Origin of the sequence: Pseudomonas sp. B392_1p, assembly GCF_052245235.1 — a bacterium.
Classification (GTDB): Bacteria; Pseudomonadota; Gammaproteobacteria; order Pseudomonadales; family Pseudomonadaceae; genus Serpens; species Serpens gallinarum.
Map to the genome: position 1 here is coordinate 115,344 of NZ_JBQPXM010000004.1, position 226,604 is coordinate 341,947.

Annotated in this window: 212 protein-coding genes, 3 tRNA genes, 4 pseudogenes and 1 riboswitch (2 of these 220 cut by a window edge); of the genes and pseudogenes, 122 read left to right on the forward strand and 97 right to left on the reverse strand. The window is 62.0% G+C overall.

Annotated elements, in window-relative coordinates:
- Positions 1-95: the 3' portion of a S41 family peptidase gene (locus ACTV8E_RS07185; RefSeq protein WP_251834604.1), read on the forward strand. Its footprint begins 1,228 nt before the window's first position; the window shows 95 of its 1,323 coding nt (coding positions 1,229-1,323); its start codon lies off the left edge, out of view; its stop codon occupies positions 93-95.
- Entirely contained in the window at positions 92-913 is an 822-nt protein-coding gene (locus tag ACTV8E_RS07190) for a divergent polysaccharide deacetylase family protein (RefSeq protein WP_443199031.1), read from the forward strand. Before ACTV8E_RS07185 ends, ACTV8E_RS07190 begins: the two co-directional genes overlap by 4 nt.
- Before the next feature lie 125 nt (positions 914-1,038).
- Here ACTV8E_RS07190 and hisF read toward each other — a convergent pair whose 3' ends face one another.
- The 4 genes from hisF to hisB all read right to left on the reverse strand — a co-directional run bounded on the left by hisF (position 1,039) and on the right by hisB (position 3,994).
- Entirely contained in the window at positions 1,039-1,809 is a 771-nt protein-coding gene (gene hisF, locus ACTV8E_RS07195) for an imidazole glycerol phosphate synthase subunit HisF (protein WP_443199032.1), read from the reverse strand.
- Positions 1,810-1,905: 96 nt separating this feature from the next.
- Positions 1,906-2,643, reverse strand: coding sequence for a 1-(5-phosphoribosyl)-5-[(5-phosphoribosylamino)methylideneamino]imidazole-4-carboxamide isomerase (gene hisA, locus ACTV8E_RS07200; protein ID WP_443199033.1), 738 nt, complete (start codon positions 2,641-2,643; stop codon positions 1,906-1,908).
- A gap of 119 nt (positions 2,644-2,762) precedes the next feature.
- Complete coding sequence (gene hisH / locus ACTV8E_RS07205; RefSeq protein WP_251834599.1) at positions 2,763-3,401, reverse strand: imidazole glycerol phosphate synthase subunit HisH; 639 nt, start codon at positions 3,399-3,401, stop codon at positions 2,763-2,765.
- Positions 3,401-3,994 (reverse strand): imidazoleglycerol-phosphate dehydratase HisB, encoded by a 594-nt coding sequence (hisB, locus tag ACTV8E_RS07210; RefSeq protein WP_251834598.1) that lies wholly within the window; start codon positions 3,992-3,994, stop codon positions 3,401-3,403. The genes hisH and hisB overlap by 1 nt, the downstream gene beginning before the upstream one ends.
- 273 nt (positions 3,995-4,267) lie before the next feature.
- Between hisB and ACTV8E_RS07215 the strand changes: the two genes are divergently transcribed.
- The 3 genes from ACTV8E_RS07215 to rarD all read left to right on the forward strand — a co-directional run bounded on the left by ACTV8E_RS07215 (position 4,268) and on the right by rarD (position 6,721).
- The gene (locus ACTV8E_RS07215) at positions 4,268-4,666 is read left to right on the forward strand and encodes an acetyl-CoA sensor PanZ family protein (protein WP_273536236.1); all 399 of its coding nucleotides are present in this window, start codon (positions 4,268-4,270) and stop codon (positions 4,664-4,666) included.
- 16 nt (positions 4,667-4,682) lie between these two features.
- Positions 4,683-5,657: a serine/threonine protein kinase gene (locus ACTV8E_RS07220; protein WP_443199034.1), complete on the forward strand. Its 975-nt coding sequence runs from the start codon at positions 4,683-4,685 to the stop codon at positions 5,655-5,657.
- A gap of 158 nt (positions 5,658-5,815) precedes the next feature.
- Complete coding sequence (gene rarD / locus ACTV8E_RS07225; RefSeq protein WP_443199035.1) at positions 5,816-6,721, forward strand: EamA family transporter RarD; 906 nt, start codon at positions 5,816-5,818, stop codon at positions 6,719-6,721.
- Positions 6,722-6,791: 70 nt separating this feature from the next.
- Here rarD and ACTV8E_RS07230 read toward each other — a convergent pair whose 3' ends face one another.
- Positions 6,792-7,325 (reverse strand): glycine cleavage system protein R, encoded by a 534-nt coding sequence (locus tag ACTV8E_RS07230; RefSeq protein ID WP_443199036.1) that lies wholly within the window; start codon positions 7,323-7,325, stop codon positions 6,792-6,794.
- A gap of 456 nt (positions 7,326-7,781) precedes the next feature.
- Here ACTV8E_RS07230 and ACTV8E_RS07235 point away from each other — a divergent pair, with 456 nt between their 5' ends.
- From ACTV8E_RS07235 to ACTV8E_RS07245, 3 genes are all read left to right on the forward strand, one after another.
- Positions 7,782-9,959 carry a malate synthase G gene (locus ACTV8E_RS07235; RefSeq protein ID WP_443199037.1) on the forward strand — a complete coding sequence of 726 codons (2,178 nt, stop codon included), beginning with the start codon at positions 7,782-7,784 and terminating at the stop codon, positions 9,957-9,959.
- 475 nt (positions 9,960-10,434) lie between these two features.
- Positions 10,435-12,369 carry a putative nucleotidyltransferase substrate binding domain-containing protein gene (locus ACTV8E_RS07240; protein ID WP_443199038.1) on the forward strand — a complete coding sequence of 645 codons (1,935 nt, stop codon included), beginning with the start codon at positions 10,435-10,437 and terminating at the stop codon, positions 12,367-12,369.
- Positions 12,366-13,073: a 3'-5' exonuclease gene (locus ACTV8E_RS07245; protein WP_443199039.1), complete on the forward strand. Its 708-nt coding sequence runs from the start codon at positions 12,366-12,368 to the stop codon at positions 13,071-13,073. The genes ACTV8E_RS07240 and ACTV8E_RS07245 overlap by 4 nt, the downstream gene beginning before the upstream one ends.
- A 171-nt stretch (positions 13,074-13,244) precedes the next feature.
- On the opposite strand, the gene ACTV8E_RS07250 is transcribed toward ACTV8E_RS07245, so the two are convergent.
- The 6 genes from ACTV8E_RS07250 to bioB form a co-directional block, all read right to left on the reverse strand.
- Entirely contained in the window at positions 13,245-15,050 is a 1,806-nt protein-coding gene (locus ACTV8E_RS07250) for a phenylacyl-CoA dehydrogenase (protein WP_443199040.1), read from the reverse strand.
- A gap of 180 nt (positions 15,051-15,230) precedes the next feature.
- The gene (gene bioD / locus ACTV8E_RS07255; protein WP_443199041.1) at positions 15,231-15,914 is read right to left on the reverse strand and encodes a dethiobiotin synthase; all 684 of its coding nucleotides are present in this window, start codon (positions 15,912-15,914) and stop codon (positions 15,231-15,233) included.
- 2 nt (positions 15,915-15,916) lie between these two features.
- The gene (gene bioC / locus ACTV8E_RS07260; protein WP_443199042.1) at positions 15,917-16,723 is read right to left on the reverse strand and encodes a malonyl-ACP O-methyltransferase BioC; all 807 of its coding nucleotides are present in this window, start codon (positions 16,721-16,723) and stop codon (positions 15,917-15,919) included.
- Positions 16,720-17,445, reverse strand: a complete 726-nt coding sequence (locus tag ACTV8E_RS07265) for an alpha/beta fold hydrolase (protein ID WP_443199043.1) — start codon at positions 17,443-17,445, stop codon at positions 16,720-16,722. The genes bioC and ACTV8E_RS07265 overlap by 4 nt, the downstream gene beginning before the upstream one ends.
- Positions 17,438-18,604 (reverse strand): 8-amino-7-oxononanoate synthase, encoded by a 1,167-nt coding sequence (bioF, locus tag ACTV8E_RS07270; RefSeq protein ID WP_443199044.1) that lies wholly within the window; start codon positions 18,602-18,604, stop codon positions 17,438-17,440. The genes ACTV8E_RS07265 and bioF overlap by 8 nt, the downstream gene beginning before the upstream one ends.
- A gap of 122 nt (positions 18,605-18,726) precedes the next feature.
- Positions 18,727-19,785 (reverse strand): biotin synthase BioB, encoded by a 1,059-nt coding sequence (gene bioB / locus ACTV8E_RS07275; protein ID WP_443199045.1) that lies wholly within the window; start codon positions 19,783-19,785, stop codon positions 18,727-18,729.
- A gap of 84 nt (positions 19,786-19,869) precedes the next feature.
- Between bioB and ACTV8E_RS07280 the strand changes: the two genes are divergently transcribed.
- From ACTV8E_RS07280 to ACTV8E_RS07315, 8 genes are all read left to right on the forward strand, one after another.
- The gene (locus ACTV8E_RS07280) at positions 19,870-20,604 is read left to right on the forward strand and encodes a ComF family protein (RefSeq protein WP_443199046.1); all 735 of its coding nucleotides are present in this window, start codon (positions 19,870-19,872) and stop codon (positions 20,602-20,604) included.
- 36 nt (positions 20,605-20,640) lie between these two features.
- Positions 20,641-21,747 (forward strand): NAD(P)/FAD-dependent oxidoreductase, encoded by a 1,107-nt coding sequence (locus tag ACTV8E_RS07285; RefSeq protein WP_443199047.1) that lies wholly within the window; start codon positions 20,641-20,643, stop codon positions 21,745-21,747.
- A gap of 85 nt (positions 21,748-21,832) precedes the next feature.
- On the forward strand, positions 21,833-24,052 hold the full coding sequence (locus tag ACTV8E_RS07290; RefSeq protein WP_443199048.1) for an AsmA family protein: 2,220 nt from the start codon (positions 21,833-21,835) through the stop codon (positions 24,050-24,052).
- The gene (gene mutY, locus ACTV8E_RS07295) at positions 24,049-25,116 is read left to right on the forward strand and encodes an A/G-specific adenine glycosylase (RefSeq protein WP_443199049.1); all 1,068 of its coding nucleotides are present in this window, start codon (positions 24,049-24,051) and stop codon (positions 25,114-25,116) included. Before ACTV8E_RS07290 ends, mutY begins: the two co-directional genes overlap by 4 nt.
- Positions 25,113-25,385 carry an oxidative damage protection protein gene (locus ACTV8E_RS07300; RefSeq protein WP_443199050.1) on the forward strand — a complete coding sequence of 91 codons (273 nt, stop codon included), beginning with the start codon at positions 25,113-25,115 and terminating at the stop codon, positions 25,383-25,385. Before mutY ends, ACTV8E_RS07300 begins: the two co-directional genes overlap by 4 nt.
- A gap of 89 nt (positions 25,386-25,474) precedes the next feature.
- Positions 25,475-25,550: transfer RNA gene (locus ACTV8E_RS07305), tRNA-Phe, on the forward strand.
- A gap of 29 nt (positions 25,551-25,579) precedes the next feature.
- Positions 25,580-25,655, forward strand: a tRNA-Phe gene (locus ACTV8E_RS07310).
- Between the two features lie 228 nt (positions 25,656-25,883).
- Positions 25,884-26,318, forward strand: a complete 435-nt coding sequence (locus ACTV8E_RS07315; protein ID WP_251834576.1) for a CBS domain-containing protein — start codon at positions 25,884-25,886, stop codon at positions 26,316-26,318.
- A gap of 15 nt (positions 26,319-26,333) precedes the next feature.
- Here ACTV8E_RS07315 and ACTV8E_RS07320 read toward each other — a convergent pair whose 3' ends face one another.
- Positions 26,334-28,871, reverse strand: coding sequence for a putative bifunctional diguanylate cyclase/phosphodiesterase (locus tag ACTV8E_RS07320; protein ID WP_443199051.1), 2,538 nt, complete (start codon positions 28,869-28,871; stop codon positions 26,334-26,336).
- Between the two features lie 446 nt (positions 28,872-29,317).
- Between ACTV8E_RS07320 and ACTV8E_RS07325 the strand changes: the two genes are divergently transcribed.
- The 16 genes from ACTV8E_RS07325 to ACTV8E_RS07400 all read left to right on the forward strand — a co-directional run bounded on the left by ACTV8E_RS07325 (position 29,318) and on the right by ACTV8E_RS07400 (position 46,850).
- Positions 29,318-30,091, forward strand: coding sequence for an ABC transporter ATP-binding protein (locus ACTV8E_RS07325; RefSeq protein WP_443199052.1), 774 nt, complete (start codon positions 29,318-29,320; stop codon positions 30,089-30,091).
- A gap of 12 nt (positions 30,092-30,103) precedes the next feature.
- Positions 30,104-30,859, forward strand: a complete 756-nt coding sequence (locus tag ACTV8E_RS07330; RefSeq protein ID WP_251834573.1) for an ABC transporter substrate-binding protein — start codon at positions 30,104-30,106, stop codon at positions 30,857-30,859.
- Positions 30,860-30,910: 51 nt separating this feature from the next.
- Complete coding sequence (locus tag ACTV8E_RS07335) at positions 30,911-31,603, forward strand: ABC transporter permease (RefSeq protein ID WP_251834572.1); 693 nt, start codon at positions 30,911-30,913, stop codon at positions 31,601-31,603.
- The gene (locus ACTV8E_RS07340) at positions 31,600-32,292 is read left to right on the forward strand and encodes an ABC transporter permease (RefSeq protein WP_443199053.1); all 693 of its coding nucleotides are present in this window, start codon (positions 31,600-31,602) and stop codon (positions 32,290-32,292) included. The genes ACTV8E_RS07335 and ACTV8E_RS07340 overlap by 4 nt, the downstream gene beginning before the upstream one ends.
- Before the next feature lie 130 nt (positions 32,293-32,422).
- Positions 32,423-33,175 carry an ABC transporter substrate-binding protein gene (locus ACTV8E_RS07345; RefSeq protein ID WP_251834570.1) on the forward strand — a complete coding sequence of 251 codons (753 nt, stop codon included), beginning with the start codon at positions 32,423-32,425 and terminating at the stop codon, positions 33,173-33,175.
- Positions 33,176-33,273: 98 nt separating this feature from the next.
- Entirely contained in the window at positions 33,274-34,464 is a 1,191-nt protein-coding gene (locus ACTV8E_RS07350; protein ID WP_443199054.1) for a methyltransferase, read from the forward strand.
- Positions 34,465-34,758: 294 nt separating this feature from the next.
- A tRNA-Thr gene (locus tag ACTV8E_RS07355) sits at positions 34,759-34,834 on the forward strand.
- A 209-nt stretch (positions 34,835-35,043) separates the two neighbouring features.
- Complete coding sequence (hsdR, locus tag ACTV8E_RS07360; RefSeq protein ID WP_443199055.1) at positions 35,044-38,508, forward strand: type I restriction-modification system endonuclease; 3,465 nt, start codon at positions 35,044-35,046, stop codon at positions 38,506-38,508.
- A gap of 160 nt (positions 38,509-38,668) precedes the next feature.
- A complete protein-coding gene (locus tag ACTV8E_RS07365; RefSeq protein WP_443199056.1) occupies positions 38,669-40,150 on the forward strand; it encodes an RNA-binding domain-containing protein in 1,482 nt (493 codons plus the stop codon).
- Positions 40,151-40,226: 76 nt separating this feature from the next.
- Positions 40,227-41,765 (forward strand): N-6 DNA methylase, encoded by a 1,539-nt coding sequence (locus ACTV8E_RS07370; RefSeq protein WP_443199057.1) that lies wholly within the window; start codon positions 40,227-40,229, stop codon positions 41,763-41,765.
- The gene (locus ACTV8E_RS07375; protein WP_443199058.1) at positions 41,762-43,171 is read left to right on the forward strand and encodes a restriction endonuclease subunit S; all 1,410 of its coding nucleotides are present in this window, start codon (positions 41,762-41,764) and stop codon (positions 43,169-43,171) included. Before ACTV8E_RS07370 ends, ACTV8E_RS07375 begins: the two co-directional genes overlap by 4 nt.
- Positions 43,172-43,197: 26 nt before the next feature.
- Positions 43,198-43,902: an F-box domain-containing protein gene (locus ACTV8E_RS07380; protein ID WP_443199059.1), complete on the forward strand. Its 705-nt coding sequence runs from the start codon at positions 43,198-43,200 to the stop codon at positions 43,900-43,902.
- Entirely contained in the window at positions 43,899-44,552 is a 654-nt protein-coding gene (locus ACTV8E_RS07385) for a hypothetical protein (RefSeq protein ID WP_443199060.1), read from the forward strand. Before ACTV8E_RS07380 ends, ACTV8E_RS07385 begins: the two co-directional genes overlap by 4 nt.
- A complete protein-coding gene (locus ACTV8E_RS07390; RefSeq protein WP_443199061.1) occupies positions 44,539-45,447 on the forward strand; it encodes a restriction endonuclease in 909 nt (302 codons plus the stop codon). Before ACTV8E_RS07385 ends, ACTV8E_RS07390 begins: the two co-directional genes overlap by 14 nt.
- Before the next feature lie 36 nt (positions 45,448-45,483).
- Positions 45,484-46,125, forward strand: a complete 642-nt coding sequence (locus ACTV8E_RS07395; protein WP_443199062.1) for a hypothetical protein — start codon at positions 45,484-45,486, stop codon at positions 46,123-46,125.
- A 215-nt stretch (positions 46,126-46,340) separates the two neighbouring features.
- On the forward strand, positions 46,341-46,850 hold the full coding sequence (locus ACTV8E_RS07400) for a ferritin-like domain-containing protein (RefSeq protein ID WP_443199063.1): 510 nt from the start codon (positions 46,341-46,343) through the stop codon (positions 46,848-46,850).
- 61 nt (positions 46,851-46,911) lie between these two features.
- Here ACTV8E_RS07400 and ACTV8E_RS07405 read toward each other — a convergent pair whose 3' ends face one another.
- The 9 genes from ACTV8E_RS07405 to ahpC form a co-directional block, all read right to left on the reverse strand.
- On the reverse strand, positions 46,912-48,045 hold the full coding sequence (locus ACTV8E_RS07405; protein WP_443199064.1) for a glycerate kinase: 1,134 nt from the start codon (positions 48,043-48,045) through the stop codon (positions 46,912-46,914).
- 149 nt (positions 48,046-48,194) lie between these two features.
- On the reverse strand, positions 48,195-49,553 hold the full coding sequence (locus ACTV8E_RS07410; RefSeq protein ID WP_443199065.1) for a GntP family permease: 1,359 nt from the start codon (positions 49,551-49,553) through the stop codon (positions 48,195-48,197).
- A 189-nt stretch (positions 49,554-49,742) separates the two neighbouring features.
- Positions 49,743-50,855, reverse strand: a complete 1,113-nt coding sequence (locus ACTV8E_RS07415; protein WP_251834564.1) for a sugar diacid recognition domain-containing protein — start codon at positions 50,853-50,855, stop codon at positions 49,743-49,745.
- 27 nt (positions 50,856-50,882) lie between these two features.
- Positions 50,883-51,653 carry an ABC transporter ATP-binding protein gene (locus ACTV8E_RS07420; protein WP_443199066.1) on the reverse strand — a complete coding sequence of 257 codons (771 nt, stop codon included), beginning with the start codon at positions 51,651-51,653 and terminating at the stop codon, positions 50,883-50,885.
- A complete protein-coding gene (locus ACTV8E_RS07425; protein WP_443199067.1) occupies positions 51,653-52,465 on the reverse strand; it encodes an ABC transporter permease in 813 nt (270 codons plus the stop codon). Before ACTV8E_RS07425 ends, ACTV8E_RS07420 begins: the two co-directional genes overlap by 1 nt.
- 90 nt (positions 52,466-52,555) lie before the next feature.
- A complete protein-coding gene (locus ACTV8E_RS07430; protein WP_273536165.1) occupies positions 52,556-53,554 on the reverse strand; it encodes an ABC transporter substrate-binding protein in 999 nt (332 codons plus the stop codon).
- A 157-nt stretch (positions 53,555-53,711) separates the two neighbouring features.
- On the reverse strand, positions 53,712-54,329 hold the full coding sequence (gene trhA, locus ACTV8E_RS07435; protein WP_251834560.1) for a PAQR family membrane homeostasis protein TrhA: 618 nt from the start codon (positions 54,327-54,329) through the stop codon (positions 53,712-53,714).
- A 414-nt stretch (positions 54,330-54,743) separates the two neighbouring features.
- Positions 54,744-56,300, reverse strand: coding sequence for an alkyl hydroperoxide reductase subunit F (gene ahpF / locus ACTV8E_RS07440; protein ID WP_273536164.1), 1,557 nt, complete (start codon positions 56,298-56,300; stop codon positions 54,744-54,746).
- Between the two features lie 263 nt (positions 56,301-56,563).
- Positions 56,564-57,127, reverse strand: a complete 564-nt coding sequence (gene ahpC / locus ACTV8E_RS07445) for an alkyl hydroperoxide reductase subunit C (RefSeq protein WP_443199068.1) — start codon at positions 57,125-57,127, stop codon at positions 56,564-56,566.
- A 272-nt stretch (positions 57,128-57,399) separates the two neighbouring features.
- Here ahpC and ACTV8E_RS07450 point away from each other — a divergent pair, with 272 nt between their 5' ends.
- The 7 genes from ACTV8E_RS07450 (at position 57,400) to ACTV8E_RS07480 (ending at position 67,614) form a co-directional block, all read left to right on the forward strand.
- A complete protein-coding gene (locus ACTV8E_RS07450; RefSeq protein ID WP_443199069.1) occupies positions 57,400-59,214 on the forward strand; it encodes a sensor histidine kinase in 1,815 nt (604 codons plus the stop codon).
- The gene (locus ACTV8E_RS07455) at positions 59,211-60,608 is read left to right on the forward strand and encodes a sigma-54-dependent transcriptional regulator (RefSeq protein WP_443199070.1); all 1,398 of its coding nucleotides are present in this window, start codon (positions 59,211-59,213) and stop codon (positions 60,606-60,608) included. The genes ACTV8E_RS07450 and ACTV8E_RS07455 overlap by 4 nt, the downstream gene beginning before the upstream one ends.
- Positions 60,609-60,841: 233 nt before the next feature.
- Positions 60,842-61,834, forward strand: a complete 993-nt coding sequence (dctP, locus tag ACTV8E_RS07460; RefSeq protein ID WP_443199071.1) for a C4-dicarboxylate TRAP substrate-binding protein DctP — start codon at positions 60,842-60,844, stop codon at positions 61,832-61,834.
- A gap of 145 nt (positions 61,835-61,979) precedes the next feature.
- Positions 61,980-62,615: a TRAP transporter small permease gene (locus tag ACTV8E_RS07465; protein WP_443199072.1), complete on the forward strand. Its 636-nt coding sequence runs from the start codon at positions 61,980-61,982 to the stop codon at positions 62,613-62,615.
- Positions 62,616-63,899 carry a C4-dicarboxylate TRAP transporter large permease protein DctM gene (gene dctM, locus ACTV8E_RS07470; RefSeq protein WP_443199073.1) on the forward strand — a complete coding sequence of 428 codons (1,284 nt, stop codon included), beginning with the start codon at positions 62,616-62,618 and terminating at the stop codon, positions 63,897-63,899.
- 197 nt (positions 63,900-64,096) lie between these two features.
- Positions 64,097-65,446 (forward strand): Na+/H+ antiporter NhaA, encoded by a 1,350-nt coding sequence (nhaA, locus tag ACTV8E_RS07475; protein WP_443199074.1) that lies wholly within the window; start codon positions 64,097-64,099, stop codon positions 65,444-65,446.
- Between the two features lie 260 nt (positions 65,447-65,706).
- On the forward strand, positions 65,707-67,614 hold the full coding sequence (locus tag ACTV8E_RS07480; RefSeq protein ID WP_443199075.1) for a beta-ketoacyl synthase: 1,908 nt from the start codon (positions 65,707-65,709) through the stop codon (positions 67,612-67,614).
- 196 nt (positions 67,615-67,810) lie between these two features.
- Here the strand turns inward: ACTV8E_RS07480 and ACTV8E_RS07485 are convergent.
- From ACTV8E_RS07485 to dbpA, 4 genes and pseudogenes are all read right to left on the reverse strand, one after another.
- Positions 67,811-67,966: pseudogene (locus tag ACTV8E_RS07485) on the reverse strand (NAD(P)/FAD-dependent oxidoreductase); the annotation flags it as partial.
- 203 nt (positions 67,967-68,169) lie between these two features.
- Positions 68,170-68,286, reverse strand: a pseudogene (locus ACTV8E_RS07490) (NAD(P)/FAD-dependent oxidoreductase); the annotation flags it as partial.
- Between the two features lie 221 nt (positions 68,287-68,507).
- Positions 68,508-69,698 carry an NAD(P)/FAD-dependent oxidoreductase gene (locus ACTV8E_RS07495; RefSeq protein WP_443199076.1) on the reverse strand — a complete coding sequence of 397 codons (1,191 nt, stop codon included), beginning with the start codon at positions 69,696-69,698 and terminating at the stop codon, positions 68,508-68,510.
- Positions 69,695-71,074, reverse strand: coding sequence for an ATP-dependent RNA helicase DbpA (dbpA, locus tag ACTV8E_RS07500; protein WP_251834550.1), 1,380 nt, complete (start codon positions 71,072-71,074; stop codon positions 69,695-69,697). Before dbpA ends, ACTV8E_RS07495 begins: the two co-directional genes overlap by 4 nt.
- A gap of 254 nt (positions 71,075-71,328) precedes the next feature.
- Here dbpA and ACTV8E_RS07505 point away from each other — a divergent pair, with 254 nt between their 5' ends.
- The 3 genes from ACTV8E_RS07505 to ACTV8E_RS07515 all read left to right on the forward strand — a co-directional run bounded on the left by ACTV8E_RS07505 (position 71,329) and on the right by ACTV8E_RS07515 (position 73,994).
- Positions 71,329-71,586, forward strand: a complete 258-nt coding sequence (locus ACTV8E_RS07505; RefSeq protein ID WP_251834549.1) for a DUF4212 domain-containing protein — start codon at positions 71,329-71,331, stop codon at positions 71,584-71,586.
- A gap of 4 nt (positions 71,587-71,590) precedes the next feature.
- Positions 71,591-73,387 (forward strand): sodium:solute symporter family protein, encoded by a 1,797-nt coding sequence (locus ACTV8E_RS07510; protein ID WP_251834548.1) that lies wholly within the window; start codon positions 71,591-71,593, stop codon positions 73,385-73,387.
- 91 nt (positions 73,388-73,478) lie between these two features.
- Positions 73,479-73,994: a hypothetical protein gene (locus ACTV8E_RS07515; RefSeq protein WP_251834547.1), complete on the forward strand. Its 516-nt coding sequence runs from the start codon at positions 73,479-73,481 to the stop codon at positions 73,992-73,994.
- 28 nt (positions 73,995-74,022) lie between these two features.
- Here the strand turns inward: ACTV8E_RS07515 and ACTV8E_RS07520 are convergent, their stop codons facing one another.
- Positions 74,023-74,658 (reverse strand): LysE family translocator, encoded by a 636-nt coding sequence (locus ACTV8E_RS07520; RefSeq protein ID WP_443199077.1) that lies wholly within the window; start codon positions 74,656-74,658, stop codon positions 74,023-74,025.
- Between the two features lie 124 nt (positions 74,659-74,782).
- The gene (gene mdtD / locus ACTV8E_RS07525) at positions 74,783-76,192 is read right to left on the reverse strand and encodes a multidrug transporter subunit MdtD (protein WP_443199078.1); all 1,410 of its coding nucleotides are present in this window, start codon (positions 76,190-76,192) and stop codon (positions 74,783-74,785) included.
- A 295-nt stretch (positions 76,193-76,487) separates the two neighbouring features.
- On the opposite strand from mdtD, the gene ACTV8E_RS07530 reads away from it, so the two are divergent.
- Positions 76,488-76,787 carry a hypothetical protein gene (locus ACTV8E_RS07530; RefSeq protein ID WP_273536150.1) on the forward strand — a complete coding sequence of 100 codons (300 nt, stop codon included), beginning with the start codon at positions 76,488-76,490 and terminating at the stop codon, positions 76,785-76,787.
- A gap of 89 nt (positions 76,788-76,876) precedes the next feature.
- Here ACTV8E_RS07530 and yrfG read toward each other — a convergent pair whose 3' ends face one another.
- Positions 76,877-77,539 (reverse strand): GMP/IMP nucleotidase, encoded by a 663-nt coding sequence (yrfG, locus tag ACTV8E_RS07535; RefSeq protein WP_273536149.1) that lies wholly within the window; start codon positions 77,537-77,539, stop codon positions 76,877-76,879.
- 105 nt (positions 77,540-77,644) lie between these two features.
- Here yrfG and nudE point away from each other — a divergent pair, with 105 nt between their 5' ends.
- Both nudE and cysQ read left to right on the forward strand, forming a co-directional pair.
- Entirely contained in the window at positions 77,645-78,211 is a 567-nt protein-coding gene (gene nudE / locus ACTV8E_RS07540) for an ADP compounds hydrolase NudE (protein ID WP_443199079.1), read from the forward strand.
- Entirely contained in the window at positions 78,208-79,032 is an 825-nt protein-coding gene (gene cysQ / locus ACTV8E_RS07545) for a 3'(2'),5'-bisphosphate nucleotidase CysQ (RefSeq protein WP_443199080.1), read from the forward strand. Before nudE ends, cysQ begins: the two co-directional genes overlap by 4 nt.
- 44 nt (positions 79,033-79,076) lie before the next feature.
- Here the strand turns inward: cysQ and ACTV8E_RS07550 are convergent, their stop codons facing one another.
- From ACTV8E_RS07550 to ACTV8E_RS07575, 6 genes are all read right to left on the reverse strand, one after another.
- Entirely contained in the window at positions 79,077-81,044 is a 1,968-nt protein-coding gene (locus ACTV8E_RS07550) for a dynamin family protein (RefSeq protein ID WP_443199081.1), read from the reverse strand.
- A 313-nt stretch (positions 81,045-81,357) separates the two neighbouring features.
- Positions 81,358-82,725 (reverse strand): NAD(P)-binding domain-containing protein, encoded by a 1,368-nt coding sequence (locus tag ACTV8E_RS07555; protein ID WP_443199082.1) that lies wholly within the window; start codon positions 82,723-82,725, stop codon positions 81,358-81,360.
- 442 nt (positions 82,726-83,167) lie between these two features.
- Positions 83,168-83,461, reverse strand: a complete 294-nt coding sequence (locus ACTV8E_RS07560) for a DUF167 domain-containing protein (RefSeq protein ID WP_443199083.1) — start codon at positions 83,459-83,461, stop codon at positions 83,168-83,170.
- Entirely contained in the window at positions 83,461-84,054 is a 594-nt protein-coding gene (locus tag ACTV8E_RS07565; RefSeq protein ID WP_443199084.1) for a YggT family protein, read from the reverse strand. Before ACTV8E_RS07565 ends, ACTV8E_RS07560 begins: the two co-directional genes overlap by 1 nt.
- A gap of 10 nt (positions 84,055-84,064) precedes the next feature.
- Complete coding sequence (gene proC / locus ACTV8E_RS07570; RefSeq protein ID WP_443199085.1) at positions 84,065-84,898, reverse strand: pyrroline-5-carboxylate reductase; 834 nt, start codon at positions 84,896-84,898, stop codon at positions 84,065-84,067.
- A gap of 16 nt (positions 84,899-84,914) precedes the next feature.
- Positions 84,915-85,604 (reverse strand): YggS family pyridoxal phosphate-dependent enzyme, encoded by a 690-nt coding sequence (locus ACTV8E_RS07575; protein WP_443199086.1) that lies wholly within the window; start codon positions 85,602-85,604, stop codon positions 84,915-84,917.
- A gap of 70 nt (positions 85,605-85,674) precedes the next feature.
- On the opposite strand from ACTV8E_RS07575, the gene ACTV8E_RS07580 reads away from it, so the two are divergent.
- From ACTV8E_RS07580 to ACTV8E_RS07615, 8 genes are all read left to right on the forward strand, one after another.
- Entirely contained in the window at positions 85,675-86,709 is a 1,035-nt protein-coding gene (locus tag ACTV8E_RS07580; RefSeq protein ID WP_273536141.1) for a type IV pilus twitching motility protein PilT, read from the forward strand.
- A gap of 26 nt (positions 86,710-86,735) precedes the next feature.
- Positions 86,736-87,884 carry a PilT/PilU family type 4a pilus ATPase gene (locus ACTV8E_RS07585; RefSeq protein WP_443199087.1) on the forward strand — a complete coding sequence of 383 codons (1,149 nt, stop codon included), beginning with the start codon at positions 86,736-86,738 and terminating at the stop codon, positions 87,882-87,884.
- A 261-nt stretch (positions 87,885-88,145) separates the two neighbouring features.
- Positions 88,146-89,285: a homoserine O-succinyltransferase MetX gene (gene metX / locus ACTV8E_RS07590; RefSeq protein ID WP_251834533.1), complete on the forward strand. Its 1,140-nt coding sequence runs from the start codon at positions 88,146-88,148 to the stop codon at positions 89,283-89,285.
- A gap of 9 nt (positions 89,286-89,294) precedes the next feature.
- A complete protein-coding gene (metW, locus tag ACTV8E_RS07595; protein ID WP_273536137.1) occupies positions 89,295-89,915 on the forward strand; it encodes a methionine biosynthesis protein MetW in 621 nt (206 codons plus the stop codon).
- Between the two features lie 25 nt (positions 89,916-89,940).
- Positions 89,941-90,357 (forward strand): DUF4426 domain-containing protein, encoded by a 417-nt coding sequence (locus tag ACTV8E_RS07600; RefSeq protein ID WP_273536136.1) that lies wholly within the window; start codon positions 89,941-89,943, stop codon positions 90,355-90,357.
- Entirely contained in the window at positions 90,354-90,950 is a 597-nt protein-coding gene (rdgB, locus tag ACTV8E_RS07605; RefSeq protein ID WP_443199088.1) for an RdgB/HAM1 family non-canonical purine NTP pyrophosphatase, read from the forward strand. The genes ACTV8E_RS07600 and rdgB overlap by 4 nt, the downstream gene beginning before the upstream one ends.
- Before the next feature lie 47 nt (positions 90,951-90,997).
- Positions 90,998-92,161 carry a radical SAM family heme chaperone HemW gene (hemW, locus tag ACTV8E_RS07610; RefSeq protein WP_443199181.1) on the forward strand — a complete coding sequence of 388 codons (1,164 nt, stop codon included), beginning with the start codon at positions 90,998-91,000 and terminating at the stop codon, positions 92,159-92,161.
- 136 nt (positions 92,162-92,297) lie between these two features.
- Complete coding sequence (locus tag ACTV8E_RS07615) at positions 92,298-92,621, forward strand: DUF3392 domain-containing protein (RefSeq protein WP_443199089.1); 324 nt, start codon at positions 92,298-92,300, stop codon at positions 92,619-92,621.
- A gap of 15 nt (positions 92,622-92,636) precedes the next feature.
- Here ACTV8E_RS07615 and ACTV8E_RS07620 read toward each other — a convergent pair whose 3' ends face one another.
- Positions 92,637-93,245, reverse strand: a complete 609-nt coding sequence (locus ACTV8E_RS07620) for a TetR/AcrR family transcriptional regulator (RefSeq protein ID WP_443199090.1) — start codon at positions 93,243-93,245, stop codon at positions 92,637-92,639.
- Positions 93,246-93,324: 79 nt separating this feature from the next.
- Here ACTV8E_RS07620 and ACTV8E_RS07625 point away from each other — a divergent pair, with 79 nt between their 5' ends.
- The gene (locus tag ACTV8E_RS07625; RefSeq protein WP_443199091.1) at positions 93,325-94,527 is read left to right on the forward strand and encodes a multidrug effflux MFS transporter; all 1,203 of its coding nucleotides are present in this window, start codon (positions 93,325-93,327) and stop codon (positions 94,525-94,527) included.
- 124 nt (positions 94,528-94,651) lie between these two features.
- Here ACTV8E_RS07625 and ACTV8E_RS07630 read toward each other — a convergent pair whose 3' ends face one another.
- The 5 genes from ACTV8E_RS07630 to ACTV8E_RS07650 form a co-directional block, all read right to left on the reverse strand.
- A complete protein-coding gene (locus tag ACTV8E_RS07630) occupies positions 94,652-95,995 on the reverse strand; it encodes a DUF1329 domain-containing protein (protein ID WP_443199092.1) in 1,344 nt (447 codons plus the stop codon).
- A gap of 147 nt (positions 95,996-96,142) precedes the next feature.
- Positions 96,143-96,859, reverse strand: a complete 717-nt coding sequence (gene trmB / locus ACTV8E_RS07635) for a tRNA (guanosine(46)-N7)-methyltransferase TrmB (RefSeq protein WP_251834527.1) — start codon at positions 96,857-96,859, stop codon at positions 96,143-96,145.
- Positions 96,860-96,934: 75 nt separating this feature from the next.
- Positions 96,935-97,726 (reverse strand): thiazole synthase, encoded by a 792-nt coding sequence (locus ACTV8E_RS07640; RefSeq protein ID WP_443199093.1) that lies wholly within the window; start codon positions 97,724-97,726, stop codon positions 96,935-96,937.
- 59 nt (positions 97,727-97,785) lie between these two features.
- A complete protein-coding gene (gene thiS / locus ACTV8E_RS07645) occupies positions 97,786-97,986 on the reverse strand; it encodes a sulfur carrier protein ThiS (RefSeq protein ID WP_251834525.1) in 201 nt (66 codons plus the stop codon).
- Positions 97,987-98,068: 82 nt separating this feature from the next.
- The gene (locus tag ACTV8E_RS07650; RefSeq protein WP_443199094.1) at positions 98,069-98,443 is read right to left on the reverse strand and encodes a DUF423 domain-containing protein; all 375 of its coding nucleotides are present in this window, start codon (positions 98,441-98,443) and stop codon (positions 98,069-98,071) included.
- A 95-nt stretch (positions 98,444-98,538) separates the two neighbouring features.
- On the opposite strand from ACTV8E_RS07650, the gene mtgA reads away from it, so the two are divergent.
- The 6 genes from mtgA (at position 98,539) to ACTV8E_RS07680 (ending at position 103,225) form a co-directional block, all read left to right on the forward strand.
- The gene (gene mtgA, locus ACTV8E_RS07655; protein WP_443199095.1) at positions 98,539-99,231 is read left to right on the forward strand and encodes a monofunctional biosynthetic peptidoglycan transglycosylase; all 693 of its coding nucleotides are present in this window, start codon (positions 98,539-98,541) and stop codon (positions 99,229-99,231) included.
- A gap of 22 nt (positions 99,232-99,253) precedes the next feature.
- Entirely contained in the window at positions 99,254-99,454 is a 201-nt protein-coding gene (locus ACTV8E_RS07660) for a hypothetical protein (protein WP_443199096.1), read from the forward strand.
- Between the two features lie 306 nt (positions 99,455-99,760).
- Positions 99,761-100,024, forward strand: a complete 264-nt coding sequence (locus tag ACTV8E_RS07665; RefSeq protein ID WP_251834522.1) for a DUF4212 domain-containing protein — start codon at positions 99,761-99,763, stop codon at positions 100,022-100,024.
- 2 nt (positions 100,025-100,026) lie between these two features.
- On the forward strand, positions 100,027-101,778 hold the full coding sequence (locus ACTV8E_RS07670; protein ID WP_443199097.1) for a sodium:solute symporter family protein: 1,752 nt from the start codon (positions 100,027-100,029) through the stop codon (positions 101,776-101,778).
- 208 nt (positions 101,779-101,986) lie between these two features.
- The gene (locus ACTV8E_RS07675) at positions 101,987-102,364 is read left to right on the forward strand and encodes a hypothetical protein (protein WP_443199098.1); all 378 of its coding nucleotides are present in this window, start codon (positions 101,987-101,989) and stop codon (positions 102,362-102,364) included.
- A gap of 387 nt (positions 102,365-102,751) precedes the next feature.
- A complete protein-coding gene (locus tag ACTV8E_RS07680) occupies positions 102,752-103,225 on the forward strand; it encodes a hypothetical protein (RefSeq protein ID WP_251834519.1) in 474 nt (157 codons plus the stop codon).
- 7 nt (positions 103,226-103,232) lie between these two features.
- Here the strand turns inward: ACTV8E_RS07680 and ACTV8E_RS07685 are convergent, their stop codons facing one another.
- Genes ACTV8E_RS07685 through ACTV8E_RS07695 form a run of 3 tightly spaced genes read right to left on the reverse strand, consistent with a single transcriptional unit; the run spans position 103,233 to position 106,775 of the window.
- On the reverse strand, positions 103,233-103,949 hold the full coding sequence (locus ACTV8E_RS07685; protein WP_443199099.1) for a TraX family protein: 717 nt from the start codon (positions 103,947-103,949) through the stop codon (positions 103,233-103,235).
- Positions 103,950-103,992: 43 nt separating this feature from the next.
- On the reverse strand, positions 103,993-106,272 hold the full coding sequence (ptsP, locus tag ACTV8E_RS07690) for a phosphoenolpyruvate--protein phosphotransferase (RefSeq protein WP_251834517.1): 2,280 nt from the start codon (positions 106,270-106,272) through the stop codon (positions 103,993-103,995).
- 35 nt (positions 106,273-106,307) lie between these two features.
- Complete coding sequence (locus tag ACTV8E_RS07695) at positions 106,308-106,775, reverse strand: RNA pyrophosphohydrolase (protein ID WP_251834516.1); 468 nt, start codon at positions 106,773-106,775, stop codon at positions 106,308-106,310.
- Positions 106,776-106,949: 174 nt separating this feature from the next.
- Here ACTV8E_RS07695 and ACTV8E_RS07700 point away from each other — a divergent pair, with 174 nt between their 5' ends.
- Positions 106,950-107,603 carry an HAD family hydrolase gene (locus ACTV8E_RS07700; RefSeq protein WP_443199100.1) on the forward strand — a complete coding sequence of 218 codons (654 nt, stop codon included), beginning with the start codon at positions 106,950-106,952 and terminating at the stop codon, positions 107,601-107,603.
- 121 nt (positions 107,604-107,724) lie between these two features.
- On the opposite strand, the gene ACTV8E_RS07705 is transcribed toward ACTV8E_RS07700, so the two are convergent.
- Both ACTV8E_RS07705 and ilvA read right to left on the reverse strand, forming a co-directional pair.
- The gene (locus ACTV8E_RS07705; protein ID WP_443199101.1) at positions 107,725-108,162 is read right to left on the reverse strand and encodes a DUF2269 family protein; all 438 of its coding nucleotides are present in this window, start codon (positions 108,160-108,162) and stop codon (positions 107,725-107,727) included.
- Positions 108,163-108,221: 59 nt separating this feature from the next.
- Entirely contained in the window at positions 108,222-109,736 is a 1,515-nt protein-coding gene (ilvA, locus tag ACTV8E_RS07710; RefSeq protein ID WP_251834513.1) for a threonine ammonia-lyase, biosynthetic, read from the reverse strand.
- Positions 109,737-109,909: 173 nt separating this feature from the next.
- Here ilvA and rpiA point away from each other — a divergent pair, with 173 nt between their 5' ends.
- On the forward strand, positions 109,910-110,581 hold the full coding sequence (gene rpiA, locus ACTV8E_RS07715) for a ribose-5-phosphate isomerase RpiA (protein WP_443199102.1): 672 nt from the start codon (positions 109,910-109,912) through the stop codon (positions 110,579-110,581).
- A gap of 77 nt (positions 110,582-110,658) precedes the next feature.
- On the forward strand, positions 110,659-110,994 hold the full coding sequence (locus ACTV8E_RS07720; RefSeq protein WP_443199103.1) for a YegP family protein: 336 nt from the start codon (positions 110,659-110,661) through the stop codon (positions 110,992-110,994).
- Between the two features lie 60 nt (positions 110,995-111,054).
- On the opposite strand, the gene ACTV8E_RS07725 is transcribed toward ACTV8E_RS07720, so the two are convergent.
- The 3 genes from ACTV8E_RS07725 to ACTV8E_RS07735 form a co-directional block, all read right to left on the reverse strand.
- The gene (locus ACTV8E_RS07725) at positions 111,055-111,402 is read right to left on the reverse strand and encodes a YgiW/YdeI family stress tolerance OB fold protein (protein WP_273536110.1); all 348 of its coding nucleotides are present in this window, start codon (positions 111,400-111,402) and stop codon (positions 111,055-111,057) included.
- Between the two features lie 287 nt (positions 111,403-111,689).
- On the reverse strand, positions 111,690-112,355 hold the full coding sequence (locus ACTV8E_RS07730) for a fumarylacetoacetate hydrolase family protein (RefSeq protein ID WP_251834509.1): 666 nt from the start codon (positions 112,353-112,355) through the stop codon (positions 111,690-111,692).
- 37 nt (positions 112,356-112,392) lie between these two features.
- Positions 112,393-113,787, reverse strand: coding sequence for an FAD-binding oxidoreductase (locus tag ACTV8E_RS07735; RefSeq protein WP_443199104.1), 1,395 nt, complete (start codon positions 113,785-113,787; stop codon positions 112,393-112,395).
- 200 nt (positions 113,788-113,987) lie between these two features.
- On the opposite strand from ACTV8E_RS07735, the gene serA reads away from it, so the two are divergent.
- Entirely contained in the window at positions 113,988-115,217 is a 1,230-nt protein-coding gene (serA, locus tag ACTV8E_RS07740; protein WP_251834507.1) for a phosphoglycerate dehydrogenase, read from the forward strand.
- Positions 115,218-115,290: 73 nt separating this feature from the next.
- On the opposite strand, the gene ACTV8E_RS07745 is transcribed toward serA, so the two are convergent.
- Positions 115,291-115,809 (reverse strand): DUF523 domain-containing protein, encoded by a 519-nt coding sequence (locus ACTV8E_RS07745; RefSeq protein WP_443199105.1) that lies wholly within the window; start codon positions 115,807-115,809, stop codon positions 115,291-115,293.
- Positions 115,810-115,849: 40 nt separating this feature from the next.
- Complete coding sequence (locus ACTV8E_RS07750; RefSeq protein ID WP_443199106.1) at positions 115,850-116,539, reverse strand: 2OG-Fe(II) oxygenase; 690 nt, start codon at positions 116,537-116,539, stop codon at positions 115,850-115,852.
- 68 nt (positions 116,540-116,607) lie between these two features.
- On the opposite strand from ACTV8E_RS07750, the gene ACTV8E_RS07755 reads away from it, so the two are divergent.
- Positions 116,608-117,366: a hypothetical protein gene (locus tag ACTV8E_RS07755; protein WP_443199107.1), complete on the forward strand. Its 759-nt coding sequence runs from the start codon at positions 116,608-116,610 to the stop codon at positions 117,364-117,366.
- A gap of 37 nt (positions 117,367-117,403) precedes the next feature.
- Here the strand turns inward: ACTV8E_RS07755 and ACTV8E_RS07760 are convergent, their stop codons facing one another.
- Entirely contained in the window at positions 117,404-118,339 is a 936-nt protein-coding gene (locus ACTV8E_RS07760) for an alpha/beta hydrolase (protein WP_273536103.1), read from the reverse strand.
- Between the two features lie 125 nt (positions 118,340-118,464).
- On the opposite strand from ACTV8E_RS07760, the gene ACTV8E_RS07765 reads away from it, so the two are divergent.
- On the forward strand, positions 118,465-119,034 hold the full coding sequence (locus tag ACTV8E_RS07765) for a DUF6436 domain-containing protein (protein ID WP_443199108.1): 570 nt from the start codon (positions 118,465-118,467) through the stop codon (positions 119,032-119,034).
- 29 nt (positions 119,035-119,063) lie between these two features.
- On the opposite strand, the gene ACTV8E_RS07770 is transcribed toward ACTV8E_RS07765, so the two are convergent.
- Positions 119,064-119,729, reverse strand: a complete 666-nt coding sequence (locus tag ACTV8E_RS07770) for a glutathione S-transferase family protein (RefSeq protein ID WP_273536099.1) — start codon at positions 119,727-119,729, stop codon at positions 119,064-119,066.
- A 134-nt stretch (positions 119,730-119,863) separates the two neighbouring features.
- Here ACTV8E_RS07770 and ACTV8E_RS07775 point away from each other — a divergent pair, with 134 nt between their 5' ends.
- The 3 genes from ACTV8E_RS07775 (at position 119,864) to ACTV8E_RS07785 (ending at position 123,375) form a co-directional block, all read left to right on the forward strand.
- A complete protein-coding gene (locus tag ACTV8E_RS07775) occupies positions 119,864-120,148 on the forward strand; it encodes a DUF1841 family protein (RefSeq protein ID WP_273536098.1) in 285 nt (94 codons plus the stop codon).
- Positions 120,149-120,234: 86 nt separating this feature from the next.
- Positions 120,235-120,477 (forward strand): TIGR02647 family protein, encoded by a 243-nt coding sequence (locus tag ACTV8E_RS07780; protein WP_251834499.1) that lies wholly within the window; start codon positions 120,235-120,237, stop codon positions 120,475-120,477.
- A gap of 78 nt (positions 120,478-120,555) precedes the next feature.
- Complete coding sequence (locus ACTV8E_RS07785; protein WP_443199109.1) at positions 120,556-123,375, forward strand: class I adenylate cyclase; 2,820 nt, start codon at positions 120,556-120,558, stop codon at positions 123,373-123,375.
- Positions 123,376-123,638: 263 nt separating this feature from the next.
- On the opposite strand, the gene rnk is transcribed toward ACTV8E_RS07785, so the two are convergent.
- Positions 123,639-124,049 (reverse strand): nucleoside diphosphate kinase regulator, encoded by a 411-nt coding sequence (rnk, locus tag ACTV8E_RS07790; RefSeq protein WP_443199110.1) that lies wholly within the window; start codon positions 124,047-124,049, stop codon positions 123,639-123,641.
- 147 nt (positions 124,050-124,196) lie between these two features.
- Positions 124,197-124,529: an iron donor protein CyaY gene (gene cyaY / locus ACTV8E_RS07795; RefSeq protein ID WP_251834496.1), complete on the reverse strand. Its 333-nt coding sequence runs from the start codon at positions 124,527-124,529 to the stop codon at positions 124,197-124,199.
- A 194-nt stretch (positions 124,530-124,723) separates the two neighbouring features.
- Here cyaY and lptM point away from each other — a divergent pair, with 194 nt between their 5' ends.
- The 5 genes from lptM to ACTV8E_RS07820 are packed head-to-tail and all read left to right on the forward strand — an operon-like array spanning position 124,724 to position 128,396.
- Complete coding sequence (lptM, locus tag ACTV8E_RS07800) at positions 124,724-124,858, forward strand: LPS translocon maturation chaperone LptM (RefSeq protein ID WP_251834495.1); 135 nt, start codon at positions 124,724-124,726, stop codon at positions 124,856-124,858.
- Positions 124,859-124,912: 54 nt separating this feature from the next.
- Entirely contained in the window at positions 124,913-126,160 is a 1,248-nt protein-coding gene (lysA, locus tag ACTV8E_RS07805; protein WP_443199111.1) for a diaminopimelate decarboxylase, read from the forward strand.
- Between the two features lie 9 nt (positions 126,161-126,169).
- On the forward strand, positions 126,170-127,000 hold the full coding sequence (gene dapF, locus ACTV8E_RS07810; protein WP_443199112.1) for a diaminopimelate epimerase: 831 nt from the start codon (positions 126,170-126,172) through the stop codon (positions 126,998-127,000).
- A complete protein-coding gene (locus tag ACTV8E_RS07815; RefSeq protein WP_443199113.1) occupies positions 126,997-127,677 on the forward strand; it encodes a DUF484 family protein in 681 nt (226 codons plus the stop codon). Before dapF ends, ACTV8E_RS07815 begins: the two co-directional genes overlap by 4 nt.
- Before the next feature lie 20 nt (positions 127,678-127,697).
- On the forward strand, positions 127,698-128,396 hold the full coding sequence (locus ACTV8E_RS07820) for an HAD family hydrolase (protein ID WP_251834491.1): 699 nt from the start codon (positions 127,698-127,700) through the stop codon (positions 128,394-128,396).
- An 89-nt stretch (positions 128,397-128,485) separates the two neighbouring features.
- Here ACTV8E_RS07820 and sutA read toward each other — a convergent pair whose 3' ends face one another.
- The 4 genes from sutA to glnK form a co-directional block, all read right to left on the reverse strand.
- Positions 128,486-128,803 carry a transcriptional regulator SutA gene (gene sutA, locus ACTV8E_RS07825; protein ID WP_251834490.1) on the reverse strand — a complete coding sequence of 106 codons (318 nt, stop codon included), beginning with the start codon at positions 128,801-128,803 and terminating at the stop codon, positions 128,486-128,488.
- Positions 128,804-128,877: 74 nt separating this feature from the next.
- The gene (locus ACTV8E_RS07830) at positions 128,878-129,303 is read right to left on the reverse strand and encodes a secondary thiamine-phosphate synthase enzyme YjbQ (RefSeq protein ID WP_443199114.1); all 426 of its coding nucleotides are present in this window, start codon (positions 129,301-129,303) and stop codon (positions 128,878-128,880) included.
- A gap of 186 nt (positions 129,304-129,489) precedes the next feature.
- The gene (locus ACTV8E_RS07835) at positions 129,490-130,806 is read right to left on the reverse strand and encodes an ammonium transporter (RefSeq protein WP_443199115.1); all 1,317 of its coding nucleotides are present in this window, start codon (positions 130,804-130,806) and stop codon (positions 129,490-129,492) included.
- A gap of 41 nt (positions 130,807-130,847) precedes the next feature.
- Positions 130,848-131,186: a P-II family nitrogen regulator gene (gene glnK, locus ACTV8E_RS07840; protein ID WP_251834487.1), complete on the reverse strand. Its 339-nt coding sequence runs from the start codon at positions 131,184-131,186 to the stop codon at positions 130,848-130,850.
- A 465-nt stretch (positions 131,187-131,651) separates the two neighbouring features.
- Here glnK and ACTV8E_RS07845 point away from each other — a divergent pair, with 465 nt between their 5' ends.
- Together ACTV8E_RS07845 and ACTV8E_RS07850 are read left to right on the forward strand one after the other, a co-directional pair.
- Positions 131,652-131,924 carry an accessory factor UbiK family protein gene (locus ACTV8E_RS07845; RefSeq protein ID WP_251834486.1) on the forward strand — a complete coding sequence of 91 codons (273 nt, stop codon included), beginning with the start codon at positions 131,652-131,654 and terminating at the stop codon, positions 131,922-131,924.
- Between the two features lie 113 nt (positions 131,925-132,037).
- The gene (locus ACTV8E_RS07850) at positions 132,038-133,537 is read left to right on the forward strand and encodes a YifB family Mg chelatase-like AAA ATPase (RefSeq protein ID WP_443199116.1); all 1,500 of its coding nucleotides are present in this window, start codon (positions 132,038-132,040) and stop codon (positions 133,535-133,537) included.
- Positions 133,538-133,682: 145 nt separating this feature from the next.
- Here the strand turns inward: ACTV8E_RS07850 and ACTV8E_RS07855 are convergent, their stop codons facing one another.
- A complete protein-coding gene (locus ACTV8E_RS07855; protein WP_443199117.1) occupies positions 133,683-134,678 on the reverse strand; it encodes a cytochrome-c peroxidase in 996 nt (331 codons plus the stop codon).
- 198 nt (positions 134,679-134,876) lie between these two features.
- Positions 134,877-136,088, reverse strand: coding sequence for an OprD family outer membrane porin (locus tag ACTV8E_RS07860; protein ID WP_443199118.1), 1,212 nt, complete (start codon positions 136,086-136,088; stop codon positions 134,877-134,879).
- A gap of 476 nt (positions 136,089-136,564) precedes the next feature.
- Between ACTV8E_RS07860 and dibA the strand changes: the two genes are divergently transcribed.
- Entirely contained in the window at positions 136,565-138,499 is a 1,935-nt protein-coding gene (dibA, locus tag ACTV8E_RS07865; protein ID WP_443199119.1) for a phosphodiesterase DibA, read from the forward strand.
- Between the two features lie 67 nt (positions 138,500-138,566).
- Here the strand turns inward: dibA and ACTV8E_RS07870 are convergent.
- From ACTV8E_RS07870 to ACTV8E_RS07885, 4 genes and pseudogenes are all read right to left on the reverse strand, one after another.
- Positions 138,567-138,687: pseudogene (locus ACTV8E_RS07870) on the reverse strand (TOBE domain-containing protein); the annotation flags it as partial.
- 75 nt (positions 138,688-138,762) lie between these two features.
- Positions 138,763-138,994, reverse strand: a pseudogene (locus ACTV8E_RS07875) (sulfonate ABC transporter substrate-binding protein); the annotation flags it as partial.
- A gap of 155 nt (positions 138,995-139,149) precedes the next feature.
- Entirely contained in the window at positions 139,150-139,686 is a 537-nt protein-coding gene (gene ssuE, locus ACTV8E_RS07880; protein WP_251834481.1) for an NADPH-dependent FMN reductase, read from the reverse strand.
- A 12-nt stretch (positions 139,687-139,698) separates the two neighbouring features.
- A complete protein-coding gene (locus tag ACTV8E_RS07885; RefSeq protein WP_443199120.1) occupies positions 139,699-140,337 on the reverse strand; it encodes a peroxiredoxin in 639 nt (212 codons plus the stop codon).
- Between the two features lie 225 nt (positions 140,338-140,562).
- Here ACTV8E_RS07885 and ACTV8E_RS07890 point away from each other — a divergent pair, with 225 nt between their 5' ends.
- Positions 140,563-141,135 (forward strand): xanthine phosphoribosyltransferase, encoded by a 573-nt coding sequence (locus ACTV8E_RS07890; RefSeq protein ID WP_443199121.1) that lies wholly within the window; start codon positions 140,563-140,565, stop codon positions 141,133-141,135.
- A gap of 247 nt (positions 141,136-141,382) precedes the next feature.
- Here ACTV8E_RS07890 and ACTV8E_RS07895 read toward each other — a convergent pair whose 3' ends face one another.
- From ACTV8E_RS07895 to dadA, 5 genes are all read right to left on the reverse strand, one after another.
- On the reverse strand, positions 141,383-141,808 hold the full coding sequence (locus tag ACTV8E_RS07895) for a c-type cytochrome (protein WP_337955273.1): 426 nt from the start codon (positions 141,806-141,808) through the stop codon (positions 141,383-141,385).
- A gap of 256 nt (positions 141,809-142,064) precedes the next feature.
- Positions 142,065-142,613 carry a cupin domain-containing protein gene (locus tag ACTV8E_RS07900; RefSeq protein WP_251834478.1) on the reverse strand — a complete coding sequence of 183 codons (549 nt, stop codon included), beginning with the start codon at positions 142,611-142,613 and terminating at the stop codon, positions 142,065-142,067.
- Between the two features lie 167 nt (positions 142,614-142,780).
- Positions 142,781-143,872, reverse strand: coding sequence for a YkvI family membrane protein (locus tag ACTV8E_RS07905; RefSeq protein WP_251834477.1), 1,092 nt, complete (start codon positions 143,870-143,872; stop codon positions 142,781-142,783).
- Between the two features lie 54 nt (positions 143,873-143,926).
- Positions 143,927-144,283 (reverse strand): RidA family protein, encoded by a 357-nt coding sequence (locus tag ACTV8E_RS07910; protein ID WP_251834476.1) that lies wholly within the window; start codon positions 144,281-144,283, stop codon positions 143,927-143,929.
- Positions 144,258-145,553 carry a D-amino acid dehydrogenase gene (dadA, locus tag ACTV8E_RS07915; RefSeq protein ID WP_443199122.1) on the reverse strand — a complete coding sequence of 432 codons (1,296 nt, stop codon included), beginning with the start codon at positions 145,551-145,553 and terminating at the stop codon, positions 144,258-144,260. Before dadA ends, ACTV8E_RS07910 begins: the two co-directional genes overlap by 26 nt.
- A gap of 150 nt (positions 145,554-145,703) precedes the next feature.
- Between dadA and ACTV8E_RS07920 the strand changes: the two genes are divergently transcribed.
- Positions 145,704-146,192 carry an Lrp/AsnC ligand binding domain-containing protein gene (locus ACTV8E_RS07920; RefSeq protein ID WP_443199123.1) on the forward strand — a complete coding sequence of 163 codons (489 nt, stop codon included), beginning with the start codon at positions 145,704-145,706 and terminating at the stop codon, positions 146,190-146,192.
- A gap of 256 nt (positions 146,193-146,448) precedes the next feature.
- On the opposite strand, the gene ACTV8E_RS07925 is transcribed toward ACTV8E_RS07920, so the two are convergent.
- Positions 146,449-146,802: a YkgJ family cysteine cluster protein gene (locus tag ACTV8E_RS07925; RefSeq protein WP_443199124.1), complete on the reverse strand. Its 354-nt coding sequence runs from the start codon at positions 146,800-146,802 to the stop codon at positions 146,449-146,451.
- Between the two features lie 164 nt (positions 146,803-146,966).
- Between ACTV8E_RS07925 and ACTV8E_RS07930 the strand changes: the two genes are divergently transcribed.
- The gene (locus tag ACTV8E_RS07930) at positions 146,967-148,268 is read left to right on the forward strand and encodes an NAD(P)/FAD-dependent oxidoreductase (protein ID WP_443199125.1); all 1,302 of its coding nucleotides are present in this window, start codon (positions 146,967-146,969) and stop codon (positions 148,266-148,268) included.
- 9 nt (positions 148,269-148,277) lie between these two features.
- Here the strand turns inward: ACTV8E_RS07930 and ACTV8E_RS07935 are convergent, their stop codons facing one another.
- Positions 148,278-149,606 carry a tetratricopeptide repeat protein gene (locus ACTV8E_RS07935; protein ID WP_443199126.1) on the reverse strand — a complete coding sequence of 443 codons (1,329 nt, stop codon included), beginning with the start codon at positions 149,604-149,606 and terminating at the stop codon, positions 148,278-148,280.
- Between the two features lie 147 nt (positions 149,607-149,753).
- On the opposite strand from ACTV8E_RS07935, the gene ACTV8E_RS07940 reads away from it, so the two are divergent.
- A complete protein-coding gene (locus ACTV8E_RS07940; RefSeq protein WP_251834470.1) occupies positions 149,754-150,695 on the forward strand; it encodes an AraC family transcriptional regulator in 942 nt (313 codons plus the stop codon).
- Positions 150,696-150,762: 67 nt separating this feature from the next.
- A complete protein-coding gene (locus ACTV8E_RS07945) occupies positions 150,763-152,307 on the forward strand; it encodes a phospholipase D family protein (RefSeq protein ID WP_443199127.1) in 1,545 nt (514 codons plus the stop codon).
- Between the two features lie 39 nt (positions 152,308-152,346).
- On the opposite strand, the gene ACTV8E_RS07950 is transcribed toward ACTV8E_RS07945, so the two are convergent.
- Together ACTV8E_RS07950 and ACTV8E_RS07955 are read right to left on the reverse strand one after the other, a co-directional pair.
- Positions 152,347-153,489, reverse strand: a complete 1,143-nt coding sequence (locus tag ACTV8E_RS07950) for an MFS transporter (protein WP_443199128.1) — start codon at positions 153,487-153,489, stop codon at positions 152,347-152,349.
- Positions 153,490-153,639: 150 nt separating this feature from the next.
- Positions 153,640-155,130, reverse strand: coding sequence for an aldehyde dehydrogenase (locus ACTV8E_RS07955; protein ID WP_251834467.1), 1,491 nt, complete (start codon positions 155,128-155,130; stop codon positions 153,640-153,642).
- Positions 155,131-155,372: 242 nt separating this feature from the next.
- On the opposite strand from ACTV8E_RS07955, the gene ACTV8E_RS07960 reads away from it, so the two are divergent.
- Positions 155,373-156,560 carry an alpha-hydroxy acid oxidase gene (locus ACTV8E_RS07960; protein ID WP_443199129.1) on the forward strand — a complete coding sequence of 396 codons (1,188 nt, stop codon included), beginning with the start codon at positions 155,373-155,375 and terminating at the stop codon, positions 156,558-156,560.
- A gap of 59 nt (positions 156,561-156,619) precedes the next feature.
- Here ACTV8E_RS07960 and rpmG read toward each other — a convergent pair whose 3' ends face one another.
- Together rpmG and rpmB are read right to left on the reverse strand one after the other, a co-directional pair.
- Positions 156,620-156,775 carry a 50S ribosomal protein L33 gene (gene rpmG, locus ACTV8E_RS07965; protein ID WP_014854577.1) on the reverse strand — a complete coding sequence of 52 codons (156 nt, stop codon included), beginning with the start codon at positions 156,773-156,775 and terminating at the stop codon, positions 156,620-156,622.
- An 11-nt stretch (positions 156,776-156,786) separates the two neighbouring features.
- Positions 156,787-157,023: a 50S ribosomal protein L28 gene (gene rpmB / locus ACTV8E_RS07970; protein ID WP_013793374.1), complete on the reverse strand. Its 237-nt coding sequence runs from the start codon at positions 157,021-157,023 to the stop codon at positions 156,787-156,789.
- 351 nt (positions 157,024-157,374) lie between these two features.
- On the opposite strand from rpmB, the gene ACTV8E_RS07975 reads away from it, so the two are divergent.
- Entirely contained in the window at positions 157,375-158,949 is a 1,575-nt protein-coding gene (locus tag ACTV8E_RS07975; protein WP_443199130.1) for an ABC transporter substrate-binding protein, read from the forward strand.
- A 60-nt stretch (positions 158,950-159,009) separates the two neighbouring features.
- Positions 159,010-159,405 carry an NINE protein gene (locus ACTV8E_RS07980; RefSeq protein ID WP_251834464.1) on the forward strand — a complete coding sequence of 132 codons (396 nt, stop codon included), beginning with the start codon at positions 159,010-159,012 and terminating at the stop codon, positions 159,403-159,405.
- A 111-nt stretch (positions 159,406-159,516) separates the two neighbouring features.
- Here ACTV8E_RS07980 and ACTV8E_RS07985 read toward each other — a convergent pair whose 3' ends face one another.
- The 7 genes from ACTV8E_RS07985 to gshB all read right to left on the reverse strand — a co-directional run bounded on the left by ACTV8E_RS07985 (position 159,517) and on the right by gshB (position 165,439).
- Positions 159,517-160,788 carry a dihydroorotase gene (locus ACTV8E_RS07985; protein ID WP_443199131.1) on the reverse strand — a complete coding sequence of 424 codons (1,272 nt, stop codon included), beginning with the start codon at positions 160,786-160,788 and terminating at the stop codon, positions 159,517-159,519.
- Positions 160,788-161,804, reverse strand: a complete 1,017-nt coding sequence (locus tag ACTV8E_RS07990; protein ID WP_251834462.1) for an aspartate carbamoyltransferase catalytic subunit — start codon at positions 161,802-161,804, stop codon at positions 160,788-160,790. Before ACTV8E_RS07990 ends, ACTV8E_RS07985 begins: the two co-directional genes overlap by 1 nt.
- An 11-nt stretch (positions 161,805-161,815) precedes the next feature.
- Positions 161,816-162,325 (reverse strand): bifunctional pyr operon transcriptional regulator/uracil phosphoribosyltransferase PyrR, encoded by a 510-nt coding sequence (pyrR, locus tag ACTV8E_RS07995; protein ID WP_251834461.1) that lies wholly within the window; start codon positions 162,323-162,325, stop codon positions 161,816-161,818.
- 46 nt (positions 162,326-162,371) lie between these two features.
- Entirely contained in the window at positions 162,372-162,797 is a 426-nt protein-coding gene (gene ruvX, locus ACTV8E_RS08000) for a Holliday junction resolvase RuvX (protein WP_251834460.1), read from the reverse strand.
- A complete protein-coding gene (locus ACTV8E_RS08005; RefSeq protein WP_251834459.1) occupies positions 162,794-163,360 on the reverse strand; it encodes a YqgE/AlgH family protein in 567 nt (188 codons plus the stop codon). The genes ruvX and ACTV8E_RS08005 overlap by 4 nt, the downstream gene beginning before the upstream one ends.
- A gap of 125 nt (positions 163,361-163,485) precedes the next feature.
- Positions 163,486-164,376 carry an energy transducer TonB gene (locus ACTV8E_RS08010; RefSeq protein ID WP_443199132.1) on the reverse strand — a complete coding sequence of 297 codons (891 nt, stop codon included), beginning with the start codon at positions 164,374-164,376 and terminating at the stop codon, positions 163,486-163,488.
- A 106-nt stretch (positions 164,377-164,482) separates the two neighbouring features.
- Complete coding sequence (gene gshB / locus ACTV8E_RS08015; protein WP_443199133.1) at positions 164,483-165,439, reverse strand: glutathione synthase; 957 nt, start codon at positions 165,437-165,439, stop codon at positions 164,483-164,485.
- A gap of 241 nt (positions 165,440-165,680) precedes the next feature.
- On the opposite strand from gshB, the gene pilG reads away from it, so the two are divergent.
- The 8 genes from pilG to ACTV8E_RS08055 all read left to right on the forward strand — a co-directional run bounded on the left by pilG (position 165,681) and on the right by ACTV8E_RS08055 (position 178,671).
- Entirely contained in the window at positions 165,681-166,088 is a 408-nt protein-coding gene (gene pilG / locus ACTV8E_RS08020) for a twitching motility response regulator PilG (RefSeq protein WP_251834456.1), read from the forward strand.
- 45 nt (positions 166,089-166,133) lie between these two features.
- Positions 166,134-166,499 (forward strand): twitching motility response regulator PilH, encoded by a 366-nt coding sequence (gene pilH / locus ACTV8E_RS08025; protein ID WP_251834455.1) that lies wholly within the window; start codon positions 166,134-166,136, stop codon positions 166,497-166,499.
- A 50-nt stretch (positions 166,500-166,549) separates the two neighbouring features.
- Entirely contained in the window at positions 166,550-167,086 is a 537-nt protein-coding gene (locus tag ACTV8E_RS08030; RefSeq protein WP_273534750.1) for a chemotaxis protein CheW, read from the forward strand.
- Positions 167,087-167,170: 84 nt separating this feature from the next.
- Positions 167,171-169,219, forward strand: a complete 2,049-nt coding sequence (locus ACTV8E_RS08035; RefSeq protein ID WP_251834453.1) for a methyl-accepting chemotaxis protein — start codon at positions 167,171-167,173, stop codon at positions 169,217-169,219.
- Positions 169,220-169,278: 59 nt separating this feature from the next.
- A complete protein-coding gene (locus ACTV8E_RS08040; protein WP_443199182.1) occupies positions 169,279-170,136 on the forward strand; it encodes a CheR family methyltransferase in 858 nt (285 codons plus the stop codon).
- A gap of 11 nt (positions 170,137-170,147) precedes the next feature.
- On the forward strand, positions 170,148-177,152 hold the full coding sequence (locus ACTV8E_RS08045; protein ID WP_443199183.1) for an Hpt domain-containing protein: 7,005 nt from the start codon (positions 170,148-170,150) through the stop codon (positions 177,150-177,152).
- The gene (locus tag ACTV8E_RS08050; RefSeq protein ID WP_443199134.1) at positions 177,149-178,207 is read left to right on the forward strand and encodes a chemotaxis protein CheB; all 1,059 of its coding nucleotides are present in this window, start codon (positions 177,149-177,151) and stop codon (positions 178,205-178,207) included. Before ACTV8E_RS08045 ends, ACTV8E_RS08050 begins: the two co-directional genes overlap by 4 nt.
- Positions 178,204-178,671, forward strand: a complete 468-nt coding sequence (locus tag ACTV8E_RS08055) for a chemotaxis protein CheW (RefSeq protein WP_443199135.1) — start codon at positions 178,204-178,206, stop codon at positions 178,669-178,671. Before ACTV8E_RS08050 ends, ACTV8E_RS08055 begins: the two co-directional genes overlap by 4 nt.
- Positions 178,672-178,683: 12 nt before the next feature.
- On the opposite strand, the gene ACTV8E_RS08060 is transcribed toward ACTV8E_RS08055, so the two are convergent.
- Together ACTV8E_RS08060 and ACTV8E_RS08065 are read right to left on the reverse strand one after the other, a co-directional pair.
- The gene (locus ACTV8E_RS08060; protein WP_443199136.1) at positions 178,684-179,403 is read right to left on the reverse strand and encodes a 16S rRNA (uracil(1498)-N(3))-methyltransferase; all 720 of its coding nucleotides are present in this window, start codon (positions 179,401-179,403) and stop codon (positions 178,684-178,686) included.
- Between the two features lie 205 nt (positions 179,404-179,608).
- Complete coding sequence (locus ACTV8E_RS08065; protein WP_443199137.1) at positions 179,609-181,015, reverse strand: adenosylmethionine--8-amino-7-oxononanoate transaminase; 1,407 nt, start codon at positions 181,013-181,015, stop codon at positions 179,609-179,611.
- A 175-nt stretch (positions 181,016-181,190) separates the two neighbouring features.
- On the opposite strand from ACTV8E_RS08065, the gene ACTV8E_RS08070 reads away from it, so the two are divergent.
- The 5 genes from ACTV8E_RS08070 (at position 181,191) to ACTV8E_RS08090 (ending at position 188,377) form a co-directional block, all read left to right on the forward strand.
- The gene (locus tag ACTV8E_RS08070) at positions 181,191-181,745 is read left to right on the forward strand and encodes a cytochrome b (RefSeq protein ID WP_273534745.1); all 555 of its coding nucleotides are present in this window, start codon (positions 181,191-181,193) and stop codon (positions 181,743-181,745) included.
- A 29-nt stretch (positions 181,746-181,774) separates the two neighbouring features.
- Entirely contained in the window at positions 181,775-182,350 is a 576-nt protein-coding gene (locus tag ACTV8E_RS08075; RefSeq protein WP_251834447.1) for a YceI family protein, read from the forward strand.
- 347 nt (positions 182,351-182,697) lie between these two features.
- Positions 182,698-183,813: an efflux RND transporter periplasmic adaptor subunit gene (locus tag ACTV8E_RS08080; protein WP_251834446.1), complete on the forward strand. Its 1,116-nt coding sequence runs from the start codon at positions 182,698-182,700 to the stop codon at positions 183,811-183,813.
- A 20-nt stretch (positions 183,814-183,833) separates the two neighbouring features.
- Positions 183,834-186,965, forward strand: coding sequence for an efflux RND transporter permease subunit (locus ACTV8E_RS08085; RefSeq protein ID WP_443199138.1), 3,132 nt, complete (start codon positions 183,834-183,836; stop codon positions 186,963-186,965).
- Positions 186,962-188,377, forward strand: coding sequence for an efflux transporter outer membrane subunit (locus ACTV8E_RS08090; protein WP_251834444.1), 1,416 nt, complete (start codon positions 186,962-186,964; stop codon positions 188,375-188,377). Before ACTV8E_RS08085 ends, ACTV8E_RS08090 begins: the two co-directional genes overlap by 4 nt.
- Positions 188,378-188,909: 532 nt before the next feature.
- Here ACTV8E_RS08090 and ACTV8E_RS08095 read toward each other — a convergent pair.
- The 3 genes from ACTV8E_RS08095 to ahcY all read right to left on the reverse strand — a co-directional run bounded on the left by ACTV8E_RS08095 (position 188,910) and on the right by ahcY (position 193,351).
- Positions 188,910-190,736, reverse strand: coding sequence for a DEAD/DEAH box helicase (locus ACTV8E_RS08095; protein ID WP_443199139.1), 1,827 nt, complete (start codon positions 190,734-190,736; stop codon positions 188,910-188,912).
- Positions 190,737-190,966: 230 nt separating this feature from the next.
- The gene (gene metF, locus ACTV8E_RS08100) at positions 190,967-191,815 is read right to left on the reverse strand and encodes a methylenetetrahydrofolate reductase [NAD(P)H] (RefSeq protein WP_443199140.1); all 849 of its coding nucleotides are present in this window, start codon (positions 191,813-191,815) and stop codon (positions 190,967-190,969) included.
- Between the two features lie 141 nt (positions 191,816-191,956).
- The gene (gene ahcY, locus ACTV8E_RS08105; RefSeq protein ID WP_443199141.1) at positions 191,957-193,351 is read right to left on the reverse strand and encodes an adenosylhomocysteinase; all 1,395 of its coding nucleotides are present in this window, start codon (positions 193,349-193,351) and stop codon (positions 191,957-191,959) included.
- 21 nt (positions 193,352-193,372) lie between these two features.
- Positions 193,373-193,470, reverse strand: a riboswitch (S-adenosyl-L-homocysteine riboswitch).
- 175 nt (positions 193,471-193,645) lie between these two features.
- Between ahcY and ACTV8E_RS08110 the strand changes: the two genes are divergently transcribed.
- Positions 193,646-194,083, forward strand: a complete 438-nt coding sequence (locus ACTV8E_RS08110) for a hypothetical protein (RefSeq protein ID WP_273534737.1) — start codon at positions 193,646-193,648, stop codon at positions 194,081-194,083.
- Between the two features lie 70 nt (positions 194,084-194,153).
- Entirely contained in the window at positions 194,154-194,603 is a 450-nt protein-coding gene (locus ACTV8E_RS08115; RefSeq protein WP_443199142.1) for a c-type cytochrome, read from the forward strand.
- 38 nt (positions 194,604-194,641) lie between these two features.
- On the opposite strand, the gene ligB is transcribed toward ACTV8E_RS08115, so the two are convergent.
- The gene (gene ligB, locus ACTV8E_RS08120; protein ID WP_443199143.1) at positions 194,642-196,315 is read right to left on the reverse strand and encodes an NAD-dependent DNA ligase LigB; all 1,674 of its coding nucleotides are present in this window, start codon (positions 196,313-196,315) and stop codon (positions 194,642-194,644) included.
- Positions 196,316-196,492: 177 nt separating this feature from the next.
- On the opposite strand from ligB, the gene ACTV8E_RS08125 reads away from it, so the two are divergent.
- A complete protein-coding gene (locus ACTV8E_RS08125; RefSeq protein ID WP_251834437.1) occupies positions 196,493-197,011 on the forward strand; it encodes a M48 metallopeptidase family protein in 519 nt (172 codons plus the stop codon).
- Here the strand turns inward: ACTV8E_RS08125 and ACTV8E_RS08130 are convergent.
- A complete protein-coding gene (locus ACTV8E_RS08130) occupies positions 196,987-197,469 on the reverse strand; it encodes a GreA/GreB family elongation factor (RefSeq protein ID WP_251834436.1) in 483 nt (160 codons plus the stop codon). The genes ACTV8E_RS08125 and ACTV8E_RS08130 overlap by 25 nt on opposite strands.
- 202 nt (positions 197,470-197,671) lie before the next feature.
- On the opposite strand from ACTV8E_RS08130, the gene ACTV8E_RS08135 reads away from it, so the two are divergent.
- Positions 197,672-197,902 carry a hypothetical protein gene (locus tag ACTV8E_RS08135; RefSeq protein ID WP_251834435.1) on the forward strand — a complete coding sequence of 77 codons (231 nt, stop codon included), beginning with the start codon at positions 197,672-197,674 and terminating at the stop codon, positions 197,900-197,902.
- 69 nt (positions 197,903-197,971) lie between these two features.
- Here the strand turns inward: ACTV8E_RS08135 and yccS are convergent, their stop codons facing one another.
- Positions 197,972-200,161: a YccS family putative transporter gene (gene yccS / locus ACTV8E_RS08140; RefSeq protein WP_251834434.1), complete on the reverse strand. Its 2,190-nt coding sequence runs from the start codon at positions 200,159-200,161 to the stop codon at positions 197,972-197,974.
- Positions 200,162-200,532: 371 nt separating this feature from the next.
- Here yccS and ACTV8E_RS08145 point away from each other — a divergent pair, with 371 nt between their 5' ends.
- The 3 genes from ACTV8E_RS08145 to ald are packed head-to-tail and all read left to right on the forward strand — an operon-like array spanning position 200,533 to position 203,772.
- Positions 200,533-201,894 carry an NfeD family protein gene (locus tag ACTV8E_RS08145; RefSeq protein ID WP_433962664.1) on the forward strand — a complete coding sequence of 454 codons (1,362 nt, stop codon included), beginning with the start codon at positions 200,533-200,535 and terminating at the stop codon, positions 201,892-201,894.
- A complete protein-coding gene (locus ACTV8E_RS08150) occupies positions 201,891-202,646 on the forward strand; it encodes a slipin family protein (RefSeq protein ID WP_443199144.1) in 756 nt (251 codons plus the stop codon). The genes ACTV8E_RS08145 and ACTV8E_RS08150 overlap by 4 nt, the downstream gene beginning before the upstream one ends.
- A gap of 4 nt (positions 202,647-202,650) precedes the next feature.
- A complete protein-coding gene (gene ald / locus ACTV8E_RS08155) occupies positions 202,651-203,772 on the forward strand; it encodes an alanine dehydrogenase (RefSeq protein WP_443199145.1) in 1,122 nt (373 codons plus the stop codon).
- 93 nt (positions 203,773-203,865) lie between these two features.
- On the opposite strand, the gene radC is transcribed toward ald, so the two are convergent.
- Positions 203,866-204,540, reverse strand: a complete 675-nt coding sequence (gene radC, locus ACTV8E_RS08160; RefSeq protein ID WP_251834430.1) for a RadC family protein — start codon at positions 204,538-204,540, stop codon at positions 203,866-203,868.
- A gap of 143 nt (positions 204,541-204,683) precedes the next feature.
- Between radC and coaBC the strand changes: the two genes are divergently transcribed.
- The 4 genes from coaBC to argB all read left to right on the forward strand — a co-directional run bounded on the left by coaBC (position 204,684) and on the right by argB (position 209,953).
- Positions 204,684-205,892: a bifunctional phosphopantothenoylcysteine decarboxylase/phosphopantothenate--cysteine ligase CoaBC gene (gene coaBC, locus ACTV8E_RS08165; RefSeq protein ID WP_443199146.1), complete on the forward strand. Its 1,209-nt coding sequence runs from the start codon at positions 204,684-204,686 to the stop codon at positions 205,890-205,892.
- 7 nt (positions 205,893-205,899) lie between these two features.
- On the forward strand, positions 205,900-206,355 hold the full coding sequence (gene dut / locus ACTV8E_RS08170) for a dUTP diphosphatase (protein ID WP_251834428.1): 456 nt from the start codon (positions 205,900-205,902) through the stop codon (positions 206,353-206,355).
- A 1,138-nt stretch (positions 206,356-207,493) separates the two neighbouring features.
- Positions 207,494-208,906, forward strand: a complete 1,413-nt coding sequence (algC, locus tag ACTV8E_RS08175) for a phosphomannomutase/phosphoglucomutase (RefSeq protein WP_443199184.1) — start codon at positions 207,494-207,496, stop codon at positions 208,904-208,906.
- 141 nt (positions 208,907-209,047) lie between these two features.
- Complete coding sequence (argB, locus tag ACTV8E_RS08180) at positions 209,048-209,953, forward strand: acetylglutamate kinase (protein ID WP_251834427.1); 906 nt, start codon at positions 209,048-209,050, stop codon at positions 209,951-209,953.
- Between the two features lie 44 nt (positions 209,954-209,997).
- On the opposite strand, the gene ACTV8E_RS08185 is transcribed toward argB, so the two are convergent.
- The 3 genes from ACTV8E_RS08185 to pyrE all read right to left on the reverse strand — a co-directional run bounded on the left by ACTV8E_RS08185 (position 209,998) and on the right by pyrE (position 212,982).
- A complete protein-coding gene (locus tag ACTV8E_RS08185; RefSeq protein ID WP_443199147.1) occupies positions 209,998-211,470 on the reverse strand; it encodes a DUF3360 family protein in 1,473 nt (490 codons plus the stop codon).
- A 255-nt stretch (positions 211,471-211,725) separates the two neighbouring features.
- Positions 211,726-212,316 carry a DUF4124 domain-containing protein gene (locus ACTV8E_RS08190; protein ID WP_443199148.1) on the reverse strand — a complete coding sequence of 197 codons (591 nt, stop codon included), beginning with the start codon at positions 212,314-212,316 and terminating at the stop codon, positions 211,726-211,728.
- Between the two features lie 24 nt (positions 212,317-212,340).
- The gene (pyrE, locus tag ACTV8E_RS08195) at positions 212,341-212,982 is read right to left on the reverse strand and encodes an orotate phosphoribosyltransferase (protein WP_273538981.1); all 642 of its coding nucleotides are present in this window, start codon (positions 212,980-212,982) and stop codon (positions 212,341-212,343) included.
- Between the two features lie 325 nt (positions 212,983-213,307).
- Between pyrE and ACTV8E_RS08200 the strand changes: the two genes are divergently transcribed.
- From ACTV8E_RS08200 to ACTV8E_RS08215, 4 genes are all read left to right on the forward strand, one after another.
- On the forward strand, positions 213,308-214,087 hold the full coding sequence (locus ACTV8E_RS08200) for an exodeoxyribonuclease III (protein ID WP_251834423.1): 780 nt from the start codon (positions 213,308-213,310) through the stop codon (positions 214,085-214,087).
- A gap of 217 nt (positions 214,088-214,304) precedes the next feature.
- Positions 214,305-215,564, forward strand: coding sequence for a rhodanese-like domain-containing protein (locus ACTV8E_RS08205; RefSeq protein ID WP_443199149.1), 1,260 nt, complete (start codon positions 214,305-214,307; stop codon positions 215,562-215,564).
- A 3-nt stretch (positions 215,565-215,567) separates the two neighbouring features.
- Entirely contained in the window at positions 215,568-216,749 is a 1,182-nt protein-coding gene (locus ACTV8E_RS08210) for a YeeE/YedE family protein (RefSeq protein WP_443199150.1), read from the forward strand.
- A gap of 1 nt (position 216,750) precedes the next feature.
- Positions 216,751-216,963, forward strand: coding sequence for a hypothetical protein (locus tag ACTV8E_RS08215; protein WP_443199151.1), 213 nt, complete (start codon positions 216,751-216,753; stop codon positions 216,961-216,963).
- A gap of 41 nt (positions 216,964-217,004) precedes the next feature.
- Here ACTV8E_RS08215 and ACTV8E_RS08220 read toward each other — a convergent pair whose 3' ends face one another.
- Positions 217,005-217,373 (reverse strand): DUF4870 domain-containing protein, encoded by a 369-nt coding sequence (locus ACTV8E_RS08220; protein ID WP_251834419.1) that lies wholly within the window; start codon positions 217,371-217,373, stop codon positions 217,005-217,007.
- 13 nt (positions 217,374-217,386) lie between these two features.
- Positions 217,387-218,109, reverse strand: a complete 723-nt coding sequence (gene rph, locus ACTV8E_RS08225; RefSeq protein ID WP_251834418.1) for a ribonuclease PH — start codon at positions 218,107-218,109, stop codon at positions 217,387-217,389.
- A gap of 216 nt (positions 218,110-218,325) precedes the next feature.
- On the opposite strand from rph, the gene ACTV8E_RS08230 reads away from it, so the two are divergent.
- The 5 genes from ACTV8E_RS08230 (at position 218,326) to ACTV8E_RS08250 (ending at position 223,000) form a co-directional block, all read left to right on the forward strand.
- Complete coding sequence (locus tag ACTV8E_RS08230; protein WP_443199152.1) at positions 218,326-219,189, forward strand: YicC/YloC family endoribonuclease; 864 nt, start codon at positions 218,326-218,328, stop codon at positions 219,187-219,189.
- Positions 219,190-219,200: 11 nt separating this feature from the next.
- The gene (gmk, locus tag ACTV8E_RS08235; protein ID WP_443199185.1) at positions 219,201-219,821 is read left to right on the forward strand and encodes a guanylate kinase; all 621 of its coding nucleotides are present in this window, start codon (positions 219,201-219,203) and stop codon (positions 219,819-219,821) included.
- Between the two features lie 216 nt (positions 219,822-220,037).
- Positions 220,038-220,304: a DNA-directed RNA polymerase subunit omega gene (rpoZ, locus tag ACTV8E_RS08240; RefSeq protein WP_251834415.1), complete on the forward strand. Its 267-nt coding sequence runs from the start codon at positions 220,038-220,040 to the stop codon at positions 220,302-220,304.
- Between the two features lie 62 nt (positions 220,305-220,366).
- Complete coding sequence (gene spoT / locus ACTV8E_RS08245; protein WP_251834414.1) at positions 220,367-222,481, forward strand: bifunctional GTP diphosphokinase/guanosine-3',5'-bis pyrophosphate 3'-pyrophosphohydrolase; 2,115 nt, start codon at positions 220,367-220,369, stop codon at positions 222,479-222,481.
- Positions 222,482-222,619: 138 nt separating this feature from the next.
- Complete coding sequence (locus tag ACTV8E_RS08250) at positions 222,620-223,000, forward strand: RidA family protein (protein WP_251834413.1); 381 nt, start codon at positions 222,620-222,622, stop codon at positions 222,998-223,000.
- A 141-nt stretch (positions 223,001-223,141) separates the two neighbouring features.
- Here the strand turns inward: ACTV8E_RS08250 and ACTV8E_RS08255 are convergent, their stop codons facing one another.
- Positions 223,142-224,002, reverse strand: a complete 861-nt coding sequence (locus tag ACTV8E_RS08255; protein ID WP_443199153.1) for an NAD-dependent epimerase/dehydratase family protein — start codon at positions 224,000-224,002, stop codon at positions 223,142-223,144.
- Positions 224,003-224,182: 180 nt separating this feature from the next.
- Between ACTV8E_RS08255 and exbB the strand changes: the two genes are divergently transcribed.
- The 4 genes from exbB to ACTV8E_RS08275 all read left to right on the forward strand — a co-directional run.
- Positions 224,183-225,178, forward strand: a complete 996-nt coding sequence (exbB, locus tag ACTV8E_RS08260; RefSeq protein ID WP_443199154.1) for a tonB-system energizer ExbB — start codon at positions 224,183-224,185, stop codon at positions 225,176-225,178.
- Positions 225,179-225,181: 3 nt separating this feature from the next.
- Complete coding sequence (gene exbD / locus ACTV8E_RS08265; RefSeq protein WP_251834410.1) at positions 225,182-225,607, forward strand: TonB system transport protein ExbD; 426 nt, start codon at positions 225,182-225,184, stop codon at positions 225,605-225,607.
- Positions 225,604-226,371: an energy transducer TonB gene (locus tag ACTV8E_RS08270; protein WP_443199155.1), complete on the forward strand. Its 768-nt coding sequence runs from the start codon at positions 225,604-225,606 to the stop codon at positions 226,369-226,371. The genes exbD and ACTV8E_RS08270 overlap by 4 nt, the downstream gene beginning before the upstream one ends.
- A 167-nt stretch (positions 226,372-226,538) precedes the next feature.
- On the forward strand, positions 226,539-226,604 hold the beginning of the coding sequence (locus ACTV8E_RS08275; protein ID WP_251834408.1) for a hydrogen peroxide-inducible genes activator. The gene runs 867 nt beyond the window's last position; 66 of the gene's 933 nt are visible here — the first part of the coding sequence; its start codon is at positions 226,539-226,541; the stop codon falls past the right edge of the window.

Below are 226,604 nucleotides of genomic sequence, written 5' to 3' on the forward strand. Positions count from 1 at the left end.
AAGCCCAAAATGAACCCCGTCTTCAGGATGACGACTACCAACTGAGCCAGGCGCTCAACCTGCTCAAAGGATTGAGCATTACCCGCGCTAAATGACCTGCGCGGCACGCGCCCTCATTGGCGCGTTCGGTTTGCTGCTGTCGCTCGGCTCGCTGGCCGCTGACGGCAGCCAGACGCATAGACCGCGACTGAGCCTGATCATCGACGATATCGGCAATAACCCGGAACGCGACCGGCGCGTACTGGAGCTGTCTGGTCCGGTGGCACTGGCCGTGCTTCCGGACTCACTCCACGCCGACGAAGTCGCCCGTGCCGCCAGCCGCGCCGGTAAAACCGTCCTGCTGCACATGCCGATGGCCCCTGCTGATGGTCCCTACGCCTGGCGGCCCGGCCAGCCGCACGAGGAATGGCAAACACGACTAAATGCCGCCCTGGCCCGCGTGCCCCATGCCCGTGGGCTGAATAACCACATGGGCAGCCAGATGACCGCCGACCCACAGGCCATGGCCTGGCTGATGCCGGAACTGCAGCAACGTCATCTGTTCTTCGTCGACAGCCGTACCAATGCCGCCACCGTGGCCGCCGCAGAAGCGCAACGCATCGGCTTGGCCAGCCTGTCGCGGGATGTGTTTCTCGACCACGACCAAGGCCTGCAAGCCGTCGCCCGCGAGTTCGCCCGTGCGGTGGAACTGGCGCGCCGGCAAGGTTCAGTGGTGATGATCGGCCATCCCCATCTCAACACCCTGGCGGTGCTGGAACGTGAACTGCCGAACCTGGCCGAGCAAGGTATCGACTGGATCGACGTGCCGGCGATGATTGCCCTGCGCGGCAACCGGGCGATGGCGGCCCATGGCAAAAACGGTGTTTATCGCACGCCGCCGCAAACGCAACCGGTGGCCCACACGCTGCGTTGATCGCCCCAAGAAGGTTGGTTAACAGCTTCGCGGCGAGGTCGCCGCTTCACCTCCACCGCTGCGATCAAAAACAAAAAAAGCGGCCAAGACATAGCCTTGACCGCTTTTTTTTGACGCTACAAAACTTACCGGACGACGATGCCACGCGCGGCCAGGTAGGCCTTGGCCTCCGGCACGGTGAATTCGCCGAAGTGGAAAATACTGGCCGCCAATACTGCATCGGCCTTGCCTTCAATGATGCCGTCAGCCAGGTGTTGCAAGTTGCCCACGCCGCCCGACGCAATCACCGGAATGCCCACGGCCTCGCTGATCGCGCGGGTCACGCCCAGGTCGTAACCGCTTTTCACGCCGTCCTGGTCCATGCTGGTCAGCAGGATTTCGCCGGCGCCCAGATCTTCCATCTTCTTCGCCCAGAGCACAGCATCCAGACCGGTCGGCTTGCGTCCGCCGTGAGTGAAGATTTCCCAGCGCGGGGTTTCACCCGGCTTGGAGACCTTCTTGGCGTCGATGGCGACGACAATGCACTGCGAGCCAAAGCGCTGCGCGGCCTCGCCGACGAACTCCGGATTGAACACTGCGGCGGTGTTGATCGACACCTTGTCGGCGCCGGCATTGAGCAGGTTGCGGATGTCCTGCACGGTGCGTACGCCGCCGCCCACGGTCAGCGGGATGAACACCTGGCTAGCCATGCGCTCGACGGTGTGCAGGGTAGTATCGCGGCCGTCGACGCTGGCGGTGATGTCGAGAAAGGTGATCTCGTCGGCGCCCTGCTCGTTGTAGCGGCGGGCAATCTCCACCGGGTCGCCGGCATCGCGGATGTTCTCGAACTTGACGCCCTTCACCACGCGACCGTTGTCCACGTCAAGGCAGGGGATGATGCGTTTGGCCAGTGCCATATTGGTGCTCTCGCAGTTCTGTAGGGTGGACAACGCTGTGCTTGTCCACCATCGACAGGTGGAAAACGCTTCGCGGTTTTCCACCCTACGCCGGATTCACGCTTCGAAGTTGTCGCAGAGCGCCTGGGCTTCAGCCACGTTCAGCGTGCCTTCATAAATGGCCCGACCGGTGATGGCGCCGACGATGCCCGGCGCGCGGGCATTGAGCAGCTTCTGGATGTCACCCAGGTTATGAATGCCGCCGGAGGCGATTACCGGAATGCGGCTGGCAGCGGCCAGGACGGCGGTGGCTTCGACGTTGCAGCCCTGCATCATGCCGTCTTTGGCAATATCGGTGTAGACGATGGCGGAGACGCCGTCGGCCTCGAAACGACGGGCCAGGTCCACGGCTTGCACGCTGGACACTTCAGCCCAGCCATCGGTGGCAACGAAACCATCTTTGGCGTCCAGACCGACGATCACCTTGCCCGGGAAGGCCTTGCAGGCCTCGGCGACGAACTCTGGCTCCTTGACCGCCTTGGTGCCGATGATCACGTAGCTGACGCCGGCGCGCACATAGTGCTCGATGGTTTCCAACGAACGGATGCCGCCACCGATCTGGATCGGCAGGTTCGGATAGCGCTTGGCGATGGCGGTGACGACTTCACCGTTGACTGGCTGGCCTTCGAAAGCACCATTGAGGTCGACCAGGTGCAGGCGGCGGCAACCACCCTCGACCCACTTGGCGGCCATGCTCACCGGGTCATCGGAGAACACCGTGGAGTCTTCCATGCGGCCCTGGCGCAGACGCACGCAGGCGCCGTCCTTGAGATCGATAGCGGGAATAATCAACATCTGGAAATGTTCCTCAAAAATCGGGGCTGTCTGATTCGCTGGAGGCTAAAGGCTGGACGACAAAGCGGATCGATCAACGTCAAGCCTCCAGCGTTCAGCCTCACGCGCGGCGCGCGTCGTTACCACCTGCCATCCCAGGCGACAAAATTCTGCAGCAACTGCAGGCCGTGGGTGTGGCTTTTTTCCGGGTGGAACTGCACGGCGAAGCGTGAACCGTCAGCCAGGGCGGCAGCGAAATCCACGCCGTAATGGCCGCGACCGACCACCTGCTTGGGATTACCCGCTTCGATGTAGTAGCTGTGCACGAAGTAGAAGCGCGCCCGGTCGGGAATGTTGTGCCACAGCGGGTGGGGCACGTTCTGCTCGACTTCGTTCCAGCCCATGTGGGGCACTTTCAGGTGCTCGCCGTCCTCATGCAGGTCCTTGCCGAAGTAACGCACCTGACCGGGGAACAAGCCGATGCAATCGACCCCGTCGTTCTCCTCGCTGCGCTCCAGCAACGCTTGCATGCCGACGCAGATACCGAGAAACGGCCGATCGACGCTGACTTCGCGCACCAGCTCATCAAACCCCAGGCGGCGGATCTCCGCCATGCAGTCACGAATCGCCCCGACGCCCGGAAACACCACGCGATCCGCCTCGCGGATCACCTGGGCGTCGCTGGTCACCAGCACCTTGCCGGCGCCGACATGCTCAAGGGCCTTGGCCACCGAGTGCAGATTACCCATGCCGTAATCAATGACGGCAACGGTTTGCATCACAGGCATCCCTTGGTGGACGGCATTTGCCCCGCCATGCGCGGATCTTCGCTGATGGCCATGCGCAGGGCGCGGCCAAAGGCCTTGAACACCGTCTCGATCTGGTGGTGGGTATTGGTGCCGCGCAGGTTGTCAATGTGCAGGGTTACCAGGGCGTGGTTGACGAAGCCCTGGAAGAACTCCTGGAACAGGTCGACATCGAACTTGCCGACCACCGCGCGGGTAAAGGGCACGTTCATGGTCAGGCCGGGACGGCCGGAGAAGTCGATGACCACCCGCGACAGCGCTTCATCCAGCGGCACGTAGGAATGGCCGTAGCGCACCAGGCCCTTCTTGTCGCCGATGGCCTTGGCGAAGGCCTGGCCGAGGGTGATGCCGACGTCTTCCACGGTGTGGTGATCGTCGATGTGGGTGTCGCCCTGGCATTCGATGTCCAGGTCGATCAGACCATGACGAGCGATCTGGTCAAGCATGTGCTCCAAAAAGGGCACGCCGATGGCGAAACGCGCCTGGCCAGTGCCATCCAGGTTGATTGAAACCTTGATGCGGGTTTCCAGGGTGTTGCGTTCAACGGACGCCTTACGTTCGACCATTACCAGCTCCGCAATAAAAATCAGGGGGCGAAAGGGCGGACATTATAGGCCGGAACGCCCACGGCTTGAAGCCGCGCGGCGCGCCGGCCCGTTTTACGCCGATAACCTGTTCGGCTTTTACCGATAATTGCCGGGCTTACAACGTAACCCACCACCTGTCACACGCCTGGGCGAACATACCGCCCCAGTGCGTGCACAAAGCAGTGGCGCTTGATACCGTATTTCGCCGCCAAGCCCAAGGGCTGTACGACTCACGTATTGAAAACCGGAACCATGCCCGTCTACGTCGAAAACCTCAGCCTCGCCTCACCCCAGGACCGCCGCGACCTGGAACTCATCTATGCCGATGCGCCCGAGTGGTTGCTGGCGCCTTATCCCCAGGCCAGCACCTTGATCGACGACGCCCTGGCGAACCAGTGCCTGCTGGTCGGCCGCTTTAACGGCCGCCTTCTGGGTGCTGCGCGACTGGAGCGACTGGCGGACCGCTGGCGCCTTACGCACTTGTGCGTGCGCGAGCTGACTCGCGGTCGTGGCGTCGCCCAGCGCCTGCTCGACGAAACGCGACGCTTGGCCCGCGAAGCCGACGTGCCGCTGGTACTTGCCGCCAACCCCGGTCAGACTGCTGCGCAACGTCTGGCTGCGCACCATCAGCTGTCCCTGGAAGCACTCTGAACGGAAGTCCACCTCCATGTCGCACCCTTTTTCCAGTCTCACCCCCGATCTGGTGCTGGATGCCGTGGAAAGCCTCGGCTACCTGAGCGACGCCCGCGTGCTCGCGCTCAACAGCTATGAGAACCGTGTCTATCAAGTGGGCATCGAAGACAGCGTGCCGCTGATCGCCAAGTTCTATCGCCCCGGCCGCTGGAGCGACGCCGCGATCCGCGAGGAGCATGCCTTCAGCCAGGAATTGGCCGAGCAGGAAATTCCCGTCGTCGCACCGCTGCGTCGCGACGATGAAAGCCTGTTCGAGCACGCCGGCTTTCGCTTCGCGCTGTTTCCCCGCCGGGGCGGCCGCGCGCCGGAACCCGGCAATCTCGATCAGCTGTACCGCTTCGGCCAGTTGCTGGGTCGCATGCACGCCGTAGGCGCCAGCCGACCGTTCAAGGAGCGCGAAGCCCTGACGGTGGATAACTTTGGTCACGAATCCCTGACTACCCTGCTGGACGGCGGCTTTATTCCGTCTGGTCTGTTGCCGGCATACGAATCCGTGGCCCGTGACCTGCTCAAGCGCCTCGACGAACTGTTCGCCCGGGTGTGCTACGACAGCATTCGCCTGCACGGTGATTGCCATCCCGGCAACCTGCTGCACCGCGATGACAGTTTCCACATCGTCGATCTCGACGACTCACGTATGGGTCCGGCGATTCAGGACCTGTGGATGATGCTGGCCGGCGAGCGCCAGGAACGCCTGCGCCAACTCTCCGAACTGGTGGAGGGTTATCAGGAATTTCATGATTTCCAAACCCGCGAACTGCCATTGATCGAAGGCATGCGCAGCCTGCGCCTGATGCATCACAGCGCCTGGCTGGCGCGCCGCTGGGACGACCCTGCCTTCCCGCCGAGCTTTCCCTGGTTTGCCAGTGAGCGTTACTGGGGCGACCAGATACTCACTCTGCGCGAGCAACTCGCCGCGCTGGATGAGGAGCCGTTGCGCTTGTATTGAGCCTGCGCAAACGCAATTATTTGGCGGGCTGCCCGCTGCTCTCCGCATGCTTATCCATAGCGCGTGCAACGGGCGAGGCCGCTCTACCCCGGCAATGTCAAAACCCGCGAGCAGGCTTACACTAGGCAGCATCGTTAGCGTCCTAATCAAGGATTTCCATGGCTCCCGCCAATCTGCGTCGCGGCTACTTGCTCGGTCTCGTCGCCTACGTCATCTGGGGTCTGTTTCCCCTGTATTTCAAAGCCATTGAAAGTATTCCCGCAACCGAGATCATTGTTCATCGCGTGCTGTGGTCCGCGTTGTGCGGTGCAGTGTTGCTGCTGTTCTGGAAGCACCCTGGCTGGTGGCGCGAGCTGTGCGCCAATCCCAAACGCTTTGCCGTACTGGCCTTGAGCGGCGCACTAATCGCCGCCAACTGGCTGATTTATGTGTGGGCGGTGAATAACGAGCGGATGCTTGAGGCCAGCCTGGGTTATTACATCAACCCGCTGGTCAACGTGATGCTCGGCATGCTGATTCTCGGCGAGCGGCTGCGGCGTTTGCAGTGGTTGGCCGTGGCGCTGGCCTTGATTGGCGTGGCGCAACAGATTTGGCAGCTGGGCAGCCTGCCCTGGGTGTCGCTGGGCCTGGCCCTGACCTTCGGCATCTATGGGCTGATCCGCAAGCAAGCCCCGGTAGCCGCGCTCCCGGGGCTGGTGGTGGAAACCTGGCTGCTATTGCCGGTTGCCTTGCTCTGGGTGGCTTTTCACCCGGCCGCGGTCAGCAGTCAGTTGGAGTTCTGGGGCACGCCGCTGGCCTGGCTGCTGGCCGCCGCAGGACCCATTACCTTGGTGCCACTGGTGTGTTTCAACGCCGCCGCGCGCCACCTGCCGTACACCACGCTGGGGTTTTTACAATACCTGGCACCCACATTGGTGCTGTTACAGGCCATCTTCCTGTTTGGCGAGCACTTCGACCCGGCCCGCATGCTGTCTTTCGCCTTCATTTGGGCTGCGCTGGCCATTTACAGCGTGGATGCTTGGTTAAGCCTGCGCCGCAGCAAGCCAGGTCAAGTCGTTTCGTAGTGGGAGCGTGCCCTTCGCTACACAGGTGCCGGGCTTGTCAGGCACCTGTGTAACTGTTGCCCGCGGATGCTTATCGGGTGTCCTCACCATCATCGACGCGCAGATGCACATCGACCATCAGATCATCGGCCAGGGTTTCCAGGCTCGCCTGCAGGTTTTCTGTGCTAACCGCCAGCGGCAGGGCCAGCCAGGCATGGGCGCGAAACAGCATTTCGTTACTCATGGGCGCGGCATCCACTTCCGTTTCCAGCTTTTCAATGTTCACCCCCAACTCGGTCAACACGCGCGTGATGTCGTACAGAATGCCCGGGCGGTCATCACCCACCAGTTCCAGTTGTACCGGCCGCCAGGTACAGGCCGGCTCGGGCCCACAGGGCTCGGCCAGTACGCGTATGCCGTGCTGATTCAGTGCCTGCAAGGCTTCCAGCAATTCTTCGTGGGACTCGGCCGGCACCGCCACCCGCAGGATTCCGGCAAATTGCCCAGCCATGCGCGCCATGCGGCTTTCCAGCCAGTTGCCGCCGTGTTCAGCGACACAGCGGGCGATGCGCTCGACCAGCCCCGGCTGATCCGGGGCAATAATGGTGAAGACCAGATGCTCCATGTTCGGCTGCTCCTGTAAGAAGTCGCAAGACGACGACCGCTCACTAGGTATAGAACAGCCGGCCGAAACGGCCGTAGGGTCTGTTGACGTTTCATCGCGAGCCGCGTTGCTGCGCCAAATGTCGCCAGGCAAGGCGCGGGACGAAGGCAATGGTTATTCCCTTGCCAAGTCCCGCAACGCCGCATGGCGACATTTGCCGCGCAACCCGAAGGGTCGGGCCTGTTTTTGCGCGATGCGGCGTTTCTCGTCACTTATTTGGAACACCAAACTTCGCTCCTCGTGCCTTGCCTCGCGCAAAAACAGGCTCCGGCGCGGCCGCGAACGAAACGTCATCAGACCCTAACCACCGCCCGCTGTTTTTCCATTCGTCTTCATGTAGTATCCGCCAGCTCGGACTACAAGAAGAACAAAAAAGCATCCGAGACCAATCGTAGAGCAGATCAAGTGAGGCGAATAATGACTGAGCGCGTTGAAATCGGTGGCTTGCAGGTCGCCAGAGTTCTTTTTGACTTCGTGAACAACGAAGCCATTCCCGGCACCGGCCTGAATGCCGATGCCTTCTGGACAGGCGCCTCAGGCGTCATCCACGACCTGGCGCCGAAGAACCGTGCCCTACTGGCCAAGCGTGACGAGCTGCAAGCGCAAATCGACGCCTGGCATGCTGCTCGCCAGGGCCAGGCCCACGATGCGGCCGCCTACAAGGCCTTCCTGCAGGAAATCGGTTACCTGTTGCCCGAACCGGCCGACTTCAAGGTCACCACCGAAAACGTCGACGCTGAAATCGCCACCATGGCCGGCCCGCAGCTGGTGGTGCCGATCATGAATGCCCGTTTCGCTCTCAACGCCGCCAACGCTCGCTGGGGTTCGCTGTACGACGCGCTCTACGGCACCGATGCCATCAGCGAAGACGGCGGCGCCGAGAAAACCAAAAGCTACAACAAGGTGCGCGGCGACAAGGTCATTGCCTTCGCCCGCGCCTTCCTCGACGAAGCCGCGCCGCTGGCCAACGGCTCGCACGCTGACGCCACTGGCTATCGCATCGCCAATGGCCAACTGCAAGTCAGCCTGAAAGACGGCAGCACAACCGGCCTGCAACAGCCGGGCAAGTTCATTGCCTTCCAGGGCGAAGCCGCCGCGCCGAGCGCCGTGTTGCTGAAGAACAACGGCCTGCACTTTGAAATCCAGATCGACGCCAACAGTCCGATCGGCCAGACCGACGCCGCGGGTGTCAAAGACATTCTGATGGAAGCCGCCGTCACCACCATCATGGACTGCGAAGACTCCACCGCCGCGGTCGATGCCGACGACAAGACCGTGGTCTATCGCAGCTGGCTGGGCCTGATGAAGGGCGACCTCGCCGAGTCCGTCACCAAGGACGGCAAGACCTTTACCCGCACCATGAATCCGGACCGCGTCTACACCAAGGCGGACGGTTCCGAGCTGAACCTGCATGGCCGCTCGATGCTGTTCATCCGCAACGTCGGTCACCTGATGACCAACGATGCGATCATCGACAAGGACGGCTTCGAAGTACCGGAAGGCATCCTCGATGGCCTGCTGACCAGCCTGATTGCCCTGCACAACATCAAGGGCAACACCACCCGCAAGAACAGCCGCACCGGTTCGCTGTACATCGTCAAGCCGAAGATGCACGGCCCGGAAGAAGTCGCCTTCACCAACGAACTGTTCAACCGCATCGAAGATGTCCTGGGCGTGACGCGCAACACCCTCAAAGTCGGCATCATGGACGAAGAGCGCCGCACCACCGTCAACCTCAAGGCCTGCATCAAGGCCGCCAGCGAGCGCGTGGTGTTCATCAACACCGGCTTCCTCGACCGTACCGGCGATGAAATCCACACTTCCATGGAAGCCGGGCCCGTCGTGCGTAAGGCTGCCATGAAGGCGGAGAAGTGGATTGCCGCCTACGAAAACTGGAACGTCGACCACGGCCTCAACTGTGGCCTGTCCGGGCGTGCCCAGATCGGCAAGGGCATGTGGGCCATGCCGGACCTGATGGCCGGCATGATGGAACAGAAGATCGGTCACCCGCTGGCCGGCGCCAACACCGCCTGGGTACCCTCGCCGACCGCCGCCACCCTGCACGCCCTGCACTACCACAAGGTGGATGTGTTTGCGCGTCAGCAGGAGCTGGCCAACCGTGAGTTCGCGTCGCTGGACGACATCCTGACCATCCCGCTGGCCCAGGACACCAACTGGTCCGCCGAAGAGAAGCAGCAGGAAATCGACAACAACGTGCAGGGCATCCTGGGCTATGTCGTGCGCTGGATCGACCAGGGCGTTGGCTGCTCCAAGGTGCCTGACATCAACGACATTGGCCTGATGGAAGACCGCGCTACCCTGCGTATCTCCAGCCAGCTGCTGGCCAACTGGCTGCGCCACGGCATCATCACCGAGGCTCAGGTTGTGGAAAGCATGCAGCGCATGGCCGCGGTAGTGGACCGCCAGAACGCCGGCGATGCCCTGTACAAGCCCATGGCACCGAACTTCGACGACAACGTCGCCTTTCAGGCGTCGCTGGAATTGATCCTCGAAGGGGCCAAGCAGCCCAACGGTTACACCGAGCCGGTGCTTCACCGCCGCCGCCGCGAGTACAAGGCCAAGAACGGCCTGTAATCGCCCGTTACGTTGGAAAAGAACCGCCCTTCACCGGGCGGTTTTTTATTCCTGCCAACCACTAAAGGAGCGCCGACACTCGCCGATAGACTGACGATTTTTTACCTCGGTTATGTGGACAGCCAGGCTGTCACCGGCTCGGTCAAGGTGCTTTTCACCCTGCGCTAAGTCAGGGTGATCGTCGCCTCGTAAAAAGCGCCGCGATCACTCGCGGCGCTTTTTTGCGTCCTCTTAATAGGAAGCCGTTTCGAAAGATGGGCCGACAGCCAGAAACCGCCTCTTCTACAAACAGAAATGCCAGTTACGCCATAGACTTACGTCCAATGTTGGCTCGCGGGTCCGCGGCCCACCATTACTGACCCGCCGTGTTTGAGCGGCGCACTGGCCACGGGGGAACTCCCGTGCACCTTTTCTGCGGCACCTGAAACCGCTTGGACGAGGCAGTCAGTCTTTTCACACAACACATGGAGTAGCCATGAGCAAGGCGGACGCTTTTGCCGAGGCTGGTAGGACAGCAGTACTGCAGAACATTCAGGGCACCCTTGAATTTCTGCAAAAATTCCCGCCGTTCGATCAGATGGAAAATACCCATCTGGTCACGCTGGTAGAGAATTGCCAGCTGCGTTTCTACGCCCAAGGCGAGCCGATTCTGAGACCCGAAGACGGCCCGGTGGAATATTTCCATATCGTCAAACAGGGACGAATCCAGGGACAGCGCCGCAGCCCGAACGGACACGCCCATGACACCACCTTCGAAATCAGCACCGGCGAGTGTTTTCCCATCGCCGCGCTGATTGGCGAACGTGCCACTCGCACCGCCCATATGGCCGCGACCGACAGTTTCTGTTTGTTGCTCAAGCGCGACGTCTTCATGCAGTTGCTCAGCCTGTCCAGCGTGTTTCGCGATTTTGCCCTGCGCGGCGTCAGCAGCCTACTCGACCAGGTCAACCAGCAGGTGCAGCGACGGGCGGCGGAAAGCCTGGGCGAGGATTATTCCCTGGATACCCGCCTCGATGCTCTGACCCACCATGCGCCAGTCGTTTGCGTGCCGAGCACGCCATTGCGCACTGCGGTAAGGCTGATGCACGAACAGTCAGTGGGCAGTATCGTCATCGTGGATAGCGAGCATCGCCCGCTGGGCATCTTTACCCTGCGCGACCTGCGCCGGGTGATTGCCGATGCCAGTGCCAACCTGGAGCAGCCGATCCACGACCTGATGACCCATGACCCCTTTTACCTGGGGCCTTCGGCCAGCGCGTTTGACGCGGCCATCGCCATGACTGAGCGGCACATCGCGCATGTCTGCGTGGTGGAAGACGAGCGTCTGGTGGGCGTGCTTTCCGAGCGTGACCTGTTTTCCTTGCAACGGGTGGACCTGGTGCATATGGCCCGTGCCATTCGCCATGCCGAAACCATCGAGTCATTGATCGCCCGGCGTAAAAACGTCGGCCTGCTGGTCGAGCGCATGCTGGCCCACGGTGCGAGTTCCACCCAAATCACCCAACTGATCACTCTGCTCAACGACCACACCGTGTGCCGGGTCATCGAACTGTGCATCGAAGAGCTCGGCGATCCCGGCGTGCCCTTCAGCTGGCTGTGTTTTGGCAGCGAAGGCCGCCGCGAACAGACGCTGCACACCGATCAGGACAACGGCATCATGTTCGAGGCCCGTACCGCAGCCGAGGCCGCCTCCCTGCGCGGCCGCCTGCTGCCGTTGGCCGAACGCATCAACCAGCGCCTGGATCAGTGCGGCTTCACCTTGTGCAAGGGCGACATCATGGCCGGCAATCCGGAGCTGTGCCTGTCGCGCGCCGAATGGATGCGCCGTTTCCAGGGCTTCGTGCGTGAGGCGACGCCGGAAAACCTGCTCGGCTCGAGCATCTATTTCGATTTGCGTGTGGTCTGGGGCCCGGAGCAGGGCTGCCGAGCCGTGCAGAAGGAATTACTGAAACTGATCCATGGCAACACCATGTTTCAACGCATGATGGCCGAGAACTCCCTGCGCCATCGTCCGCCCGTAGGGCGCTTCCGCGATTTCGTGGTCGCCCGCAAAGGCGCAGAAAAAGACACCCTGGACCTCAAGGTGCAAGGCCTGACGCCCTTCGTCGATGGTGCACGGTTACTGGCGCTGGCCCACGGCATCGACGAGACGAATACCCTGGAACGGTTGCGCTTGTTAGTACTCAAAAAAGCCATCGACGCAAAGGACGGAGCGGCCTATGAAGAGGCCTACCACTTTATTCAGCAGATGCGCATGCAGCAGCATCAGCAACAAGCACGACAGGGCCAGCCCTATTCGAACCGGCTGGATCCAGACACCTTGAACCATCTGGATCGCCGCATCCTGCGCGAGTCGTTCCGCCAGGCCCTGCGATTGCAAAGCAGCCTGACACTCCGGTATCAGTTATGAATGCATTCACCACCTGGTTGACTCGACGCAACCCACTCCTCACCGATGCGCAGCGCCGCCGCTGCGAACGACTGCCGCGTGCTGCGGCGCTGAGCGTCGCGCCCTTGAACACTCAGCGCTTTGTTGTAGTGGATGTGGAGACCACCGGCCTGAACCTGCATCGCGATCAGGTGCTGTCGATCGGCGCCGTAGTAATTGATCAAGGCGCGATCCACTTTGCTGAACAGTTCGAGCGCACCCTGCAGCGCGAGTATCAGACGCCTGGACCCAGCGTTCTGATTCATGGGATCGCACCCAGCGAAATAGCCGCAGGAGACGATCCGGTCGAGGTGCTGCTCGATTTCATGGAGTTCGTTGGCGACAGCCCGCTGCTGGCGTTTCACGCGGGTTTCGACCAGCGCATGCTGACCCGCGCACTGAAGGAAAGCCTGGGTTACAAGCTGCCCAATCCGTTCATCGATCTCGCCCATCTGGCGCCTCTGCTGTGCCCGCAGGTGCGCTTCCCCAATGCCGGGCTCGACGACTGGCTCGAGCATTTTGGGCTGCAGGTGCAGCAACGCCACAATGCCAGTGCCGATGCGCTGGTCAGTGCCGAACTGGCCTTGATCCTGTTCAACCGTGCCCGCCGTCAGCAACTCGACAGCCCAGACCTGCTGGCACGGCGTGTCAGCAACTGGAAGCGTCGGCAAGCACACGCGCTGTAAATATGCCGGCTGTCATGCCTAAGTAGGCGGCTTCGCCGTTACGCGGTGTTGCACGTTAAGCCGGGTCATCGGACAGCCGCCTGTGGCATATCACAGCTCACCGTTGAGAATAAAAAAAGCCGCCTGCCCCAAGAGGGCAGGCGGCTTTTGAATTTAAAGAACCGCGCGGGATCAGTAACCCAGTGCGAAGTCTTCTTCAGCCAGGTCCATCAGGTTGTTGGCACCGGACAGCATGGTTGCTGCGTGGGTGCGCGTACGCGGCAGGATACGCTCGAAGTAGAAGCGGGCGGTCTGCAGCTTGGCCTTGTAGAAGGCTTCTTCGCTGGTGCCAGCGGCCAGTTTCTCGGCGGCCAGGCGAGCCATGTCAGCCCAGAAGTAGGCCAGGCAGGCATAGCCGGAGTACATCAGGTAGTCCACGGAGGCGGCGCCGACTTCTTCGCGATCCTTCATGGCAGCCATACCGACCTTCATGGTCAGCTCGCCCCACTCCTTGTTGATCGCCGCCAGCGGCGCGACCAGGTGCTTGACGGCCTCGTTACCTTCGTTGGCCTGGCAGAACTTGTGCACGATCTTGGTGAAGCCCTTGAGCGCCTCGCCCTGGGTCATCAGCACCTTGCGGCCCAGCAGGTCGAGGGCCTGGATGCCGGTGGTGCCTTCGTACAGCATGGAAATACGCGCGTCACGCACGTTTTGCTCCATGCCATGCTCGGCGATGAAACCGTGGCCACCGAAGATCTGCACGCCGTGGTTAGCGGCTTCAAAACCGACTTCGGTCATGAACGCCTTGGCGATCGGGGTGAGGAACGCCAGCATCGCGTCAGCGGCTTTCTTCTCGTCTTCATCCTGGCTGCGCTGGACGATATCCACCTGCTTGGCGGCGAAGTACACCATGGCCCGATTGCCTTCGGCGAAGGCCTTCATGGTCAGCAGCATACGGCGCACGTCCGGGTGCACGATGATCGGGTCGGCGGCTTTCTCAGGCGCTTTCGGGCCGGTCAGCGAACGCATTTGCAGGCGCTCGCGAGCATAGGCCAGGCCACCCTGGAAGCCGATCTCGGCGTGGGCCAGACCCTGCAGTGCGGTACCCAGACGTGCAGTGTTCATGAAGGTGAACATGCAGTTCAGGCCCTTGTTGGCCGGGCCGATCAGGAAGCCGGTAGCCGCGTCGAAGTTCATCACGCAGGTGGCGTTGCCGTGGATGCCCATCTTGTGCTCGATGGAGCCACAGGACACGCCGTTGCGCTCGCCTACACCACCTTCGGCGTTAGGCAGGAACTTCGGCACGATGAACAGCGAGATACCCTTGGTGCCGGCCGGTGCGTCGGGCAGGCGGGCCAGCACAATGTGCACGATGTTCTCGGCCATGTCGTGTTCGCCGGCCGAAATGAAGATCTTGGTGCCGGTGACCTTGTAGCTGCCGTCAGCCTGGGGCTCGGCCTTGGTGCGCAGCATGCCCAGGTCGGTGCCGCAGTGCGGCTCGGTCAGGCACATGGTGCCGGTCCACTCACCGGTGACCAGCTTGGTCATGTAGGTGCTGATCTGCTCTTCGGTACCGTGGGCGGAGATGGTGTTCATCGCGCCATGGGACAGGCCGGGGTACATGCCCCAGGACCAGTTGGCCTGGCCGATCATTTCGCTGAAGGCCAGGCTGAGGGATTCCGGCAGACCCTGACCGCCGTGCTCGACGTCGTGGGCCAGGCTCGGCCAGCCGCCTTCGACGAACTGTTGATAGGCTTCCTTGAAACCAGTCGGGGTTTTCACACCCTCAGGGGACCAGACGCAGCCTTCCTGATCGCCCACGCGGTTCAGCGGGGCAATTACTTGCTCGCAGAATTTGGCGCCTTCTTCAAGGATCGCATTGACCGTATCCGGGGTGGCGTCTTCACAGCCCGGCAGGCTCTGGTAATGGGCTTCGTAGCCAAGCAGCTCGTCACGAACGAAACGAATATCGCGCAAGGGGGCCTTGTAGTCGGGCATTGCGGTAAACCTCAGCGGTAGGTCTTTGGGGTGGTGAGCTGCGACACAACCACGCGCGCTCAAACAGTTGTTTGAAACTTACGTTTACCTCCTACCCTTGTCAAGTCCAGGCACACGAACAGGCATAAGCCTAGAAGCCCCCAAACGGGGCTTCCAGACCATCACTATCAACACTGGTTTTCAGCGGGTCAGCAGGGACTGCAGCTGCAGATGTTCAGCTACCTGGGCTGGCTGCGGAGAAGCAAGATGAGGCACGCAACCCAGGCACGGCGCTGGCAGCCGTTCGGTGAGCGTCGCCAGGTTATCCGCCAGTCGAGAGGTGGCCGGATCGACCACATTGGCAACCCAGCCGGCCAATCGCAGGCCGTTGGCGGCAATCGCCTGAGCCGTCAGCAGGGCATGGTTGATGCAGCCCAGACGCACGCCCACCACCAGGATCACGGGCAACCGCAGCGCCACCGCCAGGTCGGACAAACAGGCACCGCCGTCCAGCGGCACGTGCCAGCCGCCAGCGCCTTCCACCAGGGTGAAATCCGCCTCAAGCGCGAGCACGCGGCGAGTCGCCGTTACCAGCCCTTCCACGGTCAAGGGCACACCTACTTCCCGGGCCGCCAGATGCGGCGCGATGGCTGGCGCAAAGGCGAAGGGATTCACCATGGCGTAGTCCAGCGGCAGGCTGCATTCGCCCAGCAAGGCCAGAGCATCGCCATTGCGCAAACCTTCAGCCGTTGTCGCGCAATCGGAGGCTACCGGCTTGGCCGCCGCCGTGCTCAGCCCCTGCTGCCGGGCAGCGTGCAGCAGGCCGGCAGCAATGGTGGTTTTGCCGATTTCCGTGTCGGTACCGGTGACGAAGAACGCAACCATGCTCAGGAGTCCTTGCGCAGAACGCCGTAGACCACCTGATAGGTGGCCGGTAAACCCTGGGGTTGGCGGAACGTTTCATAGGCCTCGGCCAAGGCGCGCAGCCGCGCCCGCCCGGTCAGGCCACCGGGACGCCCTGGATTGAGATTGTGCGCACCGAGCGCCTTGAGCTCATGGGTCAGCTGACGCAGATCGGCGAAATGCAGCACCTCGGCGCGCCGGCTCAAATGCACAACCTGCAGGCGGCTGTCCGCACACAGGGTCAGATAGTCCTCGAACGCCCGAAAGCGATTGACGTGCACGAAGCCATCCACGGTCTGCCAGCTGTCGCGCAGTTCCTGCAGCGTGCCGACGCACAGGCTGGAAAATGCCATCACCCCGCCAGGGCTCAGCACCCGGCGCGCCTCGTCGAGCACCGCCGGGAAATCGGCGCACCACTGCAGGGCCAGACTGGAAAAGATCAGCTCCGTCGAGTTGTCCCGCAGCGGCAAGGCCTCGGCATCGCCGGCAATAAAATCCTGCGCACCGCCCAATGGCCGGGCATGGCGCAGCATGCCTTCGGCGATATCCACCGCCACGCCCCGGGCTGCCGGCAGCCGGGCCGACAACTCTCGGGAGAAATACCCGGTGCCGCAGCCCAGGTCGAGCCAGCGCTGTGCCTGCGCGGTGCTTTCCGGCAGCTTATCCAGCAACTGCAGGCCGACGGTGCGCTGCAACGCCGCAACCCCGTCATAACTGGCCGCTGCGCGGGAAAACGACGCCGCCACCTGGCGCTTGTCGGGCAGGCTTTGGCTGGGGAGCGAAGCATTCATCGTGCGGACTCCTGAATGAACGCCAGCATTGATCCCGCCACCTGCCGCGCATGACTGAAGGGCGCGGCATGACTGACCTGTTCGATGACTTCGATATGCGCCTGCGGCAGGTGCCGACGTGTGGCCTGCGCTGCCGCGACCGGCACCAACACGTCTTGCTCGGCAAACAGATGCAGGTGCGGTCCCTGCCAGGTCGCCAGAGCGGCCCGGCCATCGAGCTGCGCCAAACATTCCAAGCCGGCAGCCAGCACGCCTTCATCTGCCTCGGTGCGCATACCCTGCAGCTGGCGACGCAAGGCCCGTTGGGCGCTATCGCCCTGACTGGCCAGCAGGTCGAAACGTTGCAACGTTACGGCTGTATCCGCTGCCAGCCCCTGGCGAAACGCGGCCAGGGTCTCCACAGGCATGGCGTCAGGCCAACCACTGCGCTGTTGGAAGCACAGGTTGCTGGCGATACAGATCAATCCACGACAAGCCACGCCGCGCCGTGCTGCCAACTGGGCGGCGAGCATGCCACCCAGCGACCAGCCGCCCAGCCAAGTATCGCGGGGCAGCTGTGCCTCCAACGCATCGAGCCAGTGTTCGGCTTCGGTCAGCACCGGCAATTCGGCCAGCTCGACCTGCAGCGCGCCGCTCGACAATTCGCGCAGCGCCGTCGCCAGCGGCTGCAGTGCCGCGCTGGAGTAGGACCAGCCGGGCAACAGTAACAGCCGTTCAGCCATGGGCCAGCTCCGCCCAGGCGGTGGCGAGCGCGTCCAGCAAACGCTCCAGATGCGCCTCGCTGTGCGCGGCAGAAAGCGTGACGCGCAAGCGCGCAGTGCCGGCCGGTACAGTCGGCGGGCGAATCGCCCCGACCAGAATTCCGAGTTCCTTCAAGCGAGCCGACAGGCGCAAGGCGCGCTGGCTATCACCGATCAGGATGGGCTGGATCGGCGTCGGGCTGTCCATCAGGCTCAGGCCAATCTCGGCCGCGCCCTGGCGAAAGCGTGCGATCAGTCGGTTGAGGTGCTCGCGACGCCAGCCTTCCGTGCGCAGCAGCTGCAGGCTTTTCAGCGTCGCGCAGGCCACGGCCGGTGGTTGGCTGGTGGTGTAAATGTACGGCCGGGCAAACTGGATCAGCGTTTCGATCAGCTCCTCGCTGCCGGCGACGAACGCGCCCGCCGTGCCGAATGCCTTGCCCAGGGTTCCGACCAATACCGGCACGTCGTCCTGATTCAGGCCGAAATGCTCGACGATGCCGCCGCCCGTGGCGCCCAGCGGGCCAAAGCCGTGGGCATCATCGACCAGCAGCCAAGCGCCGGCTTTCTTCGCCTCGGCGACCAGCTCCGGCAGCGGCGCCAGGTCGCCGTCCATACTGAACACGCCATCGCTGACGACGAGGGTATTGCCTTCGGCCTTGGCCAACCGTGTCGCCAGGCTGGTCGCGTCGCTGTGCAGATAGCGCGAAAAGCGCGCGCCGCTGAGCAAGCCGGCATCTAGCAGGGAGGCATGGTTGAGGCGATCTTCCAGCACCGTATCGCCCTGACCGACCAGCGCGGTGACCGCAGCCAGATTGGCCATGTAGCCGGTGGAAAACAGCAGCGCACGAGGCCGGCCAGTGAACTCGGCCAAGGCTTCTTCAAGCTCGTGGTGCGGTGAGCTGTGGCCGATCACCAGATGCGAGGCGCCGCCGCCCACGCCCCAACGCTCGGCGCCAGCGCGCATCGCCTGGATCACCTCTGGATGGTTGGCCAGGCCCAGATAGTCGTTGGAACAAAAGGCCAGCAGCCGTTCGCCATCGGCCACCACCTCCGGCCCCTGGGGGCTTTGCAGCAACGGACGCTGGCGATAGAGATGCTCGGCACGGCGGGCGGCGAGACGCGTAGCAAGATCGAAACTCATGGGCAGCACCAGAAGCCGGTGGATAACCGCAAGCGGGTTATCCACCCTACAAAAATGGTTGGGCTGGCGTAGGGTGGATCGGGGCGCCCAGCTGACGCTTCATCCATCCACCGAACGTGCCATCAAACCGACGCGGCGTTGTAGAACAGCTTGGAATCGCGCTGCTCGACCAGCGCCTGCTCGATGGCCGCTTGATGCACGTCATCGTCATGCTCCTCGCGGGCTTCCGGCTGGATGCCCAGGCGCGCGAACAGTTGCATGTCCTTGTCAGCCTGCGGGTTGGCGGTGGTCAGCAGTTTTTCGCCATAGAAGATCGAGTTGGCGCCCGCAAAGAAGGCCAGCGCCTGCATCTGCTCGTTCATCTGTTCGCGACCGGCGGACAGACGCACATGGGATTGGGGCATCATGATGCGCGCCACGGCGAGCATGCGGATGAAGTCGAACGGATCGACATCCTGCGCCTCGGCCAGCGGCGTGCCTTTGACCTTGACCAGCATGTTGATCGGCACGCTCTCCGGGTGCTCTGGCAAGTTGGCCAGCTGGATCAGCAGGCCAGCGCGGTCGTCCAGCGACTCGCCCATGCCGAGGATGCCGCCGGAGCAGATTTTCATCCCCGCATCGCGCACATAGGCCAGGGTCTGCAGGCGGTCGGCATAGGTGCGTGTGGTGATGATGCTGCCGTAGAACTCCGGCGAGGTGTCCAGGTTGTGGTTGTAATAATCCAGGCCGGCTTCAGCCAGGGCTCGGGTCTGCTCCTGATCGAGCTTGCCCAGGGTCATGCAGGTTTCCAGGCCCAGCGCCTTCACACCCTCGACCATCTGCAGCACGTAGGGCATGTCCTTGGCGGACGGATGCTTCCAGGCCGCGCCCATGCAGAAGCGCGTGGAGCCGATGGCCTTGGCGCGGGCGGCCTCCTCTAGCACCTTCTGCACTTCGAGGAGCTTTTCCTTATCCAGGCCGGTGTTGTAATGGCCGGATTGCGGGCAGTACTTGCAGTCTTCCGGACAGGCACCGGTCTTGATCGACAGTAGCGTGGAAACCTGCACGCGGTTCGGGTCGAAATGCTGACGGTGCACCGTCTGTGCCTGGAACAGCAAATCGTTGAACGGCAGCTCGAACAGGCTGCGCACTTCGGCCAGGGTCCAATCGTGACGACTGACAGCGGTTGCGGTGGCGCTCATGGGTTTCCCTTCTTCTTGAACAGCGCCTGCTAGATTTCCCGGCGCGACATGGATGCGCGAAAAACTAGGGGATGGCCCAGGCCTATGTCAACTGCAAAATTTTTACCGGTTTACTACTGGCTAAAAATCAACCACAAATGTCTGCTTTGCGACGAACTCGCCGAACAGTCGCTGCCACTGTGTGGTCCCTGCGAGACCGACCTGCCTTGGCTGGCCGGGCAGTGCGCCGTGTGCGCGCTGCCTTTGCCGACCCAGGGGCTGGCATGTGGCGCCTGCCTGCGTCAGCTGCCGGCCTTCAGTAGGGTCGAAGCACCTTGGCATTACGCCTTTCCAATCGACACCCTGATTACCCGCTTCAAGCATCAGGCACGCTGGCCACTGGGCCGCTTGCTCGCCGAACTGCTTGCGCGGCATTTGCGCCATGCGTATGCCGAAGGCCTGCCGCGCCCGCATCGTATTTTGCCGGTTCCCCTGGCCCGTTCTCGACAACGGCAGCGCGGATTCAACCAGGCGGCCATGCTAAGTAACTGGCTGGGTCGCGAACTGCATCTGCCAGTGGATGAGCACTTGCTGCTGCGCGCCCGTGACACGGCCGCCCAGCAAGGCTTGGATGCACGCGCCCGGCAACGCAACCTGCGCCAGGCATTTGCCTTGTCCGCTAACGCGGCGGCAGTCATTCAAAATCAACATCTGGCGCTGGTCGACGATGTACTCACCACGGGAGCCACCGCCCAAGCCCTGGCTCACCTGTTACGCCAGGCGGGCGCGGCGCGTGTCGATGTCTACTGCCTGGCGCGCACACCTAAACCCGGCGTTTGAGCTTTGATATGCTCGGCTGAAAAAAACGGGCTTTCCATGGACAGCATTGACACCCTCATCATCGGCGCCGGCGCACTCGGCCTGGCGTGTGCAGCGCGCCTGGCCGACCCGCAGCGCAGTACCCTGATCGTCGAAGCCGAACGGTTGATCGGCAGCCACACCTCCAGCCGCAATTCGGAAGTCATCCACGCCAGCCTGTATTACCCGCCGGGCTCGCTCAAGGCCGAACTCTGCCTGGAAGGTCGCGAGCGTCTGTATGCCTGGTGCCGCCAATACCAGGTGGCGCACCGGCAGATCGGCAAGCTGCTGGTGGCTGTCGAGGATGCCGAGCAAGAGCAATTGGCCGGCCTGCTCGCCAATGCCCACGCCTGTAACGTAAACGACTTGCAGACCCTCGACGCCCGCCAGTTACAGCAGTTGGAGCCGGCCGTGCGTGGCGTAGCCGGGTTGCTGTCGCCGAGCACCGGCATCATCGACAGTCACGCCTACCTGCAGTCCCTGCTCGCCGCCGCCGAACAGCAAGGCGCGCAGCTGGTCCTGGATACCCGGGTCACCCAACTGCAGAAGATGGGCGACGGTTGGCTGGCCAGCGGCATCAGCGCCGGCGAGCCGTTCCAGATCCGGACCCAGCAGGTCATCAATGCCGGCGGGCTGTTCGCCCAACAACTGGCGGCGGCGACTGAGGGTCTGGCACCTGGGTCCATCCCTGCACTGCACCTGTGCCAGGGTCGCTATTTCAACTACAGCGGACGCTCGCCGTTCAGCCGGCTGATTTATCCGTTGCCGGCAGCCAACCAGGCCGGGCTCGGCATTCACGCCACCCTGGATCTGGGCGGCCAGCTGCGTTTCGGCCCCGATGTGCATTACCTGCAACACATCGATTACGCGGTCGATCCCACTCTGCGGGAGTCTTTCGCTCAGGCCGTGCGCCGCTATTTCCCCGACCTCGACAGCCAGCGCCTGGAGCCCGGCTACAGCGGCATCCGGCCAAAGCTTTCCGGCCCTGGCGAACCTGCGGCGGATTTTCATATCCAATTGCCGTCCAGTCATGGCTTGCAGGGGCTGGTCAACCTGTTTGGCATTGAATCGCCGGGGCTCACCGCCAGCCTGTCAATCGCCGACCGTATCGCTCAAGCCCTGTGATCCGCCCGCTTGGCGGTACGCGTCAAGAGCGTCAATGCGTATACTTCCTCGCCAAATCCATCCATTTACCCGTAAGGACTTGTCCATGAAAGCGCTCGGCAAAATCCTGGGCATTATTTTCCTTGGGCTCTTGCTGATCCTGGTCGGTCTGGGTTTCGCCCTCACCCACTGGTTCGATCCCAACGATTACAAGGACGAAATTCGTCAGTTGGCACGCGACAAAGCCAACCTGGAGTTGACCCTCAACGGTGACATCGGCTGGAGCCTGTTCCCCTGGCTGGGCCTGGAACTGCACCAGACCACCCTGGCCAGTGCGCAAACCCCGCAACAGCCCTTCGCCGAGCTGCGCATGCTGGGTCTTTCGGTGCGTGTACTGCCACTGCTGCGCAAAGAAGTGCAGATGAGCGACATCCGCATCGACGGCCTCAACCTCACGTTGCAGCGCGACGAACAAGGGCACGGCAACTGGGAAAACATCGGCCAGCCGGCCAAAGACAGCGCCGGCGATGACACGCCGGTCGCACAAAGCACGCCCCCCGAGCCTGCCGAGGGTGCCGAGGACAACGCAGCCCTGCCGATCCAGCTGGATATCGACAGCCTGAAGGTCAATGACGCCCGTTTCAGTTACCACGATGCGCAAACCGGCCAGCAGTTCAGCGCCGAAAGCATTCAACTGGAAACCGACGCGATTCGCGAAGGCGCCTCCATTCCGCTGAAACTAAGCGCCTTCTTCGGCACCAACCAGCCGGTCATGCGCGCGCGCACTGAAGTGCGCGGCAACCTGCGCTTCGATACAGCACTACAACGCTACCAACTGGAAAATCTGCGCCTGACCGGCGAGGCGTCCGGCGAACCGCTGAATGCCAAGACCGTGACCTTCAGCGCCCAGGGAGAATTGCTGGTCGATCTGGAGGCGCAGATCGCCGAATGGAACAGCCTGAAGTTTTCCGCCAATCAGCTGCATGCTCTAGGCGACCTTAAGGTTCGCGAGCTTGATGACGAGGCACAGATCAGCGGTGGCCTGTCCATCGCCGCCTTCAATCTGCGTGATTTCCTCGAAGGTCTTGGCCAGACGCTGCCGGAGATGGCCGACGCCAATGCTCTGGGCAGGCTCGAAATGTCCACCCGTCTGAGCGGCACGCCAAACAGTATCCTGATGGAAGAGCTGCGCCTCAAACTCGACGACACCACACTCACCGGTAACGTGGCCGTTGCCGACTTCAGCACCCTTGCATTGCGCGCCCAGCTCAAGGGCGATCGGATGGACCTGGACCGCTACCTGCCGCCGAAAAGCGAGGCGGACAGCGCCAGCACTGCGCGCCAGGCCGAGGTAAAAAGCTCCAGCCAGGCCGCCGGAGACGGCAATTCGCCGCTGCCCAACGCACCCACCCAGCAAGCCTGGAGTGACGCGCCGATTCTGCCCATGGACCTGCTGCGCCAGCTTGATTTCCAGCTGGCAGTCAACTTTGGCGAACTGGTCTTCGACAAGCATCCCATCACCAACGCCAGCCTCGACACCCAAGGCAAGGATGGCCTGATCACCCTCAAGGCGCTGCACGCCGACCTGTATAACGGCCAGGTCGACGCCAGCGGCAAGGTCGATGTGCGCAACGCCTTGCCACAGTTGGCCATCGCCAGCACGATCAGCAAGCTGCCGGCGGACAAGTTCATCCAACTGGACAACCAGCCCTCGCCCATCAAGGGCCTGCTCGACTTCAAGGCCGACTTCAGCACACGGGGCAACAGCCAGAAAAGCTGGGTCGATAACCTCAACGGCAAGGCCGATTTCCTGGTCAGCGACGGCGTGCTGGTTGATGCCAACCTCGACCAGTATCTGTGCAGGGCCATCGCCACGCTCAACCGCAAAGCGCTGAGCAAGGAACTGCGCAACCGAGACACGGCTTTCGAGGAGTTGCGCGGCAATCTGGTGGTAACCAACGGCGTGGCCAACAACCCGGACTTCAAAGCTAGCATTCCCGGCCTGGCCATCAGCGGCAACGGCAGCCTCGACCTGCGCGTGCTCGGCCTGGATTACCACATCGGCATACTTATCAAGGGTGACCAGCGCGAGATGCCCGACCCGGCCTGCCAGGTCAACGAGCGCTACGTCGGTCTGGAATGGCCGCTGCGCTGCCGTGGCCCGCTGGAGCTGGGCGCCAAGGCCTGCCGCATCGACCAGGACGGCCTGGGCAAGATCGCCGGCAAGCTGGCGGGCGAGAAACTCACCGAAAAACTCGATGAAAAACTTGGCGACAAGGTCAGCCCGGAACTCAAGGATGCCCTCAAGGGCCTGTTCAAACGATGAGTCCCGAGCAATTCGGCACGGCCGTGCTGGCGTGGTATGACCAGCATGGCCGCAAAGATCTGCCTTGGCAGCAGGGCATCACGCCTTACCGGGTGTGGGTTTCGGAAATCATGCTGCAGCAGACCCAGGTCGCCACCGTACTCGGTTATTTCGATCGGTTCATGGCAGCCCTGCCCACCGTCCAGGCGCTGGCCGACGCGCCGGAAGATGAAGTCCTGCACCTGTGGACCGGCCTGGGCTACTACACCCGCGCGCGTAACCTGCACAAGGCTGCGAAAATCCTCGTTGCGCAACATGGCGGCGAATTCCCACGCGACGTCGAGCAACTCACGGAACTGCCCGGCATCGGTCGCTCCACCGCCGGGGCCATCGCCAGCCTGAGCATGGGCCTGCGCGCGCCGATCCTCGACGGTAACGTGAAACGCGTTCTGGCGCGCTACGCCGCCCAGGACGGCTATCCGGGCGAGCCCAAGGTTGCCAAGCAACTCTGGGCGCTCGCCGAGCGCCTCACCCCGCACGCGCGCGTCAATCATTACACCCAGGCGATGATGGACCTCGGCGCCACGCTGTGTACACGCAGCAAGCCGACCTGCCTGCTCTGCCCGCTGCGCGAAGGCTGCCGCGCGCAGCTGCTCGGCCAGCAAAGCGCCTACCCAACGCCCAAGCCACGCAAGGAGTTGCCGCAGAAGCACACCTTGATGCCAGTGTTCGCCAATGCCGAGGGCAGCATCCTGCTCTACCGGCGCCCTTCCAGCGGCCTGTGGGGCGGTTTGTGGAGCCTGCCGGAAGTCGCGGCACTGCCCGACCTGCATGCGCTGGCCCAGCGTTACGGCCTGGAGCTGGGCGAACCCCGTCGCCTGCCCGCCTTCACCCACACGTTCAGCCATTTCCAGCTGAGCATCGAGCCCTGGCTGGTGCCGACCAGCGCCTTGAGCAGCGTCGTGGCCGAAGACGACTGGCTTTGGTATAACCTTGCCACCCCGCCGCGCCTGGGCCTCGCCGCCCCGGTGAAAAAACTGCTCAAGCGCGCGGCCGATGAATTGATCGCAGGAGAATTGTCATGACCCGTACGGTGCACTGCCGCAAATATCACGAAGATTTGCCCGGCCTCGACCGCCAGCCCTATCCAGGCGCCAAGGGCGAAGACATTTTCAACAACGTGTCGAAGAAAGCCTGGGAAGAGTGGCAAAAGCACCAGACCATGCTGATCAATGAACGTCATCTGAACATGATGAATGCCGAAGACCGCAAATTCCTGCAGGTCGAGATGGATAAATTCCTCTCCGGCGAGGAGTTCGCCCAGGCTGAAGGCTACGTGCCTCCAAGTGCCTAAAAAACAGCCAAGTACTTAAATAAACAGCTTTTTCTACCGCCGCCGGTTGACTCGGTGGCGGTAAAACCGGTTTAATGCCGCCCGTTGTTGCCCAGGTAGCTCAGTCGGTAGAGCAGGGGATTGAAAATCCCCGTGTCGGCGGTTCGATTCCGTCCCTGGGCACCACTTTTATCAGGTGCTCAAATTCCTGATATGCCCAGGTAGCTCAGTCGGTAGAGCAGGGGATTGAAAATCCCCGTGTCGGCGGTTCGATTCCGTCCCTGGGCACCACTGATACCGAAAAGCCCCAAACGAAGATCATTCGCTTGGGGCTTTTTATTGCCTGCAATTTATTCATTGCCCAGGCAAATCATCGCCTGCCGCCTGGTCCGGCAAGCATGCAGTTGACGGTTTTTCAATCGATCCAATGTCGCTCTTGCTCGACACGGGGGAGTTCCGCGATCCTCCATTGCATCAAGACGGCCCGTGGTCGTCCAAACGCCACTGCCGGAGAAGCGCATGAAGACCGTTGCCCAGATGATCAAGGACAAGCAGAACCACGATGTTCATACCATCGCCCCGCACACCACCGTGCTGGAAGCCTTGCGCATCATGGCCGAGCACAATGTCGGCGCCTTGCCGATTGTCGAGGACGGTCAACTGATTGGCGTGGTCAGTGAACGGGACTATGCACGCAAGGTAGTACTGCAAGGCCGTTCTTCGGTGGGCACCCCGGTCAGCGCCATCATGAGTGCTCCAGTGATCACCACCGAGCCCCGCCAGAGTATTCAGGCGTGCATGAGCACCATGACCGAGTGCCACCTGCGCCACCTGCCCGTGGTCGAGGATGGCAAGCTGATCGGCATGCTATCGATCGGCGACTTGGTCAAGGAAGCCATTTACGAGCAGGAGAGCCTGATTCGCCAGTTGGAAAGCTATATTCGCGGCGAGTGAACGGTCGACTCTCGATCAGCTGTTTTCAGCGTGCCGGTGCGCCGGCAACCAATCCGTACTGCGCACCCATGCCTCGAATTGATCCGCCGGCAATGGCCGGCTGAACAGATAGCCCTGGACCTCCTGACAGCCCAGACGCCGCAGCAGGGCCAATTGCTCCTGGGTTTCGATCCCCTCGGCCATGGCCGTCAATCCCAAGCCATCAGCGATGCCGAGAATGGCCTGCACGATGCGCTGGTCGCTGGCATCGTTATGCAAATCGCGCACGAATGATCGATCGATCTTCAAGCGATGCACAGGCAGATGCTTCAAATAGCCGAGCGATGAATAGCCTGTGCCGAAATCATCGATGGCCAGGTGAACACCCCGCTCAGCGAGCCGCTGCATTTCTCGCCCCACGCTGACCGAGTCCGGTGTGGTCAGGCTTTCGGTCAACTCCAACTCCAGGCAGTTGGCCGGCAAACCGCTCTCGGTCAAGCTGGCGCACACCAGCTCAAACAACCCTGGCACACGAAACTGGGCCATCGACAGGTTGACCGCCACGCGCATCTCGGCCGGATAACCGGCAGCCAACCAGCGGCTCATCTGGGTGATTGCGGTGCGCAGTACCCATGCGCCAATCTCGACAATCTGTCCGGTGCTTTCGGCCACCGGAATGAATTCCGTCGGCGCGATGTTGCCTAGCACGGGATGCCGCCAGCGCAACAGCGCCTCGGTACCCACCAGGCGCCCCTCCTCCACGTTCAGCTGCGGTTGGTAATGCAATTCCAGCTCATCGTTCGCCAGGGCCTGGCGCAAGGCGTTGCTGAGCAATTGCGCGCGCATCAGGCGCGCCTGCAGCTCGGCTGTGAAGAACGCATGGTGGCCGCGCCCTTCCTGTTTGACGCGATACATGGCGCTGTCGGCATGGCGAAACAACGTGTCCTGATCCCGGCCATCCTCAGGAAACATGGCGATACCGATCGACGCGCTGACCTGCAGGCTATGGCCCTGCACCTCAATGGGCTGAGCAAGCTGAGCCTGCACTCGCACGGCAACCTGGGCGGCGCTCTGTGCGTTGGTAAAGGGCAAGGTGAGGATGAACTCATCGCCACCCTGGCGGGCCACGCTGTCCTCGTCGCGCAACAAGTCTCGCAGGCGCTGGGCCACGGCCACCAGCAACGAATCGCCAACCTGATGACCCAGCTGATCATTGACGTGCTTGAAGTGGTCCAGGTCCATGAACAACACAGCCAATGGCTGCTGATTGCGTTCGCAAATTTCCAGCGCCTGGGCGAAGCGCGCAGCAAAAAGCGTGCGATTGGGCAAACCGGTCAAGGCGTCGAAGTGGGCCAATTGCTGGATGCGCTGCTGATCGAGGATGCGCTGGGAAATGTCCCGCGCCAGCACCACAAAGCGCTGCTGAAAACCCTTGTACATGCGCGCTGCCGACAGTTCGAAATGCACCACGCCACCGGCCTGCTCCAGGCGCAGCTGACGGCCATTGCTGACGCCCTGCAGGCGGGCTTCATCGAGCGCCAACCGGCAGACCTTGGCAGCATCGGCCGGCAGTGCTTCGTCAAGCGTGCGGTGCAGCATGTAGGGCAGATCATCGATTTGCCGGTAATTGTCGGGAATGTGTACGCGCAGGCACCGCCCTTTGGCATCAAACTCGAACAACAGATCGGGAATGGCATCGATTACCGCGTGGGCGTGTTCGCGGGTTTCGTGGAGCGCGCGGTAAGGGGCCAGGATGGTCCCCACGAACATCACGCGATACAGCAGCAGGTACGCCAGCACCTTGTAGACATGACCGGCCAGATTGTAGAGGTCGGTCACTTGCGCATAGCGGGTGAACAGCAGCTCACTCATGACCATCAGGCCCAGCGCGCCGAATAACAGTGCCACGTTGAAACTGCTGCGCTCGCGCAGCTGGCGTACCAGCAGAAGCATGCTGAGCAGATGCATGCCGATCAGGCCGTATTCGGCAATTTGCTTGATCGGTGTCAGGCCCAACCCGGGAATAAAGGTGCGCGGCATCCACTGTGGATGGACCAAAAAAACCCAGTGCGCCGGAACCACGACAGCGAGCACGCCGCACAGGCCCAGCAGTCGCCAGGGCGCACGGAACGGCCGCCGCTGCTCTTCGACCAGATGCCAGGGAAAGCAGGCCACCAGCAACAAGGACAACGCAGCCAGGTAACGGGCCAGCAACCAGAAGTTGATGGCCTTTTCCGGATCGCTCGGCGTAAAGAAGCTGGGCATGCCCGGGTAGGAGAGCATGTGCGACGTATCCGCAATGGCCACACCCAGAAAGGCACAGGACACCAGCAGGATATTGCGCTGGCGATGCAGGCCATAGGTGGTCCAGCCCACCGTGAAAATCAGCCCGGCCACCAGAATGGCAAGGATTTCCAGACACTGATGCCACGTCAGAAAATGCGGGTTGTGCGAAGGTAAAACCCCAGCTGCCCACTGGATCGCCAATAGGCCGAGCAAGGCCAGCCCGAGCAAACCTGCTGCAAACACCAGCGCGAAACGATGTTGGGGGTGAACCAAGTGGAACAGATGCACGCACCAATCCTTTTAGATTGCGTGAACAAAGCGACTTTCAGGCAAAGTCTTACAGCATCGGACTGAGCACCGATGCACTGCATTTGACCGCCTGACCTGGCCCGCGTCTATCCGACAAAACGGTTATAGAAGCGGCGTTGATAAGGTCGCGGATAACATCCTGCTGTGAGTCAGAATGCATTGTTCTGTCGCGAAATCCCATGTGGCGTAGATCGCGACCGGCACTTTCAGTAAAATCCCGCCACCCTGAGTCTCAAGCCGACAAAATCCTTCCATTTAGAGGATATTTCGAGAGCCCTGAGACACCCGCAAGCCCACCTCGTGGTGGGCTTTTTGCTTTATTGATGCTGCGTGCGGTTTGCTTGGCGCTCCATGCCCCCTGTGCTAGCGTGCAGACGAGAGCGTTGCCGCAGTTGTGCGTCATGAAGAACAAAAGAGGACAACGTATGGTTCAGGCACCGCCTGCACTGGAAATCCGCAACCTGCACAAGCGCTATGGCGACCTCGAAGTGCTCAAGGGCATTTCCCTCACCGCTCGCGATGGTGATGTGATCTCCATTCTCGGCTCCTCCGGCTCCGGAAAATCCACTTTCTTGCGCTGCATCAACCTGTTGGAAAACCCCAACGAAGGGGAAATCCTGGTTGCCGGCGAACAGCTCAAGCTCAAGCAGGGCAAGGGTGGCGAACTGGTTGCAGCCGATGCCGCACAGATCAACCGGATGCGCAGCAAGCTCGGATTCGTGTTCCAGAACTTCAACCTCTGGCCGCACATGAGCGTGCTCGACAACATCATCGAAGCCCCGCGCCGCGTGCTCGGCCAGAGCAAGGCCGAGGCCATCGAGGCGGCCGAAGCGCTGCTGGCCAAGGTCGGCATTGCCGACAAGCGCCACGTGTATCCCAATCAGCTGTCCGGCGGCCAGCAGCAACGCGCGGCCATCGCCCGTACGCTGGCGATGCAGCCCAAGGTCATCCTGTTCGATGAGCCGACCTCAGCGCTGGACCCGGAAATGGTCCAGGAAGTGCTTAACGTGATCCGCGCCCTGGCCGAAGAAGGTCGCACCATGCTGCTGGTCACCCACGAAATGAATTTCGCCAAACAGGTTTCCAGCGAGGTGGTGTTTCTCCATCAGGGCCTGGTCGAAGAACAGGGCACACCCGAGCAGGTATTCGACAACCCCCGTTCGGCACGCTGCAAACAATTCATGTCCAGCAACCGCTGAGGGAGTCATCACATGGAACACATCAAGACATTTGTGCTGGGTGCTGTCTTTTCCCTGTTCTTCGGTACCCAGGCTTTCGCGGCCGAGAAGCTCAAGATCGGTACCGAAGGCGCCCTGCCGCCCTTCACGATGATCAGCCCCAAGGGCGAGGTCGTCGGCTTCGACATCGATATTGCCCAGGCGCTGTGCGCGAAGATGAAGGTTGAGTGCGAGGTGGTACTGTTCGACTGGGACGGCCTGATCCCGGCGCTCAACTCCGGCAAGTTCGACATGCTCGCTGCCTCCATGTCGGTTACCGAGGAACGCAAGCAGGCCATTTCCTTCACCGACCCCTACTACACCAACAAGCTGCAGTTCGTGGCGCCAAAGTCGGTGGACTTCAAGACTGACAAAGACAGCCTCAAGGGCAAGGTGATCGGCGCACAGCGCGCGACCATCGCCGGCATCTGGCTGGAAGACCACCTGGAAGACGTGATCGACATCAAACTCTACGACACCCAGGAAAACGCCTACCTGGACCTGTCCACCGGCCGCATCGACGCCATGCTGTTCGACAAATACGCCCAGTGGGAATGGCTGAACAGTCCGGCCGGCAAGGATTTTGAATTCAAGGGTGAACCGGTCTTCGACGACGACAAGATCGCCATTGGCGTGCGCAAGAACGATGACGAACTGCGCGAGCGGCTGAACAAGGCGCTGGCGGAAATCCTCGCCGATGGCACCTATGAAAAAATCAATGCCAAGTACTTCCCCTTCAGCATTTACTAATCAGCCAGACCGCCGCCTGGTTCTTCGCCGGGCGGCGGCGCACGAGCTCACATGATCGATTTGCACGGATTCGGCCCGGCCCTTGTTGCCGGGACCTGGATGACCATCCAACTGGCCCTGGCCTCCCTGGCCCTCGGCCTGATACTCGGCCTGCTCGGCGCCCTGGCCAAGACCTCCCCCTACGCCACCTTGCGCTGGGTCGGCGGCACCTATTCAACCATTGTGCGCGGCATTCCCGAGCTGCTCTGGGTGTTGCTGATCTACTTCGGCACCACCGACGTGATGCGCGCCCTCGGTGAACTGTTCGGCATCAAGAACCTTGCTCTGAGCCCGTTCGCGGCAGGCACCATCGCCCTGGGACTGTGTTTCGGCGCCTATGCCACCGAAGTATTCCGCGGCGCGCTGCTGGCCATTCCCAAGGGTCACCGGGAAGCCGGACTGGCCCTGGGCCTGAGCAAGGTGCGAATCTTCTGGCGCCTGGTGCTGCCGCAAATGTGGCGCATCGCCCTGCCGGGCCTGGGCAACCTGTTCATGATCCTGATGAAGGACACCGCACTGGTCTCGGTGATCGGCCTGGAAGAAATCATGCGCCGCTCGCAGATTGCAGTCAGCGTCAGTAAGGAGCCCTTCACCTTCTTCCTTGTTGCAGCCTTCATCTACCTGGGCCTGACCGTGCTGGCCATGACCTGCATGCACTTCCTGGAAAAACGTGCCGCTCGCGGCTTTGCAAGGAGCGCAGCATGAGCTGGGACGTTTTCATCCGTTGGCTGCCAAGCTTCCTCGACGGCGCCTGGCTGACCTTGCAACTGGTCGGTGTTTCCGTAGTGGCCGGCCTGATCCTCGCCCTGCCGCTGGGCATTGCCCGTGCTTCGCGCAATCTGGCGGTGCAAGCGCTGCCTTATTGCTACATCTTCTTTTTCCGCGGCACTCCGCTGCTGGTGCAACTGTTCCTGGTCTACTACGGCCTGGCGCAGTTCGAGGCGGTTCGGGAAGGACCACTGTGGCCCTATCTTCGCGATCCCTATTGGTGCGCGATCATCACCATGACGTTGCACACGGCGGCCTATATCGCCGAGATCATCCGCGGCGCCATCCAGGCGGTGCCACCGGGCGAAATCGAAGCGGCCCGGGCGCTGGGCATGTCCCGTCGCCAGACCATGTGGCATATCATCCTGCCGCGCGCAGCACGCATCGGCATGCCGGCCTACAGCAACGAGGTGATACTGATGCTCAAGGCCAGCGCCTTGGCCAGCACCATCACCCTGCTGGAACTGACGGGCATGGCGCGCAAGGTCGCCGCCCGCACCTATTTGCATGAGGAAATGTTCCTGACAGCCGGCCTGATCTACCTACTGATCGCGTTCATATTGATGCAGGGCTTCAAATTGCTGGAGCGCTGGCTGCGGGTCGATGCTACCCAGCAAGGTCGTTGATACAACCCACGCGTCGCCCTGGTATGAAAAATGCCTGATATCGGTACTGCGGCCGGGAATTAAACCTCCCGGCCGACCTATTCTAAACACTGCATGTCCAGCCACTGCCAAGAAAAGGGAGCAACACTCCATGAAGAACTACAAGAAACTTCTGCTGACTGCCGCTGCACTCGTGTTCGCCAGCAGCAGTTTTGCTGCCGAAAAACTGACCATCGGTACCGAAGGTGCCTACCCCCCGTTCAACCTGATAGACGCCAGCGGACAAGTCGTTGGTTTCGACGTCGAAATCGGCCAAGCGCTGTGCGCCGAGATGAAAGTCGAATGCAACGTGGTCACCTCTGACTGGGACGGCATCATTCCGGCCCTCAACTCCGGTAAGTTCGACATGCTGATCGCCTCCATGTCGATCACCGAGGAGCGCCAGCAGGCCGTTGACTTCACCAACCCCTATTACACCAACAAGCTGCAATTCGTGGCACCCAAGTCGGCGAATTTCAAGACCGACAAGGACAGCCTCAAGGGCAAGGTAATCGGTGCGCAGCGCGCCACCATCGCCGGCTCTTGGCTGGACGACAACCTGGGCAACAGCATCGAGATCAAGCTCTACGACACCCAGGAAAACGCCTATCTGGATCTGTCTTCCGGTCGCATCGATGGCATCCTTGCCGATACCTTCGTTCAGTGGGAATGGCTCAAGAGCGATGCCGGCAAGAACTTCGAGTTCAAGGGCGAGCCGGTGTTCGACAACGACAAGATCGGTATTGCCGTGCGCAAGGGCGACGATGAGCTGCGTGAGCGCCTGAACAAGGCACTGGCCGCAATTGTCGCTGACGGCACCTACAAGAAGATCAACGACAAGTATTTCCCCTTCAGCATTTATTGATCCGAACAGACGGCGCCCGGCTGACAGCCAGCCGGGCGCCGTCGCTTTTTATGAGGCACCTGCGCCGACGCCCGGACGCTACGCCCACCGGTACATTCATGCCTTCCCGCCTCGCCGCACACTTCCAGTCCCTGAACAGCTTTCTGCTCCGTCATCAGGAACTGTGGCGCCCGCGCCCTTTCACCCACCGGCACCTGCCCTGGGAACATCAGCACCCTGAACTGGGGCAATGGCTACGCCGACGCAACCTGGCCGACGCCGAAACTGCACATCATCAGCCAGCCCTGCTCAGAGAAGCACCCGCGCCGTTTCCCACCTTGGCCGCCGAGGCACTGGCACTCAGCCAGGTCGAAACCTTGTTCTGCGCACCGCCACAAGCCCATGCCGAACCCGTTGCCGTGCCCGGGCGTAAATGGCACCAGATCCAGGCGTTCAGCGGTCACCTGCAGTTCGACCAGGCGCCTCAACATTGGCTCGACTGGTGCGCCGGCAAGGGCCATCTCGGTCATCACTTGGCGAGCAACGGCACCGCCCTCACCTGCCTGGAACGGGACGAAGCATTGGTGAGCGCGGGCCAGCTATTGGCCAGGCGCAGCCTGCCCATGGCCCGGCATCTGCATCAGGATGTGATGGCCGAGGACGCCGCCCGCCACCTCGGCCCCACCATCACGCCCGTGGCCCTGCATGCCTGCGGCGATTTGCACGTGCGCCTGCTGCAGCTGGCCGTCAGGCAAGGTTGTCGGCAACTGGCGATCGCTCCCTGCTGCTACAACCGCATCGCCGGCGACAGCTATCAACCGCTTTCCACCGCCGGCCACACTTCGACGTTGCGGCTGAGCCGCGACGAACTCGGCCTACCGCTGAGCGAAACCGTTACCGCCGGCGCCCGGGTGCGCCGCCAGCGTGATCTGTCCATGGCCCGCCGCCTGAGCTTCGACCTGCTGCAACGTCAGTTGCGTAACATCGACGAGTACCTCAATACCCCCTCGCTGCCCGCTGGCTGGCTGAACAAGAGCTGCGCCGATTATTGCCGTGAGCTGGCCGCCCTCAAAAATCTACCCGATCCAGGCGAGCAAGACTGGCCGGCCCTGGAAGCCGCGGGCTGGCAGCGCCTGGCCGAGGTACGCAACCTGGAACTGGTGCGCGGCCTGTTCCGTCGCCCGCTGGAGCTCTGGCTAGTGCTGGATCGTGCCCTGTTTCTGGAGGAACAGGGTTTTCAGGTCCGCCTGGGCCATTTTTGCCTTAGCGAACTGACACCACGCAACCTCCTGCTTATCGCCGAACGTTAAGTGAGATACCCACAAAACCTGTGGATAACTCTGTGCGCAATGTTTGGAAAAGCAGCTCTAAAGCCCGAAAACCGGGCCTTCTGAATAGTTGGCCTATTTTCAACCAACGGCAATAAAGTCAGTTAAAACAGCAGGTTGAGCATTTCGTCGAGCCAATCACAGATTTTTTCTCAAAAAGCTCGACGTTCAATTCCGATTGTGAATAACCGCAAACCATTTTCTACCCAACGAGACCGAAAAGCCCATTCAACGGTTTACAGCGCAAGCCCAATCGTTATAATGCGCCTCCATTACGCCGGTATAGCTCAGCTGGTAGAGCAACTGACTTGTAATCAGTAGGTCCCGAGTTCGACTCTTGGTGCCGGCACCATACAAACAACGACTTAGGCTCACCTCACGGTGGGCCTTTTTCGTTTATGGCGCGGGCTAACACGAAGCGATAAATCCCCCGCCTTTCCTACTGTGCTTTCCGCTCCCTTGCTGGCCCTTTGATTACCATCGGCAGTCTTCGTCTGGCATGATCACCCCACTATCAAACCCAGTCCGGGATAGCCGGGGGACGATTTCACGGGATGGAACATGGTCGAGAGCAGTAACTTCGCCTTCCTCAAGGAACACGACCCGGTGTTCTTCCAGCTCGCCAATGCGGCCGAGCGAGCATTCGCCAGAGATCCCAACACGACCCTGATCAAGCTGCGTCAGCTAGGCGAGGCACTGGCTCAGGATCTGGCTGTACGCGCTGGCATCGAATTCGACGCCACCCTCTCCCAGTCCGACCTCCTTTTCCGCCTGAGCCGGGAAATCCAGCTCGACGGAAACATCCGCAACCTGTTCCACACCCTGCGTATCGAAGGCAACAAGGCCACTCACGAATTCCGCACCCAGCACCGCGAGGCGCTGGACGGGCTCAAGGTCGCTCGTGCCCTGGCCATCTGGTATCAGCAATCGTTCGGCAAGAACGGCAGCGCCTTCAAGCCCGGCCCCTTCGTCACCCCCGCCGACCCCAGTGCGCCGCTGCGTGAGCTGCAAGAGCAAATAGAACAACTGCGCGCCGAGTTGGGTGACAGCCGCCAGCAGCTGGAAAGCAACCAGCAACTGGCCGAGCTGTTGGCGCGGGAGAAAGAAGAGTACGCCAGCCTCTCCGGGCAAATGAGCGAGGAAGCGCGCACCTACGAGCAGATCGCTCTGGAGCACGAAGCCGAACTGGCCAAGACTCGCAGCGAATTCGAGGCACGCCTGCAGGCACTACATCAGCAATTGGAAAACCAGCCGCAGGCCGCCCAGCAGGTCATGCGCAAAACTCAGCAGGCCAGCAGCCAGTTCGACCTCAGCGAAGACCTGACCCGCATCCTCATCGACCAGCAGCTGAATGATGCCGGCTGGGAAGCAGACTCGCTCGATCTCACTTGGAGCAAGGGCGCACGACCGGAAAAGGGCAAGAACAAGGCCATCGCCGAGTGGCCGACCAGCAAGTCCAAGGAAAATGCCGATTACGTGCTGTTTATCGGCCTCACGCCGATGGCCATCGTCGAAGCCAAACGCCAGCGCATCAACATCGCCGACCGCATCCCGCAGGCCGAGCGTTATTCTCGCCAGCTGATCATCGCAGGCGATCTGCAACGCGCCGGGCAAGACGCCGGCTGGGCCGATGGCCAGGGCGGGCATTTCCAGGTGCCGTTCGCCTTCGCCTGCAATGGCCGGCCCTACGTTAAGCAACTCGCCGAACAGTCCGGCATCTGGTTCCGCGATTTGCGCGGCCCAGCCAACCTGCGCAGGCCACTGCAGGACTTTCACACACCCGACGGTCTGCTCGACCTGCTCAAACGCAGCCGCGAAGAGGCCGAGGCGAAACTCCAGCATGAAGGCTTCGCCTACCTGAAACTGCGTGACTATCAGGAAAATGCCATCACGGCCGTGGAACAGGCGCTGGCCGCCAACCGCCGCCAATGCCTGCTGGCCATGGCCACCGGGACCGGCAAGACGCGCACCATCATCGGCCTGATGTACCGCCTGCTCAAAACTGAGCGCTTCCGCCGCATCCTCTTTCTGGTGGATCGCAGCGCCCTCGGCCAGCAGGCCATCGAAGCCTTCAACGAAGCGACGCTGGAGCAAAACCACACCCTGGCACAGATCTACGACATCAAGGAACTCGGCGACATGGCCGCCGAGGCCGAGACACGCATCCAGGTCGCCACCGTGCAGGCCATGGTGCGGCGCATCTTCCAGTCAGAGACTCCACCGCCCATCGACGCTTTCGACTGCATCATCGTCGACGAAGCCCACCGTGGTTACACCCTTGATCAGGAGATGACCGAAGGCGAGCTGGCGGTGCGCGACTTCAACCAGTACCTGTCGCAGTACCGCCGCGTGCTCGACTACTTCGACGCTTGCCGCATCGGCCTGACCGCTACCCCGGCCAAGCACACCAGCGAAGTTTTCGGCGCCCCGGTCTTCACCTACAGCTACCGCGAGGCGGTGGCCGATGACTGGCTGATCGACCACGAACCGCCGATCCGCTACCAGACCCTGCTCAGCCAGAACGGTATCCACTTCGGCAAGGGCGAGAGCGTCAGCGTCATCAACACCGCTACCGGCGAGGTGGACGTGGCCGAGCTGGAGGACGAACTCGACTTCGAGATCGAGTCCTTCAACCGTAGGGTGATCACCCCCGGCTTCGACAAGGTGATCTGCGAACAGCTGGCCCAGGAACTCGATCCGCTAGGCGACGAGAAGGCGATGATCTTCTGCGTCAACCAGGCCCACGCCGAACGGGTCAAGAACCTGCTCGACGAGGCCTTCAAAGAGGTCCACGGCGAGCACTACAACCAGTCCGCCGTGCAGATCATCACCGGGCAGAGCGACAAGGTCGAACAGCTGATCCGCCAGTACAAGAACGAGCGCTACCCGAGCATCGCCATCACCGTCGACCTGCTCACCACCGGCATCGACGTACCGCGCATCTGCCATCTGGTGTTCATGCGCCGGGTGCGCTCGCGCATCCTCTATGAACAGATGAAGGGCCGCGCCACCCGCCGTTGCGATGACATCGGCAAGACCGTGTTCAAGATCTACGACCCGGTCGATCTCTACGCCAGCCTCGAAGCCGTCGACACCATGAAGCCGCTGGTCAAAGACCCCAGCGTGACCCTTGAACAGTTGGTCAACGAGCTGACCAACCCGGCCAGCCTCGACGCACCCGGCAGCCTGCCGGACAGCAGCCATGCCCACGACGTGCTCGACCAGCTCAGCCAGCGGGTCATGCGCATCCTGCGCAAGGCCAGCCATAAGGCTGAGGAAAAACCGACCCTCAAACAGAAACTCACCGAACTGGAAGACGCCTGGGGCGTGGCGCCGGATAAGTTGCACCAACACCTGCACCAGCTCGGCCCGCAGCAGGCCTCACAGTTTGTCCGCCAGCACGCCCAGTTGCTCGACCAGCTCGCCAGCGTCAGCGCCCTGCTCGGCTCGGAAAATTACCCGGTCATTTCCAGCCACACGGACGAGCTGATGGTCCGCGAGCAGAATTACGGCGCCAACCAGAAGCCGGCCGATTACCTGGAAAGCTTCAACGACTTCATCAAGAACCAGCTCAACCAGTCAGTGGCCCTCGGCGTGGTGGTCAACCGTCCGCAGGATCTCACCCGCGAACAGCTGCGCGAGGTGCGCCTACTGCTCGACCAGCATGGCTACAGCGAAGTGAACCTGCAGAGCGCCTGGCGCAACCAGACCAACCAGGAAATCGCCGCCAGTATCGTCGGCTTCATCCGCCGCGCCGCCCTCGGCGAGGCGCTGCTGCCCTTCGAGCAGCGCGTGGCCAACGCCATGCAACGCATCTACGACCTGCAACCCTGGACACCGGTACAGCGTAAATGGCTGGAACGCCTGGCCAAGCAGTTGGTGCACGAGGTGGTGATCGACGACAGGCAGATCGGCGAAGCCTTCAAGAATGACGGCGGCAGCAAGCAGTTGGACAAACGCCTCGGCGGCCACCTCGGCGTAGTGCTGGAGGCGCTGAATGACAACCTGTGGGTACAGACGGGGTGAACGCGTTCATGGGCGGTGGACAGTGTCCGCGCTCATCGATGATGGACAATAACCCCGGTAAAATGCGCAAGAATCAAGACATTCCAACCGCAGGCACGGACAATACCCCCCGCGACGCGACTCACCGGCAGACGGTGCCGCCGATATCCAGAGATGCCCCATGACCCTTGTCGAGCTTCAACACATCCTTGCCTGTGGTGAAGACAGCCGCCACCAGTTCAAGCGCGACTTCAACAACATCGATGCCCTGGCGGCAGAGTTGGTGGCGTTTGCCAACTCCTCCGGTGGCTATTTACTGATTGGCGTTGACGACTCCGGTGCAGTGAGCGGGTTGAGTGGCGCCGACGTTGGGCGGCTCAACCAAATGCTCTCCAATGCGGCCTCGCAGAACGTCAAGCCAGCGATCAACCCCTTGTCCAGCAACGTCCAGACCGAGCACGGCCTGGTCATGGTGGTGACTGTCGAACAAGGCCTGAATCGACCCTACGTCGACAGCCATGGCCGCATCTGGGTAAAGAACGGCGCCGACAAGCGTCGGGTCACAGCCCGTGAAGAACTGCAGCGCCTGTTCCAACAGGCCGGGCTGGTGTATGCCGATGCGGTTCCGGTGGCGGGCAGCAGCGCGGCGGATATCGACGCCAAGGCGCTTGGCGAGTATTTCCAACGACGCTTCCGGCAAAGCCCCGAGCAGGCCGGCCTGGAAACCACCCGGATGCTGGAAAACCTCGGCCTCGCCAGCGGCGGCACACCCAACCTGGCTGGACTGCTGCTGTTCGGCCAGGCGCCCCAACGTCTGTGTCCGGCCTTCGATATCAAAGCCGTGGCGTTTCCGGGCACGGTTCTGCACGACCGTCACTATCTCGACAGCGAAGACATCGACGGCAACCTGCTGGAGCAGTACCGGCGCAGCCTGGCCTTCATCAAGCGCAACCTGCGGCATGTGCAGCGCCAGCAAGGCTTCAACACCCTCGGTCAGCTGGAGGTGCCGGAAGACGTTTTTGAGGAGCTGCTGGTCAATGCCCTGATCCACCGCGACTACTTTGTGAGCGCCTCCATCCGGCTGATGATCTTTGCCGACCGGATCGAACTGATCAGTCCGGGGCACCTGCCGGACGTGCTCGATACGGAGAAGATTCGGTACGGCCTGTCCAACCGCCGTAATCCGACGCTCACCTCCCATGCCGTGCACATCCTGCCCTATCGGGGCCTGGGAACCGGCATCCCCCGCGCAATCGACGCCTGGCCGAAAATCGAGCTCTACGACGACAGGCAGGGCAACCAGTTCAAGGTGGTGATTCACCGGCCAATGGAGGAAAAAAGGTCTATTCAGGGCCTCATTAAGGACCAAGTCGGGGCCAAGTCGGGACCAAGTCGGGACCAAGCCGAGGCCAGTCCGCCCTTGCCCCAGGAGCAACTCACCCTCTTGAGCCAGATGACGGGTGACCACGCCACCCCCGAACTGATGACCTTCGCCGGGCGCAGCAACCGCAGCAAGTTTCGCGTGCAGGTACTGGCCCCGCTGCTGGCGCTTGGTCTGGTCGAGATGACCATTCCAGACAAGCCCAACAGCAGCAAACAACGCTATCGGCTGACCCAGGCCGGTCGCGCACTACAGGCTGAACAGAGCGCCACAGACACCTGAACAAACCACCAATCACACCGATGAGCCGAGGCCTGCGCCATTCGGCTCTTGCACAATTTTCGCCACGAGTACCCTCATGACCAATTCCGACATCGTCCAGAAACTCTGGAACCTCTGCGACGTCCTGCGCGACGACGGCATCAACTACAGCGACTACGTCACCGAGCTGGTGCTGCTGCTGTTCATCAAGATGGAATACGAGCAGGTGCAGAACAACGACGCCTTCGAGCACAAGTTGCCCGAGGGGGCGCGCTGGCCGGACCTGGCCGACAAGTCCGGGCTCAACCTGCTCGACCATTACCGGCAGATGCTGCTGGACCTGGGCAAGAACAGTGACCCGCTGATCGCTGCCATCTACGCCGACGCGCAAACCCGTCTCAAGGAGCCGCGTCACCTGGAACAGCTGATCAAGAGCCTTGACGGCATCGACTGGTTCAGCGCCCGCCAGGACGGCCTCGGCGATCTCTACGAAGGCCTGCTGGAAAAGAACGCCAGCGAAACCAAGTCCGGCGCCGGCCAATATTTCACCCCGCGCCCGCTGATCGACAGCATCATCCGCTGCATCAAGCCACAGCCGGGCGAGACTATCCAGGACCCGGCCGCCGGTACTGCCGGTTTCTTGATTGCCGCCGATGCGTACATCAAGAGCAACACCGACGACCACTACGACCTCGACGCCAAGGCCCAGGCCTTCCAGCGCAACCGCGCCTTTGTCGGTGTCGAGCTGGTGCCCGGCACCCGCCGTCTGGCACTGATGAATACCCTGCTGCACGGCATGGAAGGCGACGCCGAGGGCGTGGTGCACCTAGGCAACGCCCTCGGCCAGACCGGCGCCAACCTGCCCAAGGTCGACGTGATCCTCTCCAACCCGCCGTTCGGCACCGCCAAGGGCGGCGGCGGCCCGACCCGCGACGACCTCACCTACCGCACCAGCAACAAGCAGCTGGCCTTTTTGCAGCATATCTACCGCGGCCTCAAGCCCGGCGGCCGCGCCGCCGTGGTGCTGCCGGATAACGTGCTGTTCGAGGCCGGCGTCGGCACCGAGGTACGCCGCGACCTGATGGACAAGTGCAACCTGCACACCATCCTCCGTCTGCCCACCGGCATCTTCTACGCCCAAGGCGTGAAGACCAACGTGCTGTTCTTCCAGAAGGGCACCCGGGACAACCCACGTCAGGAAGAAGGCTGCACCCAGCGCGTGTGGATCTATGACCTGCGCAGCAATATGCCCAGCTTCGGCAAGCGCACCCCGTTCGGCGCCCAGCACCTCAGACCCTTCGAGGACGCCTACGGCGATGACCCCAACGGCCACAGCCCGCGCGCCGAGAACGTCGAAGGCATCGGCGAGCTGAGTCGCTTCCGCGTGTTCACCCGCGAGCAGATCCGCGAACGCGGCGACTCGCTGGATATCAGCTGGCTGAAGGACGACAGCAACCTCGACGCCGCCGACCTCCCCGCCCCGGAAGTACTGGCCGGCGAAGCCATGGCCGAATTGACCGAGGCGCTGCGTGAGTTGGAAGAGCTGATGAAGGCGCTGGGCGCTGGCGATGAAGTAGCCGCGCAGAAGCAATTGATGGCGGAAGTGATGGGGTTGGAAGTGAGGGCTGGGGAATGAGTGAGTTGCCGGCTGGCTGGACTGCCTGCTCGCTGGGCGACATTGTCGAGCGCATCGAGACGGGCAAGAGCGTCAAGTGCGACGAGCGCCCGCCACTGGGCTCGGAAAAGGGACTGGTGAAAATCAGCGCGGTTACATGGGGCGAGTTCAACGAGAACGAAAGCAAAACGCTATTCGACTCGGCCCACCTCAAACCGGAAGAAAAGATCCAACTTGGTGATTTCCTGATTTCGCGGGCCAACACGCTTGAATTGGTTGGCTCCTGCGTATTGGTAAAAAAACTTTCGAAAAACCTCTATCTCAGCGACAAGGTGCTACGCCTCGTTGTTCCCGATGAAGCCAAGCACTGGTTGCTGGTTTGTCTTCGCTCGCAGGCAGGCCGGAAGCAAATTGAAAGTCTCGCTACCGGCAACCAGTTATCGATGCGCAACATTTCCCAGCAGGCGCTCAGGGAAATTCGCATACCACTGCCCCCGCTCGCCGAACAAACCCGCATCGCCGCCAAGCTCAACGAACTGCTGGCCCAGGTCGATACCCTGAAAGCCCGCATCGACGGCATCCCCGCGCTGCTCAAGCGCTTCCGCCAGTCCGTCCTCGCCGCCGCCGTTTCCGGGCGGTTGACGGAGGAGTGGCGTGCACAGCATCTACCTGGATCGGATGCGTCAAAAAATAATGGATGGGAGATCAAAACCGTTAGTGAAGCATCAGCTAACGAAAGGCACTCTCTCGCCATTGGCCCGTTTGGCAGCAACTTGAAAGTTTCTGACTACCGCGAGAGTGGCCATCCTCTTGTATTCGTTCGCGAGGTGCGTGCAGAGGCTTTTGGAGACGAAAAAACGAAATTTGTGTCGCCGGAGAAATTTGAAGAGCTTTGTGCCCATCGAGTCAGGCCAGGCGACCTGCTGATAACAAAAATGGGGGATCCACCTGGAGATGTTGCTGTTTATCCGGCCGGATCACCAGAGGCTGTCATAACGGCCGACTGCATAAAGTTCAGGGTTGATGATTCAGTTCTCCTTCGCAAGTTTGCTTATTTTCAGATGAAGTCTGAGCCTTTCAGGCAGAAGGTATTTGATATTTCAGCAGGTGTTGCCCAGCAAAAGGTAAGCCTCGGCAAGTTTCGTGATCTGCCTCTGCTAATCCCTTCGATAGGGGAACAAACCGAAATCGTCCGCCGCGTCGAGCAACTGTTCGCCTTCGCCGACCAGCTGGAAGCCAAGGTCAACGAGGCGAAAACACGCATCGACCGCCTGACCCAAAGCATCCTTGCCAAGGCCTTCCGCGGCGAACTGGTGCCGCAGAACCCCGACGACGAACCCGCCAGCGAACTGCTCGCCCGCATCCAGGCCCAACGCGCCGCCGCACCCAAGGCCAAGCGCGGACGGCGCAAGACCGAAGGCGCCTGAATGGCTGGAACAAAAGGAACCTGACCATGCTTAACGCAGTACTGGCCGGCAAGAAGCGCGGCACCGGTTTGCACAGCTCGCACATGGCACTGGAAGAAGCCGAAGGCGCCGAGGACGTGCTGACCGCCAGTGTTTTTGAGCGCCTGAGCTACCTGCCGGAAGATCTACTGGCCCGCGTGCTCAGCGATCTGCTGGGCGAACCCTTTGGCCCGCTGCAGCGCATCGAGTACTGGCCGTCGTGGTATCTGGCAGACGGCACCCGCGTCGAACCGGACGTGCTGCTGGAGGGCAGTGAATATACGGTTCTGGTGGAAACCAAGCGGTACGACACTGTGCGCCAGCAACTGGCTACTCAATTGGCAAACGAGCTTCTGGCCGGTTGGCAGCAAAACGTACTGTCAGACCCCTGCATCCTGCTGACGCTGGGTGGCCTGAACGACTACAGCGAAGCGGGCCGTCAGCGACTGCTGGCGGAGTTGCAGCCCTATTTGAGCAATGGCAAAGCCGGCCGCTTCAAACTGGTCTGCGCGAGCTGGCAACAGCTGTATCAGGCGCTGGAAGCGCACTTGCCGCCCGATTCGCCCCCAGGCTGCCTGCGCCTGCTGGATGACATCGCCAAGTGCTACGCCTGGCATGGCTTACGCACACACCCGATGCGCTGGCTGACCGATCTGCAGCCGGTCGCACTCAACACCCGCCCCGGCGCATTTGCCACCTGGAGCCTGAAATGACCGCACCTTTGCAAGACGCCTTGCTGGATGTACGCAAGGCCTATCGCCTGCTGGCCGATTACCAGCAACGCATGTTCGAGCTGTTGGGTTATATCCGCGAGCAGCTTGGCGCCTCTGCTTACCATCACCAGTATGTGTATCCGTTGCCGCAGGGTCTTGATGGGCTGGAGAAGCGCGACAACAGTGGCCGGCGCTACCTGCCGTTTTATGACCTGTCGGCGATCTGGCTGAAAAACAGAGGCCAGAAAGAGCCTTGGGACAATCACCTACCGGGCGACTTGATGTTTGGTGCCTGGATACGTAGCGATACGGGGTTCGATCAGCACAGCGGGCAGTTCAGTCCCGAGCCGGTCGAGCAAACCCGCAGCGAGCTGGTGTTATCGGTGGTGGTCTGCGACAGACCCGGCGCCAAACCCTGCAACTGGTTTGGAAACGTCTGGCAGGGCATCGACTACCCGGAAGACGGCGAAGTGAACGCTACGGATCTGCCGGGCTACCGCTGCTTTTCCAAGGCAATAGCGCTCGATCAGTTGGCTGACAAGGCAGCTATCGAGGCCGCCCTTGATGGATGGCGCACGCTTGCCAGCCGCCGGCTTGGTTTGTCAGTCGATGCTTTCCAACGCTTGGACGACCGGCATGCCCATTCCTGATTTCCAGTCCGTCATGCGCCCGGTCCTGGCATCCGTCGCGGATGGTTCGCTCGCCCTGAGCGAGCTGCGCGAACGTATCGCCAACGAGTTCCAGCTCAGCGAGGAGGAGCGCAACGAGCGCCTGCCCTCCGGCAAGCAGACGGTGATCAATAACCGGGTCGGCTGGGCGCGCACCTACCTGAACAAGGCCGGGCTGCTGAGCATTCCGGCAAAGGGGCTGGTGCAGATCACCGAGCGCGGCCGCGATGCGCTGGAGAATGGCCCGGCACGCATCACCGTGAGCTGGCTGAAGCGCTACCCGGAATTTGCCGACTTCCACACCGCCCGCCCCGCAGACGTCGCCATTCTGACTGTACCGGCGACTCCGGAAGTCGAAGCGACCCCTGATGAACAACTGGCCGATGCGCACCAGGCGCTGATGCTGTCGCTGGCAGATGAGCTACTGGCACAGGTACGCGCGGCATCGCCGGCTTTCTTCGAACAGTTAGTCGTCGATCTGATGATCGCCATGGGTTACGGCGGCTCGCGCAAGGAAGCCGGCCGCGCCACCCAGGCCACCGGCGACGATGGTATCGACGGCATCATCAAGGAAGACAAGCTGGGGCTGGATGTGATCTATCTGCAGGCCAAGCGCTGGAGCAATACGGTGCACCGCCCGGAGATCGACAAGTTCATCGGTGCCCTGACCCGCCAGCGCGCCCGTAAGGGCGTGTTCATCACCACCTCGGACTTCTCCACCGGTGCCCGCGAGGCGGCGCTGGGCCTGGATATCAAAGTGGTGCTGATTGACGGCAGCGAGCTGGCTCGGCTTATGGTGGAGCACAACCTTGGCTGCAGCGTGAAGCAGGTCTACGAAGTCAAACAGCTCGATAGCGATTACTTCGGCGAAGACTGAAACTGCCCTAAACGCATCTGCAACGGAATGCCGAATATGCCCCTGAAAAACCGCGTCGACCCCCACAGCCAACTGCATGCCATTCCTGCACGCGGCACCTTCATGGGCAACCGCGGCCGCCTGCACAACGCCGCGCGGCAGATCGTTCGTCAGTGGAAGGGTCACCCGTGGATCACCTGCACGCTGTCCTTCAAGGATTACCAGCGCCCCGGGATGATGATGCCGAACAGCTATACCGAGCTGTTCTTTCTCGACGAGCCGACTGCCTACGCCGCCGGCCACCGTCCCTGCGCGGAATGCCGCCGCCCTGCCTATAAGCTGTTCAAGGCAGCCTGGGCGCGGGCCTTCCCCGAGCAGCTGGACCTGTCGGCCAAGGCCATCGACAATTTGCTGCACGCCGCCCGCCTAAACGCTGACGGCAGCCAGCGCACCTGGATCGCCAAGCTCGCCGACCTGCCGGACGGCTGCATGATCGAGCACGCCGGCGAGTGCGTGCTGCTCTGGCGTGGTGAACAGTGGCGCTGGTCGTTCGCCGGCTATACGCCGCTGCAACCAGCTATCGCGATACAACAGTACATTACGGTGCTGACACCTGAGCCTATCGTCCGGCTGTTTGCGGCGGGGTTGGCAGCGGCGCTCGATGTGCACCCATCGGTTACCCGCGCAAGCCCTGATTGATCAACCCTCACTAAACCCCAACTTCCTTAGCCAGGGCTGGGTTATGCAGATCCCGTGGCCCCGCTAACTTTCCTGACACCAAACCTGCTCGCGAACTAAACGCCGACGCCAAAGCCGGCACAGCTTGCGGCCACGCGCCGCCTGTCCCCTGTCATGAACAGAAGCACCCAGGCTCGCTCAAAATTTTACCTTTCCACCATTACAGGAGCGAGACGATGGCAACCGCACAAGACAACCTCCTCGATTGGTTGCGCGATGCGCATGCGATGGAGCAGCAGGCGGAGAAAATGCTCAGCTCGCAGGCCGAGCGGTTGGAGCACTATCCTGACCTACGCATCCGTATCGAACAGCACCTTGAGGAAACCCACCAGCAGCGGGCGTTGCTGGAAAGCTGCTTGCAGCGTCTGGGCAGCAGCCCCTCCACCATAAAGGACATCTCAGCCAAGCTCATGGCGTTCGGTCAGGCTGTGAGCGGTATGGCCATGAGTGACGAAGTGGTGAAGGGCGCCATGAGTGGCTACGTGTTCGAGAACATGGAGATCGCTTCCTACACCGTGCTGATCGAAGCCGCCAAAGCGGCCGGGGACATCGAAACCCAACGCGCGTGCGAAACGATCCTGCCACAGGAAATCGCCATGTCCGATTGGCTGCGCGAGCATCTGCCGGAACTGACCAAGGCGTTTCTGGCCCGCTCCGCCGCGCCGGATACAGAAGCGAAGCGGTGATAACGGCTAACCGCGCCGGTGCATGTCGGCGCGGTTTTTTATTGGCAGTATGTTTTCCTCATTACCCTCGTGCCAGACGCCACAAACGGGCGATATCGGTCGCGCGGTTTCGCAGAAGGTCCGTCGCTTCGGCGCAGGCTTGCTCCAGGCTGACCGGGCCGGGGGTGAGGCTGAACGCAGCGGCGATACCGACGTCATACAAGCGCTGATAGCCCTCACCCAGGCTGCCGGCCAGGGCGATCACTGGCACGCCAGCGGCCGCAGCGATGCGTGCCACGCCTAAAGGGGTTTTCCCATGCAGGGTCTGTGCATCCAGACGGCCTTCGCCAGTGATTACCAAATCCGCGCCCTGCACCGCCTCAGCCAGGCCAGACAGTTCGGCAACCACCTCGATGCCCGGGCGAAAACCGGCGTTGAGTACCGCGCGCGCGGCAAACCCCAAGCCGCCTGCGGCACCCACACCGGGAACCTGCGCATGGTCTTCACCCAGGGTTCGCGCCATGATTTGCGCATAGTGGGCCAGCGCCGCGTCCAACTGCTCGACCTCAGCGGCGCTGGCGCCTTTTTGCGGGCCGAATACCGCCGAGGCGCCGCGCGGGCCGCACAGCGGGTTGTCGACATCCGCTGCCACCTGCACCTGAACTTGCTGCAAGCGAGCATCCAGACCCGACACATCAATCTGCGCCAACTGCGCCAGGGCGGCGCCACCGGGCGCTAATGGCTGGCCCTGGGAATCGAGAAAGCGCACGCCCAGTGCACGCAGCAGTCCGCTGCCGCCATCGTTGGTGGCACTGCCGCCCAAGCCCAGAATGATGCGCCGCGCGCCGGCGTCCAGCGCTTGAACGATCAGCTCGCCCGTGCCGTAGCTGCACGCGCGCAGCACATTACGCTGTGCGAGCGGCACCCAGTGCAGGCCACTGGCGGCAGCCATTTCAATCACTGCCGTGCCGTCCGCGAGCAATCCCCAGTGGGCCGCCACAGGCGTGCCCAATGGCCCCTGTACTGAGCACTCGCGGCGTTCCCCGCCCGTGGCCGCCAGCAACGCGTCCACGGTGCCTTCACCGCCATCGGCCATGGGCCGCAACAGGCATTCGGCCTCTGGATAGATGGCCGTCCAGCCCTGGGCAATTGCAGCAGCCACCTGGGGCGCACTGAGACTCTCTTTGAAAGAATCCGGAGCAATGACGATTTTCATATCCAACCTCAAAAGCGGCGTGGCACGCCCCGATAAAAAACTACCCCGCGGTGGTAACGCGCAGTACACAAACGAAAGAGCCGAAATACGTTCAAGCATGACGTATTTCGGCTTCTCCTAAACCCCGCTGCGCAGACCGGAACGGCCTGTTACAGCAACACCAGGCTCAGCAGCCATACGGTGATGATGCCCGCCAGGCCCTGAATCAGGGTGGCCATGGTCTGGGCGCGGTAGGCCAACGCCACCGGCATGCGGCTGAATTGGGTGACCACCCAGAAGAAGCTGTCATTGGCATGGGAGACGGTCATCGCGCCGGCGCCAATGGCCATGACAGTGAGCACCCGGCCCATTTCGCTGTCCAAGCCCAACTGCGCCAGCAACGGCGCCACCAGCGCCGAGGTGGTGACCAGCGCTACGGTGGTCGAACCCTGGGCGGTTTTCAGTGCGGCAGCGACCACGAACGGCATCAGCAGACCAATGCCCAGCGCCGACAGCGTCTGGCCGAGGTAATCGCCCAGCGGTGTGACCTTGAGCACCGCGCCAAACGCACCGCCGGCACCGGTAATCAGCAGAATCGGCGCGGCCTGCAGCAGGCCTTCGGCGACATGGTCGTGAAACTCTTTGCGCTTGTCGGCGCTTTTCAGCAGCGTGCAGGCCAGCGCCAGGCCGACCAGCAAGGCCACTATCGGCTGACCGAGGAAGCTGAGGACGTCCAACACCAGGCCATCGCCCAGCGGCTTGCTGGGGAATACCGCCACCGAGCCCAGGCAGATCAACAGAATCGGCACGAAAATCGGCGCGAAGGCTTGGGCCGCCGACGGCAAAGTGCCGTACTTGGCGCGCAGCGCGGCAAAGTCCTGCGCGTCGTCATGGGCCAGACCGTCATCTTCCAGGGCGTAGTCCTTACCGATGAAGCGGTTGGCCCACAGCATGCCCGCCAGCGCGGTGACCAGCGCCACCACCAGGCCCACGGCAATCACCAGGCCCAGGCTGGATTCCAGCCCCAGGTTGCCGGCCGCGGCAATCGGGCCGGGCGTCGGCGGCACGAAAGTGTGGGTCGCATACAGGCCCGTGGCGAGCGCCACGCTCATGGCCACCACTGACACTTTCATGCGCGTGGCCAAGGCATTTTTCAGCGAATTGAGGATCACGTAGCCGGAGTCGCAGAACACCGGGATCGACACCAGGTAGCCGATGATCGACATGGTCAGCGTGGGGAACCGCTCGCCGAGCAGCTTGATCACCGTTTCCGCCATGGTGATCGCCGCACCACTGCGCTCCAGGATCACCCCGATGATGGTGCCCAGCGCAATGACGATGCCGATGTAACCGAGAATGCCGCCGAAACCGCCGGCGATGTTCTTGACGATTTCAGCACTTGGCAGTTGATAGGCAAAGCCGGCGATAAACGCGGCAGCTAGCAGCGCCAGGAAGGGATGCAATTTCAAGCGTGTGGTGGCCAGCACGATGAAGACGATCAGTGCCACCAGAATAAGAACCAGACCCATGGCCAGTTTCCTCGTTGTTGTTTTTTGAGCGGAACGCTGCGGCGCCCTCTTACGCCCACACCGCGGCGTTGTAGCCAATGCCGAATGGCACTACATCATTTTGACCCAGACGCAGACCTGAGCGCCTTGTGCAACGGGACGCAAAAACCCTACGGATGACAGTGTTTTTTGTGCAGTCGCACAATCAAGTCAAGGCGAGTTCTCGGTCAGCAGCCCTAAACCGATATAAAGCTGCAGGCGCTGATCCAGTCGACTCAACTCCAGGCCACTGAGTTCGCCGATGCGCTCCAGACGATAGCGCAAGGTGTTGCGGTGAATACCCAACGCCTGGGCACAGGCCTGAATCTGCCCGTCATGGGCGCACCAGGCCTCCAGTGTGGCGCGCAACACACCCTGGCTGTCCTGCGCCAACACCTGACGCAAAGGCGCCAGCCAGCCCTGCAACAGCCAGCTGTGCCGTTGGGCATACAACAGCGTGGGCAAGCGCAGCGCATCCAGGTGCAACAGACGTCGTTCCGGGAATCGTGCCTGCCCATAGGCCAGCACATCGCGCAGTACCTGGCTGGCCTGACGCGCTGCGTGCAGATCGGGCAAGACATCGCTGACCACCAGACGGCGCACGCCCCAGTGCTGCGCGTCGGCCATTTCCAGCCAGGCCTGGTCGTCGCGCCCGGCTTTGTAAGGACGACACCAGAGCAGCTCATCGGCGCTCAGCGGCGCCAGTACCTGCCCACTTTTGCCCTCCATTCCCGCCACCAGCCGGGCCTGATGGGACACGGGATCGCCCACCCCTTGCACCTGTAGCAAACACAGCTGGCAGGGCCAGGTCAGCTTCAACCCCAGGTGCTCGGCCTCCGCCGCCAGCGTGGCCAGGCTCTGCTGCGGATCGAGCAACTGACGCGCCCAGGTTTCGCGCTGTTGCTGTTGCCAATGCCGGTCGCTTTGCAGCACCTGGTGCTCGACCAGCATTTCGGCCGCCATGCGCACCAGCTCGGCATAGGGCCTCACCACGTCGGGCGCGCCGGTAATGCCCAGCACGCCAATCAACTGGTCCGCATGCAGCAGCGGCAGGTTGACGCCGGGTTTGACCCCGCGCAGGCACGCTGCCGCCTGTTCATCAATCTCCACCACGCGCCGATTGGCCAGCACCAGCTGCGCGCCCTCATGGCGAGTGTGCAGGCGCGCACGGTCACCGCTGCCGATGATCATGCCCTGGGCATCCATGACATTGATGTTGTACGGCAGGATGGCCATGGCGCGATCGACGATGCGCTGCGCCAGGGCTGAATCGAGTTCAATCACATCGTGCCCCCAGGGGTTGGAGAAGGTTCAGCTCACCTTGCGTTCTTCCTCGCGGATCGAGCGCAACACCTCGCGCTGCAACGCGATGAAATCCGCGGTGGACACCATGTCTTCATGACGCGGACGCGCCAGGCCGACGTGGTAGCTGGTCTTGATCCGTCCCGGACCGAGGCCCATGACCACGATGCGATCGGAGAGGTACACCGCCTCTTCAATGTCGTGGGTGACAAACATCACCGTCAGCCGGTGACTTTCCCAGATGCGGGTCAGCAGGTCCTGCATCTGGTGACGGGTCATGGTATCCAGCGCGCCGAAGGGTTCGTCCATCAGCAGGATCTTGGGTCGATAGGACAGAGCGCGGGCGATGGCCACGCGCTGCTTCATGCCGCCGGACAATTCGTTCGGGTACGCCTCGGCGAACTCGCTGAGCTTGACCAGCTCCAGGTGTTCGGCGGCAATCTCGCGGCATTCGCCGCGCCCATGACCGGCGGCGTTCAGGGCGAATTCGATGTTCTGCCGCGCGGTCAGCCAGGGCAGCAAGGTGTAGGACTGAAAGACCACGCCGCGGTCCAGCCCGGCGCCGCTAATCGGCTGGCCATCGACCAGCACCGCGCCGCGGTCGAAATCCTCGAGGCCGGCGGCAATCGACAACAACGTACTTTTGCCACAGCCCGAGGTGCCCACCAGGGAGACGAATTCGTTGTCGGCCAGGGTCAGGTCGATATCGCACAGCACCTCGCGACGCTGTCTGCCCATGGGATAACTCTTGGTGAGTCCCTTGATTTCCAGGCTGGCCATCAGCTGCGCCTCCGGTTGTAGCGGAACAACACGCGCTCGGCGGCGCGCATCAGTTGGTCGGTAATCAGCCCGAGCACGCCGAGCAGCAGGATGTAGCCAATGATGGTGTCGGTCTGGAAGAAACGTTGCGACACAGTGATGCGATAACCCAGGCCGGAGCTGGCAGCCACCAGTTCGGCCAGCACCAGCCAGGTCCAGGCCCAGCCGAGGCTGATGCGCAACGCATCCCAGATACCTGGTAACGCACTGGGCAGAACGATACGCAGCAGGATGCGGCGATCCTTCAGGCCCAGCGTGCGGCCCAGGCCGATGAAGTCCTGCGGTACGCGCTTTACTGCGTCCATGACCATCAGCACTTGTTGGAAGAAGGTACCGATCCAGATGATCAGGAATTTCTGCATGTCACCTGTGCCGGTCCACAGAATACTCAGCGGCACGAAGGCCACCACCGGCATGTAGCGGATGAAATCCACCAGCGGCTCGCTGACGGCCTTCCAGAAGCCATAGCAACCGGCCAGCACACCGACAACGATGCTCATGGCCGAGGACACCAGAAAAGCCACCAGGATGCGATACAGGCTGACCTTGAGGTCGGCCCACAAGGTGCCTTCAACAGCCAGTTTGACCATGCGGGCCCAGACGTCGGCGGGATGGGGCAGAAACAGTTTCGGCACCAGGCCACTGGCGGTGGACAGGTACCAGGCCAGGCCGAGCACGACGAATACGCCAATGCCGATCAGCCATTGCGGCCGACGCGCCAGGGGCTTGCCGATGGTGAACAGAGGGGACGCTTTGCGTAGGGGCATAATCATGACCACCCTCGGCCTGCCCTGGCGCTGGGTGGTTCTCTCGATAAAAACAGGCAGCGCTGACGCCCCGCGTCGCTGCGGGGCGCCGTTCGGTTACTTCAGGGTATCGACGAAACGGGTGTCGAGTATCTGCTCGGGATCGATCGGTTGCGGCAGGATACCGGCGTTGCCGGCGGCCTTGATGATGTGCTGCCACGTGTCGCCAACGAAGCTGCCTTGCAACTCGCGCTGGTTATCGGCCAGGGAGTAGAACTGCACCCCTGCGAAGGCGCTGTCCAGCTCACCGACATCGGCGCCGACGCCCTTGGCGATGATGGCGCGGCCTTGTTCGGGCTGGGCCTGGAAGTGCGTATAGGCCGCATCCCAACTTTTCAGCAGCGCCAGAACCTGACCGGGGCGCTGTTTCAGCACGTCTTCACGCACCACCAGCACATCGCTGATCAAGCCGGCATCGTCGGAACCCTGGTACAGCGTGTGGATGTTCGCGCCTTGCCGGGCCGCGGCGCTCAGGTACGGCTCGTAAGTGACCGCAGCCGGTACCTGGCCTGCGAGCAGCGCGCTGCCGGCGGAAGATGCGGGCATCGGCACCGGCTTCACATCGGCCAGGCTCATGCCGGCCTTGGCCAACGCGCTGTGCAGCAGGATGTCGCTGGTGGTGCCTTCCTCGTAGGCGACACTTTTGCCTTTGAGGTCGGCGAGTGTCTTGACCGAGGCATCGGCGATCAGCGCGTCGGCGCTGGTGCTCTGGTCGAGCAACAGGACGATCTTCACCGGCAAGCCGGCGGCGACCATGGCCATGGCGGTGTGGGTCGCCAGGTTGCCGGCGTCGATGCGCCCGCTGGCAAGCGCGGCGTTCATGTCCTTGTCTTCGTTGAAGTTAATCAGTTCGACTTTATTCAAGCCATTGGCCTTGAACAGGCCCTGATCTTCAGCGACATACCACTGGCCATAACCCAGCCATGGTTGTACGCCGAGCTTCAGCGTGCCGGCTTCGGGCTTTAGATCAGCAGAGAGGGTGGCAGCCTGGGCCTGGCCGGCCAACATGCCAAAACAGGTGGCGACCAGCAGGCCGCGCAAGAAGGACAGAGACATGGTGATGCATTTCTCCCGAATGACGCCTGGAAATGGCCTGGGGATTCTACGCCAAGCCGTGACGAACGGTTGTCTTCCAACCCATTCCTAGCAAAGAATGTTCACACTATTCAGCCAATAGTGGCGGCCAAGTCGCACGATGCCGATGCCTCGCGCCTCACAGCACATAAAAGAGAATGGCAATAAAGTGCAGCAAGCTGCCGGCAATGACGAACAGGTGCCAGATACCGTGCCAATGGCGATACCGCGTGTCGTAGGCAAAGAAAACAATGCCCACCGTATACAGCACGCCCCCGGCGGCCAGCCAGGTGAAGCCCGCGCGCCCCAGGGCGGCGAGTAGCGGCTTGACCGCCACCAGCACGATCCAGCCCATCAGTGCATAAATGACGATGGATAACACCCGCGCCTCGGAACGCGGCTTGATTTCCTGCAACATGCCGATCAGCGCCATGCCCCAGACAATCCCGAACAACGTCCAACCCCAGGCGCCTTGCAGGGTGATCAGGCAGAACGGCGTGTAGCTGCCGGCAATCAGCAAGTAGATCGACAGGTGGTCGAGCTTGCGCATGATCACTTTCGCGCGCCCGCGTACGCTGTGATAGACGGTGGAAATCGTATAGAGCAATAACAACGTCAGCCCGTAGACCGCTACCCCGACGATTTTTAATGGATCGCCATCCAGGCTGGCCAGTACCAGCAGCCAGATTGCCCCTATAAAGGAAAGAACCGCGCCGACCAGATGCGTCCAGGCGTTGAGTCGTTCTCCGTGATACATGCTATGTGTTGCCTCCCCTGATTGGCCCGTTTCAACTATGGCAGGAAAGTATGACCGCAAGCGCATCGTCCTGCCCCAGGATGAGCCCGGATGGCCAGACCAGCCAGCCGATTGAACGGCAATGCTTCGGCCCGAGGTCGGGCGTCTCACAATTGCTTTGTACACCCTCCGGTCTGCGGGAGGGGGCGACCTTGCCACGAAAGGCAGTATCAGATACGTAGGGTGGATCGCGCTTCATCGATCCACCGGGGGGCGGTCCACCGGGTGGCGGTTCACATCGGGGGAAGGAAGCTGCAAGACGTGTCCACCCTTAGGCTGTGCTGACCGTAGCGCGCCAATTGTGTCGAACATAAAAAAGGCCCCGTGGTTTTCACCACGGGGCCTGGCCTGTGCACGCAGGCATTTAGGTATTTCTTAGCCCTGACGGATCAGATAGTCGAAGGCACTCAACGACGCCTTGGCGCCATCGCCGGTGGCGATGATGATCTGCTTGTAGGGCACCGTCGTCACGTCACCGGCGGCAAACACGCCCGGGATATTGGTCTGGCCTTTGGCGTCGACGATGATCTCGCCGAAGCGGTTCAGTTCGACGCTGCCTTTGAGCCAATCACTGTTGGGCAGCAGGCCGATCTGCACAAAAATGCCTTCCAGCTCGACGGTGTGCAGCTCTTCGCTGGTGCGGTCCTTGTACACCAGGCCGGTGACCTTCTGGCCATCGCCCAGCACTTCGGTGGTTTGCGCCATCAGGTGAATGGTCACGTTCGGCAGGCTGCGCAGCTTGCTCTGCAGCACCGCGTCGGCACGCATGCTTTCGCCGAACTCCAGCAGCGTCACATGGCCCACGATGCCGGCCAGGTCGATGGCGGCTTCAACGCCGGAGTTACCGCCGCCGATGACTGCCACACGCTTGCCCTTGAACAGCGGACCGTCGCAGTGCGGGCAGAAGCACACGCCCTTGGCCTTGTACTCGGCTTCGCCCGGCACGTTCATTTCGCGCCAGCGGGCGCCCGTGGACAGGATCAGCGTCTTGGACTTGAGCTGCGCACCGTTCTCGAACTCGACAGTGTGCAGGCCACCCTCGGTCGCGGCCGGGATCAGCTTGCTGGCACGCTGCAGGTTCATGATGTCCACGTCGTATTCGCGCACGTGCTCTTCCAGGGCGCGGGCCAATTTCGGGCCTTCGGTGGCCGTCACCGAAATGAAGTTCTCGATGGACATGGTGTCCAGCACCTGGCCGCCGAAACGCTCGGCAGCAACACCGGTGCGGATGCCCTTACGTGCGGAATAAACCGCTGCCGCCGCGCCCGCCGGTCCACCGCCGATGACGAGCACGTCAAAGGCTTCTTTGGCGTTGAGTTTTTCAGCGTCGCGGGCACCGGCATTGGTGTCCAGCTTGGCGAGGATTTCTTCCTCACCCATGCGGCCCTGGCCGAACAGTTCGCCGTTCAGGTAAATGCTCGGCACCGACATGACTTGGCGTGCTTCGACTTCATCCTGGAACAACGCGCCGTCGATGGCGACGTGGCGAATGTTCGGATTGAGCACGGCCATCAGGTTCAGCGCCTGCACGACATCCGGGCAGTTCTGGCAGGACAGCGAGTAGTAGGTTTCGAAGGAGAAGTCGCCTTCGATGGCTTTGATCTGTTCGATCACGTCCTGGCTGGTCTTGGACGGGTGGCCGCCGACTTGCAGCAGCGCCAGCACCAGCGAGGTGAATTCGTGGCCCATCGGAATACCTGCAAAACGCAGGTCGATGTTGCCGTTGATGCGGTTCAACGAGAACGAAGGGCGGCGTGTATCGCTGCCATCGGTGCGCAGAGTGATCTTGTCGCTCAGGCTGGTGATGTCTTGCAGCAGGCCCAACAGTTCCTGGGATTTCGCGCCATCATCGAGGGACGCGACGATCTCGAACGGCTGGGTGACCTTTTCAAGGTAGGCCTTCAACTGGGTTTTAAGATTGGCGTCCAACATGTGTGCGGTACCCCGTTTCACTAAATTCAGAAAATAAAACGCCCGGACGGATCACGCCCGGGCGTCGGGCTAGAGGGGAGCCGGTTGCGGCTCCCGTAGCGTTACAACCGTTGCGGGTTGTTTAGAACGGATTGCAAAGTTGGCTAGCGAAGCCGAGGCAAGGCGCAATCAGGCGAGGGCGCGGAGTTTACGAGCTGTAAATGAGCAGCCCGAGCCTGATTGCAACGCAGCATCGGTAAAGCTAGGCGGCTTTGCGGCCGTTTTTAGATCTTGCCAACCAGGTCCAGGGACGGAGCCAGAGTCGCTTCGCCTTCCTTCCACTTGGCCGGGCAGACTTCGCCCGGGTGGGCGGCAACGTACTGGGCAGCCTTGACCTTGCGCAGCAGGTCGGAAGCGTCACGGCCGATGCCTTCGGCGGTGATTTCCACAGCCTGGATGATGCCTTCCGGGTCAACGATGAAAGTACCGCGGTTGGCCAGGCCCTGGTCTTCACGCAGGATTTCGAAGTTGCGGCTGATCTGCATGGTCGGGTCGCCCAGCATGGTGTACTGGATCTTGCCGATGGTCTCGGAGCTGTCGTGCCAGGCCTTGTGGGTGAAGTGGGTGTCGGTAGAGACGGAGTAAACTTCTACGCCCATCTTCTGCAGCTCGGCATAGTTGTCAGCCACGTCGCCCAGTTCGGTCGGGCATACGAAGGTGAAGTCAGCCGGGTAGAAGAAGAATACGGACCACTTGCCCTTCACGTCAGCTTCGGTAACTTCGATGAACTTGCCCTGCTTGAAGGCTTGGGCTTTGAACGGCTTGATCTGAGTATTGATAACGGACATTTACTGACTCCTTGGGGGTTCAGGTGTTTAAAATTTACGAGGGCCATCTTAGCCGATCAGTCGACAAGCACTAATTTATTAAACAAATGCTATCGATAGATTTGGCCAATCAGACTCCCTCTCCTCTAGCTTGGGGCGTTTAGCTGAGTTTCAAGGGATGCCAACCCGCTCGTCCGAACCAAACGCACCCCGGCCGACGTTGGTCGTCGCCACTTGCCCGCGGGGCTCTTTTCCAGCCACCCTATGTTTCGCTTGCCGAAGTACGCTTGCCTATGTCCGAATTCCAGCTTTACCTCAAACGCCCCCGCTGGCGGCGCCTGGTTCCATGTGCGCTGGCTCTGGCAGCCTTGCTCTGGCCGTTGAAATACCTGGCTGAAAACCATTATCACGCCAAGCTCACCGAGCAGAATCGCCAGACCCTGGATTTGTATGTCGCCAACCTGCTCGGCACCTTGCGTGGCTATGAGAACCTGCCCGCCATCCTTGGCAACCTGCCGGTGCTACGCAATGCCTTGCTCAGCCCTGAGAATACCGCCTCCCAGGAGCTGGCTAGCCATGTCCTCAAGCAACTGCAACAGCAGACTGGCGCTGATGTCATCTACCTGATGGATGCACAGGGGCTGACCCTGGCCGCGTCCAACTGGGATCAAAGAGACAGTTTCGTCGGGCGCAACTTCATTTTCCGGCCGTATTTTCGCGATGCGATGGATGGTCGGCTGGGTCGTTTTTTCGGCCTCGGCAACACCTCGGACAAACGGGGTTATTACTTTGGCTCAGCCGTTTACAGCGGCAGCGAAGCGCTGGGCGTATTGGTCGTCAAAGTCGATCTGGACCACACGGAGACCCTGTGGGGCAACGCACCCGAACGCCTGCTCGTCACCGACGGTCAGGGTGTGGTGATTCTTACCTCCCATGCGGACTGGCGCTTTCGCCTCACCCGCGAGCAGACAGATCAAGAACGGGCGGCCATCGCCTTTCACAAGCCTTATCCGACCCAGGAGCTACAGCCGCTGGAACTCGGCGCAGGGGTCTGGCTGTCGCAACAGCGCGAGCTTGAAGAAATCGACTGGACGGTGAGTATTCTCGCGCCCACCAGCCTGATCGACCGCCCCGTGCGCAGCGTGATCGGCGGCGGCGTCATCGCCCTGCTCGCCATATTGTTGCTGTTCGGCCTCTGGCTGCAGCGTCAGCGCCACTACTTGGAACGTATCGATCTGAGTACCAAGGCGCGGCGCGACCTGGAGTTGCGTGTGCAGGAGCGTACCCGCGCCCTGGAAACCCTCAACAGCCGCCTCAAGCAAGAAGTGCTGGAACGCGAACACGCACAGCAGGAGCTGGTGCGTGCCCAGGATGAACTGGTGCAGGCGGGCAAACTGTCGGCGCTGGGCACCATGAGCGCGAGCATCAGCCACGAACTCAACCAGCCCCTGGCGGCTATCCGCAGTTATGCCGACAACGCCCGTGTACTCATGGAGCACCAACGCCACCACGATGTGCACGGCAATTTGCAGCAGATCAGCGCGCTGACCGCCCGCATGGCCTCGATCATCGCCCACTTGCGCGCCTTCGCCCGTCGCGACCGTCATGCGCCGGAAAGCGTCGCCCTGCAACCGGCCCTGGAAGACGCCATTGCCCTGCACAGCCAGCGACGCCGGGCCATGGATGTCGAACTGATCCGCGACCTGCCGGACGCCCCACTCTGGGTGCAGGCTGGCGAGACCCGGCTGCGCCAGGTATTAAGCAACCTGATCGGCAATGCGCTGGATGCCCTGGCCGAAAAACCCCATCCCCGCAAGCTCTGGCTGCACACCACACAGACCGAAGACAGCATTGAGCTGCGTATTCGCGATAATGGCCCAGGCTTCAGTGACGAAGCCCTGCAACGTGCCTGCGAGCCCTTTTTCACCACCAAGACCAGCACCCAGGGGCTGGGCCTGGGTCTGGCCATCTGCGACAGCCTGATGCGCGCTCTGGACGGCGAACTGCTGTTCGAAAACCACCCCCAAGGCGGCGCCGTGCTGACCTTGCGTCTGCGCACCGGCGCGCCCGGCGTCAACCCCTATCCGCCCGAGGACCTTCCCGCATGACCACGGAATTCGCCATTGACAGCGCTATTCAGGTTTTGCTGATCGACGACGATCCCCATTTACGCCAGGCACTGAGCCAAACCCTGGACCTGGCGGGACTCAAGGTCGTGGCGCTGGATTCGGCGCAGCATGTTGCCGCGCGCATCCACCCTGACTGGCCCGGCGTGGTGGTCAGCGACATTCGGATGCCCGGGCTCGACGGTCTGCAATTGCTCGAACAGATTCAGGCCCAGGACCCGCAGTTGCCGATCTTGCTGATTACCGGCCACGGCGACGTGCCGTTAGCCGTGCAGGCCATGCGCGCCGGCGCCTACGATTTCCTCGAAAAGCCCTTCGCCAGCGAAAAACTGCTCGACAGTGTGCGTCGCGCATTGGATCTACGCCGCCTGGTGGTGGACAACCGCAGCTTGCGTCTGGCCCTGGCCGACCGCCAGCAGCTGGATGGCCGCTTGCTCGGCCAATGCCCGCCCATGCAGCGCTTGCGCGAGCAGATTGGCGCCTTGGCAGCGACCTCCGCCGATGTGCTGATCCTCGGCGAAACCGGCACCGGCAAAGAAGTCGTGGCGCGCGCTCTGCACGACTTGTCCAGTCGCCGCAGCGGCCCCTTCGTGGCCATCAATGCTGGCGCACTGGCCGAGTCGGTGGTCGAGAGCGAACTGTTCGGCCATGAAGCCGGAGCCTTCACCGGCGCGGCCAAGCGGCGCATCGGCAAGTTTGAACATGCCAATGGCGGGACCCTGTTTCTCGATGAGATCGAGAGCATGAGCCTCGATGTGCAGGTCAAGCTGCTGCGCCTGCTGCAGGAACGGACGGTCGAGCGCATGGGTTCCAACCAGCTGATCCCGTTGGACATCCGCGTGATTGCCGCGACCAAGGAGGATTTGCGTCAGGCCGCCGATCAGGGACGTTTCCGCGCCGACCTGTATTACCGGCTGAACGTGGCCCCCCTGAAAACCCCCGCACTGCGCGAGCGCGGCGATGACGTGCTGTTTCTCTTCGAGCATTTCGCCCAGGCCGCCAGTACCCGTCACGGTTTGCCGACCCCCATGCTGCAGCCGGCGCAACGGGCGCAACTGCTACGCCACGACTGGCCCGGCAACGTCCGCGAGCTGCAGAACGTCGCCGAGCGGTTCGCCTTGGGATTGGGCCTGGGCCTGGAGCATGAGACGGAAGAGGTCAGCGCAGAGACCTCAGCCGTGACGGGCGGTCTCAGCGACCAGGTCGAGGCGTTCGAGCGCGCCTTGATCGCGGCGGAACTCAATCAACCGCACAATTCGCTGCGCAGCCTCGCTGAAGCCCTCGGCCTGCCGCGCAAGACCTTGCACGACAAATTGCGTAAGCATGGGCTGAGTTTTCATGAAGCTGGCGGAAACTCGCCAGAGGTTGCCGACTAGCGTGGCGGTAATCCGCCAGAAAGCGCCCCTTGCCTGCGCATACAACGCCAGTGCGATAAGGTTCACACGGCTTCGCAGGTCTGGCATACCTATTGCTAATATCATAGAGCGCGTTAAACGAGACACGCTTTAGAGGATGTCCGGTGCTATCGGTCAGATGATTCATTAGACTGCGGCTGGCATCAACGCGCCATCGCACTTGCGATACATAAAACAAAGAGGAAGCATTCCAAATGTTCAAGCTATCTGCCAAGGCAATTGCCTGCGCACTGTCCCTGAGCATCGCTGGTATGGCCCAGGCGGCCGACCCGATCCTGATCAAGTTCTCCCACGTGGTTGCCGAGAACACTCCTAAGGGGCAGGGCGCCAACCTATTCAAGAAGCTGGCTGAAGAACGCCTGCCCGGCAAAGTCCGCGTCGAGGTCTACCCGAACTCTTCGCTGTACGGCGACGGCAAGGAAATGGAAGCGCTGCTGCTGGGCGATGTACACATCATTGCTCCGTCGCTGGCCAAGTTCGAGCATTACTCCAAGGGCGTGCAGATCTTCGACCTGCCCTTCCTGTTCGACAACATCGAGGCGGTGGACCGCTTCCAGAAGAGCGAAGCCGGCCAGAGCCTGCTCAACTCCATGGAAGACAAGGGCATCACCGGTCTGGGCTACTGGCACAACGGCCTCAAGCAGCTGTCGGCCAACAAGCCCCTGCGCGAGCCGAAAGACGCCCGCGGCCTGAAGTTCCGCGTACAGGCTTCCGCCGTACTGGACGAGCAGTTCAAGGCTGTGCGCGCCAACCCGCGCAAGATGAGCTTTGCCGAGGTGTATCAGGGCCTGCAGACCGGCGTGGTAAACGGCGCCGAGAACCCCTACTCGAACATCTACTCGCAGAAGATGCACGAAGTGCAGAGCTACATCACCGAGTCCAACCACGGCCTGCTCGACTACATGGTGATTACCAACACCAAGTTCTGGGAAGGCCTGCCGGCCGACATTCGCACCGAGCTGCGCAGCATCATGGATGAAGTCAGCGTTGAGGTGAACAAGCTGGCCAACGACCTGAACGAAGGTGACAAGCAGCGCATCCTGGCTGCCGGCACCACCGAAATCATCACCCTGACTGACGAGCAGCGCGCCAAGTGGCGTGATGCGATGAAGCCGGTGTGGAAGAAGTTCGAAGCTGAAATCGGCGCCGACCTGATCAAGGCCGCCGAAGCCTCCAACCAACAGTAAGTAAGACTGTTGCGGCGGGTGCGTTTGCGCGTACCCGCCCTTTGTTGCCGGGTTCTCCGGCAGCAGAGACGCTTTGCCAGGTAAGGCTCCCCGTTCGCTCTTGCGACGCCTCCAATAACTGCCAATCAATCAGGAGATGTCATCCATGAACGCCCTGCGGCGCCTCTGGGATCACTTCGAGGAAGGCTTTATCGTCTTCCTGCTTGCAGCCATGACGCTGGTGACTTTCGTCTACGTCATGCTCAACAACCTCTACTCCATGTTTTATTACTTCGGGGATACCTTCCCCAGCATGGAAAATTTCTGGTACGCCATAGGCGATCCCATTCTCAGCCTGGCCCAGGCGATGACCTGGGGCAACGCGCTGACCAAGGCCCTGTTCGCCTGGTTGATCTTCTTTGGCATCGCCTATGGCGTACGCACTGCCGGCCACATCGGCGTCGACGCTTTGGTCAAACTGCTCAATACCCGTAATCAGCGTATCGTCGGTATCATTGCCTGCCTGGTCTGCCTGGGCTACGCCGGCCTGCTGGGCGAATCCAGCGTGGAGTGGGTCTACACCCTGGCCAAAGCCGGCATCGGCGCAGAAGATCTCGGCCACTACGGCATCATGCAATGGCACATCGCGGCCATCGTGCCCTTCGGCTTTTTCATGTGTTTCATTCGTTTCGCTGAAATTCTTGTGCGCATCCTGCGTGGCCAACAACTGGGCCTGGGCCTGGCTGACGAAGCCGCCGACGCTACAAAGTTGAATCAGGTCGACACCGAGGAGCGCAAGTAAATGTCCATTCTGTTCCTGTTTGCCCTGCTCTTCGCGCTGATGTTCATCGGCGTGCCGATCGCCATTTCCCTTGGCCTGGCCGGCTCGATGACCATCATGTTCTTCAGCAACGACTCCGTGCGTTCGCTGGCGATCAAGCTGTTCGAAACCTCCGAGCACTACACCCTGCTGGCCATTCCGTTCTTCCTGCTGGCCGGTGCGTTCATGACCACCGGTGGCGTGGCCCGCCGCCTGATCGACTTCGCCAACGCCTGCGTCGGCCATATCCGTGGCGGTCTAGCCATCGGTGCAGTCATGGCGTGCATGCTGTTCGCGGCCCTGTCCGGTTCCTCGCCGGCCACCGTGGCCGCGGTCGGCTCCATTGCCATCGCCGGCATGGTGCGCTCCGGTTATCCGCAGGCCTTTGGCGCCGGTATCGTAACCAACGCCGGTACCCTGGGTATTTTGATTCCGCCGTCGGTGGTAATGGTGGTATACGCCGCCGCCACCGAACAATCGGTTGGCAAGCTGTTCATGGCCGGTGTCATTCCTGGCTTCCTGCTCGGCCTAGTGCTGATGGTGGCGATCTACATCGTTGCCGTGAAGAAAAACCTGCCGGCCATGCCACGCGCATCCCTGCGCCAATGGCTGCGCTCTGGCCGCGAGGCCATGTGGGGTCTGCTGCTGATGGTGATCATCCTCGGCGGTATCTACTCCGGCATGTTCACCCCGACCGAAGCCGCGGCCGTGGCCGCCGTGTACTCGGCGTTCATCGCGATCTTCGTGTACAAGGACCTGACCTTCAAGCAGGTCCCTCATGTGATCCTGGACTCTGGCAAGCTGGGCATCATGCTGATGTTCATCATCGCCAACGCCATGCTGTTCGCTCACGTGCTGACCACTGAGCAGATCCCACAGCAGATCACCGGCATGGTAATGGACATGGGCCTGCAACCCTGGCAGTTCCTGCTGGTGGTGAACATAGTTCTGTTGATCGCCGGTGCGTTCATGGAGCCGTCTGCGGTGATCCTGATTCTGGCGCCGATCCTGTTCCCGATTGCCATGCAGCTGGGTATCGATCCGATCCACCTGGGCATCATTATGGTGGTGAACATGGAGATCGGCTTGATCACTCCACCAGTGGGCCTGAACCTGTTCGTCACCTCAGCGGTGACCGGCATGACAGTGCCGCAGGTAATCCGCGCAGCCATGCCGTGGCTGTGCCTGCTGCTCGGCTTCCTGGTGCTGGTCACCTACGTGCCCTCGATCTCGCTGGCCCTGCCAAACTGGCTAGGCATGCCGTAACTCGACCCTTGCGTAAACACGGAGCCCGGCCTAGTGCCGGGCTTTGTGCTTTCTGGCCTACCCTCATCCTATAGCCGTATGCCTGCCCTTTGCCTGATGCCGGTCCCTATAATTCGGCACGGGTGCATTCACCGGCTGCTCGGTGAAGCAGGTTAAAAAACTCATGCGAGGTCGGGCCGCCACGCAGGGAGTTCCGTATGCCACAACCCTTGTCCTATCGCCCTGCCTCCAGGGCTCAGCGCTATACCCAGCAGGCTTTCTCCGCCCTCGAACGCTTTATCCACATCGAAGCCGTCAGCGGCGCGGCATTGCTGGTCGCCACCCTGATCGCCCTTATCTGGGCCAACTCCGCACAGGCGCAGAGCTACGAGGCACTCTGGCACTTGCCCATCACCCTGGGGCTGGGCGACTGGCAGTTCACCCGCTCACTGCATTTCTATGTCAACGATGCGCTGATGACGGTGTTCTTCCTGGTGGTCGGCATGGAAATCCGCCGCGAGATCCACGACGGTGCCCTGGCCAACCTGCGCCAGGCTGCCCTGCCGGTGATCGCGGCCTTCGGTGGCGTACTGGTACCCGCGCTGCTTTACCTGGCTTTCAACCGACAGGCACCGCTCAGCCATGGCTGGGCGATTCCGACCGCCACCGACATTGCCTTCGCTATCGGTGTGCTCGCCCTGCTGGGCCGTGGCATTCCCAGCAGCCTTCGCATCTTTCTGCTGACCCTGGCGATCATCGATGACGTGATCGCTGTGCTGATCATTGCCGTGGTGTATTCCGGCGGGTTGGATTACAGCGGTCTGCTGGTGGCCGGCCTCGGCATGCTGATGGTGCTGGCCTTGCAATGGATCGGCATCGGCACGGCCTATGCCTACGTCATTCCCGGCGCCGTCATCTGGTTCGGCTTGCTGAAAACGGGCGCGCATCCCAGCCTGGCCGGCGTGGTGCTGGGCCTGATGACCCCCGTAGTACGCTTGTATCGCCATGCCCATCCGCTGGAGGCGCTGGCCAGCAGTCTCGATGAGGTCCGCAGATTGGCCGGGCAGGGCCAGGCGGATGAATTGGCCCAGCCACTCAGCGAGCTGCGCAAGACCCAGCGCGAGTTGCTGCCCCCGGTGATTCGCGTGCAAAAAGCCCTGCACCCCTGGGTGGCCTTCGGCATCATGCCGCTGTTCGCCCTGGCTAATGCCGGCGTGGCGCTGGGCACGGTCGACCTGGGCCTCGCCGACTCGCAGAAGGTCATGTTCGGCGTGTTCTGTGCGCTCGTGCTGGGCAAGCCCCTGGGCATCTTCCTGGCGACCTGGATCACCGTGCGCCTCGGCCTATGCCGGCTGGCACCGGACATGAATTGGAACGGCGTGCTGCTCATCGGGCTGCTGGGCGGCATCGGCTTTACCATGTCGATCTTCGTCGCCAACCTGGCCTTTACCAGCGAGAACCTGCTGAGCGCTGCCAAGCTGGGCATCCTGCTGGGCTCCGCCACTGCGGCCTGTGTGGGTTTCCTGTGGGGCGTGCTGCTGTTCAAACGGGCGCGCAGCCGTGCTTAATGCTTCGCTGGTAAGGCGCCACCTGTTCGCCAAACCTTTGCAGCCAAGCCGCGGCAACAGACGAACGGCCTGCCACGGCCACCCTGAAATCTACGACCATTGGGTTACAGCCGTGACTTGATGGTCGAGTGCCGCGTCAGCATAGGCATCCACAAGAATTGTCCGTCGCTGGCTGAACGCAGTCGGCATGATCGACGGCCTCAGGCCTGTCACCCCCACCTTCGGGCGCCAGGCCCTTTGCGTAAGGAGTTTTCCGGGTTATGTCTCGCTTACCTGTCATCGTTGGTTTCGGTGGTTACAACTCCGCCGGGCGCAGCTCGTTCCACCACGGTTTCCGGCGTATGGTCATCGAGTCCCTGGACAGTGAGGCGCGTCAACAGACCCTCGCCGGCCTGGCGATCATGATGAAGCTGGTGCGCTACGCAAACGGTGCCTACCGCGACAGCGACGACCAGGCACTGACCCTGGCTGACATCGAAACCCGCTACGCCCGGCAGATTCTCGATCACACGCTGATCCGTCGCATCGAAAAACAGTATTTCGACGTCGATGCCACTCATTGGCAGAAGAGCATCAGCCTGAACAGCGACAGCGACGCGCCCTTCAGCTTCACCACCAGCCGCAAGCAGCTGCCCGAGCCGCTGCCGGCCAACTGGAGCATCGAGCCGCTGGCGGGCAACGAGGTGCGCGTCACCCTCAACGGCAGCTGCGACTTCAAGGTCGACAGTTATCGCGAAATGCCGGTGAAATCCGCCGGGCAACTGCCCACCGGTTTCGAGCCCGGCGAGCTGTACAACTCGCGCTTCCACCCCCGCGGCCTGCAGATGTCCGTGGTCGGCATGACCGATGCACTGCGCTCCATCGGCATCGACTGGAAAACCATCACCGACAGCGTACCGCCGGACCAGATCGCCGTGCACGCCGGCAGCATCATGAGCCAGCTCGACGACAACGGTTATGGCGGCCTGATGCAAGCGCGCCTGAAAGGTGGACGTGTCTCCTCCAAGCAATTGCCGCTGGGCCTGAACACCATGCCGGCGGACTTCATCAACGCGTATGTGCTGGGCAGCGTCGGCAGCACCGGCGCAATGACCGGCGCCTGCGCCACCTTTCTCTACAACCTGCAAAAGGGCATCGACAGCATCGTCGACGGCCGCTCGCGGGTGGTGATCGTCGGCAACAGCGAAGCGCCGGTCACCGTCGAATGCGTCGACGGCTACGGCGCCATGAGCGCCCTGGCCACCGAGGATGGCCTGCGCGCCATCGAAGGCAAGCCAGAGGTGGACTTCCGCCGCGCCAGCCGCCCATTCGGTGAGAACTGCGGTTTCACCCTGGCCGAGTCCTGCCAGTTCGTGGTGTTGATGGATGACGAGTTGGCCTTGCAACTGGGCGCCGATATCCATGGCGCGACCCCAGATGTCTTCGTCAATGCCGACGGCTTCAAGCGTTCGATCTCCGCTCCCGGCCCGGGCAACTACCTGACCCTGGCCAAGGCCGTGGCCAGCGCCGCGCAAATCGTCGGCATCGACGGCGTACGCCAGCGCAGCTTCGTGCATGCCCACGGCTCCAGCACCCCGGCCAACCGCACCACCGAATCTGAACTGCTTAACCGCATCGCCACTACGTTTGGCATCGACGGCTGGCCGGTGGCAGCCGTCAAGGCTTATGTCGGCCACTCCCTGGCCCCGGCCAGCGCCGACCAGTTGATCGCCGCCCTCGGCTCGTTCAAGTACGGCTTGATTCCCGGCATCAAGACCATCGACCGGGTCGCCGACGACGTGCACCAAGATCACCTGCAGATCTCCACCGCCGACGTTGCGCGCGACCAGCAGACGCTGGACGTGTGCTTCCTCAACTCCAAGGGCTTTGGCGGCAACAACGCCACCGGCTACGTCTTGGCCCCCCATGTGGCCGAACGCATGCTGCGCAAGCGCCACGGCGAAGCCGCCTTCAACGACTACCTGGCCCGCCGCGAACAGACCCGCGCCAACGCCCGGGCCTACGAAGAGCGCGCGCTGCAGGGCGACTTCGACGTGATCTACAACTTCGGCCTGGATATGATCCATGACCAAGATCTGCTCATCACCGATCAGCTGATCCAGGTACCGGGCTTCGCACAGCCGGTGACCTACCAGCAGGACGAACGCTACCGCGACATGCTCGACTGATCCGCGGCGGCGCCTGAACGACGCCGCTGCACCCGGTTCCCCTTGCCGCGTCGTTGGTTACAACGGCGCGGTTTTTTTATGTGCAGCGTATGGCTTGGACATGTAGGGTGGACAACGTTTTTTTTGTCCACCGAGCGGGGGCACTGGTGGATGTAAAAGCGTCATCCACCCTACGTCTGCCGAGGTTTTAACGGGTTCAGACGTATTGCGCCGCCGCGTAGGCCGAGGCCCAGGCCCACTGGAAGTTGAAGTCGCCCAAGTGGCCGCTGACGTCGAGCACCTCGCCGATGAAGTACAAGCCCGGCGCTTTCAGCGACTCCATGGTCTTCGAAGAAACTTCACGGGTATCCAGTATGTAGGGTGGACAACGCTTTTCTTGTCCACCGAGCGGGGGCACTGGTGGATGTAAAAGCGTCATCCACCCTACGAGGGGCGGTGCTTCTTACGGTTTAGCGCGTAGGGTGGACAACGCTTTTCTTGTCCACAGAGCGGGGCACTGGTGGATGTAAAAGCGTCATCCACCCTACCAGGCCGATGCTTCTTACGGGGGTTCAGACGCGCCGCCGCGTAGGCCGAGGCCCAGGCCCATTGGAAGTTGAAGCCGCCCAAGTGGCCGCTGACGTCGAGCACCTCGCCGATGAAGTACAGGCCCGGCGCCTTCTCCATGGTCTCGAAGAAACTTCACGGGTATCCAGTATGTAGGGTGGACAACGCTTTTCTTGTCCACAGAGCGGGGTACTGGTGGATGTACAAAGCGACATCCACCCTACGAGGGGCGATGCTTCTTACGGTTCAGCACGTAGGGTGGACAACGTTTTTCTTGCACACCGAGCGGTGCACTGGTGGATGTACAAAGCGACATCCACCCTACCAGGCCGATGCTTCTTACGGGTTCAGACGTATTGCGCCGCCGCGTAGGCCGAGGCCCAGGCCCACTGGAAGTTGAAGCCGCCCAAGTGGCCGCTGACGTCGAGCACCTCGCCGATGAAGTACAGGCGCGGCGCCTTCAGCGACTCCATGGTCTTCGAAGAAACTTCACGGGTATCCAGGCCGCCCAAGGTGACTTCGGCGGTGCGGTAACCCTCGGTGCCGGCCGGCACCAGTTGCCAGGCCTGCAGCTGTTCGGCGATAGCGTTCAGTTCGCTTGGCGTGTACTGCTTGAGCGGCTTGGAGACGAACCACTGCTCGCACAGCAGCCCGGCCATCTTCTTGGTGAACAGCTCGCCCAGCAGGGTTTTGAGTTCCGTGTTGGGCCGTTCGCGCTGCTGTTCGGGCAGCCATTCAGGCAGCTCCAGGTGCGGCAAAAGGTCGATCTCGACGCGGTCGCCCGGCTGCCAATAAGAAGAAATCTGCAGGATCGCCGGTCCCGACAGGCCACGGTGGGTGAACAGGATGTTCTCCACGAAACTCTGCCCGTTGCAGCTGACCCGGCAATCCTCCACCGAAGTGCCGGACAGCTCTGTGCACAGCTGTTTGAGCTGCGGATCGGTGAGGGTGAACGGTACCAGCCCGGCACGGGTTGGCAGCACGCTGTGGCCAAACTGACGCGCTATCTGATAACCGAAGCCGCTGGCGCCCAGCGTGGGAATCGACAGGCCGCCGGTGGCGATCACCAATGATTGGCAGACGAATTCGCCCATGCTGGTGGTCAGGCGATAACCGCCGCCGTCGCACGGAGCGATGGTCTCGACCGAGGTATCCAGGTGAATCTGCACATCGGCTTCGCGGCATTCGTTGAGCAACAAGTCGAGGATGTCGCTGGACTTGCCGTCGCAAAACAGCTGGCCGAGCTTCTTCTCGTGGTAGGCCACGCCGTGTTTGCCGACCAGTTCGAGAAAATCCCACTGGGTGAAGCGCGCCAGCGCCGACTTGCAGAAGTGCGGGTTGGCGGATAGGAAGTTGCCGGACTCGACATACAGGTTGGTGAAATTGCAGCGCCCGCCACCGGACATGAGAATCTTCTTGCCGGCCTTGTTGGCGTGCTCGAGCACCTGCACGCGGCGGCCGCGCATGGCCGCCTGAAAGGCGCACATCAGCCCGGCGGCACCGGCGCCGATGATCAGCACATCGGTGGCATGACTCACAGGCTACGCACCCGGAACGAGCGGCCCTTGATCTTGCCGTTCTGCAGGCACAGCAGCGCCTGATGCGCAACGCTGCGCTCCACCGCCACATACGCCTGGTGATCAAACAGGGCGATCTTGCCGACCTGCTCGGCCTTGAGGCCGGCATCACCGGTCAGCGCGCCGAGGATGTCGCCGGGGCGCACCTTGTCCTTGCGCCCGCCACCGATGTTCAGGGTGATCATCGGCGGGCGCAGCAGCTCGCTGCCGTTCGGCTTGAGGCTGTCGAGGTTTTTCCAGTTCAACGCACGTTGCTGCAGGTCTTCGATGGCGCTGGCGCGCTGCGCCTCGCTCGGCGCGACCAGCGATACCGCCAGGCCCTTCTCACCGGCGCGACCGCTACGGCCGACGCGGTGGATGTGGATTTCCGGGTCGCGGCTCAGCTCGGCGTTCAGCACCAGGTCGAGGCCGGCAATGTCGATGCCGCGCGCCGCCACGTCAGTGGCCACCAGCACGCTGAGGCTGCGGTTGGCGAACAACGTCAGCACCTGATCCCGATCGCGCTGTTCCAGGTCGCCATGCAAGGCGGCTGCGCTCAGGCCACGGGCTTTGAGAAAGGCCACCAGTTCGTCGCACTGGATCTTGGTCTGGCAGAAGGTGATGGTCGAGGTGGGCCGGTAATGGTCGAGCACTTGCGCCACCGCTTCCATACGGCGCTGCGGTTCGATTTCGTAGAAACGCTGTTCGATCTGCGCGTTGTCGTGCTGACTTTCCACCTCGACCCGCGCCGGCTTCTTCAGGAAGCGTGCAGCCAGCTGCTCGATGCCTTCGGGGTAGGTGGCGGAAAACAGCAGCGTCTGCCGGCGTGCCGGCGTCTGCTCGATGATCGCACTGATCGAATCGATAAAGCCCATGTCGAGCATGCGGTCGGCTTCGTCGAGCACCAGGGTGTTCAGGCCGTCCAGTTTCAGGGTGCCCTTGGCAAGATGCTCCTGCACGCGGCCCGGCGTGCCGACGACGATATGCGCGCCGTGTTCCAGCGAGCCGATCTGCGGGCCGAATGGCATGCCGCCACACAGAGTCAGCACCTTGATGTTGTCAGCGGCTCGCGCCAGGCGGCGGATTTCCTTAGTCACCTGGTCGGCCAGCTCGCGCGTCGGACAGAGCACCAGCGCCTGGCAGCCGAAGTAACGCGGGTTGAGCGGGTGCAGCAAGCCGATGCCGAAGGCGGCGGTCTTGCCACTGCCCGTCTTGGCCTGGGCGATCAGATCCTGGCCTTTGAGGATCAGCGGCAGGCTCTGCGCCTGGATCGGCGTCATGGCGCTGTAGCCAAGGTCCTCGATAGTGGACAGCAAGGCGGCGGACAGCGGCAGGGAGGAGAAAGCAGAGGTGGTCACAGAGGCAGGCCTGGGGTGCGAAAAATGGCGTGCAGTGTATCAGGCTGCACGGCTCAGGCAGAGCCGCCGGGCAGGCGCCGCTGCCCGCACTACCTGGCGCGTAATGGGCTGCCCAGAGCCTTTCCTCAAAACCGGGCAGATACAAAAAAAAAGAAAAAAGACTAAAACAGGGGGTTATTCTGCGCGTAATTTCTCTATAAATTTGTCTGGCAACGCTACATCAACTCAATAAATACAAAACACGAGATGAGCCTATGCAAGATAAAACACAAGCTGCTGCCTATTGGTCTGCCAACCTACGCTTGATTACCTGCTGCTTCGTGATCTGGGTACTGGTTTCGTATGGCTTCGGCATTCTTCTACGGCCGTTGTTGGCCGGCATCGATGTAGGTGGGGCCGACCTTGGTTTCTGGTTCGCCCAACAGGGAGCCATTCTGACCTTTATCGCCTTGATCTTTTTCTATGCCTGGAGAATGAACAAGATCGATAAACAATTCGATGTGGAGGAGTAACAGCATGAGTCAATTCATGATCAACATGCTGTTCGTCGGTGGCTCATTCGCTCTTTACATCGCAATTGCCTGGTGGGCCCGCGCCGGGTCCACCAAAGAATTTTACGTTGCAGGAGGGGGCGTTCACCCCATAGCCAACGGCATGGCAACCGCGGCCGACTGGATGTCAGCCGCGTCGTTCATTTCCATGGCCGGCATCATTGCCGCCACGGGCTATGCAAGTTCTGCTTACTTGATGGGCTGGACCGGCGGCTATGTCATTCTGGCGATGCTGCTGGCGCCGTATTTGCGTAAATTCGGCCAATTCACCGTACCGGACTTCATTGGCGAGCGTTTTTACAGCAAGAGCGCACGATTGGTTGCGGTGCTGTGCCTGATCCTGGCATCCGTCACTTATGTGATCGGGCAAATGACCGGTGCCGGTGTTGCGTTCTCTCGCTTCCTGGAAGTGAGCAGCGAGGCAGGCATCTGGATCGCGTCGCTGGTGGTATTCGTGTACGCAGTTTTCGGCGGCATGAAAGGCATCACCTACACACAGGTGGCGCAATATGTTGTCTTGATCATTGCCTACACCATTCCTGCCGTATTCATTTCTCTGCAATTGACCAACAATGTCATTCCCAGCCTGGGGATGTTCAGTACCCATATCGAGTCGGGCGCACCCTTGCTGGGCAAGCTCAGCGAAGTTCTGGTTGAACTCGGCTTCACCGACTACACAGCGGATGTGCCGAGCCACTTGAACATGGTGCTGTTCACCCTGTCGCTGATGGTGGGTACTGCCGGTCTGCCCCACGTGATCATTCGCTTCTTCACCGTACCGAAGGTTGCCGATGCGCGTTGGTCGGCCGGCTGGGCTCTGGTGTTTATCGCGCTCCTGTACCTGACGGCGCCTGCCGTTGCCTCCATGGCACGTCTGAACCTGCTCACCACGGTCTACCCGGAAGCCGCGGGGCAAGTGGAAAACTACGATCAGGCTCTGGGTTCCCCCCTAGCCTATGAAGAGCGTCCGCAGTGGGTGAAGACCTGGGAAGAAACAGGCTTGATCAAGTTCGTGGACAAGAACGAAGATGGCCGTATCCAGTTTTATGACGACACCAACACCACCTTTGCCGCAGAAGCGGAATCGCGTGGCTGGGCCGGCAATGAGCTGACGGTCAACAACGACATTCTGGTGCTGGCCAACCCGGAAATTGCCAATCTGCCGGGCTGGGTAATCGGCTTGATCGCGGCGGGCGGGATAGCCGCGGCACTGTCGACGGCAGCGGGTCTGCTCTTGGCGATTTCGTCGGCCATCAGTCATGACTTGATCAAGAAAATCATCAATCCGAAGATATCCGAGAAAAACGAAATGCTTGCAGCACGGATCTCGATGGCTGCCGCAATTGTTTTGGCCACCTGGCTGGGACTCAATCCGCCGGGATTTGCCGCGCAGGTGGTGGCATTGGCGTTCGGTATTGCCGGAGCGTCGATCTTCCCGGCGCTGATGATGGGTATCTTTTCCAAGAAGATGAACGATAAGGGTGCGGTTGCCGGCATGCTGGCAGGCCTGACTGCCACCCTGTTGTATATCTTCACCTACCTGGGCTGGTTCTTCATCCCGGGCACCAACATGCTGCCGAACACGCCGGACAACTGGGTCATGGGTATCTCGCCCCTATCCTTTGGTGCAATCGGTGCTGTGATCAACTTTGCGGTCGCCTACAGCGTGTGCAGCGTCACTGAAACGACGCCGCAACGCATCCGCGACCTGGTTGATAGCGTGCGTTACCCGAAAGGTGCCGGTGCGGCGCTTGATCATTAAGCAACTCACAGCTCCTGCAGCAAAACGCTGACAGGCCTATCGCGGGCGGGCCTCTTAATCGAGGCCCGCTTGCTTATAAGAAGAGAAAAGTATGCTTTGGCATTTAGTCGCAACTATCTTTGCGGGTCTGGGCGCAGCGGGCATTGCCCTGCTGATTCGCGTCCTGTCTAAAAACAACGCGCCTAACTGGCTGATCCCGGTGTTCGCCGGTATCGGCATGCTGGGCTACCAGATTTATTTTGAATACAGTTGGTTCGACCATCAAACCTCCCGCCAGCCGGAGGGCGTCGTTGTGGTCTCCAGCGAACAGGGCGAGGCCTTCTGGCGACCCTGGACCTATCTCTTTCCGATGACCACGGCGTTTACCGTGGTCGACAGCGCGAATACCCAAACACGCCACCTCGAAGGATTGACCCTGGTTGAATTCATCCAGTATCGCTTCGAGAAAAAGGCGTTTGATGTGGTCACTCATAGGCGCTACGTCTTGAATTGCACGCAAGCACAAATGATCCCGGTCTCAGAACACAATCGGGCGCTGACTGAAACGCCGCAGGTCATCGAGCGCACCAGCCCGCTGTTTGTTGCAGTCTGTCCCGCCTCCGCATAACTCAGGTACCGGAGGGGCCAGAAGGCCATCAGGCCTTTTCGCTCAGCGCCAGACGCAGCCCCAATGCCACCAGCAGGCTGCCCATGCCGCGCTCCAGCCAAGCGGCAATCGCTGGGCGACGGCGCAACAGGCCGGTGGCCTGGCTGGCCGCCAGCAACAATGCAAGCTCGACCAGAATCGCCACGACGATGACCAGCATGCCAAGCCCCAGCAATTGCAGCGTGGTATGGCCAAGTTCAGGGCGAACGAATTGCGGCAGGAACGCCATGAAAAAGATCGCCGCCTTGGGATTGAGCAGGTCGACCAGCACCCCCTGGCGATAAATCTGCCACCCGTTGCCGCTGGGTGCCGCCTGCTCCACAACGGTGAAACTGCGCCCGGCGGAGCGCAGCGCCTGCCAGCCGATATACAGCAGATAAGCGGCACCGATCCACTTCACCACGCCGAAGGCCAGCGCCGATGTGGCCAGGATCGCCGAGAGCCCAAGCGCCGCAGCCAAGACATGCACCAAGGCTCCGCTGCACACCCCGCAGGACGCGGCGATGCCGCAGCGCCGACCTTGGGCAATGCTGCGCGACAGCACGAACAAGAGATCAGGTCCCGGCGCCAGGTTGAGGGCCAGCGCGGCGGAGAAGAACAGCAGCCAATAGGTCGGATCGAGCATGGCGGCGACCTCGCAGGTTCAGCCCGCAGTGAAAAAGATCACCTTCCGCCGGTGATGGATGCGGGTCAAGAGGCACCAGACCAACAGTGGATCCCGGCGCTGGATGCACTTCGATCCTGCACGCCTACGGTTGCGAGGGGGCCCTGCCATCTTCCCGCCCCAATTGCAGGAAGATCGTCGAGGCCAGCATCGAAATGCCGCCGACGCACAGGAAGGTCAATTGGAACGCGCGCAGTACCGCCTCGCTGCCCGGCGCCGCCCCGTCGAGGGTGAAGCCGCCCAGCAGCGCACCGGCAGTGGCCACCCCCAGGCTCATGGCCAACTGTACCACCACCGCCAGCAGGCTGTTGCCGCTGCTCGCCTCTCGGTCATGCAAGCCGATCAGGGTGATGGTGTTCATTGCGGTGAACTGCAGCGAGTTGATCGCCCCGATCAACCCCAGCTGAATCAACAGCATGAACAGCGGTATCTGTGCGTTGGTGAAGCCCAGGCTGCCGATCAGCAGGCCGAGCAGCAGCGTATTGGTGGTAAGAACACGTCGATAACCCAGGCGATCGATCAGCAACTTGGCAAATGGCTTGATGGCCATGGCGGCCAGCGCCAGGGGAATCATGCTCATCCCGGCTTCGGCGGGTGAGTAGCCGAGCGCCACTTGCAGCAACAACGGCACCATGAAGGGCAGCGCCCCACTGCCCAGGCGGCCGAACAGGTTGCCCAGAATGCCCACGGAGAAGCTGCGCGTGCGAAACAGGTTGGGGCTGAACAACGGCTTGGCGATGCGCCCCGCCCTGAGCCAGTAAGCGGCCAGGCAGGCAGCGCCGGCAAACAGCAGAAGCATGACCCGCGCATGGGGCATGTGCAGCTCGCCGAGGCCGCCCAGGCCTAGGGTAATCATCAACATGGCTGCGCCGAACAGCACGAAACCCGGTGTATCAAAGTGATTGCGCTCCGGCCCGCGCAGGTCGGGCATGAAGCGCAACGCGGCATAACACCCCAGCGCTCCGACCGGCAGGTTGATCAGGAAAATCCAGTGCCAGCTGGCATATTCCACCAGCCAGCCGCCGAGCGTCGGCCCCAGCAGCGGACCGACCAGGCCAGGCAGAGTGATCAGGCTCATTACCCGCACCAACTCCGAGCGTGGATAAGCGCGCAGCACCACCAACCGTCCGACCGGCATCATCAGCGCGCCGCCCACGGCTTGTAGTACGCGCGCGCCGATCAGTTGGGTCAGCGTCATGGACAGGGCGCAGAGTAGCGAGCCGAAGGTAAACAGCAGGATGGCGCTGAAAAAAACGCGCCGCGTGCCAAAACGGTCGGCAACCCATCCCGAGGCCGGGATCAACAGCGCCACGGTGAGCATGTAGGCAATGATCACGCCCTGCATGCGTAGCGGGTCTTCGGCCAGGTCGATCGCCATGGCCGGCAGGGCCGTGTTGAGAATGGTGCCATCCAGGGTCTGCATGAAGAAGGCGACGGCTACCAGCCACGGCAATAACCGCGCCGTGCGTTCATCGAGCAGGGAGGAAGGGGTCATGAGGGCTCCCGGCGTAAAAGACATGGCAGTGTAGAGCACACGGCTGGCGGCGGGCATACCCCATGGCGTCGCAGCAATCGGCGCGGCGCGTAGCAGGTGAATAACGCACTGATTTCGCTCAAAAAAACACCACTCGCGAAGAATCCAGAGCAGGCTGTGCACAGCGCCAGGTACCGACAGCTTGTCCCCAGAGTTATCCACCCCGGCTGTGGGTAAAGCGTTGTCGCTGCGGGAACTCCACGCCGCGCAAACCCTCACAAGAACGATGCTTATCTTGTTCAACAGGAGTTTCGCGATGCGTGCCATGTCCCTGACCGCCCTTTTCATCCCGCTACTGTTCAGCGCCCCACTCATGGCCGGCGAATGGCCCGCTGGCGCCAAGAACCAGTTCATCAGCGAATGTCAGAGCAGCGCCACGGCGGGCACGCCGCCGGCCAAGTCCAAGGCGTACTGCTCATGTGCGGCAGACCGTGTAAGCGATGAATTCAGCGATGAGGAAATCAAGCAACTGCAAGGCCAAAGTGCGCTGGATGCCACTACCCGCGAGCGCCTCGGACGGGCGGCAAGCGCCTGTCTCAGCCACTTGAACGAATGACGGGCAGATAGCCGCGTCAGGTCTGGCTCGGGCTCTTTCCCAGGATCCCGAGCAGCCGCCAGAACGGCCCGAACGGCGGCACTGAACCGTTACAAACCGTCAATCAACGTCTGGTAGTCCTCCAGCGCACTGAACTCCTCGGTATCCTTCGCGCCTTTACGACTGTCCGGTTGGCGTACCGCCAATAGCTGGGCGATGCCATAGCGCTGCGCGCTGCGTAGCACCGGCAGGCTGTCGTCGATAAACAGCGTGCGGGCCGGCTCGAAGCCGAAATCGTTCTGCAACGCGTGCCAGAACTGCTGATCTTCCTTGGCGAAGCCATAGTCGTGGGAGCTGATCAGGCGGTCGAAATACGGCGCCAGCTCAATGCGTTCCAGTTTCAGCGTTAGCGAATCACGGTGCGCATTGGTGACCAAGGCCACCCGCTTGCCGGCCAGCCGCAATGCCGTGAGAAATCGATCGGCGTCGGGGCGAAGCGCAATCAGGTGAGCCACCTCGTGCTTGAGCTCCAGCACCGGCAGTTGCAGTTCCTTGCTCCAGAAGTCCAGGCAATACCAGCTCAGCTGGCCGGCATGGCGCGCGAACGCCGGAGCCAACGCCTGATCGGCCAGGGCACGGCTGATGCCATGGTGCTCGGCGTAACGCTGGGGCAGGTGTTCGAGCCAGAAATGATTGTCGAAGTGCAGATCGAGCAGTGTGCCGTCCATATCCAGCAGCACGGTGTCGATGGCAGTCCAGGATAAAGCGGACATGGGCGATTTCCAGATGGGCGCTGGCACACGAACCCACGGGCGGTGGCGCGGTGCAGCTGAAAAAGGCGGTTATGATAACCCCCACGCCCGACTTGGAGATGTCCCATGCGTGAGAAACCTACCGTTCTGGCCCGCGAGATTGTCGCGCGCAGTCGGCTATTCGCCGTCGAGGAATTGCAACTGCGCTTCAGCAATGGCGTGGAACGTACCTACGAACGACTGGCGAGCCGGGGCAGCGGTTACGGCGCGGTGATGATCGTCGCCATGCAGGATGCCGAAAACGCCGTACTGATCGAGGAATACTGCGCCGGCACCGACGATTACCAGTTGTCGCTGCCCAAGGGGCTGATCGAGCCCGGCGAAGACGTACTGGTCGCCGCCGACCGCGAACTCAAGGAAGAAGCCGGCTTCGGCGCGCGGCGCCTGGAGCTGCTCACCGAGTTGTCGTTGTCGCCCGGTTACATGAGCCAGCGTATCCAGGTAGTGCTGGCCACCGACCTCTACGAGGAACGCCTGCCCGGCGATGAACCCGAGCCCATGGCGGTGAGCAAGGTGAACCTGCGCGAGCTGCTTACACTTATTCAACACCCACAATTCAGCGAAGGGCGTGCCTTGGCGGCGCTGTACCTGGTGCGCGATCTGCTGGTGCAACGCGGCGAGCTGACGCTATGAGTCCGGTCGATCTCATGCAGCCGGTCATCGACCTGGTGCAGCGCGCCGGAACGGTCATCCTGCCCTACTGGCGCAGCGACGTGGCGGTGCAGGAAAAGGCCGACGCTTCACCGGTGACCGCCGCCGACTTGGCCGCTCATCACCTGCTTGCTAAGGGCCTGACTGCGCTGGCACCGGATATTCCCGTGCTCTCCGAGGAAGCCTGCGACTTGTCGCTGGCCGAGCGGGCCGGCTGGACCCGCTGGTGGTTGGTGGATCCTTTGGATGGCACCAAGGAATTCATCGCGGGCAGTGAAGAGTTCACGGTCAATGTGGCGCTGATCGAACAGGGCCGCGTGGTCTTTGGGGTGGTCGGCGTGCCGGCCAGTGGGCGTTGCTATTACGGCGGCGCCGGGCTGGGCGCGTGGCGTGTGGAGCCAGAGATCTCACCGCAACCCCTCAGCGTGCGTCTGGCGCCGCAGGCAGCCTTTATCGTCGTGGCCAGCCGGCGCCACTCCAGCCCTGCTCAAGAACACTTGCTGGCGGGATTGAAGTCGTCGTTTGGCGATTTGCACTTGGCCAGCGTAGGCAGCTCGCTGAAATTTTGCCTGCTGGCCGAAGGCGAAGCCGATTGTTATCCGCGCCTGGCGCCCACCTCGCAGTGGGACACCGCTGCCGCCCAAGGCGTACTGGAAGGCGCTGGCGGCGAAGTGCTCGACCTGCAGGGACACCCGCTGCGCTACGACGCCCGGGAAAGTTACCTCAACCCCTCGTTCCTGGCCCTGCCCAGCGCCGCCGCGTGGCGTGAAACCTTGCTGGATCTGGCCCGCGCACTGCATTAAATCCACAACTCCCGCTGGCTGAGCTGATCATTTGCTCAGGGTTATCAACCGGAACGCGCCGACGGCAAGTTGACCACCTTGCCTCGGCTGAGTATTGGCGCCGGACGACGCAGGATGCGCAGCATGTCGTTGGCCTGCGACAACTGGCTGCCCAACTGCTCGGCGTAGCGCGACAGGATCTGGCCACGCACCTGGGCCTGCTGGCTGTCCTGGCTCAGGGTGCGCAGCTCCAGGAGATGTTGCTCGAGCAGTTGCTTGCGGTCACGGTGATAATGCAGCAGCGGCAGCAAGGCCTCTGCGTTCCAGTGTTCGACAGCCTCGCGCAGGCGCTGATGCAGTTCGATCACCGCCTGCGCCAGGGTATTGAGGAAGCGTCGAGTCAGGCTGCGCTGCTCGGTGAGCAAGGTCTTGATCTGCAGACGAAACAGGTCCGCTTGCTCTTTGAGCTGCTGGAGTTCGCGACGGTACGGCTGGAGTCTCAAGCTAGGTGCTTCCACCGCATGCAGCGGGTCTTCCTGGTTATGTCGCTGGTAGATGGCCGCGACCATCTTGTTAGCCATGGCCACCTCACGTTCAAGATGGTCCAGGTCGTCCTCCAGCACATTGAAGAACGCAAGAATGGCGCGGTTGATGCCCAAGGTCGTCCAACTGCTGTTCAGATGGTGCTGTACCTGCTGCACATGGGCCTCGAGCCGATGCACATGCAGCGCAGCGCGCAGCTGTTCGGACAGGCGCAACAACAGGCTCTGATTGGTACGCAGGCTCAACAGCCGCTTGTGGTGCAAGTCGTGCTCGACGCGTGCTCGCGCGCTCAACCCGGCCAGCATTTGCGCGTTGTTCCCCTTGCGTTCGCTGAGCTGGAACTGCTGTTCCAGCACCTTGTCCAGGCGCTGTTGGAGCAACTGCTGGCTGTTGGCAAGCAGGCCGAGTATCTGGCTGACCACCTGCCCTTCGAGCAATTGTTCCTTATGCGCGACGATGCGCTCGCACAGCAGGGTCTCCAGGTCCGCCAACCGACTGCGTTCAACCAGCGCGACATCGCCGCGTACCTTGCCCAGCAGCGCCTGCTTGGCGGACAGCGGTAATACGCTGTTCTCGTCGAGTCCCAGTTGCTCGGCGGTAAGCCGGCGTATGCGCTGGACTTCAGCGTCCATACGTACGTTACCGGCCAGATCGTCCCAGAGCACGTCGATCTTGTTCAGCACGGCGAACAAGCGTTGCGGCCGATCTTCATCAAGCTGCCCGATATGCTGCTGCCAGATCATCATGTCGCTGGCCGTCACGCCGCTGTCGGCGGCCAGCATGAAGAGAACCGCTTCGGCGTTGGGCAGCATCGAGAGGGTCAGTTCCGGCTCACACCCCAAGGCATTCAGCCCCGGCGTATCCAGCACGCGTAGCCCCTTGCGCAACAGCGGATGGTCGAGGTTCACCAACGCATGCCGCCAGGCGGGAACCAGTACATGCCGTTCTTCCTCGGCGGGCTCCAGCTGATGTGGATGAAAGCCCAGTTCGATGGCCTGCGTCACCGGCAACGCTTTCACCTTGGCGACTTGGGTAAAGGCCTGCGCCATGCTTTCCGGATTGGCCAGATCGAGAGTCAGGTGCAACCAGCCCTCGGACCTGCGTTTATGCTCCGCCACACTGAGCTCACCCAGCCGCGTCTCGATGGGCAATAAGCGCAGATAGCCCCGTTCGGCACGGGAATCGAAAAACAGCTCGGTCGGGCACATGGTGGTCCGCCCGGCCTGTGACGGCAGCATGCGCTGACCGTAGTCTGAGAAAAACAACGCATTGATCAGCTCGGTCTTGCCGCGAGAAAACTCGCCGACGAAGGCCAGGGTAATCTGGTCGCTGCGCAAGCGCGCCAATGCTCGCTCCAGACGCGCTTGCAACGCGGGCGAACTGAGCCGGTTGGTCTCCAGCCAGCCCCGATATCGGGTGATTTCACGAATCAGTACCCGCTTCCAGGCGACGAAGTCATCGACCTGCTGGCTGAGGCGTTCCAGGCTCATGGTACACATCCTTGTGGAGCGAAAGGCATCCCCTGCATTATTGGTCAGGGACGGCGAACGTCCAGCGACTGGTGCACATCAAGCACTTATCAGCCGCTAAAAACAGTGCCGTTTGCCCGAAGTTTAGCGGGCGAGACTTTTTCTAAAGCCGTTCAGGTGCCAAATAGCGCCCTGTTGCAACGGCCGGAGATTGACTCGATCAGCACCTGCACCTCCGGCAGCCGCTGCGGCGTTACTCAACCCTTGGCTGGCAGATAAAAAAACGGGCGGCCACCCAAGGGTGGCCGCCCGCCGTATCGTTACCGCCACGCCCTTAGGCGCTGCGCTTCTTGCGCTCTGGTTCAATGCTCAGGAACGACTCCAGTGAGTCGTCCAGAGCCTCCATCCACGGCGTGTGGTGAGGCGGCGCCATCGTGCCGGTCAGCGTCGAGCGGTAGCTCTTGTTGCGAAAGCCAAGGATGTCCTTCTGCTTATCACTTAGCCACTGCTTGAAAAGATCTCCCATACCTTCGATATCAAACTCCGGATAGTCGGTCTGCCCGATCAGGTCGCGGATGTAGGCGCCCTGGAAGTCGATATCCTGGGAAGCATCCTGCAGTGCTTCTTCGCGACTGAACCACTTGGCTATGTCGGTGGCGCGCGCCTCGGCGTCCGGCAGTGGGATGCGACCGAGCATGACGTCACGCGCGTACCAGGCCTGGGCGTCGAACATGTTGAAGGTGTAGTACTGATCCTGCATGCCCAGGTAGATCAGCTTGGGGTTCTCGTGCCAGAACACGCCCTTGTACAGCCCGTTCGGATACAGCCGGTTGTGGGTGCGCAGCGTCAGCTCATCGGGCAGGAACGGGAAGTGATGCTGATAACCGGTGCACAGGATGATCGCGTCCACCTGCCGCGTGCTGCCATCCTTGAAGTGAGCGACGTTGCCTTCGACGCGCATCAGCAGCGGCTTTTCCTCGAAGCCCTTCGGCCACTCGAAGCCCATCGGCCGGCTGCGATAGCTGAACGTGATCGACTTGGCTCCGTACTTGTAACACTGGGTACCGATGTCTTCAGCTGAGTAACTGCTGCCGACCAGCAGCAGATTCTTGCCGGAAAACTCGCGAGCATCACGGAAATCGTGCGCGTGCAGCACGCGGCCCGGGAATTTCTCGACGCCTTCGAAGGAAGGTACGTAGGGCGTTGAGAAATGCCCGGTAGCGACCACCACATGGTCGAACTTATCGCTGCTTAGCTCGTTGCGCTGCAGGTCGCGCACGGTAACGGTGAACTTGCTCGTTGCTTCGCAGTAGGAGACCCACTGCACCGACGTGTTGAGCTGGATGTACTTGCGCACGTCGCTTTTTTCGACCCGGCCCATGATGTAGTCACGCAGCACGGCGCGCGGTGTGTAGGAGGCGATCGGCCGGCCGAAGTGATCATCGAAGGTGTAATCGGCAAACTCGAGGCCCTCTTTGGGGCCGTTGCACCAGAGGTAGCGATACATGCTGCCGTGAACCGGCTCACCGTATTGGTCCAGCCCGGTGCGCCAGGTGTAGTTCCACATGCCGCCCCAGTCACCCTGCTTCTCGTAGCAAACGATTTCGGGAATGTCGGCGCCCGCACGGCGCGCGGACTCGAAGGCGCGCAGCTGGGCAAGACCACTGGGACCGGCGCCAAGGATGGCTACTTTAAAGCTCATGCTTTCTCCTTAGTTTGTCCCGCCGCGCATACAGCGACCGCGATCCGCTGACGCGGCGGAAGAAAGGGCTGCGCATCAATGGCACGCCCTATGAGCGCCCCATGCGTTGCGCAGTCGGGGCGAGGATGTCTGCAGGCGTCTGCCTGCAGTAGCGGTGTTGATTGGCTGAGAGGTGCCCGCGGCTGCGGACTCGCTTCAAGACCAATAGCCGAGTATTAGCTTGGGTTGCTCACCGGAAATCTGGCGGAGCATACCGACGACTCGATGCGTCACGCCCAGGCTGGTGACGCGTACCTGGGTCGATGAGCGGGGCTAATCTAACACAGCACGACAGCCGGCTCGGGCTTGTACGTCCCGCGCGGGAATGGTACGCGCGTCAGCCCGCGCGCCCTTATTGCGGGTGCCCATGAGTGGAGCGCAGCCGCCGCCTTAGCTGTACTGTTTAGCGACGAGGCTGCAACCCGAGCCCTTCCGGCAGCCGCTGCGGCTTGGCGATCCGCACGCGCTTCTGGCGGTTCAACTCGCCGCTTTCCAGGCTGACCTGGCTTTTCGCCACGCCAAAGGCCTTGGCCAGGAAGGCCATGAGATGGGCGTTGGCCTTGCCTTCCACAGGCGGGGCGGTAAGGCGGATTTTCAAACGATCACCGTGCAGGCCGGCGAATTCGTCCTTGCTGGCCTTGGGCTGCAGGTGACAGGCGAGGATCAGATCCTCGCCGTCCCAGCGGTACCATTCCATTACATGAAGGGGCTGAGAATGGTCGGCATGTTGGTCATGGCCGCCAGGTTGCGGATTACCAGCATGTCGATCAGATTTAGCGCGATAAAGGCAAAGATCGGCGAAATATCCAGGCCACCGAGGCTCGGCAGAAACCGCCGGATCGGCATCAGCAGTGGCTCGCAGAGCTGGTTGACCAGTTGCGCGGCCGGGTTGTGGCTGCCCGGGGCCACCCAAGACAGGATCACGCTAATGATCAGGGCGAAGAAAAAAATCTTCAAAAACAGCGCCGTGACACCGATGACCGACCAGATCAGCAGCTGCAGCAAAAAGCCGCCCACGCCGTAACCCATCAGGAGCAGGGTGACCACCATCAGTGCCAACTGGACGAGGATGGCCAATACCAGCGAGGCCAGGTCCACGCCACCGAAGCCGGGAATGATGCGGCGCAGCGGCATGAGCAGCGGCGAGGTGGCGCGCACGATGAACTGGCTGAGCGGGTTGTAGAAATCGGCACGCACCAGTTGCAGAATAAAACGCAGCAAGACGATCAGCAGGTACAGGCTGCCCAGCGTCTGGATGACGTAGACGGCGGCGGTTGTCAGACCATTCATCAAAAACTCCTTATTGACCCAATTGTTCGGCCAGCTCGGCCGAGCGTGTCGCGGCCGCGGTGAGGGCCTGGTGTACCAAGGCCTCGAATCCACCGGCCTGGAAACTCGTTATCGCCGCCTCGGTCGTACCGTTCGGCGACGTGACCCGGCGGCGCAACTCAGCAGCGTCGACATCACTTTCCAGCGCCATGCGCGCCGCCCCCAAAGCGGTCTGCATCGTCAGCTGGGCGGCGGTTTCGCGGGGCAGCCCGAGCTGTTCCCCCGCAGCAGTCATCGCCTCGATAAGCAGGAAGAAATACGCCGGCCCGCTGCCGGACACCGCAGTGACCGCGTCGATCTGTTGCTCAGTATCCAGCCACAACGCCACGCCCACGGCGGACAGCAGTTGTTCGGCCTGCTGACGCTGTTCGGCGCTGACCCGCGCCGTGGCGTACAGGCCGCTGACGCCCTGGCGCAGCAGCGCCGGCGTGTTGGGCATGCAGCGCACGATGGCCGGGGTGGCCTCCGGCCGGGCACTCAGCCACCGCTCAAGACTGGCGCAGGGAATACCGGCGGCAATGGACACGATCAGTTGGCTGTCGCTCAGGTGCGGCGCCAATGCCTGGCACACACGCTTCATCACCTGCGGCTTGACCGCCAGGACGATGACATCGGCGCCAGCCACAGCCTCGGCATTGTCGGCGCAGATGAAGATGCCGTGTTCAGCGCTGATTTTGGCGCGCTGCTCGGCGCCTGGGTCACTGGCACGGATGCGTTCGACCGGCACGCCTTGGGCGAGCAGGCCACCGATCAGGCTGGCGGCCATGTTGCCGGCACCGATAAAGGCAATTCGGGGTTCGTTCATGGAGAGAAGTCCTTAATTAAGGGCGCGTGCCGTAGTCGCGTGCGCCAAACAGCGCAGTGCCGACGCGTACCCAGGTGGCGCCTTCAGCAATGGCGGCTTCGAGGTCGTGGCTCATGCCCATGGAAAGTGTGTCGAGATCGAAGGGTAGCGCGCTCTGCAGTTGGCGCAGGCGGGCAAACGCCGCGTGTTGTTCGCGGGGATCGTCGCTGGGTTCGGGAATTGCCATCAGCCCGCGCAGCCTGAGGTGTGGGAACTGGGCCACAGCGCTGGCCAGTGCCGGCAGCTCCTCTGGCGCACAACCGGATTTGCTCACCTCGCCGCTGACATTCACTTGCAGGCAGATATTCAAGGGGGGCAGGTGGGCCGGGCGCTGCTCGGCCAAGCGCTGGGCAATCTTCAACCGGTCGACGGAGTGCACCCAGGAGAAATGCTCAGCGATGGCGCGGGTCTTGTTCGACTGTATCGGCCCGATGAAATGCCAGGTCAGCGCCAGGTCGCCTAGTTCGGCCTGTTTGGCCAATGCTTCCTGCAGATAGTTCTCGCCGAAATCCGTCATTCCGCTGGCATGCGCTTGACGAATGGCCGCCGCTGGCTGGGTCTTGCTCACCGCCAACAGGCCAACGGCGGCTGGATCTCGATGCGCGGCTTGCGCCGCCTCACGGATCCGCGCACGAACCTTTGCAATCATCTGTTCTATCGTCGACATTACTTGCGCTCTAAAAGCCGGCCCGTCTAGGCCAGGCATTCTACCTGCTTGCTTGTGATTGGGGAGTCCCATGGATATTACCGAGCTGCTCGCCTTCAGTGCCAAACAAGGCGCGTCGGACCTGCATCTGTCGTCCGGTTTGCCGCCAATGATCCGTGTGGATGGCGACGTGCGGCGCATCAACCTGCCGGCTATGGATCACAAGCAGGTGCATGCTCTGATCTACGACATCATGAACGACAAGCAGCGCAAGGACTATGAGGAATTCCTGGAGACCGACTTCTCCTTCGAAGTACCGGGCGTGGCGCGTTTCCGGGTCAACGCTTTCAACCAGAACCGCGGACCCGGCGCGGTGTTCCGGACCATTCCGTCAAAAGTGTTGACCATGGAAGACCTCGGCATGGGCGAGATCTTCAAGACCATTTCCGATGTGCCGCGCGGTCTGGTGCTGGTCACCGGCCCCACCGGCTCGGGTAAGTCCACCACCCTGGCGGCGATGCTCGATTACATCAACAACCACAAGTACCAGCACATCCTCACCGTCGAAGACCCCATCGAATTCGTCCACGAATCGAAAAAGTGCCTGGTCAACCAGCGCGAAGTGCACCGCGATACCCTGGGCTTCACCGAAGCGCTGCGCTCGGCATTGCGCGAAGACCCGGACATCATTCTGGTCGGTGAAATGCGCGACCTGGAAACCATCCGCCTGGCCCTGACCGCGGCGGAAACCGGCCACCTGGTGTTCGGCACCCTGCACACCACCTCGGCGGCCAAGACCATCGACCGTATCGTCGACGTATTCCCCGCCGAGGAGAAATCCATGGTGCGCTCGATGCTTTCCGAGTCGCTGCAGGCGGTGATCTCGCAGAGCCTGCTGAAGAAGATCGGCGGCGGCCGCGTGGCGGCCCACGAAATCATGATCGGCACCCCCGCCATCCGTAACCTGATCCGCGAAGACAAGGTGGCGCAGATGTACTCGGCGATCCAGACCGGCGGCTCGCTGGGCATGCAGACGCTGGATGCCTGCCTGAAAAACCTGGTGGCCAAGGGGCTGATCAGCCGCGACAGCGCCCGCGAAAAAGCCAAGACGCCGGAAAACTTCTAACCGCTGCGCACAGGGAGTCACTGATCATGGAATTCGAAAGCCTGCTGCGCCTGATGGTCGAAAAAGGCGCTTCCGACCTGTTCATTACTGCCGGTGTGCCGCCATCGATTAAGGTCAATGGACGCATCCTGCCAGTGACCAAGACGGCACTTTCACCCGAGATGACCCGCGAAACCGTGCACTCGGTGATGAACGAGCAGCAGCGCCGGGATTTTGCCGAAAACCACGAATGCAACTTCGCCATCAGCGCCCGCGGCATCGGGCGTTTCCGGGTCAGCGCCTTCTATCAGCGCAACTTGGCCGGCATGGTGCTGCGGCGCATCGAGACCACCATTCCGACCCTCGATGAACTGAAGCTGCCGGAAATTCTCAAGAAGCTGTCCTTGTCCAAGCGCGGCCTGGTGTTGTTCGTCGGCGCCACCGGCACCGGTAAATCCACCTCGCTGGCGGCGATGATCGGCTATCGCAACAAGAACTCCAGCGGGCACATCATTTCCATCGAAGACCCGATCGAGTACATCCACCAGCACCAGAATTGCATCGTCACCCAGCGCGAAGTTGGCATCGACACCGACTCCTTCGAGGTGGCGCTGAAAAACACCCTGCGCCAGGCCCCCGATGTGATCTTGATCGGTGAGGTGCGGACCCGCGAGACCATGGACTACGCCGTGGCCTTCGCCGAAACCGGCCACCTGTGTCTGGCCACTCTGCACGCCAACAACGCCAACCAGGCGCTGGACCGCATCATCAACTTCTTCCCCGCCGACCGTCAGCAGCAGGTATGGATGGACCTGTCGCTGAACCTGCGCGCCATTGTCGCCCAGCAACTGGTGCCCACCCCGGACGGTAAAGGCCGCCGCGCGGTGATCGAAGTGCTGATCAACACGCCGCTGGCCGCCGACCTGATCCGCAAGGGCGAAGTGCACGAACTCAAGGCGCTGATGAAACGCTCCACTGAACTGGGCATGCAAACCTTCGATCAGGCGCTTTTTGAGCTGTACACCCAGGGCGAGATCACCTACGAGGATGCCCTGGCCCACGCCGATTCGGCCAACGACCTGCGGCTGATGATCAAGCTGGGCTCGGAAACCGACAGCGAATACCTGGCTCAGACCGCGCAAAAACTGGCCCTGGCGCCCAGCGACGACGACACGCCCGGCCGGCTCTTGCGCTGAAGCCTCCCTGGAGGCCGAACCACGCCATTCCCAGGTCGGCCTCGCCCGTTGCACGGTGAGGCCAGATGGGTACGCCATTTTTACGTGGCGGGTCACCAGCGTGGCCTAGCAGGCACAGTCTGGCTTCACCTTCTTTTCCATATCTGACGCCCGTATTCCGGCTCGCCACCCCGCTATCTGGACCTGCAGCCGCTTTGCTTGATGAATTACCTGGCGCCAGGCAGTAGACTTTGCGGCTTCCTTTCTGCATGAGCCGGGTCGATGTCGTCTGTCTTTCCCGAAGATTCCGTAGGGCTCGTCGAGCCTCGTACTGCGCACTTCGCTGAACCGCTGCCCCTGGCCTGTGGGCGCGAAATAGCGGACTACCAGTTGGTCTATGAGACCTACGGCGAACTGAACACCGCGCGCAGCAATGCCGTGCTGATCTGCCACGCCCTGTCCGGCCATCATCATGCGGCCGGCTATCACAGCCCCAACGACCGTCGTCCGGGCTGGTGGGACGGTTGCATCGGTCCGGGCAAGGCCATCGACACCCGCAAGTTCTTCGTGGTCAGCCTCAACAACCTGGGCGGTTGCAACGGCTCGACCGGGCCGGCCAGCCTCAATCCGGCCACCGGCAAAGTCTATGGCGCGGACTTCCCGGTGGTCACCGTGGAGGACTGGGTGCACAGCCAGGCGCGCCTGGCCGATGTCCTGGGTATCGACCAGTGGGCGGCCGTGGTCGGTGGCAGCCTGGGCGGCATGCAGGCGCTGCAATGGACCATCAGCTATCCCGAGCGGGTGCGCCATTGCCTGAGCATCGCCTCGGCGCCGCGTCTATCAGCGGAAAACATCGCCTTCAATGAGGTGGCCCGCCAGGCGATTCTGTCCGACACGGACTTCCATGGCGGCCATTTCCAGGAACTGGGCGTGGTGCCCAAGCGCGGCCTGCGCCTGGCGCGCATGGTCGGCCACATCACCTACCTGTCGGATGACGCCATGGGCGCCAAATTCGGCCGCGAGTTGAAGAGCGACCAGCTCAACTACGACTTCCACAGCGTGGAGTTCCAGGTGGAAAGCTACCTGCGCCATCAGGGCGACGAGTTCTCCACACGCTTTGACGCCAATACCTATTTGCTGATGACCAAGGCGCTGGACTATTTCGACCCAGCCGCCGCCCATGACGGCGACTTGGCCAAGGCGCTGAGTCCGGCCCAGGCAAAATTCTGCGTGATGTCCTTCACCACCGACTGGCGTTTCTCGCCAGCGCGCTCGCGGGAGATCGTCGATGCGCTGATGGCCACCGGCAAGAACGTCAGTTACCTGGAAATCGACGCGCCCCAGGGCCACGACTCCTTCCTGCTGCCGATCCCGCGCTATCAGCACGCCTTCAGCACCTACATGAACCGCATCGCCGTTTAAGGAGTCGTCATGCGCGCCGATCTGGATATTATCCAAGACTGGATTCCCGCCGGCAGCCGGGTGCTCGACCTGGGCTGCGGCGACGGCGAGTTGCTGGCCTGGCTGTCCGAGCACAAGCAGGTGAGCGGCTACGGCCTGGAAATCGACCCGGACAATATCGCCCGCTGTATCGAACAAGGCGTCAATGTCATTGAGCAGGACCTGGACAAGGGCCTGGGCAACTTCGCCACCGGCAGTTTCGACGTGGTGGTCATGACCCAGGCGCTGCAGGCGGTGAACTACCCTGACCTCCTGCTCGACGAAATGCTGCGGGTCGGCAAGACCTGCATCGTCACCTTCCCCAACTTCGGCCACTGGCGCTGCCGCTGGTACCTGACCACCAAGGGCCGCATGCCGGTGTCGGACTTCCTGCCCTACACCTGGTACAACACGCCGAACATCCACTTCTGTACCTTCGAGGATTTCGAGAACCTGTGCCGCGAGCACCAGGCCCGTGTGCTCGATCGCCTGGCTGTGGACCGCGCGCATCGCCACGGTTGGGCCAGCCGACTGTGGCCTAATCTATTGGGTGAGATCGGTATCTACCGGCTCAGCAGCCCGGGTCTGCAGGATCACGGCATCGCCGTCTGACCGTTTGCCACTGAGGAGAGCCACCATGCGCCGCCTATTCCTGTTGTTCTTCAGCCTGTGCCTGGCCCTGCCGGCGATGGCTGAACGCAAGTACAGCTTCGACGATGTCGATGTGCATTACAGCGCCTTCAACTCCAGCTTCCTGCAACCACAGATTGCTGAAGCCTCCGGCCTGACCCGCGGCAAGAATCAGGGCGTGCTGAACATCGCCGTGCAGAAGGCCGGAAAGCCGACCACCGCGACGGTCAGCGGCCAGGTGCGCAACCTGATGGGTCAGATCAACAATTTGAGCTTCCGCCAGGTGCGTGAAGGCGACGCCATTTATTACCTGGCGCAATTCCCCTTCAGCGAAGAGACCCTGTCGTTCACCATCAATGTGCAGAGCGCCGGCGGCCCACGCAACAGCTTCACTTTTAGCCAGGAATTTTTCTCCGAACGATGAGCCTCTTTCCCGAACTGGTGCTGGCCAGCCATAACGCCGGCAAACTCAAGGAACTCCAGGCCATGCTCGGCGCGCATGTGCGCGTGCGTTCGATTGGCGAGTTTTCCAGCGTCGAGGCCGAGGAAACCGGCCTGTCGTTTGTCGAGAACGCCATTCTCAAGGCGCGCCACGCAGCGCGCCTGTCCGGCCTGCCGGCATTGGCCGACGACTCCGGCCTCGCGGTCGATGCCCTCGGCGGTGCGCCGGGCATTTACTCGGCACGCTACGCCGATGGCGCTGGGGACGCCGCCAACAATGCCAAACTGCTCGAGGCGCTCAAGGACTTACCGGACGCCGAGCGCGGCGCGCAGTTCGTCTGTGCCCTGGCCCTGGTGCGTCACGCCGACGACCCGCTGCCGATCCTCTGTGAAGGCCTGTGGCACGGGCGCATCCTGCATACCGCCCAAGGCGAGCAGGGCTTTGGCTACGACCCGCTGTTCTGGGTGCCCGAGCGCGAGTGCTCCAGTGCCGAACTGGCGCCGGCCGAGAAAAACCAGCTCAGTCATCGCGCGCGCGCCATGGCGCTGCTCAAGCAGCGGTTGGGGATTGTGTGAAAACCACAAGCCACAAGCCGCACGCTGCAAGCACGCACAGCCCCAACCTGTCGGTTGAGGCGCTCCGCTTCGAGCTGCCGCCCTTGGCGGCCTATGTGCACATCCCCTGGTGCGTGCGCAAATGCCCGTACTGCGATTTCAACTCCCATGCCGCTGGCCCGTCGCTGCCTGAGGCTGAGTATGTGCAGGCCCTGCACGCCGACCTGCGGGCGAATCTGCCTTATGTTCAGGGCCGCAAACTCACGTCGATCTTCTTCGGCGGCGGCACCCCCAGCCTGTTTTCGCCCCAGGCGCTGGAACGCATCCTCGCTGATCTGGAGCGTGAGGTCGGGTTTGCCGACGGCATTGAGGTCACCCTGGAAGCCAATCCGGGCACCTTCGAGCAGGCCAAGTTCCGCGATTACCGCAGCCTGGGCATCAATCGCCTGTCGATCGGCGTGCAAAGCTTTCAGGCCGACAAGCTGCAGGCCCTGGGGCGCATCCATGACGGTGACGAAGCGGTACGCGCCGCCGACATGGCCCGCGCGGCCGGCTTCGACAATTTCAACCTCGATCTCATGCATGGCCTGCCGGGCCAGAGTATTGAGGATGCGCTGTACGACCTGGAAATCGCCATCGCCCAGCAACCGACTCACCTGTCCTGGTATCAGCTGACCGTCGAACCCAACACGGTGTTCTGGAACCAGCCGCCCGTGCTGCCCGAAGACGACATTCTCTGGGACATCCAGGAAGCCGGGCAGGCGCTGCTGGCTGCCAACGGTTACGCACAGTACGAAACCTCGGCTTACGCCCAAGCGGATCGCCAGGCGCGGCATAACCTGAATTACTGGACCTTTGGCGATTTCCTCGGCCTCGGCGCCGGCGCCCACGCCAAGCTCAGCGACCCACAGGGCCAGATCCTGCGCAGTTGGAAAACGCGCCTACCCACGGACTATCTCGATCCGGCCAAAGCCTTCCAGGCCGGCATCCGCCCGTTGGGCGCCGACGAGTTGCCCTTCGAGTTCCTGATGAACGTGTTGCGCCTGACCGCTGGCGTGCCGGCCGAACTGTTCACCCCACGCACTGGACTGCCATTGGCCAGCCTGAACGCGGCGCGGCACGAAGCCGAACGGCGTGGCCTGCTGCAAGCCGACCCGCAGCGTCTGGTGGCCACGCCTAAGGGCCAGCTGTTTCTCAATGATCTGCTGCAACTGTTCCTGCCGGACGCCTGATCCCCGTCTACCCCGTCGTAGTGCAACACGCCGCGGATTTGATCGACTGCGGTAAAACCTTTCCTGCTTTATTTCTTCGGGTTATAAACGCTGCCTCATCCCTCTCGACATCAGGCTTTTGAGGAGCAGTACGCGCATGGACATTGTTCTGGATCTACTCGTCACCCTGTCGCGCTGGAGTCGCGGCCATCTGAGCGAAATCGCGCTGACGCTGATGGCCACCTTGCTGGTGCTGTTAGGTCCCAGTCTGAACAGTTGGCTGCGCCGACAGATTGGCAGCCTCAACTTTTTCCTGCGCACGCTACTGTTCATGGTTTTCTGCGCGCTGGTTTACGGCCTAGGCATCGTCTTCGTCACGCCCTGGCTGGTCAAAGGCCTGGTCCAACTGAACAACTACAGCCTGGCGCCGGTGCTTCTGCTGGCCTTCGTCATGCTGGGCATCATCGCCGACCGCCGTTGACGCTTCAGCGAGCGCTCAGTCGCATACGACAAACAGCGCGGCGACCGTCTGATCGATCGCGGCGTAGATAGTGTCCATGTCCGGCAACTCGCCGGTCAACAGCGCGTCGACCATGACCTTGCCGACCGTCGCGCCGAACAGCATGTCCGCCAGCAGACTGGCGCTCAGGTCAACCCGCCGCGCGGACGGTGGTATGTGCTCAAGCGTGGCGATCAGCGATTGGCGACTGGTGTGAATACCCATCTGGTAGAAGGTATCGGCAAGCCCTGCAATGCCGATGCTTTCGCCAATGGCCAGTCGGCACAGCTTGAGATGCCGTTCGGACAGCACATGGTCGGCAATCACCCTGAGGCGGTTTTTTAGCGTCCGTACCGGATCGGCGGGCTCTTCTTCGAAGGCGTTTTCGGGCCAGATATAGGAGGAGGCGACCAGCGCTTTCAACAGCGCTTCCTTGTCGGAAAACTGCACATACAGGGTTTTTTTCGACATGCCAGCCGCAGCGGCAATCTCAGCCATCGTGACTTTTTCGTAGCCGCGCTCACCGAACAGTGTCTCGGCGGCGGCATAGATTTCCTTCCTGCGGTCCTCGACCGGCATTGCCAGGGGTCGCCCTAAACGAGCCATGGCATCTTCCTTGACTTAGGAAACTCAAGAGTTTCTAATTCGCGCCCTTTGCTGCAGCCCCACATAAGACAGCTCTCGAATGACCTCAACGATTAGAAAATCCCTGCCCCTCGTGCTGGCGGCCCTGAGTGCCACCGGCCCGCTGGGAATCGACATGTATTTGCCCAGCATTCCCGACATGGCCCTGTCGCTCGATACCAGCGAAGGGGCGGTGCAATATAGCCTGATGACGTTCTTCGTGGGCCTTATGCTCGGCCAAGTGGTGTATGGCCCCTTGTCCGACCGCTTCGGACGCAAGCCGCTGATTTACCTGGGCCTGGGCATTTTCATCCTCGGCTCCATCGGCTGCGCACTGTCCACCACGGTACTGCAACTGCAGTGGTTGCGCTTTTTGCAGGGCCTGGGCGGTTCGATCGGATTGGTGATTGCGTTTGCGATTGTCAAAGACGCCTTCACCGTGGAAGGCATGGGCAAGATGGTGTCCATGATCCTCGCGGTGCTGGGCTTGTCCCCGGTGATTGCCCCCCTGCTCGGCAATCTGCTGCAAGACCTCGGCTCCTGGCGCAGCATTTTCTGGGCACTCACCGGCTATGGCGTGTTCGTGGCGGTGCTCGTGGCCCTGTTGCTACCCGAAACCCGCAGCGAAACCGAGCGCAAGAAGGTCGTGCTCAGCCGTACGGTTCAGACGTACGGCGCCATCCTGATGGATAAGACATTCATTCCCTTTGCTTTGGCGCTGTGCATCGCCCAGGCGGGATTCTTCGCCTATCTGGCGGGTTCGGCCAGTGTGTTCATCTCCGAATACAATCTGACGCCTCTGCACTTCAGCCTGCTGTTTGGCTTGAATACGCTTGGCCTTATCTTCGCGGCCATCTTGAACCCCGTACTGCACCGCCGCGTCGGACCACTCACTGCTTATCGTCTGCTGAGCAGCGCGTATTTCATCGTGCTGGCCCTGCTGCTGGCCTACCTGGCGAGCGGACATTCCAACCTGGTGGTGCTTTGCGTGGGGCTGTTTATCACCGTTTCTCTGCTGGGCTTCATCATGCCGACGGGGAGCCAGCTGGCCCTGATGCAACAGCATCAATACGCAGGCACCGCGTCTGCGCTGATGGGGTCTATGCAGTTTGGCGCGGGCGCAATCATCACCGGTGTTTCAGGCGCGCTGGCGCATATGGGTGGGCTGGGATTGATCACGATCATGCTGGTCTGTGCCGCCCTTTCCACCCTGCTCTGCCTGACCGTGTTCCCGCGAAAACTTGAACTCAGCACCCTCGATTAAGGCGTTTGGTTACGGTTCCCGTTCTGTCAACGAGGGGCGGCTCGTCTGTGACAACAGACTCCCACTGCTCATCAAAAAAGGCCCGATAACGGGCCTTTTTTTGCTTTCAGTGCGGACGAAGCACTCAGTTGCCTTCGCGACGCAACGCCTGGGCGGTGAAGTCGCGCGGGTGGAGCCTGACGTTGAAGTCGTACATCGGCTCGTTGTTGTCCAGACCGTCGACGAAGTAGCGCTTGTCCTTGAAGTCGTACAGGGTTTCCAGCGTACTGACGAACACCGGGACTTCGTAATAATTGATCGGATGGGCTTCCTGCAGGCCAATCAGCTCGCCCTGCTTGTCGAAGAGGTCCACCACCAGGATTTGCCAGCTGTCCTCATCGATGTAGAAGCGGCGCTTGGCATAGGCGTGGCGATGTCCGGTACGCAGCGTGGCTTCCACCACCCAGACACGGTGCAGCTCGTAGCGCAGCAGGTCAGGGTTGACGGTTTTCTCACGCAATATGTCCTCGTAGGGAATACCCTGCTGATGCACCGCATAGCTGTTATAGGGCACGATCATTTCGCGCTTGCCCAGCAGTTCCCACTCATAGCGGTCCGGCGCGCCATTGTAGGCATCGACCATGTCAGCTGTAGCCATGCCGTTGGTGTCGGGCTGCAGCGAGTCATAGGCCAGGGTTGGCAGGCGGCGTACGCGGCGCTCGCCACGGCTGAAGCGCCAGGCCTTGCGGATCGCCATGACCTGATCCAGGGTTTCCTCGATCACCAGCGCCGAGCCGGACAGCTGGGAAGGCGACACCACCCGGTATTTGTAGTGGAACAGCGTGTTGTTCAGTTCGGCCGGCGTCATGCCTTCGCGGCCATAGTTGAAGCGGATATCGCGATCCAGTTTGAGCAACGTGTAACTGCCGTTGGCCAACACCGCCACCCGGTTGGTGACCATATGCAGCTGCTCGCCACGATAACGCAGGATATGGTTCCAGATGGCTTCCAGTCCGTTCTGCGGCAACGGGAATGGAATGCCCGACGCAGCTCCATCCACGCCATTGCCCGCGGAGATCAACTCAACCGTTGTCGCATTTCTCTGCGTCTCGGCATAGATACGCTCCGGCACCGATGCGCTGCGCCGCGTCGGGTAGACCCGCAGCGCATAATTCGGATTTTGCTCGAGCAGTTTCTGCAGTCCTTCTGGCAGCTGCGCCAGATGGGCCGCCATGTTGCTTTTGTCGATGACCCGCAGCACCGGATCGTCGGCAAACGGGTCCGGGTGATGCATGCCCGGCTGATACGAGGCGGGCGGCTGGGTAATCCCGCCCGTCCAGGCGGGGATGGTACCTTGGGCATTACCGGCGCGCTCCGCCCCCAGCGGGGTAAGATCCTGTCCCAGGCGCGCGGCTTGAGCAGGGGTGACTTGGGCCTGGGCGTGCATCATGCAACCGGCCATCAGCAGTATTACCACGGGTTTCAACACAGCTAACTCCCCGCGACACTCACGTGTCGCACTCCTGTAATTGGCCGAAGCCATCTCCATTGCCTGTGAGGAAAAACCAGCTCACCGGGTGGTCCCGGTTTGTTGTTGTTGTTTTTTCCTTGTAGCCCTGCTGTCGCTTGCGTGGCTTCAGTCAGTGCGCTGGAACTTCAGGTCCCAGACACCATGGCCGAGTCGCTCACCCCGTCGTTCGAATTTGGTAATCGGACGCTCCTCGGGGCGCGGCACAAAGTCTTCCGCTCCGGCCAGGTTGGTATACCCCGGCGCGGCACGCATGACCTCCAGCATATGCTCGGCATACGCATGCCAATCTGTAGCCATGTGCAGCACACCACCCACCTTGAGCTTCTGGCGCACCAGCTCGGCAAAGGCCGGCTGCACGATCCGCCGCTTGTGGTGGCGTGACTTGTGCCAGGGGTCAGGGAAGAACAGCAGTACCCGGTCGAGGCTGGCGTCGGCAATACAGTCGCGCAGCACTTCCAGGGCGTCGCAACTGTATACCCGGACATTCGTCAGGTTCTGTGACAAAAGTCCGTTTAGCAGGGCGCCTACGCCCGGCCGATGTACCTCGATACCGATAAAGTCCTGTTCCGGCGCAGCGGCGGCCATCTCCAGGGTCGAATGCCCCATGCCAAAACCGATTTCCAGGGTACGTGGCGCCTGACGACCAAATACCTGGTCGAAATCCCGCAGGCCGTCAGCCAATTCCAGGCCGAACAAGGGCCAGCCCTGATCCAGCCCGCGCTGCTGGCCTTCGGTCATGCGCCCGGCGCGCATGACGAAACTCTTGATGGTGCGGCGGTGCTCCGGCTGCTCGTGCTCGGGCGCTTGGCTCTGGTCAGTCATAAAAAACCTGTGACAAATAAACGGCACGTGACGGTAAGCCCCGCCACGTGATGGTCGGCGTTCTCAGCGGCCTGGTTAAATCAAACCGTCCAGCGGCGAAGACGCGCTGGCATAGAGCTTTTTCGGCATGCGTCCGGCCAGCCAGGCCAGGCGACCGGCTTCGATGGCATGGCGCATGGCACGGGCCATCATCACTGGATGCTGGGCATGGGCGATGGCGCTGTTCATCAGCACGGCCTCGCAACCCATTTCCATGGCAATGGTGGCATCCGACGCGGTTCCGACGCCGGCATCCACCAGTACCGGAACGGTGGATTCTTCGAGAATGATGCGCAGATTGTAGGGGTTGCAGATCCCCAGCCCGGTGCCGATCAACCCGGCCAGCGGCATCACCGCAACGCAGCCGATTTCGGCCAACTGACGCGCGATGATCGGATCGTCGCTGGTGTAGACCATCACCTCGAAACCATCCTTGACCAGCACTTCGGCGGCCTTGAGAGTTTCGATGACATTAGGGAACAGGGTTTTCTGGTCAGCCAACACTTCCAGCTTGATCAGCTGTTGGCCATCGAGCAGTTCGCGGGCCAGACGGCAAGTGCGCACCGCCTCCTCGGCGTTATAGCACCCAGCGGTATTGGGCAGGATGGTATAGCGCGAGGGGGAAATCACATCGAGCAGGTTCGGTTCACCCGCTGTCTGGCCAATGTTGGTGCGGCGCACCGCCACGGTGACGATTTCGGCCCCTGAAGCCTCGATGGCCACGCGGGTTTCCTCAAGGTCACGGTACTTGCCGGTGCCTACCAGCAGGCGCGACTGATACGTGCGGCCGGCCAGCACGAAGGGTTTGTCTTGGGGTGCTGCGCTCATGGGTTAGTCCTCGGTAGCGAAAAAACATCGATCATCGATTAGCGCATTACCAGCAGGACTCAACCGCCACCAATGGCATGCACCACTTCAAGTCGATCACCTTCGGCCAGAAAGGTACTGGTGTGCTGACTGCGCGGCACGATGTCCAGGTTGAGCTCCACCGCCACTCGCCGGCCGGTCAGCTCGAGCCGCGCCAGGAGATCGGCGACGGATTGGCCGTCGTTCAGCTCGTAGGGTTCGCCGTTCAACAGGATACGCATGCCGTAACGCCCACCGTCTGGAAAAGGGACGACATTCTAGCCCGATCACGGGGGCCGACCAAGCCGCGCCCCGTCGTCCGGCTTACGGCGTGGGTCGCTGCCAGGCGGCCACACCCAGGCACAACCAGCCGCAAAGAAACAGCACACCGCCCAGCGGCGTAACCAGTCCCAGGTTCAAACCGGCCAGCGTGATCAGGTACAGACTGCCGGAAAACAACAGGATTCCCAGGCCGAACAGCGCGCCAGCGGTGGCCAGCACGCGCGAGCCAGCCTGGCGGGCCAGCAACGCGACACTCAACAACGCCAAGGCATGAATCAGCTGATACTGCACAGCGGTCTGGAACACCGCCAGGTACTGCGTGGTCAAATGGCTTTTCAAGCCATGTGCGGCAAAGGCGCCCAGCGCCACACCGGTAAAACCAAAAAATGCTGCCGCCAACAGGTAGGCTCGCCACATGGTCACACTCCCGCCGATAAAAACAGACCCGCCATAATGCCTTGCCAGTCCGTTATTTGCCTGCCACCTCAACACCTCTCCGTACCGGGCCAGCCATGATACGGGCCATGATCCGTCGTCTGCTGCAGGTCGTATCGGCCCTGGTTCTGCTCAGTATTGCCCTGGTGGTGATCTTCCGCTGGGTGCCGCCGCCCGGCACCGCCCTGATGGTCGAGCAAACCGTCGACGCCTGGCTGGAAGGCAGGCAACCCCAGCTGCAGCGTCACTGGCGGCCGTGGGCTGAATTTCCGGACTCGCTGAAAGTCGCCGTGATCGCCGCCGAAGATCAAAAATTTGCCGAGCACTGGGGATTCGATTTCGATGCCATTCAAGACGCTCTGGCCCATAACCAGCGCGGCGGCTCGTTGCGCGGCGCCAGTACGCTCAGCCAGCAGGTGGCCAAGAATGTGTTTCTCTGGTCGGGCCGCAACTGGGTGCGCAAGGGGCTGGAAGCCTGGTTCACCGCGCTGATTGAGGTGTTCTGGCCCAAGCAGCGCATTCTCGAGGTGTACCTCAACAGCGTTGAGTGGGGTACAGGCGTGTTCGGTGCCGAAGCTGCCGCCCGCCATCATTTCGGCATTGGCGCGCGTCAGTTGTCAGCGCGCCAGGCCAGCCTGCTCGCCGCCACCCTGCCCAATCCTCTGCGCTGGAGCGCCGGGCAACCGACCCGCTATATCGAACAGCGCGCCCGGTGGATTCGCCAGCAGAGCTGGCAGTTGGGCGGTAGTGACTACCTGCAGCGCCTGTAAGCGCTTCGCGGCGGATGCGCTATTGGCAAACGACGCGGTACACACGCACTACCGCGTCTTGCACGCTGTCGGTCAGCCGCAACACCGCAGTCGTAGCCAGCCACCGCGCACGGGTGAAGACCCCGACCAGCCATGTGCCGAACATCGCCAACCAGGTATGGTCATGGAACATGTGCCCGCCGACAGCGGTACGGGCCCGTATTTCTACCTGTACCTGATTTGAGGGCATCTACCGCCACAAGAAGCCGGGCTGGGAGGGTCCACGAACAGGGAAGCGCCGAGCTGGGCGCCACGCCATCGCACAGCCGCCAAAAAAACACTTAGCTCACTAACGTTAAGAATCCTAAAGTCGAATGGCAAACTTGTTAGGGTGCCGTATAAATCACCCAGGAAAACCACTAAAAAACCAGTGGCAATAAAAGAACGGCCCGTCCGTGAAAATGGAGATTCAAGAGGAATTTCATACATAAAAACAATAACTTAAGCAATCCTAGCTAACAAAAACAATTTATCAAAGGAAAGCATAATTATGCCTAAACAAGTCACCGAAAAAGATAAGGCGTATTGGGCAACCAACCTACGCTTAATCATCATCACTATTTGCATATGGGCAACAGTCTCATACGGCTTTGGTATCTTACTGCGCCCTTTTTTAATGGGTATCCACATCGGTGGAGCTGATATGGGCTTCTGGTTTGCACAACAGGGTTCGATCTTTACTTTCCTAGCATTAATCTTCTTCTACTCCTGGAGAATGAACGCGCTAGATAAAGAATACGGCCTGGAGGAGTAAGCATGAGCCAATTCGCAGTCAACTTGATCTTTGTGCTGGGCTCCTTTGTAATCTACACCTGGATTGCAGTATGGGCCCGTGCAAAGTCAACAAGAGAGTTCTACATCGCCGGGGGTGAAGTTCACCCAGTAATGAACGGGATGGCAACAGCTGCCGACTGGCTGTCTGCTGCGTCCTTCCTTTCGGTTGCAGGCTTGATTTCAGCGGGTTACGTCAACTCTTCCTTTGTGATGGGCTGGACGGGTGGCTATGTGCTACTTGCTACTCTGCTAGCTCCTTATCTGCGTCGTTTCGGGACTTACACAGTGCCGGACTTCGTTGGGAAGCGTTACGACAGTAAGCCAGCACGTGTGGTTGCGGTTGTGTGCTTGATCATTATCTCGCTCACTTACGTAATCGGCCAGATGACCGGTGCCGGTGTTGCCTTCGCCCGCTTCCTGGAAGTGAGCGCTGACTGGGGTCTTATCCTCTCGGCTATCGTGGTGTTCTTCTACGCGGTGTTGGGTGGCATGAAGGGTGTAACTTACACTCAGGTAGCTCAGTACATTGTATTGATTCTAGCCTTCACCATTCCTGCCATTTACCTCTCGCTGATGATGACCGGGCACTTCCTGCCACAAGTAGGTTTGGTGGGTGAGCACACAGCTTCAGGTATGCCACTACTTGCAAAACTTAACCAAGTAGTAAGTGACCTTGGCTTCCAGGACTACACCGCTGACGTGTCTAACAAGTGGAACATGTTCCTGTTCACCCTGACCTTGATGGTGGGTACTGCAGGTCTGCCCCACGTCATCATCCGCTTCTTCACCGTACCCAACATTCAGGACGCACGCTGGTCGGCGGGCTGGGCACTGGTCTTCATTGCCCTGTTCTACACCACTGTGCCCGCGCTGGCAGCGATGTCGCGCCTGAACCTGCTGGAAACGGTGTTCCCAGACGGTACTGATAAGCCTGCACTGGTTTACGAAGAGCGTCCGGATTGGTTCAAAAACTGGGAAGTTACCGGCCTTCTTACCTTTAATGACAAGAACAACGATGGTCGCATCCAGTTCTACAACGATGGCACCCTGCCGACGCCCGACAAGTCCTTCGACAAGGCTGAAGAGCGTGGCTGGATGGGTAACGAGCTGACTGTAAACAACGACATCATGGTATTGGCTGTGCCAGAGATCGCCAACATGCCGGTGTGGCTGATTGGCTTGATGGCGGCGGGTGCCATTGCCGCGTCGCTGTCCACAGCGTCTGGCTTGCTACTGGCCATTTCGTCTGCACTCAGTCATGACTTGTTGAAGAATACGCTAACGCCAAATATCACCGATAAACAGGAGATGCTCTATGCGCGTCTCTCCATGACAGCGGCTATTATCGTGGCGACATGGCTGGGGCTTAATCCACCCGGCTTTGCGGCACAGACAGTGGCACTGGCATTCGGTATAGCAGCATCCTCGATCTTCCCGGTACTGATGATGGGCATCTTCTTTGCCCGCATTAACAGCAGGGGCGCGGTTGCAGGCATGTTGGCGGGTTCGCTCTTCACCATTGGCTATATCTTCACCTACCTGGGCATCTTCTTTATTCCGGGAACCAACCTCCTGGAGAATACGCCTAGCGAGTGGATATTTGGCATTTCGCCACTGTCTGTTGGCTGTATTGGTGCAGCCATTAACTTCACCGCTGCTATCACTGTTTCTCTACTCACAGAAAAACCATCAGAAGAAATTCAAGGCATGGTACGTCGCGTGCGCTACACATAAATCTTGAATAGTGTAAAATAGGGTTGCAAAACTTTAGTGGGCTTTCTTAGAAAGCCCACTTTTTTATCCGGAGTAATAATTAATGATATGGCACCTTTTCGCTGTTTTGATAGTAGGTCTTTGCGGAGGCGCCTTCCTTCACCTGCTAAGAAAATTAAGCGGTGGCAGACTACCCAAATGGACTATCTCAGTCGGTGCTGGCTTATGCATGTTTGGCTACCACGCCTACTACGACTACAGCTGGTACGAATTTAAAGCCGGCCAACTCCCCGCAGGGAGCATCGTTATTTACGAGAAACACACCACCAGTTTTTTTAAACCCTGGAGCTACATCTCCCCGGTGATCAACGCCTTTACCGTCTTTGACGGCACCTCAAAGCGCAGCGAACAAAACCATCAGATTCTGGTGGAATATTTCACTTATCACTTCCTGAAAGACCCGAGCGAGCGCCAAATCATTTTTGAGTCGGTTCTAAACTGCACCACACAAGAGCGCGCCACTCACGAAAAGGGCAAGCCCGTCAGCGATACCATATTTGAAAAAGTTGATACTACAGATAAGGTTTATCAACTGGTCTGCAGCTGACCCAAGCACCCCGCACAATGTCGCGGGGTTTGCGCTCCGCACTGCCTGCCTACTGGGGAAGGGACAGCGAAGGCACAGACTTCGCTGTCATAGCGCAGCATTCGTTGAACGAGGCTGTGGCTGCCGATGTCGCTACTACCACTGAGCGACCATGGATGTGCGCATTGAAGTACCGCGCCGGATGAAAAATCAACAGCTGCGAGCCGCTCCAATGGTTGGCCAAGCTGCATCGGACCTTGCTCTCGCAAGCAAGGTTCCATGTACCTGCAACTCCTTGTAAAGACTCAGTAAATAGCCGGTAAAGTCATGCAGCTCGTCGGCTTCCGGCTTGTGTAGAAAGCATTTGGCAGCGAGCATCGCTTCATCATTCCGATGAGGCAACACCTGATGAAAAGACATTCCCCGATTATCTTGCTGACCCTTGGCTTGTTCAGTGGCGGCGTCTTTGCCGGCAACAATACTGAATCGGCAGTCGGTGGTGCCCTGGGCGGCGTAATGGGTAGCGTGGTCGGTGGACATATCGGTGGCAGCACAGGTGCCGCGATCGGCGCAGGCGTTGGCGGTGCCGCTGGCAGTGCGGTGGGTGCCGACCGGCGCAGCCGTACCGAAGCCGCAGTGGGCGGCGGCCTGGGCGCGGCCGGCGGCAACGTGCTGGGCCAACAGGCAGGCGGTGCAAATGGCGGCTTGCTGGGTGCTGCCATTGGTGGCGCCGCGGGCGGTGCCCTGGGCAATGCCTACGGTGACGATGACCGCCGCGACTACCGGGGTGATCATCGCCGCGTGCATCATGACCGCCACAAGCACAAACACAAGCGTGGCAAGGGCCATTACAAAGAGCACTGGCATCACAAGCACCGCTAACCGCGTCTTATCGGGCCACCTGCTCGCGCACCAGCGCCCAGATCAGCAGGTGGCCGGGATACAGCAGGTAACCCCAACGCCGCAACGGCCAGATGCGCAGTTCTAGTCCACCCCGCAGCAAGCTCAATCCCAACAGCGGCGCCACTCCACAGACCATTACGCCTACCCAGGCGAAGGCCTGAAACTGTCGCGCGCCGGCCCATAGCGTCGGTGAATAATTGGCCAGCACCGCACACATTCCCGCAAGCAAATACCAACCGCCGCGTCGGCTCAGCGCCAACAGGCAGGCCGTTGGCAGCAAGGCACCAAAAAAGCCGAACATCAGATGCTGCTGTCCCCACCAGGCCACGCCGAGTGCCAGCAACGCCAGCCCGCGCACTCGCGCTTGTTCATGAGCAACACCCTGAGCAATCAGCAACCCCAGCGCCAAGGTGGGCAGGATATTGAGCGTCGTGCTGTTGCCCACCAGCAACCGGTACGGCCACTCCGATAGCAGGGCAAACATGAGGAGCCACGCCAGGTAACGCCAGGACAGTACACCGCGCCTGACATTCGCGGCCACAGCCAGACAGAAGAAGGGAAAGGCCAGGCGACCGGGCACGAACGCCCAGGCCAGCTCAGGCCAGACAAACCGCAGGTGATCGACAAACATGCTCAGCATTGCCAGCCACTTGAGCAGATCGAGGGCCGCATCGCGACTGCCTACCAGGGCAGGCTGCATCATGAGTCGTCACCTTCATGGGTTGCCCACAGGGGTGCAAAAGCTTTCAGGCCTGGATGGACGCTGCCGGGTTGATCACCCGCCCCAGCCCCAGATTCCGCAGCGCCAGGTTCATCGTGCTGCGGATGATATGCGGACTGTCAATTTGCATGACCTGCTCCAACAGCTCGCGGGCCTTGGCCGAACTGATCTGCCGTAGCAGCCACTTCACTTTGGGCAGGTTGGTGGCATTCATCGACAGGCTGTCGAAGCCCATTGCCAGCAACAGCACCGCCGCCACGGGATCGCCGGCCATTTCGCCGCAAATGCTTGCCGACTTGCCTTCGGCATGGGCACCGTCAACCACCTGACGGAGCGCCTGCAAGACCGCCGGATGAAAGAAATCGTAGAGGTCGGCAACCCGGGGATTATTGCGATCCACTGCCAGCAGGTACTGGGTCAGGTCATTGGAGCCGACCGAGACGAAGTCAACCAGGCGCGACAGCTCGCGGATCTGATACACCGCTGCGGGAATCTCGATCATCACCCCTACCGGCGGCATGGCAATATCGATTTCCTCGTCGCGCACCTCGCTCCAGGCGCGATGAATCAGGTGCAGCGACTCTTCCAGCTCATGCAGCCCGGAAATCATCGGCAGCAGAATGCGCAAGTTGTTCAATCCCTCACTGGCCTTGAGCATGGCGCGCACCTGAACGAGGAAAATTTCCGGATGGTCGAGAGTGATGCGAATGCCGCGCCAGCCCAGGAACGGGTTCTGCTCCTTGATCGGAAAATACGACAGCGCTTTGTCGCCGCCGATGTCCAGGGTTCGCATGGTGACCGGCTGCGGATGGAAGGCGGCCAACTGCTCGCGGTAGATGACCAGTTGTTCCTTTTCGCTCGGAAAGCGCTCCTTGCTCATGAACGGCACTTCGGTGCGGTACAGGCCGACCCCTTCGGCACCGCGCTTCTGGGCACGGGCCACGTCGGCGAACAGGCCCGTATTCACCCATAACGGCATGCGCTGCCCGTCAAGGGTTTCACACGGCAGCGCCCTTAGGGAATCCAACCCCTGGGTCAGTTGCCGCTCCTCCTCGACCACCTCGGTGTATTGCTTGCGCAGGATCGGGCCGGGGTTGGTGAATACCTCGCCATGGTAGCCGTCGATGATCAGCTCGATGCCATCGATCTTCGAATACGGCAGATCGACAGCACCCATCACCGTGGGAATACCCATCGCCCGGGCAAGAATCGCCACATGGGAGTTGCCCGAGCCGAGCACCGAGACCAGGCCGACCAGCTTGCCTTCCGGCACCTCGCCGAGCATCGCCGGGGTAAGCTCCTCACTGACCAGGATGGTGTTGTCCTGGTATTCCAGCGTCTGTTGATGATCTTCCTGCAGGTAGGCCAGCAACCTGCGACCGATATCGCGGATGTCCGAGGCTCGCTCGCGCAGGTAGGCGTCATCCATCATTTCAAAGCGATGCACGTGCGCCTTGACCACCTGACTGAGCGCCCCTTGCGCCCAGTGGCCGCTCTTGATGATGCGCACCACTTCCTTACTCAGCGAAGCGTCGTCGAGCATCATCAGATAGACGTCGAACAAGGCCCGCTCTTCCGGGCGCAACTGGGTGGCCAGCTTGGTCGACAGTTTTTGCATGTCGATGCGCACCGCGGCGAGCGCGTTGTCGAAGCGCTTGAGCTCCGCGTCGATATCCTCAATGGACTTGTCCGGCACCACATCCAGATCGGCCGGCGGTAACACCACCACGGCGGTACCGATGGCGGCGCCGGGTGCGCCAGGGATGCCAACGAAGCGAGCTTCCTGGATGCCCTTGCCCTGTTTGCCCAAGCCGCGGATCGTGCCGGTGGCCTCGGCATGAGCGATGACGCCAGCGAGCTGGGCACTCATGGTCACCAGAAAAGCTTCTTCACCCTCGTCGAACTGGCGGCGTTCTTTTTGCTGAATCACCAGCACGCCCATCACGCGTCGGTGGTGAATGATCGGTGCACCGAGAAACGAGGCGTAGCGCTCTTCGCCGGTTTCGGCGAAGTAACGGTAACGGGGATGCTCGGATGCATGTTCCAGGTTGAGGGGTTCTTCGCGGCTGCCGACCAGGCCGACCAGACCCTCGTTGGGCGACATGCTGACCTTGCCGATAGCACGCTTGTTGAGGCCTTCAGTGGCCATCAGCACATAGCGGTTGGTTTCCGGGTCGAGCAGGTAGACCGAGCACACCTGGCTGCCCATGGCCTCGCGCACCCGCTGCACAATGATGCCCAACGCCGTTTTAAGATCTTTGGCGGCATTCACTTCCTGGACGATCTTGCGCAGCGTATTGAGCATGCTCAGAGCCTTTCTCCCCGTTTCCCGTCCCGCGCCTACAGGCGCGGGGCTAATTCTTTTAAGGCGCGGCGGTAAACCTCGCGCTTGAAGGTGACGACCTGGCCCAGCGGGTACCAATAACTGACCCAGCGCCAGCCATCGAATTCGGGCTTGCCGGTTAGGTCCATGCGCACCCGCTGCTCATCCGCGACCAGGCGCAGCAAAAACCACTTCTGCTTCTGACCGATGCACAACGGTTGGCTGTGAGTACGCACCAGGCGTTGCGGCAGGCGATAACGCAACCAGCCCCGGGTACAGGCGAGGATTTCCACATCCTGCGGATCCAGACCGATTTCTTCGTTCAATTCACGGTACAGGGCTTGTTCGGGCGTTTCTTCCGGATTGATGCCACCTTGGGGAAATTGCCAGGCATCCTGATTGATTCGTCGTGCCCACAGCACCTGGCCACTATCATTGGTCAGGATGATGCCGACATTGGGACGGAAACCATCGGAGTCGATCACGTCGGACCACCTCGTAAACCTACATTCACCGCATTGTTCCACAAAAATACTCGGTGCCGAAAGCAACTTGCATGCCTGTGTGTCAAGGCGCGTGAACGCAGTCCGTCACCTTCAGCCAAACCGACAGACCCGGTATGCTTGGTCTCTTTTATTTTCCGCATTTGCGAGGTTTCCGTGCGCCTGGCCTTATTCGATCTTGATAACACCCTGCTGGCTGGCGACAGCGACCACGCCTGGGGCGAATTCCTCTGCCAACGCGGCCTGGTCGACGCCGACAGCTACCGCGCACGCAACGATGCCTTTTATGAGGACTACCTGCAGAGTCGCCTGGACGTACTGGCCTATCAGGATTTCTGCCAGGAACTGCTCGGGCGCAGCGCCATGAGTGACCTGGAAGGCTGGCACCGTGAATTCATGGCCAGCCATATCGAGCCCATCATCCTGGCCAAGGGCGAGGCGCTGATTCGCCAACACCGCGACGCCAGCGACCGGGTGGTGATCATCACCGCCACCAACCGTTTTATCACCGCACCCATCGCTCGACGCCTGGGTGTGGACACGCTGTTGGCCACCGAATGCGAAATGCAGGACGGCCGCTACACCGGGCGCTGCATTGACGTGCCCTGTTTCCAGGACGGCAAGGTCACACGCCTGGAGCGCTGGTTGGCAGAAAACCAGCAATCCCTGGACGACAGTTATTTCTACAGCGACTCGCGCAACGACATGCCGTTGCTGTCGCGCGTCAGCCACCCGGTAGCCGTCGATCCCGACCCCATCCTGCGCGAGGAAGCGTTAAAACGCGGCTGGCCGGTGATATCGCTGCGTTGAGCCGACCAGGTCCAGCCGCCGATACTGAGGTTCAGGGTGGGTCACGCGTTATCGACCCACCGCGCGAAGGTCATGGCGGATGTAGAAAACGACATCCGCCCTACGGCAGGCGACGGTTTCGCTACAGCGGACGCAGCGCGATCAACAGCAGAATGATCAGCAACACAACCAGCGCTACAACGGCGCAGGCGAATGTCACGGGTAAAAAACGCGCCTGGTCAGCCAGCGCGGGCTGACGATACACGCGCAGCAGGCGCTGTCCCAACAGCAACCAGGCGATGCCGGCGAGCAGATAGAGACAGGCGCTACCCAGCACCCACAAGTAACCGAACGGCACCTCGCCCAGGTGCAGCAACCACCAGGCCACTATCGGCGCGGCGATAACCAGTACGGCCAACGCCGGCAGGCCCACCCGCACCGAGGCATCCAAGGCAGGCCGCTGCGGCCAGCTCGAAGCCTGCCAGCGGTGCCAAACCATCCATGCCAGGCCGGCACCGACGGCCAGCAACAAGACCGCCAGCAACCCTTGCAGGATCTGCAGGCTCAGGTAGGCCTCCATGGCGCGCTCCCCGTTGTTTGATGCTTGCAGTCTAGCCAGTCGGACGTCGCTGTCCTTGCTTACCCTAGAAACAGCTTGTAGGCCGGGTTCTCGCTTTCATCCCAGTACGGATAACCGATCGCTTCCAGCGCCGCCGGCAGCAGATGACGGTCCGCCTCGGGCACCTGCAGCCCGGCGACCACCCGGCCGTCGGCGGCGCCGTGGTTGCGGTAGTGGAACATCGAGATATTCCAGCGTCCGCCCAGCTTGTTGAGGAAGTTGAACAGCGCGCCCGGGCGCTCCGGAAACTCGAAGCGCAGCACAATCTCGTCATTGATGGCTGCCGAATGGCCACCAACCATGTAGCGAATATGCAGCTTGGCCATCTCGTCTTCGCTCAGGTCAAGCACCGGAAAGCCTTTCTCGCGCAGCCCTTCGACCAGCGCTTCGCGCGGATCGTGCTCGGGGTGGGTCTGCACGCCCACGAAGATGTGCGCTTCTCGCTCGGAGTTGTAGCGGTAGTTGAATTCGGTAATTTGCCGTTTGCCAATTGCCTGGCAGAAGGTCTTGAAGCTGCCCGGTTGCTCGGGAATGGTCACGGCGATGATCGCTTCGCGCTTTTCGCCCAGCTCGGCGCGTTCGGCGACATGACGCAGGCGATCGAAATTGATGTTGGCGCCGGAGTCGACTGCCACCAGCACTTGCCCTGTGATGCCTTCACGGGCGATGTACTTCTTGATACCCGCCACCCCCAGCGCGCCGGCCGGTTCGGTGATCGAGCGGGTATCCTCGTAGATGTCCTTGATTGCCGCACACACTTCGTCGGTGCTGACGGTAATCACCTCATCGACGTAATCCTTGCAGATCTCGAAAGGGCGCTCACCGATCTGCGCCACGGCCACGCCATCGGTGAACAGGCCGACCTGGGGCAGCACCGTACGTTCGCCATCGGCCAACGCCTGCTGCAGGCAATTGGAATCATCCGGCTCGACGCCGATTACCTTGATTTCCGGGCGCAGGTATTTGACGTAGGCGACAATCCCGGCAATCAGCCCGCCGCCGCCAACCGGTACGAAAATCGCGTCCAACGGCCCTTGTTGCTGGCGGAGAATTTCCATCGCCACCGTGCCCTGGCCCGCGATGACATATTCATCATCGTAGGGGTGGATATAAACCAAGCCCTTTTCTTCGACCAATTTCAGCGAGTGGGCCAGCGCTTCGGGAAAAGCGTCGCCGTGCAACACCACCTTGCCGCCACGGGCGCGCACGCCCTGCACTTTCAATTCCGGCGTGGTGCGCGGCATGACGATGGTGGCCTTGATGCCCAGGTATTTGGCGGCCAGCGCCACGCCCTGGGCATGGTTGCCGGCCGACGCGGTGACCACGCCACGGCTGCGCTCTTCGGCGCTGAGCTGGGCGATCTTGTTGTAGGCGCCACGAATCTTGAAGGAATACACCGGCTGCAGATCTTCACGCTTGAGGAGAATCTGGTTGCCCAGGCGTTCGGACAATTGGCGGGCGGGTTGCAGCGGCGTTTCCTCGGCGACGTCATAGACGCGCGAGGTGAGGGTTTTCTTGACGTACTGTTCGAGCATCGTGGCGGTCTTATCGTGATAGGCGTTGCGCGGGGGAATCAGTCTACTCCAGCGCTTCGGCTGACGACCACCTGCGAATTCCTCGGAAAAATCGCTTCACCGGTCTCAGCGCGGCGAGACCGTCCCACCCCCGAAGGCTATAATTCGCGCCTTATTTACCCCTGGAACCCGTCATGAATCAGGACCAGCTCAAGCAGGCAGTGGCCCAGGCCGCCGTCGATTACATCCTCCCACACCTGGAGCGCAACAGCGTCATCGGCGTGGGCACCGGCTCCACCGCCAACTACTTCATCGATGCCCTGGCTCGTCACACATTCGATTTCGACGGCGCCGTGGCCAGCTCGGAAGCCACTGCCCAGCGCTTGAAAGACCATGGCATTGCGGTCTATGACCTCAATTCGGTCGGCGAACTGGAGTTCTATGTTGATGGCGCTGACGAAGCCAATGACCGCCTGGAGCTGATCAAGGGCGGCGGCGCGGCGTTGACCCGCGAAAAAATTGTCGCCGCAGTGGCCAAGACCTTCGTCTGCATCGCCGACGCCAGCAAGCGCGTGCCGGTTCTGGGTGGTTTCCCGCTGCCGGTGGAGGTGATCCCGATGGCGCGCAGCCATGTTGCCCGCCAGCTGGTCAAGCTGGGCGGCGATCCGGTGTATCGCCAGGGAGTGGTCACCGATAACGGCAACGTCATCCTCGACGTTCACAACCTGCACATCACCGATGCGGCCAAGCTCGAAGCCGACATCAACGCCATCGTCGGCGTGGTCACCAATGGCCTGTTCGCCGCCCGGCCCGCCGATGTGCTGCTGCTGGGCACCGCTACGGGCGTGCAAATCCTCAAGCGCTGACTGCTGCCACGGACCATTGCGCGCGCCACCGTTGCGTCTAGCCTGTAATACAGACGTACACATCAGGAGGTGTCGCAATGTTCGGCAAATTCCATCTGAAACGTTCCAGCAACGGCCAATTCCACTTCAACCTGTTGGCCAGCAATGGCCAGATCATCCTGACCAGCGAACTCTACAAAGCCAAGGACTCTGCGCTAAACGGCATTAAATCGGTGCGCAACAATTCCCAGCGTGAGGGTGCTTTCGAGATCAAGGCCGGCAGCAACGAAAAGCACTACTTCGTACTCAAGGCCACCAATGGCCAGGTGGTCGGACAAAGCCAGATGTATACCAGCCGGGGCAGTGCCGAGCACGGCAGCGAGTCGGTCAAGCGCCACGCTGTTGAAGCCGTGCTGCATGATGAAGCGGTGTAACCGCAACTGAACACAACGAACCCGCCAGTGGCGGGTTCGTTGTGTTGATCTGCCAAAGTGTTACTGCAGCAGCTCAACGCGCTCGACGTCGATATCGCGGCTGGTCATGCCCGCGTCCACTTCACCGCTGATGCGCACCTTGGCGGTTTCCGAAACGGTCTGGTTCGGCCATTCGTCATCATCGATCTCCACCTCGATGGAACCGGTGGCGTCCTTGAACTCGTAGGTTTCTTTGCCGATGCGCCGCACGATCTGGCCTTCCAGGGTGACGGGCGTGTCGTCGGCGGCTTCCAGTGCAGCAGCCACAGTGGTGACGGATTCGACCCCGCCCGGACCGCTGTAACCGGCCGCAAAGGCCGTGACTGAGAAGGCCGGTACCAGCAGCAAAGCCAATAGAGTACGTTTCATGAGGTTTACCCCTTGATCATGGTTTGACCAGCACAGGGTAAGCTTAGCCGCTGAAGCGAAGCTGAAGAGCGCCTTAAACGAAGCTTAAGACCGCGTGTCTGACCCAGGCGCAGCCCGTTTGGCTGCGGCAGAGGGGAGTCGGTACCCATAGGCGATTTGCCTTATCGGGGTCGCTTGGTAGGAGGAGCGGACGTGTCCGCGATATCGGCAGCACGGAAATGGCCCTCAAATCGCGGACACGTCGCTCCTACAGAGTCAGCAGGTGGCGAGTTATGCGAGAGACCGGTTTACAACACGCGGCTTTCGAAGCGCGACAGGCCCGGCAACTCGAGGACCAGTTCGTCACCACGCTGCAGCGGGCCAACGCCGGCGGGCGTGCCCGTGAGGATCACGTCGCCAGGCTGCAGATTGAAATGCCCGGCCATGTGCTGGATCAGCGGCACGATGGGGTTGAGCATGTCGTAACTGTGGCCATCCTGACGCACTTCGCCATTGATGCTCAGGCGAATGCCCAGGTCGGCTAAGTCAGCGATGGCGTCGCCGGGCACGAAGGGCGCCAGCACACAGGCGCCGTCGAACGACTTGGCAATCTCCCAAGGCAGGCCCTTTTCCTTGAGCGCGCTCTGTACGTCGCGCAGGGTCAGGTCCAAGGCCGGAGCAAGGCCGGAAATGGCATCCAGCACTTCCTCGACACTTGGCCGGCGCGACAGCGGCTTGCCGATTAACACGGCGATTTCCGCCTCGTAATGCACACCGCCGCGCTCTTCGGGAATGCTGAACCCACCTATCAGCGATACCGTGCAACTGCCTGGCTTGATAAACAGCAACGGCTCGGTGGGCACCGGGTTGTTCAGCTCCTTGGCATGTTCGGCGTAGTTGCGCCCCACGCAGACCACCTTGCCCAGCGGGTAATGAATGGTGGTGCCGTCAATGTATTGGTGTTGGTAGCTCATGGCGACTCCTTGAAAGGCTTGTTGTTGTCAGAGCGAATCAAACCGCAAAAATCTTGCCGGGGTTCATGATGCCATTGGGGTCGAACACAGCCTTGACCGCCTTCATGCAGGCAATTTCCGCGGGCGAGCGGCTGTAACCCAGGTAATCACGCTTGGTCATGCCCACACCGTGTTCGGCGGAGATCGAGCCGTTGTAGCGCTCGACGGTCTCGAACACCCACTTGTTCACCGTGGCGCACTTGGCGAAGAACTCGTCCTTGTCCATGGCATCGGGCTTGAGGATGTTCAGGTGCAGGTTGCCGTCGCCAATGTGGCCGAACCATACCACCTCGAAGTCCGGGTAGTTGGCCTCGACAATAGCGTCGATATCCTTGAGGAACGCCGGCACCTTGGAAACGGTCACCGAGATGTCGTTCTTGTAGGGCGTCCAGTGGCTGATGGTTTCAGAAATGTACTCGCGCAGCTTCCACAGGTTGTGCAACTGCTGCTCGCTCTGGCTCATCACGCCATCCAATACCCAGCCCTGCTCGACGCAATGCTCGAAGATCGCCAGCGCCTCGTTGGCGATGTCTTCGCTGATGGCTTCGAACTCCAGCAGCGCATAGAACGGGCACTCGGTCTCGAACGGTGCCGGTACATCGCCTCGGCCCAGCACCTTGGCCAGAGCCTTGTCGGAGAAGAACTCAAACGCGGTCAGATCGAGCTTGCTCTGGAAGGCATGCAGCACCGGCATGATCGCGTCGAAGTCGGCGGTGCCGAGCACCATCGCGGTGAGATTCTTCGGCGTACGCTCCAGGCGCATGGTGGCCTCGACCACGAAGCCCAGGGTGCCTTCGGCGCCGATGAACAGCTGGCGCAAGTCATAGCCGGTGGCATTCTTGATCAGATCCTTGTTCAGCTCGAGAATCTCGCCTGCGCCGGTCACCACTTTCATGCCGGCGACCCAATTGCGGGTCATGCCGTAGCGAATCACCTTGATGCCGCCTGCATTGGTGCCAATGTTGCCGCCGACCTGGCTGGAGCCGGACGAGGCGAAGTCCACCGGGTAGTACAAGCCCTTTTCTTCCGCAGCCAGTTGCAGCTGCTTGGTGACCACGCCGGCCTGGCAGCGAGCGGTACGGTCGAACTCGTTGAGTTCGAGAATCTGATTCATGTAGTCGAACGATACAACCACTTCACCATTGGCCGCCACGGCCGCAGCCGACAGGCCGGTACGCCCGCCCGAGGGCACCAGCGCGACTTGGTGCTGATTGGCCCAGCGCACAATGGCTTGCACCTGCTCGATGCTTTTCGGGAAGACAATGGCGCTCGGTGCGGGCGCGAAATGCTTGGTCCAGTCCTTGCCGTAGGCCTCCAGCGAGGCGGCGTCGGTGAGGACTTTTCCCGGCTCGACCAGGGTCTTCAGTTGTTCGATCAGGGCGGCTTGGGTCATTGTGGAACTCTCGAATCATTCATGGTCGCCCTGAGCACAGTTCAGGTCGCGACCGAGCCAGAAAAAAGGAGATCATGCTAGCATATGCCCCCCGCTAATCGTGCGCTTCGGCCGATTTCCGGGGCCGGCCGACGCCGGCCCGGCCAGCCAATGCCGCTGACCGCTCCCCTGCCATTCAAAACGGGATCACAGGTACGCAGATGAGCAAGACCAGCCTCGACAAGAGCAAAATCAAGTTCCTTCTTCTGGAAGGGGTTCACCAGAACGCCGTGGATACCCTGAAGGCCGCCGGGTACACCAACATCGAATACCTTGTCGGCGCGCTGCCGGAGGCGGAACTCAAGGAAAAGATCGCTGACGCCCACTTCATTGGCATTCGCTCGCGCACCCAGCTGACCGAAGAAGTCTTCGATTGCGCGAAAAAACTCGTCGCGGTCGGTTGCTTCTGCATCGGTACCAACCAGGTCGACCTCAACGCTGCCCGTGAGCGCGGCATTGCCGTGTTCAATGCGCCCTACTCCAACACCCGCTCCGTGGCTGAACTGGTGCTGGCTGAGGCCATCCTGCTGCTGCGCGGCATTCCGGAAAAGAACGCGGTTTGCCACCGCGGCGGCTGGATCAAGTCGGCGGCCAACTCCTTCGAGATCCGCGGCAAGAAGCTGGGTATCGTGGGCTACGGCTCGATCGGCACCCAACTGTCGGTGCTGGCTGAAGCGCTGGGCATGCAGGTCTTCTTCTATGACGTGGTGACCAAGCTGCCGCTGGGCAACGCCACACAGATCGGCAACCTGCACGAACTGCTGGGCCACTGCGACATCGTCTCCCTGCACGTACCGGAACTGCCTTCCACCCAGTGGATGATTGGCGAAGCGGAAATCCGCGCCATGAAGAAGGGCGGCATCCTGATCAACGCCTCGCGCGGCACCGTGGTGGAAATCGAGCCGCTGGCCAAGGCCATCGAAGACGAGCACCTGATCGGCGCCGCCATCGACGTGTTCCCGGTGGAGCCACGCTCCAACAACGAGGAATTCGTCAGCCCGCTGCGCGGCCTGGACAAGGTCATTCTGACGCCGCACATCGGCGGCTCCACTGCTGAAGCCCAAGCCAACATCGGTTTGGAAGTCGCCGAGAAGCTGGTCAAGTACAGCGACAACGGCACCTCGGTGTCCTCGGTCAACTTCCCCGAAGTGGCCCTGCCGTCGCACCCGGGCAAGCACCGCCTGCTGCACATCCACCAGAACATTCCCGGCGTGATGAGCGAGATCAACACGGTGTTCGCCGAGAACGGCATCAACATCTCCGGCCAGTTCCTGCAGACCAACGAATCGGTCGGCTACGTGGTGATCGACGTCGACGCCGCCTACTCCGATCTGGCGCTGCAAAAGCTGCACGACGTGAAGGGCACCATCCGTAGCCGCGTACTGTTCTAAGCGCGCGCAGCGGATAGAAAAGGGAGGCCAATGGCCTCCCTTTTTCGTTTCTGGTCACACCGTCTCGCTGCCGTCAGCCCCGCAGGTTACGCCTCGCATTCGGGTCAAATTCGAGCTGCCGCAACGCCTCAGCCGCCGCGTCCAACTGCTGCTCGTTGAACACCTGCACACCGGCTCGGCGCAGCGCGGCGGCCGTGACGCCTTCGCCATCGACCAGCGTGCCGCTGAAACTGCCGTCATAGTTCTGTTGATTGCCACAGGACGGGCTACGCGCCTTGAGCACCGCCAGGCGCAGCCCCTGTTCACTTACCGTCCGCAAGGCAGCCTGCGCACCTGCCAGAAAGGCGGCGCTGACATCAGCGCCACCCACCGTGACCACCGCCACACGGCCATCCAGCACCGCTGCGCCCTGCCCGCCCGGAATTTCCGCAGGCGGACGTGGCGTCGGCAAGCCGCCGCTCACTTCCGGACACAACGCAACCAGTCGCCCTTCGGCCTGCCACTGGCGCAACAGATCGAACGGGCCGTGACTGCCACCGTCATAGCGCACCCGCTGCCCCAGCAGACAGGCGCTGACCAGAATCTTTTCCACAACAGTCCCCCTGCCTAAACGGTTGAAATTCCACCACTGGTTACAGCGGCCGGCGACGAAACCAGCCCGCCAGCGACAATCGCGGCCGTGTGGCGGGTAACACCTCATGCTCGATCCGGTCGGACATGAAGCAGATCAGCGTCCCGCCCATCGGCACCACGTCCCGTGGGCCATCCGGCAAATGCAACCGCAAGGCACCGCCATGCTCGGGCAACCAGTCAGCCTCGTTGAGATAGGCCACGACAGTCACCGTGCGGCAGTCATCATCGCGAAAGCGGTCCAGGTGGCGCAGGTAATAGCCACCCGGCGGATAGAGCGCGAAGTGACACTCCAGCTCCTCCAGGCCAAGAAACAATTCCCTATTGAGCGCCTGGCGCAACTCATCGAGCAATACCAGATACTGATCGCCCGCTGCCGATTGCCCCGCTTCCAGCCATAGAATATGGTCGTTGCGGATCCCTTCGTTGACGATCTGCCCGCCGCCCCGGCCAATGGCCGCTGGCGCCAATTCGCCGGCGGCGTTACGGGTACGGCACTCTTGCGCCAGTTCAGCGGTCAGAGTCTGCGGAAGGAACACGGGCTGTTGCGACCAGCCGTGAGTCACGAGGTCGTCGATAATAGGCGCCAGCAAGGAAGAGTCACCAGAAGGGTGGAGGAGCGGGCATTCTAGAGTGGCGCAAATGCCTGCGCATAGTGACTTGTGTAACGACGGACGAGGTGTATTCGCCATGCTCGTTCTCTCCTTTTACCTTCCCTTCATCAATCCATTTGATTACTACCCGCATGACTGGAGTTCCCATGCACTTTTTCCTTGGCCTGTGTCTGGCCCTGCTCAGCCTGCCTGCTTTCGCCGATGACCATGCTCGCCTGTACCAGGCGGGCGGCTGGCCGCAACAACGCGCCCATTTCCATGATGCCCTGAGCGTGGCACAGCAGCGCTATCGCAGCAGCCTGCCACCGGCGGTGTTCGCCGCCTTGGTGGAAAACAGCAATCGCCGTTTCCAACCTGCTGCCATGGACAACCGGGCCCTGGCAACCCTGCGCCAGCAACTCGCCGATCCGCAACCGGCACTGCGGTTTTTCACCAGCCCCCTGGGGCGCAAGATCGTCGCCGCCGAAGTCGAGGCCTCCAGCAAAGCCGCCTTGCAGCGCTATGCCAAGGGCATGCCGCTGCCCACCGTTACGGACAGCCGCCGGGCGCTGATCCAGCGCCTTGCCCAGGCCTTGCCCGCCAGCGAGGCCGGCGCGGAAGTCAGCCTGGCGCTGGCAGGAGTCGCCGCCGACAGTCTCAGCCAGATGATTCCCGGCCTGCCGTTCGGCAACGCCCAGACCCGCGGACTGCTCAATACCCAGCGCCAGCGGCTGATGCGCCAGATTGAAACCAATCTCGACAACACGCTGCTGCACGTCTATCGCGACCTGTCCGAGCAGGAACTGAGCGCCTTCGTGGCATTTGCCGATTCACCCGCCGGCCAGGCGTATTATCAGGCTGCCCTGGCCGCGCTGCGGGCAGCCCTGGCGGTGGGGCAAGGTACTGAGGAGCTTCAGCCACTCTAACCGCTGACGTTGCACGCGCCGCCGATCAGGCGGTGCCTCATCCCAGATGCTCACGTAAAAAAGAAAAGTACTGCTCGCGCACCGACTCCCGTTCATTGGCCAAATGATGGCGGGCATCGCGTAATAACAAGGTGCGCGGTTGGCTGAATTTGTCTTGCAGGACATCCAGATTGTGTCGCCAATCCACCGTCATGTCCTCTTCGCCCTGCACGATCAGCGGGCTGTAGGCGCTGCGCGAGGCACCTTCGATACGCGGAATCCAGCGCGCCAGCGCGCCGACCCAGGCGGTCGGCAAGACCCGTGGCTGCAGCGGATCACGAGTGTGCACGAAATCGATGAACTGCTGATCGCCGGAATTGACACTGAAACGGCGGGGTATCGAATCCACAAAGGGCCTTGCCAGATGGTAGCTCAGCTGTGACCAGCCCCAGGAACGCGGGCGCACCAAGGGGGCCAGCAGGATGGTTTCACCCAGTTCGGGACGCCGCCGGGCATGCAGCAGGTGATCGATCAAAATTGCGGCCCCAGTGCTCTGTCCGCACAGGTGCCAGGGGCGGGGCATCGCCAGGGCTTCGGCCTGACTGAACAGAGCATGCAGAGCACTCTGGTATTCACCGAAGTCGCCAATGCTGGCGCGCGGTCCGCTGGACAGCCCGTGACCGGGCAGGTCGCAGCTCAGCACGGCGAAATTCATCCGCAACGCCCAATCGATCACATGCCGATACAGGCCCATGTGGTCGTAATAGCCGTGCAGCAACAGCACGCTGCCCTCGGCCCGCGGTGGCCACCAGGCTTGCACCGCCAGCCGATAAGGCCCTGCACGCACAGTGCCGAGCCGGGTGCTGACGTCAGGATGGGCCAGATCCAGACCATAGAAACTGCGATACGCCAGCGATTGCGGCGACTCGTCCTGCTCCGCGGCCAAGGGTCGCAGAGCGGCGCGCAGAAGTTCAGGCTGGAAGACATCAATCATGGGTTTTTTACCAAAGTCAGACGCAAAGAGCAGCGGATCGGCCGCGCCACTCTGGCCCATTGGTATACTGCCAGGCCCCGCTCCATGGCAAGCTATACGTCCTTTAGTCCACCCCGCCCCTGACCATGTCTCCCACTCGCAAGACCGTGCTCGCCTGGCTGCTCGCCGTCCTCTGGCTCTTCGCCATGGCATGGGCCTTCTGGTGGTATCAGGGCCAGTATCTGCGCCCCTTCGACAATCAGACCACGCTGTTCAGCGGCCAGCAATTGCAGCTGCCGGCTGCACTTGCCGGGCCCGGGCCCATCCGCGTGGTGCATTTCTGGGATCCGGCCTGTCCATGCAATGTCGGCAATCAGCAGCATCTGGCCGAGCTGCTGGAGCGCTATCAAGACCAGGCGCATGTGGTGTTCTATGCGCTGCAAAAGCCAGGCAGTCGAGGCCAGCTGCCTGCTCCGCTGGCCAGCCTGCAACCTTTGGCGACGCTTGCCGGCGCCGAGGGTTTGCCGGCCAGCCCTGCCGTCGCAATCTGGGATCAACAAGGCTCGCTTGCCTACTTTGGCCCTTACAGCGAAGGCGCGGTGTGCACCTCCGCCAACAGCTTTATCGAGCCGATTCTCGATGCGCTGCTACAGGGCCGTCCGGTACTCGCCACGCAAACCCTGGCCAGCGGCTGCTTCTGTGCCTGGCAGAAGTGACCGCAACACTGGCGAGGGACGCGCAGTAATCAGGCCTGACGCTGACTTTTCACCATGGCCAGGAACGCCGGCATCTGCGCCTCCCGATCAGCGGCCACGCGTTGCACATGGGGATTCTGCTTGAGCCGGGCAAGCAGCTCGGTGGCGGCCGGAAAGTCGGCCAGCAGGTCGAGGCCAAACAGTTTGCGCGCCACCTCGCAGGCCAGGTCCAGGCTGTACAGCAGATAGATATCCGCCAGGCTGAACTCCGCACCGGCTACATAGGGCGCAAAACGCCCGTGACGCTTGAGCGCGGCAATGCCGCCGAGCAACTCACCACGGGCTTTGGCCTTGATCGCCTCGTCGACCTGTGCGCCAAAGAATGCTTCCGGGTAGCAGGCCCGGGCCGGCAACTCGATGTACAGCTCAATTTCTCTCATCAAGGCCCGCACCTGGGCACGGGCATAGGGTTCGGCTGGTAACAAAGGCCGTCCCTCACCATGGTCTTCCAGATAGTCGAGAATGGCACTGGTCTCGCTGATAAAGCCCGCATCGGTCTGCAATACCGGCACCTTGCCTCGCGGGCTGCTGGCCAGAAACGCTTCGCTGCGCGTATTGAAAACGGTGACTTCCTCGAACGGCAGGCCTTTTTCCAGCAAGGCCAGCTTGACCATATTGAAGTAGTTGCTGACCGCGAAACCGTGCAGACTGAGCATGAGAAATCTCCAAGCCGGACAATTGAAGCAGGGTTATAGACGGGCTCGGAGCCGCTGCCCAGGTGTATCGATGCGCTGAATGCTCTGTGTGGCAAACCGTGCCAACATACCCGCACGCTAAACAAGGTGATCCCATGAGCGACCATGACGAAAGCGAAGAGGAATCCTTCGCCCAACAGACATTGATCCAAGCCATCGAGAACCAGCTGGAAAGCGGTGAGCCTCCCGCAGTGCGCGCCACGCTCAACAAGCTGACCCTGGTTGGGTATGAGCGGGAGGAGATCCTGCACCTGATGGCGCTGGTACTGGCTGAGGAAATCAACGCGATGCTGCGCGATGATCGCCCCTTTGATCAGGCCGGTTACGAGTCGGCCTTGCGGGCACTGCCCAGCCTGCCAGGCGAGGACAGCCACGAATAACTCTGGTGATTGGCCAGGGCAATGGGCTTTACTGTCGATCGACAGGCCGCCAGACGGCAGCGCTTTATTCATCCCAGGGAGTCACCATGACCTACACCGCCGATGTGATCGCCGAACTTGAGTTGCTCAATCAGTTCAACCTGGCCAACAGCCTGGAAGGTTTGAAAATTCATAACAGCGCAGAAGCCGCAACGATTGCTGCCGCTCGCCGCCTGCACGAGAAAGGCCTGACCACCCTGCACGATGGCGGTTACCTGACCAGCTTGGGGCTGGAGGCGGCACGGCATGCCCAGAGCGTACTGACCATTCTCACCCCACCCACCGCCTAAGCGGGACTCACACGCTCAACGTTTCGCACCACTGGCCGATATCACTGGCTTGCCCTCAAAACGGCCAGCCAGGACATCATGCTGTCGAAAGACCCTGTCGATGTAACGCCCGACCCTGTTGAACTCTCTCCAGAGTTGGACCGCCGGGCGCTTCGGCAGCTACGTCAACGCTTTTTGCAGGTAAACCAAGGCCGTCTCGAACGAGCCTTGCAGCTGCTTCCCACGCGCCAACAGCGGGTACTGCGCCTGCTGCCTCTGCTGTTTCACACCAATCATCCCGCGCTGCCCGGTTATGTCTCTGTCACCACTCCGGCCGGGCTGAGCAGTTATACCCCTGAGCCTGTATTGCTGGCCGAAGCCCAGGCCGTGGCGCGCTCGTTCCGCTACCGCAAACCCGACCCGCACGGCCCAATGCCGCTGCAGGGCCTGTTCCTGATGGGCAGTCTGGGCACCCTGGCGCAGGCCGAGCAGAGCGATATGGACCTGTGGCTGTGCCATGACCCGCAATTGAGCGACAGCGAGCTGACCGAGTTGCAGCGCAAGGCCACGCTGCTGGAAACCTGGGCCGCCAGCCAAGGCGCCGAGCTGCATATTTTCCTCGTCGACCCGCCGCGCTTCGCCAGCGGACAGCGCGCCGCCGAATTGGGCGATGAGGACTGCGGCAGCAGCCAGCACTACCTGCTGCTCGACGAGTTTTACCGCACCGCCATCTGGTTGGCCGGGCGGATGCCCACCTGGTGGCTGGTACCCGCCGAGCATGAAAATCACTACCTGGCCTATATAGCCGCCTTGCAAGCACGCGGCCTGCTGCGCGCCGAGGACCACCTGGAGCTGGGACATCTTGGACAGATTCCCGCGAATGAATTCCTTGGTGCCGGCCTGTGGCAGCTGTACAAATGCATCGAGTCGCCCTACAAATCGACGCTCAAATTGCTGCTCAACGAAGCCTATGCCAGCGAGTTTCCACACGGCGACTGCCTGGCCCTGGAGTTCAAGCGTGCCGTGTTCGCCGGCAGTCTGGACCTCGATGAACTAGACCCTTACGTGCTCCTGTACCGCCGTCTTGAAGGTTACTTGCGCAACATCAACGACCAACCACGCATCGCCCTGATGCGCCGTTGCCTGTACCTGAAGATCAATCGTCCCCTCAGCCGGCCGGTCACCGCGCAGCGCAAGAGCTGGCAACGCCAGCTGCTGCAACGTCTGTGCGCTACGTGGGACTGGGACGAGCGCCTGCTGCTGAACCTCGACAACCGTCCGCAGTGGAAGCTGCGTCAAGTCAACGAGGAACTGCGCCTGCTGGCCGCCGGCCTGGTCAAAAGCTATCGCAGCCTGCAGCAGTTCGCCCGCGCGCAACTGGCAAGCCACCCGCTCAGCCAGCGCGACCTGGCGATTCTTGGGCGACGGCTGCGGGTTGTCTTTGCCCGCGCACCCGGCAAGATCGAAACCCTCAACCCTGGCATTGCACCTAACCTGACGGAAGGTCATTTGACCGTACAGCAGGTGGACCATGACCATTGGGCGCTGCATGGCGGCAGCCTGAGTCTGCGTCAGTGCCAGGACATTGCTCCGCTCAAGCAAGCCCCCAGCCTGGCAGAGCTACTTGTCTGGGCGATCCGCAACGGCATTATCGACGGGGCGAGCCGGCTGACCCTGCATCCAGGACGCAGCGAGCTCTTCGATTTTGAACTGCAAGGCCTGCGCAGCAGCCTGCTGCAAACGTTGCCTGGCGCGCAGGCGCCGGTCAGCGAAGAGGCCATGCTACAACCCAGCAGGCCGGTTACGCTCCTGATCCTGGTTAACGTAGGTCTCGACCCTCTCAAGACCCTGTCCAGCGCGCAACTGGCCAGTGGTCGCAGCGATGTGCTGGACTATTCCGGCGCCCATCTCAATCTGGTGCAGAGCCTGGATCTGGTCAGTATCAGCAGCTGGAACGAGGTGCATTTCAAGCGCTACGAAGGTCCCCTGAGCCTGATTGACTGCCTGCAAGAGTTGCTCATCACGGGACGCGATGAGCGTCACCCGACACTCGCGGTACGCTGTTTCAACCGCAACCGTGCCACGGCAATCTGCCGGCGTCTTGAAGAACTCTTCGGGCAGGCGACACGCGTGCTCGCCGACGATAGGCAGCGCTTTGTGCTGCAACTCGGTGAAAACTACCACCTGTTGCAGAGTCAGGACGGCACGCTCGTCCGCCTGCCGCTGAGGGACCTGCCAACCCTGCAGACCGCCCTGGCACGTCCACACCCGCATTACAGTCCACTGCACCTCGACCCCCAGGCGTTGCCTGGGCATCCACTGGCGCTGATCCTGCGCGCAGCCGAACCCAACTGCATTCAAGTGTTCTATCAGCTCGGCGAACGGCACGTGCAGCTTTACCTGCTTGATGAGCGCAATTCGCTCTGGCGGCAACGCTTGCCAGGTCATGATGAGTCCGCCCTGCTGCCCCTGCATGGCTTTCTTACTCGGCTGCTGCACCATCGTCAGCAACCAAGCGAAGCAGCCCATCCGCTGGAGGCTCCGCTTACGCTGCGTTACTACCAGCTACTGCCCGTCGCGCCTTCGCCGGCCCGTGAACTGCTCCGGCAAAAATCCCCGCCGGAGCCGGCCGGCGCTCCGCTGCTGCGCGCCCGCCTCACACGCACGCCTTCGGGAGACAGCAGCATCAGCCTTTACTGTGGCCACCACGCATTCCATCAGGCCGAACTGGGCCGCCATGGCGTTTACCGCGCCCTGAGCCAGTACTGGAGCCACTCGTCCAGAGTCCGCAACGAACTCCATCTGGACGCACTGGAGCTGTCCGGTTTGTTCGAACCCGGGACAGAGCAAACCTTCCACTATCTGGAATACAAACAGCAGATCGAGCAAACGCTCAGAGCGGCAAGCAGAAGTCCATAGCGCTCGAGGCCGGATACCGCTTGCAGTTGCGGATTCACAGAATGCCCTGGCAGAGGTATTTGAGGCCGGATGCTGAGCAAAGGTGCGCGAGCATTGAACCACCAGCAAACTCAGCGCACCGTTGCGGGGCGCAGCCATACGGGTGTGGAATTCTGCCGCGTGTCACCGGTTGGTGATTGTTTTCAGGTCAACCCGGGGTGTCGAACACGCCCGGGTTTTATCCGACCACCGGCAGGGGATGCACGGCGGCCATGCTGCAGCGCTTACAGCTGGAAGTCGCCCGCCGCTTCCGGCTGATATTCCACCGCCAGCAGGACCAGTTTGAGCGGTTTGCCGCCCGGGCCCGGCCAGTCGATCTGCTGACCTACGGACAGCCCGAGCAGCGCGCTGCCCACCGGGGCCAGGACCGAGACGCGACCGTCGCCAGCGCCGACGTCCTTGGGGTAGACCAGGGTCAGGTGGTAATCCTTGCCGCTGGCTTCTTCGCGGCAATGCACGCGAGAGTTCATGGTGACCACGCCCGCAGGAACTTCTTCGTGCCCGACGACGAGAGCACGCGACAATTCAGCCTCCAGCGCCTCGGCGGCCGGGGTGTACTCATCCAGACTGTCGAGCAGTTGCTCAAGACGCTGCATGTCGAGACGGGTGACGGTAATCGAAGGTGCGCTGCTCATGGCCTGTCGGTGACTCCTTGTAGTGTGTTTGGCGAATGCGAAAAAACAAAAACCCCGCCCGAAGGCGGGGTTTTGCGTACCGGCATTGACCCTATCACAGCCAAGCAAATAAGCAAGAGGGCGGCGCTACCGCTGGGGATGCGCCTCTCAGAGCTCTTCGAATTCCAGTGCTTCGCCGGCCTGTTCATGGGTCACCCGCGCCAGTAGTTCGCCCAGGGGCTCATCACTGGAGTCGCAAATCCATCGCTCGCTGGATTCATCGTAGTCGAAATGAAAACCGCCGGAGCGCGCGGCGACCCACAACTGGCGCAGCGGCTCCTGGCGACTCAGTATCAACTGGCTGCCGTTCTCGAAACGCACGGTCAGTACGCCGGCCGAATTTTCCAGGTCGACATCCAGGCCGCTGTCGTCGAAGACATCCTCGATTTCCTGTTGCACAGCATCGATCAGGTCGTGAAAACGGGCTTCGCTAAGGCTCATGGAATTCCTCATGGTCTGGCAGGCACGGATGGATTTCATCCCGTCCGGTAACGTGGACGAGCTGCAGGATAGTCGGACAAGTTACATCAAAAAAGGCGGCCAAGGCCCGCTATACGGGTGGCGTGGCGCATAGGCAAGCCGCCGGGGGGCCGGTATACTCCAGCGCAATTACCGCTTTTACAAGGATTTTCGCCATGAAGCGCCTGTTGCTCCCGCTCCTTGCGCTCTTCGTGCTCAGCGTTGGTCTCAGTGCCTGCGGTCAGAAAGGTCCGCTGTACCACCCGGATGATGAAAGCGCCGGACACAGCAAAGACCGTTTCGAATTCTAAAAAACCGGCGCGCCCGTCCCCTATGGGCGCCCCAGGTTGCCCCAGGAGGCTCGCATGCAACCCTTCGAGTACCGCGACGGCGCACTGTTCGCGGAAGGCGTGGCGCTGTCCGCCATCGCCGAGCGTTTTGACACCCCCACCTACGTCTATTCCCGTGCCCACATCGAAGCCCAGTACCGCGCCTACGCCGATGCCCTGACGGGCATGCCGCATCTGGTCTGCTTTGCGGTGAAGGCCAACTCCAACCTCGGTGTGTTGAATGTATTGGCGCGACTGGGCGCTGGCTTCGATATCGTTTCCCGTGGTGAACTGGAACGTGTGCTGGCAGCCGGCGGCGAGCCCGGCAAGATCGTGTTCTCCGGCGTCGGCAAGAGTCGCGACGACATGCGCCGCGCCTTGCAGGTCGGCGTGCACTGTTTCAATGTAGAATCCGTTGACGAGCTGGAGCGCCTGCAACAGGTGGCCGCCGAACTGGGCGTCAAGGCACCGGTGTCGTTGCGCGTCAATCCTGACGTGGACGCCGGCACCCACCCGTACATCTCCACCGGGCTCAAGGAAAACAAGTTCGGCATCGACATCGAACAAGCCGAAGCGGTCTATGCCCGCGCCGCCGAACTGTCCCACCTGCACGTGATCGGCGTCGATTGCCATATCGGTTCACAACTGACCACCCTGGCACCCTTTCTCGACGCCCTCGAGCGCCTGCTGGTACTGGTCGACCGCCTCGCCGAGCGCGGCATCCATATCAAGCACCTCGACCTGGGTGGCGGCCTGGGCGTGCAATACCGCGACGAACAACCGCCGTTGGCCGGCGATTACATTGCCAAGGTCCGTGAGCGCATCGCCGGTCGCGACCTGGCCCTGGTGTTCGAGCCCGGCCGTTCGATCGTCGCCAATGCCGGTGTGTTACTGACTCGCGTGGAATACCTCAAGCACACCGAGCACAAGGATTTCGCCATCGTCGATGCGGCGATGAACGACCTGATCCGCCCGGCGCTGTACCAGGCCTGGATGGACATCGTGCCGGTTCAGCCACGCGATGCCACCGCCCGTCCCTATGACATCGTCGGCCCGATCTGCGAAACCGGTGACTTCCTCGGTAAGGATCGCGAGCTTGCCTTGGCGGAAGGCGACCTGCTGGCTGTGCGCTCGGCCGGTGCCTATGGTTTCGTCATGAGCTCCAACTACAACACTCGGGGCCGCGCCGCCGAAGTGCTGGTGGATGGCGAACAGGTTTACGAAGTACGCCGCCGCGAGACGCTCGCCGAACTCTACGCCGGCGAAAGCCTGTTGCCGGACTGAGGATGCCCCATGCTTTTGCGTTTCACCAAGATGCACGGCCTGGGCAACGATTTCATGGTCCTCGACCTGATCAGCCAGCACGCGCATATCCAACCCAAGCACGCCAAAGCCTGGGGTAACCGGCATACCGGCGTCGGTTTCGATCAGCTGTTGATCGTTGAGCCGCCGAACAATCCGGACGTGGACTTTCGCTACCGCATCTTTAACGCAGACGGCTCGGAAGTGGAGCAGTGCGGCAACGGGGCGCGCTGTTTTGCGCGTTTCGTGCTCGATAAGCGCCTGACCACCAAGAAAACCATTCGCGTGGAAACCAAGAGCGGCATCATCGAATTGCACATACGCAATGATGGCCAGGTCAGTGTGGACATGGGACCGCCGCGCCTGGCGCCGACGCAGATTCCCTTTCAGGCCGAGGCCGAGGCGCTGAGTTATGCGATCGATCTGGATGGCCGCCAGGTTGAATTGGCCGCAGTATCCATGGGCAATCCCCATGCCGTGCTGCGCGTTGACAATGTCGACAACGCGCCGGTGCATGAGCTGGGCCCACGCCTTGAGCACCATCCGCGCTTTCCGCAACGCGTCAACGTTGGCTTCTTGCAGATCATTGATCGCCACCAGGCGCGCCTGCGCGTCTGGGAACGGGGCGCGGGAGAGACCCAGGCCTGCGGCACCGGCGCCTGCGCCGCTGCGGTAGCGGCGATCCGCCAGGGCTGGCTGGACTCGCCGGTGCAGATCGAATTGCCCGGCGGCCGTCTGTCCATTGAATGGGCCGGTTCCGGTCGCCCGGTTATCATGACCGGACCCGCCGTTCGCGTTTACGAAGGACAAATCCGTCTATGACCGAACCTACGCTCGACGCCGCCGCCGTGGCTGCTTATCTGCGTCAGCACCCGGAATTTTTTGTCGACCACGACGAGTTGATTCCCGAGCTGCGCATTCCCCACCAATCCGGCCATGCTGTCTCGCTGGTCGAACGTCAGGTCAAGCTGTTGCGCGAGCGCAACATCGAATTGCGCCAGCGGCTCAGCCAACTAATGGACGTGGCGCGCGACAATGACCGCCTGTTCGACAAGTCGCGTCGCCTGATTCTTTCCCTGCTCGACGCCAGCGGCCTGGAAGAAGTGGTGAGCACCACCGAAGACAGTCTGCGCCATGATTTTCTGGTGCCTTATGTAAGCCTGGTGCTGTTTCGCGACAACCCCAGCGAAGTCGGCCGCACGGCAAGCCTCAGCGAAGCGCAGAAAACCATCGGCGGCTTGCTCGGGAACGGCAAGGCTACCTGTGGCGCCTTGCACCAGGGCGAACTGGCCTTTCTGTTTGGTGAAGACGGGGCGCAAATCGGCTCCGCCGCCGTGGTCGGCCTCGGCCCACAGGGCCAGTTCGGCGTCCTGGCCATCGGCAGTCCCGACCCGCAACATTACAAAAGCTCGCTGGGCACGCTGTTTCTCGGTTACATCGCGGAAATACTCGCCCGCGTACTGCCGCGTTTCGGCACGCCGCTGCGTTCGGTACGCTAGGAGCCTACAGTCAGTCCCCCATGGCCATTCAGCTGATCACCTTCGACCTCGACGACACCTTGTGGGACGTGGCACCCGTTCTGCTCAGCGCCGAGGCCGCGCTGCGTGACTGGCTAACCCGGCAGACACAGCACCTGGGTGAGATGCCGATCGAGCACTTATGGCAGATCCGCGCTGCGCTGCTGGAAAAAGAGCCTGCGCTCAAGCACCGCATCAGTGAACTGCGCCGGCGCATCCTGGCCCACGCTCTGATTGACGCAGGCTACGCAGCCGCAGAGGCTGCCGCGCTTGCCGAAGAGGGGTTTGAGGTTTTCCTCGCCGCCCGCCATCAGATCACCCTGTTTCCCGAGGTCCAGCCGACGCTGGAAGTGCTGGCCAACCATTACCGCTTGGCCGTCCTGACCAATGGCAATGCCGATGTCAGCCGCCTGGGTCTGGCCGACTACTTTCAGTTTGCGCTGTGTGCCGAAGACCTGGGCGTGGGAAAACCCGATCCCCGTCCATTTCACGAAGCTCTCAAGCGTGGCGGCGTGCAGCCCCATGAAGCGGTGCATGTCGGCGACCACCCTGTCGATGACATCGGCGGCGCCAAGGCAGCCGGATTGCGGGCAATCTGGTTCAATCCAGGCGCAAAAACCTGGGCCGGCGCGCCAGCACCCGATGCGCAAATCCGCAGCCTGGCCGAGCTACCCGCTGTGCTGAGCGCCTGGCACGCATAGCCCGAAGGGCTCGCCAGCCTGCAGAGAGCGTCGTGCGCATAAAAAACCGCCCCATAAGAGGCGGTTTTTTCAATTAACAACCGGCGCGATCAGATCGGGCGGCTGCCGTATTTGCTGTCCGGTTTTTTGGGCGGATCGGCAACGACGTTCGGCTCGACTTCCTGAACCTTGCCACCACGAGCCAGGAACTCTTCCATGGCACGGGCCAATGCATCACGTTCTTTTTGCTTGGCCTCCACATTGAGTAGTTCCTCCGGCTCGGCAGCAGGTCTGGCCTTCTTGCCTACCGGGGCGACAACGTCTACATCACTATCGCCGTCATCCTCTTCGTCTGCGGTTGCCAGCTCCTCGCCGTCATCCTCATCGGTGGTTTCCAGTTCGTCTTGTTCGAGATCATCGTCACTCATATTCACCTCATGTCTGCTCGAAGCTGATTAGTTATAGACCAGTCGCGGAATTTATCGACCCGCGAGGAAAAAATTCAAAAACCTTCACCGTGCAGCGTGGCCACTACCTGCCTTACTCCGCCATGATCGCGATGTTCGCCGAGATAGACCCCTTGCCAGGTGCCCAGCTGCAAGCGTCCGGCGTAGACCGGCAGGCTCAGCTGACAGCCCAGCAGACTGGCTTTGAAGTGCGCCGGTAGATCGTCCGGCCCTTCATCATCATGTTCATAACCGCGCTCGCCCTGGGGCACCAGGCAGTTGAAGAAGCGCTCGAAATCGCGACGTACTGCGGGGTCGGCGTTCTCATTCACGGTTAGCGAGGCCGAGGTGTGGCGCAACCAGAGGTGCAACAGACCCACACGACATGAGGCCAGTTCCGGCAGACCGGCAAGCAGCTCGTCGGTCACCAGATGGAAACCTCGTGGGCGGGGTCGCAGGGTAATGATCGTCTGCTGCCACATGTCAAAAATCGCTGCTCAGCACCTTTTCGCGCGCATTCTAACGCGGTGCCAGAAAAAGCAAAGAGTCGGTTTGACTGAGATTTAAACTGGCCAACGCGGCGCGTTAGCGGAGCAAATCTCGAGTGCGAAAAGCAACACGCCCCAGCCTCGTGCGAAGGCTGGGGCGTGTCTATTGCGTGCTGTCGTTTACAGGTTGTAGCCGCGCTCGTTGTGCAGGCTGAGGTCGAGGCCGACAGTCTCCTCCTCGTCGCTGACACGCAGCCCCATCACCACATCGATCACCTTGAGAATGAGGTAGGTAAGAATGGCGGTGTAAACCACGGTGAAGACAACGCTTTCAGTCTGGATCCACAACTGGGTGGCGATGCTTTCGAACTCACCGAAGCCGCCCAGGGCCGGGGCGCCGAACGCGCCAACCAGGATCGCACCCACGATACCGCCGACACAGTGCACGCCGAACACGTCCAGAGAGTCGTCGTAGCCCAACTTGCGCTTGAGGCTGGTGGCACAGAAGAAGCAGATCACACCGGAAGCCAGACCAATCACCAGTGCGCCGACCGGGCCCACTGCACCGGCAGCCGGGGTAATGGCCACCAGGCCAGCAACCACACCGGATGCGATCCCCAGAGCGCTGGGTTTGCGGTGCGTGATCCACTCGGCAAACATCCAGGACAGTGCAGCAGCGGCGGTGGCAATCTGGGTGACCAGCATGGCCATACCAGCTGTGTCGTCAGCAGCAGCGGCAGAGCCGGCGTTGAAACCGAACCAGCCAATCCACAGCATGGCCGCGCCCATCAGGGTGTAACCCAAGTTGTGCGGTGCCATCGGCGTGGTCGGGAAGCCCTTGCGGCGGCCCAGCATCAGGCACGCCACCAGGCCAGCGATACCGGCGTTGATGTGCACCACGGTGCCACCGGCGAAGTCGATCACGCCTTCATCCCACAGCAGGGCGCCGTCGCCGCCCCATACCATGTGCGCCATAGGCGCGTAGACCAAGGTGAACCATACGGCCATGAAGATCAGCATGGCGGAGAACTTCATACGCTCAGCGAAGGCGCCAACGATCAACGCTGGAGTGATGATTGCGAAGGTCATCTGGAAGGTGATGAATACGCTTTCCGGGAAGGCGCCGACCAGGCTGTCCTTGGTCAGGTTGGCCAGGAAGGCATTGTCCAGGCTGCCCACGAAGGAGTTGAAGTTGATCACCCCAGCTTCCATGCCGGTGGTGCTGAATGCCAGGCTGTAACCGTAGGCGAACCAGAGAATGCTCATCAGGCCGGTGATCGCGAAGCATTGCATCATCACCGACAGGATGTTCTTCGAGCGCACCATGCCCGCATAGAACAGGGCCAGGCCCGGGATGGTCATGAACAGTACCAGGGCAGTGGAGGTGAGCATCCACGCCGTGTCACCGGAATCGAGCGTGGCCTCTTGGGCCAGGGCCACGGAAGGGGTTATTACAGACAACAGGGCGCCTAGCCCTGCGATTTTTCGCAGAGTCATCGTGTGTTACTCCTGGGGCGGGGTGGGTTCGGAGGGCTTGCTTAGATCGCGTCGGTATCGGTTTCGCCGGTACGGATGCGGATGGCCTGCTCCAGATTGACGACGAAGATCTTGCCGTCGCCGATCTTGCCGGTATTGGCGGCCTTGCTGATGGCTTCGATCACGCGGTCAAGCTGATCGTCGGCAATGGCCACGTCGATTTTTACCTTGGGCAAAAAGTCGACGACGTATTCCGCACCGCGATACAGCTCGGTGTGCCCCTTTTGGCGGCCGAAGCCTTTGACCTCGGTCACCGTGATGCCCTGAACGCCGATCTCCGACAAGGATTCACGCACGTCGTCCAGTTTGAACGGTTTGATGATGGCAGTGACTAGTTTCATGAAACTTCTCCCGTTTAGGTGGACTTGCCCCAGAAGTACGAACCCGCTGACAAGTCTAAGCTCAGTGCCGTGCTTTTGTAATGACTCGATGGCTCTAGACCCAGCCGCTACATCTCCTGGCCAGGCTGCATCGGTGAGCTGCGCAGCGTTAGTGGTCGCTCTTCGTGCGCGCATCCACAAGGGATAAAGCAGAAAGCCTGCCAACTTTTTAATTCACTGATTTAACTAGCATTTTACGGAATAGGAGCGATGCAGCGCGTAATGGAGAGAAAGCGAAGCACCACAACGGTGCATGGACATCGGTACCCCTGCGCTCAAATCGTGCAGCCCTTTGTAGACAAGCCCCACCAAGGTCGCAGCCGAGCGGTCCTAACGGGTGGTAACCCCCCGCCCGCCCGGGACTGAATCAGTGCGGGCTAACGCCCCGTGCTAAACTGCGCGCCGACGTCCATCGGAATGACCTCAATGTTGCCGCCCAAAGCCCTGTTTGAAACTCTCAGCAATCAAGCGTCGCGCTTGTTCAGCGGCGAGACTTCGCTGCCTCATAACGAGCTGGAATCGCAGTTGAAAATGCTCCTGCAAAGCGCGTTCAGCAAACTCGATCTGGTCAGCCGTGAGGAGTTCGACAGCCAGATGGTCGTACTCGCCCGCACCCGCGCACGCCTGGAGGCACTGGAAGCCAAGGTTGCCGAGCTGGAAGACCGGCTGGCGGGCGACACGGCCGAGCCGCCCCTCTAGCAGAAGCGCTTTTTTAGCCGCGATTGCGGCACGGCGTTGTCTGCAGTGCAGCCGCCCCGCTTGGAGCTGCGGGCGGCCGTTTCACCAAAGGATTCGTCATCAAGGAGTGATGCATGTCCCTGGCCCTCGTTCACAGCCGCGCTCTAGTGGGCGTTGAAGCCCCGGCCGTCACCGTCGAGGCACACCTGGCTAATGGCCTTCCCTCACTGACCCTGGTCGGCCTGCCGGAAACCAGCGTCAAGGAAAGCAAGGACCGTGTGCGCAGCGCATTACTCACCTCCGGCTTCGATTTCCCGGCGCGACGCATCACACTGTCCTTGGCACCGGCGGATCTGCCCAAGGATGGCGGGCGCTTCGATTTGGCCATTGCACTGGGCATCCTGGCTGCCAGCGGCCAGGTACCTGTCGAATCCCTCGAACATTCTGAATGCCTCGGTGAACTGGCGTTGTCCGGCGCTGTGCGTCCCGTACAGGGCGTCTTGCCCGCCGCCCTCGCCGCCCGCGCAGCGGGACGCAGCCTGATCGTCCCGCTGGCCAATGCGGAAGAAGCCAGCCTGGCCTCTGGACTGCGCGTGTACGCCATCGAGCACTTACTGCAGCTCGTCGGCCATCTCAATGGCCAGGCGCCACTGGAACCCTACCAGGCCCAGGGACTGCTGCTGGAAGTCCGTCCCTATCCCGACCTGGCCGACGTGCAGGGCCAAGCGGCCGCCAAGCGAGCCCTGCTGATCGCGGCCGCGGGCTCGCACAATCTTCTTTTTACCGGACCGCCAGGCACTGGCAAGACCCTGCTGGCCAGCCGGCTGCCCGGCCTGCTGCCACCCTTGAATGAGCAGGAAGCTCTGGAAGTGGCGGCGATTCAATCTGTGGCCAGCCACGCACCGCTGGACGCCTGGCCGCAACGCCCTTTTCGCCACCCCCATCACAGCGCATCCGGGCCGGCCTTGGTGGGCGGTGGCAGCCGACCTCGACCAGGCGAAATTACCCTGGCTCACCAGGGCGTGCTGTTCCTCGATGAATTGCCGGAGTTTGATCGCAAGGTGCTGGAGGTGCTGCGTGAACCCATGGAAAGCGGAGAGATCGTTATCGCCCGCGCCAGCGACAAGGTACGTTTTCCAGCACGCTTCCAGTTGGTCGCTGCTATGAACCCCTGCCCCTGCGGCTATCTGGGCGACCCGGGCGGACGCTGCCGGTGCGGACCGGAGCAAATCCAGCGCTACCGCAACAAACTGTCCGGTCCTTTGCTCGACCGTATCGACCTGCACCTCACCGTGGCCCGTGAAGCCACCGTACTTAATGCCCCACCCGCCGCTAACGAAAGCAGTGCAACGGCGGCTGCCCAGGTGGCCCGGGCGCGCCAGCGCCAGTTGGATCGCCAGGGCTGCGCCAATGCCTTTCTCGACCTGAACGGACTGCGTGAGCATTGCAGGCTGCAAGACGAGGATCGCCACTGGCTGGAGCAGGCCTGCGAACGCCTTGGCCTGTCTTTGCGCGCAGCCCATCGCATCCTCAAGGTTGCGCGCACCCTGGCTGACCTCGCCGGGCTCGACGCTCTGGATCGCCAGCACTTGGCCGAGGCGCTGCAGTACCGTCCCGCTCGTGACAACGCATAGGATCGGTAAAGGCGCGCCGCGCGCTTCCGGCGCCCCAGGGCCAAAACATGGTTACCGCCTGGATACGAGCCAACCGGACACAAAAAGCCCCGAGCCTTGCGGTCTCGGGGCGTTCGCATGAGGCAGGTTGCGCCTCAGGCAGCCATCACTTGTTGAACGGCTGCGGCAGCGGGGTTTTGTTGGTGGACGGCGGCAGAGTCGGCATCGTGAAACTCGGCTGTTCGCCAGTAAGGGTCTTCAGGAAGGCCGTGATCTGCTCGATCTGTTTGGTTTCCAGCTTGCGGCCCAGTTGCAGACGCGCCATCACGTCCACAGCCTCTTCCAGTTTCCAGTAGGCACCGTCGTGGAAGTAGGGGTAGGTGAGTTCGACGTTGCGTAGGGTCGGCACCTTGAACTTCATGCGGTCGGCATCGTTACCGGTCAGGCCAGCGACACCTTCGGCCGGGTTAGTGGTGGCATAGGGTTCAACCAGTCCCATTTTCTGGAAGGAGTTGCCGCCTACCGCGGAACCATTGTGGCAAGCCGTGCAGCCCACGTCCTTGAACAGCTGGTAGCCCGCCAGTTCGGTCTTGTTCAGCGCCTTCTTGTCGCCCTTGAGCCACAGGTCAAAGCGCGAGTTCGGGGTGACCAGGGTCTCCTCGAAGGCGGCAATGGCGTCGGTGACATTATCGATGCTGATCGTGTCGCTGCCGTAGACCTTCTTGAAGGAGGCACGGTACTGGGGAATGGAGTCCAGCACCCCCAGGGCGAGGTCGTGGGTAAACGCCATTTCCATCGGGTTGGCGATCGGGCCACCGGCCTGCTCTTTCAGGTCGGCCGCGCGGCCATCCCAGAACTGCGCCAGGTTCAGGCTGGAGTTCAGAACGGTCGGCGAGTTGATCGGGCCTTCCTGCCAGTTGTGGCCGATGGAGGTCGGCAGGTTGTCGCTGCCGCCCATGGACAGGTTGTGGCAGGAGTTGCAGGAGATGAAGCCCGACTTGGACAGGCGCGGATCGAACCACAGCTGCTTGCCCAGCTCGACCTTGGCCGGATTAGTGACCGTGGCCGGCTCGATTGGCTGGATCGGTTCATTACTGGGCAGCGCCGCCCAGGCGCCGGTCCCCATACTCAGGCCAAGGGCCAACAACAAGGGTTTGAACATGTGCCGCTCCTACTACATGACAGATAGCTCAACGATGCCAGCATGGCAATCGGCCATATTGATGCAGATCAAGGCGGACAGAGAAAGACAGGGCTAGGGGTGCGGCGAAAGGACCGGGACCGCTCCGGCGTTTCTGATAGAAATAAAAAACCCCTGTCGCCCGAAGGCGACAGGGGTTCGGTTACAGCAGAACCGTGATTACATCAGCGGAATGCTGTAGTTCACGATGAAGCGGGTTTGGTCGATGTCGGCATTGTCATCGCCGCTGTACATACCGTGCATCAGGCGCACACCCAAGCCCTTCAACTGGCCTTCCGGAACGACGTAACCAATGATCACGTCGGTTTCCTTCTCGGAGCGATCCTTGGCAGCGCCGAGATCATAGTCACCTTTTTGGTGAATCACGGTCGCGCTCAGCCCCTTGATGCCCACGGTACCGAAGTCAAAACCGTAGCTGGCCAGCATGACGGTTTCATCCGGACGAGTCATCAGGCCCGCGCCGATCATACGCTCGGACATGGTGTAGTTGGAGTTGCTCATCTGCGCAAAACCGGTATCACCGGACAGATCCTGGTAACCCAGGCCGAAGGTGTGGCCGGCAACCGAATAGTTGACCAGGGCGCTCCACAGCTCGTTGTCGTTACGAGCATTAGCACCGCGGCCCAGACCCTCGCCATCTTCCGAAGTATCGAAGTAGCGCAGATCAGCGCCCAGCTTGCCAACACCCAGGTTAGCGGCGTACTTCAGACCCGCAAAGTGCTGCTTGTAGGTGTTGTGCAACTGGCCGTAGTAGTACTGAGCGGTCAGGCCGTCGACGAGCTTGTAATCGACACCTGCCAAGGAGAACTCACCACCGAAGCGATCGGTTGCATCGGTCCATTCATCCTCGTCACGCATCGACACCTTGGTCACATGGGCAGCGGTCACGGTCAGGCCGGCGATGTCCTGGCTGGTCACCTGCACACCTTCGAACAGTTGCGGCAGGATGCGGGAACCGTTAGCGACTAACACCGGCGTATTGGGGCTCAGAGCACCGGCATAAGCGGTGGTTTTACCGACGCGGGCCTTGAGGGTGGCACCACCCTTGTTCAGGCGATCATTAACTTCATCGCCATCATTCTGGAACAGCTGGGCAGTTTGCACGTCGCCATGATCCGCCAGCTTGTATGCAGCTGCACCAAACAGATCGATACCGAAGCCCACCGCACCCTCGGTGAAGCCGGACTTGTAGTTGAGCATGAAGGCCTGGCCCCACTGGCCACCCTCGGCACCACCATCGGTTTCCTGGTTGAAGTAGTAATTACGCAGATCCAGGCTCAGCTTGCTGTCCTTGACGAAATCAGCGGCAGCGAACTGGCTCATGCCCAGGGCGCTGACGGCTACGGCTACGGCCACGGCAGTTTTTTTCATGTTTCACTCCAGTTATTTTTTTAGTTCGAGGCGGTCGGCGGTTGTCCAACTGTCCGACGTCCTCGTTTCGCTTCTACCAGGCCAGCCCAAGACCCCCCTCGGCACAACCCTGGCGACATCTGCGTCCCGCATAGCGAAACCGCCACACGGTAATTTCCAAACGAACCGGTCTATCCCGACTTAAGTTCTGCGAACCTTTATGACAGAAATGTAATGAGTTTTGAAGCCCACAAAAAGCAGAGATTGCGGCAGGGCAAATTTTCCGAGCAGAGTTCAGTTAACGCTGGACTTCATCGCTCTGATCAGGGAGTCTGTCGGGCTTCTTTGCGGCCGGAGCCCCTTTTTAGGCCGCCGGCAACCCGTATTCATGCGGCTTTGTCCCCCTGCCGGGCTCCCTCTAAGCCTTTGGTCGTAGCCTCGACCATGCGCCTGTCGATATACTCCGCGACTCTTCATGATGGTCGTTTTGCATTCACATGAAAGCCTCTCGTAATGCCCTGCGTCTGGCGTTGCTGTATGCCGCGTGCGCCACGTCCTGGGTACTGCTCAGCGACCATCTGCTTATGGAATGGCTCGGCCAGTCCGAACGCCTGGCGCAGTGGAAGACACTCAAAAGCCTGACCTTTGTCGCCTTCAGCAGCCTGCTGCTGTACAGCTTGCTGCGCCTGCAACTCAATCGCCTGGACAATCAGTTGCGTATTCGCCGCAAGCAGGAGAATCGCTTGCGCCAGGCGGCCGTGGTGTTTGATCAAACGCTAGAAGGCGTGCTGATCAGCAATGCCAAGAACCGCATCGTGCATGTCAATCCGGCCTTTGAACGGATCACCGGCTACAGCGCGGCCGAAGTCCTGGGCCAAACACCGCAGATGTTCAAGTCGGGCCGGCATGACCGCAGTTTTTACGAGGTCGTCTGGGAACAGTTACAGAACGCCGGCCTGTGGAGCGGGGAGATCTGGAACCGGCGCAAGAACGGGGAGATTTTTCCCCAGTGGCAACGCATCTGCGCCGTGCGTAATGAATTGGGCATGCTCACCCACTACGTGGCGATTTTTTCCGACGTCAGCGCCATCAAGCAGTCCCAGCAGGAACTTGATTACCTTGCCCACCACGACCCGCTGACCGGCCTGCCCAACCGCTTGCTGTTCAACGAGCGTGTCCAGCACGCCCTGGAGCGCTACAAACATCGGCAGGGCGGCGGTTGCGTGCTGTTCCTCGATATCGACTTCTTCAAGGACATCAACGAAAGCCTCGGCCACAGCATGGGCGACGAAGTCATCAAGATCGTGGCGGACCGACTCAATAGCCTCGGCAAGGGGCTTACCGTTGCACGTCTGGGCGGGGATGAATTCGCGCTCTTGTGCGACGACGGCAACCAGGCCAAACGCGCGGCCAGTCTGGCCGAAACGGTATTGGCTACGCTGGGCAGCCCGATCCGTCTCGCCGGCAACGAGTTGTTCGTCAGCGCCAGCATCGGCATCAGTCTGTTCCCCGACGATGGCACGCAACTCGAGCAGATCATCCGTAATGCGGACTCAGCCTTGTACAAGGCCAAACACAGCGGGCGGCAAACCTATGCCTTCTACACCCAGGAACTGACCCTGCAGGCACGCCAGCGCGTGGAGCTGGGTGCCGCCCTGCGCCAGGCGCTGGAGCTGGGTGAGCTGCGCCTGCATTACCAGCCGATCATCGATCTGGCCAGCGGCCGGGTGCTCGGGGTCGAATCCCTGGTGCGCTGGCAGCATCCTGGCCTGGGCCTGGTGCCGCCCAACGTGTTCATCCCGGTGGCTGAAGAAAGCGGGCTGATCGCCGCCATCGACTCCTGGGTCCTGGCCCAGGCGTGCCGTCAGATGCGCGCCTGGCAGCAGGCAGGCATCCATCTGGACTTCATCGCGGCGAACGTGTCCAGCCGGCTGTTCAGCCGGGGCGAACTGGATCAGTATGTAAAAGACGTGCTCGAGGAAACCGGCCTGCAACCCCGCTATCTGGAACTGGAAGTCACCGAAAGCGCGGTCATGGACAACCCCGATAATGCCCAGAGCCTGCTGCATCGCCTGTGCAGCCTCGGTGTGCGCCTGTCGATCGACGACTTCGGCACCGGCTATTCCTCGCTGCTGCGCCTGAAAAACCTGCCGGTGCACAAATTGAAGATCGACCAAGGCTTCGTCGCCGGCCTGCCCGAGGATGACGATGACGCCGCCATTACACGGGCGGTCATCGCCCTGGCCCACAGTCTGGGACTGGCGGTGGTCGCCGAGGGTATCGAAACGCCGGAACAGGCGATTTTCCTGCGCCGTCACGGCTGCGGTCTCGGCCAGGGCTACTGGTTCGGCCGTCCGGCGCCGGCCGAGTTGCTCGATTGGCGTCCCCGACCGTTGCCCAAGGTTGTGTATAACCTGCAGCAGAGTCGCTAAACCCATGCATCACGCGGGGTAAACGTGACGCTTACCCCGCGTCAGCATCAAACCCGAGCCTCGCCTTTTACAACGTGGCGATCGACACCTCGGTGGATTTCACGAAGGCGATCACCTCGCTGCCCACCTTGGAGGTCCAGCTCGCGCACCGAGCGGGTGGTGATCATTGAGGTGACGGTACCGGCGGCGTTTGCACGTCGCCGACTTGGTCGCCTTCGATCAGGATCACGCGCTCGGCGATGGCGACCGCCTCACGTCGTGGGATCCGCATCGCCGACATTCAGCTCTTCGAAAAGCTGCGGGCCTGGGGAACTCGGTCCACATCACCTCCATGCGCTGTTCGGCCAGGCGCTTTTTCAGCGTGCCTTTAGCTTGAGAATCACCAGCGTGCCGATACGCAAAGTTTCAGCCTGGGCCTGGGTGTGTGATGGCGCCGAGGGAAATTGCCGCAGCCAGCAGGCCGGCAACTCCGAGGCGCAAAGTACGTTGACTCATCAAAGTCGCTCCTTGGCAAAACGGATTGTTGGCTTCCTGCTGGCCCGTTCGCGGGCGAGTAAGGTGGGGTTCGTAACGTGATTACAACGGTGTTGCGGTCAATTACTCCGGCGAGACGTCCGCAAACGGTCATGCAAAATGACCGGATCCGGCGGTTACGGGCGACGCGCCAAGGCCAAGAGCAGATCCTCCAAGGCTTCGTCTAGCCGTTCGCGCAGGTGTGCCTCCAGCGCAGCGGGGCAATCGGCTTCGGCGTACTGAATCTGCGCATCCACCGCATACACCCCCTGTAGCACTTCCTCAGCCTTGAGCGCGGCCAGTACCGGCTTCAGTGCATAGTCTACCGCCAGCATGTGCGCCGCACTGCCGCCAGAGGCGATGGGCAACACCACCTTGTCAGCCAGGCCGCGCTCCGGCAACAGATCGAGCAGCGCCTTCAACGCGCCGGAAAATGACGCCTTGTAGACCGGCGTGGCAATGATCAACCCGTCAGCCTGCTGCACATGCTCGAGCAATTGGCGGACCTGTGGACTGTCGAAGCGCGCATACAGCAAGTCCTCGGCGGCGAAGTCGCGCACCCGGTAGGAGACGACTTCGACACCCCTGCGTTGCAGCAACTGCGAGGCATAGTTCAGCAGCTCACCGGAGCGCGAGCGCGTGCCGGGACTGCCGGCGATGGACACGACCAACATGGCGCTTGGTCCTCAGCGGTTCGGCTGAGGGGTCAGGCGCAGGTAGGGTTTCACCGCACGATACCCCTTGGGGAAGCGCTGCTTGATCTCCTCTTCATCTTTGAGCGACGGCACGATCACCACCTCGTCGCCGTCCTGCCAGTTGGCCGGTGTGGCCACCTTGTGGCTGTCGGTCAGTTGCAGCGAGTCGACCACGCGGAGGATCTCGTGAAAGTTACGCCCGGTGCTCGCGGGATAGGTAATAGTCAGGCGGACCTTCTTGTTCGGATCGATAACAAACAGCGAGCGCACGGTCAGTGTGTCGCTGGCATTGGGATGGATCAAATCGTAGAGATCGGACACCTTGCGGTCGGCATCGGCCAGAATCGGGAAATTCACCTGGGTATCCTGGGTTTCGTTGATATCGTCGATCCACTTCAGGTGAGAGTCCACCGGGTCTACGGACAGGGCAATGGCTTTGACGTTGCGCTGGGCAAATTCATCCTTGAGCTTGGCGGTAAAGCCCAGCTCCGTGGTGCAGACTGGAGTGAAGTCAGCGGGATGGGAGAACAGAATTCCCCAGCTGTCACCCAGCCACTCGTGGAAACGAATGCGACCTGCGCTGGATTCCTGTTCGAAGTCGGGGGCGATGTCGCCAAGCTTGAGGCTCATGTTAGTCAGCTCCTGGTCAAAAACCCTACGCGGGCGAAGTGAAGCCACTATGCCTTGACCGCCATGCAAACCAAAAAGAATCAATTATGATTTAGCTATAACCTAAATGAATAAGTGAGCGATTTCTGGTAAAAACTGACCAATCGACTCACAACAGATCTTTTGGCCGCCCCCGGAATGGGCGAGAATGCGCGGCTTTCTCGCGAAGCAAGCCGGAGTCCACTCGTGGAACAGTTGAAACAGAAAATCCGCACCTGCGGTGTGGTCCTCTCGGACAAGGTGCTCAAGGTCGATGCCTTTCTCAATCATCAGATCGACCCTCTGCTGATGCAGCAGATCGGCCACGAGTTCGCCGAGCGCTTTCGCGACCAGGGCATTACCAAGATCGTCACCATCGAGGCCTCGGGCATCGCTCCGGCCGTCATGGCGGGCTTGGAACTGGGTGTACCGGTGATCTTCGCACGCAAACATCAGTCGCTGACGCTCACTGACAACTTGCTGACCGCCGCGGTGTATTCGTTCACCAAGCAGGTGGAAAGCACCATCGCCGTGTCCACCCGCCACTTGGATGCCAGTGACCGGGTCCTGATCATTGATGACTTTTTGGCCAACGGCAAAGCCGCCAAAGGCCTGATCTCGATCATCCAGCAGGCAGGCGCCAGCATCGCCGGACTGGGCATCGTGATCGAAAAATCATTCCAGAACGGCCGCCAGGAACTGGAAGCCGATGGTTTCCGTGTCGAGTCCTTGGCACGCATTCAGTCGCTCGAAAACGGCCAAGTCACCTTCGTCGAATAAGCGGTCTCAAGCGCGTAGGCGGAGCGCTCGCAGCAGGCGGAATAGCCCTGCGCCAGGCACGTATCCAGCGCGTCGCACGCACCCGTTAACGCAGACGCGCGCCCAGGGGGATGGCATGAGCAAAGCGGCGTGTCAGCAGGCGCGCCGCTCAGTATTTTCGACGCGGCAACCCGCCCCGCTTATTCCAAAGTGTCCAGACATGACAAAGCCGCCCGAGGGCGGCTTTGTTGCAGCAGGCTGTGCGATCTTACAGACCGGACATTTCCTTGATAGCTGCCAGCATTTCATCGTCAGAGCAGTCTGCACAAGTGCCCTTCGGCGGCATGGCATTGATGCCCTTGATTGCCGACGCCAGCAGAGCGTCCAGACCACCTTGTGCGTCCGCGCGGGCTTGCCAGGCAGCGGTATCATGATTCTTCGGCGCACCCAGCAGGCCGACGCTATGGCAAGCGTTGCAGTGCTTGGCGACGATGTCGCTACCGCTACGCGCGGCACCACCAGCAGCTGCAGCGGCGACTGCACCCACGCCCTTGCACTCCTGGCCCGCTACGCAGACTTCACCTACCGGCTTCAAGCGCTCGGCAATGGCATCGTTGGTCGTAGCCTGAGCGCTCACCGCCCACAGGGCCAATACGGCGGCGTTGGCCACCAGCATCTTCTTAGTCCAGTTCACCTTACACCCTCATCGTGGCTAGAAACGCCCGCGGCCACGGTTCGCGAGCGGGCGACAGTATAACGGGAAGCCCGGTTTGCCGAAACACGTGAGCAGCATGCCGCACAGGCCAGGCAGCGTTCGTGGCGGGCTTTAGGGGTTATTGCAACATTGCGCCAGTACAGGTGTGCGGCGCGTTTCTGGCATCCGCCGGCCTCCGCCAGGTCGACCTGGGTTTGCCAATGCCTGCCATGGCATGCGGCAATGGGTCGCAGGATCAAAAGTTGGCAGGTGTCGTCGTACTTATCAACCGCGCGGGCCGATCGAACGGATTGCGGAAACGGTGCGGTTTATTGCTTTCGAAATAATAACTGTCGCCACTTTCCAGGATGAACAACTCACCGCCCACGGTCAGCTCCAGTCGTCCCTCCACCACGACGCCGGCCTCTTCGCCATCGTGGTTGAGCATTTCCTCCCCCGTATCGCTGCCCGGCGGGTAGGTTTCGTCCAGTACCGACATGGCACGGTTCGGGTACGCCTTGCCCACCAGCTTCATAGTCACCGCACCACTGCAGATGTCCATCAGCTCATCAGCCTTGTACACCACCTGGGTGTCATTGCCGTGCTCGGCGTTCAGCGAGAAAAAGTCCACCAGGGACATGGGAATGCCGGACAGTACTTTTTTAAGCGAGCTGATCGAGGGGCTGACGCTGTTTTTTTCGATCATCGAGATGGTGCTGTTGGTAACGCCCGCGCGTTTGGCGAGTTCACGCTGGGACAGGCCTTTCTGTTTGCGAATGGATTGCAGTCGAACACCGACGTCCAATGGCGAATTCCTCAAGAAAAAGGCTGGATGGAAAGAATCGGACAATCATCGCAACAGTGTTCAGAATTTACAACGCGTCATCCCGCGATTGGCGTACACAGTGCCAGGCGGTAAAACAAAAACGCCCCGGCACTCGCGTGCCGGGGCGTTCGGATGATGCGCGCCGGTTAGAGCGAAGCTTCCAGCTCAGCCTTCTGGGCCGCCGCATCAGCAGAGCGACCGCGAATCCAGCTGAAGGCGATGGCCAGGATCAGCGCAAGGCCCACGTAGCCCAGCAGCGGATAAACCGTGCCCACCAGCTTGGTGAAGCCCACCTGGCTCAGGCCCAGGCCGATCAGGATGGAGACCAGGCTCACCAGTTTGAAGCGGGTGGTTTCCGGACGCGCGAAGCGCGCGCTGAAGGCGAAGAACATGCCCACCGCGGTGCTGTAGATCATGCAGATCAGCGACAGCGACATCAGCACGCTGAGCCACGGCGCGATACGCCCGGCCAGTGCCAGGGTCGGCAGTTCAACACCCTGCAGCTGGTTGATATTGGCGAACAGACCGACGTTCAGGGTCAGGATCAATGCTCCCAGGCCCAGACCGCCCACGACGCCGCCAATGGCTGCAGCCTTGGGCTGCTTGGTCAGGCCGCCGATCACCGCCAGCATGGGGAAGCCCACGGCGATGTTGAACGAGGCATAGAGCAGCGCGCTGAGGAACCAATTCGACGACGCCTTATCGGTATTGCTGGTCGCCACGGCTTCCAGCGTTTCCAGCGGTGCGTTGTAGTTGAAAATCGAGTAAGCAGTGATCAGCAGCACCATGGTCAGCAGGAACGGCATCACCACGCTAATGAGGTGAATGATGCGCTTCACGTTCAGGCACAGAGTCAGAACGGCCAGCACTGTCAGCAAGATCGCGCCCGCCAAGGGGGGCAGACCAAACTGTTGGCTCAAGGTAGAGCCGCTGCCCGCCAACATCACCACACCGACGCCGAACAGGAAGAACGACAACACCAGGTCGACGCCCAGGCCGGCTTTCGCGCCAAATAGCCTGCTCAGCACCTGTTTGTGGGAATCGGCCTGCATTTTCGAACTCATGCGGGCGATCTGCATGCCGATGAAAGCGAACAGCAGAGCGCTGATCACGGTGCCAGCAACACCTATCACGCCGAAGTGAGTGAAAAACTGCAGCACCTCCTGGCCGGAGGCAAAGCCTCCGCCAATCACCACTGACATGTACGCAAGCGCTATTTGAATCGACTGCTTATTCATTACTACATCATCTCTTTTTTAGATTTATTGGTGACCGCATGAGAACGTCTCGAGTCAGCCTGGCAGGGCGGCGACTACCGTGGCTTCTATAAGAATCTCCGGCTCGCACAGGGCGGCCTGAACAGTGGCGCGCGCAGGCGCGACGCCGTCAGGCAACCATTGATCCCACACCGCGTTCATGGCCGCGAAGTGGGCATCAATGTCCTTCAGGTAAAGGGTCACCGATAGCACATGATGCTTGTCGGTTCCCGCTTCAAGCAACAGCTGCTCGACCATCGCCAGAGTTTCGCGGGTCTGTTGCTCGATATCGGCGCTCAGGTCATTGGCTACCTGACCCGCAAGATAGACGGTGTCGCGATGGATAACGACCTGACTCATCCGTTTGTCAGTGTGCAGACGCTGTATTGCCATCAAGGGCCTCCTGGGTGTCGCCGTAGCGAGAAATATCCAGACCTTCGGTGCTGATCTGCGGGCGCTTGGCGGCCAACAGGTCGGCCAGCAGGCGGCCTGAGCCACAGGCCATGGTCCAGCCCAGCGTGCCGTGACCGGTATTCAGGAACAGGTTGGTGTAACGGGTCGCACCCACGATGGGCGTACCGTCCGGCGTGGCCGGGCGCAAGCCCGTCCAGAATTCGGCCTTGGCCAGATCGCCACCCTGCGGATACAGGTCGGCGGTAATCATTTCCAGCGTGGCCCGGCGACTCGGATTGAGGCTCAGATCGAAACCTGAAACTTCGGCCATGCCGCCCACCCGAATGCGCTGGTCGAAACGGGTAATGGCCACCTTGTAGGTCTCGTCAAGGATGGTCGAGGTGGGCGCCATCTCGGCATTGGTGATCGGCACGCTGAGGGAATAGCCCTTGAGCGGATACACCGGCGCCTTGATGCCCAGCGGCTTGAGTAGTTGCGGACTGTAGCTGCCCAGAGCCAGCACGTAATGGTCGGCGGTTTCCAGCGTGCCGTCGATCCAGACACCGGCAAGGCGATTACCGTCGCCTTCAAGGCGCTCGATGTTCTGTCCGAAACGGAATTCGACACCCAGCTCTTTGGCCATTTCCGCCAAACGCGTGGTAAACAGCTGGCAGTCGCCAGTCTGGTCATTGGGCAGCCGCAGGGCACCGGCCAGCTTGTCGGTCACGGCGGCCAGGGCCGGCTCAACGCGGGCGATACCGGCACGATCCAGTACTTCGTAAGGCACGCCGGACTGTTCGAGAACGGCGATATCCTTAGCGGCGGCATCCACTTGGGCCTGGGTGCGGAACAACTGAGTGGTGCCCAGCTGACGCTCTTCATAGGCAATGCCGGTTTCTGCGCGCAGCTCGTCGAGGCAATCGCGGCTGTATTCCGACAGGCGCACCATGCGCTCTTTGTTCACCGCATAACGGCTGGCCGTGCAGTTGCGCAGCATCTGCAGCATCCACAGGTACTGGTTGATGTCAGCGGTGGGACGAATAGCCAGCGGCGCATGCTTTTGCAGCATCCACTTGATGGCCTTGAGTGGAATGCCCGGGGCCGCCCATGGTGAGGCATAACCCGGAGATATCTGCCCGGCATTGGCAAAGCTGGTTTCCTGAGCCGGCGCGGGCTGGCGATCCACCACCGTTACTTCAAAGCCCGCACGGGCCAGGTAATAGGCGCTGGTCGTGCCAATCACACCGCTGCCAAGTACCAGTACACGCATGACACAACCTCCTCGATTCTGATGGCGGGCACAGACGGCGCCGCACAAGAGCCCGAGTATAAGAAAGCGCAAGTAGTGATATTCACTATATAACTGGCTATATTTGCCGTTAAGTCACGGCAATAATGCCTTTAATAGAGGTAAATATTCATGAAAACCCCGCGTCGGGCCCGTCATGATCTGGATAAGATCGACCGCAGCATCCTGCGCATCCTGCAGGACGAAGGGCGTATCTCCTTTACCGAGCTGGGTGAGCGAGTCGGCCTGTCCACCACGCCCTGCACGGAGCGGGTGCGGCGCTTGGAGCGCGAGGGGGTGATCATGGGCTACAGCGCGCAGCTCAATCCCCATCACCTGAAAGCCGACCTGCTGGTCTTCGTCGAGATCAATCTTGCGTACAAGTCAGGGGATATCTTCGAAGAATTCCGCCGCGCCGTGCTCAAACTACCGCAGGTGCTGGAATGCCACCTGGTCTCCGGCGACTTCGACTACCTGATCAAGGCCCGCATCTCGGAGATGGCCTCTTACCGCAAGCTGCTCGGCGACATCCTCCTCAAGCTGCCCCATGTGCGCGAGTCGAAGAGCTATATCGTCATGGAAGAGGTCAAGGAGACCCTGAAACTGCCGGTGCCGGGCTAAACATAATGCGCGGCGCTGCCATAGGCGTCGCTCACCGCACACGGGCAAGCTGTAGGATGGATGTCGCTTGTACATCCACCCTGGGCACCGCTCGGTGGACAAGAAAAACGTTGTCCACCCTACATGCTGAACCCGTAAGCAGCATCGCCACTCGTAGGGTGGATGTCGCTTTGTACATCCACCAGTGCCTCGCTCGGTGGACAACCGCACACGGCGGGGCGAGGCCATCCACTTACTGCGCACAGGTTACGGTGAGCTACACCAACACCTGCCGAGTCGTGGCAATCAGCCGATGCACCCCGGCCTCGATGTGCGGCTCGACCCATTCATCGGGGCGACGGCCATTTGGGCACGGCATGCGCGGCGTGGTGCCGAACAGCCGGCAGATCAGCGGACGTTCGTCATACACCTCGCAACCGTTGGCCCCCAGATGCACGCAGTTCAGTTCGGCCCATGCTGCGTCATGCTCGGCGTCGCTTTTGACCGGCAGGCGGGCCATTTCCTCCGACGACGCGGTCACCGGACCGCAACAGTCGTGACAACCCGGCACGCAGGCGAAGACGGGGATCTGCCCACGCAAGGCGCAAATTTTCTGGCTGTTACAGGACATCGATGGGCTCTCCGGCGGGACTCTGTGGCCATCAGCTTGCCTAGCCAGGCGAGCGGCCACAACCTGCTCGGCTCAGCGGCCCGTTTTTGATGATTGGCAAGCGGGCGGCGGGCGCCTTACTCTGCGTAAAAATTTCCACACACCCGCGCACCTAGGATCTCGTTATGCCCGCCCATGCCCCGGAGCAGCACGCCGCCTCTTATTACGCAGCCACGCGCAACCGCCCTACTCTGCAATTTCCGGCCCTTCGTGAAGCGGTGCAGGCTGACGTGTGCATTGTTGGCGGTGGTTTTTCCGGGCTGAATACCGCCATCGAACTGGCCGAGCGGGGCCTCTCGGTAGTGCTGCTGGAGGCGCGGCAGATCGGCTGGGGCGCCAGCGGGCGCAACGGCGGGCAACTGATTCGTGGCGTAGGCCATGAGGTCGAGCGCTTCTTGCCTCTGCTCGGTGAAGATGGCGTTCGTGAGCTGAAATTGATGGGGCTGGAAGCGGTGGACATCGTGCGCCAGCGCATCAAGCAGTATGCCATCGACTGCGACCTGACCTGGGGCTACTGCGACTTGGCCAACAAGCCCGCCGATCTCGAAGGGTTTGCCGCCGACGCCGAGGAATTGCGCAGCCTGGGTTATCGCCATGAGCTGCGCCTGCTGCAGCCTGGGCAGATGCACGAGGTGGTGGGTTCGGAGCGCTATGTCGGCGGGCTGATCGACATGGGCTCCGGTCACCTGCACCCGCTCAACCTGGCGCTGGGTGAAGCCGCCGCAGCCGCCGCGCTGGGCGTGCGCCTGCACGAGCATTCGGCGGTGACGCGCATCGAGCATGGGCCGCAGGTCAGCGTGCACACAGCCCAAGGTCAGGTGCGTGCCGATACGCTGGTACTGGCCTGCAACGCCTACCTCAACGACCTGGAACCCGCCATTGGCGGCAAGGTGTTGCCCGCCGGCAGCTACATCATTGCCAGCGAGCCGCTGAGCCCCGAACACGCACATGAATTGATTCCGCAGAACATGGCGCTGAGCGACCAGCGCGTGGCCCTGGATTACTATCGCCTGTCCGCCGACCATCGCCTGCTGTTCGGCGGCGCCTGCCATTACTCCGGGCGCGACCCCAAGGACATCGCCGCGTACATGCGGCCGAAGATGCTCAAGGTCTTTCCGCAACTGGCCAACGTGCGCATCGAGTACCAGTGGGGCGGGATGATCGGCATCGGCGCCAACCGCCTGCCGCAGATCGGCCGGCTGCGCGAGCACCCCAACGTGTATTACGCCCAGGCCTATGCCGGTCACGGCCTGAATGCCACCCACCTGGCCGGCAAACTGCTCGGCGAAGCCATTGCCGAACAGCACAGCCGCGGCTTCGAGCTGTTCGCCCAGGTGCCCCACGTCACCTTCCCCGGCGGGCGTCTGTTGCGCTCGCCGTTGCTGGCACTGGGCATGCTCTGGCATCGCCTCAAGGAGCTGAGCTAACCCACGCCCTCAGGCCGCCTCGGTCTGGCTCGCCCTGAGGGCCAGGCGGCGCGTTTGCGCGCTGTTCGGCCGAGCCAGCCGTCGCTCGTTGGCCAGCGCCCGTGCCAGCTCAGATTGGCCACTACGCCGCGCCGCTTCGAACAGGGTCAGGTCAATCAGGTCGCGCTGCGCGTGACTGCCGCCGAAACGCTGAGCGATGGAACGCAGCGGTCGGAGCAGGCGCACGCAGTTAACATACTCGCCAACGGCGAAGGCCTGGATCGCCCGGCACAGCGGATACCCCACTTCGCCGCTGAACTGCCGGTTGTCGCTTGCACACGTCTCGATCACTCGCTGCTGCGCCGCCAGCACCGCCTCAGCCTGCGCACTGTACCCGGCGCTGACGAAGGCCAGCATGGCGTGGGCGTCGTTGAACGCATAGAGGCCGACGTCCGCATGCGGCGTCCAGAGATCCGCCACCGCGCGCCAGCGTTCGCCCACGTCCACGCCGAGCAGTTGCAGGCGCCAGAGCAGCGCTGAAGCATCCACCAGATCGAGCACCAACGCCGAGCGGGCGCCGAAGACCGGGCCGTCGAACAGCGCCAGCACCTCGTCGAACTGCTCAAGGTCCAGATGGAACAGTGCCAGATGCCACCAGTTATGCACCTGGAAGAAGCTGTCACCCGCCCAGTGCGATTGGCGCTCGCGCATCCAGGCGATGCCTTCGCGCGGGCGGTTTTGCATCTCCAACACATGGGCCACCGCATGCTGCGCCCACCCATCGCGTGGCTGTAGCTCGACGGCACGCCGCCCAGCTCGCTCGGCGGCGAGGTAATCGGCGTTTTCCTCCAGGCCGAACGCGTGCATGCCAAGCAGTACATGATAGCCCGGCATTTGTGCCTGCCATTCCGGCAGTGCGCGGCTGATGCGGTCGCGCAGCATGCGTCCATTACCGCAGAAGAAATCCACCAGATGGCCGGCCTGCAGGGCAAGAACATCCAGCGGCCAGGCGATGCTCACATCCTCCAACAACGCGCCGGCCTCCTTCCAGCGCCCGTCGAGCAGCGCGCCGATGGCCTTCAGGTGTCCCTGCTCGCGTGCGTTGTGCGGCAAAGCCACGGCCTGCCGATAGGCCGCGCGCGCCGCGACCAGGCCATCGGGCTCGGTGCCCAGCAGGTTCAGCCAGGCCCGCAGCACGTGGGCCATGATCATCTCCGGGCGCTGCGCCTGGGCGGCGTCGAGGGTAACCAGCGGGTCGCCGACATAACACTGAAAGTGTGTCAGGGCATCTTGATAGTGGTGCAAGCTGTCGTGATCGGCACCGGAAATCTCCAGTCCCATAGGGTCGCGCATCGTCATTGGATGATCCTCATATGGCTGTTTCCTCAACGCGCTGCCGTACGGCCTGCTCCCGTCACCGCGTGCCTGCTACGGTAAAAAAGAGGCCAAGGGCTGCCTATAGCCCAGACGCCGGCATTTTTGATCCAGCCGCCAAGCGAGGCCGCCGTGGATGCGTTATCCAGCGTGCTGACGACGGTGCACCTGTCCGCAGGCGCCTTTCTGCACGCCGAATTTACCGCGCCCTGGTGCATACGCTCGCAAGTTGGCCCCGAGGATTTCAGCTCCCAAGGCTTACCTCCGGCTCATCTCATGGCCTACCACTATGTACTCGCCGGCCGCTTGCTGCTCAGCGTCGGCGAAGCCCCGCCGTTGGCTGTCGAGGCGGGTGAGATCATCCTGTTACCCCGCAACCCGCCACATATCCTCGCCAGCGCCACACAGCTACCGGTGCAGATTATCGATCATCTGCTGCAACCGCCGGACGGTCCTGGGCTGGCCCACCTGCGCTACGGTGGCGGAGGCGCCACGACAGAGGTGATCTGCGGCTACATCGGTTGCGAGGTGCCCGACAATCCGCTGCTGCGCACCCTGCCCGACATCCTCACGTTGCGCATCGCCGACGGTGCCTGGATCGAGCAGTCATTCCAGCGCGCCGCCCGGGAAGCTGCCTCGCAGCGGCCGGGCTCGGTCACCGCGCTCAGCAAGCTGGCCGAGCTGCTCTTCATCGAGGCCGTGCGCCATTACCTCGACACCTCGTCAAACCGCGAGCATGGCTGGTTGGCCGGCCTGCGCGACCCACAGGTCGGCAAGGCCCTGGCGCTGCTGCATGGCCAGCACGCCCGCCACTGGACCACCGAGGCGCTGGCCAGCGCAGTCGGACTGTCGCGCTCAGCCTTCGCTGAGCGTTTTACCCAACTGATCGGCCAACCGCCGATGCGCTATTTATGTCACTGGCGCCTGCTGCTGGCCGCCCAGCAATTGCGCGAGGGCCGCACCCTGGCACGCATTGCCGAGGAAGTCGGCTACGCCTCGGAAGCCGCACTCAATCGGGCTTTTCGCCAGCATTTCGGCCTGCCACCAGCCGCCTGGCGGCGGCGCTACGCCTAGCCCCCGCCCAGCCTGCCTATCTGCCGCTACGCTAAAGGGCACCCGCAGTCATCGACGAGACCTCAAGGTGTACACCTATTTGCTGCTCGGCCTGCTCTGGCTCGCCGGCTGTACCAGCATTGCCCAACCCATCCCCAGCCAAGCCCTGGCGCCGGGGGAGTCACCCATTGCCTTGACGCTGCGCCAGCAGGCCCAAGCCCATCCGGCTGGCGAATCAGGCTTTCGCCTGCTGGCTTCCAGCAGCGAGGCGTTCAGCGCCCGCGCCGAGCTGATCCGCCGTGCCCGGCACAGCCTCGATTTGCAGTACTACATCGTCCACGAGGGCCTCAGCACGAGCCTGCTGGTCGAGGAACTGCTGCGCGCCGCCGATCGCGGCGTGCGGGTGCGCGTTTTGCTCGATGACACCGCAAGCGATGGGCGCGATTATGAAATTGCCACGCTGGCCGCCCACCCGAACATTCAGATCCGCGTGTTCAATGCCCTGCATGTGGGCCGCAGCAATGGCATCACCCGTCTCCTGGGCAGGCTGTTCAACCTCAACCGCCAGCATCGGCGCATGCACAACAAGTTATGGCTGGCCGACAGCAGCGTGGCCATTGTCGGCGGGCGCAATCTGGGCGACGAATACTTCGATGCCCAGCCGCAACTCAACTTCGCCGACATCGACCTGCTCGCCGCCGGGCCGGTGGCCGTCAGCCTGGCGGAAAGCTTCGACCAGTTCTGGAATCACCGCCTGAGCGTGCCGATTCAGCACTTTCTCTACCGACCGCCCTCTCAGCGGACCCTGGACAAGGCGCGCCGCACACTCACCCAGTACCTCGCCGACGTCCAGCAACACGAACCGCAGCGCATTGCGCCACTGCTCGCCTACCAGCAAACACCGCAACTGCAAGGCTGGCTGGAATCCTTGATTTGGGCACGCGGCCAGGCATTGTGGGATGCGCCTAACAAGATCCTCGCCGAGCGTGAGCCGGACCCACACTGGCTACTCACGACTCAGTTGTCGCCCCACCTGGCGCATATCCGCAAGGAACTTCTGCTGGTCTCGGCGTATTTCATTCCCGCTCGCGAAGGCCTGCTGGACCTCACCCGCCGGGCGGATCAGGGCATCGATGTACGCCTGTTGACCAACTCGCTGGAAGCCACCGATGTGCCCGCCGTGCATGGTGCCTACGCGCCCTACCGCATCAGCCTGTTGAAGCACGGCATCCGGGTGTTCGAGCTGCGCCGCCAGCCGGACGAGGAAAGCAGCTACAGCTTCAGCGGCTCGTCCGAATCCAGTCTGCACAGCAAGGCGCTGGTCATCGATGGGGAAAAAGTCTTCATCGGCTCGTTCAATTTCGATCCGCGCTCGGTGCTGTGGAACAGCGAAGTGGGCGTGCTGGTGGACAGCCCCGCGCTGGCCGGCGAAGTGCGTCGCCTGACCCTGGAAGGCATGCGGCCGTCCATCAGCTACGAGGTGCAACTGGACGAACAAGACGCCCGGCCACGCTTGGTGTGGATGGCCGAAGACCAGGGCATTACCCGGCGTATCGAACGCGAGCCCGGCAACCTGTGGCGCCGCCTGAATGCCTGGTTGGCCGATTGGATCGGCCTGGAACGAATGTTGTAACGACCCCGCACGCGGCACGACGCGAAACGGCTCTATTCCTTATGGGCTGGCCTGTTGCGCCAAGCCATGCCTGCCGCGCAACAGAACTACCAACCCGCCGGCGCCCAGGGCCATCAACAGCGGCAGGGCATGGCCGCTGATCCACTGGCTGGCCGCTCCCGTGGCCAGCGGACCGAGCAGGCAGCCAATGCCCCACAGTTGCGAAACATGGGCATTGGCGCGCACCAGCTCGCTGTCCCGATACCGTTCGCCGATCAAAATCAGCGACAGGGTGAACAAGCCACCGGCGCTGGCCCCGAACAGTACCCACAGCGGCCAGATCAGCGGCGTGTGCAACAGGGCAGGAATGCCCAGGCTGCTGAGTAACAGCGCCAATGCGCAACCCTGGAACAACAGCGGGCGCGATACATGATCGGCGAGCCAGCCGATCGGCAACTGCAGCAGTGCATCGCCGACCACCACCACGCTGACCATCAGCAAGGCGATTTCCGGGGCAAACCCCTGGCGCAGGCCGTACACCGGCAACAACGTCAGCACCATCGACTCGAACGCAGCGAACAGCGCTACCGCCCAGGCAATGGCCGGCAGGCTGCGACAGAACTGCAGCAGCCCCCGCAGGCTGGCGTCATAACTGCTCACTTCAGGCGCGCCATCGCGCCCCACCAGCAACAGCGCGCCACCGACCAGCAAGCCAACGCCGCACCAGAATCCCGTGTCGCTATCACTGCCCAATGCGCCGAGCAGCAGCGGTCCGCACAGCTGACTGAGGGCATAGCCGGTGCCGTACAACGCCACCAGCCGGCCGCGCAGATGTTCCACCGCCAGTTGATTGATCCAGCTTTCACCGAGGATGAACACCACGGTCAGCGACATGCCCAGCCATAACCGCAACAGCAGCCACAGCGAATAGTGCGGCCACAGCGCCAGCAGACCTACGGACACCGCCCCGCTCAGCAAGCACAGGCGCATCAGCCGGGCGCTGCCCAGGCGCTGGGCGAGCCGCCCGGACAGCGCCGAGCCCACCAGAATGCCCACGGCCGGCATCGCCGCCATCACGCCAATGGCAAAGGTCCCGTAACCCCAGGCTTCCAGGCGCAACGACACCAGCGGCAGGCTGATGCCCAGCGCCAGACCGACGCTGATTACCGCACCGCAGACGGCAAAATAAGTTAACCAACGCATAGAAAATCCAGGTCGCATGCGGTGGACAACGCACAACGGTTGTCCACCCTACGGGTTACAGCAACCCGTAGGGTGGATGGCGCTTTTCCCATCCACCGGACAGTGTCGGATAGACACAGACAGCGAGTGCGCACCCAAGGGTACATCGGGTCATAGCTTGATCCAGGTGGCCTTGAGTTCGGTGTACTTGTCGAAGGCGTGCAGGGATTTGTCGCGGCCGTTGCCGGACTGCTTGAAACCGCCGAACGGCGCGGTCATGTCGCCGCCGTCGTACTGGTTGACCCACACGCTACCGGCGCGCAGCGCCTTGGCGGTCAAATGGGCCTTGGACAGGTTGCTGGTCCACACCGCCGCCGCCAGCCCATAAGGCGTGTCGTTGGCGATCTGTACCGCTTCCTCGGGCGTGTCGAAGGCGATCACCGAGAGCACCGGCCCGAAGATTTCCTCGCGGGCGATCTTCATCGCATTGCTCACGCCGTCGAACAGGGTCGGCTCGACATAGGTGCCGCCGGTATCTTGCATAACGCGCTGGCCACCGACCAGCAACTGGGCGCCTTCGGCACGACCCGCCTCGATAAAGCCCAGCACATTGCCCAGCTGCTGCTGATCGACGATAGCGCCGACGCGGGTCTGCGGGTCCAGGGGATGGCCCGGCCGCCATTGCTTGAGCGCCTCGACCACCATGGGTACGAACTGGTCTTTGATCGAACGCTCGACCAGCAGCCGCGAACCGGCAGTGCACACCTCGCCCTGGTTGTAGGCGATGGCGCTGGCGGCAGCCTCGGCGGCGGCTGCAAGATCGGGAGCGTCGGCGAAGACGATGTTCGGGCTCTTGCCGCCCGCCTCCAGCCAGACGCGCTTCATGTTCGACTCGCCGGCATAGATCATCAGTTGCTTGGCCACTTTGGTCGAGCCGGTGAACACCAGACAATCGACATCCATGTGCAGCGCCAGCGCCTTGCCGACGGTATGCCCAAAGCCTGGCAACACGTTGAACACCCCGGCCGGAATGCCCGCCTCGAGGGCCAGCGCGGCCAGGCGAATGCCGGTCAGCGGCGATTTTTCCGAGGGTTTGAGGATTACTGAGTTGCCCGCCGCCAGCGCCGGGCCGAGCTTCCAGCAGCTCATGATCATCGGGAAATTCCACGGCACGATGGCCGCCACTACGCCGATCGGCTCGCGGGTCACCAGACCCAGTTCGTCATGGGGCGTGGCCGCCACTTCGTCGTAGATCTTGTCGATCGCCTCGCCGCTCCAGCGGATCGCCCGCGCGGCGGCCGTCACGTCGACCTTCAGGGCATCGGTGATCGGCTTGCCCATGTCCAGGGTTTCCAGCAGGGCCAGTTCCTCGCGGTGCGCCTCGATCAGGTCGGCAAAGCGGATCATCACCTGCTTGCGCTTGACCGGCGCCAGGCGCGACCAGACGCCGGACTCAAAGCGTGCGCGGGCCACCTGTACGGCCGCCTCAGCATCCGCCTGATCGCAGCTGGCCACCTGACCGAGCACACGGCCATCCACCGGGCTGATGCAGTCGAACGTGGCGCCGGACACTGCCGGGCGAAGGGCGCCATCAATGAAGGCGCCGCCTTCGATTACCAGAGTGGTGGCACGCTGTTCCCAATCGCTGCGGGTCAGGCTCATGGAGGCTTCCTCTTATTTTGTGGGGCCGCCGGTATACGGGGCCGGTGATTACCGCACCCTACTCAGTGGCCGAATCGTTTTCAATATTTTTTACAGCAGCCCACAAATGTGGCCTGCCACGTTCGTTTTATCAAACGGAACCGCCCGAGCAAGCGCTCTGGTAATCTTCGCCGGCGCGCTGGCGCCCGCTGCGGGCCGGTAGCGCTGATTGCCTCTGCCTTTTCGCAACCCAAGGATTGCTTATGCGGCGCTACCGTAATGACACTCGCTTTGAACACGCCCAGAGTATTGCCGAACTGGAACACATGGCACGCCGGCACCTGCCCCATTTCGCCTGGGAGTACTTGGCCGGCGGTGCCGAGGACGAAGTCACCCTGCGCCGCAATCGCCAGGCCTTCGCCGAGATCGGCCTGCTGCCGTCGACGCTGATCTCCTGCGCGCAGATCGACACCCGCACCGCGTTTCTCAGCCAGCAGCGCCCCCTGCCGCTGGCCATCGGCCCCACCGGCTTCAATGGCATGCTCTACAAGGATGCCGACATCCTGTTGGCCAGGGCGGCGCGCGACAAGGGCATCCCTTTCACCCTGAGCACCGTCTCGAGCAATTCCCTGGAAGAAGTCGCCGCCGCCGTGCCGGACGTTGAGCTCTGGTACCAGCTGTACAGTCTGAACGACCCGGCTGTCGAAGACGACCTGCTGCGCCGCGCCGAGGCGGTCGGCTGCCGCACTCTGCTGCTGACCAGCGATGCGGTGCTGATCGGCAACCGCGAATGGGACCGGCGCAACTTTGCCAAACCGCTGCAGCTCACCTGGCGCAACAAGCTCGACGTCGCCTGCCATCCGCGCTGGATCAAGCGGGCCTTGTGGCCCCAGGGCCTGCCGAAGATGGGCAACCTGTTGGCTTACCTGCCCGGCGATGCCAAGAACACCGCCGGCGCCGCGCATTTCATGGCCCACAAGATGGAGCCCGGTTTGTGCTGGGAGCACCTGGCCCGGTTGCGCAAACGATGGCCGCACCGCCTGGTGCTCAAGGGCGTGCAAACCGCCGCCGATGCGCGACGCTGCGTGGAGCTGGGCCTGGACGGCATTGTGGTGACCAACCATGGCGGCCGTCAGCTGGATGGCGCCCCGGCGAGCATCGACTGCCTGCCAGCCATTAGCGAGGCAGTGCGCGGCCAGCTGTCGGTTTTGCTCGACAGCGGTATTCGCCGCGGCACCGACATTGCCAAGGCCTGTGCGCTGGGTGCCGACGGCGTATTGCTCGGCCGTGCCACGCTGTTTGGCGTGGCGGTCGGTGGCCAGGCCGGCGCGGCCCGTGCCCTCGGCTTGCTAGAGCAGGAGTTGCGCCTGGCGCTCGGACTGGTCGGCTGCCCGACGCTGAGCGAGCTGGAACGCCGGCATGTGCAGCCGCTGCGCTCGGCCTTGGCCTGAGGTTATTCAAGGCATAAAAAAACCCGCTGGAAGGCGGGTTTTTTTCAAGGGCCGATCAATTACTTGATCTTGGCTTCCTTGTAGATCACGTGCTTACGCACGACCGGATCGTACTTCTTGATCTCGATCTTGTCGGGCGTAGTGCGCTTGTTCTTGTCGGTGGTGTAGAAGTGGCCGGTACCGGCGCTGGACACCAAACGGATCAGGTCACGCATGATTATTCTCCTTAAACCTTTTCGCCGCGGGCGCGCAGCTCGGCCAGAACGACGTCAATGCCACGCTTATCGATGATACGCATGCCCTTGGTGCTCAGGCGCAGACGCACGAAACGGTTCTCGGACTCGACCCAGAAGCGGTGATGCTGCAGGTTCGGCAGGAAACGACGACGGGTTTTGTTGTTTGCGTGGGAAATGTTGTTCCCGGTTACCGGACCCTTACCGGTAACTTGACAGACTCTCGACATGCCTCAGCCCTCTATAAACCACATGCCCAACCCGGCATGGGTTGGCCGCTTGATCTCTTGCTTTGGCGCGTTGCGCCAGGATTTCGCCAGGGTCTTACCGGCAGTCACTGCTGTCGCAGGACCGGGCCCCTAGAAAAGAGCGCTGCTTTATATCAGAAGCACCGAACTGTCGCAAGAATTCCTGACATTTCAATACCTGCCGTACAGCGTCGATAAGCGTCATTTGCGTGGCGCACAGCGCGAGTCCGGGGGAACCACCGTTCATCGCCAACCCAGCGTTGTACCTGCTTCGCGCATGGTCTAGGGTAGGCCACACAGTCGGCTCCCAAGCCGCTTCTAAAGGAAATGTTCATGCGTCTTGCCCTTCTTCCCCTGTTATTTGCACCGTGGCTGGCCCAGGCCGCCACCCTTGCGGTGTGCACCGAAGCCAGTCCTGAAGGGTTCGACGTGGTGCAGTACAACTCGCTGACCACGACCAACGCCTCAGCCGACGTGCTGATGAATCGTCTGGTGGAATTCGACGCCACGCGCGGCGAGCTGCTGCCCAGCCTGGCGAGCAGCTGGCAGGTATCGGCCGATGGCCTGACCTATGACTTCACGCTGCGCGATGACGTGGCCTTCCATCGCACCGACTATTTCAACCCCTCGCGCACGTTAAATGCCGATGACGTGCTGTTCAGTTTCCAGCGCATGCTCGATGCCAACCATCCCTGGCATGCCAGCGCGGCCAGCGGCTATCCCCACGCCCAGTCGATGCAATGGCCGGAGCTGGTAAAATCCATCGAGGCGCCGACAGCGCACCAGGTGCGCATCACCCTGACCCGCCCGGATGCCACCTTTCTGGCCACCCTGAGCATGGGCTTCGCCTCGATCTATTCCGCCGAATACGCCGACCAGTTGCTGGCCGCCGGCACGCTGGCCGAACTGAACCAGAAACCCATCGGCACCGGCCCGTTCATGCTGCGACGCTTTCAGAAGGACGCTGCGGTGCGCTACGTCGCCCATCCCGCCTATTTTGCCGGCAAGCCGGCGATTGATGCGCTGATCTTCGCCATTACCCCGGACGCTAACGTGCGCCTGCAGAAGCTGCGCCGCAACGAATGCCAGATCGCCCTGTCGCCCAAGCCGCAGGATGTGCGCAGCGCCGAAACCGACCCCAACCTCAAGGTGGTGCAGACCCCGGCGTTCATGACTGCCTTCGTAGCGATCAACACCCAGCATGCGCCGCTGGACAAACCCGAGGTGCGCCAGGCGATCAACCTGGCGTTCGACCGCGCCAGTTACCTCAAGGCGGTATTCGAGGACAGCGCCAGTGCGGCCAGCGGTCCTTACCCGCCGAACACCTGGAGCTACGCGGGCGACTTGCCCGGCTATGCCCATGATCCGGCCAAGGCTCGCGAACTCTTGACCAAGGCCGGCTTGGCGGACGGCTTCAAGACGACCATCTGGACCCGGCCTTCGGGCAGCCTGCTCAACCCCAATCCGAGCCAGGGTGCCCAGCTGTTGCAGGCGGACCTGGCCCAGATCGGCGTTCGGGCCGAGATTCGTGTGATCGAGTGGGGTGAGCTTATTCGCCGCGCCAAGGCCGGCGAGCATGATCTGCTGTTCATGGGCTGGGCCGGCGACAACGGCGATCCGGACAACTTCCTTACTCCGCAATTCGCCTGCGCCTCGGTGCAGTCGGGGCTGAACTTCGCCCGCTATTGCGATCCGCGCCTCGACCAGTTGATTTCTCAGGGCAAGACCCAGAGCGTGCAGGCCGAGCGCAGCAGGCTGTACGTGCAGGCGCAGCGCATCATTCAAGAACAGGCACTGTGGATTCCTCTGGCCCACCCCACCGCGTTCGCCCTGACCCGCGCTAATGTTGAGGGGTACCAGGTCAGCCCGTTCGGCCGCCAGGACTTTGCCAGCGCACGAGTGCGCTAGCAGGCCGTTGAAAAACGTAGGCGAGGCAATGCAGGTAGTTTTTCAAACAGGAGACGCGACATGCGCTATCACGATACCCACAGCAAAGCCGTTGGCTATCTGCTGTGGATTTTCGGTTTTCTCGGCTCGCATCGCTTTTACTACGGCAAGCCGATCACCGGCACGATCTGGTTCTTTACCCTCGGCCTGTTGTTCGTCGGCTGGATCATCGACCTGTTTCTAATTCCGTCGATGGACCGCGAAGCGGACCTGCGCTTCAACTCTGGGCGGCTGGATTACAACATCGCCTGGATTCTGCTGACCTTCCTCGGCGTATTCGGTGTGCACCGCATGTACCAGGGCAAATGGATTACTGGAATCATTTACCTGTTCACCGGCGGGCTGTTTTTCGTCGGCGTGCTGTATGACTTCTGGACGCTTAACAACCAGATTTCCGAACAGAACATTCGCGGTTAAAACCAGAACCTGGCTCCGTCGACCCAGACAAAAGAATCGGCCCCACCCATGAAGCATGGATGGGGCCGATTCTATTAGTAGCGGTCGATTCAAGTGGCAGTGAGTGGCTTTTCAGCTCTGATAACAGATGCGCCCATCCACCAGCGTGTAACGCACCTTTCCCGGCAGGCAATGTCCCAGGAACGGACAGTTGCGGCCTTTGGAGTACCAGCTGTCGCCGGCCACGGTGCTCACCGTTGGGTCGAACAGCAGCAGATCGGCCGGCGCACCGAGCGCCAGGCGACCCGCCGGCAGTTGCAACGCCTTGGCCGGACCACTGGACAGGCGCGCCAACAGGGTCGGCAGATCGAGCAAGCCGTCTTCCACCAGCGTCATGGCCAACGGCAGCAGCAGCTCGACGCTGCTGATCCCCGCTTCGGTAGCGCCGAACGGCGCCAGCTTGGCATCCGCCTCATGGGGCTGGTGATGGCTGGCAATCGCCGAAATCACCCCGCTCTTCACCGCCTCGCGCAACGCCTCGCGATCGGCACGCGAACGCAGCGGCGGCTGCACATGGTAAGAGCTGGAAAAATCGATCAGCGCCTCGTCGGTGAGAATCAACTGATACAGCGCCACATCGGCGGTAACCGGCAGGCCACGCGCCTGCGCCTCGGCAATCATCTGCACGCCGCGCGCACTGGTCAATTGCGTGAAGTGCGCGCGCACACCGGCCTGCTCGGCCAGCAGCAGGTTGCGCGCCAGGGCCACGGTTTCGGCGCTTTCCGGAATACCGGCCAGGCCCAGCAGTGTGGCGGTCGGGCCTTCGTGGGCCAGGCCGCCTTCGGCCAGGTCTGCATCCTGGGAATGGAACACCACGGTCAGCTCGAACGTCGCCGCGTATTCCAGCGCGCGGAGCAAGTTGCGACTGTTGGGGAAGCCATTGAGGCCGTTGCTGAATGCCACGCAACCGGCATCACGCAAAGTGACCAGTTCGGCGAGTTGTTCACCGGCCAGATCCTTGCTCAGCGCACCGATAGGAAACACCTTGGCGTGGCCGGCTTCCTGGGCGCGATCCAGAATCAGCTCGGCAACGGTGGCGCTGTCCAGCACCGGCTTGGTGCGCGGCGTGCAGCACAGGCTGGTGACGCCCCCAGCGGCGGCAGCCAGGGTTTCGCTGGCAACCGTGCCCTTGCGCCCGTAACCCGGCTCACACAGGGCCACGGACAGGTCCACCAGACCGGGGCTGGCGATCAGTCCGCGCGCATCGATTTCCTGATCGATCTTGAGACCTTGCGGGGCCTGACCGATGGCGACCAGCTTGGTGGCATCGATATAAAGGTCAGAAACCTGGTCCAGACCGCTGGCCGGGTCGATGATGCGAGCACCGAGGATACGAGTGGCCATCAATTCTGCTCCTCGGCAGCACGTTCGGATTCGAGTTGGCGTTCAGCGGTCTGGCCGCTCATGGTCATGGACAGCACCGCCATGCGCACGGCGATGCCATAGGTGACCTGGTTGAGAATCACCGATTGCGGACCATCGGCAACCGCCGATTCGATTTCCACGCCGCGGTTGATCGGTCCCGGATGCATGACGATGGCATCCGGCTTGGCCAGCGCCAGGCGTTCGCTGCTCAAGCCGTAGAGTCGGTAGAACTCGCCCTCGCTGGGCAGCAGACCGCCGTGCATGCGCTCGCGCTGCAGGCGCAGCATGATCACCACATCCACATCCTTGAGGCCCTCGCTTAGGCTGGTGAACACGCGCATGCCGTAGTCTTCCAGGCCGACCGGCAGCAGCGTCTTCGGGCCGATCACGCGGATGTCGCGGCAGCCCAGGGCGCGCAGGGCAAACATGTCCGAGCGCGCCACCCGCGAGTGCAGGATGTCACCGACAATGGCCACCGACAGGTTCTCGAAGCCGCCTTTGTGACGGCGGATGGTCAACATATCGAGCATGCCCTGAGTGGGATGCGCATGACGACCGTCGCCACCGTTGATGATCGCCACATCAGGGCACACGTGTTCGGCAATGAAGTGCGCCGCACCGGAATCGGAGTGACGCACCACGAACATGTCGGCGGCCATGGCTTCAAGGTTGCGCAGGGTATCGAACAGCGATTCGCCCTTGCTGGTCGATGAGGTCGACACGTTCAGGCTGATCACGTCGGCGGATAGCCGCTGGGCCGCCAGTTCGAACGTGGTGCGGGTGCGTGTGGAGTTCTCGAAGAATACGTTGCACACCGTCTTGCCACGCAGCAGCGGCACTTTTTTCACCGCGCGTGCGCCGACCTCGAGAAACGAATCGGCGGTATCAAGGATCTCAGTGAGCAATTCGCGGGGCAAATCGTCGAGGGACAGGAAATGGCGCAGCTGGCCGTGGGAGTTGAGTTGTAGCGGGCACTTGGCGGCGGTGGGCAGCATCGCGGGGGGTCTCAATTGGCGGCGAGGTCTTGGAGCTCAAGCGCCAGGGGCGCGGGGCCGAGCAATTTTACCCGTTCCGAGGGTGCCAGCGACAGGCTGGCGCCGAGGACATCCGCGCGGATCGGCAACTCGCGGGCGTCCAGGTCGAGCAGGCAGACCAGCGTCACGCTGGCCGGACGACCATAGTCGAACAATTCGTTGAGGGCCGCGCGCACGGTGCGCCCACTCATCAGCACATCATCGATCAGCACCAGGTGCTGGCCTTCTACCTCGAACGGCAGCGCCGAAGGGCTGACCACCGGATGCAGGCCGCGCTGGCTGAAATCATCGCGGTAGAAGGAGACATTGAGCACGCCCAGCGGGCCGGGCTCGGCCAGCTCGGCGAGGAGCGCCTCGGCGACCCACAGCCCACCCGTCTGGATGCCGATGAAACGCGGCTCACTGATCTGTCGCTGGGCGAGGTGGGCACGCAGGTCGCGGGCCATCTGGGGCAACAGTTCGGCGGGGTTGGGCAGAGTCATGGGCTCTCCTTGCTAAGCGGAAGGCCCGGGCGGGCCGGAAAATGAATCAACAGTTTTGCTCGAGCCACCCCTCGAGTAGCAAGGCGGCGGCCAGGGCGTCCACCGGGTTGTCCCGGTAGCCGCCACGCTGGCCCTGGGCCAGGCGTTGGCCCTTGGCCTCGAAGGTGGTCAGACGTTCGTCATGGGTGTGTACGGGTAGGTTGAAGCGGCCGTTCAGGCGTCGGGCGAACTTCTCTGCGCGGGCGCTCATCTCGCTGGGCGTGCCGTCCATGTTTAGCGGCAAGCCGACCACAATGGCGTCCGGCTGCCACTCCTTGATCAGCTTTTCCACCTGCGCCCAGTCCGGCACACCGTTTTGCGCCTTGAGCACACACAGCTCGCGGGCTTGGGCAGTGATCGCCTGGCCAACCGCGACGCCAATTTGTTTGCTGCCGTAATCGAAGCCCAGCAGCAGGCGTGGCGTCTCGCTCATGCGTGGCCAACCTGGCTGCTCAACAAGCTGAGATCGACGCCCAGATGGGCGGCGGCGGCTTGCAGGCGCTGCACGGCGGGAATTTCAAACAGAATGCGCGCATCGCTGGGGCAACACAGCCAGGCGTTATCGGCCAGCTCGGCCTCCAGCTGCCCGGCATCCCAACCGGAATAGCCGAGGGCAATCAGACTGCGTGCCGGGCCGGTGCCGTCGGCGATGGCGAACAATGCATCCTGGGAGGTGGACAGCGCCAGCTCGCCAAGCTCCAAAGTGGCCTGGAACTGCCAGCCGCCGTCGTGCAGCACGAAGCCGCGGTCGGTTTGCACCGGGCCGCCGGCATAGATGGGTTGCTCGTGACTGACCGGTGTGGGGATGTCATCGGGGCGCAGCTGTTCGAGCACATCGGCCAGGTCCAGGCCATTGGGCCGATTGATCACCAGACCCATGGCGCCCTGCGCGCTGTGTTCGATCAGGTAAATGACGGTCTGTGCGAAATTCGGATCGCCCATGTGTGGCATGGCGATCAGGAGATGATTCGTGAGGTAGCTCGGAGCAGTGTTCATGGGCCTAGTTTCGGCCTTCCCGGCGTGCCCGGCAAGAGACAGGCGTCAGACCTGCATCGGCGCGCCTGAGTTGACAACTGCGAAGCATCGCCGCAAAAAGCGTTTCGCCACGAAGTTACTGCTGCTTACTGACTCGAGAGGCGGTCGCCGCGCTCAAAGCGCCAGGTCCGGATGATTTCCAGCCGATCAAAATCGGCCAGATCGCCCGTGAAAGGCGCATAGGGCGCCGCCAGGTGAACGATACGCATCGCCGCCTGATCGAGCACCGCGTGGCCGGAAGATTCCAGCACCAGCACTTCGTGCAACGATCCGTCGCGACGGATCGACACCAGCAGGCGCAGGTTGCCGTACAGGCGCTCGCGACGGGCCTGGTCCGGGTAATTGAGGTTGCCGATGCGCTCGACCTTCTTGCGCCACTCGTCTTTATACCAGGCGCCTTTGTCACGCATGGTCGAGGCGGCATTGAGGCGGTGGATCTTCGGTCGCTTGGCATAGAGCTGCTGCTCCAGGGCCAGGTCGGCTTCCAGGCTGGCAATTTCCGCGGACAACTGGGCGCTGTCGAACTCCGGCACCGGACGCGGTTGGGTCTCGGTCTTGCGCTGTTCTTGCTTCACCGGCGTCTTGACCGGCTGGGGCGCACGGGTAGCGACAGCCGCCTTGGGAGCTTCCTGCGGCACCTGTTGCGGCGCGGTGGGCTGCGGCGTGACCCGATTGATTTGCGTGTCGTGAAAAGGCGCTATTTCAGTGGTCTTGGTCGCCGCCTTGTGCTCCAGGGTGCCACTGCCCTGCTGGTTGTCCTGAGCGAGGAAATCCGCCTCTTTGGGCGCTTCGGCGCTTTTGAACGTGGACAGGGTGATTTCCAGCGTCTTGCTAATCGCTGGCGGATCGGCCAGCTGAAAGCCCAGGCCGAGAATCAGCGCCATATGCAGGACTGCGGCCAGGAACAGGGTAAACCCCAGGCGGTCGGCAGGACGCACGCCAGAGTTGTCGAGTTCAGGCAAAAAAGCTGCGGTCATGATGCACTGCTACGGGTCGAAAAGGCCGGCAGTCTGCCCGAGAGCCGGCGCAAAAGTCTATGAACCACACGGCAGCTTGAAGCTGCCGGTTCATGCCATGGGGTATTCAGGCGCGCGCCCGCAGCTTGGCTTCGATCGCATCCATCAGCTGCTCGCCGATACGCGTTCCATAAGCATTGTCGATTTCCCGGATGCAGGTCGGACTGGTGATGTTGATTTCCGTCAGGTAGTCGCCAATCACGTCCAGGCCCACGAACAGCAAGCCTCGCGCACGCAAGTGCGGACCGACGATGGCGGCGATCTCGCGATCGCGATCGCTCAGCGGGCGCGCTTCGCCACGGCCGCCCGCGGCCAGGTTGCCACGCGTCTCGCCGGCTGCCGGTATGCGCGCCAGGCAATAAGGCACCGGCTCACCGTCGATCATCAGGATGCGTTTATCGCCCGCCTTGATTTCGGGGATGTAACGTTGCGCCATGATCTGCCGCGCACCGTGGTCGGTCAGCGTCTCGAGAATCACCGACAGATTGGGATCGCCTTCGCGGTGGCGAAAGATCGAGGCGCCGCCCATCTCATCCAGGGGTTTGAGAATGATGTCACGGTGCTCGCGGGCGAACTCGCGGAGAATGTCGGAACGCCGACTGACCAGGGTTGGCGGCGTGCATTGCGGGAATTGCGTGGCAAAGAACTTTTCATTGCAGTCACGCAGGCTTTGCGGACGGTTGACCACCAGGGCGCCCGCCTGCTCGGCCAGTTCCAGCAGATAGGTGGCATAAACGTATTCGCCGTTGAAGGGCGGGTCCTTGCGCATGAGGATGACATCGAGCTCGCCGAGCGGCTCATCGGTCTCGGCATCCAGTTCGAACCAGTGCTCGGGGTCGTTGAACACGCGCAGGGGGCGCATCCGGCCTCTGGCCTGGCTACCCAGCTGATAGAGGTCCTGCTGTTCCATGTAGAACAGCGACCAGCCGCGTGCCTGAGCGGCGAGCAGCATGGCCAGCGAGCTGTCCTTCTTGAAGGCAATGCCTGCAATGGGGTCCATGACGATCCCGAGGCGAACGCTCATGTGGGGTATCCTCCGCAGCGATAAGAACAAGGCAGTAGACACTGCCAAAAACGGGTTAGCAAGGCGTCAGGGTGGCGCCGTGAATGCCCTCGGTCAAGGAAAAAGCGGATGGCTGCCGCTCTGTGGATTGCCATCTGGGGACTGTGCTACAAAGACGCCGCGAGGGGGCTGAGACCCCTTCATTGGCCCGTCTCAGGCATACGTAACAATAACGACTCACCGAGGCTATGGTAGGGCGATGATGGAACAGCATTCCGACAGCTTGAAAGTAATGGTGATCGACGACTCGAAGACGATTCGCCGCACCGCGGAAACCCTACTGAAGAAAGTGGGCTGCGAGGTCATCACCGCCGTCGATGGTTTCGATGCGCTGGCCAAGATCGCCGATACTCACCCGAACATCATATTTGTCGACATCATGATGCCGCGGCTCGACGGTTATCAGACCTGCGCACTGATCAAGAATAACAGTGCATTCAAATCGACACCGGTGATCATGCTCTCCTCCAAGGACGGCCTGTTCGACAAGGCCAAAGGGCGCATCGTGGGGTCCGACCAGTACCTCACCAAGCCCTTCAGCAAGGAAGAACTGCTCAGTGCCATCAAGGCACATGTGCCCGACTTCACACCGGTGGAGCAATTATCCTGAGGTCCGGCCACTGGCCGCTGACGTCTTTTGTGTATGGGGAATACCATGGCTCGTATTTTGATTGTTGATGACTCTCCGACCGAGATGTACAAGCTGACCGAGATGCTGGAAAAGCATGGTCATCAGGTGCTCAAGGCCGAAAACGGCGCGGATGGCGTGGCCCTGGCCCGCCAGGAAAAACCCGATGTCGTCCTGATGGATATCGTCATGCCAGGGCTCAATGGCTTCCAGGCCACCCGGCAATTGACCAAAGATGCGGACACCAGTCACATCCCGGTGATCATCGTCACCACCAAGGATCAGGAAACCGATAAGGTCTGGGGCAAGCGTCAAGGCGCCAAAGACTATCTGACCAAACCGGTGGATGAGGCGACCCTGTTGCAGACCCTGAAAGCGGTTCTGGCCGGCTGATGCCGGACCGGACCACTCTCGATACTTCTCAACACCAGGCCAAGGCAGGCATGTCGGACGTACAGACACCCTTCGAACTGCTGCTGGGCATCGACCAGCGCTGCCGAGCGCTGGCAGCCGGCTTGCCCTCGCAGCAGGAAACCCAGCAGACCTGGAGCGGCATCGGCTTTCGTATGGGCGAACGCCTGTTTGTCGCACCCATGGGCGAAGTGGGTGAAATCCTTCGCGTACCCCGCCATACCCGTTTGCCAGGCGTGAAATCCTGGGTCAAGGGTGTGGCCAACGTGCGCGGACGCCTACTGCCGATGATCGACCTGTGCGACTTTTTCAGTCATGAGCTTTCGCCGTTGCTCAAGCAACGCCGGGTGCTGGTGATCGAGCACCAGGACGTGTTCGCCGGGGTCATTGTCGATGAGGTGTTCGGCATGCAGCATTTTTCGGTGGAAGCCTTTTCCGAGCAGCCGCCTCCCTTGGAGGCAGCGCTCCAGCCTTTCATCTATGGGGTGTTCAATCGCGAGCAGCCCTGGCTGGTATTCAGCCCGCAGGCGCTGGCGCAGCACCCTGAGTTTCTCGACGTTGCGGTGTGACAACGATTTCGGTGGGCCGAACCGATCGGCCTTGTGGCTTCAAATGGAACTAGCAATGCGGTGGGCCCAGGCGGGGGCCAGATAATGAAAAAGACCAACATGGGCAATTTTATCGCGGGGATGCGCAGCAGCTCGCTGATCGCGGGCCTCTTCGTAACCCTGATCGTTTCCATCGTGCTGCTGTTCGCCAACTTCGCATACCTGAATATCCAGTCCACCTACGACACGGAATACATCAGTCATGCCGGTGAGCTGCGTGTGCTATCCCAGCGCATCGCCAAGAACGCCACCGAAGCGGCGGCGGGCAAGGCTGAGGCCTTTACCCTGCTCAAGGATGCGCGCAACGACTTCGACAAGCGCTGGGGCTTCCTGGTCAACGGCGACCCGGCCAACAACCTGCCCGCAGTTCCCAGTGTCGTGGAACGGGAAATGGAAGCGGTGCAGCAAGACTGGACCGGCCTGCGCCGCAACACCGACGTGATCCTTGCCAGCGAACAGACCGTGCTGTCCCTGCACCAAGTTGCTGCAACCCTGTCGGAAACCATTCCGCAGCTGCAGGTGGAATACGAAGAAGTGGTCGATATCCTACTGGAGAGCAACGCGCCCGCCGCCCAAGTCTCCGTTGCCCAGCGTCAGTCGCTGCTCGCAGAACGAATCCTCGGCTCGGTAAACAAGGTACTCGCCGGTGACCAGGACTCGGTGCAGGCTGCCGACATGTTCGGCCGTGATGCCAGCCTGTTCGGCCGGGTACTGAAGGCCATGCTCGACGGCAACCCAGCCATGGAAATCACCCGCGTCGCCGATCCGGACGCCCGTGAGCGGTTGAGCGAAATCGTCGAGCTGTTCGAATTCGTCTCCGGCTCGGTGGACGAGATTCTGGAAACCTCGCCGGAACTGTTCCAGGTTCGTGAATCTGCCGAAAGCATCTTCAGCCTGTCGCAAACCCTGCTGGACAAGGCTTCGGAACTGGCCGTCAGCTTCGAAGCCCAGGCAGACGGACGCGCCCTGTTTACCCTGGCCGGCTACCTGCTGGGCTTCGTGGCCTTGGCAGCCATCATCCTCATTGCCCTGGTGATGGTGCAAGACACCCGTCGTCGCCTGGCTGAGACCGCCGAAAAGAACGAACGCAACCAGACCGCCATTCTGCGTCTGCTCGATGAAATTGCTGACCTCGCCGACGGTGACCTGACCGTGGCTGCGACAGTGACCGAGGATTTCACCGGCGCCATCGCCGATTCGATCAACTACTCCATCGACCAGCTGCGCGACTTGGTGCAGACCATCAACCTGACCGCCGTGCAGGTGGCCGCCGCCGCCCAGGAAACCCAGGCCACCGCCATGCACCTGGCCGAAGCTTCCGAGCACCAGGCCCAGGAAATCGCCGGTGCGTCCGCCGCCATCAATGAAATGGCCGTATCCATCGACCAGGTATCAGCCAACGCCGCGGAATCCGCTGCAGTAGCCGAACGTTCCGTGGCCATTGCCAACAAGGGCAACGAGGTGGTGCACAACACCATCACCGGCATGGACAACATCCGCGAGCAGATCCAGGACACCTCCAAGCGCATCAAGCGCCTGGGTGAATCGTCCCAGGAGATCGGCGACATCGTCAGCCTGATCAACGATATCGCCGACCAGACCAACATCCTTGCTCTCAACGCCGCCATCCAGGCCTCCATGGCTGGTGACGCCGGACGCGGCTTCGCCGTGGTAGCCGATGAAGTCCAGCGCCTGGCCGAACGCTCCTCGGCGGCCACCAAGCAGATCGAAACCCTGGTCAAGGCCATTCAGGCCGACACCAACGAGGCGGTGATCTCCATGGAACAGACCACCACCGAAGTGGTACGCGGTGCGCACCTGGCGCAGGACGCCGGAGTCGCTCTGGAAGAGATCGAAAAAGTATCCAAGAGCCTCGCCTCGCTGATTCAGAACATCTCCAACGCCGCGCGTCAGCAAGCCTCCTCGGCCGGACATATCTCCAACACGATGAACGTGATTCAGGAAATCACCTCGCAAACCTCGACCGGTACCACCGCCACCGCCACCAGCATCGGTAACCTGGCCAAGATGGCCAGTGAAATGCGCGGTTCGGTATCCGGCTTCAATCTGCCGGACGCCGCCGACAAGGCCTGAATAAAGGAGGGGCGACGACCTCAACGGCGTCGCCAATGGCCATGAACGAGGGGCACGGCATGCAGCCAAGCGGCGTCTGGGCCTTGAAACCACCGGCCGACATGACAGCGGAGGAGTTCCACGATTGGCAGGCGCTGCTTGAACGGCGCACCGGCCAGGTGCTCAATGAGCAGCGGCGGAGTTTTTTGCTAACCCACCTCAACTCTCGCATGCGCGAATTGGGGATTGGCGATTACCAGGGCTATTACCAGCAGCTCATCAGCGGTCCGCGCGGCGCAGTGGAATGGTCGCGTCTTCTGGACCGCCTGACCGTTCAGGAGACGCGCTTTTACCGCCACCTGCCGTCATTTGAACTGCTCGATCGCTATCTGCAGCAGCACCTGGCCCAAAAAGCAGCACCCTGGGCCTTATGGAGCATGGGCTGCGCGAGTGGCGAGGAAGCCTATTCACTGGCCATCGCCGCCGCCGAAGTTGAGCGCCGCACGGGGCATACCCAAGGGTTTGGCGTAATCGCCACGGATATCAGCCTGGGCGCTTTGGCCAAGGCTCGCGAGGGCGTATTCGACCCGCGACGATTGCAAGCGCTGGAGCCGGAACTGCGTGACCGTTATTTCACCGCCGAGCCACGGGGCCAGCGGATTCACCCCGACCTGGTCGCGCGGGTCTGTTGTGCCCGACTCAATGTGCTGGACCTGGACCTCGCGCCCTGGACCGGCATGGACGTTATCTTCTGTCAGAACCTGCTGATTTATTTCCGCCGCTGGCGCCGCCGCGACATTCTCAACCGCCTGGCTGAACGCCTAGCGCCAGGAGGGTTGCTGGTGGTCGGGGTCGGTGAAGTGAGCGGTTGGCAACACCCGGACCTGGAGCCGGTGGCCGACGAAGGGGTTTTGGCGTTTACCCGGAAAAGGTTATGACTGGAGTCGCTATGGGGGATCGTCACGATTACGTCGCCCTGGAGTGGGTCAAAGGCGAGATCGCCGAGACGCTCAAACAGGCACGGCAGGCACTGGAAGCGTTCGTCGAGAACCGTGAAGACACGACGCGCCTGCGTTTTTGCCTGACCTATGTGCACCAGGTCCACGGCACGTTGCAGATGGTCGAGTTCTATGGCGCGGCCCTGCTGGCCGAAGAAATGGAGCATCTGGCCCAGGCACTGATGGAAAACCGCGTCGGCGACCAGGGCGAAGCGCTGGAAGTCATGATGCAGGCCATCTTGCAATTGCCGGCCTACCTCGACAGCATTCAGAGTGCGCGCCGCGATCTGCCGATGGTCGTCCTGCCACTGCTCAACGACCTGCGCGCAGCGCGTGGCGAAAAGCTCCTGTCGGAAACCAGCCTGTTTGCCCCGGACCTATCCGGGCGCGCCCCGGCACTGTCCGGCGAATCCATTGACCGGCTGCGCACCGCCGAACTGCCGGCCCTGCTGCGCAAGTTGCGCCAGATGCAGCAGGCCGCGCTGATTGGCCTGATCCGCAATCAGGACCTGCCCACCAACCTCAATTATCTGGCACGGGTGTTCGCCCGCCTGGAGACGCTCTGCAAGGATGCGCCGTTGGGTGCCCTGTGGCAGATCGCTGCCGGCCTGATCGAAGGCCTGGCCAATGGTGGCGTGGCCCAAGGCACCTCGGTGCGCACCCTGCTGCGCCAGCTCGATAAGGAACTCAAGCGTTTGGTCAGCGAAGGCGCAGACGGCTTCAACCGTGCCGCACCGGACGAGCTGACCAAGAACCTGCTGTTTTATGTCGCCAAGGCACAGGTGGATTCACCGCGCATCTCCGCGCTCAAGGCACGCTATCGCCTCGACGAAGCGCTGCCTGACAGCGCACTGGTGAACGCCGAACGGGCACGCCTGGCCGGCCCGGATCGCGACGCGATCCGTTCGGTGGTCACCGCGTTGTGCGAAGAGCTGGTGCGCGTCAAGGACAGCCTCGATCTGTTCGTACGCAGCGACCGCCAGAGCGCCCAGGAGCTGGTCACCCTGCAGACGCCCCTTAAACAGATCGCCGATACTCTCGCGGTACTCGGCTTCGCCCAGCCACGCAAAGTGATCGTCGATCAGCTCGACACCGTGCAGCAGTTGATCGACGGACAGCGTTCGGCCGACGATGCCGTTCTGATGGATGTCGCCGGTGCGCTGCTGTACGTCGAGGCCACCCTGACCGGAATGGCCGGCGTCGCCAGCGATACGCCCAATGAGCAAAATCACCTGCCCACCACCGATGTGGCGCAGATTCATCAACTGGTGATTCGCGAAGCGCGCACCGGCCTGGAACAGGCCAAGGACGCCATCATCGAGTTCATCGCCTCGCAATGGAATCATCAGCACCTGGCTCGCGTTCCTGAGCTGCTTACCCAGGTACGCGGCGGTTTGGGCATGATTCCCCTGGCCCGCGCCGCAACCCTGCTGGATGCCTGCAACCGCTATATCCAGGAACAACTGCTGGCTCATCAGGCCATTCCCGACTGGCAGCACCTCGACACCTTGGCCGATGCCATTACCAGCGTCGAGTATTACCTGGAGCGTCTGGCGGAAGACCATGTCAGCCAGGGCGAGCTGATTCTCGACGTCGCCGAGGACAGTCTGCGTAGCCTCGGTTACCCGATCGGCAGCACGGAACCGGCGCATATTCCCGAGCCCACCCAGCCCCTTGAGCTTGAACAGTCTTGGGAACCCGCGCCGCACGACGAGGCTGCGCTGCCGTCGCTGGCCGAATTCGTCGATGACCTGTTCGTCGAAACCGGGCCGCAGTGGCAGATCGACGATACTGCGCCGCTTGATGCAGACCAGTCGGACGTCGATGAAGACGCCACCCCGTTCGATGACGGCAAGCAGTTCCTCTTCGAGCTGCTGGAACTGGACCCACCGGCTGCTGAAGCGCAGACCACGGAGACGACGCCTGCGACGCAAGACGACGCACTGCCCGAGCTGATGGAGCTGGAACAGGCCGCCGAAACCTGGGATGTGCTGGACCTAACAGCGCTGGACCTGCCGGAAGTCGAGTTGCCGATGGCTGCACCTGCCGCAACCCCACCGGCAGCAGAAGCCCCGCTACAAAGCCTCGCCGACGTGTTGGCGACACCCGTCCAGGCCATCAACCCGCCGGCCCACGACGTACCGCCGAGCCTGCTGCCACCGCCCGCCGACGAAGAGCCGGTCGACGAAGAGCTGCTGGAAGTCTTTGTCGAGGAAGCTGGCGAAGTGCTCGAGACCCTCAACGAGTACCTGCCGCGCTGGCGCGCCGATGTCGATGACCGTGACGCGCTGACCGAAGTGCGCCGTGCGTTCCATACCCTCAAGGGCAGTGGTCGCATGGTGCGCGCCTTAATCATTGGCGAGCTGGCCTGGTCCATCGAAAACCTGTTCAACCGCATTCTGGATCGCAGCATCGAGCCCACTGCGGTGCTGCACGACGTCGTCGGCAACGTAATCATGCTGCTGCCCGAACTGATCGACGAGTTTGCCGCCAAGGCCCAGCGCCAGCGCGCCGATGTCGATCACCTGGCCGCTGCTGCCCATGCTTTGGCCAAGGGAGAAACACTCGCCAACCCGTTGCCGGCGGAGCCCGCCACTCCGGCAGCCGACACCGCCCATGAGGCGCACGCGCAGCCTGCGGTGCAGCCGGCAGGCGAAGGCCTCGACCCGCAGTTGCTGGAAATCTTTCGCAACGAAGCGGAAAGCCACCTGCAAACGCTGGCGCGCTTTCTGGATGAATGTGCCGACCTGCTGCCCCAGCCGATCAATGACAGCTTGCAGCGGGCGTTGCATACCCTCAAGGGCAGCGCACACATGGCCGGCATTCTGCCGATGGCCGAAATCGCCAAACCACTGGAAAAACTGGTCAAGGAATTCCACACCCACCAGATCCCCGTGGACATGACCCTCGCCGAACTGCTGGGTGAGGCGGCGCAGTTGCTGGAGCAAGGCCTGCAGCAGCTGGACAGCCAGCCTTACGCACGGATTCCCGGAACGGACCACTTCCTGCAGGCCGTGCAGCGCTTGCATGAAACGCGTATGTCCCGCTCCCAGCAAGAACACGACGAACAAGGCGGCAGCCGTGACCCGGGGCCGATCGGGCGTTTTCTCCATGAAGGCATGGATATCCTGCTCGACGCCGAGCAATGGCTGCGGCGCTGGCGCGCCCAGCCCAGCGATGCGCAGCCGCTCAATGCCCTGCGTGAAGAGCTGAATACGCTCGAGGGTGGTGCGCGGCGGGCCGATCTGCCGCAAATTGCCGAGCTCTGCCAGGCGCTGCTCACGCTTTACGGCGCGGTGGACCAAGGGCGAGTGGTGGCCGGCGATGATTTTTTCGCCGAGGCCCAAGGCGCTCATGAAGACTTGATAGGCATGCTCGATCAGGTCGCCGCCGCCTTGCAGGTCGACCCCTGCCCCGAGCGTATTACCGCCTTGCAGGCGCTACTCACGCAGCAGGATTCTGCACCTGCAGTTGACCAGCCGGACGCCGGCGAAGCCGTTGAAACACGACTGGCGCTGAATGCGGACCTGGACGAGGAGATGGTCGACATCTTCCTTGAAGAGGCTGTGGATATTCTCGACAGTGCCAGCCAGGCCCTGGACGACTGGCTGGCGGCGCCTGCCAACCTGTCGGCCTTGAACGCCCTGCAGCGCGATCTGCACACCCTCAAAGGGGGCGCACGCATGGCGGAGATCGCACCCATCGGCGATCTCGCTCACGAGTTGGAATCCCTTTATGAAGGCTTGCTGGACAAGCGCTTCACTCCAGCACCCACCTTGGCCTGGCTGCTGCACAAATGCCACGACCGGCTCGATCAGCAACTGGAGCAATTACAGGCCCGCCAGGCGCTGTCACCCTCGACCGCGCTGATCCGGGCGATCCTGGAATTCCGTCAGACCGGCGAAGTTCGCCTGGACTCGCCTCGTCAGCCAGCGGTCCCTGAACAGCCACTGGCAGCTCCCCTGGCCCAGCTCGACAACACGGCCGCAGAACCCGCCGAACCGAGCCCGGCGACCGATCTCTGGGCTGCGCTGGAAGCCGCAGCTGACAGCGTGCAGTTTGAAGAACTCGACAACCTAGACGGGCTGGACCCACTGGATGAGCTGGACGATAGCTTCTCTCTGGACGAGACGCCTGCCGTGTCCGAGCCGCTCCCCTTGGCGGAGGTTTTCGACCTGGATGTTCAGTCGGACCCTGAGCTCCTGGCGCTGTTTCTCGAAGAATGTTTCGGGCTTATCGATAATGCCAGCGCCGCGCTGCTGCGCTGGCATGCCGACCCGCAAAATAGCCTTGAAACCGAAACCCTGCAGCGCGACTTGCACACCATCAAGGGCTGCGCACGCATGGCCGACATCGCCCCCATCGGTGATCTGGCCGAACAGCTGGAAGCACTGTATCAAGGCCTTGCCGCCGGCGAGTTGCGCGCCGGAGAAGGGTTGCTCGATCTGCTGGAAAGCAGCCATCAGCGCCTGCAGGAGATGCTCGAAGCGGTGCGTGACCAGCGTCCGCTGCCCGAAGCCCAGGACCTTATCGACACCCTGCAGCAGTTTTGCGCCAACCCCGAGGAGCAGCTCAGCGTTCCGCCCAGCGTGATCCTGCAGGCGGCGCCGGAAGCACCGGCGGCCGCGGTTGACGAAGTGGACAGCGAGATTCTGGAAATCTTTCGCGAAGAAGCCGATGAGCTGCTCGAGGACCTGGAAGCCACGTTCGCTCGCTGGGAAAGCCAGGCCGATGACCTGAGCCCCATCAACGATCTGCTGCGCTTGCTGCACACCCTCAAGGGCGGCGCACGCCTGGCGGCGCAAACCCGCATCGGCGATCTCAGCCATGACCTGGAACAACGACTGAGCGAAGCCAGTCATGCGGGCACCCCGGCTCAGTCGCTGCTCATCGCGGCGCAGGACGACTTCAAAGCGCTTCAGCAGGCCGTAGACCAGCTGCGCGGCAAGGTTAGCGCAGCACCGCCAGCTGAGCCGCAATCGCTGCCGGGACAGTTCGACAACCTGCCGACGATCACAGAGCCGATGCCGGTCGAACCGGCCATGCCCGTGACGAAAACCCTGCCCTTCGTCAAACGTTCCGAACAGGCGGCCCTGGAAGCGGCGTCTCGACGTGCCCCGCAAGAGCTGGTCAAAGTACCCGCCGACCTGCTTGAGGGTCTGGTCAACCTTGCCGGTGAAACCTCGATCTTCCGCGGCCGCGTCGAACAGCAGGTCAGTGATGTCGGCTATACCCTGGGGGAAATGGAAGCCACCATTGAGCGCGTGCGCGACCAGTTGCGCCGCTTGGACACGGAAACTCAGGCGCAGATCCTCAGCCGTTATCAGGCCGAAGCCGAACGCTCCGGCTACGAGGAGTTCGACCCGCTGGAAATGGACCGCCACTCGCAGCTGCAGCAGCTGTCGCGGGCGTTGTTCGAGTCGGCGTCCGACCTGTTCGACCTGAAGGTAACCCTGGCCACCAAGAACCGCGATGCCGAAACCCTGTTATTGCAGCAGGCACGCGTCAACACCGAGCTGCAAGAAGGACTGATGCGCACCCGCATGGTGCCGTTCGATCGCCTGGTACCGCGTCTGCGCCGCATTGTCCGGCAGGTGGCTGGCGAGCTGGGCAAGCAGGTCGACCTGGTGGTTAGCAACGCCGAAGGGGAAATGGACCGCAGCGTGCTGGAACGCATCGTTGCACCGCTGGAGCATATGCTGCGCAACGCCGTGGACCACGGCATCGAATCGGTCGAGGCGCGCCGCGCCGCCGGCAAGCCAGAACAGGGGCGCATCGCCCTCAACCTGTCCCGCGAGGGCGGCGAAATCGTTCTCAGTCTGAGCGACGATGGCGCCGGCATCCGCCTTGAAGCCGTGCGCCGCAAGGCCATCGAGCGCGGACTGATGCAGCCCGACAGCGATCTCAGCGATCACGAGGTGCTGCAGTTCATCCTCGCCGCCGGCTTCTCCACCGCCGAGGCGATTACGCAGATTTCCGGACGCGGCGTCGGCCTGGATGTAGTGAACTCCGAAGTCCGCCAACTGGGCGGCTCGATGAGCATCGAGTCGACGCCAGGCAAGGGCACCCGCTTCCTGGTGCGCCTGCCGTTCACCGTGTCGGTGAACCGAGCACTGATGGTGCTTTCCGGTGAAGACCTGTACGCCATTCCGCTGAATACCATCGAAGGCATCGTGCGGGTTTCGCCCTTCGAGCTGGAGGCTTACTACCAACCGGAGGCGCCGCGTTTCGAATATGCGGGCCAGGCCTATCAGCTGCGTTATCTGGGCGATCTGCTCAACAACGGTCAGCACCCCAAACTGGTCGGCCAGAATCTGCCGCTTCCGGTGATCCTGGTGCGCTCGGCCGAACATGCCGTGGCCGTGCAGGTGGACAGCCTGGCCGGCTCGCGAGAAATTGTGGTGAAGAGCCTCGGCCCGCAATTCGCCGGGGTACCGGGTATTTCCGGTGCCACCCTGCTCGGCGATGGCCGGGTGGTGGTGATTCTCGACCTGCTGGCGACCCTGCGCAGCCTGCAAGGGCGACTTGCCCTGCACTATCGGCGCAGCGCCACACCGCTACTGAGCGAGGAAACCGACTCGCAACGTCCCATCCGCGTCATGGTGGTCGACGATTCGGTGACCGTACGCAAAGTCACCAGCCGCCTGCTGGAGCGCCATGGCATGCAGGTTCTACTGGCCAAGGACGGTGTCGATGCCATCGCTCAATTGCAGGAGCACCAGCCCGACCTGATGTTGCTGGACGTGGAAATGCCGCGCATGGACGGTTTCGAAGTCGCCACCCTGGTTCGCCACGATGAACAGCTCAAGGACCTGCCGATCATCATGATCACCTCGCGTACCGGTGAAAAACACCGCGAGCGGGCCATGGCCATCGGCGTCAACGATTACCTCGGCAAACCCTATCAGGAGGCGTTGCTGCTGGAGCGCATCGCCGCGCTGGTCCAACGGCCATGACGACGCGCCAGGCGGCACGCATCGCCGTGATTGCCGACACCACGCTGCAGCGCCATGTGCTTCAACATGTGCTGCTGGGCTGTGGCTATCAGGTGGTGCTCAACAGCGATCCGGAACGCTTGCAGGCCGCTGACCTGCAGGCCTGCGAAACTGATTTGTGGCTGGTCGACCTCGCCCAATCAGACGACCTGCCGTTGCTGGACAGCTTGCTGGAACAGCAGGCGCCGGTCTTGTTTGGCGAAGGCCGCGCCCCGGAGCGCAATTCCGAGCATTTCCCGCGCTGGGAACGACGTCTGTTTGGCAAGCTCAAACGCCTCGTCGGTGATCCCGCCGATGCCGTTGGACCCAGCCTGCAGGCGCTGCTGGGCGAGGCAAAGCGGCCGGCGCGCATCGAGTTGCCGGCGGCGCTGGCCCATCAGCCGCTGGCTACCGGCGAGCCGGCCCGCCAAGTGTGGCTGCTGGCCGCCTCACTGGGCGGTCCGGAAGCGGTCAAGGCCTTTCTGGATGCGCTACCAGGCGGCCTGCCCGTGGGCCTGCTGTATGCCCAGCATATCGATGCAAGTTTCGAGGCCAGCCTGCCCCAGGCGGTCGGTCGACACAGCCAGTGGCCGGTGCGCCTGGTGGAACATGGCGAGACGCTGTGCAACGGTGAGGTGCGCGTGGTGCCGATTGCCCACGAGCTTGGGTTTGATGCCAAGGGCCGCTTGAACCTCGCTGAGCGTCCCTGGCCGGAGCCCTACAGCCCGTCCATCGATCAGATGATGCTTAACCTTGCCCAGCAGTTTGGTCCCCGCTGCGGCGTGATTGCCTTCAGCGGCATGGGCAGCGACGGCAGCGCCGCCGCGGCTTACGTGCGGCGCCAAGGCGGCGTGATCTGGACCCAGAGTGCCGACAGCTGCGCCTGCTCGAGCATGCCTGACAGCCTGCGTGACGGCGACTACAGCAGCTTCAGCGACCACCCCCATGCACTGGCCCAAGCCCTGGTCCGTCATCTGGCCGCGCAGTGCGGCGCTGAACCGATTTCTTCTTACGCGCCCGAGGAAAGTCCTCCATGAGCCATGCCGTAGCCTCCCAGAATGACACCAGCAGCCTCAGCGGGCTGCTGCTGCCGCTGGCCGACCGCACCCTGTTGCTGCCCAACGTGGCGGTGGCCGAACTGATTGCCTACCAGACACCCCAGGAGATCGCAGATGCCCCTGATTGGCTGCTGGGGCGCATCATCTGGCGCGACCTGAGCCTGCCTCTGGTGTCTTTCGAGGCCGCCAGTGACGGCCAGGTCCAGGTCGGCGAACAGGCTCGGGTGGCTATTCTCAACGCCATTGGCGGGCAACCCCAGGTGAAATTCATTGCCGTGCTGGTACAAGGCATCCCGCGCGCGATGAAGGTTGACCGCACCCTGCCCTCCGCTCCCGGCCTGCTCGCACCGCTGGAACTGGCCGCCGTACAGGCGGGTGAGGATGTGGCAAAAATCCCTGACTTGGTGGCGTTGGAGCACTTGCTGTCCGGGGTCCGCCTGTAACTCAGCAACGTCTCAAAAATCGCCCCACAGCTGCTGCGCGACACTGAGCGCCACCACCGGCGCCGTTTCGGTGCGCAGCACCCGCGGGCCGAGGCGCGCCGCCTGGAAGCCGCTGGCTTTCGCCGCCTCGACCTCGGCCTCGGACAGCCCGCCCTCGGGGCCGATCAGAAAGGCCAGGCTGGCCGGTCGAGCACGACCAACCAGGGGCTCGGCCACCGGATGCAGCACCAGCTTCAGGTCGGCGTGCACCTGTTCTTGCCACGCCGCCAGACTCAGCGGCGCATGAATCACCGGCAATACCGAACGCCCGCACTGCTCGCAGGCACTGATCGCAATCTGTCGCCAATGGGCCAGACGCTTGTCGGCCCGTTCGTCTTTCAGGCGTACTTCGCAGCGTTCGGACACCAGCGGAGTAATTTCCGCCACGCCCAGTTCAGTGGCTTTTTGAATCGCCCAATCCATGCGCTCACCACGGGAAACCCCCTGGCCCAGATGAATATGCAGGGGCGATTCGCTTAGCCCGGCGAACTGTTCATGCAGCTCGACACTGACGATTTTCTTGCCCACCTCGCTGAGCACCCCGACGAACTCCTGGCCGCTGCCGTTGAACAGCTGCACGGCATCACCCGCAGCCAGGCGCAGCACGCGGCCGATGTAATGGGCCTGGGCTTCCGGCAATGCATGCTGGCCTAGGGCGAGAGGGAGATCGACGAAGAAGCGAGAGAGGCGCATAAAAAGAGCTGCAAGCGGCAAGTGGGGAGCGGCAAGCTTAAAGCACCCGGCCCCGTGCCTGAAGCCTGGGCGGGTGTCGATGGCAGATAACACCGCCTCGCCCTCCAAGCCTTCTATAAAGGCGAGAGGGCTTTATGTGCCAAGTACCGCTGCGAATTCACCTCATTCGCCAGCTCTAGCTTGTCGCTTGTGGCTTGCCGCTGCCCTAGCCGGGATCGCGGTGGCCAGGGTACAGCCCCGTCCCCATGGGGACACTGAGCGAGGTGCGCGTGGCCATGTCGATTCCTTCGGTGGCCACCTCGGCGAGAAAGTCGATCTCTTCCGGCGTGATCACGTAGGGTGGCAACAAGTACACCACGTTGCCCAGCGGACGCAGCAATGCACCCCGTTGCAGGGCATGTTGGTACACCGCCAGGCCGCGCCGCTCCTGCCAGGCATAAGGCGTTTTGCTCGCCTTGTCCTCGACCATTTCGATAGCCAGCGCCATGCCGGTCTGACGCACTTCGGCCACATGCGGGTGGTCGGCCAGATGAGCACACGCCTGGCCCATGCGGGCGGACAGCGCCCGGTTGGCCTCGATCACGTTGTTCTGCTCGAAAATATCCAGTGTCGCCAGCGCGGCGGCACAGGCCAGCGGGTTGCCGGTGTAGGTATGCGAGTGCAGGAAGGCACGCAACGTCGAGTAGTCGTCGTAGAACGCTTGGTAGACGGTATCGGTGGTCAGCAACGCCGCCATGGGCAGGTAACCGCCGGTGAGCGCTTTGGATAGCACCATGAAGTCCGGCGTGATGCCGGCCTGCTCGCACGCAAACATCGTCCCGGTGCGCCCGAAGCCGACGGCGATCTCATCGACGATCAGGTGTACCCCATAGCGGTCACAGGCCTCGCGCAGCAACGTGAGGTAGACCGGATGGTACATACGCATGCCACCGGCGCCCTGGATCAGCGGCTCGACGATGACCGCGGCGACCTGCCCGTGATGCTCGGCAAGGGTCTGTTCCATATGGGCAAACATTAGGCGTGAGTGTTCTTCCCAGCTCACGCCCGGCGCGCGGTGATAGCAGTCCGGGCTGGGGACCTTGAAGGTGTCCAGCAGCAACGGCTTGTAGGTGTCGGTGAACAGCGCCACGTCGCCCACCGACATGGCCGCCATGGTTTCGCCGTGGTAGCTGTTGGTCAGGGTGACAAAGCGTTGCTTCTCGCTGCGGCCACAGTTGCGCCAATAATGAAAACTCATTTTCAGCGCCACCTCGATGCTCGAGGAGCCATTGTCGGCGAAGAACACCCGGTCCAGTCCGGGCGGGGTGATGGCCACCAGACGCTCGGACAGCTCGATCACCGGCTGATGGCTAAAACCCGCCAGCATCACGTGCTCGAGCTGATCGACCTGCGCCTTGATGCGCGCATTGATGTGGGGGTTGGCATGGCCGAACACGTTCACCCACCAGGAACTGACCGCATCCAGGTAGCGCTTGCCGTCGAAATCCTCCAGCCACACCCCTTCGCCACGGCGGATGGGGATCAACGGCAGCTGTTCGTGATCCTTCATCTGTGTGCAGGGATGCCAAAGCACCTGCAGGTCACGCTGCATCCAGTCGTGGTTCTGGCTCATGGTTCGCCTCATCGCATAAAAAACCCGGCGAGCCTATCAGATGTGAGCAGGCCGCCGAAAAAGCCCGCAACAATCCCATCTACTAAACCGATGGTTCAGAGCGAAAAAATTCACTTTATTTCGATAGGTTTATCGGTAGGCTAGGCCATCGAAAATTCACGAGGGATCCCGCCCCATGCAGTGGCGAAACACTTCCAAAAACTATGGCATGACCAGCATCCTGTTGCACTGGGGTGTGGCATTGACTGTGTTTGGGCTGTTCGGCCTGGGCCTGTGGATGCGCGAGCTGAGCTACTACAGCCCGTGGTATCGCACCGCTCCCGATATTCACAAGAGTATCGGACTGATCCTCTTGGCATTCATGGTGCTGCGTCTGGTGTGGCGCTGGATCAGCCCGCCCCCGCCAGCGCCCGCCAACCACAGTAAGCGGGTGCGCCTGGCCAGTACCGCCGGCCACTTGGCGCTATATGCCGGCCTCTTCGTGCTAATGATCTCGGGTTACCTGATCTCCACCGCCGATGGCCGCCCGATCAGTGTCTTCGGTTGGTTCGAGGTGCCGGCCTTGATTACTTCGATTCCGCGCCAGGAAGACGTGGCCGGCGCCGTCCATTTCTACCTCGCCTGGGCGGTGATCATTTTCGCCGGCCTGCACGCCCTGGCCGCCCTCAAGCATCACTTCATCGACCGTGACCCGACCCTAAAACGCATGTTCGGCCGCGCCGACCAATGATTCGATTCTGTTCCTAAGGAGACTGCTTCATGTTGAAGAAAACCTTCACCGCCCTGGCTCTGGGTTCCGCCCTGTTCGCAGGCCAAGCCCTGGCCGCTGACTACGCCATTGATAAAGCCGGCCAGCACGCCTTCGTCAACTTCAAGACTGGCCACCTGGGCTTCAGTTACATGCATGGCACCTTCAAGGATTTTGATGGCAGCTTCAGCTTCGACGCCGCCAAGCCGGAAGCCAGCAAGATCGAAGTCACCCTGAAGACTGCCAGCATCGACACCAACCATGCCGAGCGCGACAAGCATCTGCGCAGTGACGACTTCCTCAATGTGAGCAAGCACCCGACCGCGACCTTCAAGTCCACTAGCGTCAAGTCCACCGGTGAAGGCACTGCCGACGTCACCGGCGACCTGACCCTCAACGGCGTGACCAAGCCAGTGGTGATCGCGGCGCAGTTCATTGGTGAAGGCAAGGACCCGTGGGGCGGCTACCGTGCCGGCTTCGCAGGCACCACCACCATCAAAATGAAAGATTTTGGCATCAAGATGGATCTGGGCCCGGCAACCGAAAACGTTGAGCTGACCTTCTCCGTGGAAGGCGTTCGCAAGTAAGTCACTGATGTGGAATAAAAAACGCCGGCCTAGAGCCGGCGTTTTTTATTCCCTGTGAAAAGCCACCATCCTGTATCAAGAGTTTGCACGCATACTCAATATTGACCTCGCAAGTGGCATCTGATCCTCGCCCTGACCTGCCCGCAAAGGCCCGTATCAGAGGCGTTTCCGCGTACATCGCTTGCCTGCGTTTCAATTTTGCCGAGTGAAGTCAACTCTCACTGATTTATCGAAGACTTTTATTTACAAACAGTCCTGCATGTAAGTATATTTCCCAGCCTGCCAGCATTGTCACCAATGTCGGCCCGTTCACCATCTGCATCAGTCCGTCCCTTCAGAGGTCTTTCATGTCGATCAAGCCAGCCCATGTGGCGCTGATTCCCGTATTCGCCATTGCTTCATTACTGGCTGCCTGTAAAGACGAAGCCCCCTCCGTTGCTGCGCCGCCCGCACCGCTGGTTGGCATCGTTACCCTTCAAGCCCAGCCCTATGCGCTGACCACCGAACTGCCGGGCCGCACCACGGCCTATCGCAGCGCTGAAGTGCGTCCGCAGGTAAATGGCATCATCCAGAAGCGCTTGTTCGAAGAAGGCAGCGAGGTCAAGGCCGGCCAGCAGCTGTACCAGATTGATGCGTCCGTGTACGAAGCGACCCTGAAGAGCGCCGAAGCAACCTTGGCGTCCACCCGTTCGCTCTCCCAGCGTTATGCCGAGCTGGTCAAGGACAATGCCGTCAGTCAGCAGGCCCACGACGAAGCTCGCGCCGCCTTCCTGCAGGCCCAGGCAAACCTGGAACAGGCCCGGATCAACGTGCGCTATACCAAGGTGCTGGCGCCGATCGATGGTCGCATCGGTCGTTCCTCGGTGAGTGAGGGCGCGCTGGTCAATAACGGTCAGGCCCAACCGCTGGCCACCATCCAGCAGCTGGATCCGATCTATGTGGACGTCACCCAGTCCAGCACCGATTTGCTGCGCCTGCGCAAGGCCCTGGCCGCGGGCAGTTTGCAGAAAGCCGGTGAGAATGCCGCCAAGGTCAGCCTGAAGCTGGAAGACGGCAGCATCTATGCCCATGAAGGCAAGCTGGAGTTTTCCGAAGTGAGTGTAGACGCCAGCACCGGCTCGGTGACTGTGCGTGCCTTGTTCCCCAACCCGGACAAGCTGCTGCTACCGGGCATGTTCGTAAAGGCTGAACTGGTCAGCGGCATGCTGGATAAGGCCATTCTGGTGCCTCAGCAGGGTATTTCCCGCGATGCCCGTGGCCGCCCGCTGGCCATGGTGGTGAACATGGAAGGCAAAGTCGAATCCCGCCTCGTCGAAGCCGAACGCGCCGTAGGCAACCGCTGGTTGATCACTTCCGGCCTCAAGTCCGGCGAACGTTTGATCACCGAAGGACTGCAGTACATCCAGCCGGGTGTAGCCGTACAGACCAAGCCAGCCGGTAATCTCACCGCCGATCAACAGTAAGTCGGCCAGGGTAATACGTCATGCCAAATTTCTTCATTGATCGCCCGATTTTCGCCTGGGTGATCGCTCTCGTGGTCATGCTTGCCGGCGGTCTAGGACTGCTGCAGTTGCCGGTCAGCCAGTACCCGAGCATTGCCGCACCGTCGGTGAATATCAGTCTCGTCTACCCGGGCGCCTCGGCGCAGACGGTGCAGGACACCGTGATTCAGGTGATCGAGCAGCAGATGAGCGGCCTGGACAACATGCGCTACATGTCGTCCGAGTCCAACAACGATGGCAGCGGCTCGATCAAGATCACCTTCGAGCAGGGCACCGACCCGAACATCGCCCAGGTGCAGGTGCAGAACAAGCTGCAACTGGCCACCCCACTGCTGCCGATGGAAGTGCAGCAGCAGGGCATCCGGGTGACCAAGGCGGCCGGTGGTTTCCTGATGGTAGTGGCGCTGGTGTCCAGCGATGGCCGCTACAGCAACATCGACCTCTCCGACTATGTGATCTCCAACATCCAGGACCCGATCTCACGGACCCCGGGCGTGGGTGACTTCACCGTATTCGGCTCTTCCTACTCCATGCGCATCTGGCTCGACCCGACCAAGCTGGTGAGCTACTCGCTGACCCCCATGGATGTCAGCAATGCCATCAAGGCGCAAAACGTCCAGGTGTCCACCGGCCAGCTCGGCGGCCTGCCAGCCATGCCTGGTCAGCAGCTGACCGCCACCATCATCGGCAAGACTCGCCTGGAAACCCCTGAGGAATTCCGCAAGATCCTGCTCAAGGTCAATAACGACGGCTCCCAGGTACGCCTGAGCGATGTGGCTCGCGTCGAAATGGGCGCCATGCGCGAGAACATTGCGGCCAAGTACAACGGCATGCCGGCCACCGGTATCGCCATCACCCTGGCCACCGGCGCCAACGCCCTGTCTACGGCCGAGGCGGTGCGCGACACCATCGGCCGTCTGGAGCCGTTCCTGCCCGAGGGGATGGAGGTGGTGTATCCGTTCGACACCACCCCGGTGATCTCGGCGTCCATCTCCAGCGTGGTGATGACGTTGTTCGAGGCCATCGCGCTGGTGTTCCTGGTGATGTACCTGTTCCTGCAGAACTTCCGCGCCACGCTGATTCCAACCCTGGCGGTGCCGGTAGTGCTGCTGGGTACCTTTGGCGTGCTCTACATGTTCGGCTACAGCATCAACACCCTGACCATGTTCGCCATGGTGCTCGCCATCGGCTTGCTCGTGGACGATGCCATCGTGGTGGTAGAGAACGTCGAGCGGGTGATGGTCGAGGAGGGGCTGTCGCCACGCGAGGCGACGCGCAAGTCCATGGGCCAGATCCAGGGCGCGCTGGTGGGTATCGGCATCGTGCTGTCTGCCGTATTCGTGCCGATGGCCTTCATGGCCGGCTCCGTGGGGGTGATCTATCGCCAGTTCGCCATCACCATCGCCTCGGCCATGGGCCTGTCGGTACTGGTCGCGTTGATGTTCACCCCGGCGCTGTGCGCCACCCTGCTCAAGCCCATCTCCAAGGGCCAACACGATGAGAAGCGCGGCTTCTTCGGCTGGTTCAACCGCACGTTCGAAAACGGCGTGAACAAGTACGAAGGCGGCGTGCGGCGCGTGCTGGGCAACCGCTGGTCATTCCTGGGCATCTGGGTCGCCATCGTGGTTGCCGTGGGTGTGCTGTTTTTCCGCGTGCCGGCTGCGTTCCTGCCGCCGGAAGACCAGGGAGTGATGTTCGTGCAGGTGGTCGCCCCGGTGGGTGCAACCTTCGAGCGCACCGAGAAGATGATCGACCAGATGCGCGACTATCTGCTCAAGGAAGAAGGCGATGCCGTGGAAGGCGTGTTTAGCGTGCAGGGCTTCAGCTTCGCCGGGCGCGGCCAGAACGCCGCGATCATGTTCGTCGGCCTGAAGGACTGGGCCAAGCGCCCGGAAGCCAAGGACGCCGTGTTCGCCCTGCAGCAGCGTGCACAGGCGCGCTTCTTCCAGTACCGCGACGCCATGGCCTTCGCCATCGTGCCGCCGTCGGTGATCGAGCTGGGCAACGCCTCGGGCTTCGACGTCTACCTGCAGGACATGGCCGGCGTCGGTCACGAGGCGCTGATGAACGCCCGCAACCAGTTGCTCGGCATGGCCGCCGAGCACCCGGCCCTGGCCGGTGTGCGCCCCAACGGCTTGAACGACGAGCCGCAGTACCAAATCATCATCGATGACGAAAAGGCCCAGGTGCTGGGCCTGTCAATGAATGACATCAACAACACCCTGTCCATCGCCTGGGGTTCGGCCTACGTCAACGACTTCATCGACCGCGGTCGGGTCAAGAAGGTGTTCATGCAGGGCGAGGCGCATGCGCGCATGAACCCCGAAGACCTGGACAAATGGTACATCCGCAACAACAACGGCGAGATGGTGCCGTTCAGCTCATTCGCCACCGGCACCTGGACCTACGGTTCGCCAAAGCTGTCGCGCTACAACGGCGTGGAATCCATCCAGATCCAGGGTGGCGCCGCACCGGGCTACAGCACCGGCGACGCCATGGCCGCCATCGAGGAAATTGCTGCGAAGCTGCCCAACGGCATTGGCATCAGTTGGACCGGCCTGTCGTTCGAAGAGCGCATGTCCGGCAGCCAGCTGCCCATCCTGCTAGGTCTGGCGCTGCTGGTGGTGTTCCTCGCCCTGGCGGCCCTGTATGAAAGCTGGTCGATCCCGTTTGCGGTGATGTTGGTGGTGCCGCTGGGCCTGATCGGCGCCGTGGTCTTCACCTTGGGCCGTGGCCTGACCAACGATGTGTTCTTCCAGGTGGGCCTGCTGACCACCATCGGCCTGACCGCCAAGAACGCCATCCTGATCGTCGAGTTCGCCAAGGATCTCTATGACCAGGGCATGGATCTGACCAAGGCGGCGGTGGAAGCCTGCCGCATGCGTCTGCGCCCGATCATCATGACCTCGCTGGCGTTCACCATGGGTGTGGTACCGCTGGCCCTGGCCACCGGTGCGGGTGCAGGCAGCGCGCACTCCATCGGTACCGGTGTAGTTGGCGGGATGATCTCGGCCACCGTGCTGGTGATCTTCTGGGTGCCGCTGTTCTTCGTCGGAGTGACCACGCTGTTCAAGACGCCGCGCAAGACTGAGCGCAACGGAGAGGCACAATGAACAAGTCCGCATTGACACTGGCCTTGGCCGTCACGCTGGCCGGCTGCTCGCTGACCCCCGACTATGAGCGCCCCGAGTCGGGAATGCCGGAGCGCTGGGTACCGGCCGCGCTGCAGGCCGATACCGGCAAGGTGGCCAGCATACCGGCTGCCGAACTGGGCTGGCAGGCGTTCTTTCGCGATGATCATCTGCGCCAATTGATTGGCATCGCCCTGGAGAACAACCACGACCTGCGCATCGCCACGCTTAACGTGGAGGCGTTCCGCGCCCAGTACCGCATCCAGCGTGCCGATATCTTCCCGGGTGTGAGTGCCGACGCAGCCATGAGTCGCACCCATACCCCGGAGGCGGTCAATCCGCTGGCCGCCGGCACCAACACCCAGTACAGCGCCACCCTCGGCCTGTCCTGGGAGCTGGACCTGTTCGGCCGGGTACGCAGCCTGCGTGATCAAGCGCTGGAGCAGTACTTCGCCAGCGAAGCCGCGCAGCGCAGCGCCAAGATCAGCCTGGTCTCCGCGGTGGCCAATGCCTGGCTGACCCTGCAGGCCGATCAGGCCCTGCTGAAGGTTTCCCAGGACACTCTGAAGACCTACGAAGAAAGCCTGACGCTGACTCAACGCAGCTTCGACGTGGGTGTGGCGTCGGCCCTGGAACTGAGCCAGGCGAAAACCGCCGTGGAAAGCACCCGTGGCGCCCTGTCGGCCTACACCCGACTGGTCGCCCAGGACCGCAACGCCCTGACCCAGTTGCTGGGTGGCCCGGTCCCAGCGGAGCTGCTGGAAGCGTCTAGCCTGGGTGACGACCTGCTCGCCGAAGTACCGGCCGGCCTGCCGTCGGACCTGCTGCAGAACCGCCCGGACATTCTTCAGGCCGAGCACCAGCTACGCGCGGCCAACGCCAACATCGGCGCAGCCCGTGCGGCGTTCTTCCCGCGTATCGGCCTGACCGGCGCACTCGGTTTTGCCAGTGGCGAGCTGTCCGACCTGTTCGGTTCGAACTCCGATTACTGGAGCTTTACGCCGAGCATCAGCGTGCCCATCTTCAACGCCGGCCGTTTGCGCGCCAACCGCGACTACGCCGAGGTGGCGAAGAACATCCAGGTGGCGCAGTACGAAAAGGCCATCCAGGTGGGCTTCCGCGAAGTGGCCGATGGTCTGGCCGCACGCGCCACCTACAGCGACCAGGTGCAAGCTCAACAGAACCTGCTGGAGGCCAGCGAGGAGTACTACCGGCTCGCCGAACGCCGCTACCGTGGCGGCGTAGACAGCTACCTCAACCTGCTCGTCGCCCAGCGTCAGCTGTTTGCCGCGCGTCAGCAACTGATCGGCGACCGGCTGGCGCAGTTGGTCAGCGAGGTGAACCTGTACAAGGCTCTGGGCGGCGGCTGGCTGGCCGACGAACCGCAGAGCTGATCGGCGTTCGCGCCACGGCAAAACGCCGCCCATTGGGCGGCGTTTTGCGTTGGTCCGCACCACCGGCACTTACAGACGCAACCGAACCTCGCAGCGGGAAATGCAGCTCAGCACCCGATCAAAAAACAGGATTTCCTCATGCAGGTTGTGCCGGTACGCGGCCTGCAGATAGAAAGTCGTTACCCCTCGGTATCGCGCTGCCCTCCCCAAGACTCCACCGGCATATTGAATTGCGCTGCGTGCATCGAGGATATGGCTGAGCTCCACAGATTGGGAAAACTCCAGCGTGTCCACCTCCCCGCCACTTGGTGGTCGGCACGTCCAGCCGAAAGCGCATGCCGATATCGTGCTGATTACGGCCTGGCATGGATAAGCGGGCAATCTTGCGTACGACAAAGACCCAGTACTCCTTGGATGGCCCTTACAGAGCCAGCAGTCTCGTACCGTTCCGATCTCTCTCCCTTGCACCCAGAAAATTCCCCGCGCACACAAGAACGCCGCCCGGAGGCGGCGTTTTTTTCACACGGGCGGCTTAGCGATTACGCGTGAGCAGCGCCGGCTTCTCGCCACGGGGACGGCTGGGCAGCTGTTCGAGCTGCTCCAGGCTGGGCAGACGTTCCTTGTGCTTGTGGATAATCACCGGCTGCTTTTCCGGCTGGCGGCTGCGCGTGCCGGCTGGCTGGTTGCGGGACACCTCGCCATTGGGGGTCAGGACTCGGCCACCGCCCTGGGGCTTTTTACGGCCGCCATTCTTGTTGCGTCCGGCGCCACCTGCACCCGCGCCAGCGCCAGCACCTGCCGGGCGGCCGCTGCGCGCGCCCTGACCCTGAGCGCCTGGGCCTTGGCCGGGACGACGACCCCGACCTTGCGGCTTGTTCTCCGCCGGTACGTAGTCGACGCGGTTGCCGAAGTTGTCGATTTCATCGTCGAGGAACTCGTCGGGCGCGCGATCAGCCGGCAAACGCGGCGGGCGACTGACCACACCGCCCTGGCTCGGGTTTTTCGCCTTGGGCTTTTCGCCACGGTTGCGGCGCGGACGCTCAGCGCTTTTGCCTGCACCCTCGGCCTTCTGCTCCGTGCTCTTTTCCGACTTCCTCTCGCCGCGGCCAGCGCTTTTGCGTTCGCCGCGAGGCTGACGCTCGTCACGGGGTTGACGTGATTGGCGCGGTTGGCGCGGTTCGCGCACTTCCGGCTTTTCCACCTCGAGGGTGCTGATGTCGAAGCCCATCAGGTCACCGGCGGGAATGCGCTGCTTGGTCATGCGCTCAATGCCCTTGAGCAGCTTGTCCTCGTCCGGGGCGACCAGCGAGATCGCTTCGCCGCTGCGCCCTGCACGGCCGGTACGGCCGATGCGGTGCACATAGTCTTCCTCGACGTTGGGCAGTTCAAAGTTGACCACGTGGGGCAACTGATCGATGTCCAGGCCGCGGGCGGCAATATCGGTCGCCACCAGCACACGCACCTCATTGGCCTTGAAGTCGGCCAGGGCCTTGGTCCGGGCGTTCTGGCTCTTGTTGCCATGAATCGCCACGGCCGGCAGGCCATGCTTGTCGAGGTATTCGGCCAGGCGGTTGGCGCCATGCTTGGTGCGGGTGAACACCAGCACCTGTTCCCAGGCGCCCTGGGTGATCAGGTGGGCAAGCAACGCACGCTTGTGGCTGGCCTGCACATGGAACACGCGCTGTTCGATGCGCTCGACCGTGGTGTTCGGCGGCGTAACCTCGATGCGCTCGGGGTTGTGCAGCAGCTTGCCGGCAAGGTCGGTGATGTCCTTGGAGAAGGTCGCCGAGAACAGCAGGTTCTGGCGTTTGGCCGGCAGTTTGGCCAGCACTTTCTTGACGTCGTGGATGAAGCCCATGTCCAGCATGCGGTCGGCTTCATCGAGGACGAGAATTTCCACGCGGGACAGGTCGATGTGGCGCTGATTGGCCAGATCGAGCAGACGGCCCGGGCAGGCGACCAGCACGTCCAGGCCCTTGGCCACGGCTTGCACCTGGGGATTCATGCCGACACCGCCAAAGATGCAGGTGCTTTTCAGCGGCAGATCGCGGGCATACAGCTTGAAGCTGTCATGCACCTGGGCAGCCAGTTCGCGGGTGGGCGTCAGCACCAGCACGCGCGGCTGTTTCGGACCATGGCGGTGTTCGCGGTCCGGATGGCCGCCCGGAAACAGAATTTCCAGGATGGGCAGGGCGAAGCCACCGGTTTTGCCGGTGCCCGTCTGGGCGGCGACCATCAGATCGCGGCCTTGCAACGCGGCGGGAATGGCCCGCTGTTGCACCGGAGTGGGCGTGGCGTATCCGGCAGCCTCGAGAGCGCCGGCTATAGCCTCGGAGAGACCGAGGGAAGCAAAGGACATGGGAAATCCTGTATGTAATGGGTGTGGACCCAATGAAGTAATTGCCTGGCGTGAATCGCGTTTGAGGGTGCGATCCCGACCGGTCCTGCCGACCACTGATGGGCCGAGCGTCCGGGCGCAAGCCTGAGCAGACTGCGGGAGTATACCAGAGCTGAAAGTTCGTGCTGTTTTTCGACTGCGCAGTCGCGCAGAGGTTCACGCCCCCAAGCCGGAGGCGTGAGACGCACCACTCAACGCGGCAGCTTGAGGTTGTTCCAGATCGCCAAGCTGGGATCAGCCTGGTTCAAGGTGTAAAAGTGCAGACCCGGCGCGCCGCCGGCCAACAGCGTCTCGCACATCTGGCTGACCACCTGCTCACCGAACGCCTGGATGCTGGCGATATCATCGCCATAGGCTTCTAGTTGCTTGCGAACCCAACGCGGAATTTCCGCACCGCACGCATCGGAGAAACGCGCCAGGCTGGTGTAGTTGGTAATCGGCATGATGCCGGGGACGATGTCGATCTCAACGCCCAGTTTGCGCACCCGCTCGACGAAGTAAAAATAACTGTCGGCGTTGAAGAAGTACTGGGTGATGGCACTGTCGGCACCGGCCTGGGCCTTACGCACGAAGTTGGCCAGGTCGTCCTCGAAATTGCGAGCTTGCGGATGCATCTCCGGGTAGGCGGCAATTTCGATATGAAAGTGATCGCCGGTTTCGGCGCGGATGAACTCGACCAGTTCGTTGGCGTAGCGCAGCTCGCCGCTGGCCAGGCCCATACCCGAGGGCAGGTCGCCGCGCAACGCGACGATGCGGCGAATGCCGTTGTCCTTGTAAGTGGTCAGCAGTTGGCGCAACTCGGCCTTGCTGTCGCCTACGCAGGACAGGTGCGGTGCGGTCGGCACCTGCACGTCGCGGTCCAGTTGCAGCACGGTGTTCAGGGTGCGATCACGGGTCGAACCACCGGCACCGTAAGTGCAGGAGAAAAAGTCCGGCTTGTACTCGGCCAGGCGACGTGCGGTGTTAAGCAGTTTTTCATGCCCGGCTTCGGTCTTCGTGGGGAAGAACTCGAAGCTGTAGCGACGATCAAGGGAAGACATAAGCAAATCCTGGGGGCTTTCGGGCCAGTGGCGGCCCGGAGTCCTTCAATCTGCTGAAGGCTGAAGGCTCAAGGCTGAACGAACGGGCAACTCGGTGCGCTTGTTCGTCCAGCTTTCCAGCCTTCAACCTCCAGCGACTTTTTAGTAGCGGTAGGTGTCCGGCTTGAACGGGCCGTCCACGGTCACGCCGATGTACTCGGCCTGGACCGGGGTCAGACGGGTAACCACACCGCCGAAGCCCTTGACCATTTCCAGTGCCACCTCCTCGTCGAGCTTCTTGGGCAGCACCTCGACGGTCAGGCGCTCGGCTTTCTTCGCCGCCGGCAGGTCGGCGTACTTCTGCTCGAACAGGAAGATCTGCGCCAGCACTTGGTTGGCGAAGGAGCCGTCCATGATGCGGCTCGGGTGACCGGTGGCGTTGCCCAGGTTCACCAGGCGGCCTTCGGCGAGCAGGATCAGGTAGTCGTCGTTGTGCGCATCGAAGCTGTCCTTGCCGGTGCGGTGAATCTTGTGCACCTGCGGCTTGACCTCTTCCCACGCCCAGTTCTTGCGCATGAAGGCGGTGTCGATCTCGTTGTCGAAGTGGCCGATGTTGCACACAACGGCGCGCTTCTTCAGCGCCTTGAGCATGCCGGCGTCGCATACGTTGGAGTTGCCGGTGGTCGTGACGATCAAGTCGATCTTGCCCAGCAGCGCGCGGTCGATGCTGGCATCGGTGCCGTCGTTCAGGCCGTTCAGGTACGGGGAGACGACCTCAAAGCCGTCCATGCACGCCTGCATGGCGCAGATCGGATCGACCTCCGACACCTTGACGATCATGCCTTCCTGACGCAGCGACTGCGCCGAGCCCTTGCCTACGTCGCCGTAGCCGATTACCAGCGCCTGCTTGCCTGACAGCAGGTGGTCGGTGCCGCGCTTAATGGCGTCATTCAGGCTGTGGCGGCAGCCGTACTTGTTGTCGTTCTTGCTCTTGGTCACCGAGTCGTTGACGTTGATCGCCGGGACTTTCAGGGTGCCGTTCTTGAGCATATCCAGCAGACGGTGCACACCGGTGGTGGTTTCTTCGGTGATGCCGTGGATCTTCTCCAGCATGGCCGGGTATTTCTTGTGCAGGATTTCGGTCAGGTCACCGCCGTCGTCCAGCACCATGTTGGCGTCCCACGGCTGGCCGTCCTTGAGGATGGTCTGCTCGATGCACCACTCGTACTCTTCTTCGGTTTCGCCCTTCCAGGCAAACACCGGGACACCGGCGGCGGCAATGGCGGCAGCGGCCTGGTCCTGAGTGGAAAAGATGTTGCAGGAGGACCAGCGCACTTCGGCGCCCAGGGCGACCAGGGTCTCGATCAGTACGCCGGTCTGGATAGTCATGTGGATGCAACCGAGGATCTTCGCGCCCTTGAGCGGCTGGCTGGCCGCGTACTTGCGACGCAGGGCCATCAGCGCCGGCATTTCGGACTCGGCAATGATCAGTTCCTTGCGGCCCCAATCGGCCAGGGAAATATCGGCAACTTTAAAATCGGTAAACGCGGCGCTCATGCAAGCTCTCCATTCGTGGTGTGCGAATGGGCGCCGTTGATGCGTTGAGATAACGCCCCATCCGAGCCTGACATGCCCTCTGTTTTAAGGAGTAGCCTGCTGCAGCGCCCCTCGGACGGGTGGCGGGCATGGCCGAAGCGGAGTCGACCATGGAAAAGTGCCGGCGATTATAGCGGCAGCCGCGTTCAGACCCAAGCCTTGTGGCGTGGTGCTCGAACTCACTGGCGCGCGCTTCGGTCGAACGGTCCAGGGCGGATTGCTTTCGATCGGCCCGCATCGCCACAGGAGCTCTCCATGACCCGCCTCTCGCGCGCCCTGTTTGTGCTATTCACCGCCTTGGCCAGCCCCCTCGCACTGGCCCAGGCCTGCTATGTCAGCGAGCAGACGTCGGGGGATCTGCCGGAACCGGTATCCCCGGAAAAATGCTTTGAATTGCAGAACATGGATGACCCCAACGCCATCGAATGGATCTGCCGCGACCAAGCCGATGTGCGCAGCTCTCGGCGCGAACTGCGCGACAGCTGTCCGTCAGGCGCATTCGGTTCCTGCAGCGCACCGATGACGCCGGAAACCCTGGCCAATGAAAAATCCTTCGGCCTGATCACCCCCGACGAAGCACTGCCCGACGCCCTGCCCGAGGATGCCCGAATCGTTACTTATTACTACGCCACGACGGACCAGGGGCAAACACGCATCGACTGCGAGAACACCGGCGGTCAATGGGCGCAATAAGCGGATTTGTCCGAAGCGGACAGGATGCGGATAATCGACGGCTTATTCGCACAACACACAGGTTGTATCAATGAAGTTGAAAATCGTGGGCGTGGCGCTGCTCGCCGCAGTCGTCCTGGTGGGTTGTGACCGCGTTGACCCGAACTCGCCGCTGGGCAAGCGTACGGCCATTTTCAAGGACATGATGAGGACCAGCGAAGACCTGGGCGGCATGCTGCGCGGGCGCCTGGTCTTCAACGAAGCCAAATTCATCGAAGGCGCCGCCCACCTGGACGAGATTTCCCGCCAGCCGTGGCAGCACTTCCCGCAGGTCAAGGACAACCAGGACAGCAGTGCACGGGACGAAGTCTGGGAGCGTCAAGAACGCTTCAACGAATTGGCCCGAGCACAGGAGGCCGCCACCGCCGCGTTGGTCGCCGCCACCACCCAGCGCCCGCTCGATCCTGCCGCGCTGGCCGCCCCCGTGCAACGGGTCGAAGATGCCTGCGAAAGCTGCCACAAGGAATTTCGCGCTTACTAATTGCGGCGGTTCAGCCATGGCGAGCGGGCGTCCGTCGCTCAAAACCCGGCGATGCCCTCTTCGCGCAACTGACCGGCCAGTTGTTGCACCTCCGGGTGCTGAAAGAACCCATGCAGTTGCCGGGCTCGTGCGGGGCCGACGCCCGGTTGGCGCTGCCAGTCGTATAGCCCGCGGTGGCTGAGCTGCGACCAGTCGCCGGGCAGCGAAGCCGCGGTATCTGCGGGTACCCCGAGGGCGGCGAGCCAACGGGAAAAGTCGTGCTGCCGGGCCAGGCTGAAGCTGCTCTGCAGCTGTTCGACACGCCGAGCACCAATCCCCGGCAGCGCCTGCAATTGCTCGTCCGTCAGGTTCAGCCAGTCGAGTAGCCCCTTCACCTGGCCGGCGTCGATGAGGGTTTGCCAGGTTCCTGGGCCGAGCGCTGGCAAACCGAGGCCCTGCCGGCCCGCCAGCCATTCCAGGCGGGCGCGAAACTGTTCGCTGCACCCGGGCCCGGCACGCCAGCAACTGAGCGGGTGATAAGCAGCCGGATCGGGTATGCGCACGTCGAGCCGTTCAGCGCTGCGCCAGACCACCTGCTCGAGCCGCGGAATCACCGCGCCTGCCAGGCTGACCACAACGTGATCACCCGGGCGGATGTCCAGCGCCTGCCAGCGCTGCAGCGAGCCGGCCGATACACGACGAATGCTGCGGTCATCCAGCTGTACCGGCGCCAGATGCAGCAGCGGAGTGATGCGCCCGCTGCGACCGATACGAAACTCCACATCACGCACCTCGGCCAAGGCCTGACGCAGCGGGTATTTCCAGGCAACCGCCCAGCTCGGCGGCCGTGCGCGCCAGGACTCACCGTCTGGGCGTTGGCCCTGGCGCAGCACCACGCCATCGGTGGCAAACGGCAGCGGTTGGCGATACCAGTGCTCACGCCACTGACGCGCCTCGGCCAAGGTGCTGATGGGCTGGCTGTAGGCCCGACCGTCTGTGAAGCCCAGGCGCTGCAGCCCAGCCAGGCGCGCCGCCATCTCTACCGGCCCGGCCGGCCAGTCCCACACGAACAGGCCGATGCCGGCCGCGTCCTGGCTATCGAGGCGGTTGCGGGCCATCAGCCCAGCAACCTTGCTGCGCGCGCCGATACCGCCACGCTCGGCCTGCACATGGTCCGGCAGGCGCCAGTACAGTTCGCCCTGCACCAGCAGATCGCGCGCCTCGGTCAAGCGTTGTGGCACAGCCGGCAACTGACGCAGGTGCCTCGTCCAGTCCTGGCCGCTGCGACCGTCGCCGCGACTGATCGCGCTCTGCAGGAGGCCGGCGCGGTACACCAGCGTGACGGCCACGCCGTCGACTTTGGGCTGAATCCACACGTCCTGGCGGCGGCTGAGCCAGTCACCCACGTGTGCTTCATCGAGTTTATCCAGACCCGTCTGGCTGACCGGATGAAACAGCGTGCCGGCATTGCCGCTCAGCGACTCGGTTGGGCTGATGGCATGTTCGGGAAAACAGGCCTGCCAGTCGGCAAACCGTTGGCGGGCTTGATCGTAGAGTTCATCGGCCAGCGGCGACTGGCCGTCGCGGTGATAGGCGCGATCCCACTCGGACAAGCGCGTAGCGAGACGCTGCAATTCTTCGTCCGCCTGCGTCGAATGCCAGTCGGGGCAGGCCAACAGCGGGGAGCACAGCAACACGGCCAGCAAGCCGGCGCTCAGGCGTAACGCGGACATGGGAGCATCCTTGCTCAGTGGAACAGGGAAACCAGGCTAGCCGCAATTGCCGTTCTCTGTTCGGTTACACTCCCGCACTGTCGGCGCGCCACGGACTTTTGTGACACTGATCGCAGTTCACGCCCGACCGCTCAAGCGGCCGACGGGATCATCATCCTGATACGTTGCGAGGTGCCCATGTCCGCGTTCAGATACCTGCAAGGCTATCCGGCCCCTTTGCAGGAGCAGGTTCGTCAGCTGCTGGCCACTGATCGCTTGGGCGATTATCTGCACCGCCGCTATGCCGAGCGCCACCAGGTGCTCAGCGACAAGGCGCTGTACAACTACGCCAACGAGCTCAAGCAGCGGCATTTGCGCAACGCGCCGGGGCTGGACAAGGTGCTTTACGATAGCAAGCTCGACGTGGTGAAGAATGCCCTGGGCATGCACACGGCCATTTCGCGGGTACACGGCGGCAAGCTCAAGGCGAAGAAGGAAATCCGCGTGGCGGCGCTGTTCAAGGACGCACCCGCGGCGTTTCTGCACACCATCGTGGTCCACGAGCTGGCGCACTTTCGCGAGTTCGAACACAACAAGGCTTTCTACCAGCTGTGCGAACACATGCTGCCGGGTTATCACCAACTGGAGTTCGATTTGCGCGTCTACCTGGTGTGGCGCGATAGCGGCGCGGCTCAGCAGACCGACAGCACCTCGTAGCGCTGCACGCGCGCACCGATGCGCACCTCTACTTCATCGCCTTCGCCCTTGCCCAGTACGCTCTGGCCAAGCGGCGCGTGCGGGCTGATGAGCAGAACGTCGCGCTCTTGCCACACCAGTTTGATGCCGGCAGCAGCAGGCATCAAAAACAGCGTCAGCAGGCTGCCCTGCTCGTCCTCCAACTCCAAAAGCGCCCCGAGCTGAATCCCCACCTGCGCATCGAAGGGGCGCAGCACCAGGTTCTGACAGACCTGCAGCGCCTGGCGCAGCTCCTCGACCCGGCGTGACTGGCCAGCAGCCAAGTAAGCTGCCTCCAACCCGCGGGTGTCGTATTTGTTCTCGGCCTTGCTTTCTTCATCGGTGGCCGCCGCATGGGCGGTGTGTGCCGCCTCCATGGCCACGCGCAGATCGGCCTGCAAGCGAGCCAGTAGCAATTGCTGAAGCGGTTGCTTGTTCATTGAGTGAGCCAGAAAGAAGTTGCTGGGCATGGTAACAGGCGTTCGACACGCAGCGCCGCTAGCCGGGTTCGGCACTCTTGAGCGCAATGCTTGTCACAAATTGTGGCTTTGTCAGGCTGACTGTAAGCGCCGACAGGGCCGCCGGGTAACGCTTTTTTAGAACCGGCTGGCCGCTGCCAGCCCCATCGATGGAGGTTTCACCATGCGTCTTGCGCATTTAGTCCTGCCGGCACTGCTCGGCTTCCTGCTGGTCGGCTGCTCTCCTGATGACGAAGACCAGCGAGACCTTCCACCGGCCGACACCATGCAACCGGCTCCGCCCGTCACGCCCGATCCGGTCGTACCGGGTGATACGACGCCACCCGCGCCGACCACCTCCCCGGAAAGCGACTTCAACACCAATCCGGGTACAGAGGAAGCACCGGCCAACTGACCCGTTGCAGCGGTCGGCCTGGGTGCGCTCCGGTCGACCTCCTGCGCCGACAAATGACGGAACGGGCCACTACGTTGCGGCGGGCGTCGCCTGGCCCCGCTTGAGCAAATAAGCAGCCAGCGTGCGCAATGGCGCCAGTTGCCGGCAGATCAGCGCCAACTGCGTCTGCACCAGGCGGTGGCCGTCCCCCTGCTCTTCCGGCAATTGTTCCAATCGGGCGGCCAACGCTTCCTCCTCTTCACTGTGCACTGCCACGCTGCCGCGCTCGTTCAGGCTCGCGGCAATCGATTCGAGCGCAGCGGCTATGCGCTCGCTGGCGTCGTCGAGCAAACTGTCGCCCAGTTCCTCGGTCAGGCTTTCACGGTGTGCGCCAAGCGCCGACAGGTAGCTGAGCAAGGTGTGAGTCTGCACCAGAAAGTGAAAACCCAGCTCGGCATCCTTGCGAAAGTGCCCCGGCTCCAACAGCATGTTCGACAGCGTGGTGGAAAGCGCCGCATCGGCGTTATGGGCGTTGCGTCGCGCCAGGCGATACTCCAGGTCGTCGCGCTTGCCGGTCTCGTACTGCTGCATGGCTTGCCGCAGGTAGCGGGCGTTGCAGGACAACACGGTGGCGATCATCTGGTTGAGGCGTCGCCCCTGCCAGTCGGGCAAGATCAGGAAGACCGCCAAGCCGGCAATCAGACTGCCCAGCAGGGTATCGAACAACCGCGGCCAGATAAGCTCGTAGCCATCGCCGATCTGCGCAAAGCAGAACAGCACCAACAGCGTGATCGCCGCCGTTGCCAAGGTGTAGCGGCTGCTGCGCGTGGCGAAGAACACCACCCCGGCGATCACGGCCAGAACAGCCTGCCACAGCGGTTGGGGGAACAGCGTGATCAGTGCCCAGCCCGCGACCAGACCAATCAAGGTGCCGCCGATACGCTGCAGCAAGCGGGTGCGCGTGGCGCCGTAGTTGGGTTGGCAGACGAACAGCGTGGTCAAGAGAATCCAGAACCCCTGGCCCGGCTCGATCCAGTGCATCAGCCCATAACCGGCCGACAAGGCGATGGACAGGCGCAACGCATGACGGAACACCAGCGAGGTGGGCGTCAGCTGCAAGCGAATGCGTTCCAGGGCGTCCTTGAAACTACGCGGCGAGCGGTCGAACAGGGTGCTGTCCTGCTCTTCGGCCAGGGCATCCGGGTTGCTGGCCTCGGCCAGCTTGGCTTCCAGAGTGCCCAGGTTATTGACCAGCGCGCCGAGTGAACGCAGCAGTTTGCGCCAGGCAGGGTTGTTCTGAGCGCGCAGGAAGGCCAGCGAAGCCTGGAGATCGTCCAACGCCGCCCGGCTCTCGCCATACTCGAAGGGCTGGCGCAAGCGGATGGCTCGGCTCAGTGTCTTGCAGGCGTTGCCCTGCTGATTGAGCAGCCGCTGGCAGCGGAACATCACATCGCTGTGGAAGAAGGCCTCGGCCAGCTCGTTGTAGGGATAGTGCGAGGAACTGGCGCGCTCATGGATATCCTGGGCAGTGAAATAAAGACGCAGGTAACGACTGACCTTGGCCCCGGTGCGGCCATTGCCAACACGCTGCAGGAGAATTTCCTTGGTCTGGTTGAACGCCGTGACCACGCGACCATTTTGCCGCGCCAGTTCCAGGCGCCGTTCCTCCACATCCAACTGACGCAGCGGTTCCAGCAGGCTGCTTTTGATTTTCAGGTAAGTGCCCAGCTCATCGAAGAGCCGCGCCAATCCCTGTTGCACCGGCTGGTTGACGAACAGGGCGTTCCACAGCACCGACAGCAGGCCATACCAGGCAGCTCCCGCCAGCAACAACAATGGCTGCAGCCAGAAATTGCCCGCCACGCCGCCTTGCTGGTCCACGCCGATCATGGTGTAGATGGCCAGGATCAAGGTGGCCCAGCCGATGGTGGCATAGCGCGGGCCGACGGCACCGAGCATGGTCATACAGAAGGTGGAAAGCGCCAGTGCACTGACGAACAGCCAGGGCGAGGCGAACAAGTACTGCACGGCCAGCGCGGCGATGGCAAAACACACCAGGGTGACCAGCAATGCCTGCAAACGGCCGAACCAGTTGTCGTCGGTTTCGGCCAGGGCGCTGGCAATAATGCCCAGAAACAGCGGGATCACCTGTTCCAGGCGATCCTGCTGCCAACACAACAGCATGGCACCCGACAGCGCGATAAAGACCCGCACGCCATAGGACAGCTGGGCGTTGCCCCATAAACGGCGCAAAGAATGACGCAGAGAAGGCGAAAGCATCGACGAAACATCCTGTACGGCGAAATCGCGGGCAGAGTAACGCAGTTGAGACGAACAGCAGACTTACCGAGGCACGGCTGAACCGGTGCATGACTGCGAAGGCCCAACCCCCCTCCTAAGTTCAATCCTTCTGGAGTCGCTACATGCGAGCTGGTCGCGCCTAGGAACATCCGCTCCTGGCGACACAGGGCTCCGGTATTCGCAACGCTTAATACCAAAAACTATATTTATTCGACCGTTATTGCGCATCGATATAAGCATTACGGGCGCCGGATGGCTCGTCGCTGGCTAAGGGGGGTCAACTATCCTGACAAGACCGGTTCGCTACCCGAGGTATACCGGATATGCCCGCTTTCCTGCGCCAGTTGCTCATGTCGTTCCTCTTGCTCACCGTGGCGGGTGTGGGGAATGCCGCTGGCCCGATTACCGTGCTCAGCGTCGAGGGCGTGATCGGGCCCGCCAGTGCGGACTACGTGGTGCGCGGCCTGTCGCGCGCCAGCACTGACGAGGCGCAACTGATCGTTCTGCGCATCGACACGCCGGGCGGGCTGGACACCTCCATGCGCGACATCATCAAGGCGATCCTCGCCAGCCCGGTACCGGTGGTCAGCTACGTATCGCCAGGCGGCGCACGCGCGGCCAGCGCCGGCACCTACATCCTATATGCCAGCCATGTCGCGGCCATGACGCCGGGCACCAACCTGGGTGCGGCAACGCCGGTAGCCATTGGCGGCGCTCCTGGAACACCGCCGCAACAGCCACAGCCCACCCCGGATGCCGAGCCGCCGGAAGGTAACGCGCCGGCTGAGCCGGGCGGTGATGCCATGACCCGCAAACAGGTCAACGATGCCGCTGCGTATATCCGCGGCCTGGCCAACCTGCGTGGACGCAATGCCGAGTGGGCCGAACAGGCGGTGCGCGAGGCCGTCAGCCTGTCCGCCGAGGAAGCCCTGAAGCTCAAGGTCATTGATTACGTAGCCGCCGACCTGCCGGCACTCCTCGCCCAACTGGACGGCAAGACGCTGGACACGGTTGCCGGCCCGAAAACCCTGGCCACTGCCGGCGCCGCCTTGCAGGAACGGCTGCCCGACTGGCGCACGCGCATTCTGGCAGTGATTACCAACCCCAGCGTGGCACTGATCCTGATGATGATCGGCATCTATGGGCTGATCTTCGAATTCTCCAATCCCGGCTCCGGCGTGGGCGGCGTGGTCGGTGGCATTTGCCTAATCCTCGGGCTGTATGCCCTGCAATTGCTGCCGGTGAGTTATGCCGGCATGGCGTTGATTCTGCTCGGCCTGGTGTGCATGGCGGCCGAGGCGTTTTTGCCCAGCTTCGGTGTGCTGGGATTCGGCGGCATCGCGGCGTTCATCTTCGGCGCGCTGATCCTCATCGACACCGAGGTGCCCGGTTACGGCATTCCGCTGCCGCTGATCGTCACCCTGGCGCTGATCAGCGCGGGGTTGATGCTGGCCATTCTGGCCATGGCCTTGCGCGCTCGCCGCCAAGTGTCGGTGGCGGGCGATGCCGGCCTGGTGGGCAGCCTGGCCACCATCGAGGCGCTGCAAAGCGATGCCCGCTGCGGCTGGGTAACCCTGCAAGGCGAGCGCTGGCAGGTAGAGAGCACGACACCGCTGCGTGCCGGGCAACAGGTGCAGGTGCAGGCGCGCCAGGGACTCACGCTGCAGGTCGCAGCCAACGATACGCCAACAACCCGGGAGACAGAGCGATGATGGGCTATTCCTTGAGTGTTTCCATGGTGGTGATCCTGCTGGTTGCCCTGATCCTGTCGGCCTTTCGCATTCTGCGCGAGTACGAACGGGGCGTGGTGTTCCAGCTGGGCCGCTTCTGGAAGGTCAAGGGCCCGGGACTGATTCTGGTGATCCCCGGCCTGCAACAAATGGTTCGCGTCGACTTGCGCACCATCGTGCTGGATGTGCCGACTCAGGATGTGATTTCCCGCGACAACGTCTCGGTGAAGGTCAACGCGGTGATTTACTACCGGGTGCTCGATGCGCAGAAGGCGATCATTCAGGTCGAGGACTACCACGCCGCCACCAGCCAGCTGGCGCAGACCACACTGCGCTCGGTACTCGGCAAGCACGAACTGGACGACATGCTCGCCGAGCGCGAGCGCCTGAATGCCGACATTCAAAAAGTTCTGGATGCCCAGACCGACGCCTGGGGCATCAAGGTGGCCAACGTCGAGATCAAGCACGTCGATCTGGACGAGTCGATGATCCGCGCCATCGCCCGCCAGGCCGAGGCCGAACGCGAGCGGCGCGCCAAGGTGATCCACGCTGAAGGTGAAATGCAGGCCTCCGAAAAACTCATGCAGGCCGCCCAGGTGCTGGCCCAGCAACCGGGCGCCATGCAGTTGCGCTACATGCAGACGCTGAGCGCCATCGCCACGGACAAAAACTCCACCATCCTGTTCCCGATGCCGGTCGACCTGCTCAGTGGCATTCGCGTGGTCAAGGAGTGAGCCCATGGAAATCGGCGTGCCCAAGGAAATCAAACCCCAGGAAAACCGCGTCGGCCTGACCCCGGCCTCGGTGGCGGAACTCATCCACCATGGCCATCGCGTGCTGGTGCAGAGTCAGGCCGGAGCGGCCATCGGCTTTCACGACCTGCAATACGAAGCGGCGGGCGCCCTGGTGGTCGCCGATGCCGACACGCTCTACGGGGCCAGCGAATTGATCGTCAAGGTCAAGGAACCGCAGCCTGAAGAACGCGCCCGACTGACGCCACAGCATTGCCTGTTCACCTACCTGCACCTGGCGGCGGACCGCGCACAGACCGACGAGCTGCTGGCCAGCGGCGCCACCTGCATTGCCTATGAAACCGTCACCGATGCCCAGGGTCGCCTGCCGTTGCTGGCGCCGATGTCCGAAGTCGCCGGACGCATGGCCATCCAGGCCGGCGCCCATTGCCTGGAAACACCACAGGGCGGGCGCGGTGTGCTGCTCGGCGGTGTGCCGGGGGTGGCGCCGGGTAAGGTGCTGATTCTCGGCGCGGGGGTGGTCGGCAGCCAGGCGCTGGCCATGGCGGTGGGGCTTGGCGCGGAAGTCAGTGTGCTGGACACCCAGGTCGATGCCCTGCGCCGCCTGGATGCCCAGTACGGCAACCGCGTGCAGACCCTGTACTCAACCCGCGACAGCCTGGAGGAGCGCCTCCTGACCGCCGACCTGGTGATCGGCAGTGTGCTGATTCCCGGCGCGGCGGCGCCCAAGCTGATCTCGGCGGACATGGTCAAACGCATGCTGCCCGGCTCCGTGATCGTGGATGTGGCCATCGACCAGGGCGGCTGCGCGGAAACCTCACGACCGACCACCCACGCCAAGCCAACCTTCATCGTCGATAATGTGGTGCATTACTGCGTGAGCAACATGCCTGGCGCGGTGGCCCGCACCTCGACCCTGGCGCTGAATAACGCCACCCTGCCCTTCGTCATCGCCCTGGCCGACCAGGGCTGCCGCCAGGCGTTGCAGAATGATGCACACCTACGGCGCGGCCTGAATCTGGCCGTCGGCACACTTACCCACTCCGGCGTTGCCGACGCGCATGGATTGCCCTGGCAAGCAGCGGACGAGGTGCTGCAGCAGATCTAGCGGCGAGGCAGCAGACTCCGTCAGCCGATATGAAATCGGCCCCACAAGGGAATCTGCGCGCACTTCAAACTGCGGGAGCCGCCTGCAGGACCGTTACATCCAGCCAGACTCCGCCATCGACAGCGGCTCACCATCACCGACGATAAAATGATCGAGCACACGTACATCGACCAAGGCCAGCGCCTCTTTGAGCCGTTCGGTGAGCTGGCGATCAGCCTGGCTCGGCTCAGCCACCCCCGAGGGATGGTTATGGGTTAGGATCAACGCGGCGGCGTTGTGCGCCAGGGCGCGTTTGACCACCTGGCGGGGATACACGCTGGCGCCGTCGACGGTGCCGCGAAACAGCGCCTCGAAGGCCAGCACACGGTGCTTGGCATCAAGAAACAGGCAGCCGAACACCTCGTGGGGTTCGTGGCGCAACTGCGCCTTGAGGTAGTCGCGCACGGCTTGCGGGCTTTCCAGTGCCGAATCGCGCTTGATCCGCTCGGCCAGATGCCGCCGGCCCATCTCCAGCACCGCCTGCAGCTGGGCAAACTTGGCCGGACCAAGGCCCAAGTGGGAACTGAAACGGGACAGGTCCGCCTCCAGCAGCGATCGCAGGCTGCCGAACTCATTAAGCAGATGGCGAGCCAGGTCTACCGCACTGCGTCCGACTACGCCGGTACGTAGAAAAATCGCCAACAGCTCGGCATCGGACAATGCCGCCGCACCTTGCTCGAGCAGCTTTTCCCGCGGCCGCTCCGCCACCGGCCAATTGCGAATACTCATGACGTCTCCTTGTCGTTTTCTTGTTCTCATTGCCCCGCGTGCGCCATTGACGCTGTGATATCGTAGCCGCCCTTACGCGCAGCGTTGGCCTGGGGAGGCGTCGCGCTGTGCGCCTTGTCTCGTCTTAGCTAAAAGGCTGGCCTATGCAGCGACTCTATCGGAAACGCATCGTGCTGGGCGTCGGCGGCGGCATCGCTGCCTACAAGAGCGCCGAACTGGTGCGTCGCTTACGCGACCAGGGCGCCGACGTTCATGTCGTCATGACCCATGGCGGCCGCGAATTCATCACCCCGCTGACCCTGCAGGCGCTATCCGGCCATCCGGTGCACCTGGACCTGCTCGACCCCGCCGCCGAAGCTGCGATGGGGCATATCGAGCTGGCCAAATGGGCCGACCTGGTGCTGATCGCCCCGGCCACCGCCGACATCATGGCGCGCTTGGCACAGGGCGTGGCCAATGACCTGCTGACCACCTTGGTTCTGGCCACCGACGCCCAGGTTGCCCTGGCGCCGGCCATGAACCAGGCCATGTGGCGCGACCCGGCCACTCAGGCAAATGCGCAGACGCTTGCCCAGCGCGGCATGCGCCTGTTCGGCCCGGCATCGGGCAGTCAGGCCTGCGGCGACGTGGGCCTCGGGCGCATGCTGGAAGCCGACGACCTAGCCCAATTGGCCGCCGATTGCTTCCAGCGCAACGTGTTGGACGGCGTGCGTGTGCTGATCACCGCGGGGCCCACGCAGGAAAACATCGACCCGGTGCGCTACATCACCAACCACAGTTCCGGCAAGATGGGCTTCGCCCTGGCCGAGGCGGCCGCCGAAGCCGGCGCCCAGGTGACTCTGGTCAGCGGCCCGGTGTTTTTGCCGACCCCGGATCGCGTGCAGCGCATCGACGTGGTCAGCGCCCGCGACATGCTCGCCGCCTGCGAAGCCGCGATGCCCAGCGATATCCTCATCGCCGCCGCGGCGGTGGCCGATTACCGTCCCGAGGTCGTTGCGCCGCACAAACTCAAGAAAGACCCCACCACCGGCGACGGCCTGTACCTGCAGATGGTGCGCAACCCGGACATTCTCGCCACCCTGGCCGCGCGTCCCGACCGGCCGTTCAGCGTCGGCTTCGCCGCGGAAACCGAGCACCTGCTCGACTACGCCGCGCGCAAGCTCAAGGACAAGAACCTCGACCTGATCGTCGCCAACGACGTCGCCAATCCGACCATTGGCTTCAACAGCGAAGAGAACGCCATCACCGTCATCGACCGCCAGTTGCAGCAGACTGGCTTCGCCCAAACCAGCAAGGGCAAGATCGCTCGCCAGCTGGTCGCCCTTATCGCCGCGCGTTACACCGCTCACTGAGACCGCCATGCACGCTTTGCAAGCCAAGATCCTCGATCCCCGCCTGGGCCGCGACTTCCCGCTGCCCGGTTACGCCACACCCGGCTCCGCCGGCCTCGACCTGCGCGCCATGCTGCAGGACGACCTGACCCTGCAACCGGGCCAGACCGTACTGATTCCCACCGGGCTGGCCATCCATATTGCCGATCCGGGCCTGGCCGCGCTGATCCTGCCACGCTCGGGTCTGGGGCATAAACACGGCATCGTGCTCGGCAATCTGGTCGGGCTGATCGACTCCGACTACCAGGGCGAGCTGATGGTGTCCTGCTGGAACCGTGGCAACGATGCCTTCACCGTCAAGATCGGCGAGCGCCTGGCTCAACTGGTGCTGGTACCGGTGGTGCAGGCGCACTTCGAGCTGGTCGAGGAGTTCGACAACAGCCTGCGCGGTACCGGCGGCTTCGGGCACTCCGGCAGCCACTGAGTCCTTTCCGGAAAACACGCGCAGGGAGATGTACGTGAAACGCCAGAATAAAAATCATAAGGACGCTCGCCCAGCGAGCCCGGCGTCCAGCCAACCGATGCGCCACAACTCTGGCTGGACGCCTGCCCTGCTGATCGGCCTCGGCGCTCTGCTGACCGCCGGCCTGCTTCTCGGTTACGGCCTGCTCGAACAACGCCAGCAACAGCAGGCCCGCCTGGTGCAGGCTTGGGCCGACAGCCAGGCCAGCGCCCTGCAACAGGGGCTTAACCTGCTGGCTGACGATGTTCGGGCACTGGCGCAGCAGCCGGAGGTCATCCAGGCCCTGAGCACCGACGACAATGCGTTGCTGCAACAGGCCGAGCGCAGCCTGGCAACCTCTGCCGGGGTTATCGACGCCGTACTGAGCCGCCAGGGTGAAGCGCGTCCTGATCGCAACCGCCGCGTGCCGGTAAATTTTGCCGCCGTGGATTTGCAACGACGCGCCGAAAACGGCCTCAAACCCTCGCCGGAGGCCTATCAGGTTGGCGAACGCTGGTTGCTCTACAGCGCTGTGGCTGTGGGTGAAGGCGAGCAGGTATTGGGCAGCCTGTTGCTGGTCACTGATCTGCAACGTCTGCTGCGCACTCTCCCCGTGCTTCCCGCCGACGTCGGCCAGCTGCGCCTGACCCAGCAATTCGGCAATGCCCCGGTGCAGCTGCTCGCCCAACGCGGCGGCCAGGAGGCTTCGCACGTTCCTGTTACCCTGACTAGCGGCAATCCGCACTGGCAACTGAGCTTCAGCCCCAGCGGCACCCTGGCCAGCCTGCCGGCCTTCCACTGGCTAGGCTTCGCCGCCTTGCTCGCTGTGGCCGGGCTGCTACTGAGCCTGCACTGGCTGCGCAAGCAACAACAGCACCGCCTGCATCACGATGTGCGGCAGCTGGGCCAGATGCTGCAAGCCCTCATCGAGGGCAAGAATATCCAGGCGCCTCGCCTGTACCTGGCCGCGCTCAGCCAACTGGCGCAACAGCTCGCCCGCCTGCCGCACCAGGCGGCACCGACCAAGCCTGCAGCAGTTGCGCCGAAAGCGGAGGCTAATAACCAGCTGGTCGACCCGTTGTTCCAGCCCACGGAAATACTTGACCTGGACCTTCACGATATCGATCCGCCTGTCGCATCCCAATCGGCCCCGAGCGTACCGGCCTTGCCGGCGAGCATTTTTCGCGCTTATGACATCCGCGGCGTGGTTGGCGACAGCCTGACCGCCGACAGCGCCTACTGGATCGGTCGCGCCATCGGCTCGGCCAGCCTGGCCAAGGGCGAGCCGTGCGTAGCCGTCGGCCGCGACGGGCGCCTGTCCGGTCCGTTGCTGGTGCAACCACTGATCCAGGGCCTGGTCGATTGCGGCTGTCAGGTCACTGACCTGGGCATGGTGCCCACACCGGTGCTTTACTTCGCCACCCATGTACTGCCGGCCACGTCCGGAGTCATGCTCACCGGTAGCCACAACCCGCCGGATTACAACGGCTTCAAGATCGTCATTGCCGGCGACACCCTGGCCAATGAACAGATCCTGGCGCTGAAAACCCGCATCGATACCCAGGACCTGGCTCAGGGTCTGGGCAGTGTCGAGCAGATCGATATCCTGCCGCGCTATTTCGCCCAGATCCGCGACGACATCGCCCTGGCCAAACCCCTGAAAGTGGTGGTCGACTGCGGCAACGGCGTCGGTGGCGTGATTGCACCGCAGCTGATCGAAGCCCTGGGATGCACGGTGATTCCGCTGTATTGCGAGGTGGATGGGCATTTCCCCAACCATCATCCCGACCCGGGCAAGCCGGACAACCTCAAGGATCTGATCGCTCGGGTGAAAGCCGAGAAAGCCGACCTGGGCCTGGCGTTCGACGGCGATGCCGACCGGGTCGGCGTGGTGACCAACACCGGCACCATCGTCTACCCCGATCGCCTGCTGATGCTGTTCGCCAAGGACGTGGTTTCGCGCAACCCCGGCGCCGATGTGATCTACGACGTCAAGTGCACCCGCCGCCTGGCCGCCCTGGTCAGCGCCCACGGCGGGCGACCGGTGATGTGGAAGACCGGCCACTCGCTGATGAAGAAAAAGATGAAGGAAACCGGCGCGCTGCTGGCCGGCGAGATGAGCGGGCACATCTTCTTCAAGGAACGCTGGTTTGGCTTCGACGACGGCATTTATGCCGCCGCGCGCCTGCTGGAAATCCTCAGCCTGGAACAACAAGCCGCCGAACCGCTGTTCGCCGCCTTCCCGGACGACGTGTCCACCCCGGAGATCAACATTCCGGTCACCGAGGACAGCAAGTTCAAGATCATCGCCGCACTGCAACGCGATGCACAGTGGGGCGATGCGCAACTCACCACGCTGGATGGCTTGCGCATCGATTATCCACACGGTTGGGGCCTGGTACGCGCCTCCAACACCACCCCGGTACTGGTGCTGCGCTTCGAGGCAGAAACCGCCGGGGAGCTGGCACGCATCCAGGCGGTGTTCCGCGAGCAGCTGCACAAGGTGGTGCCCAAGCTGGCGCTGCCGTTCTAGGGTGCGCAGGAAAATATTGCCGAGCAGCTGACTTTTCCCGCAGATCCTTAGTCTTACAGCCGATAATTTGCACAACCGCACCTCGCCTTGCGTGGTGCGGTCGCCTTTACAACCCCCCGAATCGTTGCACCGGAGTTCCGCATGACCCTCAGTCGTGATGACGCTACCCAAGTCGCCCAGGTACTGTCCGAAGCGCTGCCTTACATTCGCCGCTTCGTCGGCAAGACCTTGGTGATCAAGTACGGCGGCAACGCCATGGAGAGCGAGGAGCTGAAGACCGGCTTCGCCCGCGACATCGTGCTGATGAAAGCGGTGGGTATCAACCCGGTGGTGGTGCACGGCGGCGGCCCGCAGATCGGCGACCTGCTCAAGCGCCTGTCCATCGAAAGCCACTTCATTGACGGCATGCGCGTCACCGACAGCCAGACCATGGACGTGGTGGAAATGGTCCTCGGCGGCCAGGTCAACAAAGACATCGTCAACCTGATCAACCGCCACGGCGGCCAGGCCCTCGGGCTGACCGGCAAAGACGCCAACCTGATCCGCGCCCGCAAGCTGAAGGTCACTCGCCAGACGCCGGAAATGACCCAGCCGGAGATCATCGACATCGGCCAGGTCGGCGAAGTGGTCCACATCAACACCGACCTGCTCACCCGCCTGGTGAACGGCAACTTCATCCCGGTGATTGCGCCAATTGGCGTGGGCAAGGACGGCGAGTCCTACAACATCAACGCCGACCTGGTGGCTGGCAAAGTCGCCGAGGCGCTCAAGGCCGAGAAGCTGATGCTGCTGACCAACATCGCCGGCCTGATGGACAAGCAGGGTAACGTGCTCACCGGCCTGTCCACCGAGCAGGTGGATGCGCTGATCGCCGACGGCACCATCTACGGCGGCATGCTGCCGAAGATCCGCTGCGCCCTGGAAGCGGTGCAGGGTGGCGTCAACAGCGCGCACATCATCGACGGTCGGGTACCCAATGCGGTGCTGCTGGAGATCTTCACCGACACCGGTGTTGGCACGCTGATCACCAATAACAGCGGCGCCTAAACGTCCAGAAGAAAAAGGGGAGCCGCGGCTCCCCTTTTTCATGCTCAGTCCAGACTGCGGAAGCTTTCCATCAGCGCCGGCACGCCGGGGAACATGCCGATCGCCGCCATCACCGCACACAGCACCCCAAACATCACGATCGGAATGACCCAGCGCTGCAGTCGGCTCATACCGATACCCCGCTCGCGGTCGCCAATCAGGCCGAGATTGTCCAGCATCATGGTCAGCGACCAGCCGAACACCGGGTTCACCAGCGCCGAAGAAAAGATCACGATGGCAGCGGACTGCGAGGTCTTGCCTTCGCGCGTCATCTGCATGCCGGCCTCCAGCAGCGGCAGGAATACACCGACCAGCAGCGCCACGCTGAGCACCGGCGGCCAGACTGCGAGGTCCATCGGGTAACCCCAGAGTGCCGCGATCACACAAAGCAGGCCGGTGAGGATCGCGCCGGCCGGGATCGGTCGCCGGGCGATGGCTGCCGGCACCATGTAAGTGCCCCAGGACGACGCCAGGTTACCGCCACCCAGGGCCGTACCCACCACCTGACGCGCCGCCGCCACGCACATGGTGTCGTCGATGTTCATCAACACTTTCTGCGCCTTATGGGGGTAATTGAGCTGCTGAAAAATGCGATGGCCGAGAAAGTCCGGCGGCCACATGGCCACCGTCAGCACGGCGAATGGCGCCACCGCGATGAAGTGATGCAGCTCCGGCAGTCCGAGCTGCCAACCCGTATCGGCGCCCCACCAGTAGGCTGGATTGAGGTTAGGAATGCCCGGCTCGGTGGTGAATTCAAATGGCGCGCCCAACGCGAAGGCAATCAGCGCGGCCAACGCGCAGCCCAACGGGATTGCCAACCAGCGTGCTCGCAGATGCTCCAGGTAGGCATACAGCACGATGGTGGCCAACACCACGACGAAGGCTAGGTAGCCCATATCGAAACTGGTAGCCCAGGTGAACAACGTCTTGATCTGCGATACCGTGCCGATGAAGCCCAGGTAGAGCAGCAGGCCGCCACAGACCCCGTCGCTGGTCAGTCGCGCAAGCAAGCTGCCGCCACGCAACACGCCGAGCGCCAGCCCCAGCACGCCGACCATGATGCCCAGCGCCATGGGGTGCCCACCGGAGACGACGATCAGCGGGATCAATGGAATCAGCGGACCGTGGGTGCCGGCCAGGTTGGCCGTAGGGATCAGAAAGCCGGAAAACAGCACCACGAACAGCAACGCCGCAATGAGCATCTCGTAGCGCACATTGTCGATGACAAAATCATTGGACAAGCCTAGCGGCGCGGCAAACGCGGCGACCACAGCCGCCACCATGACGATCTTGCCGATGGTGGCGGCCAAGGCCGGTACCCAGTCCTCATACTCGAAGCGGTAGTCGCGAAACGGCAGGTTCATCCCCCACCGGCGCGGGGCCATGATCTCCAGCTCGTGGTCGAGGTAGTCCTTGCGGGTGGCAAACTGCGCCTGGGGTTTATGGAGCGTCTGGTAATTCTGTTGCTTCTCGCTCATCTGCACGGCATGCCCCAAAAAAGAAGGGGCGCAAGGTACAGGCAGACTTTTGCCAGCACCCCCCTACCATCAACCTATTGATTCGCAACACATAGCTTGCTAAGCCACGCCAACCTCAAGCGCTTGGCGCGGCGCGAATAGACGCAGAATGGCGGGATAGAAGGACTTCGCCCTCGGCCGGGGCCGAGCGTGGCACCGCCGCCGGCCCCCTTCGCAGCGCGACCGGCCACTCATCCGCTGGTCGGAAAAAGCGGCTCAGCCTTCGCCAAGCAGGGCGGCAATGCGTGCGCGATCATCGGCAAACGTTTTTTCGGCGTCACGCTGGGCACGCTGGTAGCGCTCGATGTCCTTGTGCAAGCGCTGGTGCTCACGCTCCAGCTCGGCAATCTGCGTGAGCAGGGTCTCGGGGACAGGTCGACCGGCGCGCTCTTGTCCGGCGGCCTGGGCTTGCAATGCGTTTTGCTGGTTGCGCGCGGCCTGCTGATTGCCCTGGGCAATGCGGATCAGCCCATCCAGTTCAGCCAGTTTGCGCTGCCTGGCGCGATCGACATCAGCCACCCCGGCATACAGACGCAGCAGCTTGGTATCCGCTTCGGCCTGCGCCTTCTCATCCTGCAGACGCTGGTACTGCTCCGCACTCAAAGCCGGCGGAACCACCCGGATCACTCGGCCCTGGCTGTTGAGTACTTCGTACCCTTTACCGATAAATTGCGCCGGCACGCCATGGCGGTCGAGCACCAACACGCCTTGGTCGTTGGTGTAACGGTACAGCTCACTGGCCGCTGCCGGCCAGGCCAGCAGCGACATCACTATCAGCACCTTGCGAAACCGTCCCTGTCGAGCCATGCCTCTTACTCCCTTGAACCAGAATCAGACGCCGTACTGTACGCGGTAGGCTTCGACCGCTGGCAAGTAGCGTTTGAGTTCAGCGTCTTCAGCGAGGTATTCCAACACCTGGGCCAACGACACAATGCTGATCACCGGCATGGCGAAATCGCGTTCCACTTCCTGGATTGCCGACAATTCACCTTGGCCGCGCTCCTGGCGGTTCAACGCAATCAGCACACCGGCAGCCTGCGCACCCTGAGCCTGGATGATCTGCATGACTTCACGAATCGCCGTGCCGGCGGTGATCACGTCATCGACGATCAGCACACGGCCCGCCAGCGGCGCACCCACCAGGGTGCCGCCTTCGCCGTGATCCTTGGCTTCCTTGCGGTTGAAACACCAGGGCAGGTCACGATCATGCTGTTCGGCCAGTGCCACCGCAGTGGTCGCCGCCAGCGGGATACCCTTGTAGGCCGGGCCGAACAGCACATCGAAATCGATACCGCTGTCCTGGATCGCCGCCGCATAAAACTGTCCCAGCTTGGCCAGTGCGCCGCCGCTGTTGAACAGCCCGGCATTGAAGAAATACGGGCTGGTCCGACCGGACTTGAGGGTGAATTCACCAAAACGCAGCACGCCGCGTTCGATGGCAAAACGGATGAAATCGCGCTGGTAAGCCTGCATGGTAAAAACCTGAATTGAGCCGGTTGCAAACGGCTCGCATGATACACGCCCGTCCGGCCCCACGCATTCGAGGTGACAGCACCACGAGTGGGTACGTTTGAAGGATGCCTCTATTAACGACCAAGAGCTTTTAGGCATCGCCTCGATAGGCAGAAACTTAACGTAACGCTGCGTTATAGCAGCTCGGAATGATAAGATTCGCCGTCAATATTGCCGGCCAGCTCACAATGCTGGCTTTCTGTGAATTTGAACCGCCTATCCTTGCGGTTCCTCGGGCGCAGATGATCGATCTGATCACGCCCACCCGACTTTTTTGGGGCCATTTATGCGGATCATCAATGTGAACGTGAATGGCATTCAGGCAGCAGCCGAGCGAGGTCTTCTCAGCTGGCTGCAAGCCCAGAATGCCGACGTGATCTGCCTGCAAGACACGCGCGCTTCCACTTTCGAACTGGATGACCCGGCGTTTCAGCTGGATGGTTATTTCCTGTACGCGTGCGAGGCCGAAGTGCCCAGCCAGGGCGGCGTGGCGATTTATTCCCGCCAGCAGCCCAAGGCCGTCATCAGCGGACTCGGCTTTGAAACAGCCGATCGCTACGGACGTTATCTGCAGGCCGATTTCGACAAGGTGAGTATTGCCAGCCTGCTCCTGCCATCCGGCCAGGATGGCGATGAAAACCTGAACCAGAAATTCAAGTTCATGGAGGACTTTGCCCGCTACCTGGACAAGCAACGTCGCAAGCGTCGCGAATACATCTATTGCGGTTCCCTGCACGTCGCCCACCAGAAAATCGACGTGAAGAACTGGCGCGACTGCCAGCAGCTACCAGGCTTCCTGGCACCCGAGCGGGCCTGGATGGACGAAGTATTGGGCACCATGGGCTATGTCGATGCGTTGCGCGAGGTCAGCCGCGAAGGCGACCAGTACAGCTGGTGGCCCAACAGTGAACAAGCCGAAACCCTCAACCTGGGCTGGCGCTTCGATTACCAACTGCTGACCCCTGGCATGCGCCGCTGCGTGCGCAGTGCCAAACTGCCTCGCCAGCCGCGCTTCTCTCAACACGCACCGCTGACAGTCGATTACGACTGGCTGCTGAGTGTCTGAGCCGCGCCCGCCCTGGTATCAAAACCGCAGCCCTGCTGCGGTTTTTTCTTGCTGCTCAGTTACTTAGCGTTTGTTGCGGCTTTTTCCTCAATAATCCTCATATGCAAATTTAGAATATTAAAATCACTAAACATTCTTTTGAAGAATATATCTCCTTGCCTAGAATCGTTGCTTGATTTCCCTTGCGCTCTGCGCTTTCACGAAGTTGAGCAGTCTCATGAATAGCCCCTCTTTGCGTCACCTGCTAGCCAGCAGTCTTACCGTTCTGGCCTTGGCCGGCACCGTGCCCAGCCTGGCCTCAGCCGCCCCTGGCCTGATCGTTTCCCAAGCCGAATTTCGGACCCTAAGCCAGCAGGCTGGGGTCAAGATTCTCGACATCCGCAGCGAGGCCGAATACGCCAAGGGGCATGTTGCCGGTGCGATTCATCTGCCCTGGCAGGCATTGAACGTTTCCGAACGCGATGGCATCCGCAACGAATACGCCGACGACGCACAAATCGAGAGGGCTCTGCGCCAAGCAGGCATCAGCTATGACGACACCCTGTTGATCTATGGCGCCACCTCCATGGCCGGACGCACCTACGTCGTGCTGGAATATGCCGGCTTCGACAAGTTGCACGTTCTTGACGGCGGCCTGAGCCAGTGGAAAGGCAAGCTGACCACCCAGCCCACCCGCGTCACGCCGAGCGATTTCAAACTCATTCGGAAGCGCGAAAACCGTGTGGAGCGGGACTTCGTCGCCCAGCACATCGGCGCCATGGACACTGTCATCCTCGACGGTCGCTTTCTGGCGGCGTCGGAAGACGGCGTGATCCCCAGCGCCAAAGCTATTCCGGTTACTGACTTCCTGAACAAGAAGACCTCTGAGGTGCGCAACCGCCAGGACGTGCTCAATGAACTGGCCGCCAAGGGCATCACCCCTGACAAGGCGGTGGTCTCCTACTGCGGCAGCGGCGCCTTTGCCTCCAGCTCCTACCTGTTTCTCAAGGATCTGGGCTTCAACAACGTCAAGTTCTATGACAAGAGCTGGGATGACTGGAGCCGCGCCGACACGCCGCAAACCCTGCAGCTGGCCAACTTCAGCTTTGCGGGCGACGCCCTGAACCAGGCCAATTCCCTGGGCCCGAAATTCCTGGATGAAGCCGCCGTGCGCGCCGCACAGAAGGCCGGTGCCGTGGTGGTGGATGTTCGCCCTGCGGATGACTACGTGGTCGGGCGTATCCCGGACTCAGTCAATGTGTATTGGAACGACACCCTGAACGCCGACCGCACGCTGAAGAGCTCGGCCGAACTGCGCGAGCTGTTCGCCAAGCAAGGCGTCACCGCTGACAAGCACGTGGTGATCTTTGCCCGCGGCGGCCTGCAACTCGCCCAAGCCTATACCGTGCTGAAGCTGCTGGGTGTCGAACGCGTGGATGCGTTTGAAGGCAAATGGGAAGGATGGGTCAACCCCGGCTACGGTCCGTTCAAAGGCTGATCCATGAGCATTCTTGTCTCCCAGACCCCAGCGGTCGCGGCAGACAAGCGTATCGATACCCCGGTCGCCCTGGTGGCGGCCGTGGGTATTGTCACGCTTGCGCTGGCCTGTTTTTACACCATTGATATGCGCCAGGGCCTGCTCGCTCTGGTCGGCGCCGGTTTCGGCTACGTCATGTACCACGCCAGCTTCAGCTTCGCCGGCGGTTGGCGCGCAGCCATCACCGATGGCCGCACCGCCAGCATCCGCGCGCAAATGCTGGGGATCGGCCTGACCTGCGTGGTGCTCATTCCGCTGCTGCAAGCCGGCTCGGCGTTCGGCCAGCCGCTGACGGGCGCCGTTGGGCCCATCAGCCTCTCGCTGATGGTCGGCTCCTTGATGTTCGGTGTCGGCATGCAGCTGGGTGGCGGCAGCGTGCGCATGCTGATTACCCTGGCGTTCTTCATCGCCGGCGCGCTGCTTGGCACGGCCCACCTGTCCTGGTGGTCGCAGCAGTGGCATATCGGTGTGATCCAGCCCGCCACCGACTGGGGCTCGCTGCCGGTTATCGTCCTGCAGCTGGCCGCTCTTGGCGGCGTGTTCTTCCTGGCGCGCCGCTGGGAGCAACGCAAGCGGCAGCAAGTGGCCTCGATTTTTCGCGCGCCCGCCGGTGTCCCTGAGCTGAGCAACGGACAGCGCCTATGGCGCGGCTATTGGCCGCTGGCCTGGGCTTCGCTAGCTCTAGCGCTGCTCAGCGTGGCCAACCTGCTGCTGTCGGGACAGCCGTGGTCGGTGACCTTCGCCTTCAACCTATGGGGCGCCAAGCTCGCCGGACTGGTCGGCCTGGACGTCAGCAGCTGGGAATACTGGACCTGGTCGATGCCGGCCGCCGCCCTGGAAGGGCCGATCCTGGCCGAAACCACCTCGGTGACCAACTTCGGCCTGATTCTCGGTGCGCTGTTTGCTGCCGGCCTGGCCGGGCGTTTCGCCCCAGTAACACGCATTCCGCTCGGTTCGGCTCTGGCCGCCATCATCGGTGGGCTGCTGATGGGCTATGGCGCACGTCTGGCCTTTGGTTGCAACGTCGGCGCGCTGTTTAGCGGCATCGCCTCCGGCAGCCTGCACGGTTGGGTCTGGTTTGCCCTGGCCTTCATCGGCAGCTTGCTCGGCGTACGCGCCCGCCGCTGGTTTGGCCTGGAGAACTGAGATGAGTACCACTCAACCCCGTAGCCCTGCGCGCCTCCTGCTGCTGGCGCTGCTCCTGGCGATTAGCGCTGCGCTGGTTATCGACACTCACACCAACCTGCAGGACGGCCCGGTGAACGCCTTGCGCACTCAGGAGCCGGTCGAGGGCGATGTTGGCCGTGTCGACGCCTTTTGCGGTTTCGCCCCGTGCGGCATGCCCTTGGAATGCAACTGAGCACCGCGCCATAAAAAAGCCCTGCATCTGCAGGGCTTTTTTTATTTCACCAACCGCCAACAGAAGGGGTACCGATAGGCCACCCCGTCGTTGGCCTTGATGCCGGCAATGATCACCAGCACCAGGGCAACCACGCTGACCAGTACCATCAGCGGAAAGCCGATCAGTATCCAGGCCAGCAGCCCGCAAACCATCAATGCAACGCTGACCGTAATCTGGAAGTTCAGCGCTTCCTTGCCCTGTTGGTCAACGAACGGATCCAGGTCCTTCTTCAGCTGCCAGACGATCAGCGGCCCCAGCACATTGCCGATCATCGGCACGATGAACCAGGCGAAGGCGGCGTAGTGACAGAGCATGGCCCAGCGACGAGCCTCGACACTGGGCTGCGGAACCAGGGGTTGATCGTTCATCGCTGGGGTTCCTTCAGTCGGCCAGCGCGGCGCGCTGCAAGGCGAATAGTTCATCAAGGCCGCTGCGGGCCAGGGCCAGCATGGCATTGAGCTCTTCCGGCTGGAACGGAGCGCCTTCAGCAGTGCCTTGTACTTCAATGAAACCGCCAGCGTCGGTCATGACCACATTGAGGTCGGTTTCCGCCGCGGAGTCTTCGAGGTAATCAAGGTCCAGCACCGGCTCGCCCTGGTAGATGCCCACCGAGACCGCCGCAATCATCTGCTTGATCGGATCGCCATTTTTCAAGGCGCCGCGCTTCTTGAGGACTTTCAGTGCATCGATCAGCGCAACCATGGCGCCGGTGATCGACGCGGTGCGGGTGCCGCCATCCGCCTGGATCACGTCGCAGTCGACGTACAGGGTGTTCTCGCCCAGCTTGCTCATGTCCAGCGCGGCGCGCAGCGAGCGACCGATCAAACGCTGGATTTCCAGGGTGCGGCCGCCTTGCTTGCCGCGGCTGGCCTCGCGCTGAGTGCGTTCGCCGGTGGCACGCGGCAGCATGCCGTATTCGGCGGTCAGCCAGCCCTGTCCCTGCCCTTTGAGAAAGCGCGGCACGCCGGACTCGACACTCACGGTGCAGATCACCTTGGTATCGCCGAACTCGACCAGTACCGAGCCTTCGGCATGCTTGGTGTAGTTGCGGGTAATGCGGATCTGACGCAGCTGTTCGGCGGCGCGGCCACTGGGTCGCTTCATTGGGACTTCCTGCTGGAGAGAAATTTCAGCCGACATTATAGGGGGTTGGTCGGCCATATAGGCAGTTGCCCGCTCAAGGCAACCCGTGGATTGAGCCGGACGGCACGCCATACGAGGCGTCCGCGTGGCGTCGAAGGCGGGAAGCCTACAGCTTAAAGGTGTTTTTTCCCTTACAATCTCGGGTCTTTCGTTACCCATATCCCAGAGGTTTATCCCATGGTGCACAGCATGACCGCCTTCGCCCGTAGCGAGCGCACCGGCCCCCGCGGCACCTTGATCTGGGAACTGCGTTCGGTCAATCACCGTTATCTAGAGCCGCACCTGCGCCTGCCGGAATCCTTTCGCGACCTCGAAGGCGCCGTCCGTGATGCGCTGCGCCAAGGCCTGTCGCGCGGAAAGGTGGAATGCACGCTGCGCCTGGTGGAGGACACCACCGGCAAGCCGCTGCAGATTGATCGTGAGCGCGCCGCCCAGTTGATCAATGCCGCGGAAAGCGTGGCCGCTCTGATTAAGCAACCAGCGCCGCTCAATCCGCTGGAAGTGCTGGCGTGGCCAGGCGTGCTGGTCGCCGATGCCGCCGACCCCCAAGCCCTCAACGCCGCTGCCACCCAGCTATTTCGCGAGGCGCTGGACGAGCTACGCCAAGGCCGCGAGCGTGAAGGGGCGGAGCTGAGCAAACTGCTCAACGAGCGCCTGGACAGCATTCTCGAAGAGGTCGCCACGCTGCGCCAGCAAGTGCCGCTTATGCTCGCCCTGCAGCGCCAGAAAATTCTCGACCGCTTCGCCGAGCTGCAGGGCGAAGTCGACCCGCAGCGCCTGGAACAGGAATTGGTGCTGCTGGCCCAGAAAAGTGATGTCGCTGAGGAGCTCGATCGCCTGAGCACTCATGTTGGTGAAGTACGCCGCGTGCTCAAGGCCGGCGGCGCCGCCGGTCGGCGACTGGATTTCCTCATGCAGGAACTCAACCGCGAAGCCAATACCCTCGGCTCCAAGGCCTTTGACCCGCGCAGTACCCAGGCGGCGGTCAATCTCAAGGTGCTGATTGAACAAATGCGCGAACAAGTGCAGAACATCGAGTGAGCAAGATTTCCATGAACCCCGCTAACGGCACCCTGTACATTGTCTCTGCCCCCTCTGGGGCCGGCAAAACCAGCCTGGTCAAGGCGCTGATCGATAGCATGCCGCAGGTGCGCGTATCGGTGTCACACACCACCCGCAACATTCGCCCCGGTGAGGTAGACGGCGTCAACTACCACTTCGTGGTCCGCGAACAGTTCCAGGCGATGCTGGAAGGCGGCGAATTCCTCGAACACGCCGAGGTCTTCGGCAACCTGTACGGCACCTCGCAGCGCTGGCTGGAGCAGGCCCTCGCAGAGGGCTACGACCTGATCCTGGAAATTGATTGGCAAGGCGCACAACAGGTGCGCCGGCTGATGCCCCAGGCGCGCTCGATCTTCATCCTGCCACCGACCCAGCAGGCCCTGCGCCAGCGCCTGACCAACCGCGGCCAGGACAGCGACGAGGTCATCGACGACCGCATGCGCGAGGCGGTCAGTGAAATGAGCCATTACGTCGAGTATGACTACCTGGTGATCAACGACGACTTCGCCCATGCTCTGGACGATCTCAAGGCGATCTTCCGCGCCAACCAGTTGCGCCAGGATGCCCAGCAACAACGCCACCAGCAGTTGCTGAGCGAACTGCTGGCGTAAAGGCTGTACTAATAATCGCGGAGGGTGGATGGCGTTTACCGCCGCTCTGACTCGCTCGCCGAATCCATGAGCGCCCGCGTTTAGCGGGCCTGCAGCGTGTCGCTTATCGTGAGCCGTTGCTTTTAAAGCTTCCCTTAATGCTGGTGATTTTCTAGACTTGCCAGTCCGCTCGCCCCCTTGGGCAGCCGCCCCATTCGCTATTCGCAGAGGAACACCATGGCCCGCGTTACCGTTGAAGACTGCCTGGACAACGTTGATAACCGCTTCGAGCTGGTCATGCTCGCCACCAAGCGTTCCCGTCAGTTGGCCACCGGCGGCAAGGAGCCGAAGGTCGCCTGGGAAAATGACAAGCCCACCGTTGTCGCCCTGCGTGAAATCGCCAGTGGCCTGATCGATTACGACGTAATCGCCCAGGAAGAAATCGTTGAAGACGAGCCGCTGTTCGCTGCCTTCGAGGACGAGGCGAACAACGAGGCTCTGTAAAATCATGCCTGGTCGACGTCTCTCGGTAACCGGGATCCTCACCGGCAGCAGGAGGTAATCTCATGCCCGGTATTGAAATCCTCGCCGACAGGTTGTCGACCTATCTGGGCCCGGACCAGGTCAACCTGGTCCGCCGCGCCTATTTCTACGCCGAGCAGGCCCATGACGGGCAGCGCCGGCGCAGTGGCGAAGCCTACGTCACCCATCCCCTGGCGGTGGCCAATATCCTCGCGGAAATGCACATGGACCATCAGAGCCTGATGGCCGCCATGCTGCACGACGTGATCGAGGACACCGGCATCGCCAAGGAAGCGCTCACAGTGCAATTTGGCGAAACCGTCGCCGAACTGGTCGACGGGGTCAGCAAACTGACCCAGATGAACTTCGAGACCAAGGCCGAGGCGCAAGCGGAAAACTTCCAGAAAATGGCCATGGCCATGGCCCGCGACATTCGCGTGATCCTGGTCAAGCTCGCCGACCGCCTGCACAACATGCGCACCCTCGATGCCATGCCGCACGAGAAGAGCCGGCGTATTGCCAAGGAAACCCTGGAAATCTACGCGCCCATCGCCAATCGCCTGGGCATGCACAACATTCGCGTCGAGTTCGAAGACCTCGGCTTTCGCGCCATGTACCCGATGCGCTGCGAACGCATCCGTGCGGCAGTGCGCGGCGCGCGGGGCAATCGCAAGGAAATCGTCAACAAGATCGAAGCATCGCTGACCCATTGTCTGGAGCGTGAAGGCCTGGGCGGCGAGGTCAGTGGCCGCGAGAAGCACCTGTTCAGCATCTACAAGAAGATGCGCGGCAAGCGCAAGGCGTTCCACGAAATCATGGACGTCTATGCGTTCCGCATCGTGGTCGACAAGGTCGATACCTGCTACCGCGTGCTGGGTGCCGTGCACAGTCTGTACAAACCGTTACCCGGGCGTTTCAAAGACTACATCGCGATTCCCAAGGCCAACGGCTACCAATCGCTGCACACCACACTGTTCGGCATGCATGGCGTGCCCATCGAAATCCAGATTCGCACCCGCGAAATGGAAGAGCTGGCCAACAACGGTATTGCTGCGCACTGGCTGTACAAATCCAGTGATGATGAGCAGCCCAAGGGCAACCATGCCCGTGCCCGACGCTGGCTCAAGGGTGTGCTCGAACTGCAGCAGCGCGCCGGCAACTCGCTGGAGTTCATCGAGAGCGTGAAGATCGACCTGTTTCCCGACGAGGTCTATGTCTTCACGCCCAAGGGCCGCATCATGGAGCTGCCCAAAGGCTCCACCGCGGTCGACTTTGCCTATGCGGTGCACACCGATGTCGGCAATAGCTGCATCGCCTGCCGCATCAACCGCCGCCTGGCCCCGCTGTCGCAACCGCTGGAAAGCGGCGAAACTGTGGAAATCGTCACCGCACCCGGCACCCGGCCGAATCCCGCCTGGCTGAACTTCGTGGTCAGCGGCAAGGCGCGTACCCATATCCGCCACGCCCTCAAGCAGCAGCGTCGCTCCGAGTCGATAAGCCTCGGCGAACGTCTGCTCAACAAGGCGCTGGCCGGCTTTGACAGCGATCTGGAGCATATTGCCCCGGAACGCTTCCAGGTGCTGCTCGACGCGTATCAGCTTGAAGTCGTCGAGGATTTGCTCGAAGAGATCGGTTTGGGCAATCGCATGGCCTACGTCGTGGCGCGTCGCCTACTCACCGGCGACAGCAACGAGCAGCTGCCCAGCGCCGCCGAAGGTCCGCTGGCTATTCGCGGCACCGAAGGCCTGGTGCTCAGCTTCGCCAAGTGCTGCACGCCGATTCCCGGCGACCCGATTGTGGGGCACCTGTCGGCCGGCAAGGGCATGGTGGTGCACCTCGATGGGTGCAAAAACATCGCCGAGATTCGCACCAACCCGGAAAAATGCATCCCGCTGACCTGGGCCAAGGACGTTAGCGGCGAATTCAATGTCGAACTGCGCGTTGAACTGGAACACCAGCGCGGACTCATCGCCCTGCTTGCCGGCAGCGTCAACGCCGCTGATGGCAACATCGAAAAAATCAGCATGGACGAACGCGACGGCCGCCTCAGCGTGGTACAGATGGTGGTCAGCGTGCGTGACCGTGTACACCTGGCGCGGGTCATCAAGAAACTGCGCATTCTGATGGGCGTGACGCGCATTACGCGGGTCAGGGCCTGAAAGCAGCGGCAAGCTTCGGGCTGCAAGCTACCCGTAGCAGCCGCTGTTCAGCCACGCCACGTACAGTCTGCAGCGATACCCGCCTTACTTGCAGCTTGAAGCTCGCCGCTTGAAGCTGCCTTCATCAAGGAGTTTTCCATGAGCAAGACCGTCATCACCTCCGACAAGGCTCCCGCCGCCATCGGCACTTATTCCCAAGCCATCAAGGCGGGCAACACCGTCTACATGTCCGGGCAGATTCCGCTAGACCCGCAGACCATGGAACTGGTCGAGGGCTTTGAAGCACAGACCGTGCAGGTCTTCGAAAACCTCAAGTCGGTTGCCGAAGCCGCCGGCGGTTCCCTGGCCGACGTGGTCAAGCTGAACATCTACCTGACCGATCTGGCCAACTTCGGCCAGCTCAACGAGATCATGGGCCGTTACTTCCAGCAGCCCTATCCGGCCCGCGCCGCCATCGGCATCAACAGCCTGCCCAAGGGTTCGCTGGTGGAAATGGACGCCATCCTGGTCGTCGAATAAGCACGCCCTTTGCCAGCAGGCTTCTGCCTGCGGGTGATTACCGCGTCTCGGGCTGATATTCAGCGCAGCCCATGGTAAAGGCCCGCTCCAACGGTCAATCGTTGGAGCGGGCCTTTACGCTTCACAGCCTTCCTTCTGCAATCATTGGCCATGCGTCAGTAACGCGGCATAGCCTTCCCGGTAGCTGGGATACTCAGGCCGCCAGCCCAGCGCGCGAGCCCGTGCATTGCTGCACCGCTTGCTGCCGGCGCGACGCCCCAGGGCCTGCTCAGCCCAATTTCCTATACCCAGCTGCTCACGCAGCCAGGCCACCACCTCATGCAAGGCCGCCGGTTCGTCGTCCACGCCCAGATAGCAGTCGTCCAGCACCCTGCCTTGCGCATCGGCCTGCAGCAAATACGCCAGCAAGCCGGCGGCATCGTCGCGATGGATGCGATTGGCAAACAGGGGCGGCTCACTCTGTACCTGCAGCCCGGCACGCACTTGATCCAGCAGCATGCGACTGTGCGGGCCATACAGCCCTGCCAGACGCACGACGCTGGCCGGCACGCCGCTGCCGAGCGCCAGACGCTCGGCCTCGAGCATGACCTGCCCGTTGAAGCCGCTCGGCTCGCACGGCGAGTGTTCATCCACCCACTCACCCGCCTGCTGGGCGTAAACGGCGGTGCTGGAGACAAACAGCAGACGACGCGGTCGCTGACCACGCGCATCCAGCCAACCCAACAGATTACGCAGCCCCTCGACATAGGCGGCGCGATAGCCCGCCTCATCCCGTTGCTGGGCAGCCACGGCGTACAACACATAATCCGGCGCTGTCTTCGGCCAGTCCTCTGGGCAGTGTGGCGAGGCCAGATCGGCATAAAGGGGCTGGATAGCCGACGGCAAGCCTGCGACATGACGCCGCAAACCCTGTACGCGCCAGCCCTGCGTGGCCAGGCGCAGGCCGACCCGGGAACCAATGTCGCCGCAGCCGGCAATCAGTAAAGCAGGGGCATTAGGCATGATCTTCTCCATTAAAAGTGCTCGCAGCATTAGGCCATTGCGAGTAATAGCAGGCCACTTCACGCCGCCGCTAATCGATTTAGCCCTTTGACGAACGAGAATTAATTGCAATAATGCCGGCCATTCCGCTTCAGCGTCTCGCGCTGAACTGTCTTGCTCTCACGCGTAGGTCCGGCCCGCATGAAATCGTTGCTCTTTCGCGCCCACCCCCGGGTTCATTCCCCACGCCATTCGAGCGTTTTGCTGGCTGCTGTCTTCAGCCTGCTGATCCTGCCCACCCAGGTGTTCGCCGACGCAGCCGTGCCCGCCCCGAACGCACACGATAGCGCAGCGCTTTCAGCCACTGCGCCGATTTCAGAAGCCGCCGACTCGGCCGTGCTGCCAGCCGACAGCACGGCTGAGGCACAAGAAGGCGCGCCAGAGGCCCTGGCTCCAGTACCCCAACCGCCGGCGGACGTTTCCCACGGCCTGGCCCATGACCTGTCGCCCTGGGGCATGTATCAAGGCGCCGACATCGTCGTCAAAGCCGTCATGATCGGCTTGATCCTGGCTTCGATCCTCACCTGGACCATCGGCATCGCCAAAGGCCTTGAGCTGATGCGCGCCAAACGCCTGCTGCGCCGCGAAGCGCTGGAGATGAAGAAAGCTCGCAGCCTCAAGCAGGCCGCCGAGCAACCCCATGAAGCACACAGCTTCACTCGCGTGCTGATCGAGGATGCCCAGGACGAGCTGAACCTGTCCGGCAAGCACGCCGACAGGGAAGGTATCAAGGAGCGCGTCGGTTTCCGCCTGGACCGCCTAGTGGCTGCCAGCGGCCGGGAAATGAGCCAGGGTACCGGCGTGCTCGCCACCATCGGATCGACCTCGCCGTTCATCGGCCTGTTCGGCACCGTGTGGGGGATCATGAACAGCTTCATCGGTATCGCCAAGACCCAGACCACCAACCTCGCCGTGGTGGCTCCCGGTATCGCCGAAGCGCTGCTGGCCACCGCCCTGGGCCTGGTCGCGGCCATTCCGGCAGTGATCATCTACAACGTCTTCGCCCGCTCGATTGCAGCCTACAAGGCCCAGGTCGGCGACGCCGCAGCGCAGGTCTTGCTGCTGGTCAGCCGTGACCAGGACCATCAATCGTTCGGCGAGCGCAGCCCGCAGCCTCACGTGGTCAAGGTGGGCTAACCCATGGGCATGCACCTGAAGGAAGGAAACGACGATCTCGCCGAAGCCAGTGAAATCAACGTAACGCCCTTCATCGACGTGATGCTGGTGCTGCTGATCATCTTCATGGTCGCCGCCCCCCTGGCGACCGTGGACGTCAAGCTCGACCTGCCGGCCGCCGCAGCCAAACCCACGCCGCGCCCGGACAAACCGGTCTACCTGAGCATCAAGGAAGACCACAGCCTGTTCCTCGGCAATGACGAGATCAGCCTGGAGCAACTGGGTACGGCGCTGGATGGCGCCACCCAGGGCAAAAAGGACACCACCATTTTTCTACGCGGCGACAACGCGCTGGATTACGGCAACCTTATGGAAGTCATGGATGGCCTGCGCGCCGCCGGCTACCTGAAGATCGGCTTGGTCGGCCTGGAGACGGTCGGCCAGCAATGAGCAGCAGCGCGCGCAAACTGACCCGCTGGGGCCTCAGCCTGCTGCTGGTACTCGGCATCCATGTTGGCCTGGCCCTTTGGTCGCTGTACTGGCAGCCCCAGGCTGCGCCCTTGGCCGATTTGCCGCCCCCAGCGATGATGCTGGAGCTGGCGCCGATTCCCGAAGCGCCCAGCCCGACACCACCGCCGCGCCCGCAAGAACCCGAGCCGGAACCTGAGCCTGAGCCTGAATTGCCCAAACTGGCCGAGGCGCCCGAGCCGGAAATCGCCCTGCCACCACCGCCCAAGCCCAAGCCCAAGCCGAAACCGCCCAAGCCCAAGCCGCCCGAGCCCAAGCCGTTGCCACGCGAGCCCGAACCCGAACCCAGCTCGACACCGCCGGTGGAAACGCCGCCGGCCAAGCCGAGCCAACAGGCCCGTGCACCCGAATCATCGTCGCAGCTGTCAGCCAACACCCAGGCCACACAGGGACAACCAAGCTGGGAGAGCCGCCTACTCGGTCACCTGAACCGCTACAAGCGTTACCCCAACGACGCCCGGCGCCGCGGCCAAGAAGGCGTGGTCAAGGTGCGCTTTGTGATCGACGCTCGTGGCAAGGTCATCGACCACCAACTGGTCGGCCGCTCCGGCAGCCCCTCGCTGGATCGCGCCACCCTGCACATGATCCGCCGCGCCCAGCCCCTGCCTGCGCCCCCGCCAGAACTGTTGAAAAATGGCAGCCTGGAAGTGGTCGCGCCGTTCGTGTACTCGCTGGAGCGTGGCTGAGTAGCCGCAATTCGAGCGTTTTCACCTTTAGGCTTGCCATCCGTCCGAGTCTGCCGGGCCATGACATTGACCGCTACACGTCTGCAGCTGCGTTTCGAGGGCCCGCCGGCGGTTGGTTCCAAACAAGACAGCGGCTATGCTTGGGGTCATTGCAATGGATATTCGCTATGACCCTTACTGAACTGCGCTATATCGTTACCCTCGCTCAAGAACAGCATTTTGGCCGCGCCGCA

Bases quoted from the DNA above. Each gene is read 5' to 3' on its own strand.
- ACTV8E_RS07190 (WP_443199031.1), top strand. From the start codon at position 92: ATGACCTGCGCGGCACGCGCCCTCATTGGCGCGTTCGGTTTGCTGCTG.
- hisF (WP_443199032.1), bottom strand. From the start codon at position 1,809: ATGGCACTGGCCAAACGCATCATCCCCTGCCTTGACGTGGACAACGGT.
- hisA (WP_443199033.1), bottom strand. From the start codon at position 2,643: ATGTTGATTATTCCCGCTATCGATCTCAAGGACGGCGCCTGCGTGCGT.
- hisH (WP_251834599.1), bottom strand. From the start codon at position 3,401: ATGCAAACCGTTGCCGTCATTGATTACGGCATGGGTAATCTGCACTCG.
- hisB (WP_251834598.1), bottom strand. From the start codon at position 3,994: ATGGTCGAACGTAAGGCGTCCGTTGAACGCAACACCCTGGAAACCCGC.
- ACTV8E_RS07215 (WP_273536236.1), top strand. From the start codon at position 4,268: ATGCCCGTCTACGTCGAAAACCTCAGCCTCGCCTCACCCCAGGACCGC.
- ACTV8E_RS07220 (WP_443199034.1), top strand. From the start codon at position 4,683: ATGTCGCACCCTTTTTCCAGTCTCACCCCCGATCTGGTGCTGGATGCC.
- rarD (WP_443199035.1), top strand. From the start codon at position 5,816: ATGGCTCCCGCCAATCTGCGTCGCGGCTACTTGCTCGGTCTCGTCGCC.
- ACTV8E_RS07230 (WP_443199036.1), bottom strand. From the start codon at position 7,325: ATGGAGCATCTGGTCTTCACCATTATTGCCCCGGATCAGCCGGGGCTG.
- ACTV8E_RS07235 (WP_443199037.1), top strand. From the start codon at position 7,782: ATGACTGAGCGCGTTGAAATCGGTGGCTTGCAGGTCGCCAGAGTTCTT.
- ACTV8E_RS07240 (WP_443199038.1), top strand. From the start codon at position 10,435: ATGAGCAAGGCGGACGCTTTTGCCGAGGCTGGTAGGACAGCAGTACTG.
- ACTV8E_RS07245 (WP_443199039.1), top strand. From the start codon at position 12,366: ATGAATGCATTCACCACCTGGTTGACTCGACGCAACCCACTCCTCACC.
- ACTV8E_RS07250 (WP_443199040.1), bottom strand. From the start codon at position 15,050: ATGCCCGACTACAAGGCCCCCTTGCGCGATATTCGTTTCGTTCGTGAC.
- bioD (WP_443199041.1), bottom strand. From the start codon at position 15,914: ATGGTTGCGTTCTTCGTCACCGGTACCGACACGGAAATCGGCAAAACC.
- bioC (WP_443199042.1), bottom strand. From the start codon at position 16,723: ATGAATGCTTCGCTCCCCAGCCAAAGCCTGCCCGACAAGCGCCAGGTG.
- ACTV8E_RS07265 (WP_443199043.1), bottom strand. From the start codon at position 17,445: ATGGCTGAACGGCTGTTACTGTTGCCCGGCTGGTCCTACTCCAGCGCG.
- bioF (WP_443199044.1), bottom strand. From the start codon at position 18,604: ATGAGTTTCGATCTTGCTACGCGTCTCGCCGCCCGCCGTGCCGAGCAT.
- bioB (WP_443199045.1), bottom strand. From the start codon at position 19,785: ATGAGCGCCACCGCAACCGCTGTCAGTCGTCACGATTGGACCCTGGCC.
- ACTV8E_RS07280 (WP_443199046.1), top strand. From the start codon at position 19,870: ATGTCAACTGCAAAATTTTTACCGGTTTACTACTGGCTAAAAATCAAC.
- ACTV8E_RS07285 (WP_443199047.1), top strand. From the start codon at position 20,641: ATGGACAGCATTGACACCCTCATCATCGGCGCCGGCGCACTCGGCCTG.
- ACTV8E_RS07290 (WP_443199048.1), top strand. From the start codon at position 21,833: ATGAAAGCGCTCGGCAAAATCCTGGGCATTATTTTCCTTGGGCTCTTG.
- mutY (WP_443199049.1), top strand. From the start codon at position 24,049: ATGAGTCCCGAGCAATTCGGCACGGCCGTGCTGGCGTGGTATGACCAG.
- ACTV8E_RS07300 (WP_443199050.1), top strand. From the start codon at position 25,113: ATGACCCGTACGGTGCACTGCCGCAAATATCACGAAGATTTGCCCGGC.
- ACTV8E_RS07315 (WP_251834576.1), top strand. From the start codon at position 25,884: ATGAAGACCGTTGCCCAGATGATCAAGGACAAGCAGAACCACGATGTT.
- ACTV8E_RS07325 (WP_443199052.1), top strand. From the start codon at position 29,318: ATGGTTCAGGCACCGCCTGCACTGGAAATCCGCAACCTGCACAAGCGC.
- ACTV8E_RS07330 (WP_251834573.1), top strand. From the start codon at position 30,104: ATGGAACACATCAAGACATTTGTGCTGGGTGCTGTCTTTTCCCTGTTC.
- ACTV8E_RS07335 (WP_251834572.1), top strand. From the start codon at position 30,911: ATGATCGATTTGCACGGATTCGGCCCGGCCCTTGTTGCCGGGACCTGG.
- ACTV8E_RS07340 (WP_443199053.1), top strand. From the start codon at position 31,600: ATGAGCTGGGACGTTTTCATCCGTTGGCTGCCAAGCTTCCTCGACGGC.
- ACTV8E_RS07345 (WP_251834570.1), top strand. From the start codon at position 32,423: ATGAAGAACTACAAGAAACTTCTGCTGACTGCCGCTGCACTCGTGTTC.
- ACTV8E_RS07350 (WP_443199054.1), top strand. From the start codon at position 33,274: ATGCCTTCCCGCCTCGCCGCACACTTCCAGTCCCTGAACAGCTTTCTG.
- hsdR (WP_443199055.1), top strand. From the start codon at position 35,044: ATGGTCGAGAGCAGTAACTTCGCCTTCCTCAAGGAACACGACCCGGTG.
- ACTV8E_RS07365 (WP_443199056.1), top strand. From the start codon at position 38,669: ATGACCCTTGTCGAGCTTCAACACATCCTTGCCTGTGGTGAAGACAGC.
- ACTV8E_RS07370 (WP_443199057.1), top strand. From the start codon at position 40,227: ATGACCAATTCCGACATCGTCCAGAAACTCTGGAACCTCTGCGACGTC.
- ACTV8E_RS07375 (WP_443199058.1), top strand. From the start codon at position 41,762: ATGAGTGAGTTGCCGGCTGGCTGGACTGCCTGCTCGCTGGGCGACATT.
- ACTV8E_RS07380 (WP_443199059.1), top strand. From the start codon at position 43,198: ATGCTTAACGCAGTACTGGCCGGCAAGAAGCGCGGCACCGGTTTGCAC.
- ACTV8E_RS07385 (WP_443199060.1), top strand. From the start codon at position 43,899: ATGACCGCACCTTTGCAAGACGCCTTGCTGGATGTACGCAAGGCCTAT.
- ACTV8E_RS07390 (WP_443199061.1), top strand. From the start codon at position 44,539: ATGCCCATTCCTGATTTCCAGTCCGTCATGCGCCCGGTCCTGGCATCC.
- ACTV8E_RS07395 (WP_443199062.1), top strand. From the start codon at position 45,484: ATGCCCCTGAAAAACCGCGTCGACCCCCACAGCCAACTGCATGCCATT.
- ACTV8E_RS07400 (WP_443199063.1), top strand. From the start codon at position 46,341: ATGGCAACCGCACAAGACAACCTCCTCGATTGGTTGCGCGATGCGCAT.
- ACTV8E_RS07405 (WP_443199064.1), bottom strand. From the start codon at position 48,045: ATGAAAATCGTCATTGCTCCGGATTCTTTCAAAGAGAGTCTCAGTGCG.
- ACTV8E_RS07410 (WP_443199065.1), bottom strand. From the start codon at position 49,553: ATGGGTCTGGTTCTTATTCTGGTGGCACTGATCGTCTTCATCGTGCTG.
- ACTV8E_RS07420 (WP_443199066.1), bottom strand. From the start codon at position 51,653: ATGGCCAGCCTGGAAATCAAGGGACTCACCAAGAGTTATCCCATGGGC.
- ACTV8E_RS07425 (WP_443199067.1), bottom strand. From the start codon at position 52,465: ATGATTATGCCCCTACGCAAAGCGTCCCCTCTGTTCACCATCGGCAAG.
- ACTV8E_RS07430 (WP_273536165.1), bottom strand. From the start codon at position 53,554: ATGTCTCTGTCCTTCTTGCGCGGCCTGCTGGTCGCCACCTGTTTTGGC.
- trhA (WP_251834560.1), bottom strand. From the start codon at position 54,329: ATGTATCACGGAGAACGACTCAACGCCTGGACGCATCTGGTCGGCGCG.
- ahpF (WP_273536164.1), bottom strand. From the start codon at position 56,300: ATGTTGGACGCCAATCTTAAAACCCAGTTGAAGGCCTACCTTGAAAAG.
- ahpC (WP_443199068.1), bottom strand. From the start codon at position 57,127: ATGTCCGTTATCAATACTCAGATCAAGCCGTTCAAAGCCCAAGCCTTC.
- ACTV8E_RS07450 (WP_443199069.1), top strand. From the start codon at position 57,400: ATGTCCGAATTCCAGCTTTACCTCAAACGCCCCCGCTGGCGGCGCCTG.
- ACTV8E_RS07455 (WP_443199070.1), top strand. From the start codon at position 59,211: ATGACCACGGAATTCGCCATTGACAGCGCTATTCAGGTTTTGCTGATC.
- dctP (WP_443199071.1), top strand. From the start codon at position 60,842: ATGTTCAAGCTATCTGCCAAGGCAATTGCCTGCGCACTGTCCCTGAGC.
- ACTV8E_RS07465 (WP_443199072.1), top strand. From the start codon at position 61,980: ATGAACGCCCTGCGGCGCCTCTGGGATCACTTCGAGGAAGGCTTTATC.
- dctM (WP_443199073.1), top strand. From the start codon at position 62,616: ATGTCCATTCTGTTCCTGTTTGCCCTGCTCTTCGCGCTGATGTTCATC.
- nhaA (WP_443199074.1), top strand. From the start codon at position 64,097: ATGCCACAACCCTTGTCCTATCGCCCTGCCTCCAGGGCTCAGCGCTAT.
- ACTV8E_RS07480 (WP_443199075.1), top strand. From the start codon at position 65,707: ATGTCTCGCTTACCTGTCATCGTTGGTTTCGGTGGTTACAACTCCGCC.
- ACTV8E_RS07505 (WP_251834549.1), top strand. From the start codon at position 71,329: ATGCAAGATAAAACACAAGCTGCTGCCTATTGGTCTGCCAACCTACGC.
- ACTV8E_RS07510 (WP_251834548.1), top strand. From the start codon at position 71,591: ATGAGTCAATTCATGATCAACATGCTGTTCGTCGGTGGCTCATTCGCT.
- ACTV8E_RS07515 (WP_251834547.1), top strand. From the start codon at position 73,479: ATGCTTTGGCATTTAGTCGCAACTATCTTTGCGGGTCTGGGCGCAGCG.
- ACTV8E_RS07520 (WP_443199077.1), bottom strand. From the start codon at position 74,658: ATGCTCGATCCGACCTATTGGCTGCTGTTCTTCTCCGCCGCGCTGGCC.
- mdtD (WP_443199078.1), bottom strand. From the start codon at position 76,192: ATGACCCCTTCCTCCCTGCTCGATGAACGCACGGCGCGGTTATTGCCG.
- ACTV8E_RS07530 (WP_273536150.1), top strand. From the start codon at position 76,488: ATGCGTGCCATGTCCCTGACCGCCCTTTTCATCCCGCTACTGTTCAGC.
- yrfG (WP_273536149.1), bottom strand. From the start codon at position 77,539: ATGTCCGCTTTATCCTGGACTGCCATCGACACCGTGCTGCTGGATATG.
- nudE (WP_443199079.1), top strand. From the start codon at position 77,645: ATGCGTGAGAAACCTACCGTTCTGGCCCGCGAGATTGTCGCGCGCAGT.
- cysQ (WP_443199080.1), top strand. From the start codon at position 78,208: ATGAGTCCGGTCGATCTCATGCAGCCGGTCATCGACCTGGTGCAGCGC.
- ACTV8E_RS07550 (WP_443199081.1), bottom strand. From the start codon at position 81,044: ATGAGCCTGGAACGCCTCAGCCAGCAGGTCGATGACTTCGTCGCCTGG.
- ACTV8E_RS07555 (WP_443199082.1), bottom strand. From the start codon at position 82,725: ATGAGCTTTAAAGTAGCCATCCTTGGCGCCGGTCCCAGTGGTCTTGCC.
- ACTV8E_RS07560 (WP_443199083.1), bottom strand. From the start codon at position 83,461: ATGGAATGGTACCGCTGGGACGGCGAGGATCTGATCCTCGCCTGTCAC.
- ACTV8E_RS07565 (WP_443199084.1), bottom strand. From the start codon at position 84,054: ATGAATGGTCTGACAACCGCCGCCGTCTACGTCATCCAGACGCTGGGC.
- proC (WP_443199085.1), bottom strand. From the start codon at position 84,898: ATGAACGAACCCCGAATTGCCTTTATCGGTGCCGGCAACATGGCCGCC.
- ACTV8E_RS07575 (WP_443199086.1), bottom strand. From the start codon at position 85,604: ATGTCGACGATAGAACAGATGATTGCAAAGGTTCGTGCGCGGATCCGT.
- ACTV8E_RS07580 (WP_273536141.1), top strand. From the start codon at position 85,675: ATGGATATTACCGAGCTGCTCGCCTTCAGTGCCAAACAAGGCGCGTCG.
- ACTV8E_RS07585 (WP_443199087.1), top strand. From the start codon at position 86,736: ATGGAATTCGAAAGCCTGCTGCGCCTGATGGTCGAAAAAGGCGCTTCC.
- metX (WP_251834533.1), top strand. From the start codon at position 88,146: ATGTCGTCTGTCTTTCCCGAAGATTCCGTAGGGCTCGTCGAGCCTCGT.
- metW (WP_273536137.1), top strand. From the start codon at position 89,295: ATGCGCGCCGATCTGGATATTATCCAAGACTGGATTCCCGCCGGCAGC.
- ACTV8E_RS07600 (WP_273536136.1), top strand. From the start codon at position 89,941: ATGCGCCGCCTATTCCTGTTGTTCTTCAGCCTGTGCCTGGCCCTGCCG.
- rdgB (WP_443199088.1), top strand. From the start codon at position 90,354: ATGAGCCTCTTTCCCGAACTGGTGCTGGCCAGCCATAACGCCGGCAAA.
- ACTV8E_RS07615 (WP_443199089.1), top strand. From the start codon at position 92,298: ATGGACATTGTTCTGGATCTACTCGTCACCCTGTCGCGCTGGAGTCGC.
- ACTV8E_RS07620 (WP_443199090.1), bottom strand. From the start codon at position 93,245: ATGGCTCGTTTAGGGCGACCCCTGGCAATGCCGGTCGAGGACCGCAGG.
- ACTV8E_RS07625 (WP_443199091.1), top strand. From the start codon at position 93,325: ATGACCTCAACGATTAGAAAATCCCTGCCCCTCGTGCTGGCGGCCCTG.
- trmB (WP_251834527.1), bottom strand. From the start codon at position 96,859: ATGACTGACCAGAGCCAAGCGCCCGAGCACGAGCAGCCGGAGCACCGC.
- ACTV8E_RS07640 (WP_443199093.1), bottom strand. From the start codon at position 97,726: ATGAGCGCAGCACCCCAAGACAAACCCTTCGTGCTGGCCGGCCGCACG.
- thiS (WP_251834525.1), bottom strand. From the start codon at position 97,986: ATGCGTATCCTGTTGAACGGCGAACCCTACGAGCTGAACGACGGCCAA.
- ACTV8E_RS07650 (WP_443199094.1), bottom strand. From the start codon at position 98,443: ATGTGGCGAGCCTACCTGTTGGCGGCAGCATTTTTTGGTTTTACCGGT.
- mtgA (WP_443199095.1), top strand. From the start codon at position 98,539: ATGATACGGGCCATGATCCGTCGTCTGCTGCAGGTCGTATCGGCCCTG.
- ACTV8E_RS07665 (WP_251834522.1), top strand. From the start codon at position 99,761: ATGCCTAAACAAGTCACCGAAAAAGATAAGGCGTATTGGGCAACCAAC.
- ACTV8E_RS07670 (WP_443199097.1), top strand. From the start codon at position 100,027: ATGAGCCAATTCGCAGTCAACTTGATCTTTGTGCTGGGCTCCTTTGTA.
- ACTV8E_RS07675 (WP_443199098.1), top strand. From the start codon at position 101,987: ATGTTTGGCTACCACGCCTACTACGACTACAGCTGGTACGAATTTAAA.
- ACTV8E_RS07680 (WP_251834519.1), top strand. From the start codon at position 102,752: ATGAAAAGACATTCCCCGATTATCTTGCTGACCCTTGGCTTGTTCAGT.
- ACTV8E_RS07685 (WP_443199099.1), bottom strand. From the start codon at position 103,949: ATGATGCAGCCTGCCCTGGTAGGCAGTCGCGATGCGGCCCTCGATCTG.
- ptsP (WP_251834517.1), bottom strand. From the start codon at position 106,272: ATGCTCAATACGCTGCGCAAGATCGTCCAGGAAGTGAATGCCGCCAAA.
- ACTV8E_RS07705 (WP_443199101.1), bottom strand. From the start codon at position 108,162: ATGGAGGCCTACCTGAGCCTGCAGATCCTGCAAGGGTTGCTGGCGGTC.
- ilvA (WP_251834513.1), bottom strand. From the start codon at position 109,736: ATGCTCGAACAGTACGTCAAGAAAACCCTCACCTCGCGCGTCTATGAC.
- rpiA (WP_443199102.1), top strand. From the start codon at position 109,910: ATGAATCAGGACCAGCTCAAGCAGGCAGTGGCCCAGGCCGCCGTCGAT.
- ACTV8E_RS07720 (WP_443199103.1), top strand. From the start codon at position 110,659: ATGTTCGGCAAATTCCATCTGAAACGTTCCAGCAACGGCCAATTCCAC.
- ACTV8E_RS07725 (WP_273536110.1), bottom strand. From the start codon at position 111,402: ATGAAACGTACTCTATTGGCTTTGCTGCTGGTACCGGCCTTCTCAGTC.
- ACTV8E_RS07730 (WP_251834509.1), bottom strand. From the start codon at position 112,355: ATGAGCTACCAACACCAATACATTGACGGCACCACCATTCATTACCCG.
- ACTV8E_RS07735 (WP_443199104.1), bottom strand. From the start codon at position 113,787: ATGACCCAAGCCGCCCTGATCGAACAACTGAAGACCCTGGTCGAGCCG.
- serA (WP_251834507.1), top strand. From the start codon at position 113,988: ATGAGCAAGACCAGCCTCGACAAGAGCAAAATCAAGTTCCTTCTTCTG.
- ACTV8E_RS07750 (WP_443199106.1), bottom strand. From the start codon at position 116,539: ATGGCGAATACACCTCGTCCGTCGTTACACAAGTCACTATGCGCAGGC.
- ACTV8E_RS07755 (WP_443199107.1), top strand. From the start codon at position 116,608: ATGCACTTTTTCCTTGGCCTGTGTCTGGCCCTGCTCAGCCTGCCTGCT.
- ACTV8E_RS07760 (WP_273536103.1), bottom strand. From the start codon at position 118,339: ATGATTGATGTCTTCCAGCCTGAACTTCTGCGCGCCGCTCTGCGACCC.
- ACTV8E_RS07765 (WP_443199108.1), top strand. From the start codon at position 118,465: ATGTCTCCCACTCGCAAGACCGTGCTCGCCTGGCTGCTCGCCGTCCTC.
- ACTV8E_RS07770 (WP_273536099.1), bottom strand. From the start codon at position 119,729: ATGCTCAGTCTGCACGGTTTCGCGGTCAGCAACTACTTCAATATGGTC.
- ACTV8E_RS07775 (WP_273536098.1), top strand. From the start codon at position 119,864: ATGAGCGACCATGACGAAAGCGAAGAGGAATCCTTCGCCCAACAGACA.
- ACTV8E_RS07780 (WP_251834499.1), top strand. From the start codon at position 120,235: ATGACCTACACCGCCGATGTGATCGCCGAACTTGAGTTGCTCAATCAG.
- ACTV8E_RS07785 (WP_443199109.1), top strand. From the start codon at position 120,556: ATGCTGTCGAAAGACCCTGTCGATGTAACGCCCGACCCTGTTGAACTC.
- rnk (WP_443199110.1), bottom strand. From the start codon at position 124,049: ATGAGCAGCGCACCTTCGATTACCGTCACCCGTCTCGACATGCAGCGT.
- cyaY (WP_251834496.1), bottom strand. From the start codon at position 124,529: ATGAGCCTTAGCGAAGCCCGTTTTCACGACCTGATCGATGCTGTGCAA.
- lptM (WP_251834495.1), top strand. From the start codon at position 124,724: ATGAAGCGCCTGTTGCTCCCGCTCCTTGCGCTCTTCGTGCTCAGCGTT.
- lysA (WP_443199111.1), top strand. From the start codon at position 124,913: ATGCAACCCTTCGAGTACCGCGACGGCGCACTGTTCGCGGAAGGCGTG.
- dapF (WP_443199112.1), top strand. From the start codon at position 126,170: ATGCTTTTGCGTTTCACCAAGATGCACGGCCTGGGCAACGATTTCATG.
- ACTV8E_RS07815 (WP_443199113.1), top strand. From the start codon at position 126,997: ATGACCGAACCTACGCTCGACGCCGCCGCCGTGGCTGCTTATCTGCGT.
- ACTV8E_RS07820 (WP_251834491.1), top strand. From the start codon at position 127,698: ATGGCCATTCAGCTGATCACCTTCGACCTCGACGACACCTTGTGGGAC.
- sutA (WP_251834490.1), bottom strand. From the start codon at position 128,803: ATGAGTGACGATGATCTCGAACAAGACGAACTGGAAACCACCGATGAG.
- ACTV8E_RS07830 (WP_443199114.1), bottom strand. From the start codon at position 129,303: ATGTGGCAGCAGACGATCATTACCCTGCGACCCCGCCCACGAGGTTTC.
- ACTV8E_RS07835 (WP_443199115.1), bottom strand. From the start codon at position 130,806: ATGACTCTGCGAAAAATCGCAGGGCTAGGCGCCCTGTTGTCTGTAATA.
- glnK (WP_251834487.1), bottom strand. From the start codon at position 131,186: ATGAAACTAGTCACTGCCATCATCAAACCGTTCAAACTGGACGACGTG.
- ACTV8E_RS07845 (WP_251834486.1), top strand. From the start codon at position 131,652: ATGTTGCCGCCCAAAGCCCTGTTTGAAACTCTCAGCAATCAAGCGTCG.
- ACTV8E_RS07850 (WP_443199116.1), top strand. From the start codon at position 132,038: ATGTCCCTGGCCCTCGTTCACAGCCGCGCTCTAGTGGGCGTTGAAGCC.
- ACTV8E_RS07855 (WP_443199117.1), bottom strand. From the start codon at position 134,678: ATGTTCAAACCCTTGTTGTTGGCCCTTGGCCTGAGTATGGGGACCGGC.
- ACTV8E_RS07860 (WP_443199118.1), bottom strand. From the start codon at position 136,088: ATGAAAAAAACTGCCGTGGCCGTAGCCGTAGCCGTCAGCGCCCTGGGC.
- dibA (WP_443199119.1), top strand. From the start codon at position 136,565: ATGAAAGCCTCTCGTAATGCCCTGCGTCTGGCGTTGCTGTATGCCGCG.
- ssuE (WP_251834481.1), bottom strand. From the start codon at position 139,686: ATGTTGGTCGTGTCCATCGCCGGCAGTCCCGGCACGCGCTCGCGCTCC.
- ACTV8E_RS07885 (WP_443199120.1), bottom strand. From the start codon at position 140,337: ATGAGCCTCAAGCTTGGCGACATCGCCCCCGACTTCGAACAGGAATCC.
- ACTV8E_RS07905 (WP_251834477.1), bottom strand. From the start codon at position 143,872: ATGAATAAGCAGTCGATTCAAATAGCGCTTGCGTACATGTCAGTGGTG.
- ACTV8E_RS07910 (WP_251834476.1), bottom strand. From the start codon at position 144,283: ATGGCAATACAGCGTCTGCACACTGACAAACGGATGAGTCAGGTCGTT.
- dadA (WP_443199122.1), bottom strand. From the start codon at position 145,553: ATGCGTGTACTGGTACTTGGCAGCGGTGTGATTGGCACGACCAGCGCC.
- ACTV8E_RS07920 (WP_443199123.1), top strand. From the start codon at position 145,704: ATGAAAACCCCGCGTCGGGCCCGTCATGATCTGGATAAGATCGACCGC.
- ACTV8E_RS07925 (WP_443199124.1), bottom strand. From the start codon at position 146,802: ATGTCCTGTAACAGCCAGAAAATTTGCGCCTTGCGTGGGCAGATCCCC.
- ACTV8E_RS07930 (WP_443199125.1), top strand. From the start codon at position 146,967: ATGCCCGCCCATGCCCCGGAGCAGCACGCCGCCTCTTATTACGCAGCC.
- ACTV8E_RS07935 (WP_443199126.1), bottom strand. From the start codon at position 149,606: ATGACGATGCGCGACCCTATGGGACTGGAGATTTCCGGTGCCGATCAC.
- ACTV8E_RS07950 (WP_443199128.1), bottom strand. From the start codon at position 153,489: ATGCGTTGGTTAACTTATTTTGCCGTCTGCGGTGCGGTAATCAGCGTC.
- ACTV8E_RS07955 (WP_251834467.1), bottom strand. From the start codon at position 155,130: ATGAGCCTGACCCGCAGCGATTGGGAACAGCGTGCCACCACTCTGGTA.
- ACTV8E_RS07960 (WP_443199129.1), top strand. From the start codon at position 155,373: ATGCGGCGCTACCGTAATGACACTCGCTTTGAACACGCCCAGAGTATT.
- rpmG (WP_014854577.1), bottom strand. From the start codon at position 156,775: ATGCGTGACCTGATCCGTTTGGTGTCCAGCGCCGGTACCGGCCACTTC.
- rpmB (WP_013793374.1), bottom strand. From the start codon at position 157,023: ATGTCGAGAGTCTGTCAAGTTACCGGTAAGGGTCCGGTAACCGGGAAC.
- ACTV8E_RS07975 (WP_443199130.1), top strand. From the start codon at position 157,375: ATGCGTCTTGCCCTTCTTCCCCTGTTATTTGCACCGTGGCTGGCCCAG.
- ACTV8E_RS07980 (WP_251834464.1), top strand. From the start codon at position 159,010: ATGCGCTATCACGATACCCACAGCAAAGCCGTTGGCTATCTGCTGTGG.
- ACTV8E_RS07985 (WP_443199131.1), bottom strand. From the start codon at position 160,788: ATGGCCACTCGTATCCTCGGTGCTCGCATCATCGACCCGGCCAGCGGT.
- ACTV8E_RS07990 (WP_251834462.1), bottom strand. From the start codon at position 161,804: ATGCTGCCCACCGCCGCCAAGTGCCCGCTACAACTCAACTCCCACGGC.
- pyrR (WP_251834461.1), bottom strand. From the start codon at position 162,325: ATGACTCTGCCCAACCCCGCCGAACTGTTGCCCCAGATGGCCCGCGAC.
- ruvX (WP_251834460.1), bottom strand. From the start codon at position 162,797: ATGAGCGAGACGCCACGCCTGCTGCTGGGCTTCGATTACGGCAGCAAA.
- ACTV8E_RS08005 (WP_251834459.1), bottom strand. From the start codon at position 163,360: ATGAACACTGCTCCGAGCTACCTCACGAATCATCTCCTGATCGCCATG.
- ACTV8E_RS08010 (WP_443199132.1), bottom strand. From the start codon at position 164,376: ATGACCGCAGCTTTTTTGCCTGAACTCGACAACTCTGGCGTGCGTCCT.
- gshB (WP_443199133.1), bottom strand. From the start codon at position 165,439: ATGAGCGTTCGCCTCGGGATCGTCATGGACCCCATTGCAGGCATTGCC.
- pilG (WP_251834456.1), top strand. From the start codon at position 165,681: ATGGAACAGCATTCCGACAGCTTGAAAGTAATGGTGATCGACGACTCG.
- pilH (WP_251834455.1), top strand. From the start codon at position 166,134: ATGGCTCGTATTTTGATTGTTGATGACTCTCCGACCGAGATGTACAAG.
- ACTV8E_RS08030 (WP_273534750.1), top strand. From the start codon at position 166,550: ATGTCGGACGTACAGACACCCTTCGAACTGCTGCTGGGCATCGACCAG.
- ACTV8E_RS08035 (WP_251834453.1), top strand. From the start codon at position 167,171: ATGAAAAAGACCAACATGGGCAATTTTATCGCGGGGATGCGCAGCAGC.
- ACTV8E_RS08040 (WP_443199182.1), top strand. From the start codon at position 169,279: ATGCAGCCAAGCGGCGTCTGGGCCTTGAAACCACCGGCCGACATGACA.
- ACTV8E_RS08045 (WP_443199183.1), top strand. From the start codon at position 170,148: ATGGGGGATCGTCACGATTACGTCGCCCTGGAGTGGGTCAAAGGCGAG.
- ACTV8E_RS08050 (WP_443199134.1), top strand. From the start codon at position 177,149: ATGACGACGCGCCAGGCGGCACGCATCGCCGTGATTGCCGACACCACG.
- ACTV8E_RS08055 (WP_443199135.1), top strand. From the start codon at position 178,204: ATGAGCCATGCCGTAGCCTCCCAGAATGACACCAGCAGCCTCAGCGGG.
- ACTV8E_RS08060 (WP_443199136.1), bottom strand. From the start codon at position 179,403: ATGCGCCTCTCTCGCTTCTTCGTCGATCTCCCTCTCGCCCTAGGCCAG.
- ACTV8E_RS08065 (WP_443199137.1), bottom strand. From the start codon at position 181,015: ATGAGCCAGAACCACGACTGGATGCAGCGTGACCTGCAGGTGCTTTGG.
- ACTV8E_RS08070 (WP_273534745.1), top strand. From the start codon at position 181,191: ATGCAGTGGCGAAACACTTCCAAAAACTATGGCATGACCAGCATCCTG.
- ACTV8E_RS08075 (WP_251834447.1), top strand. From the start codon at position 181,775: ATGTTGAAGAAAACCTTCACCGCCCTGGCTCTGGGTTCCGCCCTGTTC.
- ACTV8E_RS08080 (WP_251834446.1), top strand. From the start codon at position 182,698: ATGTCGATCAAGCCAGCCCATGTGGCGCTGATTCCCGTATTCGCCATT.
- ACTV8E_RS08085 (WP_443199138.1), top strand. From the start codon at position 183,834: ATGCCAAATTTCTTCATTGATCGCCCGATTTTCGCCTGGGTGATCGCT.
- ACTV8E_RS08090 (WP_251834444.1), top strand. From the start codon at position 186,962: ATGAACAAGTCCGCATTGACACTGGCCTTGGCCGTCACGCTGGCCGGC.
- ACTV8E_RS08095 (WP_443199139.1), bottom strand. From the start codon at position 190,736: ATGTCCTTTGCTTCCCTCGGTCTCTCCGAGGCTATAGCCGGCGCTCTC.
- metF (WP_443199140.1), bottom strand. From the start codon at position 191,815: ATGTCTTCCCTTGATCGTCGCTACAGCTTCGAGTTCTTCCCCACGAAG.
- ahcY (WP_443199141.1), bottom strand. From the start codon at position 193,351: ATGAGCGCCGCGTTTACCGATTTTAAAGTTGCCGATATTTCCCTGGCC.
- ACTV8E_RS08110 (WP_273534737.1), top strand. From the start codon at position 193,646: ATGACCCGCCTCTCGCGCGCCCTGTTTGTGCTATTCACCGCCTTGGCC.
- ACTV8E_RS08115 (WP_443199142.1), top strand. From the start codon at position 194,154: ATGAAGTTGAAAATCGTGGGCGTGGCGCTGCTCGCCGCAGTCGTCCTG.
- ligB (WP_443199143.1), bottom strand. From the start codon at position 196,315: ATGTCCGCGTTACGCCTGAGCGCCGGCTTGCTGGCCGTGTTGCTGTGC.
- ACTV8E_RS08125 (WP_251834437.1), top strand. From the start codon at position 196,493: ATGTCCGCGTTCAGATACCTGCAAGGCTATCCGGCCCCTTTGCAGGAG.
- ACTV8E_RS08130 (WP_251834436.1), bottom strand. From the start codon at position 197,469: ATGAACAAGCAACCGCTTCAGCAATTGCTACTGGCTCGCTTGCAGGCC.
- ACTV8E_RS08135 (WP_251834435.1), top strand. From the start codon at position 197,672: ATGCGTCTTGCGCATTTAGTCCTGCCGGCACTGCTCGGCTTCCTGCTG.
- yccS (WP_251834434.1), bottom strand. From the start codon at position 200,161: ATGCTTTCGCCTTCTCTGCGTCATTCTTTGCGCCGTTTATGGGGCAAC.
- ACTV8E_RS08145 (WP_433962664.1), top strand. From the start codon at position 200,533: ATGTCGTTCCTCTTGCTCACCGTGGCGGGTGTGGGGAATGCCGCTGGC.
- ACTV8E_RS08150 (WP_443199144.1), top strand. From the start codon at position 201,891: ATGATGGGCTATTCCTTGAGTGTTTCCATGGTGGTGATCCTGCTGGTT.
- ald (WP_443199145.1), top strand. From the start codon at position 202,651: ATGGAAATCGGCGTGCCCAAGGAAATCAAACCCCAGGAAAACCGCGTC.
- radC (WP_251834430.1), bottom strand. From the start codon at position 204,540: ATGAGTATTCGCAATTGGCCGGTGGCGGAGCGGCCGCGGGAAAAGCTG.
- coaBC (WP_443199146.1), top strand. From the start codon at position 204,684: ATGCAGCGACTCTATCGGAAACGCATCGTGCTGGGCGTCGGCGGCGGC.
- dut (WP_251834428.1), top strand. From the start codon at position 205,900: ATGCACGCTTTGCAAGCCAAGATCCTCGATCCCCGCCTGGGCCGCGAC.
- argB (WP_251834427.1), top strand. From the start codon at position 209,048: ATGACCCTCAGTCGTGATGACGCTACCCAAGTCGCCCAGGTACTGTCC.
- ACTV8E_RS08185 (WP_443199147.1), bottom strand. From the start codon at position 211,470: ATGAGCGAGAAGCAACAGAATTACCAGACGCTCCATAAACCCCAGGCG.
- ACTV8E_RS08190 (WP_443199148.1), bottom strand. From the start codon at position 212,316: ATGGCTCGACAGGGACGGTTTCGCAAGGTGCTGATAGTGATGTCGCTG.
- pyrE (WP_273538981.1), bottom strand. From the start codon at position 212,982: ATGCAGGCTTACCAGCGCGATTTCATCCGTTTTGCCATCGAACGCGGC.
- ACTV8E_RS08200 (WP_251834423.1), top strand. From the start codon at position 213,308: ATGCGGATCATCAATGTGAACGTGAATGGCATTCAGGCAGCAGCCGAG.
- ACTV8E_RS08205 (WP_443199149.1), top strand. From the start codon at position 214,305: ATGAATAGCCCCTCTTTGCGTCACCTGCTAGCCAGCAGTCTTACCGTT.
- ACTV8E_RS08210 (WP_443199150.1), top strand. From the start codon at position 215,568: ATGAGCATTCTTGTCTCCCAGACCCCAGCGGTCGCGGCAGACAAGCGT.
- ACTV8E_RS08215 (WP_443199151.1), top strand. From the start codon at position 216,751: ATGAGTACCACTCAACCCCGTAGCCCTGCGCGCCTCCTGCTGCTGGCG.
- ACTV8E_RS08220 (WP_251834419.1), bottom strand. From the start codon at position 217,373: ATGAACGATCAACCCCTGGTTCCGCAGCCCAGTGTCGAGGCTCGTCGC.
- rph (WP_251834418.1), bottom strand. From the start codon at position 218,109: ATGAAGCGACCCAGTGGCCGCGCCGCCGAACAGCTGCGTCAGATCCGC.
- ACTV8E_RS08230 (WP_443199152.1), top strand. From the start codon at position 218,326: ATGGTGCACAGCATGACCGCCTTCGCCCGTAGCGAGCGCACCGGCCCC.
- gmk (WP_443199185.1), top strand. From the start codon at position 219,201: ATGAACCCCGCTAACGGCACCCTGTACATTGTCTCTGCCCCCTCTGGG.
- rpoZ (WP_251834415.1), top strand. From the start codon at position 220,038: ATGGCCCGCGTTACCGTTGAAGACTGCCTGGACAACGTTGATAACCGC.
- spoT (WP_251834414.1), top strand. From the start codon at position 220,367: ATGCCCGGTATTGAAATCCTCGCCGACAGGTTGTCGACCTATCTGGGC.
- ACTV8E_RS08250 (WP_251834413.1), top strand. From the start codon at position 222,620: ATGAGCAAGACCGTCATCACCTCCGACAAGGCTCCCGCCGCCATCGGC.
- ACTV8E_RS08255 (WP_443199153.1), bottom strand. From the start codon at position 224,002: ATGCCTAATGCCCCTGCTTTACTGATTGCCGGCTGCGGCGACATTGGT.
- exbB (WP_443199154.1), top strand. From the start codon at position 224,183: ATGAAATCGTTGCTCTTTCGCGCCCACCCCCGGGTTCATTCCCCACGC.
- exbD (WP_251834410.1), top strand. From the start codon at position 225,182: ATGGGCATGCACCTGAAGGAAGGAAACGACGATCTCGCCGAAGCCAGT.
- ACTV8E_RS08270 (WP_443199155.1), top strand. From the start codon at position 225,604: ATGAGCAGCAGCGCGCGCAAACTGACCCGCTGGGGCCTCAGCCTGCTG.